Source organism: Actinomadura meyerae (assembly GCF_900188445.1).
Classification (GTDB): Bacteria; Actinomycetota; Actinomycetes; order Streptosporangiales; family Streptosporangiaceae; genus Spirillospora; species Spirillospora meyerae.
Genome location: NZ_FZOR01000001.1, coordinates 168,712 through 395,307, shown reverse-complemented (window position 1 = coordinate 395,307; position 226,596 = coordinate 168,712). Strand labels below are relative to the sequence as shown.

Below are 226,596 nucleotides of genomic sequence, written 5' to 3'. Positions count from 1 at the left end.
CGCCCTCGCGGGCCTCGTAGGCGTCGTCGACGCCCTGCGCGATGTCGGGCGACTGCGCGCCGATGGACACCGACACGCCGCAGGAGTGCCCGTCGAAGCCCTTCTTGGACGAGTCGTAGCCGATCTCCAGGATCTTCTCCCGGATCACCCCGGGGATGTCGACGTAGGTCTCGGTGGTGACCTCGCCGGCCACGTGCACCTGGCCGGTCGTGATCAACGTCTCGACGGCGACCCGGCTCTTCGGGTCGTCCTTGAGCATCGAGTCGAGGATCGCGTCACTGATCTGGTCCGCGATCTTGTCCGGGTGTCCTTCGGTCACGGACTCGGAGGTGAACAGGCGGCGAGACACGTACGTGAACTCCTTGCAGCGGCTGCTGACTGACGTCGCAGGACGGATATGTCATCGAGTTCGGCGGGGACGTCCCCCGCGCGTAGTCCAATGGGCGGTGTCCGGGTGGTCCGAGCTTCAGGCCCGCAGTCTAGCCCGATCGGGGTCGGGCGCCGGTAGTGACTCGGTCGAGCCGGGAGCCTCCGATCAATCGGTGGTGGGCGGGTCCAGGCGGGCGGCGACGAGGTCCCAGACGACCTCGGCGAGGGCGTCCTTCGCGCCGCGCGGCACCTCGGTCTGCGAGCCGTCCGCGCCGAGGATGACGGCCTCGTTGTCGGGGCGCCCGAAGGTCAGGTTCTCGCCGACCTGGTTGACGACGAGGAGGTCGCTGCCCTTGCGGGCGAGCTTGGCGCGGCCGTTGGCGAGGACGTCGTCGGTCTCGGCGGCGAAGCCCACGATCACCTGCCCTGGGCGGCGGTCGCGGCCCAGCTCGGCCAGGATGTCGGGGTTCTTGACGAGCCGGATCGGCTCCGGCTCGGCGCCCTCCGCCTTCTTGATCTTGGAGGCGCGGTAGCCGGACGGCCGGAAGTCGGCGACGGCGGCGGCCATCACGACCGCGTCGGCGCCGGGCGCGGCCGCCAGCACGGCCTTGTGCATCTCCTCCGCCGAGCCGACGGCGACGACCTCGGCGCCGGCGGGGTCGGGCAGGGCGACGTTCGCCGAGACGAGCGTCACCCGGGCGCCGCGCGCCGCGGCGGTGCGGGCGAGCGCGTAGCCCTGCAGCCCGGACGAGCGGTTCCCGATGAACCGGACCGGGTCGATCGGCTCGCGGGTGCCGCCGGCGGACACCACGACATGGCGCCCGGCCAGGTCGCGGCCGCCGGTGCCGCGGGCCAGGACGTGCCGCGCCACCTCGAACAGCTCGGCCGGGTCGGGCAGCCGGCCGGGGCCGGTGTCCTTGCCGGTGAGCCGCCCGGACGCGGGCTCCACCACGACCGCGCCCCGGGACCGCAGCGTCGCCACGTTGGCGCGGGTCGCGGGGTGCTCCCACATCTCGGTGTGCATCGCGGGCGCGAACACGACCGGGCAGCGGGCGGTGAGCAGGGTGTTGGTGAGCAGGTCGTCGGCCAGCCCCTGTGCGGCCCGGGCCAGCAGGTCGGCGGTGGCGGGCGCGACGAACACCAGGTCGGCGTTCTGGCCGAGCCGGACGTGCGGCACCTCGGCGACGCCGTCCCACACCTGCGAGGACACCGGATTGCCGGACAGCGCGGCCCAGGTCGGCTCGCCGACGAACCGCAGCGCGTCGGCGGTCGGGACCACGGTCACGTCGTGGCCGGACTCGGTGAGCCGCCGGAGCAGCTCGCACACCTTGTACGCGGCGATGCCCGCGCTCACGCCGAGGACGACGCGCGGCTTTCGGGAGGTCATGCAGTCACGATCCCATCGCGCGCCCGGAGAGCCTGCGGCGGGGGTGCGGCACCCCCCGCGGAGCCCCGCGGGCGCCTGCGGAGGCGGCCGCGCGCCGACGTGCGGCATCGGCGGCCACGGTCCGCTAGCCCTCGATGGGCTCGGCGTTCAGCAGTCCCTCGCGCGTCTCGCGGAGCGCGATCGACAGCGGCTTCTCCTGCACCTGGGTCTCGACGAGCGGGCCGACGTACTCCAGCAGGCCCTCGCCCAGCTGGGCGTAGTAGGCGTTGATCTGCCGGGCGCGCTTGGCCGCGATGCTCACGAGGCCGTACTTGGTGTCGACGACCTCCAGGAGCTCGTCGATCGACGGGTTGGTGATGCCCTCGTTGCTGGCTGCCACTCGGTGGCCTTCCACTGGTAGGTCGCTTACTGGACAGCCATCAAGGCTAGCAGCTCATCGCACACGTCCTGGACGGACGTGTTGACCAGGGTGACGTCGAACTCCTTCTCGGCGGCCAACTCCACGCGGGCCGCCTCGAGGCGGCGCTCGATGACGTCCGGGGGCTCGGTGCCGCGGCCGGTGAGCCGGCGGACCAGCTCCTCCCAGCTCGGCGGGGCGAGGAACACCAGCCGCGCCTGCGGCATGGACCGGCGGACCTGGCGGGCGCCCTGCAGGTCGATCTCCAGGAGCACCGGCTCGCCGCGGGCGAGGCGCTCCTCGACGGGCCGGCGGGGGGTGCCGTAGCGGTTCCCCGCGAACTCGGCCCATTCGAGGAGCTCCCCTTCGGCGACGAGCCGGTCGAAACCGGCGTCGTCGACGAAGAAGTACTGCACACCATCGGTCTCACCCGGGCGGGGGGCCCGGGTGGTCACCGAGACCGACAGCCACACCTCGGGGTGCGAGCGCCGGATCTCGGCGACGACCGTGCTCTTGCCGACGCCCGACGGCCCGGACAGGACCGTCAGCCGCCGCGCGAGCGGGCCATGCGTGCTGGAGCCCTCCGGCGCAGACATGGGTGCGCCGGAACCGGGCGGGATGGAGCCGGCGCCGGGTCGCCCCGGACCGGCCGCGGCGGCCTGACCGCCGCGCCCGCCCGCGAGTCGCGCGTCAGCGGTTCGCACTTCCGCCGAACTCACGCTCCAGGGAGGCGCGCTGGTTGGCGCCGAGGCCCCGCACACGGCGGGACTCGGCGATGCCCAGGCGCTCCATGATCTGCTTCGCACGGACCTTGCCCACACCGGGCAGCGATTCCAGGAGGGCCGACACCTTCATCTTTCCGATGACGTCGTCGGACTGACCCTCTTTGAGAACCTCGGCGAGCGAGGTTCCCCCGTGCTTGAGCCGGTTCTTAACCTCGGCCCGCTCCTTGCGAGCCTTGGCAGCCTTCTCCAGGGCTGCGGCGCGCTGTTCGGGGGTTAGGGGCGGAAGAGCCACGCCGGGTCACCTCAGGTTTCCACTCGACGGAGTCGGACGGGTTGGGAAACTAGCGAGTTCACCGCCCATAAGGCAACGTGAAGTGCCGTTTAGCCCACCACAAATTCACGAAAATCACTCCCCGGAGTGTCCTGAATACAGAGTGTACCCAATCTGGAGGGGTCGGCGGCCCATCCCCGCGCCTTGCTGGGACTTTCGCATGATCGTGAAAATCCCCCCAATCCGCCCCCAAATGCGGCACTCGGTACCCTTATGTCGCAGCGGGCCGCGGCCGTCCGGCGGCCGTCCGGCCGCGCTCCGCCGGGCCTCCCGCGGCCCCGGCGGCCGCCCTCCGCCACCCCCTGTGAGGTCTCCCACAAGTGATCCCGACCGAGTGACTCTCGTCACGCCGGGACGTTCCGCACGTCGCGGCGGCACCGTTACTGTCATCCTCGACAACACCCGACCCCGCCAAGATCGTCTCCCGCTCGGAGGGCCGCGCACCGCACCCAGCTCCCCGCCCGCCGCCAGGGCACCGACACGGACGCGGAACGACCGGACGACCCGCCCGGGGCTCCCCCGGCCGGGGAATCGCCGCTCCGCGTGAACGAGTTCCTCGTTCGGCACGTACTCGCAATGCGAACACTCCGTCCCCGCCATTCGCATGCGACTAAAACCACAATGTGCGATCCCACCCGGCTGAGAACGCCTCGAAACTTTCGCGGAATGCGATTCCGCCGCGGGCGTCCGCGATCACCGCAATCGGCGCGGCGGCCCCGCCGGGCGGAGTCAGCCGACGTCGGCGGAGGTGCGCCGCAGCGCGGCCGCGACGGCCGCCGCGGCGGCGCCGGGGTCGGGGGCCCCGGTGATCGGACGCCCGATGACCAGCAGGTCCGCGCCGGCCGCCAGGGCCTCCTCGGGGGTCGCCACGCGCGCCTGGTCCTGGGTGGCGGCGCCGGCCGGGCGGACGCCCGGGGTGATCAGCGTGATGCCGGGGCCGACCTCGGCGCGGACCGCGGCGGCCTCCTGCGGGGAGCAGACGAGCGCCTGCGCGCCCGCCTCGACGGCGAGCACGGCGAGCCGCCGGACGGCGTCCGGCGCGGGCCCGGACAGGCCGATCGCGGCGAGGTCGGCGTCGCCCAGCGACGTCAGGACCGTCACCGCGGCGATCGACGTGCTCGGGGCGGCCTCCACCGCCGCGCGGATCATCGCGGGCCCGCCGGCGGCGTGCACGGTCAGGAAGGACGGCTTGAGCCGCGCCACGGCGCGGGCGGCGCCGCGGACCGTCGCGGGGATGTCGTGGAGCTTGAGGTCGAGGAACACCTGCACGCGGCTGGCGCCGCGGACGCTGGCGATGACGTCCGGCCCGTACCGCAGGTAGAGCTCCAGGCCCACCTTGACGGTGGAGACGTGCGGCGTGACCAGGGTGGCCCAGCGCGCGGCCGTCTCCAGGTCGGGCGCGTCCAGCGCGACGGCGATGGGGGCGGTCACAGTTTCTCCTTCTCGGGCTCTTGCGGGCGCACCTGGGGCGGAACGTACCCGGCGGGCTTGTGCGCGAGGCCGACGGCGTCGGCGAGGCGGCCGATGCGGCGGGCGGCGAGCGCCTCCTCCAGCTCGCGCAGGACGCGCGGCGCGGCCAGGGGGTCGTGGAACACGGCGGTGCCGACGGCGACGGCGGAGGCGCCGGCGAGGATGAACTCCAGCGCGTCCAGGCCGGTGGCGATGCCCCCGACCCCGATGATGGGGGTGCTGGGCAGCGCGGCGTGGACCTGGTAGACGCAGCGGACCGCGATGGGCCGCACCGCGGGCCCCGACAGGCCGCCCGACACGCCGGTGAGGGCGGGCCGGAGCGTCTCTGTGTCGACCGCCATGGCGTCCATGGTGTTGATCAGGGTGAGGCCCTCGGCGCCCGCGTCCACGCAGGCGAGCGCGATCGTGACGATGTCGGTGACGTCCGGGGCGAGCTTGGCGAAGACCGGGACGCCGGGCCGTGCGTGGTCGCGCACGGCCCGGACGACGGACGCGGCGGCGGCCGGGTGCCAGCCGAACACGCGCCCGCGGTCCTCGGCGTTGGGGCAGGCGACGTTGACCTCGATCGCGGCGACGCCGGGGACCCCGCGCAGGCGCCGGGCCATGTCGCCGTACTCCTCGACGCTGTTGCCGGCGACGGAGACGATCGTGCGGGCGTCCTGCTCGATGAGCCACGGCAGGTCGCGCTCCAGGAACGTCTCCACGCCGGGGCCGGGGAGGCCCATGGCGGTGAGGAGGCCGCTCGGCGTCTCGGTCACGCGCGGTGTGGGGCGTCCCGCGCGCGCTTGCGGCATGACGGACGTGGTGACGAACGCGCCCAGGCGGGAGATGTCGAAGAACTGGGCGAGCTCCCGCCCGGTCCCGCCGCACCCGGCGGCCGTCATGACGGGATTGGGCAGCTCCAGCGGCCCGAGTGCCGTCCTGACCCGGTCGCTCACTGGGAACCCCCCTCGGTGACGTTCAGGACGCGCGGCGCGCCGAGCGCGTCGAACGGGATGGTGCCGAGGTCGCCCCACCGGACGCGGTCGCCGCGCAGGACGGGCCCGTCGGCGCACGCGCGGACCATGCGGGTCACGCCGTCGTCGCCGTGGACCGGGAGCATGCACGTCATGCACACCCCGATGCCGCACGCCCCCGTCTGCTGCAGGAACTCCTCGACCGACACCTGCGAGGGCAGCCCGAAGTCTCCGGCGACCTGGGTCACCGACCGGAGCAGGCCCGTCGGGCCGCAGCCGTAGACGACGTCCGCGCCGGTCTCCTCGATGACGCGGGGCAGGACGTCGCGGACGGTGCCCTTCTCCCCCATCGAGCCGTCCTCGGTGGCGACGGTGGCGCTGTCGCCGATCCGCTGCGCCATCCGGGAGCCGAACACCTGCCGGGCGGACGGCCCGCCGAGCACGAAGTGCACCTGGCAGCCGCGCCGCAGCAGGGTGTCGGCGAGTGCGAACACGGCCGCGCCGCCCGGCCCGCCGCCGACAAGGAGGCAGTTCACCGGGTCGCGGGGCAGCCGGAACGGGCGGCCGAGCGGGCCGACGAGGTCGATCTGGTCGCGGGAGCGGCGGCCGGCGAGCCAGCCGGTGCCGGGCTCGGTGTCGGCGAACACCAGCTCGACGGTGCCGCCGTAGTCGGACTTGACCTCGTGGACGCCGAAGCAGCGGCGGACCAGGCGGGACGTGTGCTCGCCGCCGACGGCGAGCGCCACGAACTGGCCGGGCCGGAACCGCTCGGCGATGGCCGGGGCCACCAGCGTCATCGCGTGGTAGTCCTGCACCTGGCGGACCGTCAGCACCGTCGCCGACGTCTGCACCGGCGTGTCGGACACCCGTCTCCCTCTCCTCGTCGTGCGCCGGGCGGGCCCAGCGGCGGCACGCTCCGCTGGGCCCGCCCGGCGCGCCGTCACGCGGGCGGCATGCCGCCGTCCGCGGCCGCGCCGTCCATGACCGCGCCGTCCGGGCCCGCGTCGCCGCCGGGGCCGAGCGCCGCGCGGTCGCGGGCACCGCCGATCCGCGCGGCGTGCTCCTGGAGGGAGCGGACGCCGACCTGGCCGCCGGCGACGGCCTCGATGCCCTGCACGGCCGCCGCGAGGCCCTGCACGGTCGTCACGCACGGTACGCCCCTCAGCACGGCCGCGGTGCGGATCTCGTAGCCGTCGAGCCGCGGCCCGGACTGCCCGGGGCTGCCGAAGGGCGTGTTGACGATGAGGTCGACCTCGCCGTCCAGGACGCGCCGCACGATCGTGGGCTCGCCGGCCGGGCCGGGGCCGTCGCTGTGCTTGCGCACGATCTTGGCACGCACGCCGTTGCGGCGCAGGACCTCCGCGGTCCCTTCCGTGGCAAGAATCTCAAAGCCCAGGTCAGCGAGCCGCTTGACCGGGAACACCATGTGCCGTTTGTCGCGGTTCGCCACGGACACGAACGCGCGGCCCTTGGTCGGCAGTGAACCGTAGGCGGCCTGCTGCGACTTGGCGAACGCGGTGCCGAACACCTCGTCGATGCCCATGACCTCGCCGGTCGAGCGCATCTCCGGGCCGAGCACGATGTCGACGCCCTGCCCGCTCTCGTTGCGGAACCGGTCGAACGGGAGGACGGCCTCCTTCACCGCGATCGGCGCGTCCAGCGGCAGGGCCCCGCCGTCGCCGGTCTCCGGCAGCATGCCCTCGGCGCGCAGCTCGGCGATGGTGGCGCCCATCATGACGCGGGCCGCCGCCTTGGCGAGCGGCACGGCCGTCGCCTTGGAGACGAACGGGACGGTGCGGGACGCGCGGGGGTTGGCCTCCAGCACGTACAGGACGCCCGCGGACAGCGCGTACTGGACGTTCATGAGCCCGCGCACGCCGACGCCGCGCGCGAGCGCCTCCGTCGACTCGCGGATGCGGCGGACGTCCTCGTGGCCGAGCGTGATGGGCGGCAGCGCGCACGCCGAGTCGCCGGAGTGGATCCCGGCCTCCTCGATGTGCTCCATCACGCCGCCGAGGTAGAGCTCCTCGCCGTCGAACAGGGCGTCCACGTCGATCTCGATGGCCTCGTCCAGGAAGCGGTCGACCAGGACGGGGTGCTCGGGGCTCGCCTCGGTGGCGCGGGCCATGTACGACTCCAGCGTGGCGTCGTCGTACACGATCTCCATGCCGCGCCCGCCGAGCACGTAGGACGGCCGCACGAGGACCGGGTAGCCGATCTCGCCGGCGATCTCCCGCGCCTCCTCGTAGGAGGCGGCGGTGCCGTGCTTGGGCGCGAGCAGCCCTGCCCTGTGCAGGACCCGCCCGAACGCGCCGCGCTCTTCGGCGAGGTGGATGCTCTCGGGGGAGGTGCCCACGATCGGCACCCCGGCGTCCTTGAGCTTCTGGGCCAGCCCCAGGGGCGTCTGCCCGCCGAGCTGGACGATGACGCCCGCGACCTCGCCGGACTGCTGCTCGGCGTAGACGACCTCCAGGACGTCCTCCAGCGTGAGCGGCTCGAAGTAGAGCCGGTCGGAGGTGTCGTAGTCGGTGGAGACCGTCTCGGGGTTGCAGTTGACCATCACGGTCTCGTAGCCGGCCTCGGCCAGCGTGAAGGACGCGTGGACGCACGAGTAGTCGAACTCGACGCCCTGGCCGATGCGGTTGGGCCCGCTGCCCAGGATGAGGACCTTGGGCTTGGCGCCCGGCGGGACCTCGGTCTCCTCGTCGTAGGCCGAGTACAGGTAGGGCGTCCGCGCCTCGAACTCGGCGGCGCACGTGTCGACCGTCAGGTACACGGGGCGGATGCCGAGCGCGTGCCGCAGCTCGCGGACGACCTCCTCCGACAGCCCGCGCAGCTCGCCGATCTGCGCGTCGGAGAAGCCGTGCCGCTTGGCGCGCAGCAGCTTGTCGCGGGTGAGCGCGTCGTCGGCGGTGCGGATCTCCTCGGCGACCTCGTTGATGGCGGCGATCTGGTCCAGGAACCAGGGGTCGATGCCGGTCGCCTGGTACACGTCGGTGATGCTCGCCCCGGCCCAGAGCGCGCGCTGGACGTCCCGCAGGCGCCCGTCGTGCGGCCGCTTGGCCGATTCGAGCAGCTCGGCGGCGTCGGCCTCGCCGGCCCAGCTGAACGACGAGCCCTTCTGCTCCAGCGACCGCAGCGCCTTCTGCAGCGCCTCGGTGAAGCAGCGGCCGATGGCCATGGCCTCGCCCACGGACTTCATGTGTGTGGTGAGCGTGCCGTCGGCGCCGGGGAACTTCTCGAACGCGAACCGGGGCACCTTCACCACGACGTAGTCGAGCGTGGGCTCGAACGACGCGGGCGTCTCCCGGGTGATGTCGTTCGGGATCTCGTCGAGGGTGTACCCGATCGCCAGCTTCGCCGCGATCTTGGCGATGGGGAAGCCGGTGGCCTTGGACGCCAGCGCCGACGACCGCGACACCCGCGGGTTCATCTCGATGACGATCATCCGGCCGGTGCCGGGGTGCACGGCGAACTGGATGTTGCAGCCGCCGGTGTCGACACCGACCTCGCGGATCACCGCGATCGCGACGTCCCGCATGTTCTGGTACTCGCGGTCGGTGAGGGTGAGCGCGGGCGCGACGGTGATCGAGTCGCCGGTGTGCACGCCCATCGGGTCGAGGTTCTCGATGGAGCACACGATGACCACGTTGTCGGCGCGGTCGCGCATGACCTCGAGCTCGTACTCCTTCCAGCCGAGGATCGACTCCTCCAGGAGCACCTCGCCGGTCGGGGACGCGTCCAGCCCGGCGCCGGCGATGCGGCGCAGGTCGTCCTCGTCGTGGGCGAAGCCGGAGCCCCGGCCGCCCATCGTGAACGAGGGCCGGACGACGACGGGGTAGCCGAGCTCCCCGGCCGCCGCGAGGCAGTCGTCCATCGTGTGGCAGATGACCGACCGGGCGGACTCGGCGTTCAGGCCCTGCTCGCGCGCCACCTTGGCGACGACGTCCTTGAACCGCTCGCGGTTCTCGCCGGCCTGGATGGCGTCCACGTCGGCGCCGATCAGCTCGACCCCGTGCTTCTCCAGGACGCCGCTCTCGTACAGCGCGATCGCGGTGTTCAGGGCCGTCTGGCCGCCGAGGGTGGGCAGCAGCGCGTCCGGCCGCTCCTTCGCGATGATCTTCTCGACGACCTCGGGAGTGATCGGCTCGACGTAGGTCGCGTCGGCGAACTCCGGGTCGGTCATGATCGTGGCGGGGTTGCTGTTGACCAGCGTGACCCGCAGGCCCTCGGCCTTCAGCACCCGGCACGCCTGGGTGCCGGAGTAGTCGAACTCGCACGCCTGGCCGATGACGATCGGCCCGGAGCCGATGACCAGGACGGACTTCAGGTCTTCGCGGCGCGGCATTACTTCGACGCCTCCATCAGCTCGCAGAAACGGTCGAAGAGCCCGGACGCGTCGTGCGGGCCGGCCGCGGCCTCCGGGTGGTACTGGACGCTGAAGGCGGGGCGCTCCAGGAGCCGCAGCCCCTCGACGCACCCGTCGTTCAGGTTGACGTGGCTGACCTCGCCGGGGCCGTAGGGCGTGTCGAACGGCCCGTCGGCGGGCGCGTCGACGGCGAATCCGTGGTTGTGCGCCGACACGTCGACCTTGCCGGTCGCCCGGTCCTGGACGGGCTGGTTGATGCCCCGGTGGCCGAACCGCAGCTTGTAGGTACCGAGGCCGAGCGCGCGGCCGAAGATCTGGTTGCCGAAGCAGATGCCGAAGAACGGCTTGCCGGCGTCCAGGACGCCCTTCAGCGCGTCCACGGCGTAGTCGGCGGCGGCGGGGTCGCCGGGGCCGTTGGAGAAGAACACGCCGTCGGGATCCAGGGCGAGGATGTCCTCGGCGGTGCTGCTCGCGGGCAGGACGTGCACCTCGCAGCCCCGCTCCGACATCCGGTACGGCGTCATCGACTTGATGCCGAGGTCGACGGCCGCGACGGTGTAGCGCTTCTCGCCCTTCGCCGCGACGACGTAGGGCTCGGCGGTGGAGACGTCCCGCGCGAGGTCGGCGCCCTCCATCGCGGGGCTTTCCAGCACGCGCCGGACGAGTGCCTCCTCACCGGCCGCCAGGGCGTCCGGTGAGCTGAAGATGCCGGCGCGCATCGCGCCCTTGTCGCGCAGGTGCCGCGTCAGCGCGCGCGTGCCGGGAATGGCGATCCCCACCACGCCCTGCTCGCGCAGGGCGGAGCCGAGGGAGCCGGTGGCCCGCCAGTTGGACGCCACGCGGGCGGGCTCGCGCACCACGTAGCCGGCCACCTGGATGCGGCGGGACTCCGGGTCCTCGCCGTTGATGCCGGTGTTGCCGATGTGGGGCGAGGTCATGGCCACGATCTGGCGCGCGTAGGACGGGTCGGTGAGCGTCTCCTGGTAGCCGGTCATGCCGGTGTTGAAGACCATCTCGCCGAAGGTCTCCCCTTCGGCCCCGTACGCGACCCCGTGGAACACCCTGCCGTCTTCCAGAACGAGCAGAGCAGGGTTCATTGGAGCTTCCCTTCGAGGACGGTCGGCTCACCGCGCAGGAACGTCGCGACGACCCGGCCGGGCAGCTCCAGCCCCGCGAACGGGGTGTTGCGGCTCTTGGAGGTCATCGCCGACGGGTCCACGGCGCGGCGGGGCGACGGGTCGTACAGCGTGATGTTGGCGGGCGAACCTGCCTCCAGCGGACGACCCTGTCCGGAAAGGCGGCCGATGCGGGCGGGACGGAAGGACATGCGGTCGGCGACCCCGGCCCAGTCGAGCAGGCCGGTCTCGACCATCGCCTCCTGGACGACGGGCAGCGCGGTCTCCAGCCCGATCATCCCCATCGCAGCCACCGCCCACTCGGTCTCCTTGGCCTCGACCGGGTGCGGGGCGTGGTCGGTGGCGACGCAGTCGATCGTCCCGTCGGCGAGGGCGTGCCGCAGCGCGGTGACGTCGTCGGCGGTGCGCAGCGGCGGGTTGACCTTGAAGATCGGGTCGTAGGTCCCGGCCTTCGCGTCGTTCAGCAGCAGGTGGTGCGGGGTGACCTCGGCGGTCACCGGGCAGCCCTTGCTCTTCGCCCAGCGGAGGATCTCCACCGAGCCGGCCGTGGACACGTGGCAGACGTGCAGCCGCGACCCGACGTGCTGGGCGAGCAGCACGTCCCGGGCGATGATCGCCTCCTCGGCGACCGCGGGCCAGCCGCGCAGCCCGAGCGCGGCCGACATCTCGCCCTCGTTCATCTGCGCGCCCTCGGTGAGGCGCGGCTCCTGCGCGTGCTGGGCGACGACGCCGTCGAACGCCTTCACGTACTCCAGCGCGCGGCGCATGATGACCGCGTCCGACACGCAGTGCCCGTCGTCGGAGAAGACCCGCACGCGGGCGGCGGAGTCGGCCATCGCGCCGAGCTCGGCGAGCTGCTCGCCGGCGATGCCGCGGGTGACGGCGCCGACCGGCTGGACGTCGCAGTACCCGGCCTCGCGGCCGAGGCGCCACACCTGCTCGACGACGCCCGCGGTGTCGGCGACGGGGTCGGTGTTCGCCATGGCGTGGACGGCGGTGTACCCGCCCATCGCGGCGGCCTTCGTTCCGGACTCGACGGTCTCGGCGTCCTCGCGGCCGGGCTCGCGCAGGTGGGTGTGCAGGTCGACCAGGCCGGGCAGGGCCACGAGCCCGTCCGCGTCGACGACCTGCGCGCCCGCCTCGTCCAGGCCGCGGCCGACCGCCGCGACGGCGCCCTCGCGGACCAGGATGTCGGCGGCCTCGCCGCCGAGGACCCGGGCGCCCCTGATGATGTACGTCGTCACTTCGCGACCTCCTGGCCGATGGCGGGCTCGGAGCCCCCGAGCAGCAGATAGAGGACGGCCATGCGGGCGCTGACGCCGTTGGCGACCTGCTCGACGATGGTGGACCGGACCGAGTCGGCGACCTCGGCGGCGATCTCGACGCCGCGGTTCATCGGGCCGGGGTGCATGACGATGGCGTGCTCGGGGAGCTGCGCCATGCGGTCGCCGTCCAGCCCGTAGCGGCGGCTGTACTCGCGCACCGTCGGGAAGTAGGCGGCGTTCATGCGCTCCTGCTGGACGCGGAGCATCATGATGACGTCGCTCTTGGGGATGACGGCGTCGAGGTCGTACGACACCGAGCACGGCCAGGTGTCGATGGCGACGGGCAGCAGCGTCGGGGGCGCGACCACGGTGACGTCCGCGCCGAGGGTGTCGAGCAGCAGGACGTTGGAGCGCGCCACACGGCTGTGCAGGACGTCGCCCACGATGGTGACGCGGCGGCCGTCCAGCTCACCGAGGCGCTTGCGCATCGTGAACGCGTCCAGGAGCGCCTGGGTGGGGTGCTCGTGCGTGCCGTCGCCGGCGTTGACGACACTGCCCTGCACCCAGCCCGCCAGGCGGTGGGGGGCGCCCGACGCGCCGTGCCGGATGACGACGCCGTCGGCGCCCATCGCCTCCAGCGTGAGGGCCGTGTCCTTCAGGCTCTCGCCCTTGGACACGCTCGACCCCTTCGCCGAGAAGTTGATCACATCGGCGGACAGCCGCTTGGCCGCCGCCTCGAACGAGATCCGGGTGCGGGTGGAGTCCTCGAAGAACAGGTTGACGACGGTCCGGCCGCGCAGCGTCGGCAGCTTCTTGATGGACCGGCCGGCGATCCGGGCCAGCTCCTCGGCGGTGTCCAGGACGAGCAGCGCGTCGTCGCGGGTCAGGTCGGCCGCGGAGATCAGATGGCGGTTCACTCGGCTCCCCCCGTCGGGGCGGGCCGCGCCGCGGGGCCCAGCAGGACCGCGTCGCGCCCGTCGTTCTCGTCCAGCAGGACCTTCACGGTCTCCCGCATCGAGGTGGGCAGGTTCTTGCCGACGTAGTCGGCGCGGATGGGCAGCTCCCGGTGGCCGCGGTCGACCAGCACGGCCAGCTGGACCGCGCGGGGCCGGCCGAGGTCGTTCAGCGCGTCCAGCGCGGCGCGCACCGTCCGGCCGGAGAACAGCACGTCGTCGACCAGGACCACGACCTGGTCGTCGATGCCGCCGGGCGGGAGCTCGGTGCGGCCGAGGGCGCGGGCGGGCCGCATCCGCAGGTCGTCCCGGTACATGGTCACGTCGAGCGAGCCCCAGGGCACCGGGCGGCCCTCGACCTCGCGCAGCGCTCCGGCCAGCCGCTCGGCCAGCGTCACGCCGCGGGTCTGGATCCCGAGCAGCAGGACGCCATGGCCGCCCTTGGTCCGCTCCAGGATCTCGTGCGCGATGCGGGTCAGCGCGCGGCGGATGTCGGGACCCTCCAGAACGGCCTTGGGCCGGGGGTCACCGTCCGCCACGCGATGCTCCTGCCCGGGGGCAGCACTCACCGCAGGAACCTCCTTCCCCGCCTCACGGGACGGGCCTTAAAGGACGTCGTGTCGGCCCCACGGTAGCAGCCGGGACGGACCGCTCCGCACCCGGACCGTCCCACGTCTTCGCAGGTGAGAGGCGTCACATCGGAGCGGCGGCGGGACGTGCGGGCGGGGTGGGCGCGGCCCGCGCCGGCCGCGGGGGCGCGATCCGGACGGCCCGGATCGAGTCCTGCGGATTCGACCGCTTTTTTCCAATCAGCTTGACCTGGGGCCGTACCCGTTTTACCGTCACTGTCCGTAACCATCCCTGGAGACAGAGTCCTGAGGCCCCCTGGCTTCATGAACCTGTCTCCCCCCGGTGACACACGACCGGGGTACTACCGACGACGAAAGTGAGCCTGGGGGGCCGCAGAATGCCGTCTGAATACGCTAAGGCTCTCGGCGCGCGCCTGCGCGCCATCCGCACCCAGCAGGGCCTGTCCCTGCACGGTGTGGAGGAGAAGTCACGCGGCCGCTGGAAGGCCGTCGTCGTGGGGTCGTACGAGCGGGGCGACCGCGCCGTCACCGTTCAGAAGCTGGCCGAGCTCGCCGATTTCTACGGCGTGCCGGTATCCGAGTTGCTGCCCGGCGGAGCCGCGCCGAGCCCGCTCGGGCCTACACCCAAGCTCGTGATCGATCTAGAGCGGTTGCAGCAGCTTCCGAAAGACAAGGCCGGTCCTCTCGCCCGCTACGCCGCGACGATCCAGAGCCAGCGGGGCGACTACAACGGAAAGGTCCTGTCCATCCGCCAGGAAGACCTGCGTTCACTCGCGGTCATCTACGACAAGTCCCCGACCGAGCTGACCGAAGAGCTGATCGGCTGGGGCGTCCTCGACCCGGAGGCGCGCCGCGCCGTCGAGTCGTTCTGATCCACCGCTTCACCGCACCACCCGCTCCACCGTGACGGGGCCCGGCGCCACGCCGGGCCCCTTTCCGCGCCCGCGGCGCGGCACCAGCAGGGCCGCCGGCAGCACGGCGGCCATGGCGGCGGCGCTCAGCGCGAACCCGGCCGTGTAGCCGCTCTCGCCCGGCACCACCACGATGACGACCGCGCTGATCTGCGTCCCGAGGGACGCGCCGACCGTGCGGATGAGGGTGTTGATGCCGGTCGCGACGCCCGTCTCCCCCGCGGGGACGGCGGCGACGACGAGGTTCGCGACGGCGGCGTAGGCGAAGCCGAGGCCGATGCCGCGGGCCAGGCCGCCGACGTACAGCTGCCACATGGCGGCGTGCTGGAGGGCCACGAACGCGTAGCCGGCGCCGGTCATCAGCGCGCCGCCGAGCAGCACCATGCGCGAGCCGATCCGCCGGTCGAGGACGCCCGCCGCCATCCCGGCGGCGGTCATGCCGACGCTGGCGGGCAACTGCAGGAGGGCCGCCGCGGTGGCGGTCCCGCCGAACCCGTACCCGGTGCCCTCCGGGAGCTGGACGAGCAGCGGGAACAGCAGGCCGCCCGCCATGAGCGCGTAGCCGGACAGCAGCGACGCGGCGTTCGCCGTCCAGACACCGCGCACGCGCATCAGCCGCAGGTCGACCAGGGGGTCGGCGACGCGGCTCTCGACCCGCAGCCAGCCGGCCGCGGTCACCGCCGACAGCCCGAGCAGGCCGAGGACGCCCGGCGACGCCCAGCCCCAGTCCATGGCCTGGGTGAGCGCGGTGAGCGCCGCCACCAGCCACCCGGCGAACAGGACGGCGCCCCACCAGTCGACCCGGGCCGCCTCCCTGGGCTCGGGGCGCGGCACGATCCACCAGGCCAGGGCGATGCCGGGGACCAGGCCGATGACCGGCACCCACAGCAGCCACCGCCAGCCGAGGAAGTCGATGACCGGCCCCGCCAGGCACCAGGAGACGGCGCCGCCGAGCCCGAGCATGGACGACATGAGCCCGACCGCGGACGCCGTCCGCGCCGCCGGGACGACGTCCCGGATGATCGTGTACGCCAGCGGGTACACGCCGCCGCCGATGCCGCCGAGCACCCGCCCGGCCAGCATCACCGGCACCGAGGGCGCGAGCGCCGCGACGACCATGCCGAGGGTGGCGACGGTGAGCACGGCGAGCAGGACGCGCCGGGGCCCGTACAGGTCGCCGAGCCGCCCCACCACCGGGGTGGCGACCGCGGCGGACAGCGTCATCGCGGTGAGCGCCCACGCGGCGCCGGCCGGGCTGGTGTCCAGCCCCTCCTGGATCTGCGGGAGCGCGGGCGTCACGACGGCCATCGACAGCGAGTAGCCCATCACCCCGAGGAACGCCAGCAGCGGGACAAGCCCGCGCCCGCCCCGCACCGCCACCACGCCCTCCTGTGCTTCGCCGCCCTAACAATCTCATAGGCGGACAAACCACCCCACGCGCCACCCCCGGCCGGTTCCGGCGACGCGCCCGGGGTCAGGCGATCGCGCCGGCGTTCCTGAGGGCCGCTATGCGGGCCGGAGGGAGTGACAGGACGTCCCGCAGGACCTCCTCCGTGTGCTCGCCCAGCGTGGGCGCCGGCACCGGGGGCGGCGAGGCGCCGCCGAGCCGCAGCGGGGAGCCCGGCGCGAGGTGGGGGCCGACGCCCGGCTGGTCGAGCGTCGCCATGAGGGGCTCGTCGCGCAGGCCCCGCGCCACCTCGGCGAAGCCCCGGTACCGGGACCACAGGACGGAGGTGCCCTTCAGCGCCTCCGCGACCTGCGCGCAGGTCCGTGCCGCGAACCAGGGGGCGAGGACGCCGCCGAGCGCCTCGCGGTGGGTGAAGCGGTCGCCGGCGCGGCGGAAGTCGGCGCCGAAGGCGCGCTCGAGGGCGGCGCTCACCTCGCCGAGCCCGGTGGCGTCCACCAGGTCGCGCCAGTGGCGGCCGGTGAGGACCGCGACCATGACACGGCCGTCGGCGGTGGCGAAGTCGCGCCCGAAGTCGCCGAACAGGTCGTTGCCCAGACGCCGCCTGGGCTCGCCCAGTTGCGCCTCGGCGAGGTAGCCGAGGTTCCCCGCGGTGGCCAGGGCGACGTCCTGCAGCGCCACCTGGAGGCTCTGGCCCTCGCCCGTGCGCAGCCGGTGCCGCTCGGCCGCCAGGATGCCGACGGCCATGTAGAGGCCGCACGCGATGTCCCAGGCGGGCAGCACGTGGTTGACCGGAGCGTCCTGGCCGGACGGACCGGTGATCTCCGGGAAGCCCAGGGCGGCGTTCACCGTGTAGTCGACGGCGTTGCCGCCGTCCCGGGTGCCCTGGAGCCGGATGTGGATCAGGTCGGGCCGGGCGGCCTTCAGCTCGTCGTAGCCGAGCCCGGGGCGCGCGGGCGCGTTGGTCAGGACGACGCCGCACTCCGCGGCGAGCTGCGCGACGACCTCGCGCCCCTCCGGCGACCGCAGGTCGGCGGTGACGGACCGCTTGCCCTTGTTCAGCCCGGCCCAGTACAGGCTCCGCCCGGACGGCGCGAGCGGCCACCGGTCGATGTCGGGCCCGCCGCCCACCTGGTCGACCCGGACGACGTCCGCGCCGAGCTGGGCGAGGGTCATCCCGCCGAGCGGCGTCGCGACGAAGCTCGACAGCTCCACGACGCGCATCCCGTCCAGGGGCAAGGTTCCGCTCATGCAGCGTTGTCTATCAGGCCCTCGGATCCGCGCAGGGAGCGCCCTCCGCTCGGATAGCGCGCCGGGGATCGCGCCGGCGGGGCCGGCTCGGGGGGTTGCGGCCGCCGCCGGCGCGATCGTCCGGAGGTCGCCGGGGCCGGGGCCGCCCGCCGCGCGGTGAGGTCGGCGCGGCGGGCGCCCCGGGCCCCGGCGCGGCCGGTCCCGGATGGGGAGGGTGGGGACGGGCCGCCGGGATGGCTAGCTGGCCTCGGGGACGGGCAGGGTGGGCTGCCCGTCGATGCCGAGGGTGTCCTCGACGAGGGTGACGAAGACCTCGGCGTCGTGCACGAGCTCCTCGGCCTCGCGCGGGGTGACGGCGCGCGGCAGGCCCGCCTCGGCGGCGGCGCGCTTGTCGGCGCCGGCGGCGAAGAAGGCGGCCCACTCGCGCAGCGCGGGCTCGGCCTCGGGCAGCAGCACCCACACGCTGCGGGGACGCCCGCGGCGGTGGGTCTCCAGGGGCTCCTTGGACGCGAGCACCGCGGCCGCGGCGCGCAGCGCGGCCAGGTGCGCGCAGACGTAGCGCACGGCCGGCGAGGTGGCCTCGGCGGCCTCGGCGAGGCCCATGCGCGCCGCGTGCAGCTGGCCGGTGGCCGTGTGCGCCGGGCGCGGGGCGGGCAGCGGGCGGTGGCGTGGGCTCGGCGGCGGGACCGGCTGGGCGGCGGAGTGGACGCCGCGTGCGGTCATCGTTCCGGACATCGTGTGCCTCCTTCCGGGCTCGGGCCGGCCGGGCGGAGAGCTTCCCCTCACTCCGCCCGGCCGTCCGTCCCGCCGGAACACCGCGACCGGCGGGGACGTCGCCCTGGCGCGGGCCGCGAGTCCCGCACCAGCGTCGAACATAAGTTCGACGCATTCCCCAGTAAACAGCCCTGACGCCGATTCGTCAACGTGTTCGAATGCGTGTCGCGCGCCGCAGGTCGGCGGGGGCGAGGGGTGGCGCGGGCGGGCTAGCGGGGGCGCCTGACGTGCACCGGGACGCCCGTCCCGAGGAGGCCCGGGAAGTACTCGGCGATGTGCATCGGCATCCGGACGCAGCCGTGCGAGGCCGGGTACCTCGGCACGTCCAGCGCGCCGTGGAAGGCGATGCCGCCGTTGAAGTAGATCGGGTTGTAGAGCCGGCCGAGGGGCGAGGTCTCCCAGCCGCGGAAGCGGCGCCCGGTCCGGAAGTCGCCGGTGCCGGTGGTGGCGTAGCGGCAGCGCGGGACGGTGGCGCCGCGGTCCCTGGCGCAGTAGTACTCCCCCGACCCCGATGAGATGTGCGAGATCAGGCGCGGCTTGCCCGCCTTGTAGAGGACCAGGTACTGGCGCTTGAGGTCGACGTCGACGCGGTCCTTCTCGCGCTTCTTGGCCATCGGGCGCGGCTCCTTGGGAGCCTCCAGCGCCGCCCAGAAGGACTTGCCCAGCGTGCTCTTCTGCTTGAGCCGGTTGACCGCCTGGAACGCCCACACGGCCATCTGCGTGGACGGCCCGTACTTGCCGTCGACCTTGCCCGGGTCGTAGTGCAGCTCCTTCAGGCGCCGCTGGAGGTCTTCGACGTCGGCGCCCTTCGCACCCGGCTTCAGGGTGCGGTGCGCCGGAGCCGGCGTCGGGGTCCGGGTGGGCGCCGGCGGCGCCTTCGCGGAAGGTGAGCCCTCCTGGGCCCGCGGCGCCGCCCGCTCCGTCCCGTCGCAGCCCGCCAGGGCCACGGCGGCGATCAGCAGGGCGGAGGTCTTGCGCACGTCGACCGGTATCCCGCGCATGCAGGAAGCTTAAAGTGCTTCCCATGCATCCGAATGCCGAAATCGTCGCGAAGGCCCTGCTGGACCAGGGCGCGACCGGGGAGGTCGTCGAGCTGTCCGAGTCCGCGCGGACGGCGCAGGCCGCCGCCGACCAGCTGGGCTGCGAGGTCGGCGCGATCGCCAACAGCCTGGTGTTCGACGCCGACGGGGCGCCGCTGCTGGTGCTGACCAGCGGCGCCCACCGGGTGGACACCGCGAAGGTGGCGGCCCTCGTGGGCGCGGCCAAGGTGCGGCGCGCGACGCCGGAGTTCGTCCGGGAGGCGACCGGCCAGCCGATCGGCGGCGTGGCGCCGGTCGGCCATCCGGCCCCGCTCCGTACGCTCGTGGACGTCTGGCTGAACAGGTACGACCGGGTCTGGGCGGCCGGCGGTCACCCGCACACCGTCTTCCCCACGTCGTACGAGGAACTGCTGAGGATCACCGGGGGGACCCCCGCGGAGGTGGAGTGATGGAGATCTGGCACAACCCGCGGTGCTCGAAGAGCCGGGCCGCGAAGGCCGCGCTGGACGAGGCGGGCGTGGAGTACACCGAGCGGCGCTACCTGGACGAGCCGCCCACGGCCCAGGAGCTGGACGCGGTGCTGACGCGCATCGGCGCCGAGCCGTGGGAGGTGGCGCGGCTGAACGAGCCGGTCGCCAAGGAGCTCGGCCTCAAGGACATGGAGCGCGACCGGGCCCGCTGGATCGAGGTCATGGCGGCCAACCCGGTGCTCATCCAGCGGCCCATCGTGCTGACCGGCGACGCCGCCGTGGTGGCTCGGGACGAGGAGTCTGTGCGCAAAGCACTCGACAGCCAGTGACACCGGTGTGATTCTGGGGAGTCAGGCCACGTCGAAGGTGACCTCGGAGGTGCGATGACCGCGCAGATGCGCACGGGCCCGGCCGCGCGCGACCCCGAGTTCCGGGGAATCGACCCGCCCGCGCTCAACCAGGTCATCAAGCAGCTGCAGGACGCGCAGAACGCGATCCAGGGCTGGCTCAACGCGCACCGCCCCCCGCCGGGGGTGTCCACGGCCGGGCACCGGCAGGCCGACCAGGTGGCGCAGTGGGCCGCCGACCAGCTCGGGATGCTGTCGCGGCGCTACAACTACGCGGTCACCCATCCCTCCCCCGGCGGCGGGGTCGACGCTCCGCCGCCGCCCGCCCCCGCTCCCTCCCCGGCGCCGGGACGGCCGGGCGGAGGGCCGGCCCGGACGCCCGAGCCGGTGACGCCTCCCGCGCACAAGGCGCCCCCGAAGGCGGCACCGCCCGCGCTCCGGCCGACTCCGAGGGGCGCGGGCGACATCGGCAACTTCCCCGACCGCAAGTCCGCGGCCAGGGCGGCGAAGACGGACGCGCTCGCCGTCGTCGCGGCCGTCCAGGACGGGCGGCCCGTCCCCGACTCGGTGTGGAGGCATCTCAGGGCCAACGCCGACGATCCCGACTACACCGAGAAGCTGTACGAGCGGCTCGGCCCGGCGGCGACGGCCGATCTGCTGAAGGCGGCCGAAGGCGACAAGGCCCGGCTGAAGGCCGTCCAGGAGTCGGTGGGCGTGGCCAGCCACCACATGGTGATGGACGTCAAGTGGCTGCGCGCGTTCCTGGCCGAGGCCGATCGCGCCGGGGTCCGTCCCGTCGCGGTCCAGGTGCTCACCGGTGCGCCCATGAGCGAGCGGGCGCGCGCGGCGATCGCCAAGCTGGACCTGCACGATCCCGAAGCATCCACCGTCGCCTGAGACCTGAGAGGTCGCCATGGCCGCTCCGCCGCCTCCCGGGGGCATGCCCCTGCCGCTCACCGGTGCCGCCGCAGCCAAGCTGTCCCCGACAGAGCAGCCCAACCCGGAGTACCAGCGGCTCTATCAGGCGTACGCGGACGCCTACGGCAGCATCGACCGGCTCCGGCAGGCCCTCGACGCCCCGGTGAAGACCCTGCGGGGGACGGACGCGTGGCTGGGTCCCGAGGCGCGCGTGTGGGGCGGGCAGCTCGACGCCAACCGGAGCATGCTGAAGAAGGCCGCCGACCGCATCCTGTGGGACATCTACGATCGGCTTTCCGCGACCCAGCGCACCATCCCCCGGGTCTAGTCTCTTGCGAGTGAAGGACCCGAAGCTGCGCGAGATCGACCAACGCGCGTTCTTGCGCAGGCTCAACCCCATGCTGGACGTGTACGCGGCCGCGATGGAACCGCCGCACGAGCAGCTTCCGGGCCGGCACGGCATCATGGAGCGGCACGCTACGTATCCGGGCTTCCGCGCGTTCGTGGCGGAGCGGCGCGGGACGCTGCCCGTCCTGCCGGGTCCCGTCCAGGGGTTCGCCTACGGGTTCCATGGGGCGCGCGGTCAGTGGTGGCACGACGTCGTCCACCAGGCGCTGTCCGACCTTGAGGGGCCGGACCACGCCCAGGAGTGGCTGTCGGACGCGTTCGAGGTCGCCGAGCTGCACGTCCACCCGCAGGCCCAGGGCAAGGGCCTCGGCCGGGGCCTGCTGAACGCGCTGTGCGAGGGCAGGCCGGAGCGGACGGTCGTGCTGTCCACGCTCGACCGGCATCCCGACACGCCCGCCCGCCGCCTCTACCGCTCGGTCGGCATGGTGGACCTGCTGCGCGACTTCGAGTTCCCGGGCGGCGGCCCCCGCTACGCGGTCATGGGCGGGCGGCTGCCCCTCGCGCAGTACTCCTCGGCGCCGAGGAGCGAGTAGACCTCGCGCGTCGCCGTCGACTTGTTGAACGTGATGAAGTGGATGCCGGGGGCGTCCTGCTCCAGCAGCTCGCGGCACAGTTCGGCGGCGTGCTCGACGCCGAGCCGGCGGACCGCCTCCGGGTCGTGCGCGACGGCGTCGAAGCGGGCCTTGACCTCCGGCGGGAACGGCGCGCCGGACAGCTGCTCGGACCGCTCGATCGTGCTCAGCTGGGTGACCGGCATGATCCCCGGCAGGATCGGCACATCGCAGCCGGCGGCGGCGACCCGGTCGCGGAGCCGGAAGTAGTCCTCCGCGCGGAAGAACATCTGGGTGATCGCGTAGTCGGCCCCGGCCCGGCACTTCTCCACGAAGTACCGGACGTCGCTGGCGACGTCGGGCGAGCGCGGGTGCTTGTAGGGGAAGGCGGCGACGCCGACGCAGAAGTCGCCGTAGGAGCGGATCATCCGGACCAGGTCGGCGGCGTACTCGACGCCGTCGGGGTGCTTGACCCACTCCCCCATCGGGTCGCCGGGCGGGTCGCCGCGCAGCGCGAGGACGTTGCGGACCCCGGCCGCGGCGAACCGGCCGATGAGGTTGCGCAGCTCGGCCTGCGAGTGGTCGACGGCGGTGAAGTGCGCGACCGGGGTGAGCGTGGTGTCGGTCGCGATCCGCTCGACGATGTCGACGGTGGTGTCGCGGGTGCCGCCGCCCGCGCCGTAGGTCACGGACACGAACGTGGGGTGGAGGGACTCCAGCTCGCGGATCGTACGCCACAGGTTCCGCGCGCCCTTGTCGGTCTTGGGCGGGAAGAACTCGAAGGAGAAGGACCGGCCTCCCGCGGCCAGAAGCTCGCGGACGGTCGGGGGGCGGTCGGGGCGTACGCGTCGCATTCCCCAAGCCTACAGAAGCCCTCTGGAGGCGCCCTCAAGGCGGCTCCGGGGCGGCTCCGGGACGGCTCCGGCACGGCCCGGGGCGGCTCCGGAGCGGCCGCGAAACCGCCGATACGCGTGATCCTCGCCACACCCCGCTTGCGTTATGTCCCTATTTCCGAAGATCCAGTGACATCTCACGTTCTGGCGGCAGGGTTGAATCGCCCCAGGTGGATACGATCTCGGCATGTCGACCAGCCGTATCCGCAAGGAGGTCGACGAAGCCCTCCTCGGCTTCGTCGACCGGCAGCGTCCGGCGCTGCTGACCATCAGCGACGACCTCGGGCCGCTGCTGTCCGCCCTCGACGCCCTGCTGGGCGGCGGGAAGCGGCTGCGCCCCGCGTTCTGCTACTGGGGCTGGCGGGCCGCCGGCGGCGAGGACTCGCCCGGGATCGTGGCCGCCGCCGCGTCCCTGGAGCTGCTCCAGGCGAGCGCGCTGGTCCACGACGACGTGATGGACTCCAGCGACACCCGGCGCGGTCAGCCGTCCGCGCACCGCCGGTTCGAGGCGCTGCACCGCGCGCAGGGCTGGCCGGGGGATGCGGAGGCGTTCGGCGGCGGCGCCGCCATCCTGCTCGGCGACCTGTGCCTGGCCTGGTCGAGCGAGATGTTCGAGACGTGCGGGCTGGACGCCGGCCCGCGGCGGCGCGGCCGGGCCGTGTACGACCTGATGCGCACCGAGGTCATGTGCGGGCAGTACCTCGACATGCTGGAGGGCACCCGCGGCCGGGCCACCGTCGAGACCGCGCTGCGGGTGGTGGAGTACAAGAGCGCCAAGTACACGATCGAGCGCCCCCTGCACCTCGGCGCCGTCCTGGCCGGCGCCCGCCCGGACGTGACCGCCGCGCTCACCGGCTACGGCCTGCCGCTCGGCATCGCCTTCCAGCTGCGCGACGACGTGCTCGGCGTGTTCGGCGACCCCGCCGAGACGGGCAAGCCCGCCGGGGACGACCTGCGCGAGGGCAAGCGCACCGTGCTGATCGCCCTGACGCTGGAACGCGCCACCGCCGCGCAGGCCGCCGCGGTGCGGCGGCGCCTCGGCGACCCGGCGCTGGACCGCCCCGGGGTGGACGAGCTGCGCACGATCATCGAGGAGACCGGCGGGCTCGCCGCCTGCGAGGCGATGATCGAGCGCTACCTGCGGGAGGCCGAGGACAGCCTGCGGGCCGCCCCCGTCACCGCGGAGGCCCGGGAGGCGCTCGGCGAGCTGGCCGTGGCCGCCACCACCCGCAGCACGTAAGTCACTAATGACACAATCCGGCCAAGTTTTCCCGGTGGGCTAGAACTATCCCACTGATCGGTGGCAGAAATGTCGCCATGTGCGCCGACACTTCGGGGAACCGCGTCCCGCGCTTCGACCCGCTTCCCGAGGACGCGTGGGACGACGTCCTCAAGGCCGTGGCAGCGACGACCGGTCCGCTGAACATCTTCACCACGCTCGCCCGCCACCCGGACCTCTTCCACGCGTGGATCGGCCTCGGGTCGATGCTGCTGACGAAGGGGACGCTCCCCGCCCGCGACCGCGAGCTGGCGATCATGCGGACGGCGCACCACCGGTCCTGCGCCTACGAGTGGGACCACCACCGGGGCCTCGCCCGCGGCGCGGGCCTCACCGACGCCGACATCGCGGCGCTCGGGCTGGACCTCGACGCCCACGCCTGGAGCGACGACGACCGGATGGTCCTCACCGCGGCCGACGAGCTGCACGCGTCCGGCACCGTCTCCGACGCGACCTGGACGGAGCTCGCCACCCGGTTCGGGGAGCGCGAGCTGATCGAGCTCGTCATGCTGATCGGCCACTACCACATGGTCGCCTTCACCCTCAACGCGCTGCGCGTCCAGAACGAAGGACCGCTCCAGAACGGGGAGGGGCACTGATGCGTACCGGACGGTGGCTCCCGGCGGCGGGCGCGCTCGTCGCGGCGATGGCCCTGCTCGCGGCGCCCGTGCCGGACGGCGCGCGCGCAGCGGAGGGGCGCTGCGGCGACCCGGCGCAGCGGCCGTGGTGCAACACGGGGCTGACCCCGGAGCAGCGGACGGCCCTGCTGCTGCCGGAGCTGACCGCGGACGAGAAGATCGCGCTGCTGGCCTCGGACGACCCGTTCGGCGGCCCGCTCGGCGGGTTCTTCGAGGACGCGCACGCCGACACCAACCGCGGGATCGAGCGGCTCGGCATCCCGCCCGTCTACATGGCGGACGGGCCGGCGGGCGTCCGGCAGGGCAAGGCGACCGCGCTGCCCGCGCCGATCGCGCTGGCGGCGGGCTTCGACCGCGACGCGGCGGCGCTGTACGGCGGGACGGTCGCCTGGGAGGCCCGGCACCGCGGCAACGACCTGATCTTCGGCCCGACCGTGGACGTGCTGCGCACCCCCCGCAACGGCCGGACGTTCGAGGGCTTCGGCGAGGACCCCTACCTGTCCGCGACGCTCGGCGTGCCGTGGGTCAAGGGCGCGCAGGAGCAGGGCGTGATGACGTCGGTCAAGCACCTTGCGGTCTACACGCAGGAGACCGACCGGCTGGCGCTCGGCATGAAGGTGGACCCGCGCACGCTGCGGGAGATCTACCTGCCGCCGTTCGAGGCCGCCGTGAAGGACGGCGGCGCCGCGACCGTCATGTGCGGTTTCGGGCAGCTGAACGGCCGCTGGGCGTGCCAGGACGACGCCGTCCTCAACAAGATCCTGCGCTCGGAGTGGGGCTTCAAGGGGTTCGTGCCGTCCGACCACACCGCGGCGCAGGACACCGCCGGGGCCGCCAACGGCGGGCTGGACATGGAACTGCCGCTCGGCATGAAGTACAACGCGTTCCTGCTGAAACTGGCCGTCGCGCAGAAGAAGGTCACGCAGGCCGCCATCGACGGGCACGTCGGCAACATCCTGCGGACGATGTTCGCGTTCGGGGTGTTCGACCGGCCCGCCTACCCCAACGACCTGTCCCGCATCGACCGGACGGCGAGCGAGACCGCCGCGCGCCGGATCGAGGAGGGCGGCATCACCCTGCTGAAGAACGACGGCGCCCTGCCGCTCGCGGCGCCGAAGCGGATCGCGCTGATCGGCCGCGCCGCGCGGGAGGCCCCGGGCGGGTTCGGCTCGGCGAAGGTCGTGCCGTTCACGACCGTCAGCGCGCAGGACGGCATCGCGCGGCGCGCCGGGGCCGGGACCGCGATCACCCACCACGACGGCGGCGACCGCGCGGCCGCCGCGAACGCGGCGCGGGCCGCCGACATCGCGATCGTCTTCGCCACCGACAGCCAGGGCGAGTTCTTCGACAAGTCGTGCCTGACGCTGGAGTGCGGCGAGCCGCTCCGCGGCGACCAGGACGGACTGATCACCGAGATCGCCAGGGCCAACCCCAACACGATCGTCGTGCTGAACACGGGCGGCCCCGTGCTGACGCCCTGGGCGGACCAGGTGAAGGGCATAGTCGAGGCGTGGTACCCGGGGCAGGAGGCGGGGAACGCCCTGGCGCGCGTCCTGTACGGGGACGTCGACCCCGGCGGCCGTCTGCCGGTGACGTTCCCCGTGGCGGAGAACGACGCGCCGGCGTCCGGAAACCCCGCGCAGTACCCCGGCGTGAACAAGACCGTCACGTTCTCCGAGGGCGTCATGGTCGGCTACCGGCACTACGACGCGAAGGGCATCAAGCCCCGGTTCCCGTTCGGGTACGGCCTGTCCTACACGACGTTCGCCTACAGCGGGCTCAAGGCGAGCACCAAGGCGGTGCAGGTGACCGTCACCAACACCGGTGACCGCACGGGCGTCGCCGTCCCGCAGCTCTACATCGGCATGCCCGCGGCGGGGGTGGACGTCCCGCAGCCGCCCAAGCAGCTCAAGGGCTACACCAAGGTCACGCTCGCGCCGGGGCAGAGCACCACGGTGACGTTCCCGCTGTCCGCGAGGTCGTTCTCCTACTGGAACGAGGAGGCGAAGGCGTGGAAGGTCGCGGACGGCTGCTACAAGGTCATGGTCGGCGCCTCGTCCCGGCAGATCGCCCAGACGGGGACATTGGGGGCATGCGGGTAGCGGCGAAGATCTCGGTTCACCTGCCGTGCCCAGCCGTGGCGCGGTACAAATAGGGAAATCTTCGTCCGTCCCCGCCGAGTCGGAGTCATCCTGTGCCGCACGACACCTCCCGCGGGAGGACGAACGCCCACCCCGCGCGTCCGACCGCAGCCCGGAGCGGGCGCCCCGGCCGCCCGGCCAAGCCGCGCCCGGCCCCGCCGACCGCCAAGCAGCCCGCCAAGCAGGCGGGCGGCAAGGCGCCCGGCGGCAAGCAGGGCCGCGTGGGCCAGGCCCACGCGGGCCAGGGGCGCCAGAGCGGCGCGTCCAGGCCCGCCCAGGACCGCGGCGGCGAGCGCGACCGCGAGCACGGGACGCCGCTCGGTCCGGACGACCCGCGCCGCCTCGCCGGCTACACGCTGCTCGGCCGGCTGGGCGAGGGCGGCCAGGGCGTCGTCTACCTCGGCCGCGACGGCGAGGGCGGGCTCGTCACCGTCAAGCTGCTGCGCGGCGGCGTGGCGGCCGGGCAGCGGGCGCGCAGCCGCTTCGTCAAGGAGGCGGAGGCGGCGCTGCAGGTGTCCGGGCGGCACACGGCGCGCGTCCTGGACGCCGACATGACCGGCGACCGCCCCTACATCGTCAGCGAGTACGTCGAGGGCCCCTCGCTCCAGCAGGTCGTCGCCGACCGGGGCCCGCTGCCCGCCCCGCAGCTGCGCAAGGTCGCGCTGCGGACGGCTGCGGCGCTCGCCGCGATCCACCGCGCGGGCATCGTGCACCGCGACTTCAAGCCCGGCAACGTGCTGCTCGGCCCGGACGGCGCCAAGGTCATCGACTTCGGCGTCGCCCGCACCACCGACGCCCTCGGGCCCGCGACGCCGCTGACCACCGGCCCGGTCGGCACGCCCGCCTACATGGCGCCCGAGCAGATCGAGGACGAGCCGGTCGGGCCGCCCGCCGACGTGTTCGCCTGGGGCGCCGCGATGGTGTTCGCCGCGACCGGGCGGCCGCCGTTCGGCACCGGGCCGAGCGCCGCCGTCATGCGCCGCGTCACCTCCCGGCCGCCGGACCTCGGCGACCTGCGCGGCCCGCTGCGCGACCTCGCCGCCCGCTGCCTGGACAAGAACCCGGCGGCGCGGCCGACCGCGCCGCAGCTGGTCCGGGCGCTGCGGGAGGGCCGCACGCCCGCGCCGAAGCCGCGCCCGAAGCGCATCCCGCGCTACCGCTGGCGGATGATGGTCGCGCTCGGCGCCGTCGTCGTCACCGGATTCGCGCTCGGCATGCTGTTCTGAGCCCCGGGCCGGCGGCGGCTCACCAGTGCGGCGGGCGCTCCTCCAGCAGGCGGGAGTCGTCGTCGCCGGCGCCGCGCCACTCGCCCCAGCCGACGTCGGTGTCGTCGGACGTCTGGTCGGGCAGGATCTCCAGGTCGTCGTCCAGCTCGACGGGGCGCTCGTCGTCGGGTCCCAGGCTCATGATCCCCATTGTCGGCGATCGTCCCGCCGCCCCGCACCGTGATCCGGGTCAAACCGGGCCGCGGACGGCGTCCCGGCCCCCGGGGCCGCTCAGCCCGCGAGGCGGCGCGCGAACTCCGCCGCGGCGGCGCCGGGATCGTCCGCCTCGGTGATCGCCCGCACCACGACGACGCGGGTGGCGCCCGCGGCGAGCACCCGGTCGAGGGTGCCGAGGTCGATGCCGCCGATCGCGAACCAGGGCCGCGCCGGCCGCTGCGCCGCCACGTACTCCAGCAGCTTCGGGCCGGGCGCGGGGCGGCCGGGCTTGGTCGGGGTGGGCCAGACCGGGCCCGCGCAGAAGTAGTCGACGCCGGGCTCGGCGGCCGCCGCCGACGCCTGCTCGCCGGAGTGCGTGGACCGGCCGATCAGCACGTCGCCGCCGACGATCTCGCGGGCGGCGGGCACCGGCAGGTCGTCCTGGCCGAGGTGCAGGACGTCCGCGCGGACGGCGTGCGCCACGTCGGCGCGGTCGTTGACGGCGAGCAGCGCGCCGTGCCGCTCGCAGGCCGCCCGGAAGACCTCCAGGTACGCCATCTCCTGCCGGGCCTCCAGCCCCTTCTGGCGGAGCTGGACGATGTCGACGCCGCCCGCGAGGACGGCGTCCAGGAACTCCGGCAGGTCGCCCTGCCGCTCCCGCGCGTCGGTGCAGAGGTAGAGGCGGGCCCGGTCGAGGCGGGCGCGCAGCGCGACGGCGCGTTCGGAGGGGAGATGCCTGGACACGGCCGGGGCGGGTCCTTTCACGAGCTCGGATCATGGCGGGGTCGCGCGGCGGTGCGGTCCCGTCGCGCGACCCCGCGATCGTGTCATGTGCGTGCCTCCCCGGCGCCGCCGGGGCCCGCGGGAAGGGTCCGCGGGTGGAGCCGGGAGGCGGGGCCCGGGGCTAGAAGGCGAGGGCCTGGGCGCGGCGGCGGACCTCGGTCCCCCGGTTCTCGGTGAGCGCGTCCACCGGCGTGCCGGGCAGCGTGTCGTCGGCGGTGAACAGCCAGCGGATCGTCTCCACGTCGTCGAACCCGGCGTCCGAGAGCAGCGTCAGCGTGCCGGGCAGGCCCTTGATGATCTGCCCGTCCCTGATGAACGCCGCGGGCACCATCGGCTGCCCCTCCCGGCGCACCGCGAGGATGCGGTGCTCGTGGATGAGCTGCTTGATCCGGTTGGGCCGGATCCCCAGCCGTTCGGCGGTCTCGCGGAGGGTGAGCCATTCGCCGGCGAGGGCGTCGGTCCGGGGGTCGAGTGCGCTGTCAACGGTTGCGTGCATCTGCGTCACGCCCCCTTGCTACCACGCCTTCGGAAGCCTCAAACCCCCTGGACAGCCGTTACCCTCCGGCGCCGATCGCTATCCGCGAACGGCCTGCCGGACGGGCACGTCCGGGTCGGCGATCGCCTCCGGGTCCACCGGCGTCCCGGCGGCGATCACCCGCCGCGCCTGCACCAGGTCGCGGGGGCGGTCGACGGTGAGGATCGCGTCGAGGCGGTCGCCGGTCAGCCACACCGCGGCCCACTTGCGGCCGGCCGGGTCGCCGCGGTGGACGAGCCGCTCGGACGCGGCGTGGCTGCCCGCGTACTGGACCATGCGGCCGAACTGCTCGGACCAGAAGTACGGGGCGGCGTCGTAGCGCGCCTCCTCGCCGAGGAGGGCGGCCGCCGCGACGTCGGGGGCGTTGAGGGCGGTGTCCCAGTGCTCGACGAGGAGCCGCCGGCCGTAGCGCTCCGACCACCAGGCGGCGCAGTCGCCGACCGCGACGATGTCCGGGCGGAGCGCGCCGGGCTCCTCCTCGCCCTGGTAGACGCGGAACGAGCCGTCGGTGACCACGCCGCGCTCCACCAGCAGCCCCGAGCCGTCCAGCCAGGAGACCTCGGGGCGGACGCCGACGCCGACCACGACCTCGTCGGCCTCGATCCGGCCGCCGCCGGCGAGGGCGAGGCCGTCCGGCTCCACCGCGGCGACCTTCACGCCGGTGCGCAGCTCGACGCCCGCCTCGGCGTACCAGGGGACGGTCAGCGCGCCGATCTCAGGCCCGATCGCGTTGGCGAGGGGCGTGTCGGCCGCCTCCACCACGGTGACGCGGCAGCCCTTCTTCGCGGCGGTGGTCGCGACCTCCGCGCCGATCCAGCCGGCGCCGACGATCACGATCCGGGCGCCCTCGGCCAGCCGCGACCGCAGGCCGCGGGAGTCGCCGATGGTCCGCAGCACGTGCTGGCGGCCCTCCCCCGGCAGGGTGACGGGGGTGGCGCCGGTCGCGATGACCAGCCCGTCGAACGGCAGGTCGCCGGCGGTGGTGGCGAGCACGCCGCCGCGCCCGGGGTCCGCGGGCCGCAGCGCGGTCGCGCGCTCGCCGAGCAGCAGGTCGCAGCGCAGCGCGTCCCAGTCGGCGTCGACCGTCGTGTCGTCGGAGTCGCCCGCCAGGACGGCCTTCGACAGCGGCGGACGGTCGTAGGGCCGCTCGCGCTCCGCCGACACGAGCGTCAGCGCGCCCTCGTACCCCTTGCTGCGCAGGGCTTCGACGGCGCGCACGCCGGCCAGCCCGCCACCCACGACGATGACCCTGTCCATGAAGGGCAGCCTAATGTGCCGCGAAATCCGGGTGGACACCTGTCCAGGCGTTGGCGGGCGCGATCGGGGTCGCATCAAGGTCGTATCGAGGTCGTAAGGTAGGGAGCAGGTAAAACGTGACAGAGCGCGGGAGTCCGGTGCGACCGGGCTGAGAGGGCGGCTGACCGGGCCGCCGACCGCCTGACCTGATCCGGATCATGCCGGCGAAGGGAGCGCGCATGCAGATCGTGATCGTCGGGGCCGGGGTCATCGGCCTCGCCACCGCCTGGCGGACCGCCGCGGGGGGCGCCGCGGTCACCCTGGTGGACCCCTCCCCCGCGAGCGGCGCCTCGGCGGTGGCGGCGGGCATGCTGACCCCCGTCAGCGAGCTGACCTACGGCGAGGAGCCGCTGCTGCGGCTCGGCCTCGCCTCCCGCGACCGCTACGGCGCCTTCGTCGCCGAGCTGGAGGAGCTGACCGGCCTCGGCACCGGCTACCGCACCGACGGGCTGCTGCAGGTCGCGTTCGACGCCGACGACCTGAAGTACCTCGACGACCTGCGCCGCTTCCAGGAGAGCCTCGGCATCCCCGCCGAGGCGCTGACCGGCCGGGAGAGCCGCCGGGCCGAGCCGATGCTCGCGCCCGGCGTGCGCGGCGGGCTGCTCGCCCCCGCGGACGGCTCGATCGACCCGCGGCGGCTCACCGCGGCGCTGCTGGCGGCGTGCGAGCGGGCCGGCGTCCGGCTCGTCCGGCGGCGGGCCGCCCGGATCGCCGTCGAGGGCGGCGCGGCGGCCGGGGTCGGGCTGGACGACGGGACGGTGCTGCGCGCCGACCGCGTCCTCCTCGCCGCCGGCCCGTGGTCGGGCGACCTGGAGGGCCTGCCGCCCGGGAGCGTGCCGCCGGTCCGCCCGGTGAAGGGCCAGGTGGTCCGGCTCCGCACCCGGGTGCCGTTCCTGCGCCGCACCGTCCGCGGCCTGGTGAAGGGCTCGTCGGTCTACCTGGTGCCGCGCGCGGACGGCGAGATCGTCCTCGGCGCCACCCAGGAGGAGCTGGGCTTCGACACCCGGGTCACCGCGGGCGGGCTGTGGGAGCTGCTGCGCGACGCCCGGGAGCTGCTGCCCGGCATCACCGAGCTGGAGTTCGCCGAGGTCTCCGCCGGGCTGCGGCCCGGCTCCCCGGACAACGCGCCGCTGATGGGGCCGTCCGCCCTCCCCGGCCTCGTCCTCGGCACCGGGCACTTCCGCAACGGCGTGCTGCTGGCCCCGGTCAGCGCCGACATCCTGGCGGCGACGCTGCTCGACCGCCCCGTCCCCGAGGTCGCGGCGGCGTTCGCCCCGGACCGCTTCTCCGAGGTGCAGGCATGAAGGTGACCGTCAACGGCGAACCGCGCGAGCTGGCCGAGGCCGCGAGCGTCGCCGAGGTGATCGCGACCGTGACCGCCGCGCGGACCGGCGTGGCCGCCGCGCTGAACGACGAGGTCGTCCGCCGCTCCGCGTGGGACACCACGCCGCTGCGCGACGGGGACAGGCTGGAAGTACTGACCGCCGTCCAAGGAGGCTGAGGGTGGAGAAGGACACGCTGGTCATCGCGGGTGAGGAGCTGGACTCGCGGCTGATCATGGGGACGGGCGGGGCGCCCAGCATGCACGTGCTGCGGGAGGCGCTGACCGCGTCCGGGACGGCGCTGACCACGGTCGCGATGCGGCGGGTCGACCCGTCCGCGCGGGGCTCGGTGCTGGACGTCCTGCGGGAGTGCGGCATCCGGGTGCTGCCGAACACGGCGGGCTGCTTCACCGCGGGCGAGGCCGTGCTCACCGCCAAGCTCGCCCGCGAGGCGCTCGGCACGGACTGGGTCAAGCTGGAGGTGATCGCGGACGAGCGCACGCTGCTGCCCGACCCGATCGAGCTGGTCGAGGCCGCCGAGCAGCTCGTCGACGACGGCTTCACCGTCCTGCCGTACACCAATGACGACCCGGTGCTGGCGCACCGGCTGGAGCAGCTCGGCTGCGCCGCGGTGATGCCGCTCGGCTCCCCGATCGGCTCGGGCCTCGGCATCCGCAACCCGCACAACATCGAGCTGATCGTCGAGCGGGCGACCGTGCCGGTGATCCTGGACGCCGGGCTCGGCACCGCGTCCGACGCCGCGCTCGCGATGGAGCTCGGCTGCGACGCCGTGCTGCTCGCGACCGCGGTCACCCGCGCCCAGGACCCCGCGCGGATGGCCGCGGCGATGCGGCACGCGGTCGAGGCGGGACGGCTCGCCCGGCTGGCGGGGCGCATCCCGAAGCGCCGCTACGCGCAGGCGTCCTCGCCCTTCGAGGGGCTCGCGACGTCGTAGCACAGCTAAAGCATCACCTGCAGAAATATTCGCTGGACCTGAAACCCGCACCTGAACAGACTGGGGCCGTTCACCGCGGACATGCCGCAACCCGGCACGTCACTTCGGCGTCCATGGAAACGACCCATACCTAAGGTGCGTGACATGCAACAGGAGAACACGGGTCGCGTCGACAGGCGCGCGGTCGCCGCCGCGACGGTCACGGTGGTGCTGTGGGCGTCCGCCTTCGTCTCGATCCGCAGCGCCGGCGCCGAGTACGGGCCCGGCGCGCTCGCCCTCGGCCGCCTCCTGTCCGGGACGGTCGTGCTCGGCGCGCTCTGGCTCGTCCGCCGCGAGGGCCTCCCGCCCCGGGCCGCGTGGCCGGGCATCGTCACCGCCGGCGTGCTGTGGTTCGGCGCCTACATGGTCGCGCTCAACTGGGGCGAGCAGCTCGTGGACGCAGGCACCGCCTCCCTCGTCGTCAACATCGGGCCCATCCTGATCGCGCTGCTCGGCGGCTGGCTGCTGAAGGAGGGGATCGCGCCCCGGCTGGTGATCGGCATGGCCGTCTCGTTCGCCGGCGCCGCCGTCGTCGGGCTGTCGATGTCCGGGGAGGGCCGCGCGTCCGTCGGCGGGGTGCTGCTGTGCCTCGTCGCCGCGGTGACCTACGCGGCGGGCGTGGTGAGCCAGAAGCCCGCGCTGCGGCACGCCTCGGCCCTGCAGTTCACCACGTTCGCGTGCGCGATCGGCGCGCTCGCCTGCCTGCCGTTCTCCGGGCAGCTGGTCCGGCAGGCCGCCGACGCCCCCGCCGGCGCCACCCTCAACATGGTCTACCTGGGCGTCTTCCCGACCGCGCTCGCGTTCACGACCTGGGGGTACGCGCTGGCCCGGACGTCCGCCGGGAAGATGGGCGCCACCACCTACGCCGTCCCGGCCTTCGTCGTCGCGATGTCCTGGCTATTCCTCGGCGAGGTCCCCGGCCTGGTCACCCTCGGCGGCGGCCTGCTGTGCCTGGCCGGCGTGGCCGTCTCCCGCAGCCGGGGCCGCCGCCGCGCCACACCCGCCCCAGAGGCATCACCCCAGCGGCTCATGGATGCTCATACTCGCGGCTGATGAGTTCCGCTCGGGTTCACCCGTAAACTCGCACCGATGGACATGACGGTCGCAGATCCACTCGTCGGGCGGATGCTCGACGGGCGCTACCGCATTGAGTCCCGCATCGCCCGCGGCGGCATGGCCACGGTGTACCTGGCGCGGGACCTCCGCCTGGACCGCACCGTCGCGATCAAGGTGATGCACGCCGGGCTCGCCGCCGACGAGGACTTCGTCGCCCGCTTCATCGGCGAGGCGAAGGCCGCGGCGGCGCTGTCGCACCCGAACGTCGTCGCGGTCTACGACCAGCGCACCGACGGCGAGCACGTGTTCCTGGTGATGGAGTACGTGCCGGGCCGCACGCTCCGCGAGGAGCTGACCGCGCGCGGCCGGTTCGGCCCGCGCGCCGCGCTGGAGATCATGCAGCCGGTGCTGGCCGCGCTCGGCGCCGCGCACCGGGCCGGGCTCGTGCACCGCGACGTCAAGCCGGAGAACGTGCTGATCACCGGGGACGGCCAGGTCAAGGTCGCCGACTTCGGGCTCGCCCGGGCCGAGACGGCGAGCAAGATGACCAAGACCGGCGTGATCATCGGGACGGTCGGCTACCTGGCGCCCGAGCAGGTGCTGTCCGGCGACGCCGACGTCCGCTCCGACGTGTACGCCGCCGGGACGATGCTGTTCGAGCTGCTGACCGGCCGGCTCCCCCACCAGGGCGACACCCCGCTCGCGGTCGCCTACAAGCACGTGAACGAGACGGTGCCGCCGCCGTCCACCCTCGTCCCCGGGCTGCCGCGGCAGGTCGACGCGCTCGTCACGGACGCGACGAGCCACGACCCCGCCCGCCGCCCGCACGACGCGAACCAGTACCTCGCCGAGGCCGCCGAGGTGTTCGGCGGCCTGCCCCGCGACTTCGACCGCCGGCTGGAGGAGTCGTCCCACCGCGCCACCAGCGTGCTGGAGGCGCCCGCTCCGGGGCACACCGCCGTCCTCGACCCGCGCGTGGAGCCCACCGAGGGCTACGCTCCCGCACCCAGCCGCACCGACCGCGCGCTCGGCGTTCTCACCGGCCGGTACGTGCTGGTCGCCATCGGCGCGGTCGCCGCGCTGATCCTCGGCTGGGCCGTCTGGTACCAGACGTCCGGGCAGTACGAGCACGTCCCGTCGTCGATCATCGGGATGAAGGTCGCCGACGCCCGCGACCAGCTGGAGTCCAAGGGCCTGGAGGTCCGCACGGCGAAGGCGGTCTACGACGACCGCGTCCACAAGGGCGGCGTCGCCAAGTCCGACCCGCCCGCGGGCGCCCGCCTCGCCAAGGGCGAGCCGGTCACGCTGACGCCGTCGAAGGGGATCACGCCGCGCGAGGTCCCGGACGTCGAGGGCAAACCCCTCTCCGACGCCAGGAAGGCCCTGGAGGACAAGGGTTTCACCGTCGGCCGGACGAGCACGAGCCCGTCCCAGACCGTCGGCAAGGACCGGGTCATCAGCACCGACCCGGAGGCCGGGCAGAAGCAGTCCCCCGACGACCCGGTCGCGATCGTCGTCTCCACCGGCATGTCCATGCCCGATCTCGTCGGGCAGAACGCCGAGAGCGCCGCGAACCAGCTGCGCTCGATGGGCCTCGACGTCACCGTCCAGAAGAAGAAGGTGGACGGCAAGCAGCCGAACACCGTGCTCGAGCAGGCGCCCTCCGCGGGCACCGGCGTGTCCCGCGGCGACGAGGTGACCATCGTCGTCAACAAGCGCGACTGCATCGTGGACGCGGGCCCGATCCAGCTCGGCTGCGACGACGGCGGCGGCGGCGAGGAGAAGATCCCGGTGCCCAACGTGACGGGCCGCACCGTGGACGACGCCAGGAAGGCGCTCAAGGAGTCCGGCTTCAAGGTCAACGTGACGGGCATCGGCGGCAACGTGGTGCGCTTCCAGTCGCCGTCCGGCGGCGGTGAGGCTCCGCGCGGCTCCACGGTCACCATCGTCAAGGGCCCGTGACCGGATACGCTGAACCGGCTATGACCTCACCGAACAGCCCCGTCGGGGCCCATGTGCCCGTGGCCGGCGGCCTCGCCACCGGCGGCCTGAAGTACGCCGCGCAGATCGGCGCCGAGGCGGTCCAGGTGTTCGTCGCGAACCCGCGCGGCTGGGCGCTGCCCGAGGGGAAGCCCGCCGAGGACGCCAAGCTCCGCGAGCACGGCGTCCCCGTCTACGTGCACGCCCCCTACCTGGTCAACTTCGGCTCGCCCACCCCGGAGACCCTCGCCAAGTCGATCGCGACGGTCCGCCACTCCCTGGTCCGCGGCCGGGCCATCGGCGCCCGCGGCGTCGTCGTCCACACCGGCTCCGCCGTGAGCCAGACCTACGACGAGGCCATGGCGCAGGTCCACGAGCACGTCCTCCCCCTCCTGGAGGAGATCCCCGAGGACGGCCCCGACCTCCTCCTGGAGCCCATGGCCGGGCAGAACAACATGCTCTGCGCCAAGGTCCAGGACCTCGGCCCCTTCTTCGAGAAGCTGGAGCACCACCCGAAGCTCGGCGTCTGCTTCGACACCTGCCACGCGTTCGCCGCCGGCCACGACCTCGCCGCCCCCGGCGGCGCCAAGCAGACCATCGACGCCCTCGTCGCCACGGTCGGCGAGGGCCGCCTGAAGCTGATCCACGCCAACGACTCCAAGGACCCCTGCGCCTCCGGCCGCGACCGCCACGAGAACATCGGCGCGGGCCACATCGGCGAGCAGCCCTTCGCCGATCTCTTCGCACACCCGGCCGTCCAGGGCCTCCCGTTCCTCATCGAGACCCCGGGCCGCGCCCCCGAGCCCCACGCGAAGGACATCGAAACCCTGAAGCGCCTCCGCGCTCCAAGCGAGTCGTAGAGCCGAAGCGAGCGGATAACCAGCGACCGCGACCACCTACTGCGACAACCCCGGCCACCACCGCGCCCCCGCGACAACCGGGACCGTCGCGATTGCGTCCGAAGGCAGGTGCGAGCGAAGCGAGAATCTGATCGCGAAGCGAGCCGCTAGGCGAGTCGGGAGCGATGCAGCAATCGCACGTTTCGCCCGCCGAAGGGAGGGCCCCCAGGGCCCGACCGCCAAGGGCGAAACAAACAAAAACGACTCGGACGCCGCTGAACAACCCCCCGACTGTTCAGCGGCGCCCGAGCCTCAGGCCACCGGATCCCACCCCCCCGGTACGGGATCCGGCGGCTCCGATCCGGTCGGTGCCGGATCTCCGGGATTTGCTGTTGTGGGAGGTTTTCGCGGCCGGGTGGCCGCCCGCCCCTCCGGTGGCGGTGTGGCGTGTGGTGCCACTGAGAACACTAGACGCGCGGCACGGCCCGGCGGCACCCGCGGAACGCGGCGCTCGGCGAACGGTACGTAGTCATAGATGTGCGTAGCGTAGTCGCGCGATGAGCGGTCGGTCCGGCGGGACGAGCGGTCGGGGGCGGGCGGTCCCGGCGGCGGCGGTGCCGTTCGTGGCGTGATCGCGGGGCTTCATCCGGCGCGGAGGTGCTCGGGGAGGTGCAGGCGGCGCAGGGCGCGGTCGGTGTGGCGGGGGACGCGGCGGCGGGTCAGCAGGGACACCGCGACCATGGTCGCGAAGGCGGCCGGGGCGATCAGCAGGGCGGGCTGGTCGAGGACGGTCGCGGGCCAGCCGCCGGGCGGGTCGTGGAGGAGGCGGGCGAGGCCGGCGGCGACGGCGAGCCCGCCTCCGGTGACGAGGCCGGCGGCGGCGCCGGCGGCGGTCAGGCCGCGCCACCAGATGCCGAGGACGAGCAGCGGGCACAACGAGCAGGCGGACACCGCGAGGGCCATGGTGACCAGGCCCGCCGCGCTCCGTGTCTCGGTGGCGGGCAGCAGGACGAGCGGCGCGGCCAGCGCGAGGAGGACGCCGCGGCGGAACGCGGCCGGGCCGGCGCGGCGGGCGCACTGGGCGAGCGTCCCGCCGACGGCGACGGCGAGGCCGCAGGACGTGGCGATGAACGCGGCGAAGGCCCCGGCGGTGACGAGGCCGGTGAGCAGCGCGCCGGACGGCCCGGGGAGGAGCTGCTTCGGGAGCAGCAGCAGCGTCGCGTCGGTGTCGCCGGTCATGAGGAGTTCGGGCGCGTACAGGCGTCCCAGCGTCCCGTAGAGGGCGGGGAACAGGAAGAACAGGGCGAGGAGGGCGGGCACGATCGCGGCCGTGCGGCGTGCGGCGCCTCCGGACGTGCTGGTGGAGAAGCGCATCAGGACGTGCGGCAGCCCCATGGTGCCGAGCAGGACGCCCAGCATCGCCGAGTAGGTGCGGAACAGCTCGTGCCGCTCGCCGCGTCCGAACGGCGTCGCCCAGGTGGCGCCGTCCAGGACGGGCAGCTGCTCGGCGTGCGGCACCGGCGTCCCGGCGGGGAAGACGACGGTCGTCTCGCGGCCGATGGTGTGCCGCCCCGCGGGCAGGTGGACCGTGCCGCCGTGGCGGTGCGCGCCGTCCACCGTGCCCCGCGCGGTCACGGTGACGTCCCCGGGGACCGTGACGGTCACGTCGGTGCGGACGTCCACCCGCGTCTCCTGCTCGAACCGCGGGACGCCGGCACCGATCGGGCCGGGTTCGCCGTTCAGGTGCCACATCCCGATCAGCGCGGCCGCGGGCAGCGCCAGGGCGGCCACCTTCACCCAGTACTGGGCGGCCTGGACCGCGGTGATGCCGCGCATCCCGCCGGTCAGGACGAGCGCCGGCGTGGCGGCGGCCACGACGGCCCAACCCGCCCAGTCGGGGGCGCCGGTCAGCACCCGCAGGGTCACGCCCGCGCCCTGGAACTGCGGCAGCAGGTAGAACCAGCCGGTCACGCAGACGCAGCCGGTGACGAGGTGGCGGAGGGCACGCGAGCCGAGCCGCCATTCGGCGAAGTCGGCGAGGGTGTAGGCGCCGGAGCGGCGCAGCGGCGCGGTCACGAAGGCCAGCAGCAGGACGTGCCCGGCGGTCGCGGCGATGGGCAGCCACAGCATGTCGGCGCCGTAGGCGAGGACGAGCCCGGCGGTGCCGAGGAAGGCGGCGGCGGAGATGTACTCGCCGCCGACCGCGGAGGCGTTCCGGAAGGGGGTGACGCCGCGCGAGGCGGCCAGGAGGTCGCCGGTCGCGCGGGCGGAGCGGCGCCGGTGCAGGGCGAGCGCGGCCGTGAGCCCGAGCAGCACGGTCGGCGCGGCGAGCGCCACCGCGCCCGGCCCGGTCACCGGCGGTCCAGCGCGCGCTCGGCCCGTTCGGCCCGTCTCATCTGGCGGACCGCGACCGCGATCCAGACCGGCTGCACGCCGGCCGCCAGGACGAGCCACAGCACCGGCAGCCCGTGCGCGCGGGCCCGCGCGACCGGCGGGACGAGCGCCAGCAGCGGCAGCCCCACCAGCACGGACATGACGATCGAGCAGGTGCCGAGGGCGGTCCGCAGCTGGGCGCGGATCAGGGCCCGCGCCTCGGCCGGGGCCGGGGGCGAGGGCGGGAACGAGCCCGGGGCCGCGCCGGACGGGCCGGTCCGGGACGGGCCGGTATGCCGGAAGCCGGTATGGAGCGGGTCGGCGTCGGGCGCCTCGGGGGCGCCGGCCGGGGCACCGGTTCGCGCGGCGCCCTCCCCCGCCGCCGCGCGGGCGGCGGGCTCCGCCGGCAGGACGGCCCGGTCCTCACCGGACATCGCCCGCCTCCCCGCCCGCCGCGCCGCCCTCCGGCGCGCCGCCCCCGGCCGGGCCGCCCTCCGGCGGGTCGCCGTCCGGCTGGTGGAACCGGCGGACGAGGCGGTCCCGCACCTCGCGGGTGTGCCGGCGGCTGACCTGGAGCAGCTCGTCGCCGATCCGGACGGCGGCCCGGCCGCCGTCGAAGCGCACCTCGGTGATGTGGGCGCACGAGACCAGGGTGCTGCGGTGGATCCGGATGAACCCGGCGGTCTCCCACCGCTTGGTCAGCGCCGACAGCGGCATCCGGACCAGGTAGCCGCCGTCGGCGGTGTGCAGGCGGACGTAGTCGCCCTGCGCCTCCACGTGCGTCACGGTGCGGCGCGAGACGAGCCTGGTGCGCCCGCCGAGCTCGACGGGGATCAGCTCGTCGTCGGGCGCGGGCGCCTCCGCGGCGGGCGGGCCCGCGCGCCGCACGGCCTCGGCGACGCGGCGGACCGACTCGGCGAGCCGCTCCGGCCGGACCGGCTTCAGCAGGTAGTCGAGCGCGCCCAGCTCGTAGGCGGTGACGGCGCAGTCGTCGTGCGCGGTCACGAACACCACGTGCGGCGGCGCGGTGAACCCGGTGAGCAGCCGGGTGAAGTCGAGCCCGTCGAGGCCCGGCATCCGGATGTCCAGGAACACGGCGTCGAGGCGCTCCCCCTCCACGAGCATGCGGCTCAGGTCGCGGAGCGCGGACGAGGCGTCGCCCGCGCCGGTGACCTGCCCGATCCGCGGATCCTGGCGGAGCAGGTAGGCCAGTTCCTCCAATGCGGGACGTTCATCGTCGACGGCGAGGACGTGGAGCATGAGGCGACTTTGCCGCGATTACCGTCCGTCCGCAATCGATTCCAGGAAGTGAGTGTCGCGCCGCGGAGCGGGGCGTCACTCCGGAAAGACCCCGGGACGGCACTTCGGCACGCGCAATCTGACCTTGGTCCCGGCGCCGAGCGCGGTCTCGACGGTGAGGCCGTAGTCGTCGCCGTAGACCTTGCGCAGCCGCTCGTCGACGTTGGCGAGGCCGATGCCCGGATCGGCGCGGCCGTCGCCGCGGGGCCGCGCCGGGACGCTGCCCCAGCCGGTCGGGCCGGGCCGGCCGAGCGGCGCGGACAGGATCTCCTGGAGGCGGTCGGGGTCCATGCCGGCCCCGTCGTCCTCCACGCTGATCGCGGCCTCGGCCCCCGAGTCGCGCGCGACGATCGTGATGTGGAACGGTCCGCGCCGCCCCGCCATGCCGTGCCGGACGGCGTTCTCGACGAGCGGCTGCAGGGCCAGGAACGGGACGGCGACGGGCAGCACCTCTGGCGCCACGTCGACGCTGCATCTCAGCCGCTCGCCGAACCTGGCCCGTTCCAGCAGCAGGTAGCGGTCGATGGAGCGCAGCTCGTCGGCGAGGGTGGTGAAGTCGCGGCCGTCGCGGAAGGAGTAGCGGGCGAAGTCGGCGAAGTCCAGCAGCAGGGCGCGGGCGCGGGCGGGGTCGGTGCGGACGAACGAGGCGATCGTGGTCAGCGAGTTGTAGACGAAGTGCGGGGAGATCTGGGCGCGCAGCGCGCGGGTCTCGGCCTCGCCGAGCCGGACGCGGGCGGTGTCCAGCTCGGCCAGCTCCAATTGCCCGGCGACGAACCGGGCGGCCTCGCCGACCGCGCGGATCCGCGCCGCCGTCACCTCCGGCCAGTACGCGGTGAGCGCGCCCTCGACCCGTCCCGCCACGCTGAGGGGCGCGGTCAGCGCGATCTGGACGGGGCACCGCGGGTCGGCGCAGCCGACCGGCTCGGGGGTACCGGCCCGGGGGCGGCCGGACGAGAGCACGGGCAGCGCGAGCCCGACGGCCTCCGCCGCGTGGGCGCCGCCGCCCGCGCCCTCCCAGGCCAGCAGCCGGGGCGCGGCGCCGGGCAGGCCACCGCCCTGGGGGTCGCCGCCCCGGGGGTCGCCGCCCGCCAAGCCGTCCGCAGCGCCGTCCGGGGCGTCCCCGGGGCGCACCGCGACGAGCGCGACCGCCGCGGCGCCGAGCAGCGGCCGCAGCTCCCGCGCCGCCGCGCGCGCCGCCTCGCCGGTCAGCCCGGCGCGCAGCGGCGGCGACGCCCGCGCGATCAGGCCCAGGGCCGCGAACGCCGCCTGCTCGGCCGGGTCGGCGGGCACGCGGCGCGGCAGGGTGAACCGCCGGCGCAGCGCCAACACCCCGGAGGCGGCGCCTGCGGCCGCGGCGTGGACCGCGGCATCTGCGACGGACGGTAGGACCATGACGACTTACGGTAACGGCTACCGTCCCCAATGGTCCGGCCGTTGCCCATTTACGAATGTCTCGGATAGGCCACGCCCGCCCCTTGGGAAGGCGGGGCTCAGAGGGGCGGGGCCTCGCCCTCGTCCTCCTGGTAGGAGTAGCGCTGCTCCCGCCACGGGTCGGCGACGTTGTGGTAGCCGCGCTCCTCCCAGAACCCGCGGCGGTCCTTCACCAGGTACTCGACGCCGCGCACCCACTTCACGCTCTTCCACGCGTACAGGTGCGGGACGACGATGCGCACGGGGAACCCGTGGTCGGCGGTCAGCCGCTCGCCGCCGAGGTGGGTGGCGAACATGGTCCCCTCGGCGAGGAAGTCGCTCATCCGGATGTTGGCGCTGTAGCCGTACTCGGCCCAGACCATCACGTGCGTGACCTCCGGCGCCGGGGGCGCCAGCTCCACGATCGCCGTCCCGGGGACGCCCTCCCACTCGTTGCCGGGGATCGTGAACTTGGTGACGCAGTGGAAGTCGGAGACCGCCGCGGTCCGCGGCAGCGCATCGAACTCGTCCCAGGTCCAGCGGTGCTGCCCGCCCGACGCGGTCGCGCCGAAGACCCGGAAGTCCCAGTCCGCGGGACGGAACTTCGGCACGGGGCCGTAGTGCAGGACGGGCCAGCCGCGGGGGACGTACTGGCCGGGCGGCAGGTCCCGCGGCTGCGGTGCGGAGTGCTCCTCGGGCTCGGTCATGACGCGGCCATCCTGCCATCCGGCGTGAGCTGAGCCATATTCGGGGGCGGTGCGAACCGCCGCGGCGCGCATCGGCTACGCTTGGGCCCGTGCGCAACGTCGTCTATTTCTTTTGGTACGGCCAGCCCGGGCGGCTGGTCTGCCAGGCGTTGCGCTGACAGACCACGGATGAGAAGCCCCGGGCCCAGTGGCCCGGGGCTTTCTCTGTATCAGGGGTCGTCCCGCGGGGCCCACCGGGGTTCCGGGCGAGACAGGAGAGGCAGCACACGCATGGTCGTCGTCATGGCCCCGGAGGCCAACGAAGCGGATATCAAGGCCGTCGTCTCACTGGTCGAGACGGCGGGAGGTGACGCCTTCGTCAGCCGCGGCGTGGAGCGGACCATCGTCGGGCTCGTCGGCGACGTCCAGCAGTTCGGCACCCTCAACCTGCGCGGGATGCGCGGCGTCACCGACGTGATCCGCATCTCGGCGCCCTACAAGCTGGTGAGCCGGGAGAACCACGCCGAGCGCTCGGTGGTGCGGGTCGGCGGCGTGCCGATCGGCCCCGGCACGATGACGCTGATCGCCGGCCCGTGCGCCGTGGAGACCCCGGAGCAGACCCTCGGCGCCGCGCAGATGGCGCAGGCCGCGGGCGCGACGCTGCTGCGCGGCGGCGCGTTCAAGCCGCGCACGTCCCCCTACGCGTTCCAGGGCCTCGGCGAGGCGGGCCTGCGCATCCTCGCGGACGTGCGGGCGGAGACGGGCATGCCGATCGTCACCGAGGTGGTGGACGCCGGCGACGTCGAGCTGGTCGCCTCCTACGCGGACATGCTGCAGATCGGCACCCGCAACGCGCAGAACTTCGCCCTCCTGCAGGCCGCGGGCGAGTCCGGCAAGCCGGTCATGCTCAAGCGCGGCATGAACGGGACGATCGAGGAGTGGCTGATGGCCGCCGAGTACGTCGCGCAGCGCGGCAACCTCGACATCGTGCTGTGCGAGCGCGGCATCCGCACGTTCGAGAAGGCCACCCGCAACACCCTGGACATCTCCGCGGTGCCGGTGGCGCAGCGCCTCTCCCACCTGCCGGTCATCGTCGACCCGTCGCACTCGGGCGGCAGCCGCGACCTCGTCCTGCCGCTGACCCGCGCCGCGATCGCGGTCGGCGCCGACGGCGTGATCATCGACGTGCACCCGCACCCGGAGACCGCCCTCTGCGACGGCCCGCAGGCCCTGGTGGACGGCGACCTCCGCGAGCTGGCCAAGCTCGTCCGCGACCTGCCCCCGCTGGTGGACCGCACCCTGACCCAGGCCGAGGACCCGGACGCGGTCCCGGCCTGAGCGGTCCCGGCCGCCTGGACGGTCCCGGGCGGGGCGACACCGCTCCGCCCGGACCCGGCCGCGCCCGGACCCGCCGGGCGCGGTATCGTCCCGTCCGTGGCGTACTGGGTTTCCGACTGCGGGCCGCCGCGCTCCTGACGGGGCGCGGCGACCGCACTCGCAACGAGTCCTGACCCGGCCCGGCGCGGAACGCGCCCGGCCGGCGTCCTCCTGCGCCCCGAATCCGGATCTTCCTCTTCCGATTCGAGGTCAGGAGCCTCAGTGTCACAGCACACCTCTTTCCGGCATGCCTCCCGCCGGATGGCCCGCGCCCGGTCCGGCGGCGGCGCCGACGTCCTGCTCGCGGCGTCCCTGTGGGGGACGACGGGGACCGTCCGCACCTTCGCCGAGGGCGCGTCGGCGCTCTCGGTCGCCGCGAGCCGCATCGTCATCGGCGGCTTCGTCCTGTTCGTGCTCGCGGCCTGCACCCGCCGCGGCGCCGGGCTGCGGCGGCTGCTCGGCAACCGCCGCAACCTGCCGCTGATCGGCGCCGGCGCGGTCGCGATCGCGGTGTACCAGACCGCGTTCTTCGTCGCGGCGGGCCGCACCGGCGTCGCCGTGGGCACGGTCGTCACGATCGGCAGCGCGCCCGCCTTCACCGGCGTGCTCGGGCTGCTCACCCGCCGGGCCCGCCCGACCGGCCGGTGGGCGGCGGCGACCGCGGGCGCCGTCGCGGGCTGCGCGCTGCTCATCGGCGGCGGCCGGGACGCCGGCGTCGAACCGGCGGGCATCGCCCTGGCGCTGCTGTCCGGGCTGTCGTACGCGGTGTACGCGACGATCGCGTCCGTGCTCATCGGGCGCGGCGAGGAGGACCGGGCCGTCGCCGGGGCCCTCTTCGCCGCGGCGGCCGTCCCGCTGCTGCCGTTGCTGCCGTCCGGCTCGGGCTGGCTGCTCACCGGACAGGGCGCGCTGATCGCCCTCTACCTGGGCGTGGTCACCACGGGCGGCGGCTACCTGCTGTTCGCCCGGGGCCTGCGCACCACCCCGGCCACGACGGCGACGACGCTGACGCTGGCGGAGCCGGCGGTGGCCGCGGTGCTCGGCGTGGCGCTGCTGGACGAGCGGCTCGGCGCCGCCGCGCTGGCGGGTCTGGCGCTGCTGGCGGCGAGCCTGGTCGTGCTGATCGTCCCCGCCCGGTGGGGAACGCGGCGGTAACAAAATGGTCTGGACCATTGGCCGGAACCGGCACGGCGGGGATGATGTCCGGCATGACGATGGGCGATGGTGACGCCGGGGGCCGGTTGTTCCCGGAGGACCTGGACGGCGTCGACCCGGTCGCCGCGGTACGGCTCGCGGACGCGTGCCGCGCCCTGACCGCCTATCCGGAGCTCGTGGCCGTGGGCACGCTGTTCACGGCCGCCGAGCGCGTCCCGGACGGCTGGCAGGTCGTGTGCCCGTGCGATCCGCTGCCGCAGGGCGCCCGCGAGCTGCTCGCCGGCCGGCTGGAGGACATGGCGGCGCTCGCGGGCGGCGCGCCGGAGGACGAGCTGCTCGCCGCCGCGCGCACCGTGCAGCGCGAGGCGGCCGACGAGGTCGCCGCGGGCGGGCGGCGGTTCCGGATCGTGCGGATCGAGCAGCTCGTCCGCACCGGCCCCGACGGCCCGGAGCCGCCCCGCCCCACGGACCCGGACCCGCGCCCCGCCGCGGACCGGGCCGAGGCCGTCCGCCCGTACGAGCTGCTGCCCGACGACGGCCCGGCGGCCGCGTCCGAACCGGCGGCGGCCGAGCTGCTGTGCCAGGTGCTGGACGCGGCCGCCGCGGCGGGTCACGACCCGCCCGGCGCGTTCCTCACCCCGGTCGCGCTCGCGCCCGCGTTCACCGTCGCCGAGCGAAGCGAGCGGCGCTGGCGGCCGGTCGGCCGGCTGCACGACGCCCCGCGGCGGGCCCGCGAAGCGCTGATCACCTACTTCCGGCACGTGGTCCCGGCGGTGGAGAGCCCGGCGGACGCGGACGTCGCCCGCTTCGCCGAGGCGGCGGAGCTGATGGAGGCCGAGCCCCGCCGCAACGGCATCGCGGTGGCGGGCCGCCGCTTCCGCATCGTCCGCGTGGAGCGGATCGCGCTGATGGGCCCCGACGGCCCCGAACCCCCGCGCCCCACGGACTTCGACGCCCGCTGATCCACGATCGGAAGACGCTCGCCGACCCGCGATCAGAACCGGACCGCGGCGGAAAGCCGGCGCTCAGCCGGCCGGTTCCGGCCCGGGGTCAGGTGGCGGGGTCGCCGTAGGCGGGGCGGTGCTCCTGGACGGAGTCGGCCAGGTGGTCGGCGAGCTCGTCGACGTCGAGGCGCTTCTCGATGCGGCGGAGGTCGTCGATCTTGGCCTTGGTCTCGGCCCGGCGGGGCGCGAGCATGGTGCAGCAGTCCTCGTCGGGCAGCTCGGAGATCGACAGGGTGCGGATGCGGCGCGCCTGGTCCATGATCTCGGTCTTGTCCATGCCGACGAGGGGCCGCAGGATCGGCAGCTCGACGGCGTCGTCCAGCGCGGTGATGTTGGTGAGCGTCTGGCTGGACACCTGGCCGAGGGCGTCGCCGGTGATCAGCGCGCCGCCGCGCAGCCGGCGGGCGAGGAGCTCGCCGGTGCGCAGCATCAGCCGGCGCTGCGCGATCACGGCGAGCCGGTCCGCGCCGGACGACTTGATCTGCTGCTGCGCCTTGCCGAACGGGACGACGAACAGCCGGGAGCCGCCCTGGAACTTGTCCAGCTCGCGGACCAGCGCGTACGCCTTGTAGATCGACTCGGGGCCGGTGAACGGCATGCCGGAGAAGTGCAGGTAGTCGACGCGCAGGCCGCGGCGCATCATCCGGTAGGCGGCGACGGGCGAGTCGATGCCGCCGGACATCAGCACGAGGGCGCGGCCGCTCATCCCGACGGGGAGGCCGCCCTGGCCGGGCAGGCCGCCGGAGTAGACGAACACCTCGTCGCGGTCGACCTCGATGGACAGGGTGTGCTCGGGGTCCTTGAGCCGGACGGGCTGCCCGTAGCGCTCGGCGACGAGCCCGCCGATGTGCCGGTCGAGCTCGGTGGAGGTCATCGGGAAGCGCTTGTCGCGGCGCCGGGACCGGACGGCGAAGGTGCCGGTGCGGCCGTCCATGAGCTCGAGGGCGGCGCGCTCGACGCTGGCGAGGTCCTTGCCGACGCGCCAGGCGCGGTGCGCCCACACGATGCCCATGACGTCGGTCACGCGCTGCGCGATCCGGTCCATGGTGGCCAGGTCGGCGTCGTGCTTGCGGATGATGAACACGCCGTGGCGGCGGACGACGTCGACGCGGGCGATGGGGCGGACGGCGAGCCGGACGTTGTCGGCGAGGCGCCGCTCGAACTGCTCGCGGTTCTTGCCCTTGAGGACGACCTCGCCCAGTTTGAGCAGGACGCACGGCTCGCCGTCGGCCGGCGACTGCTCAAGGACGTCCGCCGGCGCGGTGTCGAGCGTGGTCATGCGTGATCCTCCTGGCGGGAACAGGTCGAGGGGCCGGGGTTCCAGTGTGGCCCACAGTGGGCAACACCGCGACCTGGAAAACGTGTTCCCGCCAGGAGGCCCCGATCAGCCGAAGAAGACCTCGGCCTCGGCGTAGCGCTCCAGCGGGACGGTCTTCAGCTCCTTGGTCGCCTCGTCCAGCCCGACCCGGACGATGCTCGTGCCCTGGAGGGCGACCATCTTGCCGAAGTCGCCGTCCTTGACGGCGTCGATGGCCTGGAGGCCGAAGCGGGTGGCGAGGACGCGGTCGAACGCGGTGGGGGTGCCGCCGCGCTGGATGTGCCCGAGCACGGTGGCGCGGGCCTCCTTGCCGGTGCGCTTCTCGATCTCGTCGGCGAGGGCCTGGCCGATGCCGCCGAGCCGCACGTGCCCGAACGCGTCGCGCTCCCCGGTCTGCAGCTGCATCTGCCCGTCGACCGGGTGCGCGCCCTCGGACACGACGATGATCGGCGCGTACCGGGTCTTGAACCGGCTCTCCACGTACTGGCAGACCTTCTCGATGTCGAAGGGCCGCTCGGGGATGAGGATGACGTTGGCGCCGGCGGCCATGCCGACGTGCAGCGCGATCCAGCCCGCGTGCCGGCCCATGACCTCGCAGATCAGCGCGCGGTGGTGGCTCTCGGCGGTGGTGTGCAGCCGGTCGACGGCCTCCATGCCGATGTTGACCGCGGTGTCGAACCCGAACGTGTAGTCGGTCGCGTTGAGGTCGTTGTCGATCGTCTTCGGGACGCCGACGACGTTGACGCCGTTGGCGTACAGCTCGCGCGCGACGCCGAGGGTGTCCTCGCCGCCGATGGCGATGAGCGCGTCCACGCCGAGGCCGGCGAGGTTGTCCTTGATCCGCTCGATGCCGCCCTCGACCTTGATCGGGTTGGTCCGGGACGAGCCGAGGATGGTGCCGCCGCGCGGCAGGATCCCGCGCACGGCCTGGACGTCCAGGGCCACGGTGTCGCCTTCGAGGGGCCCGCGCCAGCCGGCCCGGAAGCCCACGAACTCGTAGCCGAAGACCTGCACGCCCTTGCGGACGACCGCGCGGATCACCGCGTTCAGTCCGGGGCAGTCCCCGCCACCGGTCAGCACTCCGACGCGCATGCCGTCTCCTTCTCCCGCCACCGGGCTCCTCCCTCGATCTCCACAGGCCCGAACTCGCGGCCACCGGGACCGGCGCGCCGCCATTGGTCTAGACCATAGCCGCTGCCACGGGCCACGGCACACCGTTCCCCCGCAACGCGCGGCAGGACGCGGCGGGCTCGCCGCCATACGACCACCGGACTCCGGCGAGCGCCAGTTCCCGCGCCGCTAGTCCTCCTGGTCGAGGCCCTTCTCGATGGCGTAGCGGACGAGTTCGATCCGGTTGTGGAGCTGGAGCTTGCCGAGGGTGTTCTGCACGTGGTTCTGCACCGTGCGGTGGGACAGCACGAGGCGCTGCGCGATCTGCCGGTACGTGAGGCCCTTCGCGACGAGGCGCAGCACCTCGGTCTCGCGGTCGGTGAGGCGCGGGGCGTCGTCGTCGGCGCGCGCGGGCGCGGCGGCGAGGCGGCGGTACTCGCCGAGGACGAGCCCGGCGAGGCCGGGGGTGAACACGGCGTCGCCCTCCCCGGTCCGGCGGACGGCGTCGAGGAACTCCTCGCGGGCGGCGGACTTCAGCAGGTAGCCGGTCGCGCCCGCCTTCACCGCCTCCAGGACGTCCTGCTGCTCCCCGCTCGCCGACAGCACCAGCACCCGGACGGGCGGGTCGGCGGCGGCGAGGCGGCGGGTGACCTCGACGCCGCTCAGGTCGGGCAGCTGGAGGTCGACGACCGCGACCTCGGGCCGCGCGGCGGCGGCGACGCGGACGGCGGCCCGGCCCTCCCCCGCGGTGGCGACCACGTCGTGCCCGGCCTCGGCGAGGTCGCGGGCGACGGCCTCGCGCCACATCGGATGGTCGTCCACGACCATGACTCGCAGGCTCACGCCCACACCCTAAGCCGGACGGGCCGGGCGCCGGGGCACCGCGATCTCGATCTCGGTGCCCTCGCCGGGCGCGCTGGTGATCGCGACCGTGCCGCCGAGGTCGGCGACGCGGCCCCGGATCGACTGGGCGACGCCGAGCCGCCCGTCCGCCTCCGCCTCCTCCAGCCGGCCCGGCGGCATGCCGGGGCCGTCGTCGCGGACGCTCACCGCGACCTCGTCCGGGCCGTCCTCCAGCAGCACCCACGCGCGCGCACCGTCGCCGCAGTGCCGCCGGACGTTGTCCAGCGCCGCCGCCACGGCCGCCGCGACCTCGCGGGCGGCGTGCGCGGGCAGCGGCACCTCGGTCGCGGGCGTGGAGACCGTGACGGACGTGGACGCGAGCGCGGTCAGCAGCGGGCGCAGGTCGGCGTCGGCGGCGTGCGGCGCGGGGGCCGCGGGGGCGCCGCCGATGAGGGCGCGCAGCGCGGCCTCCTGCTCCCCCGCCAGCCGGCCCAGCTCGGCCGCCTCGCCGCCGAGCTCGCCGCCGCGCCGCTGCACCATCGCGAGGACCTGCAGGACGGAGTCGTGGATGCCGCGGGCGAGCCGCTCGCGCTCCCGGTTCGCCGACTCCAGCTCGACCGCCCGCGCCAGCCGCGCCTCGGCCTCCCGGGCCAGCCGGACGACGTGCCCGACGACGAGGCCGGCGAGCAGCAGCAGGACGATCCCGTTGAAGGTCGTGCCGCCGATGCCGCCGCTCGTCCCGGCGATCACGTGGACCAGCAGGTTCGCGGCGGCCAGCACGACCGCGGCGGCGAGGCCGACCCTTCGCCCGCCGGCCACCGCCCAGGCCAGCACCGCCGCCGCCACCCACGACACCGGCAGGGTGGGGCGGCCGGCGGCGATGTTCGCGGCGGTCTCCACCCACGCCGTCGCGAGGATGCTCGCCGCGGCGACGGCGAGGTCGGCGGCCAGCAGCGGCCATCCGCGGCGGCGCGGGTCGCCGTACGCGGCGACCGCGTAGGCCGTCCACGCGGCCATGACGGCAAGGACGGCCCAGCCGGCGGCCGGGTGCGCGTAGCCGTCGAAGTTGTTGGCGATCACGATCGCGGCGTAGACCAGCGCCAGGCCCCGGTAGACGGCGACGGCCCGCCACAGCGCGGTCTCCAGGCCCATCACGGGCCGCTACCCGCGATCGCTGAGCCCGCCGTCGTCCTCCTCCGCGGGCCGCGGCTTCCTCCCGGCGAGCTCGGCCTTGACGTCGGCGGCGTACCGGTCGACGTACTCCTGCCCGGACAGCTCCCGGATCGCCTGCATGATCTCGTCGGTGATCTGCCGCAGCACCGCGTGGTCGTCCTCGCGCCCGTAGTAGCGGGAGAAGTCCATCGGCTCGCCGAACCGGACGCCGGGCCGCACGCCGAGCCGCGGCAGCGGCTTGCCGGGCGGCATCAGCTCGAAGGTGTTGATCATCGCCATCGGGATCACCGGGACGCGGGACTTCAGCGCCAGCCGCGCCACCCCGGTCTTGCCGCGGTACAGCCGGTTGTCGGGGGCCCGGGTGCCCTCGGGGTAGATGCCGAGCAGCTTGCCCTCGCTGAGGATCCGCAGGCCCGTCTGGAGCGCCGCCTCGGCGGCGTCCCCGCCGGTGCGGTCGACCGGCACGACGCCCACCCCGGTGAAGAAGCCCTTACTGATCAGCCCCTTGATCCCCTTGCCGGTGAAGTACTCGCCCTTGCCGATGAAGAAGATCGGGCGCATCAGCGGCAGCGGGCCGAAGAAGTGGTCGGCGAACGACAGGTGGTTGCTCACCATCAGCGCGGGCCCGCGCTTCGGGACGTTGCGCATGCCCTTGTTCCGCGGCCACCACCCGAGGTAAAGGATCGGCGACAGGACGATCCTGAGCAGGATCCAGAACCACAGCATGCGGGCACCTTCCTCGGACCCGTGCCCTCGGGGGGGAGCACGGCCTCCATCTGACCTGGCGGAGACGATGGGACATCTTCCCACTCTCCGTCGCACCGATCTACCGGCCGGTACCCCTCAGCGGGACGCGGTCGCGCGGCGGCGGGACCGCGCGGGAACGTAGGCTCTGAACGGTGAATCTCAATCGGGCGCGCCCGGGGGCTTGTCCCGCGCGGCGCAGCGAATACCGTGGGACACACGTTTCGGGGTGTCCGGGAGTGCCGCGGCGGGCCGCGGGCACGTCCGGGCGCCGCAATGTCGATGGGGGAGCGGAGGCCGCCATGCCGGTGCCGACGGTCACGCCGGAGTCGTCGAAGGAGCCGGCCCCGTGAATCGCCGTGGCAACGGCCTGTCGGCCGACACCTACGCCCCGCTGGTCGACCTCGCCCCGCATCTGGCCGACGCGATGCTGGCCGCGCTCGGCGAGGCCGGGGTGGCCGCCTACGCGACCTCGCCGGGCGGGCCGCCCGAGCTCGCCGGCCCCGCCGAGCCGGTCGCGGGCGACGTCCTCGACCGGCTGTACGTGGACGTCGACATGAAGCCCACCGCCGAGGGCATCCTGCGCGTCCACCTGGCCCGGCTGCGCGAGGCGTCCGCCCGCGGCTCCGACGCCGACCGCGCGGAGGCGGCGGAGCCCGCCGACCGCGCCGACCAGGCGGGCGAGCGCGCCGACAAGGCCGACCGCGCCGAGAAGACGGAGCGCGCGGAGAAGGCCGAGCGCGCCGAGACCGGTCTCGCCGACCCCGCCGGGGCCGCCGGCACGGACGCGGGCGGCACCGCCGAGCGCGACGAGGACGCCATCTGGGCCGAGATCGTCGCCGGCTTCGACACCGCCCCGGAGGGCGACGACGTCCCCTGGCCGGACCAGGAGGACATCCGCGATCCCGCCGGCGACCCGCCGGCGCCCCCGGAGGAGGGCGACGACCGCACCGGGCGGCTGCCCCGCGCCCGCGTGATCAAGTCGCCGGAGCCGCCGGAGTTCCCCGCGGACGACGACGAGGAGGGGCACTACGTCCCGCCGCCCCCTCCCCCGCTGCCGGCCGCCGACCCGCTCACCAAGGGCGCCTGGATCGCGCTGATCGGCGGGCCGCTGTACCTGCTCGTCACCGTCATCCTCGACTGGGAGGTGCCCGGCTGGGCCGCCTTCCTCGCCGTCGCCGCGTTCATCGGCGGCTTCGTCACGCTCGTCCTGCGGATGGGCGACGAACCCCGCGACCCCGACGACGGCGCCATCGTCTGACGGGCCGCCGTCGGGCGGGCGCTCGTCCGGGGATCCCCGCTAGCCGAGGCGGAGGTCGGCCAGGACCGGCCGGTGGTCGGTGGCGGCCGGGTAGTCGCGGGCGAGGGCCTCGTCCTCGGGGACGCCGCACGCCGCCACCCCGATCGCGGGGTCGGCGAAGACCCCGTCGATGCGGCGGGACGGGTTCCGGGACGGGAAGGTGAGCTCCCCGCCGGCGCGGGCCACCGCACCGGCGTCCCGGAACCGGCCGGCGAGCAGGTCCCAGGCGGCGCCGCCCGGTTCCTCGTTGACGTCGCCCGCCAGCACCACGGGCGCGCCGTGGCGGGCGCGCGCCCGGTCGAGGTGGGCGAGGATCTCGTGGACGTGGCGCTCGCGCGGGCCGGGCTCCAGGTCGAGATGGGTGCTCGCCGCGATCAGCCGGGCGCCGCCCGCCTCCAGCACGGCGATCGCCAGCGCGCGCCGGTGCAGGCCCTTGTCCGGGGTGAGCAGGTGGAACTCGCGCGCGACGCGGCGGACGTGCGGGGCGGTGAGGACGGCGAGCCCGCAGGCCCGCCGTCCCGCCGCGATCCGCAGCCCGCAGGCCCGCGCCAGCCGGCGCCGCCGCAGCCGCCACGCCCGGAAGCGCGGGACCTCCTGCAGGCACAGCACGTCCGGCCCGGCGCCGCGCACGACGCGGGCCACGGCCGCCGCGTCGTCGCGCAGCGACCGGATGTTGTAGCTCACCAGCCGGACGGCGACCGGGCCCCCGCTCCCGGCCGCGCCTTCACCGCCGGGCACGGTCTAGACGGCCGCGTCCCGGGCGGGCCGGACGCGGGCGAGGTCGGCGGCGCCGACGATGCCCGCCGCGGAGCCCAGCTCGGCGATCCGGATGTCCGGCAGCGGACGGTGGCCGCGTCCGGTCAGCGCGTCGCCGAACGCGTCGCGGATCGGGTCGAGGAGGAGGTCGCCCGCGTCGGACAGGCCGCCGCCGATGATGAACGCGCCCGGGTCCAGGATGGCGCTGAGGTCGGCGAGGCCCTGGCCGGCCCAGTGCGCGATGGTGCGGAAGCACTCCAGGGCGGCCTTGTCGCCCTCGCGGGCCGCCTGCGACACCTCGGGGCCGCTGATGCCCTCCGGGCGCCCGCCGCCGAGCTCCAGCAGCCGCCCCGCCATCGCGGGCGCCACCCGGGCGAGGTCGCGGGCCTCGTGCACGAGGGCGTTGCCGCTGGCGTACTGCTCCCAGCAGCCGCGGTTGCCGCAGCCGCAGCGGCGCCCGTCCGGGACGACCCGGAAGTGCCCCATCTCGGCGCCGATGCCGAACCGGCCCCGGTACAGCTCGCCGTTGATGATGATGCCGCCGCCGATGCCGGTGCCGAGCGCCACCAGGACGAGGATGTCCTCGCCGCGCCCGGCGCCGAAGCGGGCCTCGCCCCACGCGGTCGCGTTGCCGTCGTTCTCCACGACGACGGGCAGGCCGACCAGCGTCTCGACCTTCTCCTTGATCGGCTCGTCCCGCCAGGCGAGGTTCGGCGCGAACAGCACGGTGGAGCGTGCCTCGTCGACGAAGCCCGCGGTGCCGAGGCCGACGGCCGACACCTCGTCGTACTTGCCCTTCAGCAGGTCGACGACCTCGGCGATGGTCTCGGCGGTCTCCTTCGGGTTCGTCGAGGGAGTCGGCCGGCGGACCTTCTCCAGGATCGTCCCCCGGTCGTCGACGACCCCCGCGGCCACCTTGGTGCCGCCCACATCCACGCCGATGGTCAGGGCCATGTAACGCTTCCTCCTCCTCGCGCGCCCCGGATGGAGCCACTGCCGCACTACCCGATGCCGGCGGGCCGGGCACGGCTCCACCCGGCCGGGCCCTCCCGACCGGTCGGACGTACCCGCCCGCGGGCGGATCGACGCCTGCGGGGACCCGGGCCCGGCGCTTTGGCACGGTCCCATCCCCCGGCGCCGCCTCCATCATCCCCCGCCGCGGGCGCGCACGGAATCGGCGAACCCGGCGGGCGCCGCGCGGCACGCGCCGGCGCGGCGGGCGCGGCGCCCGGCCGGGCGCCCGGGTCAGCGCTCGACGTGGCGCTTGAGGCCCTTGAGGGCGGAGTCGATGATCCGCTTCTCGCCCTTGCGCTTCACCATGCCGATCATCGGGATGCGGACGTCCACGGCGAGCTCGTAGGTCACCTCGGTGGCGCCGTCCTCCTCGGCGAGGGCGTAGGTGCCGTGCAGGCCGGTGACGACCGTGCCCGGCTCGACCAGCTCCCAGCTGACCCGGTCGTCGCCCTCCCAGGTGTAGGCGAGCCCGACGGTGTCGCTGAAGGGGCCGCCGTCGAAGGTCAGCCGCCCGCGCAGCGCGCGGCCGTTCTCGCCGGTCTCCTGCACGGTGAACTCCCGGATCCCGCTCGCCCACCGCGGGTACGCCTCCAGGTCGGCGATCACCCCCATGATCTCGGCCTTGCCGGCCTTGATCGTGATGGCGGAACGCGTGCGGTCGGCCATGTCCGTCTCCCTCCTGGCGTCGCGGGCCCGCGCCCGGACCCGCCGTCGTGACGACGGTATCCGTCACACGGTCAGGACGTACGGAACGCCGCGTGCGCGGAAGTGCCCGACGTTCAGGCATTCGGTGCGGCCGACGCGGATCCGGCTCGCGAGCGGCTGGTGGACGTGCCCGAAGAGCGCGTACCGCGGCTGCGTGCGGCGGATCAGGTCCAGGATCGCCTCGCTGCCCCGCTCTAACCGGCGCGCCACCGTGTCGTAGAGCAGTTCGGGGACGGCGGGCGGGATGTGCGAGCACAGCACGTCGACCTCGCCGACCGCCGCGACCTTGGCGGCGAACGTCTCGTCGTCGAGCTCGTAGGGAGTGCGGTACTCGGTGCGGAGGCCGCCGCCGACGAACCCGAACCGCAGCCCGCCGATCTCGGTGGTCTCCCCGTCGAGGACGTGGTGCCCGTCGCGCAGGTGCGCGGCCCACATGCGGGGGACGTCGACGTTGCCGTAGGTCAGGTACGCGGGGGCGGGCATCGCGGCGAACAGCTCGGCGTACTGCCGGTCGACGGCGCGCTCGATGTGCGGCCACGCGTCGCCCTCCAGCGACGCCCACAGCCCCCGGGAGAAGGCGCGGGCCTCGTCGAAGCGCTTCTCGGTGCGCAGCGCGATGAAGCGGTCGGCGTTCTCCTGGCCGAACAGGTCGGCGAAGATCCCCTGCGCGTGGTCCTGGTAGTCGATGAACAGGATCAGGTCGCCCAGGCAGACGAGGGCGTCGGCGCCGTCCGCCGCGCCCGCCAGGGCGTCCGCGCGGCCGTGGACGTCGCTCACCACGTGGATCCTCATGAACCGACTGTAATAGGACGGACCGTCCAGCAGAACGAGCGGGGTCGGGCCGGTCAGCGGGTCGCGGCGGACACCAGCGACCGCCACTCCCGCACGAGCGCCGGGTCGACGGGCAGGTCCCAGGCGCCGTCCGGGCGGACGGCGGTACCGACGTGGAACGCGGTGATCCCGGCGGCGGCGAGCACCGCGACGTGCTTGCGGCGCAGCCCGCCCCCGGCCATGATCATTCCGGCTGCGTCCGGGGCCTCGGCGGCGCGCCGGACCAGCACGTCCACCCCGGCGTCCACGCCGCGCGCCGCGCCCGCGGTGAGGACGGTGTCGAGGCCGCCGCCGAGGTGGCGGACGGCCCGCCACGCCTGGACGGGGTCGGCGGCGTGGTCGAGCGCGCGGTGGAACGTCCAGGGCAGCGGGGCGGCGACGGCCGCGAGCTTGCCGGTGGCGGCGGCGTCGACGTGGCCGGCGGAGTCGAGGAAGCCGAGCACGAAGCCGTCCGCGCCCGCGGCGGCCAGGTCGGCGGCGGCGCGCCGGAGCCGGTCCAGCTCGGCGCCGGTCGTGCGGAAGCCCGCGTTGGCCCGCAGCATCACCCGCATCGGCAGCGCGGTGGCGTCCCGCATCGCGGCGACGAGGTCCGGGTCGGGGGTCAGCCCGTCGGCGGCCATGTCGGCGACGACCTCGATCCGGTCGGCGCCGCCCTCCTCCGCCGCGCGCGCGTCGTCCACGGTGAGCGCGATCACTTCCAGCAGCGACATGGCCCTCCCCCGGAACCGCCTGCGTAGTGCGACCGGGGACCAGCGTAGGCGACGCCGCCCCGGGCGCCACGGGCGACGGCGCGTTCTTTGCCGTGCCGTTGAACCGGCGAAATTGCTACTCATGGGTATCATTCGGGTGCGAGAAGCCTCCGGAGACTTCCCGCCGACTGGCAGACCGACGACAGGAGTGGGCAGTGCGCGACTTCAGCGTCCCCGCGATGGTGGAGGTTCCCGACTCCGCCAATCTGACCGACGCGCCCTTCACCCGTGCCGCCGAGCAGCCCGGCACGATCGTGGCGCGGCGCAGGAGCGGCACGGATGCGGGGGACGCCTGGAGCGCCGTGACGGCGGCCGAGTTCGCGGCCGAGGCCGCGGCGGCCGCCAAGGGCCTGGTCGCCGCGGGCGTCGAGCCCGGCGACCGGGTGTGCCTGCTGTCGCGGACCCGCTACGAGTGGACCGTCCTCGACTACGCCGTCTGGGCGGCGGGCGCCGTGTCCGTCCCCATCTACGAGACCTCCTCCGCCGAGCAGATCGAGTGGATCGTCGGCGACTCCGGTGCGAAGGCCGTGTTCGCCGAGACGCCCGAGCACGCCGCGCGCGTCGCCGAGGTCCGCGACCGGCTGCCCGGCCTCGCGCACGTGTGGACGATCGACGAGGGCGGCGTCGAGGAGGTCGTCCGGCTCGGCGCCGGCGTGGGCGACGACGTGGTCGAGGAGCGCCGCCGGTCGCGCACCGCCGGCGACGTCGCCACGCTCGTGTACACCTCCGGCACCACCGGGCGCCCCAAGGGCTGCGAGCTCACCCACGGCAACCTCGTCTCGACCGCGCGGAACGCGGTGCAGGGCGCCATCGCCGAGGTGGCCGTCGAGGGCAGCTCCACGCTGCTGTTCCTGCCGCTCGCGCACGTGTTCGCGCGGCTGATCCAGGTCGCGACGATCGAGGGCGGCATCGTCCTCGGGCACAGCGACATCCCGAACCTGCTGCCCGACCTCGCCTCGTTCCGGCCGACGTTCCTGCTCGCCGTCCCGCGCGTGTTCGAGAAGGTCTACAACGGCGCCGAGCAGAAGGCCGCCGCGGAGGGCAAGGGCAAGATCTTCAAGGCCGCGGCCGAGACCGCGATCGCCTACAGCCGGGCGCTGGACGCGGGCGGCCCCGGCCTCGTCCTCAAGGCCCGGCACAAGCTGTTCGACGTGCTGGTGTACGGCAAGCTGCGCGCCGCCGTCGGCGGCCGGGTGCAGTACGCGGTGTCGGGCGGCGCGGCGCTGGGCGAGCGCCTCGGGCACTTCTTCCGCGGCGTCGGCATCACGATCCTGGAGGGCTACGGCCTCACCGAGACGACCGCGCCCGCCAGCGTGAACCGGCCCACCGCCATCAAGATCGGCACGGTGGGCCGGCCGATCCCGGGCGTGGACCTGCGCATCGCCGAGGACGGCGAGGTCCTCGTCCGCGGCGTCAACGTCCTGCGCGGCTACTGGAACAACGAGGCCGCCACCAAGGAGGCGCTGGAGGACGGCTGGTTCCACACCGGCGACCTCGGCTCCCTCGACGAGGACGGCTTCCTGCGGATCACCGGCCGCAAGAAGGAGATCCTCGTCACCGCGGCCGGCAAGAACGTCGCGCCCGCCCCGCTGGAGGACCGGCTCCGCGCGCACCCGCTGATCAGCCAGTGCCTCGTCGTCGGCGACGGCCGCAAGTTCATCAGCGCCCTCGTCACGCTGGACGAGGAGGCGCTCGGGCCGTGGAAGGAGCGGCACGGCAAGCCCGCGTCGATGGGGATCGACGACCTGCGCCGCGACCCCGACGTCATCGCCGAGGTCGAGGCCGCGGTCGCCGAGGCCAACAAGTCGGTCAGCCACGCCGAGGCGATCAAGAAGTACGTCATCCTCGGCGTCGACTTCACCGAGGAGGCCGGGCACATGACGCCCAGCCTGAAGGTGAAGCGCAACGTGGTGATGAAGGACTTCGCCGACGAGATCGACGCGCTCTACGCCTCGTGATCCCGACGCCTCGCAGCGGGGCGGCGCCGCTCTCAGCGCAGTGAGGCGACGGCGTCCCGGACCGGGGTCCCGCCGTTCAGCAGGTCGAGCGTGCGGCGGCGGACGTCGGGCGCGTCGAGCAGCGCCGCGACGACCGCCGCGACGTCGTCGCGGGTGACCGCGCCGTGCCCGATCGGCGGCTCCTCCAGCCGGACGAGCCCGGTGCCGGGGTCGTCGGTGAGCCGGCCGGGGCGCACGATCACCCAGTCGAGGGCGTCGCGGTCGCGCAGGTCGTCCTCGGCCTCGCCCTTGGCCCGGATGTAGGCGTCCCACACCTCGCCGCGCCCCGGGGCGGCCTTCTCGCCCGCGCCCATCGCGGAGATCTGCACGAAGTCGCGCACGCCCGCGCGCTCGGCGGCGTCGGCCATCAGCACCGACGCGTCGCGGTCGACGGTGAACTTGCGGGCCGCGCCGCTGCCGGGCCCCGCCCCGGCGGCGAACACGACGGCGTCCGCGCCGGCGATGAGCCCGGCGACCTCGTCGGCGTCCGCGGCCTCCAGGTCGCACACGACCGGTTCGGCGCCGGTCTCCCGGACGTCGTCCGCGTGCGCGGGATTGCGGATGATGCTGCGTACGGTGTCCCCCCGTGCGGCCAGCAGCCGGGACAGCCGCAGCGCGATCTGCCCGTGCCCGCCCGCGATCACAATGTCCATGCCGCGATCGTAGGCCGCCCGGCCCCCGGGAGCGCGGACGGGCGCGCGGACGCGGCCGGTGAGGCCCCGCCCCCACCGGCCGCGTTCCGGACCGCTCCCCCGCGTTCCGGGCTTCCCGGGCGCGGGGCGCGGCGTCAGCGCCGGCGCTTGCCCGTGGTGCGCGCGCCCTTGTTGATGGCGTTGACCGCCTGCCGCATGAGCCCGTCGTCCATCACGTTGATGAAGTCGCCGTGGTCGGTCACCGGGTCGTGGCCCGACTCGGGGAAGCTGTCCAGGGCGAAGGCGAGGGGCTTGGCGGGCACGTTGTAGGCCAGCGTCATCCGCAGCTGCGGGATGGCCTGGAAGCCCTGCGGGCACGCGCCGGTCCGCTGGTCGGCGAAGGCGACGTGGTCGCGGTGGTTGGCGCTGTCGGTGTTCTGGCCGTCCCAGCAGCCGGGGAAGTTCAGCACGCGCAGGACCTTGCTGCCCCGCGGGCACAGCGGGTACTTGTCGGTGAACGCCCGGTTTTCGAAGCCGCTGCACGTCCAGGACGCGTGGGCGTTCTTGAGCCCGTTGGTCACGGCCTTGGCGTCACCGGTGGCGATGCGGATGAACCGCGGCGCCGCCACGACCTTGCTGCGCGGGTTGCCCATGAACTGCAGCTTCACGCTGGACGGGGTGACGATGCTGCCGACGTTGCCGTCCGCGGTGCTCTGCTCCGCCCGGTCGGAGGTGTCCTGGCCGTCGCGCAGCCGGATCACCGGCCAGAAGTAGGCCGACTTGTCGCCGTTGGTGCACGTCGTGCCGGCGGCGGCGAACGTCTCGTCGGTGGAGAACGCGTTCGTGTCGAGGTTCCCGACGTAGTCGTGGATGTGGTGCGCGCCGTTCACGACGCCGGGCGCCGCCAGGACGTTGTCGGGGTTGCTGTGCGCCTGGCCCTCGTTCACGCCGCAGTTGGACGAGAACACGCCGGTGGACGCCTGCCGCGTGCGGCGCGGCTGCCGGACGCGGGGCGCCTTGCGGATGTCGACGAACTGGTCGGCGCGCAGTTCCGGGTTGGGGGGCGGCTGCTCGCCCTGGTCCCCGCCGTCGCCCTGGTCTCCGTCCTGGCCGCCGCCGCCCATGCCGTCGGTGGGCTCGCCCATCGGCACGTCGGTGGGCGGGTCGGTGGGCTCGCCCGTGGGCTGGTCCGCAGGCGGGTCGGTGGGCTCGCCGGTAGGCGGGTCGGCCGGGTCGGCCGGGTCGCCGGTCGGATCGCCGGTCGGGTCGCCGGTCGGCTCCCCGGTGGGCTGGCCGCCGTTCTGCTGGCCGCCGGTGCCGTACGTGGGCCGGGTTCCGTGGCCGTGGAGGTTGGGGATGCCGTTGCCCTCGGCCGGTGCCCCGGGATAGGCGGCGGGATTGGCCGCCTTGGTCGTGGCCGGGCCGTAGGGCCCGGCCGCGCCCGGGGTCTCCTGGCACGCGGTCGCGATGAGGGCGAGCGCCGGGACCAGCACGGCGAACGCTTTCTTCTTTCGTCCCATGGAAAAGGTCTCCCTCTGCGGGGGTGGGAATTTCAGATCAGTGCAGGGCCCGCCGGGGCACCAGGCCGGTGCTCTCCAGCAGCGACATGTGCGTATTGACGAATTTCATCGCCCGCTCGGCGAACGCGCGGATCACCGAGTTCTCCGACTGCGCGCGCACTTTGGCGATGACCGCGAAGACCTGGCCGTGCGCGGCGCGCAGCCGCAGCACGAAGGTCTTGTCGTAGTCGCCGCCGAACTTGCCGGACATCTCCCGGAGCCAGCTCTTCTGGCTTCCGCTCGGCTCGTTCGGCACCAGCACGCCGAGCTTCTCGGCGGTGGCGCGGGTGTCGGCGTCCAACTGGACGTGCTGCTGCCAGATGATCTCGGCGACCTGCCGCACGCGGGGCGCCCGGGCGCGCTGCTGCGCCTGCTGGCCGGCGGGTATCTCCCACAGGCCGGCCTGCCGGACCTTGACCAGCAGCTGCCGGTCGAGGGTGCTCATCGGCCCCCACTTGGTCTGCACGGTGCCGCCCAGGTTGGCCGCGCCGCTGGCGGGCACGCCGACCGGGTTCAGCACGACCGCGAAGGCCGCGCCGACGGCGGCCACGGCCGCCAGCACCAGCAGCAGGCGCCCCTTGCGCAGGCGCGGGAGCCTGCGCGCCCCAGCCATTCCGTAGGATTTCCTCAAGGTTCCTGTTCCTCCTCTCGGGATCTCTCGACGGACGCGGCGCGGGTCCGCCCGTGAATACGCACCGCACCGGCGCCGGGTTCAACCGTGTCCGGCAGATGTCACTTTTTCCGCACCTCCGCAATTCATCGCCGCGAGGACGCCCCCGGGACGCCGTCGACGACGCGGAGCGCCAATGCCGGGCACATCGCGACGGCCTTCTGCACGTCCTTCTCCAGCCATTCCGGGATGTCGGTGCCGAGCACCACGGGAAAGCCGTACCGGTCGAGCTGGATCAGTTCGGGGACGAGGTAGGCGCACAGCCCGTGCCCGTCGCAGCGGCTCCAGTCGATCGCCACCCGGCCCTCGGAGCCGTCCGGCACCGGCAGCGGCAGCACGCCGTAGGTGGACAGGCCGCAGCCGCCGCCCCAGCGGTGCGCGTCGATGTCGGCGCCGAACGCCTCCAGCGCCGACAGCACGAACTTCGCCGTCCCGTCCGGGTGGGTGCAGGCGCCGCGGCCGCGGCCCACCCCGGCGGCGCGGCGCACGTCCTCCACCGTCCCGGCGCCCTCCGTCAGCGCGTTCAGCGACCGGACGACGTCCGGCAGCCCCAGCCGGCACGGGCCGCACTGCCCGGCGGACTGCGCCGCGAGGTAGGACGCGATGCGGGTGACCTCGCCGAGCGGGCAGGTGCCCTGGGTGAGCGGGAGGATGATGCCCGCGCCGACCGTCCCGCCGACGCGCCGCATCCCGGCCCGCGACAGCACGGCCCGCGCCACCCCGGCGGGGCCGAGCCACATCCCGTGGTACCCGCCGACGAGCACGCCCGGCGACGGCGGCACCTGGCAGTGGTCGAGGACGGTCTGCAACGGCGTGCCGAGCGGCACCTCCACCACCTGGGTGCCGCCGATCGTGAGGAGCGTGGTGCCCGGCTCCTCCTCCGTCCCGGCGGAGGCGTACAGGTCCGAGCCGAGCGAGACCAGCACCGCGAGCTGCGCGAACGTCTCGGTGTTGGACAGCAGCGTCGGGAAGCCGTCCACCCCCGAGTCGGACGCGCGGACCTTGACGCCCGGAGGGATCGGCGTCTCCCCGTTGATCGCGCGGATCACCGCGCCGCTCTCCCCGGAGATGAACCGCTCGGTCAGCCGCACCACGCGGGCCGGCATCCGCCGCTCGCTGATCGCGGCGCGGACCGAGCGGGCCGCCTCGTCGTCCTCGACGGCCACGACGATCCGCTGCGTGCCGAGCGCGGACGCGGCGATCTGGGCGCCGTCCAGGACCAGGTGCGGGGCCCGGCCGAGCAGCACCTTGTCCTTGGCGCTGCCGGGCTCGCCCTCGGCGCCGTTCACGACCACGACGACGTTCTCGCTGGAGCCGCGCTCGTCGGCCCGCTCGCCGGGCAGCAGCGCGGTCTGGTCGGCGGTGGGGTGCTTGATCCGCGCCGCGACCGCCATCAGCTTGCGCGCGAACGGGAACCCGGCGCCGCCGCGCCCCCGCAGGTCGACCTGCTCGGCCATGCGGATCAGCTCGTCCAGCCCGGGGGCGCGCAGCTTGCCGTGCACCGCCAGGTGCCGGTCGATGTCGAGCCGGTCGAACCGGTCGAACCCGAGCGTCAGGCGGGGGCCGCCGATGCCCGAGACGGTGACCGTCGAGGTCATCGCAGGACCTCGGTGTCACGGCCGGGCCCGGTGAGCGGCATGCCGCGCGGGTCCCGGGTGGTGCGGCGCGGGTCGTCGTAGTCGTCCCGCTCGCCGAAGTCGCGCCCGCCGAAGTCGCGCCCGCCGAGGTCGCGGGCGGCCGCCGCGGCGCGCCCCTCCTCGCGCTCGAGGCCCGCCATCGCGCGCCGGTCGCGGGCGCGCCCGGCGCCGTCCGGCACCCCGAACGGGTCGATCTCGGCGCCCGCGCGCGGCAGCTCCCGCGGCTTGATCACCACGATCATGCGGGTGACCAGGGCCAGCACGACCAGCACCACGCTCATGACGTAGCTGAGCACCACCCAGTTCGCCGCGGACCGGCCGGTGATGAGGCCGTGCACGATCGCCATTGGCCAGGCGATGTAGGCGAGCACGTGCGCCGACCGCCACATCCAGGTCTTGCCGCGGACCGCGAACCGGGCCCGCACCATCCCGGTGACGAGGACGAGGATCATCAGCTCGGCCGCGATCGTGCCGAGGCCGACGGCGCCGCCGTCGGGGACGACGACCTGCACCGGCAGCGCCAGCCCGTTCATCACCTTCACCGAGACGTGCGCGACGAGCATCGCGGTCGCCACCACGGCGGCGGCGCGGTGCACCGCCTGCGCGAGCACCCGGTGCCGGATCTTCAGGATCAGCCGCTCGGTGGCGAGGAGCCCGCACATCACGGCGGTGGTGTAGGAGACGAGCGCGAACACCCCGGCGTAGAAGTTGAGGAAGTACTGCACGTTCGCGACCGCGACCGCTCCCGGCGGGGTCGCCGCGCCGACGAGCACCAGCACCGCGCCGGCGAGCACGACGCGCAGCACCCAGGTGGGCACCGCGGGATCATCACTGCTGCGAGTTCGCACCGTTCGGACTCCTGTTCTCGGTTGCGGCCGCCGCCGGGGCGGCGGCCGTTCCTGCGCCGTCCTCCGGCGAGGGGCTGGGGGACGGTGACGGCGGCGCGGGCTCCTCCTCCGCCGCCGGGACGGGGCCGAGGTTGGCCATCAGGCCCCCGGGGAGCACCTGCAGGGCGCCGCGCTCGGCGAACCCGAGCAGCGGCTTGGCCCGCTCGCGGAACGTCCAGCCGCCGACCTGCGCGCCGTCCAGCGGCACGGTCCCGGTGCCGCCGCGCAGCCCGAACCCGACCTCGGCGCGCGGCGCCGCCGCGCCGCCGCAGGGCCGCTCGGTGCCGGTGCTCCCGAGCACGGCGCCCTGCGCGACGACGGCGCCGTCGCGCAGCCGGGTCACGTTCCGCAGCCGGTAGTAGGTCGTCGCGACGCCGCTCGGGTGGACCAGCATCACCATCGCGTTGCCGGACGCGTTGCCGCAGAACCGGTAGAGCCGGCCCTTGGCGGCGGCGACGACGCGGCCGTCGCCGCCGGAGAACGCGAGCGAGGCCAGCGGGCGGGCGGAGCCGTCCGAGGTCGTCATCGACCAGACCTGGCCGATCTTCCACGGCAGCATCAGCCGGTCGCCGGCCCGGGTGCCGTTGACGAGCGCGGCGGCCCCGCCGGCGGTGACCGTCCCGTACTCGCGCAGCATCTCGCCTTCGGCCGCCGGCATCACGGCCCCCGGCATGCCGGCGGTCAGCGTGGCGAACGCGGCGGTGCCGGACAGCCCGACCTGCCACCGCCGCCCGGTCCAGTGCGCCGCGTAGAACGCGACCTCCGGGTTCGCGGCGCTGGACTCGGGGACGGGGATCGCGGTCGTGCCGAACACCCAGGTCCGGTCGGCGCTCGTCCGGGTGGCGCCGACGATCGGCGGCTGCGTCGGAGCCGCGCCGTAGGCCTGCCGGGCGGCGGCGCCGCGCTCGCTCAGGGTCAGCTCGCGGACCTGCGCGGCGAGCACCCGCAGGCTCGGGCCGTCCGCCGCCGGGCCGGTCCCGCCGTCCTCGGCGGGCTGCCCGGCCGGCCGCCGGGGCTGCCCGGGCGCGTCCGCGCCCTGCTTCGGCGGCTGGATCGCGCGCTGCGAGCCGACCGGCCCGGAAGCGCCGCCGAGCGGCCCGCCGTCCAGGAGGGCCCGCTCGGCGATGCCGAGCAGGGACAGCCCGACGGCGGTGGACAGCACGATCGCGCCGATGCCGAGCCGGTCGCTCTGCCGCCGGCCGCGGCGCGGCCGCGCCTTCGGCCCGGACCGCGGCGGCCGCCGCTCGGGCCGTCCCCGCTCCGGGCGCCGCCGCTCGGCGGGCCGCCGCTCCGGGCGCCGGGGCCGCGCGGCCCCCTCGGACCGCGCGTCGAACCGGGCCGTCCGCGCGTCGCGCGCGGGGCGCGCCGTGCGCGCGTCACGTGCGTCGAACCCGGTCGTCCGCGCGTCGCGGGCGTCCCGCGCGTCGAACTGCGCCGTGCGGGCGTCGCGCTCGGCGGGCCGCGGCGCGGGCTGGGGAGCCGGCGGGGCGGGTGGTGCGGCGGGCGGAGCGGTGCGCGCGCCCGGGCGCACCGTCGGGATGTCCTTCCGGGTCGCGCGGGACTCGGACGGGCGGGCGGTGCGCCGGTTGCGGGCCTCGAAGGGATCGGGCCGGCCGGAGCCCTTGTTGCGCACCGCGAACGGGTCGGTGCGCCCGTCGCGCCGCTTCGCGGGCGCCTCGCGCCGCCGCGCGGACGGCTCGCGCCGTTCGGCGGGCGCCTCGCGCCGCTTGGCGGGCGGCTCCGGCCGCTCCTCCGTCTCGCGCCGCGCGCGGGCCCTGGCCTCGCGCCGCTTCGCCTCACGCCGGCCGGATTCGCGGCGGGCCGCCTTGCGCCCGCGCTCGAACCAGTCCGGCTGCTCCGACCACCAGGACCCCTCGGGCCACTGCGGCTCACCGGACCAGCGCGCCTGACCGGACGCCGGTCTCGCTGAGGGGCGCGCGGGCGCTTCCGCCCACGATGAAACATGCGTGTCGCCCCGGGACGCATGCCCGTTATCGCGTCGCGCCATGCCCTCTCCTGTGGAGGAGACGGAGGGCTCGGCGAACGCCGGTGGCTCCGCACCGCCGGGCCTGGGGCCCGGCGGCGGTTCCGCTGAGACATCACGGGTCCGCGGTGCGGGAGCCCGCTCGCTCCCACCGCGTTCCCCGGACGGATTCTCGGCGAACCCGCCCGATCACTCCGGGAGCATACGCCCTAGGAGCCGTCTTGACGGCGATTGGTCCAAGAAACCGTCCCCGGCCCATCCGGCGGCCGCTCCACTCTCCGGACGAGTACGTAGAAAGGGCGCAAAGGGTTCAATTCTTCTGACGGCTACCGCAGGAACGTCGCGGCGAGGGGCGCCGCGACCTTCGGCCCCGACCCGCCGCCCTGGACGAACACCGCGAACGCGACGCCGTCCCGGTATCCGATGAACCAGGCGTGCGTCCCGCCGGCGAACTCCGCGGTGCCCGTCTTGCCGGCGGTCCCGCCGGGCAGGCCGGCCCCGGCCGCGGTGCCCTCGGTGACGACGGCCCGCATCATCGTGCGCAGCGCCGCCGCCCCCGGCACCGGGCGCGACTCCGGGATCTTCCCACCGCCCTCCCGGATCAGCTTCGCCGCCAGCAGCCGGGGCGGGCGCCAGGTGCCGTCCGCCGCGGCGGCCGCGACCGTCGCCATCAGCAGCGGGCTCGCCTCGACGCGGCCCTGCCCGATCGCGGCCTCGGCCAGCTCGGCGCCGCTGCGCGGGTCCGGGAAGCTCCCGTCGGCCGCCTCGACGCCGGTGGCGAGGACGGCGCCGAAGCCGAAGCGGCGCGCGCTCGCCGCCAGCTTCTCCGCGCCGAGCCGCTCCACCGCCAGCCGCGCGAACGTCGTGTTGCAGGACGCGGCGAACGCGCCGCGCAGCGTCGTCCGGCCGAGCGCGTGGTCCTCGTCGTTGCGGATCGTGCGCTGCGCGGTGACCACCGAGGCCGGGCAGTCGGCGCCGGTCCCGGCGCCCGCCCCGTCGGCGACCAGCCCGCCCGCCGTGACCACCTTGAACGTCGAGCCGGGCGGGTAGCGGCCGGCGAACGCGCCGAGGCCGCCGAGACCGTCCGCGACCGCGAGGACCTCCCCCGTGCCCGGCCGGACGGCGACGATCGCGGCCTGGCCGGAAGCGGACGCGACCGCCCGCTCCGCCGCCGCCTGCAGCCGCCGGTCCAGTGTCGTGCGGACCTTGCGGCCCTTCGGCACGCCGAGCAGCTTGACCCGGCGCGGCGGCGCGTCGCCGTCCCGCAGCACGATCGCGTACCCGACCCGCTCGTCGTCCGCGTCGAGGTTCGTCGTGATCGCGTCGAGGTAGGGCGCGAGCAGCCCCTCCCGGGGCAGCGCCTTGCCGGCGCGCGCGACGAGCGTCACCGCGGGGACGCGGACCTCGCCGACCGTCCACGCCCCCTTGCCCTTCAGCCCGGGATACAGCGTCGCGGGCGTCCACAGCACCCGCCACCGGCCGTCCACGCGGCCCAGCCGGAGCACGGCCTGGAACGTCCACGAACCCCGCCCGGCCAGCGCCCGGGTGACGGTGAACGCGGCCTGCGCCGCGTCCTTCCCCGACCGGACGACGGGACGGGGTTCCACGCTGATCGACGTGACCTGGAGCCCGCGCGAGAGCGCCATGTACTGCGCGGCGAAGTCGCCGGGCGGGTCGGAGACCAGCTCGCGCATGCCGTCCAGGTCCCCTTCGCTCCAGGCGTCGAAGAAGCCCGCCGCGACCTCCTCGGGCGAGTCGTCCCGCCCGCGCCGCAGCATCCAGCCCGCCGCCAGCCCCGCCACGAGCACGACCGCCAAGACCGCCGCCAGCACCACGAGACCGCGATACCGCATGACCCCTCCTCCACCCGCCCGCCCTTCGAACGTTTGATCATCCCAGTGTCCGAATGCTCCGCACATGCGAGATAGGGCCGTTTTCGTGGCCGAAACTGGAAGGCGGCTTAGCGACGACTCATCCGCCCCTTAAACACGCTTTAACGGCATTCCCGTATGCCGGAGCGGCCCCTAGCTTCGGAAACGTCAGCGACCGCGGACGGAACGGCGGCAGGAGGTGGCCCCGATGCGACGATCACCGCGACAAGGGATCGGCCCGGGGGGCCGCCCGTCCACCGCGGTCCGCGGCCGGGCACCGCCACGGGAGCGTTCCCCGCGGTGCCGGACGCCGCGGGTCGTGCCCCGCACTCCCGTCCACGCGGACCCGGTCCACCGGGCCGGCCCACAACGGCGCACCCCACCTCCAGGTCCTCCACGAGGGCGCCGGGCCGGCCGCGACCGGATCACACCCACTCCCCTCGGCAGGGGCAGGTCCGCGCGGAACGGCCTCCGGGCGCAGGGCACGACCCCGTTCGGCGGTCCGCTCCGGCGGCTCCTCGCCGGCCGGCGGAGCCGACCGGAGGACCGGGCCCCGCCTGCGGCGCGGGAGCGGGGCCCCTTCTTCCGGTCAGCTCGTCCAGGGCAGGCGCACGGCCTCCAGGGACGGGTCCGCCAGGACGGCCTCCACGAGCGCGGTCGGACCGACGATCTTCGTACCCCACAGGTCCCAGTCGCAGTAGACCACCCAGGAGCGGTCCTCGGCCCACAGGTCGGACGGGCAGCTGCTCACCCCGGGATGGTCGTACAGCGCGGCCGCGTCGCCGAGACGGCCCGCGAGGACGGTGTCCTCGTCCCAGTCGCCGGTGACCAGCGGGCAGTAGTAGGCCAGGCACCGGGTGCCCTCGCCGGACGGGCTGTGCCGCAGCAGGACGCCGATGAGCCGGTACCAGCTCTCCCGGTCCAGGCAGCCCTCCGCGGGCGGCCGGACCGCCGCCGACCAGCTGCCCGCCGGATGCCCCTGGCGCAGGCAGCGGCTGCCCGGCAGCGCCCCGTCCGGGACGACCGGCTCGCCGAAGCCGCGCGCCAGCTCCCGCCAGCGCAGCCGCCGCCACCCCGCGCCGGGGTCGCCGGTGCGGCCGAGGTCGACGCCGGTGACGATCGCCCCCTCCAGCAGGTCGCCCATGTCGGACGGCCCGGTCAGCCCCGCCGCCGCCACCGACTGGTGGACATCGTCGTGGGTCGTGGTGACCAGCCCCTCCTCCCACACGTACATCGCGTGCAGGAGCCAGGCGGCGTCGGGACGGCGCGGCGGCTCGAAGCCGGAATGGCCGTGGCCCGGATCAAGCTCGCGCAGCCACCGGGCGGCGTCCCCCGGAACGCGGGCCCATGCGTCCTCGATGTCCATAACCGCATCCTGCCATCTCAGGGCGCCAGCAGCCCGCCCAGCCGGGCGGCCTGCACCTCCCACCGCCACTCGCGCTCGACCCAGGCGCGGCCCCGCTCCCCCATCGCGCGGGCGCGGGACGGGTCGGCGAGCAGCCCGGTGAGCGCGGCGGCGATCTCCGAGGTCGAGCGCCCGCGGACGACCAGGCCGGTCTCGCCGTCCAGGACGGCGTCCGGCGCGCCGCCGGAGTCGCCGGCGACGACGGGCAGGCCGGTCGCCGACGCCTCCAGGTAGACGATGCCGAGCCCCTCCACGTCCAGGCCGCGGCGGCGGGTCCGGCACGGCATCGCGAAGACGTCGCCCGCGCCGTAGTGGGCGGGCAGCTCCTCCCAGCTCACACCGCCGGTGAAGACCACGCCGCGCTCGACGCCGAGGGACGCCGCGAGGCGCTCCAGGGCGGCCCGGTACGGGCCCCCGCCGACGAGCAGCAGCGCCGCGTCGGGCTGCTCCGCCAGGACGCGCGGCCACGCGCGGATCAGCGCGTCCTGGCCCTTGCGCGGCACCAGCCGCGACACGCAGACCACCACCGGGCGGTCCGCGAGCCCGTGCCGGGCCCGGATCTCCTCACCGCCTGCGTCCGGGTGGAAGGCCTTCTCGTCCACGCCCGGGGCGAGCCGCGCCAGCCGGGCGGCGGCGGGCGGCGCAAGCGCCCGCGCCAGCCGCGTGCGGGTGTACTCGCCGAGGTAGGTCAGCACGTCCAGCTCGTCGCCGATGCGGCGGAGCAGGCGCCGCGCGACCGGGAGCGCCGCCCAGCCCGCCTCGTGGCCGTGCGTGATGCCGACGAGGCGCGCGGCGCCGCGCCGCCGCAGCGCCGGGGCCAGCAGCCCGAGCGGCGCCGCCGCGCCGAACACCACCGAGTCGCACCCCTCCGCGCGCAGCACGTCCGCGGCCCGGCGCAGCACGCCCGGTTCCGGCAGCATCAGCGAACCGGGGTGCCGGACGACCGGGAACGGCTGCCGGGCGTCGAACGCGGCGGCGCCCTTCCACGCCGGGGCGTACACGACGACCGAGCCGGCCGGGCGGCGGGCCGCGAGGCCGTGCACGAACGCCTGGATGCCGCCGGGCCGCGGCGGGAAGTCGTTGGTGACGAACAGGGTCTTGGTCATCGTCCGGCCAGAATACGGAGAGGCCCGCCACCGCGGCTGCGGTGGCGGGCCCCTGCGCGTGCGGTCAGTGGCTGATCTCCTGCGGCGGGCGGCCGCCCTCGATCTCCTCGTGCTCGCCGTGCGCGTGCTCCTCGACGGGGATGTCGTCGAAGGTCCACGCCCGGTTGAGCCGCGACCGCAGGTGGCCGATCGGGCCCTTGGCCCCCGGCGCCGGGATGCCGGCGGCGTCCCGCTCCGGCGGCTCCGGCCGCGCGTTCTCCTTCGACAGCAGGACGTGCTTCTCCTCGTCGCGCGGCGGCTCGTGGCGCTCGGAGAACTTGCCGTCCGGCGACATCAGGATGACGCCGCTCTCCACGCCGTGCCCGACGATGTCCGCGTCCTTGCGCTGCAGGCCGAGGCAGATCCGCTTCGTCACGATGAACGCGATGACCGGCCCGACGAAGAACGTCACCCGGAAGAACCACGTCGTGGCGAACAGCGACAGGTGGAACTTGTCCGCGAGGACGTCGTTCGCGCCGGCCAGCCACAGCAGCCCGTAGAAGGTGACCGCGGCGATGCCCGTCGCGGTGCGGACCGGGGCGTTGCGCGGCCGGGTGTTGACGTGGTGCTGCCGCTTGTCGCCGGTCACCCACGCCTCGATCCACGGCCAGGCCGCCGCGCCGCCGAACACGATGCCGAGCGGCAGGGCCGCCGGGATCAGCACGCTCAGGCTGAGCGTGTGGCCCCAGGCGTTGATCTCCCAGCCCGGCATGATGCGCAGCGAGCCCTCCAGGACGCCCATGTACCAGTCGGGCTGGGAGCCCGAGGAGATGGCGCCGGGGTCGTACGGGCCGAACAGCCAGATCGGGTTGATCTGCGCGAACGCCCCCAGCAGCGCCAGGACGCCGAAGGTGAACAGGAAGTAGGCGCCCGTCTTGGCCATGAACACCGGGTAGAACGGGTAGCCGTAGACCTGCTTCTCGGACTGGTTCTTGACCGGCATCGCGGTGTGCTTCTGCACCCACATGATCATCATGTGCGCGGTGACCATGCCGAGCAGCAGCGCCGGGATCAGCAGGATGTGCACCATGTACAGGCGCGGCACGATGTCCTGGCCGGGGAACTCACCGCCGAACAGGAACATGTACAGGTAGGTGCCGACGATCGGGATGCCCTCGGCCACGCCCTGCGTGATGCGCAGGCCGGTGCCGGAGAGCAGGTCGTCCGGCAGCGAGTAGCCCGCGAGGCCCTCCAGCATGCCCAGCGTGAACATGCCGATGCCGATCAGCCAGTTCAGCTCGCGCGGCTTGCGGTAGGCGCCGGTGAAGAAGACCCGGAGCATGTGCGCCAGGATCGACGCCATGAACAGCAGCGCCGCCCAGTGGTGGATCTGCCGCATGAGCAGGCCGCCGCGGACGTCGAAGCTGATGTTCAGCGTCGAGGCGTACGCCTCGGACATCTTCACGCCGTTGAGGGGCTTGTAGGAGCCCTCGTACACGACCTCCACCATGCTCGGCTTGAACCAGAGCGTCAGGAACGTCCCGGTCAGCAGCAGGATGATGAAGGAGTACAGGGCGATCTCGCCCAGCATGAAGGACCAGTGGTCCGGAAAGACCTTCTTCATGTTGCGCTTGAAGAAGGTGGTGGACCCGAGGCGGTCGTCGAGGAACGTCAGCGGGGCCTCGACCGCCTTGGGTGCTGTGGCCTCGCTCATCCGCGCTCCCAGAAGCTCGGGCCGACGGGTTCGTGGTAGTCGCTCGTGGCGACGATGTAACCGTCCTCGACCGCCAGCGGCAGCTGCGGGAGCGGCCGGGCCGCCGGGCCGAACACGACCTTGGCGGCGTCGGTGGCGTCGAAGGTGGACTGGTGGCACGGGCACAGGATGTGGTGCGTCGTCTGCTCGTACAGGGCCGCCGGGCAGCCGACGTGCGTGCAGACCTTGGAGTACGCGACGATCCCGTTGACGTGCCAGTTCTCCCGGCCCTTGGCGGGCTTGAACTGCTCCGCCGGGACGTTGATCAGGATCGTGACGGCCTTGGCGACCTGGGTGAGCACCTCGTCCTCGGGCAGGTGCTCCTCCATGCCCTCCGGCAGCACGGTGATCATCGAGCCGGGCGCGGCGAAGTCGCTGACCTTCAGCGGCTTGTTGGTGCCGTCCACCACCAGGCGGACGCCCTTCTTGCCCTGCTCCTTCGCCTGCTTGACGGCCTCGCCCCAGAAGGTGTGCCGCAGCTTCTTCTCCGGCAGCGGGCCGAGGTCGCGCAGCAGCACCAGCGGGGCCAGCCCGAGCGGCGCGGCGGCGAGCAGCAGCGTGCGGCGCAGCAGCGGCCGCTTGGTGATGCCGCTGTCCTCCGCGCCCTCCATGAAGTCCCGGCTGAACGCGGCCCGGGTCTCCTCGTCGGCGGCCAGCTCGTGCCGCTCCTGGACGATCGGCTTGCTGGTCATCAGCCGGCGCACCCAGATGGTGACGCCGGCGGCCAGGGACAGGAAGGCCAGCGCCATCGTCCCGCCGAGCCAGAAGTTGTTCTCCCGGGCGTCCAGCAGGCCGTGCATGCCGCCGTCCCGGCCGCTCCAGCCGATGAAGTAGGCGATGAACGCCACGCTCGACGCGAACGCCAGCAGGAAGAACGCCGCGACGATGCGCTCGGCGCGCTTGGCCGACCGCTCGTCGAGCTGCTCCCCCACACCCGCGGGCGCCGAGATGTTGTCCTCGGCGAGGAGCGCCTTCTCCCTCGCCGGGGACGGCGTGCCGATCACGCGCTCGCGCCGGCCGCCGTCCTCGCGCGGGCCCGTCGAGCCCGCGGTCTCCTTGTTGTCGTCGCTCATGACTTCTTCAGCTTCTTCGGCTTCTTAGCGGTGATCCACATGGCCGCCAGCACCATCAGGCTGAGCCCCACCAGCCAGGCGACCAGGCCCTCGCTCACCGGGCCGATGCGGCCGAGGCCGTTGCCGCCCGGGTTGGGCTCCTCGCGCGTCTGCACGAGGTAGGAGATGATCGCCTGCTTGTCCTCGGGCCGCAGCGTGGTGTCGTTGAACACCGGCATGGCCTGCGGGCCGGTCAGCATCGCCTCGTAGATCTGGGTGGGCGTGACGTCGCTCTTGGACAGCTCCGGCGCGTACTTGCCGCCGGTCAGCGCGCCGCCCTGGCCGGTGAAGTTGTGGCACTGCGCGCAGTTGGTGCGGAACAGCTTCCCGCCGAGCGCCACGTCGCCGTTCTCCGGGTCCACCGCCGACGCGGGCGGCACCTCGGGGCCGCCGCCCAGGGAGGCGATGTAGGCCCGCAGGTCGGCCAGGTTCTTCTCGGCCTGGGCCTTCTGCTTCTCGGCCGCCTCACGCTTCTCCGGCTCCTCGAAGTCGGTCTTGATCGAGGTGTTGAAGGCGGGGATCGGCGGCTTGCGCGGCACCTGGGCGCCGGGGTTCGACGCGGGCATGCGGCCCGTGCTGACCTGGAAGTCGACGGACGCGGCGCCCACCCCGATGAGGCTGGGCGCGATCGAGTTGCCCTCGGCGTCCTTCGTGCCCTCGGCGTTCAGCCCGTGGCAGCTCGCGCAGTTCTTGTTGAACAGCTCCTGCCCGTGCTTCAAGTCCTCCGCGGCCTGCGCGGTGCCCTGCGCCTCGGCGCGGTCGGTCCGCGGCGAGAAGCCGGCGTAGATCACGCCGATCGCCGCCAGGGCCGCCAGCACGACGGCGTAGCCCGCCCACGGGCGCCGTCGCCATGCGGTGATCCTTTTCACGGAAATCCCCGTTCGGGTCATGTCGTCGGGATGGGGTCAGAGGTCGAGCAGGTAAACGACCGAGAACAGGCCGATCCACACCACGTCGACGAAGTGCCAGTAGTAGGACACGACGATCGCGCTCGTCGCCTGCTCGTGGGTCCAGCGCTTGGCGGCGTAGGTCCGCCCGAGCAGGAACAGGAACGCGACCAGGCCGCCGATCACGTGCAGGCCGTGGAAGCCGGTGGCCAGGTAGAACACCGAGCCGTAGGCCGAGGACGAGAAGGTCAGCCCGTCGTGCACGACGAGGTTGTAGTACTCGAAGCCCTGGCCCGCGACGAAGTAGGCGCCCATGAGGAACGAGAGGACGTACCACTCGCGCAGACCCCACCGGGCCGGGTTCAGCAGGCTGCCGTCACGCCCGACCTTGCCCGCCTCGGCCTTGAACACGCCCATCTGGCACGTCACCGAGGACAGCACCAGGATGGTCGTGTTCACCGCCGACAGCGGCAGGTCCAGCGGGGCGCCCGGCCACGCGTCTTCACCGGACTGGCCGATCGTCACGGAGCGGATCGTGAAGAACATCGCGAACAGCGCCGCGAAGAACATCAGCTCGGACGACAGCCAAACGATCGTCCCCACGCTGACCAGATTGGGACGGTTCGCCCGTGCGTGAGGTGTTGTCTCTATCGCGGATGCTGTCACGGGCAGCATTATTGCGCCCCCATCCCGTGAGTGACGCATGACCCCCCTCCTAGGGTTCCCCGAGCGTGTTGCCGGGGCCCCCGACCCGGTACCCTCACGTGCATGAGCACCGCCCCGGAGAGCCCGATGAAGGTCCTCGTCTACAGCGACGACGCCAACACCCGCGCCCAGGTCCGGATGGCCATCGGGCGCCGCCCGGCCGCCGACCTCCCGAAGGTCGAGTTCGTCGAGGTCGCGACCCAGCCCGCCGCGGTGGCGCGGCTCGACGAGGGCGACATCGACGTCGCGATCGTCGACGGGGAGGCGCAGCCCGCGGGCGGGCTCGGCGTCTGCCGCCAGGCCAAGGACGAGGTGTACGACTGCCCGCCGTTCCTGGCGCTCATCGGCCGCCGCGACGACGGCTGGCTCGCCACCTGGTCGCGCGCCGACGCCGTCGCGAGCCTGCCGATCGACCCGATGGCCCTGGCCGGGGCCCTCGCCGGGCTGATGCGGCAGCGCCTGGAGAACCGCCTGCCCGCCCTGTAGCCCCGCGCCCGTCCGCCGAGGGCGGCCGCACGACACGACGACCCGGTAGGGGACATGGACGCCCGGACGAACTGGCCCGCACTGCTCAACGCCCTCCTGACGGGCGAGTCGCTGTCCAGCGAGGAGACCTCCTGGGCCATGAACAGCATCATGGCCGGCGAGGCCACCGACGTGCAGATCGCGGGCTTCGCCGTCGCGCTGCGCGCCAAGGGCGAGACCGTCGAGGAGGTCACCGGCCTCGCCGAGGGCATGATGGACAACGCCACCCCCATCGAGGTGCCCGGCCACATCGCCGACCTCGTCGGAACGGGCGGCGACCGGGCCCACACGGTCAACATCTCCACGATGGCCGCGGTCGTGGCGGCCGCGTCCGGCGTCCGCGTCGTCAAGCACGGCAACCGCGCGGCGTCGTCGTCCTGCGGCGCCGCCGACCTGCTGGAGCACCTCGGCGTCGCCATCGACCTGGCGCCCGAGGCCACCGTGCGGGTCGCCGAGGAGACCGGCATCACCTTCTGCTTCGCGCCGCTCTACCACCCGGCGCTGCGGCACGCGTCCCGCACCCGCAGCGAGCTCGGCACCCCGACGGTGTTCAACTTCCTCGGCCCGCTGACCAACCCGGCCCGCCCCGCCGCCCAGGCCGTCGGCGTGTTCCACCCCCGCATGGCGGGCGTCATCGCCGGCGTCTTCGCCGCCCGCGGCTGCTCCTCCCTGGTCTTCCGCGGCGACGACGGCCTCGACGAGCTCACCACGACCGGCACCTCCACCGTGTGGGTCGTCCGCGACGGCACCGCCACCGAGACCACCTTCGACCCCGCCGACCTCGGCATCCCCCCGGCCCGTCCCGAAGACCTGCGAGGCGCGGACGCCGAGTTCAACGCCCGCGTCGCCCGCGAGACGTTCGCCGGAGCCGAGGGCCCGGTCCGCGACATGGTCCTGCTGAACGCCGCCGCGCTCATCACCGCCTACGAGGGCACGCCACCGCCCGGCGAACTGACCGAGGCCCTACGCACCGGCTACGCCCGCGCAGCCGAAGCAATCGACGCAGGCAAGGCGAACAAGCTCCTAGACCGCTGGGTAGAAACGTCCAACTCCCTACGCTGACCCAACCAAGAGCCGCCCCTCAACCCCCGCTTGCCGGGGGGACAGGGGGCGGAGCCCCCACCGGGGGGGTGTAGGGGGCGGAGCCCCCACGGGGGTCGTAGGGGGCGGAGCCCCCTGCCGGGGGCGTGGGGGCGGGCCCCCACCGGGGACGGCGAAGCGCCTGAAGCGGAGCGCCAGCGAAGTCGAAAGGCGCAACCGCCGCCCCCGCAACGGGGGGCGTGGGGGGTCGCCCCCCCACACTCAATCAGCATCCGGAAGACCGAGGGCGAACGCCTGCTCCAGGTCGTGCTGGCTGTAGGTGCGGAACGCTATGTGGGTCTCGGTGCCGACGATGCCGGGGACCTTGTTGATGCGGCCGGGGATCACGTCGTTCAGTTCGTCGTGGCGGCGGACCCGGACCATCGCCATGAGGTCGTGGTCGCCGGTGATGGAGTAGACCTCGCTGACGCCGTCGAGCGCGGCGATCGTCTCGGCCACCTCGTGGATGCGCGCGACGTCGGCCTTGACGAACACGATCGCAGTGACCACTTCACCCTCCCCCTCAGACACGGACACTCCGACCCTACCGGGCGGGTCAGCCGCGGCTGAGCGCGGCCGGGCGGCGGGCGGGGCCGGCCCGGCGGGCGAGGAGGGCGAACACCACGCCGGCCACGAAGCCGTAGATGTGCGCGGTGTAGGCCACGTTGCTCTTCTCGTCGCCCAGCGACAGCCATTGCAGGACGAACCAGTACCCCAGCACCACCCAGACGGGGAGGCGGACGACGATGATGGGCGGGACCCAGCTGACGATGCGGCCGCGCGGGTTGAGGATGACGTAGGCGCCCATCACGCCGGCGATGGCGCCGGACGCGCCGATGAGGGGGACGGTCGAGTCGGGGGACGTCCACGCGAAGCCGTAGACGGCGACCAGGCCGAACACCAGGTAGCTCAGCAGGTAGCGCCAGCGGCCGAGGCGGTCTTCGACGCCCATGCCGACGACGAACAGCGCGACGAGGTTGCCCAGCAGGTGCAGCGCCCCGGAGTGCAGGAACATCGAGGTGAACGCGGAGGTCCAGGGTGCCTTGCCGAACGACGCGGGGCCGCACTCGTGCACGATGTCGGTCGGCAGGGGCTGCTGGTCGCCGGTGGTCAGCTCCTTGGGCACCGCGCCGTACTCGAAGGTGAAGTGGGCCGCCCGGCATTCGCGGACGCGGTCCTCGCCGTACCAGGTCGCGAAGTTCGACATGGGCGTGAGCAGGAAGACCACGACGTTCGCCGCGACGAGCAGGTACGTCACCCAGGGGACGCGTCGCGCCGGCTGGCTGTCGTAGAGGGGCAGTGCCACAGGGTCACCTTAGTGGGCGGCCGGGGCGCGAGCGGGACGGCTCGGACCGCTCGTAGGGCCGCTCGTAGGCCTTGTCGATCCATTCGCGCAGGCCCTCGGCGCCGTGCAGGGGGCACGTCCACGGGCCGTCGACCTCGACGAGCCGGACGCCGGGCAGGTCGAGCCAGCGCAGCACGCACTCCATCTCCTCGGCGGTGGCGCCGGCCGAGGGCGGTTCGCCGAGGGGGACGCCGCCGGGGGCCTCCCCGGAGGGCGGGAACACCGTCTCGGCGGTGGCGATGAGCGCGTCCACGTACGGGCGGGGGTGGGCGTGCGGCGGGACGGTCCCGGCGGCGGCGAGCCGGCCGTAGCGCACCACCGACAGCTCCCAGCCGCCGTCGAAGGCGGGCCTGGCCGCGACCAGCTGCGGCAGCCGGGCCAGCGCGGCGAGCCGCTGGCCGCGGGCGGCGGCGCGGACGAACGCGGCGAGCCGGTCGCGCTGCGCGGCGGCCTCCTCGTAGCGCAGTTCGGCGGCGAGCCGGTCGATGCGCACCTGGGCGGCGGCCACGACGGGGCGCACGTCGCCCTCCATGACGGCGCGGGCCGTCCCGGCGTGGACGGCGTAGGCGTCGGGCGACTCGCGGCCGTCGCAGGGCGCGCCGCAGCGCCCGATCTCGGCGAGCGCGCAGGCGCGGGCCTTGCCGCGCTCGATCAGCCGGAGCGTGAGCCGCTGGGTGCACTGGCGCAGCGGGACCGCCTCGTGCAGCGCGGCGCGCGCCTCCTCGGCCTGCCGCCGCGACGAGATCGGCCCGAGGTAGCGGGCGCCGTCGGCGCGGCACTCCCGGACGATCGACAGCCGCGGGAACGGCTCCACGGTCAGCTTCAGCCAGATCGCCCGCTCGGGGAACTTCGAGCGGCGGTTGTAGCGCGGCTTGTGCTCGGCGATCAGCCGCAGCTCGCGGACCTCGGCCTCCAGGCCGGTGGCGCACACGATCGTCCGGACGTTCTCGGCGAGGCCGACCATCTCGCGGACGCGCCAGCGCGTCTCCGAGCCGGTGAAGTAGCTGCGCACCCGGGAGCGCAGGTCGCCGCTCTTGCCGACGTAGAGCACCTCGCCGTCGCGGTCCTCGAACAGGTAGACGCCGGGGGTGCTCGGCACGTCGTCGGCGAGGTGCCGCTTGCGGCGCTGCTCGGGGGTGGGCGCCTTGGCGAAGCCCCGCATCTCCTCCAGGGAGGTGACGCCGAACGAGCCGAGCCGCTCGATGAGGCCGTGCAGGACCTCGGTGGTGGCGCGGGCGTCGGCGAGGGCGCGGTGGGTGGGCTCGTTGGCCGTCCGGAAGAAGCGGGCCAGCGTGCCGAGCTTGCAGTTGGGCACCTCGTCCCTGGACAGGACGCGGCGCGCCAGGTCGACGGTGTCGACGACGGGGAAGGCGGGCCAGGCGTACCCGTTCGCGGCGCAGGCGCTCTTCAGGAAGCCGATGTCGAACGGGGCGTTGTGCGCGACGAGGACGCAGCCGCGGGCGAACTCCAGGAACGCCGGCAGCACCGACTCGATGCGCGGCGCGGCCGTCACCATCGCGGTGGTGATGCCGGTCAGCGCGGTGATGAACGGCGGGACGGGGCCGCCCGGGTCCACCAGGGTGCCGAAGTCGCCGAGCTCCTCGCCGCCGCGCACCTTCACCGCGCCGATCTCGGTGATGGCCGAGTCGGCGGCCGAGCCGCCCGTGGTCTCCAGGTCGACCACCACGAAGGTGACCTCGGCGAGCGGCGTGCCGAGGTCGTCCAGTGTCCCCTGTACTCCGCCGCCCTGGACACCGTGCGCAGCAGTCATGTGCGCGACGGTAGAGGACCCCACCGACAGAAGCCGGGGCCGCTAGGGTTGGGGGGCGCCGGCACGTCCCGCCGGGCGGGGGCCGCGGGGGACGGCTCCCGGGAGCCCGGCGCGCCCCGTCCGGCCGGCCGTCCGCCCTGGCCGGCCGCCGGTTAGGACGCGGGGCGGCAGGGAAGACAGTGCCCACCGGCGGCGTAGCCCGGAAGGAGCGGGATCATCGACAGCGGCCCCGAAGCGACCCCCGGCTGCGCGGAGTCCGACGAGCATCTGGCCGGGCCCCTGCCCGAGCCGGTCCGGCAGTCGGTGGTCGAGGCCGCCGCCGAGCTGATCGGGGCGCTGCCCGCCGACGAGGTCCCGGTACCGCTGCGCCGGTTCGCGCGGTTCGAGCGCCGCAAGCGCGCCAAGCTCGCGGGGCAGCACATCGCGGCGGTGCTGGAGAAGGACGCCGCGTTCCGCGGCCGGGTCGCCGAGCCGCTGCGCGAGGCGCAGGCCGAGCTGGTCGAGCAGGTCGAGGCGGGGCGGGTGCCGCCCGCCGCCGATCCGGTCCGGGTCGCGGTGCTGGCGTACCTGCTGCGGCCCGCCGGCTGGACGGCGCTCGTCGACGCGGCCCGCGCGGAGCTGGAGCGGTCCGCGACCGCCTCCGAGGAGGAGGCGGCCGAGCGCCGCGTCGCCGCGCTGAAGGAGGAGCTGGCCGCCGCGCGTTCCGCGCGCTCGGCCGAGAACGACAAGCTCCGCGCCGAGCTGCGCGAGGCCAAGGCCGAGGTGGCCGAGCTGCGCCGCAAGCTGCACGACGCCCGCACCCGGTACCGGTCGGCGGAGGAGCGCGCGGACGCGGCGGCGGCGGACGCCGAGCGGCAGCTCGCGGCGGCCCGCGAGTCGACCGCCGCGGCGGAGAAGGAGCTGCGCAGGCTGCGCGCCCGCGCCGAGCGGGCCGAGGCCGCCGCCGAGGCCGCCAAGCGGGCCGCGCGGGAGGGGCGCAACGTCGACGACGTCCGGCTGCGGATGCTGCTCGACACGCTCGTGGACGCGGCGCAGGGCGTCCGGCGGGAGCTGGCGCTGCCCGCGACCATCGTCCGGCCGGCCGACGTGGTCGGCGGGCTGGAGCCGGACCGGCAGCCGCACCGCGCGCTGCCCGGCCGGGCCCTGTCCGACAGCGACCCGCAGCTGCTCGACCGGCTGCTGGCCCTGCCGCAGGTGCACCTGATCGTGGACGGCTACAACGTCACCAAGACCGGGTACGGGGAGCTGCCCCTGTCGGACCAGCGCAGCCGGCTCGTGTCCGGGCTCGGCGGGCTGGCGGCGCAGACCCGCGCCGAGGTGACCTGCGTGTTCGACGGCGCGGAGCTGGACGCGCCGGTGGCGATCGCCGCGCCGCGCGGCGTCCGGGTGCGGTTCAGCTCCCCCGGGCAGACCGCAGACGAGCTGATCGGCGAGCTGGTGCGGGCGGAGCCGCCGGGCCGTCCGGTGGTGGTGGTGTCCTCGGACCGGGAGGTCGCCGACGCGGCGCGCCGCGCCGACGCCCGGCCGTGCCCGTCCACGCTGCTGCTGCGCCGCCTCGGCCGGTCCTGACCGGGCGGGCGGTTCGGGCGGGCGGTTCGGGCGGGCGGTTCGGCTCGGCGGTTAAGGACGGTTTAAGGCCGCGATAAGGGACGTGTCGCAATCCGTGACATTGCCGCCACGGAAAGTGGACGATGCCCGTCGATGTCCATCAAAGAGTGACGAATCGGTTGTGACGGTTGTTGCCCATCGCTAATGTCGTCCGCTGACGTCGTGGACGAGAGGGGCGAAACCGACCGTGGCCAAAGATCTCATCGGGGCACCGGCACGCGAGCGTGACCGGAGGGGCGGCCCCGCGAGCAGAGGCACCTCCCGCCGCCTGGCGGCCGCCGCCTGCCTCACCGTGACCGCCGCCCTGGTCTCCCCCCCGGTGGTGGCGCACGCCGACCCCAGGCCGACCAAGGCTCAGGCCCAGAAGAAGCTCGACAAGCTGAGCGAGCAGTTCGACCAGGAAGTCGAGAAGTACAACCAGAACCGCGAGAAGCTCAAGGTCGCGAAGAAGAAGTACGACGCGGCGACCAAGGCGAGCAAGGAGGAGCAGGCCACCTTCGAGCAGCAGCGCTCCAAGATCGCCCAGATGGCGGCCGCCGCGTACAAGAACGGCGACTCCGCGGACGTGACGGGCTTCGTGGGCAGCAAGGACCCGCAGTCGATCCTCGACCAGGCGGCCGTCTTCTCCCACCTGTCGCACGAGCGCAGCTCCCAACTCACCCAGTTCCTCGCAACGGCGCAGCGGCTGCGCCGCGAGCAGGCGCAGGCCAAGGCGGCCTACGACGAGGTGAAGCAGAAGCAGGACGAGCTGAAGAAGAAGAAGGTCGAGCTCGACAAGGCGGTCGAGAAGCAGAAGGCGCTGGTCCGGCGGCTCGGCGGCGGCTCGTCCTCCTCCTCGGGCGGCGGGGCCACCGGCGGCACCTACACCGGCCCGGCGAGCGGCGCGCCGCGCACGGCGCTCGACTTCGCCTACGCCCAGCTCGGCAAGCCGTACCAGTACGGCGCGGAGGGTCCGAACTCCTACGACTGCTCCGGCCTGACGATGAAGGCGTGGGCGGCCGCGGGCGTCAACATCACCCGCACCACCAACTCCCAGTACGCGGCGACGAAGCGGGTGGCCAAGAGCAACCTGCAGCCGGGCGACCTGGTGTTCTTCAGCGGCCTCGGCCACGTCGGCCTGTACGTGGGCGGCGGCAAGATGATCCACGCTCCGCGCACCGGCAAGAACGTCGAGATCGTCAGCATCACCTCGGGCTACTACCTGAGCAACTACTACGGCGCCGGGCGCCCCTGACGCGCCCCGCCGGGCCCCCATGACGGGGCCCGGCACGGCTCCCCCGACAACGGACCAGGCTTGACCTGGTCCGTTGTTAATTTTGGGGGGGTTTGCCTTCTCTTGGGGCTTTGGTACCTTTGCCTCACTCACGGCGCCCTCCAGACGCCGTGGCCACGCGACGCCCACCAGGCGCCGCGGCCCCGCGCGGCACGGCAGTCCGCCGCGCGACGGCGGCGCGAGCCACGCGCCGCTCCCCCTCGGGACGGCACGCCCCACGCGCCGTCCCCGCGGCACCGACCGGTGCCGCGGCGGTCCGCACGCGCGGACCGCGGCCGGCCCGCCCACCGTGCGCACGCCCGCAGCGGCATGGCGCTGAGAGCGCGGCCACGGCGGTCCTTCCGGGCCAGCCTCCGGACGTCCCCCCGCGACGGGACGGGCGTCCGCACACAACATCAGGCGCCGCTCGTTCGCACGCGGGAGACAGGTCCCGCGCCGGGCCCCATCTCGCCCCCAGGAGCGCAGCGGCAGCGCCGAATCCGCCGCAGCGCGGAACCGGGGAACCACATCGCCGGAGTCCGGGAGCCCTCCCGGACGGGCATTCCGGCACCCGGGGTGAATCGGTGCGTCTCTCCCGGCCCCGTTCCGGTGGGAGCCCGCCGTAGGGCCAACTTCCTCGCCCGAACCCGTCAGCTAACCCGGTAGGCGTCTGGAAGAGCGAAGGAGTGATACCGCAGCGTTGCCTGGGCGTGGCCGCCCATCGTGCGGCCACGCCCCACCCCCGCGCGCTCCGCGGGCCCCCGCCCGCCGAGCGCTCCCCATCCGAACCGGCGCGCCCGCCACCGGGCACGCCACCGCCGAGTCCGCGGCCGCGCGAAGCGCCGCACGCGGAGCCGGGGACCCATCCAGTCCTTCACATCGGGGTGAATCGGCCTGCCCGAGGGCGGCCGTAGGGCGGCTTCCACGCCCGAACCCGTCAGCTAACCCGGTAGGCGGCATGGAAGTCGAGGAGACCCCCGTGCCAGGCGCACATCGCAAGAAGATCCCGGGCAGGCACCGCAAGCCGGCCCCCCTGTCCCTCCCCTGGCGGACGACCGGCGGCGTCCTCGTCGGCGCCGTGGTCATCGGCACCGCCGCGGTGACCGCGCAGGCGTCCGTACTGCCGTTCGGCTCGCCCCCGGCGGCCGGTACGGCGGCCGATGCCGCCGTCGCCAGGAAGACGGCGGGCAAGGGCTCGTCCGGGAACTCGTCCAAGGACGCCTCCGCAGCCGGGCGGAACGGCAAGGCCGCCAAGACGCCGAAGCCGCCGGCGCCGTCCCCCCGCAAGAGCGCCGAGGGCGAGCCGGAGCCGGCCGCCGCCGGAAAGGAGCCCGCGGCGTCGCGGCCCACCGCCGCGCAGGCCATCGCGCTGGCCCGGTCCCAGGTCGGCGTGAAGGAGGACGGCGGCGGCGAGACCAAGTTCCAGAAGTGGTACATGAGCACCGCCCGCGCGAAGGAGACCCTCGCGCGCGACGGCGGCTCCCTCGGCGGCTACAGCGACGCGAACTGGTGCGACATGTTCGTCTCCTGGGTCGGCGAGCAGATCGGCTTCAGCGACCAGATCGGCAGCGACGCCTGGACCGTCGCCCACGCCCGCTGGTTCCAGGAGCACGGCCGCTGGGGCACCGAGCCCCGGCCGGGCGCGGTCGTCTTCTTCGCCTGGTCCGGCGGCAAGGACGTCACCGACATCCGGCACGTCGGCATGGTGATCAAGAAGCTCGGCGACGGCACCGTCCAGACCGTCGAGGGCAACACCGGCAACGCCGTCAGGGTCAAGGTGCGCTCGGCCGCCGACATCGTCGGCTACGGATACCCCGAGTACCGGTCGTGACGTCCTCCCCGGCCGCGCGGGCTGCATAGGATCGCGCGCATGGAGGACGCTCGGGACCAGGACGATCCGGAGCGGGACGGCCCCGAGCGGGACGGCTCGCGGCGCGGCGGTCCCGTCACGCGGCGCAGGGCCCTGGCCCTCGGCGCGGGCGGGGCCGCCGCGCTGCTGGCGGGCGGTGCCGGGCTCCTCGGCGCGCGCGCCGGCGCCGGCGCGGCACCGCAGGCCCGCGCCGCCCGGGACGGCGCGTCGCGCGCGGCCGGGCCCTTCAGCCTCGACGACGCCGCGGCCGTCCTCGCGAACCGCGCGCGGGCCGTGCGGAGCGGCGACCGGTTCGCCTTCCTCGCCACCGTCGGGAACGCGCCGCGGACGTTCCAGGACGCCCAGGCCCGCATGTACGACAACCTCCGCAAGCTGCCCCTCGAAAGCTGGGAGGAACGCGCCGTCGGCACCCAGGCCGAGACCGACGACGGCGCCGTCCTCCGCGTGGAGGTGCGCTACAGGCTGCGGGGCTTCGACAAGGGCCACGTCGCCCGCACCCGCTACCTGGCGATGGCCCCCGGCTCCGGCACCTGGACGATCGCCGGGGACGGGACGTCCAGCGGCCTCACCGACGACGCCGAGATCTGGGACGGCGGGCCGCTGACCGTGGTCAGGGGCCGCAGCAGCCTCGTCATCGGCGACGCCGGCGGGCTCGACGGCATCGCCGCGCGCCTGGACGCCGCCGTCCCGGTCGTCACCGGCGTCGTCGGCCGCGGCTGGGCGCAGCGGGTCGTCGCGCTCGTCCCCGCGGACGCGGGCCTGGCGTCCGCGCTCGCGGGCCCCGGCCAGAGCCTCGGCGAGATCGCCGCGCTCGCGACGGTCGCCCCGGCGGGCGGCGGCGGGCGCGGCGAGGACCGCGTCATCGTCTCCCCCGGCACCTTCGGCCGCCTCAACGGCCTCGGGCGCGACGTGGTCCTCACCCACGAGCTGACCCATGTCGCCACCGGCGGCGCCCGCGACCGGCGGACCCCGCTGTGGCTCATCGAGGGCTTCGCCGACTACGTCGGCTACCGCCGCGTCAAGATCGGCGTCCGGTCGGCGGCCGGCGAGCTGCACCGCGAGGTCGCCGCGGGGCGCCTCCCCGCCGCACTGCCCGCGGCGACCGCCTTCGCGGGCGGCTCCCCGCGCCTGTCCCAGGCGTACCAGGAGTCCTGGCTCGCCTGCCGGATGGTCGCCGACCGGTACGGTGAGGCGACGCTCGTGCGGCTCTACCGGACCGCCGGGCGCGTCCCGGAGGCCGCCGCGCTGCGCGACGTGCTCGGCCTGACCCGGGAACGCTTCACCGCCCTGTGGCGCGAATACGTGAAGAAGGAGCTCGCATGAGTGAGCGAAGCGATGCGGGGGGTGTGGGGGGTCGTCCCCCCACAGGTGACACCAGTGAGCGGAGCGATGCGGGGGGTGTGGGGGGTCGTCCCCCCACAGGTGACACCAGTGAGCGGAGCGATGCGGGGGGTGTGGGGGGTCGACCCCCCACAGGCAACACCAGTGAGCGAAGCGATGCGGGAGGCGTGAAGGGTCGACCCCCCACAGGTGACACGAGCGAGCGCAACGATGCGGGTCCCGTGGGCGCGGCGGAGGCGGATGGGGGGCCTTCCGGTGATGGCGGGGTGCGGCGGGCTCGGGTCGCCGCCGGGGTCGCGGCGGGGGTCCTGTTCGCGGCCGTGGCGGCCGTGCTCGCGCTGACCACCCCGTGGAACCCGCTGCCGGGGCACGTGCCCGGCGGCCATGTGCGGGCCGATCCGGCGCTCGACTTCTCGCCCGCCGAGATCGCCCGGTCCAGGGCGTTCGACTCGGCGGTGAACCCGCCCGCCTACGCGGGGCTGCTGGTGGGGCTCGCGGTGGTCCTCGTGCTCGGCCTCACCCCGCTCGGTGCCCGGCTCATCGGCCGGGTCACCGCGCGCACCCGCCGCCGCCCCCTCAAGGTCGCGCTCGCCGCGGTCGTGCTCGTCACCGTGCTGCGGGTGGCCGGGCTGCCGTTCGACATCTGGCGCGAGACGGTGCTGCGCCGGTACGGGCTGTCGACGCAGAGCTGGCCCGCGTGGTCCGTCGACCAGCTGAAGTCCCTCGGCGTCGCCTGCGTCATCTACACGGTCGCGCTGCTGCTGCTGTACGCGGTGGTGCGCCGGTTCCCGCGCTACTGGTGGACGGGCGCCGCCGCCGGCGGGTTCGCCCTCGTGGTGTTCGTGTCGTTCGTCTACCCGATCGCCGTCGAGCCGGTGTTCAACAAGTTCCACTCGCTGCCCCAGGGGCAGCTGCGCGAGGACCTGCTCGCCATGGCGCGGCGGGACGGCGTGCCGGTGAAGGACGTCCTGGTCGCCGACGCCTCCCGCCGGACGACGTCGCTGAACGCCTACGTGTCCGGGTTCGGCTCCACGCGGCGCATCGTCCTCTACGACACGCTGCTGAAGTCGCCGCGCCCGCGGATCGAGTCGATCGTCGGGCACGAGCTCGGCCACGCCAAGAGCCGCGACGTCCTGTGGGGCACGCTGGTCGGTGCGCTGGGCGTGGCCGGTGCCCTGTGCCTGCTGTACCTCCTGACGACCTCTCCGCGGCTCCTGCGGCGCGCCGGGGTGGATCCGGACGGCGCGCCGGGCGGCGGGTCCCGCGGGCGGGGGGCGGCGGACCCGCGCACCGTCGCGCTGGTGCTCGCGCTCGTGGCCGCCGGGACGCAGGTGTCCGCCCCCGTCCAGAACCTCGTCAGCCGGCGCATCGAGGCCCGCGCCGACGCGCACGCCCTGAACCTCACCCGCGACCCGGCGACGTTCGTGTCGATGCAGCACGAGCTGTCGGTGCGGAACATCTCCGACCTGAGCCCCGACGCGCTGGAGCGCATCCTGTGGATGACGCATCCCGCGGGGCCCGACCGGATCGCGATGGCCCGCGACTGGGCCCGGATGAACCGCACGCCGGTCCCGCCGCCGCTCCGCTGAGCGCGCGCGTCAGTTCCCCTCCGCGCCCTGCTTGTGCGGAGCCTTCGGCTGCCCGCCCTGCCCCTGCTGCGCGGACAGGGTGGCCGCGTCAGGGCGCGGCGCGGTCGTCACCGCCCGCTTCAGCGCGCCGCCCTTCACCCAGTCGTCCCACTTCAGCTGCCAGAAGCCCCAGCCGTTGTCGGGCTCCAGCTCGCGGCTGGTGCCGGTCACCTCGACCGGGTCGCCGCGGTAGCTGAGGTTGTAGAACCACTTGGCGTTGGACGGGCTGATGTTGATGCAGCCGTGGCTGACGTTCGAGCTCCCCTGGGAGCCGACCGACCACGGCGCGCTGTGCACGTACTCGCCGCTGTTGGAGATGCGCACGGCCTTGTAGACGGTCAGGCTGTAGCCGCCGGGGCTCCCGGGGCTGACGCCCATCCACTCCGACGTCATGACGGTGGGGTCCTCCTTGGCCATCGTCAGGTGGACGCCGTTGGTGGTGGTGTACTTGCGGGACCCGCCGCGGCCCATGCTGGTCGGGATGGTCTTGACCTTCTTGCCGTTGACCTTGACGACCATCTTGTGCGAGTCCTCGCCCGCGGTGGACACGTGCGAGTCGCCGATCTTGAAGTCGACGGCGTAGTTCTTCCCGCCGTAGACGTCCCCGCCGGTGCGCACGCCGGCCAGGTGCGCGCGGAACCGCACGTTCGTGTGCGCCGGCCAGTACTCCCTGGTGCGGAACACAACCTGCTGGTCACTGAACCAGTGCCAGGCGCCCTCCACGGTCCGGTCCGCGGTGACCTCCAGCCCCCGCTCGACCGCCGCGCGGTCCTTCACCGGCTTCTCGAAGTTCACGATGATCGGGATGCCGACCCCGACCGTCTCCTTGTTGTAGGGCGCCTCGACCGTCGCGCCGTTGGTCTTGGCGGCCTTCGCCGTGGTGAAGCTGCTGGACACCGTCCGCGTCCGGCCGTCCTCGCCGAGCGCCGTCGCGGCGACCGTGTAGGACCTGCCGGGCTCCAGCGTCCAGCGCGACCGCCACTGCGTCCGGTCGGCGCTGAGGTCCCCCTCGACCGAGCCCCGCCCGGTCGACACCGTCACGTTCTGGATCGTGCCGCCGTGCGCCCGCACGTCGATCTGGCTGTCCGGCCTGAGCTTCCCGCCGCCGCTCACCGGCGACACCGCGAGCCGTACCGCCTTCCCCGCCTCCGGTGCACCGCCCGAGCACGCGGCGGCACCCGCCACGACGCTCGCGCCGACGAAGACGGCGGCGGCGCGCCGGCCCCGCTCCCCCGGTCCTGAGCCACCCACCCGCATGTGGACCCCCCGGTCGTCCTTCTGGGCGATCGGTCCGCCTTGCCCAGCCCGGTGGCTGGAACGGCGCCCAGTATGTGAAAGGGCCGGTACCCGCTAAAAAGCGGACACCGGCCCCCGATGGGGTTCTTTTACCGACTAGTGGGCGAAATGACCCCGGTAGTACTCGAAGACGAGACCGATCGTGGTGAGGATGGCGGCGCACGCACCGAGGATCACCAGCCACCAGCCGAACACGATGCCGAGCGACACCGCCGCGGCCGACAGCGCCACCCACAGCGGCCACCAGCTGTGCGGGCTGAAGAAGCCCAGCTCACCGGCGGCGTCCGCGATCTCGCCCTGCGGGTCGTCCTCGAACAGCGGGCCCGCGTTCGCCCGCTCCAGGCGGCGGATCGTGAAGTGGATGTAGAAGCCGATGAGCCCGGCGAGGCCGACGGCGAGGCCGAGCGCCGTCGCGCCCGTCCAGTCCTTGGACCAGAGCCAGTACACGACGTCGGTCGCCAGGAAGAAGACGGCGCAGCCGTAGAACATGAACGCCTGGACGCGCATCCGCTACTCCCCCTTCGCCCCGGCGAGCTCGCCCTTGGCACCCACGTGCGGGTGGTGCAGGTCGAACGCCGGCCGCTCGGAACGGATCTTCGGGATCGAGTTGAAGTTGTGCCGCGGCGGCGGGCAGGACGTGGCCCACTCCAGCGAGTTGGAGTAGCCCCACGGGTCGTCGACCTCGACCTTCTTGCCCTTCTTCCACGTGATGTAGACGTTGTAGAAGAACGGCAGCATCGAGGCGCCCAGGATGAACGAGAAGATCGTCGAGATCTCGTTCAGCCCGTGGAACTCGGCCGGGTAGTCGGCGTACCGGCGCGGCATGCCCTCCGCGCCCAGCCAGTGCTGCACGAGGAACGTGCCGTGGAAGCCGATGAACAGCAGCCAGAAGTGCACGTGGCCGAGCTTGTCGTTGAGCATCTTGCCGGTCCACTTCGGCCACCAGAAGTAGAAGCCCGCGAACATCGCGAACACCACGGTGCCGAAGACGACGTAGTGGAAGTGCGCCACGACGAAGTAGGAGTCGGAGAGCTGGAAGTCCATCGGCGGGGACGCCAGGATGACGCCGGTGAGACCGCCGAACAGGAACGTCACGAGGAAGCCCAGCGACCACAGCATCGGCGATTCGAACGTCAGTTGCCCTCGCCAGATGGTTCCCACCCAGTTGAAGAACTTCACCCCCGTGGGCACGGCGATGAGGAACGACATGAAGGAGAAGAACGGCAGCAGCACCTGGCCGGTCACGAACATGTGGTGCGCCCACACGGTGATGGACAGGCCGGTGATGGTGATGGTCGCGAAGACCAGGCCGATGTAGCCGAAGACCGGCTTGCGGCTGAACACCGGGAGGATCTCGGTCACGATGCCGAAGAAGGGCAACGCGATGATGTAGACCTCCGGATGCCCGAAGAACCAGAACAGGTGCTGCCAGAGCAGCGCCCCGCCGTGCGCGGCGTCGAAGATGTGCGCGCCGAGCTTGCGGTCGGCCTCCAGGGCCAGCAGCGCGGCGGCGAGGACCGGGAAGGCCAGCAGGACCAGGATGGAGGTCAGCAGGACGTTCCAGGTGAAGATCGGCATCCGGAACATCGTCATGCCGGGCGCGCGCATGCACAGGATCGTGGTGATGAAGTTGACCGCGCCCATGATGGTGCCGAAGCCGGACATCGCCAGGCCCATCACCCACATGTCGCCGCCGACGCCCGGCGAGCGGACCGCGTCCGACAGCGGGGTGTAGGCGAACCACCCGAAGCTGGCCGCGCCGCCCGGGGTCAGGAAGCCCGCGATGACGATCAGGCTGCCGAACAGGAACAGCCAGTAGGCCAGCATGTTCAGCCGCGGGAACGCCACGTCCGGGGCGCCGATCTGCAGCGGCATGATCACGTTGGTGAAGCCCGCGAACAGCGGCGTCGCGAACATCAGCAGCATGATCGTGCCGTGCATGGTGAACAGCTGGTTGTACTGCTCGTTGCTGACGACCTGCAGCCCCGGCTCGAACAGCTCGGCGCGGATGAGCAGCGCGAGCACACCGCCGAACAGGAACATGAAGAACGAGGTGATCAGGTAGAGGTAGCCGATCACCTTGTGGTCGGTGGACGACATCCAGGAGGCGATGAGGCGCCCCTTGCTCGTCCGCGGCGCGGCGATCGGCGCGCTCGGGGCGTGACTCGTCGCGGTCACTTCCCACCTCCCGCGGCCAGTGCTTGCTTCGAATCTGCGATGAACTTCTGGTACGTCTCGGGCTTCACGACGCGGAGCTGGAACAGCATCTTGCTGTGGTCGACGCCGCAGAGTTCGGCGCAGCGGCCCTCATAGGTGCCGGTCTTGGTCGCCGTGAACTCGAACTCGTTGGTGTACCCCGGCATGACGTCCTTCTTGTAGATCAGCGCGGGGACCCAGAACGAGTGGATGACGTCGTTGGCGTGCAGCCGCACCCGGACCTTCTCGCCGACGGGGACGACCATGACCGGCTTGCCCGGAGCGGGCCCGTTGGGGGCCACCGGAACGCCGGTGACGGTGGCGACGGTCTTGTCGCCCTCCTTGTAGTCGAACTGCCAGCTCCACTGGTAACCGGTCACGTCGACGACCACCGCGGGATTGTCGGTGGTCTTCTCGACGAAGTTCTCGTCGCGTGCGGTGAAGTAGAACAGGACCGCGATGATGACGAACGGGACCGCCGTATAGAGGATCTCGATCGGCATGTTGTAGCGGACCTGCGGCGGCAGGTCGTCGGAGCGCTTGCGGTGGAAGAGCACCGCCCAGATGATCAGGCCCCAGACGACGCCCCCGACCGCGAACGCCGCGATCCAGGAGCCCTGCCACAGGTGCAGTATGCGCTCACCCTGAACGCTGATCGGCTCGGGCAGGCCCAGCCGGGAACCACTGCAGCCGGTGGCGGCGAGCGCCAGCAGCCCTAGCGCACCGGCGCTTTTCAATGCGCGGCGACTGCGCACAGGCGTACGCCGCTCCCTAGAGCGGGTCGGACTCACGGAATGCCTTCCCCACGGATGAAGCCCGGTCGGCCGGGCGGTGAGATCACTGTTTACACGTGTGGTGGACACCCTAGCGCGAGGGTCGGCCGACCCCCCGATCGGGTGCCCGGTTAGTGTTTCACCGTGGCCGATACGAGCACGGCGGGCGCTCCGTCCGGGGTCGCCTACTTCGACGCCGCGTCCACCGAGGCGCCGCACCCGGCCGCGCGCGCCGCGCTGCTGGAGGCGCTGGACGCGGGCTGGGCCGACCCCGCGCGGCTGTACGGGCCGGCGCGCGCCGTCCGGCTGCTCCTCGACCGCGCCCGCGCGCGTGTCGCGGGCGTCCTCGGCGCGCGTCCCGACGAGGTGTCGTTCACGTCCTCGGGCACCCAGGCGGTGCACCTGGCGGTCCTCGGGGGGCTCCAGGCGCGCCGGCGGGTCGGGCGCCACCTCGTGGTGAGCGCCGTGGAGCACTCCAGCGTGCTGCACGCCGCAGAGCTGCACGAGCGCGGCGGCGGCGAGGTGACCGTCGTCGGCGTCGACCGCACCGGGCGCGTCGACCCGGAGGACTTCGCCGCGGCGCTGCGCCCCGACACCGCGCTCGCGTGCCTGCAGTCGGCCAACCACGAGGTCGGCACCGTGCAGCCGGTCGCCGAGGCGGCGGAGGCGTGCCGCGCCGCCCGGGTGCCGCTGTTCGTGGACGCCGCGCAGTCCCTCGGCCGGGCGGACGTCCCGGCCGGCTGGTCGTTCCTCGCGGGCAGCGCGCACAAGTGGGGCGGCCCCGCGGGCGTCGGCGTGCTCGCCGTCCGCAAGGGCACCCGGTGGCGCAGCCCGCTGCCGGACGACGAGCGGGAGGGCCGCCGCGTCCCCGGGTTCGAGAACGTTCCGGCCATCGTGGCGGCGGCCGCCGCGCTGGAGGCGTACCGTGCGGAGATGGCGGCGGACGCGCCGCGCGTCTCGGCGCTGGTGGACCGCATCCGCGCGGAGGTGGCGCGGACCGTCCCCGACGTGGAGGTGGTCGGCGACCCGGTCCGGCGGCTGCCCCACCTGGTGACGTTCTCGTGCCTGTACGTCGAGGGCGAGGCGCTGCTGACCGAACTGGACCGGCTGGGTTTCGCGGTTTCCTCCGGGAGCTCGTGCACGGCGGATACGCTGCGTCCCAGTCACGTGCTGGAGGCGATGGGGGTGCTCACCCATGGGAACGTCCGGGTATCGCTGCCGCGCGGCGTCGCCGCGGCGGACGTCGACCGCTTCCTCGGCGTCCTGCCCGGCGCGGTCGCCCGGCTCCGCGAGACGCTGAGGGCCGCGACATGACGAGCCGCATCGCGGGCCGCGCCTCCGCCGGCCGGGCCATGAGCGGGCGCCGGACGGCCGGCGCCGCCGAGACGGGGAGGCGGTCGCGCCCATGAGGTTCCGAGGCCGCGGCAGGAACGGGACGCCGCCCGCGCAGGCGGCGCCGCCGCCCGAGCCGGCCCCCGCCGGCCCGCCGCCCGTGCTCGTCATCGACGCGCTCGGCCGCAAGTGCCCCATCCCGATCATCATGCTCGCCGAGCGGATCCGCGAGGTCCCGGTCGGGCAGGTCGTGGCCGTCCTCGCCGACGACGCCGCCGCCCGCACCGACGTGCCCGCCTGGTGCCGGATGAAGTCGCAGGACTTCGTCCGCGAGGAGACCCTCCAGCAGGGCGGCTGGGGCTTCCACATCCGCCGCACGTACTGACGCCGCCGCACGTACCGGCACCGCCGCACGTACTGACGCCGCCGCACGTACCGGCGCCGCCGCACGTACCGGCGCGCCGGAGGGCCACGCCGGGCGGCGCGGCCCTCCGGGCTCGCTGCGGGCGCGGGCCGCTCGCTACGGGTTCGGGCAGCTGATGTGCGCGGCGACGTCCGCGGCCGCGTCGGCGCCGTAGGTCGCGCCGAACCGGTCGAGGAACGCCTGGCGGGCGAGGGTGTACTCCTGCGGGCCGGCGGCCTCCAGGGCGTACGCGGCGATGGCGCAGCCGACCTGCGCGGCGCGCTCCAGCGGCAGGTTCCAGGCGGTCGCCGTCAGGAAGCCGGCGCGGAACGCGTCGCCGACCCCGGTCGGGTCGGCGACGTTCTCGACCGGGACGCAGGGCACGTGCACGCCCTCCTCGCCCTCGCGGTCGATGACGACGCCCTTGGCGCCGAGGGTGGTGATGCGGACGGCGACGCGGGACAGGATCTCCGCGCCGCTCCAGCCGGTCTTCTCCTCGGCGAGCGCCTTCTCGTAGTCGTTGCTGAACAGGTAGGCGGCGCCGTCGATGAGGCGGCGCACGTCGGCGCCGTCCATCCGGGCGAGCTGCTGCGAGGGGTCGGCGGCGAACGGGATGCCGCGGGTGCGGCACTCGTCGGTGTGCCGCAGCATCGCGTCCGGGTCGTTCGGGCTGACGACGACGAGGTCGAGCCCGCCGACGCGGTCGGCGACCGGCTTGATCTCGATGGAGCGGGCCTCGCTCATCGCGCCGGCGTAGAACGTGGCGATCTGGTTCTGGTCCTGGTCGGTGGTGCACAGGAACCGGGCGGTGTGGTGGACGTCCGAGACGTGCACCGAGGCGGTGTCGACGGAGTGGCGCTCCAGCCAGGAGCGGTAGTCGGCGAAGTCGTCGCCGACGGAGCCGACGAGGATCGACTCCTTGCCGAGGCTGCCCATCCCGAAGCAGATGTTGGCGGCGATGCCGCCCCGGCGGATCTCCAGCTCGTCCACCAGGAACGACAGCGACACCCGGTCCAGCTGGTCGGGCAGGAGCTGGTCGGTGAACCTGCCGGGGAAGGTCATCAGATGGTCGGTCGCAATGGAGCCAGTCACGGCGATGCGCACGGCGTCGCTCTCCTCGTCGTGGTCGTCCGGCTGATTCACCGGCTGTTTCGAACCCCGAAAGACTACTTCCCCATGGGACTACAGATCGTCCCCATGCCCGGGCCCGCGGAGCGGAAACGGCCCGTCCCGGACACGCGGAAGGGCGGCCCGGGCATGGCCCGGACCGCCCTTCCGGGACGTTCCGCTCGTCCGGCGCGCCCGCCCGGCGGGCCCGCGGTGCGCGCGGGGTACCGGCCGGCGCGGCGCCTCAGTTGAAGGAGTCGCCGCAGGCGCAGGAGCCCGACGCGTTCGGGTTGTCGATCGTGAAGCCCTGCTTCTCGATCGAGTCGACGAAGTCGATGGTGGCGCCGGTGAGGTAGGGCGCGCTCATGCGGTCGACGCGCACGTTGAGGCCGCCGAAGTCCTGCACGAGGTCCCCGTCCATCTCCCGCTCGTCGAAGAAGAGCTGGTAGATGAGGCCGGAGCAGCCGCCCGGCTGCACGGCGACACGCAGCGCAAGGTCGTCGCGGCCCTCCTGCTCGAGCAGGCCCTTGGCCTTCTCGGCGGCGGCGTCGGTGAGGACGACGCCCTGCTGCGTGGTCTCCTGCGTGGTCTCGCCTGAAACCGTCATGTGTTCAGCTCCCGGGTCTGGCTGCGCCGCGGTGCGGCGGGCTGTCGCTTGTCCGAGGACGTCATGCGCCTCTTCCCGTAGGACAACGTACCTCGCTACAAGGCCATTCCGCTTATCGGCCGGGTTTAACTCCCCGGCCCGGTGCGTTCTACGTCACACCGCCGCCGGCCGCGGGATGTGCCATCATTAGTCGTCAAAGCGACGATAAGCCCCGTCGCCGAAGGGAGAATCCCGATGACCACCCCGGTACGCGACCTTCCGCTGCTGCTGCTCGGCACCGGTGCCGATCCCGCCAGCGAGCGCGGCGTGGACTGCCCCGGCGAGCTGCCGCCGGCGTCCGATCCCGCGCTGGTCGAGCGCGCCCGCGCCGCCAAGGCGTCCCTCGGCGACCGGGTGTTCGTCCTCGGCCACCACTACCAGCGGGACGAGGTCATCCAGTTCGCCGACGTCACCGGCGACTCGTTCAAGCTGGCCCGGCAGGCGGCGGCCCGCCCGGAGGCGCCCTACGTCGTGTTCTGCGGCGTGCACTTCATGGCGGAGTCAGCCGACATCCTCACCGCCGCCCACCAGCGGGTGATCCTGCCCGACCTCGCCGCCGGCTGCTCGATGGCCGACATGGCGACCTTCGACCAGGTCGAGGACTGCTGGGACGTCCTGGAGGACGCCGGCGTCGCCGACGACGTCGTGCCCGTCACGTACATGAACTCCTCCGCCGACATCAAGGCGTTCGTCGGCCGGCACGGCGGCGTGGTGTGCACCTCGTCCAACGCCAAGCGCGCCCTCGACTGGGCCTACGGCAAGGGCAAGAAGGTCCTGTTCCTGCCCGACCAGCACCTCGGCCGCAACACCGCCGTCCTGGAGATGGGCTTCTCGCTGGACGACTGCGTCGTCTACAGCCCGCACCGGCGCGAGGGAGGGCTCACCCGGCAGCAGCTGCGGGACGCCAAGATGATCCTCTGGCGCGGCCACTGCTCGGTGCACGGCCGGTTCACCAAGGAGTCGGTGGACGAGGTCAGGGAGCGCGTCCCCGGGGTGAACGTCCTCGTGCACCCCGAGTGCCGCCACGAGGTCGTCACGGCCGCCGACCAGATCGGCTCCACCGAGTACATCATCAGGACGATCGAGGCCGCCGAGCCCGGCTCGTCCTGGGCGGTCGGCACCGAGCTGAACCTCGTCCGGCGGCTCGCGAACGCCCACCCGGACAAGAACGTCATGTTCCTCGACAAGACGGTCTGCTACTGCTCGACGATGAACCGCATCGACCTGCCGCACCTGGTGCTGTCGCTGGAGTCGCTGGCGGCCGGGGACGTCCAGAACGTCATCGAGGTGGACGAGGAGACCGCGCACTACGCCCGCGCGGCCCTCGACCAGATGCTCGCCCTGCCCTAGCGGGACCCGCGGGGACGCGCCCGGCCGGTTACAGGCCGGGGGCGTCCCACACCGGGAACCAGCGGTGCCGGTCGGGCTCGATCGGCAGGGTCTCGGCGAGCGCCTCCCGGGTGCGGGTCTCGACCAGGTTGCTGCGGCCGCGGGCGGGGGCACCGGCGGCGCCCTCCTGACCGTCCGCCTCCTCCGGGTCGGACGGGGCCTCCGGCAGACGGGGCGCCCACGGGTAGAACGCGTCCCTGACCGGCGTGTGCACCAGGTAGAGGAGCTGGCGTTCGGTTCCCCTGCGGAAGCCCGTGACCGAGCAGAGCAGGTAGCGCCCGTATCCGGCGTCCGCGAACACCGTCTCGATGAGGTGCAGGTCGGCGACCAGGGCCTCGAAGTCGTCCGGCGCGCGCGTGAGGTGCGTCCAGCCCCAGCCGTGCGGGTCGGTGCTGACGCCCGTCCGCCGGGCCGGGTCGCCGGACAGCAGCCGCTCGATCTCGCGTTGCGCGCGCCCGAACGCACCGAACGGCCCGCCCTCCACCAGCCGGTGGCAGACGCCGCCCGTCCCGGTCGGGACGAAGCCCGTCCGCGCCTCCAGCACGGCCGCGGCGGCGGGCAGGGCCAGTAGCCGTCCGGCGCCGGGTGCGCCGGACGGGGGCGCGGGCCGGCCGAGCAGCCCGTCCAGGACGCCCACGCTCACCCCCCTCTCGCGAGCCGCCAGGAGAGGCCCTCCAGCCGCTCCTTGCGCCTTGCCGTCGGCGGATGGGTGGACAGCAGCCCGGCCGCGCCGCCCCCGCGCGCCGCGACCACGCTGCGCGCGGCGACGGGCCGCAGCGCCCGCAGGTCGTCGCGGGACGCGCCGCGCAGCTCGTCGTCGATCTTGTCGAGTGCCGCCGCCAGGTCGGCGGGCCGCCCGGTCAGCAGCGCCCCGGTGGCGTCCGCGCACAGCTCGCGCTGGCGCGACAGCGCGAGCAGCACCAGCGTGCCCGCGGCGTACAGGACGGCGGCCGCCGCGGCGAGGGGCAGCAAAACGGCCCCGAAGGGCAGCGCGGCGACGCGTCCCGCGAGGCTCCTGCCGCGGCCGGTGAACAGGCCCGCCCACCAGACGAGGAAGAGCTCGCTGACGAGGCTCGGGAACGAGGCGACCGCCCCGACGAGGACGTCCCGGTTCGCGACGTGCGCGGTCTCGTGCGCGAGGACGGCGGCGAGCTCGGCCGGGCCGAGCCGGGCGCGCAGCCCCTCGGTGACGCACACGAGCGCCGAGCCGGGGCCCGAGCCGGCGGCGAAGGCGTTGGGCGCGGCCACCGCGGAGACGGCGAGGCGCGGCCTCGGCAGCCCGGACGACATGCACAGCCGGTCGAGGACGGCGTGCAGCTCCGGCTCCTCGGCGGCGCTCACCGGGCGGGCGCCCATCGCGCGCAGGACCAGCCCGTCCGCCGCGCGCGCCGAGCAGACGGCGACGGCCGCGGCGGCGGCCACCGCGGCCGCGCCCCAGACCGGTCCGGCGAGGAACGCGGGCAGCGCGGCGGCCGCGTAGACGAGCACGACGAGGCCCATCGTGGCGAGCATTCGCCGCGTCAGGCTCGGCTCGTCCGCGGCGCGGGAGGGCGTCATGGCCTGACATTAGACGCGCGCCGGGACGAGTACCGCGTCGTGGGACGCAGAAACGGGTGACGGCGCGGCTACAGGCCGGGGGCGCCCCAGACGGGGAACCAGCGGCCGAGGTCCTCCTCGAAGGGGAGGTCGGCGCCGATCGCGCCGCGCACCTGGAGTTCGAGCGCGTTGTCGCGCTTGTCCCCGGGCAGCGGCGCGAACGGGTAGAACGTGCCGCGCTTGTACAGGTAGACGAGGGCGAGCCGCCGCCCGTCCGGGCCGCGGAAGCCCGCCAGCGAGCACAGCAGGTGCGGCCCGAACCCGCCGGACTCCAGCGTGGAGTTCACCGCGTGCAGGTCGGTGACGAGGTCGGGCAGCTCCTCCGGCGGGTGGGTGGCCAGCAGCCAGGTGTACCCGTAGGAGTCGTTGCTGATCTCCACCTTGGGGCCCTGGTCGGCGTCGAGCAGCTCCTGGATCTCGGCCTGCAGCCGCGCGAACGCGCCGCCCTCGGCGGCGCGGAAGCACACCGAGCCGCGCCCCGTCGGGGTGAAGCCCGTCGCCGCCTCCAGCGTGATCGCGGCCGACGACAGCCCGAAGATCTGGTCGAGGTCGGGCTTGACCGGCTTGGACCGGCCGAGGAGGGTGTCCAGGAAACCCACGGGATCAGACTCCCCTGTTGAGCTGGGCGGAGATCGCCGAGAGCTGGGCGAGCCGCTTGTCCAGCGGCGGGTGCGTGGAGAACAGCGCCGCGACGCTGGCGCCGCGGCCGAACGCCGGGGTGAAGAAGAACGCGTTGAACGCCTGCGCGGACCGCAGGTCGTTCGTCGGGATCCGGGCGATCTCGCCGGTGACCTTCGTCAGCGCGCTGGCGAGCGCGGAGGGGCGGCCGGTCAGCAGCGCGGCGGCGCGGTCGGCGGACAGCTCGCGGTACCGCGACAGGGCGCGGGTCAGCAGGAAGCTGATCGCGTAGGCGAGCGCGCTGGCCGCGACGACGGCGAGCAGGATCAGCCCGGTGTTCTGGTCGTTGCTGCGGCGGGAGAACCCGCCCCACAGGCCCCACTGGAGGCCGAACCGGGTGATCAGGCCGGCGCAGATGCCGAGGAACGAGGCGATCGTCATGACCGCGACGTCGCGGTGCGCGACGTGCGCCATCTCGTGCGCGAGCACGCCCTCCAGCTCGACGGGTTCGAGCCGGCGCAGCAGGCCGGTGGTGACGCAGACGACCGCCTTCTTCTGGTTGCGGCCGGTGGCGAACGCGTTCGGAACGTCGGTGTCGGCGATCGCGACCTTCGGCTTCGGGGCGTCCGACATCGCGCAGATCCGGTCGATGACGCCGTGCAGTTCCGGCGCCTCCTCCGGGGAGACGACGCGGCCGTGCATGGCGAACAGCGTCATCCGGTCGGAGAAGAAGTACTGGGCGAACAGGAACGCCACCGCGACGCCGAGGGCGACGAACGCCCACTGCGGCACGAAGACGAAGAAGGCCCCGACGAAGACGACGTAGACCAGCCCCAGCAGGAACATCGTCATGAGCATCCGCGATGTCAGCCCCCGGTCGGAGGCGTAGCGCGTCCTGGCCATGCGGCCACCCCCAAGTCTTGCTCTATTCACTTGTACCAACGCACGAGACCCGGGTTTTGTGCCTGAGTGTCCAGAACCGCCCGTATGTCCATAACGGGCTGCGCGTCCGGAACGGCCGGCACGCCCGGGGCCCCGCGGCGTCGTGTCACGGGACTCCCCTACCCCCCGTGCGGGGGATCAGTCGGGGATGAGCCCCTCGTCCCCGAGCATGGAGCGCACCTCGTCGATGTGCGCGTCCGCCGGCGGCAGGATCAGCTCCGACGGCTCCAGGCTGTCGGCCGGCAGCGGCCTGCCCACCTTGCGGACGTTCTCCAGCAGGGCGTGCAGCGCGGCGCGGAACGCCGTCTCGTCACCCGACTCGATCGCCGACTCCAGCTCGGAGTCGAGCTCGTTGAGAGAGGGCAGGTCCTCGTCGGCCACGTCCAGCTGCCCCTCGCCCATGAGGCGGACGATCACTGGGCACCCCCGGGGTTGTTCGGCCACGGGGCCTGCTGGGGGGTGTCCTGCTGCTGCTGTTGCGGCTGCGCGTTCGGCGTGCCCTGGTTCAGCTGCTTGGGCGCGGGGGCCTGGCCCAGCTCGGCCTTGAGCTGCTCCAGCTCCAGGTCGACGCCGGGGCCGGAGCCCATCCGGTCGAGCTCGGCCTGGATGTCGTCCTTGGGACCGGAGAAGTCCTCCAGGGCGCCGGAGGCCAGCAGCTCGTCGATCGCGCCGGCGCGGGCCTTCATCGTGTCGGTCTTCTCCTCGGCGCGCTGGATCGCCAGGCCGACGTCGCCCATCTCCTCGGAGATGCCGGAGAACGCCTCGTTGATCTTCGTCTGCGCCTCGGCGGCCGTGTAGGTCGCCTTGATGGTCTCCTTGCGGGTGCGGAAGGAGTCGACCTTGGCCTGCAGCCGCTGCGAGGCGAGCGTGAGCTTCTCCTCCTCGCCCTGGAGCTGCTGGTACTGGCCGCGCAGGTCGTTCAGCTGGCTCTCCAGCCCCGCCCGCCGGGTCAGCGCCTCGCGGGCGAGGTCCTCGCGGCCCACCTGCAGCGCCTTCTTGCCCTGGTCGGTCAGCTTGCTCTGCTGCTGCTCCAGCTGGTTGATCTGCAGTTCGAGACGCTTGCGCGAGGTGGCGACGTCGGCGACCCCGCGACGAACCTTCTGCAGCATCTCCAGCTGACGCTGGTAGGAGTAATCGAGGGTCTCCCGAGGATCTTCCATGCGGTCCAGGGCTTTGTTCGCCTTGGACTTGAAGATCATCGACATTCGCTTCATCACGCTCATCGCGCGGCGCCGGTCCCTTCGTGCTGTCGCCTCAGTCGTGAACTGGGCTCATTGACCACTGCTGGGGTTCTTATCACCCTACGCGTTAACGCGCGAGGCAGCCACGATGTTCGCAGCCGGTAGTCTGATCCCGTGTTCAAGCGTCGTACCCCGGAGCCCCCGGCGAATCCTCCTCAGGTAGTAAAGCCGGGAGGCAAGGGCCGTCCCACCCCGAAGCGCAGGGACGCCGAGAAGCGCCGCCGCCAGCCGATCACCGCGCCGGCCACCGGCAAGGACGCCTACAAGCGCCGCCGCGCCCAGATCGCGGAGGAGCGCGCGAAGGCGCGCCAAGGCATGGCCCAAGGCGACGAGAAGCACCTGCTCAAGCGGGACAAGGGCCCCGTCCGGCGGCTGGCCCGCGACTACGTCGACTCCCGCCGCACCGTCGGGTCGTACCTCATGTACGCCATGTTCGCCATGGTGCTGCTGAGCCTGCTGCCGATCCCCGCCGCCCGGCTGCTGGTGCTGTTCGCGCCTCCGCTGCTGCTGATCGTCGTGTTCGGCGAGGGCTTCTGGCTGAGCCGCGGCATCAAGCGGCTGGCCGCCGAGCGCTTCCCCGACGAGGACGCCAAGGGCGTCGGGATGTACGCCGCCATGCGCGCCATGCAGATCCGGCGGCTGCGGGTCCCGAACCCGCAGGTGCGGATCGGCGAGAAGGAGAAGGTCTGACCGGGGCCGGTTCCGGCCCCTCCCGCCCGGCCCGGCCGGACCGGGCGCGGACGGGCCCGCTCCGCGGCCTGTGAGCGGCGATCATCCTCCGGTTAGGGTCGGGGACATGGAGTTCCGAAACCTGGGCCGGAGCGGTCTGAAGATCAGCGAGATCGCGTACGGCAACTGGCTCACCCACGGCTCCCAGGTCGAGGAGGACGCCGCGCGCGCGTGCGTGCGGACCGCCCTCGACGAGGGGATCACCACCTTCGACACCGCCGACGTCTACGCCGGCACGCGCGCCGAGGAGGTCCTCGGCCGCGCGCTCCAGGGGCAGCGCCGCGAAGGGCTGGAGATCTTCACCAAGGTCTACTGGCCCACCGGGCCCGGCGTGAACGACCGGGGCCTGTCCCGCAAGCACATCTTCGAGTCGATCCACGGCTCCCTGCGCCGCCTCGGCACCGACTACGTGGACCTGTACCAGGCCCACCGGTTCGACTACGAGACGCCGCTGGAGGAGACCCTGCGCGCGTTCGACGACCTCGTCCGGCAGGGCAAGGTGCTGTACGTCGGCGTGTCGGAGTGGCGGGCCGAGGAGATCGAGCGCGCCCTCAAGATCGCCGACGAGATGGGCTTCGACCGGATCGTCTCGAGCCAGCCGCAGTACTCGATGCTGTGGCGGGTCATCGAGGAGGAGGTCGTCCCGCTGTGCGAGCGCGAGGGCGTCGGCCAGATCGTCTGGTCGCCGATCGCGCAGGGCGTGCTGACCGGCAAGTACAAGCCGGGGCAGCCGCTGCCGGAGGGGTCGCGGGCCACCGACGACAAGGGCGGCGCCGACATGATCAAGCGCTACCTGAACGACGACCTGCTGACCCGCGTGCAGAACCTCAAGCCGATCGCCGACGAGCTCGGGCTGTCGATGGCGCAGCTGGCGATCGCCTGGACGCTGCAGAACCCGAACGTGTCGGCGGCGATCGTCGGCGCGTCGCGTCCCGAGCAGGTCACCGACAACGTGAAGGCCGCCGGGGTGAAGCTGGACGCCGACGTGCTGAAGCGGATCGACGACGTGCTCGGCGAGGTCGTCATCCGCGACCCCGCCAAGACCGCCAGCCCGCCCAAGCGCCCCTGACCCGGGCCCGCGGCCCGGCGCCGGGCCGGCGCCGGGCCGGGGGCCGCGGAGCCGGCGGCTCCGCGGCCCCCGCGTCACTCCGGGTCCAGCAGGCTCATCTCGTAGACGAGCGTCTCGCCGTCCAGCAGGACGACCTTGTCGACCTCGTCGGCGCGCAGGCCGCGCCAGTTCTCCCCCAGCCAGCTCTCCGCGTCCGCCTGGGTGGAGAAGGTCTCCTCCGACATGCCGAGCGCGCTCCCGTCGCCCCGCTCCAAACGCCAGCTCCACGCCATCGCGTCGACCTCCCTCGTCGCCGGTGAGACTAGCCGGTCACGAGGCGGCTTCGATGGCGCGGCGCAGCGCCTCGGGGCTCTCGACGTCCGCCGTGTCGAGCTTGCGCCCGTTCACCCGGACCGTCGGCGTGCCCTGGATCCCGGACGATATGTAGCCCTGGCTGACGGTCTTCACGCTGGAGGCGTAGCGCCGGCTCTTCACGCAGGAGGTGAAGTCGTCTCCGGTCAGCCCCAGGGGTTCGGCCAGGGAGAGCAGCTGGTCCGTGGTGTAGCCCGTGGAGCTCTCGCTCTTGGGCTGATTGGCGTAGAGGGCGTCCTGGTAGGACAGCCAGTGCGCGCCGTCGCCGACGCAGCGGAGGGCGGACGCGGCGCGCAGCGAGTTGTCGTGCGCGGGCTGGGTGCTCTCACCGAAGACCACCATCGGGTGGAACACGACCTTGGCGCGTCCCTCGACGACGAGCTGCTTCAGCATCGGGTCGTGCTTGCTGTCGAACGCGCCGCAGGGCGGGCACGCGAAGTCCTCGTAGATGTCGACGACCGGGGCGGTGACGCCCGGCCTGGACATGGCGAGGCTGCCGTCGGCCAGCGGCAGCGCCTCCGCTCCCCCGGCGATCTCGCCGGCCCGCAACTGGACGTCGCCGCCGCCGTCCCCGCCGTCGCCGCCGCTGTCGCGCTGGAGGGCGAACACGACCACCGCCACGATGGCCAGCACGACGACGAGGCCGCCGCCGACCAGCGCGAACACCAGCCCGCCGCCCTTCCGTCCGGGCGGAGGCGGTCCGGGGAACGGACCCTGGGACGGTCCGGGGAACGGGCCCTGGGGCGGTCCGGGAGGCGGGCCGGGAGGCGGGCCGTAGGGCGGCCGGCCGCCGGGGCCGGGCTGCCCCGGCTGGTGCGGCCAGGGGTTGTTCGGGGGGTTGCCCACCGGGGCTCCTCCTGTCGGGGGCGAGGCCATCCTTGGTGATCCTTCCAGGGAGCGTAACCGTAGAGTTCCGACCGGTATGAACATCGAGCTTCGCGGTACCGCCGCCGCCCAGGGCTGGCCCGCGGCGGGCTGCCGGTGCGCGTCCTGCAACCGGCTGCGCGCGTCCGGCGTCCGGCACGAGCCGTTCGCGGCCCTCATCGACGGCGTGCCGATGGACGGCCTGCCGCGCACGGAGGTGCCCGGCGGACACGAGGTCCGCTCGCCCGGCGGCGGGCGCGTCCTGGTGGCGGCGGGCCCGGGGGCGCGGCCGGAGCCGGTGCCGGGGGCCCGGTACGGCGCCGTCCTGCTCGACCTCGCGGGCTCTCCCGAGCACCTCGGCCTGCTGCGCCGCGCCGGCGCGGTGACGTCCGCCACGGAGGTGGCCGCCGTCCATGTGGACCACCGGCTGCCGTCCCCCGCCGAGCTGGAGCGCCGCATGGCGTTCTGGAACCGGCCCGGCGGCGGCCCGTTCCGCACCCTGCTGCTCGGCGGGAGCCGGTCGGGGAAGTCGGCCGAGGCGGAGCTGCGGCTGGCCGCGTGCCCGGACGTCCTCTACGTCGCGACCGGTCCCGTGCGCGACGACGACCCGGAGTGGGCCGAGCGGGTCGCGGCGCACCGGCGGCGCCGCCCCTCCTGGTGGCGCACCGCCGAGACGGCGGCCCTGGCGGACGTCCTGTCGTCGGCGACGGGCGCGGTGCTGGTGGACGGCATCGGGACCTGGCTGGCCGCCGCGATGGACGAGTCCGCCGCTTGGGACGACCCGTCGCGGGTGCTGCCCCGGATCGACGAGCTGGTCGAGGCGTGGCGCGGTACGGCGGCGCGTGTGGTCGCGGTCAGCGACGAGGTCGGGCTATCGCTGGTGCCCGCCACCGCGTCCGGGCGGGCCTTCCGGGACCTGCTCGGGCTGGCCAACCAGCGGCTCGCGGCCGAGTCAGAGGAGGCCGCCCTGGTGGTGGCGGGACGCGTCATGGAGCTGCCGTGATCGAGGGGCTGCGGCTGGCGGTGACGCTGCTGACCGTCGTCCCGCTGGGCCGGGCGCGGGTCGACCGGGGCACCACGCGCGCCGCGATGCTGCTCGCCCCGGCCGCCGGCCTGGTCCCGGGCGGCGCGGCCGCGCTGGTCCTGCTCGCGTGCGGGCCGCTCGGGCTGCCCGGCCTCCCGGCGGCGGTGCTCGCGGTGGCCGCGACGGCGGCGATCACGCGGGCGCTGCACCTGGACGGGCTCGCCGACCTCGCGGACGGGCTCGGCAGCGGCCGGCCCGCCGCCGAGGCCCTGGCCGTCATGAAGCGCTCCGACATCGGCCCGTTCGGCGTGGTGACGCTGCTGCTGACCGTCCTCGCGCAGGTCGCGGCGCTGGCCGCGGCGCCGCATCCGGCCGCCGCCGTCCTCGTCGCGTCCGCCGCCGGGCGGCTGGCGCTCCCGTGGGCCTGCCGGAGCGGGGTCCCGTCCGCACGTCCCGGCGGCCTGGGCGCGCTGGTGGCGGGGACGGTCGGCACGCGCGCCGCGGCCGCGGTCACGGCGGCCGTCCTGGCCGCCGCCGCCGGAGCGGGCGCGGCCACCGGCGGGCCGGTCGGCGCGGCGCAGGCCGCGGTGGCGGTGCTCGCCGCCCTGGCCGCCGCGCTGCTGCTGCTCCGCCGCGCCGTCCGGCGGCTGGGCGGCGTGACCGGCGACGTCCTCGGCGCCCTCGTCGAGACCGCCGCGACGGCCGCGCTGATCGTCCTCGCCGCGCGGCCGTGACGCGCGCCCGGCGGCCGCGAGGCGCGCCGGGACCGGCTCCCGACCGGGCAACGCTTGATCCAAAAGGACGAAAGCGGTCACCGGGAGGACTACCATCGTGCTACGTGACGAGCATCAGCCTTGACAGCGCAGCCCTGGCCAGCCTTGACACCGACGCCCTCGTGATCGGCGTCACCCCAGCCGGGGCGGGAGCGGCGCCGGCCGCCGGGGCGGAAGACCTCGACCGCGCCATGGACGGCCGCCTCGCGGACGCGCTCGGCGCCCTCGGCGCCACCGGCAAGGCCGGTGAGATCACCAAGCTGCCGACCCTCGGGGCCGTCACCGCCAAGATCATCGTCGCCGCCGGGCTCGGCGAGGACCCCTCCGCCGAGGACCTGCGCCGCGCCGCCGGCGCCGCCGTCCGCTCCCTCGCGGGCACCGCCCGGGTCGCCGTGGCGCTGCCGGCCGCGTCGGCGGAGGCCGTCGGGGCGGTCGCGCTCGGCGCGCTGCTCGGCGCCTACTCCTTCGACTCCTTCCGCACCGGCGGCGACCGCAAGGACCCCGTCGCGGAGATCCGGCTCGCGGCGGCCGCCGAGCACGAGGCCGCCGTCGACCGCGCCCGCACCCTCGCGGCGTCGGTGAAGCTCGTCCGCGACCTGGTCAACACCCCGCCCTCGCACCTGACGCCCGAGGACCTCGCCGCCGAGGCGGGCCGCGTCGCCGCCGAGACCGGCCTCGCCATCGAGGTGCTGGACGAGAAGGCCCTCGTGGAGGGCGGCTACGGCGGCATCGCCGGCGTCGGGCAGGGCTCGGTGAACCCGCCGCGGCTCGTCCGGCTCGCCTACACCCACGCCGAGGCGTCCCGGACGCTCGCGCTGGTCGGCAAGGGCATCACGTTCGACTCCGGCGGCCTGTCCCTCAAGCCCACCGAGGCGATGGACTGGATGAAGTCCGACATGGGCGGCGCCGCGGCGGTGCTCGGCGCGCTCGACGCCATCGCCAAGCTCGGCCCCAAGGTCAACGTCGTCGGCTACCTCGCCATCGCCGAGAACATGCCGTCCGGCACCGCGCAGCGCCCCTCCGACGTGCTGCGCATCTACGGCGGCAAGACCGTCGAGGTCCTGAACACCGACGCCGAGGGCCGCCTGGTCATGGCCGACGCCCTCGTCCGCGCCGGGGAGGACTCCCCCGACCTGATCGTGGACGTCGCCACGCTGACCGGCGCGCAGCTCGTCGCGCTCGGCACCCGCACCACCGGCGTCATGGCCAACGACGACGACGTCCGCGAGAAGGTCGTCGCGGCGGCCGAGCGCGCGGGCGAGCCGTCCTGGGGCATGCCGCTGCCGGCGGAGCTGCGCAAGGGCCTCGACTCGGCGGTCGCCGACATCGCCAACATCAGCGGCGAGCGCTGGGGCGGCATGCTCGTCGCCGGGACGTTCCTCAAGGAGTTCGTGCCGGACGGCGTCAAGTGGGCGCACCTCGACATCGCGGGCCCGTCCTTCAACAAGGGCGAGGCCTACGGCTACACCCCGAAGGGCGGCACCGGCGCGGCGGCCCGCACGCTGGTCCAGATCGCCGAGGACCTCGCCGCGGGAATTCTCTAGCGAACCCCACCGCTGTGACCTGGCGGAGAACAGAATAGGTTTCTCGTGGCGGCGGGGGCCCGCCCGATGGTGGCTCCCCGCCCCGCCCTACCACTACGGGCGCCCCGGTCCACGCGGGCGCCGCGACAGGGGAATGGAGCGTCCAGTGGCCAACAACGGCACCTTCGACATCGTCGTCCTAGGCGCCGGCAGCGGCGGTTACGCGTGCGCGCTGCGCGCCGCCGAGCTCGGCAGGTCGGTCGCGCTCATCGAGCGGGACGAGTCCCTCGGCGGGACGTGCCTCAACCGGGGGTGCATCCCCACCAAGGCGCTGCTGCACGCGGCCGAGGTGGCGGACCACGCGCGGGACGCGGCGAAGTTCGGCGTCAAGACCACCTTCGAGGGCATCGACGTCGCCGGCGTGAACGCCTACAAGGACAAGGTCGTCACCACGACCGTGAAGGGCCTCACCGGGCTGATCAAGTCCCGGGGCATCGAGGTCGTGCACGGCACCGGGCGGCTGACCGGGCCGACCACCGTCGAGGTCACCGCGCCGGACGGCGGCACCACCGTCATCGAGGGCGGGCACATCGTCCTCGGCACCGGCTCGCAGCCCAAGAGCCTGCCCGGCCTGGAGATCGACGGCGAGCGCGTCATCTCCAGCGACCACGCGCTGCGGCTGGAGCGCGTCCCCGCGTCCGTCGTCATCCTCGGCGGCGGCGTGATCGGCGTCGAGTTCGCCAGCGTGTGGCGCTCGTTCGGCGCCGAGGTCACGATCGTGGAGGCGCTGCCGCACCTGCTGCCGCTGGAGGAGGAGTCCAGCTCCAAGCGCCTGGAGCGCGCGTTCCGCAAGCGCGGCATCAAGTTCGAGACCGGCACCCGGTTCGAGGGCGTCAAGCCGACGCAGGGCGGCGTCTCGGTCACCCTGGAGGGCGGCAAGGTGATCGACGCCGAGCTGCTGCTCGTCGCGGTCGGGCGCGGCCCGGTCTCCGACGGCATCGGGCTGGCCGAGGCCGGCGTCGAGACCGAGCGCGGCTTCGTCAAGGTCGACGAGTACTGCCGGACGAGCGTCCCCACGATCTCCGCGGTCGGCGACCTCATCCAGACCCCGCAGCTCGCCCATGTCGGGTTCGCCGAGGGCATCCTCGTCGCCGAGCGGCTGAGCGGGCTCACCCCGCCGCCGATCGACTACGACGGCGTGCCCCGCATCACCTACTCCGACCCCGAGGTGGCCTCGGTCGGCATCACCTCCGCGGTGGCCCGCGAGCGCGGGCACCAGATCAAGGAGGTCGTCTACGACCTGGCCGGCAACCCCAAGAGCAAGATCCTCGGGACGCAGGGCGAGGTCAAGGTGATCGCGGCCGTGGACGGCCCCGTCCTCGGCATCCACATGGTCGGCGCGCGCGTCGGCGAACTCATCGCGGAGGGCCAGCTCATCTACAACTGGGAGGCCCTCCCGAGCGAGGTCGCCCAGCTGATCCACCCCCACCCGACCCAGTCCGAGGCGGTCGGCGAGGCACATCTCGCCCTCGCCGGCAAACCACTGCACGTGCACGGCTGAACGCCGCACAAGTAATTCGAAGGAGTCGCTGAGACATGCCGGTCTCCGTCACCATGCCCCAGCTCGGCGAGAGCGTCACCGAGGGCACCGTCACCCGCTGGCTCAAGAAGGAGGGCGAGCGCGTCGAGACCGACGAGCCGCTCCTCGAGGTGTCCACCGACAAGGTGGACACCGAGATCCCCTCGCCCGCCTCGGGCATCCTGACCAGCATCACCGTCGCCGAGGACGAGACCGTCGAGGTCGGCGCCGAGCTGGCCGTCATCGGCGACGAGGGCGACGCGCCGTCCGGCGGCGGCGCCCCGGCCGCCGCGGAGCAGCAGGCCCCGGCCGCGCCGGAGCCGCCGCAGGAGGCCCCGCAGCCGCCGGCGCCGCAGGGCCCGCCGCCCGCCGCGTGGCCGCCGCCCGCGCAGCAGCAGGCCCCGGCGCCGCCCGCGCCGCCGTCGGCCCCGCCCGCGCCCGCCCCGCAGCAGGCGCCGCAGCAGCCCGCCCCGCAGGCGCCCGAGCCGGCCCCGGCCGCCCCGGCGCAGCCCGCGGCCCCGTCCGGCGAGGGCCCGTACGTGACGCCGCTGGTGCGCAAGCTCGCCGCCGAGCACGGCGTCGACCTCGGCGCGGTGAAGGGCACCGGCGTCGGCGGCCGCATCCGCAAGCAGGACGTCCTGGAGGCCGCCCGCGCCGCGCAGGAGGCCGCCGCCCGGCGGCAGGCCGCGCCCGCCGCCCCGGCCGCCCCCGCCGCGGCCCCGGCCGGCCGGCACGCCGCGCCCGCCCCCGCGGGCGCCCCGGCCGAGCAGCTCGCGCTGCGCGGCCGCACCGAGAAGATGTCCCGGATGCGGCAGACGATCGCCCGCCGCATGGTCGAGTCGCTGCAGGTGTCCGCGCAGCTCACCACCGTGGTCGAGGTGGACGTCACCCGCATCGCGCGGCTGCGCGAGCAGGCCAAGGCCGACTTCGAGGCCCGCGAGGGCGTCAAGCTGTCGTTCCTGCCGTTCTTCGCGCAGGCGGCGGTCGAGGCGCTCAAGGCGCACCCGAAGCTGAACGCGGTCATCAACAGCGAGACCAACGAGGTCACCTACCACGACGTCGAGAACCTCGGCATCGCGGTGGACGTGCAGGAGCGCGGCCTGATGGTCCCGGTCGTGCACAACGCCGGGCAGCTGAACCTCGGCGGCCTCGCGCAGCGGATCGCCGACCTCGCCGAGCGCACCCGCGCCGGCAACGTCAGCCCGGACGAGCTGGCCGGCGGCACGTTCACGCTGACCAACACCGGCAGCCGCGGCGCGCTGTTCGACACCCCGATCCTCAACCAGCCGCAGGTCGGCATGCTCGGCACCGGCGCCGTGGTGAAGCGCCCCGCCGTCATCGACGACCCGCAGCTCGGCGAGGTCATCGCGGTCCGGTCGATGGTCTACCTGGCGCTGACCTACGACCACCGGCTGATCGACGGCGCGGACGCCGCCCGCTTCCTCGCCACGATCAAGCACCGCCTGGAGGAGGGCAACTTCGACGCGGACCTCGGTTTGTAGGACGTTGGGGGGTCGTCCCCCTCGATGAACCGCGCCTCTGACGTCGGGTGCGTCCGCGGAGCCCCGCCTGCCGTACGGCCGGCGGGGCTTCGTGCGTCCGGGGAAACGCGGGACCGCGGTGAGAATCTCACCGTCCGGTGGCACCGTCCGCCTAGTGTGGGTGCATGAGGGTCACCGTCACGGGCTCGTCGGGCCTCATCGGCTCGGCGCTGGTGCAGTCACTGCGGGAGGACGGCCACGACGTCGTCCGGCTGGTCCGGCGGGAGCCGGCGCGCGACGACGAGGCGCGCTGGTCACCGGCGGACGGCTGTGTGGAGAAGGACTCCCTGGAAGGGGTGGACGCGGTCGTCCACCTGGCGGGCGCCGGGATCGGCGACCGGCCGTGGACGAAGGCGTACAAGCGCAAGATCAGGGAGAGCCGGCTGGACGGCACCCGCACGCTGGCGGAGGGGATCGCCGCGGCGAACCCGCGTCCCCGGGTGCTGGTGTGCGGGTCGGCGATCGGCTTCTACGGCGACACCGGCGACCGGGAGGTGGACGAGGACTCCCCCGCCGGGCAGGGCTTCCTCGCCGACCTGGTGCGCGACTGGGAGGCGGCGGCCGAACCGGCCCGGGAGGCGGGCGTGCGGGTCGTCCTGCCGCGCACCGGCGTCGTACTGGCCCGCGAGGGCGGCATGCTCGGGCGGACGCTGCCGCTGTTCCGGCTGGGGCTCGGCGGCACGCTCGGCGACGGCCGGCAGTGGACGAGCTGGATCTCCCTCGCCGACCAGGTCGCGGCGCTGCGGTTCCTGATCGACCACGAGATCGCCGGGCCCGTCAACCTGACCGCCCCGAACCCGGTGACGAACGCCGAGTACACGCGGGCGCTCGGCCGCGTCCTGCACCGGCCGGCGCGGCTGGCGGTGCCGCGGTTCGCGCTGCGGGCGGCGCTGGGCGGGTTCGCCGACGAGGGGCCGCTGGTCAGCCAGCGGGTGCTGCCGCGGCGGCTCACCGCCGCCGGGTTCCGGTTCGCGCACGAGCGCGTGGACGAGGCCCTCGCCGACGTCCTGTGAGTCCCAAGATTGGTCAAAGTCCCGGCCGACCCCATTCGGTGGCCATACGGTGACATTGGGACAGCCCGGCTCAAGAGGAGAGTGAATGAGCACCGACGGACAGCCGCACATCCTCGCGATCGGCGGGGGCAGCTTCGTGCCGGACGGCCGGGACGGGCTCGCGCCCAGCCCGCTGCTGCGCTACGCGTTCGACCTGACCGGGCAGGACCGGCCCCGCGTCTGCGTCGTCACGACCGCGATGGGCGACGCGCCCGAGTACATCGCCCGCTCGTACGCCGCGTTCTCCGCGCTGGACGCCGAGGTCAGCCATCTGGCGCTGTTCCCGATGCCGAGCGTCGCCGACATGCGGGCGCACCTGCTCACCCAGGACCTCATCTACGTGGGCGGCGGCAGCGTCGCGAACCTGCTGGCGCTGTGGCGGCTGCACGGGCTCGACGAGATCATGCGGGAGGCGTGGCAGCAGGGCGTGGTGCTGTCCGGGCAGAGCGCGGGCGCGCTGTGCTGGCACGTCGGCGGCAACACCGACTCGTTCGGGCCGCAGCTCAAGCCGATGACCGACGGGCTCGGCCTGCTGCCGTTCTCGTGCGGGGTGCACTACGACAGCGAGCCGCAGCGCCGCCCGCTGCTGCAGCAGCTCGTCGGCGAGGGGACGCTGCCGGGCGGGTACGCGGCCGACGAGTCGGTGGCCCTGCACTACGTCGGCACCGAGTTCGTCCAGGCCGTGTCCTACCGGCAGGACGCGGGCGCCTACCGCGTCGAACCCGACGGCCCCGGCAAGGCGAAGGAGACGCGGCTGGAGCCGCGGCTGCTCGCCGCCCTCTGAGGAGCGATCGCCCCGTCCGCGGCATAAGCTGGCCGGGTGAGCGATGTGGACGTACGCGAGCTGGTGGTGGTGCACGCGGGGTTCGGCGAGGCTGCCGTCCCCTACGAGGCGGGCTGGGAGCTGCAGAAACGCACCCACGCGCTCCGGGTGGACGACGCGATCCCCGACACCGTCCTGCTGCTGGAGCACCGGCCGGTGTACACGGCGGGCAAGCGGACCGAGGCGCTCGACCGGCCGTTCGGCGACCCCGGCGCCCCGGTGGTCGACGTCGACCGCGGCGGCAAGATCACTTGGCACGGTCCGGGGCAGCTCACCGGCTACCCGATCGTCCGGCTGCCCGACCCGGTGGACGTCGTCGGCTACGTGCGGCTGCTGGAGCGGATGATGATGGACGTCTGCGCCGAGCTCGGGCTGGCGACGGTCACCGTGGAGGGCCGCAGCGGCCTGTGGGTGCCGGGCACGCCCGACCGCAAGATCGGCTCCATCGGCATCCGGGTGGCGCGCGGCGTCGCGATGCACGGCTTCATGCTGAACTGCGACAACGACATGGGCTGGTTCGACAAGATCGTCCCCTGCGGGATCCGGGACGTCGGCTCGACCAACCTCAGCCGGGAGCTCGGCCGCCGGGTCGCGGTCGCGGAGGTCGTCCCGCTGGTCGAGCGGCATCTCGCCGCGGCGCTCGGCGCGGCGGAGACGTTCCACCGCACCACGGCGCAACTGGGCGTGGCCGGGCAGGCCGTACCGGCGGATCGGCCCGTACCGGCGGAAGAGGCCCGGTCGGCGGACGGGGCCCGGTCGGCGGATGAGGCCCGGTCGGCCGTCTAGGCCATGACCTTGTAGACGGCCTGGCCCTCGGCGGCGGCCGCCGCGAAGAACCGCGTCAGCCCCTCGTAGGCGGGCTTGAGGACCTTGTCGCGGGCGGCGCCGTCGAGCCGGCCCGCGTCCTGGACCCCGGCCCGGTTCATCGCCGCCGGGTCGTACCGTCCGGCGACCTTCGCGAACGGCGTCGCGGCCAGATGGTCGGCGGTCGGCTTGACCCGGTCCGGCGCGAGGAAGATCACATCCATGCCGAGCTCGTCGGCGCCGTCCTCGGTGAGCAGCCGGCCGCCGCACACGACGTCCGCCTCGGGCTGCCGCCCGTCCCACGGGTCGCCGGTGACGAGGTAGTGCACCGCCTGCCACGCCCAGCCCAGCTCGAACAGTCCCGGCGCGCCGCGGCGGCGCCAGTCGGGGGCACCGAAGATGTGGCGGGCGACGCGGCCGGGATCCGGCTCCCCCTCCAGCACCGGCGGCACCCTGAGGTACGACATTGCCAGGCCCACGGCGGTCCTCCTGCTAACGCTGTTGCGTGACGACAGGGAGTCACCCTAGAGAGATCCACTGTCGACCATGGCCGAAACACGCGAATCGGCTACGTGACCGGGGTACTGTCATACGTTCGAGATCGCTCCGATACGCCATCGAGGCCGCGTCGGCCGAGGTGCCGCCACCGGAGATCGGGACGTACGCTGGGACCCGTGACGACGGTGACACCCGAGGGACGCAAGCTCCTGCGCGTCGAGGCGCGCAACAGCCAGACCCCGATCGAGCGCAAGCCAGAGTGGATCAAGACCCGGCTGAAGATGGGCCCGCAGTACCGCGAGCTCTCCGGCCTGGTGAAGTCCGAGGGCCTGCACACGGTGTGCCAGGAGGCCGGCTGTCCCAACATCTACGAATGCTGGGAGGACCGCGAGGCCACCTTCCTCATCGGCGGCGACCAGTGCACCCGGCGCTGCGACTTCTGCCAGATCGACACCGGCAGGCCGAAGGCCCTCGACCGCGACGAGCCGCGCCGCGTCGCCGAGTCCGTCGCGACGATGGGCCTGCGGTACGCGACGGTGACCGGCGTCGCCCGCGACGACCTGGAGGACGGCGGCGCCTGGCTGTACGCGGAGACCGTCAGGCAGATCCACGCGGCCGTCCCCGGCTGCGGCGTGGAACTGCTCATCCCCGACTTCAACGCCGTTCCCGAGCAGCTCGCCGAGGTGTTCTCGTCCCGGCCCGAGGTGCTCGCGCACAACGTGGAGACCGTCCCGCGGATCTTCAAGCGGATCCGGCCCGGGTTCCGCTACGAGCGGTCCCTGGAGGTCATCACCAAGGCCCGCGCGGACGGCCTGGTCACCAAGTCCAACCTGATCCTCGGCATGGGCGAGACCCGCGAGGAGATCTCGCAGGCGCTGCGCGACCTGCACGAGGCGGGCTGCGAGCTCATCACGATCACCCAGTACCTGCGGCCCAGCCCGCTGCACCACCCGGTGGAGCGGTGGGTGAAGCCGGAGGAGTTCGTGGAGCTGTCGGCCGAGGCCGAGGAGATCGGCTTCGCGGGCGTCATGTCCGGGCCGCTCGTCCGGTCCAGCTACCGCGCCGGGCGCCTCTACAAGCAGGCGATCGAGGCGCGCGCGTAGGCGGGGGTTGTCGGGTCGGGCGCCCGACCCGACTATCCTTGGATTCATGTCGAAAAAGCCCACGGACGGGGCCCAGGAGCGTCCGGGCCGCCTCAAGCAGATCCGCATGGTCGCCCAGGTGCTCCGGCAGGCCGACCCGAAGGCGCTGCCGATCGTGTTCGCCTCGGCGATCGGAACCCTGGTCGTCGTCATCCTCGTGGGGCTGTTCGTCGGCCAGCTGTGGTTCTTCATCCCGCTCGGCCTGCTCGCGGCGCTCGCCGTCGGCATGATCGTCTTCGGTCAGCTCGCGCAGCGCGCCCAGTACAAGGTGATCGCGGGGCAGCCGGGCGCGGCGGCCGCGATCCTCAAGAACATGCGCGGCAACTGGACGGTCACCGAGGCGGTGAGCGGCAACCGCAACCTCGACATGGTGCACCGCGCGGTCGGCCGCCCGGGGGTGATCCTCGTGTCGGAGGGGCCGCGCCAGCGCGTCGGCCCGCTGCTCGGCGCCGAGAAGAAGCGGATCTCCCGTGCCGCCCAGCAGGTGCCGATCTACGACGTGCAGGTCGGGGACGGCGAGGGCCAGATCCCGGTCGACAAGCTGCAGCGGCACCTGATGAAGCTGCCCCGCAACCTCACCAAGGGGCAGGTCGCGGAGCTGAACGACCGGCTCCAGGCGCTCCCCCGGTCGATGCAGATGCCGAAGGGCCCGATTCCCAAGGGCGTGAAGATGCCGAAGGGCCCCAAGCCGAAGACGCGCTGAGAACGACCGGGAACGCCCGGAACCCAGAACATATGCGAGAGCGCCCCCGCGGGGGCGCTCTTTCGTTTCGCGGCTAGATGTTGACGACGACCGTGTTGCTCGCGCGGTCGTGCAGGCCGCGGTAGTCGCGGTCCCAGAACAGCGCGGGCAGCACCAGCAGCAGCAGCGCCGCCCGGGCCAGGCCGAAGCCGAGCCCGACGGGCCGCCCGTCCAGCCGCACGACGCGGATGCCGGCGATCCGCTTGCCGATCGTGATGCCGAGGAACGCGGTGAGCACCCACGCCTGCAGCCCGAAGATCGCCAGCGTCCACAGGCTGCGCTCGGCCGGCTCCCAGCCGAGCCCGCGCGCCAGCAGGCTCGCGACCAGCATCGACAGGCCCCAGTCGAGGAACAGCGCGAGGAGCCGCCGGCCGTAGGAGGCGACGGCGCCACCGCCCTGCTCCGGGAGCCCGAGCCGCTCGCCGGGCCGGCCGAGGTCGGCGCCCGCCGCGCCCGCGCCGCTCAGCCACGTCTGCGTCCACCGGGGCCCGGCCGCCCGCCCCTTACCACCGCTCATGGCGTCTACGCTATCCCGTCCGCCGAGGCGATCCGCCGGGGGCGGAGTGACGCGTAACACAGCGGAAACATACGAGACACGGCCGGGAAACCGCGCCGCCCTAGCGTTTCAAAAAGCCGAGATGCGCCTTGAGGAGGCCGGATGTTCACCAGCGCCGAAGAGGTCCTGAGCTATATCAGGAACGAAGGTGTGCGATTCGTCGACTGCCGGTTCGTGGACCTGCCGGGCAAGATGCAGCACTTCACGTTCCCCGTGGAGAGCTTCGGCGAGAGCGTCTTCACCGAGGGGCTGATGTTCGACGGCTCGTCCGTCCGCGGCTTCCAGGAGATCCACGAGTCGGACATGCTCCTGCTCCCGGACCCGACGACCGCCGTGGTCGACCCGTTCCGGCAGCACAAGACCCTGAACCTGAACTTCTTCGTGCACGACCCGCTGACCGGCGAGCCGTACAGCCGCGACCCGCGCAACGTCGCGAAGAAGGCGCAGGACTACCTGCGCGGCACCGGCATCGCCGACACCTGCTACTTCGGCCCCGAGGCCGAGTTCTACATCTTCGACGACGTCCGCTTCGAGACGAAGCAGAACGCGGGCTACTACTACCTCGACTCGGTCGAGGGCGCGTGGAACACCGGCCGCGAGGAGGCGGGCGGCAACCTCGGCGCCAAGCCCCCGTACAAGGGCGGCTACTTCCCCGTCCCGCCGATGGACCACTACACCGACCTGCGCTCGGAGATGGTGGCGCAGCTGCTGGACGTCGGCATCCACGTCGAGATGCAGCACCACGAGGTCGGCACCGCCGGCCAGGCCGAGATCGACTTCCGCTTCGACACGCTGCTGAAGACGGCCGACCAGCTCATGCTGTACAAGTACATCGTCAAGAACGTCGCGCGCGACGCCGGCAAGACCGTCACGTTCATGCCGAAGCCGATCTTCGGCGACAACGGCTCCGGCATGCACTGCCACCAGTCCCTGTGGAAGGACGGCGCGCCGCTCTTCTACGACGAGGTCGGCTACGCGGGCCTGTCCGACAACGCCCGCTACTACATCGGCGGCCTGCTGAAGCACGCCCCGTCGCTGCTGGCGTTCACGAACCCGACGGTGAACAGCTACCACCGCCTCGTCCCCGGCTACGAGGCGCCGGTCAACCTGGTCTACTCGCAGCGCAACCGCTCGGCGTGCATCCGCGTCCCGATCACGGGCTCGAACCCGAAGGCCAAGCGCATCGAGTTCCGCGTCCCGGACCCGTCCTGCAACCCGTACCTGGCCTTCTCCGCGATGCTCATGGCGGGCCTGGACGGCATCCGCAACAAGATCGAGCCGGCCGAGCCGGTCGACAAGGACCTCTACGAGCTGCCGCCGGAGGAGGCCCGCGCGATCCCGCAGGTCCCCGGCTCGCTCCCCGAGGTCCTCGCGGCCCTGGCGGACGACCACGACTACCTCCTCGAGGGCGGCGTCTTCACCCCGGACCTCATCGAGACCTGGATCACGATGAAGAACGAGTTCGAGATCGACCCGATCCGGCTCCGCCCGCACCCGCACGAGTTCGAGCTGTACTACGACATCTGATCGCCGGAGCAGTGCGCCGGCCCCGCTCTCCGCGGGGCCGGCGTTCTGCTGTCGGCCGTGGCCCGTCAGCCCGTGGGCGCGGGGGTCTCGAACAGGCCGCTCGCCATGTCCTCGGCGGCCTGCTCGCGCGCCTTGTAGTGGATCTTCTTGCCGGTGGCGGTGAGCGGGAGCGCGTCCACGAACCGGTACGCGCGGGGGCGCTTGTACGGGGCGAGCATGGGGTGCTCGCGGCAGTGCCGTTCGCAGTCGGCGGCGGTCAGCGCCGCCCCCTCCGGCGTGTCGGCCCGCACCACGTAGGCGACGACCCGCCGGCCCCACTTCTCGTCCGGGACGCCCACCACGAGGCTGTCGGCGACGCCGGGGTGCCCGTTGAGGGCCTCCTCGACCTGGACGGGGTGGACGTTCTCCCCGCCGGAGATGATCATGTCGTCCTTGCGGCCGACGATCGTGACGTACTCGTCGGCGTCCCAGGTGGCGAGGTCGCCGATGTACAGCCAGCCGCGGTGGAAGCGGCGGGCCTGGTGCTCCGGGGCGTTGGCGTAGGACTGCCCGCACTTGGGCGACCGGACGATCACCTCGCCGACCTCGGTGCCGTCGCGGGCGACGTGGTCGTCCGGTTCGGCGAGCCGGTCGTCGTAGACCCGGACCACCGCGACGTCGTCGTCGGTGCAGGCGCGGCCGGCGGTGCCGGCGTGCTCGGGCAGGTCGGCGGGGCGCAGGAAGGTGTTCCAGAACGCCTCGGTGGTGCCGTACCCGTTGAAGATCCGCGGGGTCAGGGTCTTCTGGTAGTGCAGGCACGCCTCGCGTTCGAGCGGTGCGCCCATGGTGACGATGCCGCGCAGGGAGGACAGGTCGCGAGGACGCGCGGTCTGCGCGCGCGCCAGCATCGCCAGGTTGGTCGGGGCGCCGATCAGGTAGGTCAGCCCGAGCGTCTCGACGAGGTCGAGGCAGCGGTCCGGGTCGAAGGCGCGCATCGGCACCACCTGCGCGCCCGCGTAGAAGGCCGGGTTGGGGCCGCCGGAGTACAGGCCGCCGCGGTGGAACCACGGCGTCATGTTGAGCGTGCGGTCCTCGGGGCTGAGCGGGAAGTGCATGATCACGTCGTGCGCGGTGAACACCTCGGCGACGCTGTTCACCGGGACGCCCTTGGGCATGCCGGTCGTGCCGGAGGTGTAGAGCCGGGTGGTCTCCGCCCAGGTCGACTCCGTGCCCGGGAGGGGGCGCGGTTCGGCGGCGTAGAGGTCGGCGAAGGGCACCGCGCCGGGCAGCGGGTCCCCGTCCCCGACGGCCGCGACCAGGGCGGGGCGGTGCTCGGCCCGCTCCAGCGCGGCGGCCGCCTGGTCGGTGAACGCCGTGTCGTACACGAACACCGAGGGCCTGCCGTCGTCCAGCACGAAGGCCGTCTCCCCGGGCGCGAGCCGGAAGTTCACCGGGGAGCCGACCGCGCCGCACGCCTGGGTCGCGAGGTAGAGCTGGGCGAACTCCGGGCCGTTGCAGAGCTGGTAGACGACGGTGCCGCCCGGCCCGGCGCCCGCGTCCGCCAGGCCGGCGGCCAGCCGGTCCACCAGGCCGCCCAGCTCGGCGTAGGTGAGGTCTGTGCCGGTCGCCGGGTCGTGGAGGGCGGTGCTGCGCGCGTAGCGGTGGACGTTGCGGCGGAAGCCCGCGAGATAGGTGAACTCGTGCTCGAAGTAGCGGCGGTACGCGGTCGGATCGTAGCCCGTCATCGCTGCCCTCCTCGGGGCGTCAGGTGGTCATGGGCGGGGCTGACGGGAAGCGGGGAGCGCGCTTCTCCCGGAGCGCGGCGGCGCCCTCGACGACGTCGGGGCCGAGGAAGCCGAGCATCTCGTAGGCGGCGGACTGCTCGAAGATGGGGCCGGCCATGCGCAGCCAGCCGTTGAGGGCGCGCTTGGTCCAGCGGATCGCCTGCTGCGAGCCGGTGGCGAGGGAGTCGGCGACGCGCAGCGCCTCCGGCAGCACGTCCTCGCGCGCGACGGCCTTGCTGACGAGCCCGATCCGCTCGGCCTCGGCGCCGTCGATCATCTCGCCGGTGAGCAGGTGGTAGCGGGCCTTGGCCATGCCGACCAGCAGCGGCCAGATGATCGCCGCGTGGTCGCCGGCGGCGACGCCGAGCTTGACGTGCCCGTCGCCGATCTTGGCGTCGCGGGCGCAGATGGAGATGTCGGCCATCAGCCCGACGACCGTCCCGGCGCCGACGGCGACCCCGTTGATCGCGGACACCACCGGCTTCTCGCAGTCGACGATGTTGTAGACGAGGTCGCGCATCTCGCCCAGCATGTGCGAGACGCGCTCGTGGTCGCCGGTCATGCGCTCGACCATGCCGAGGTCGCCGCCCGCCGAGAACGCCTTGCCCGCGCCGGTCACGACCGCGACCCTGGTCTCCGGGTCGGCGGACACGTCGGTCCACACGCGCGCCAGCTCGGTGTGCATGCCCTCGTCGGCGGCGTTGTACTTCTCGGGCCGGTCCATGGTGATCAGCAGGACCCCGTTGGGGCGCCGCTCGAACCGGAGCTGCTCGTACTCCGCGTACTTCTTCATCGGTCTCGTCCCTCTCGGTCAGCTCATGGTGAGGCCGCCGCTGACGCTGACGGTCTGCCCGGTCACGTAGCCGGCCTCGTCCGACGCGAGGAACGCCACCACGGCGGCGATGTCGGCGGGCTCGGCCAGCCGGCGGAACGGTATCGCCCGGACGAGCGCCTCGCGCAGCCCGGGGTCGTCGCCGCCCATGGAGGCGAACAGCGCGGTGTCGGTGGGGCCGGGGGACACGCAGTTGACCCGCACCCCGTGCCGGGCGTGCTCGCGGGCGAGCGTCTTGGTGAAGGCGATCACCCCGCCCTTGGCGGCGGAGTAGACCGCCTCCCCGGACGAGCCGACCCGTCCGGCGTCCGACCCGATGTTCACCACCGCGCCGGACTTCTGCGCCGCCATGATCGGCAGCACCGCGTGGCAGGCGTGCAGGACGCCGTAGAGGTTGACCGCCATGATCCGGTCCCAGTCGGCGGGGTCGGAGTCGACGAACCGGCCCGCCACGTCCCATCCCGCGTTGTTGACGAGCACGTCGATCCGGCCGAGCCGCGAGGCGGCCTCGTCGACCGCCGCGGTGACCGACTCCCGGGACGTGACGTCCACGCGGAGCCCGATCGCGTCTCCGCCGAGGTCGGCGGCGGTTTGCTTCGCGGCGTCCCCGTCGATGTCGGTGGCCGCGACCGCGGCGCCCTCGGCGGCGAGCTTCTCCGCGATCGCCCGCCCGATGCCGCGGCCGGCGCCGGTCACGATCGCGGTCCTGCCCTGCAGTCTTCCCATCGCTGGTCCTCACGGTCGGGGAGTGCGCCGCACTCCGGGTGTCACGGGGCGTAGGCGCGGCCGAGCAGGTGCCGCGCGATCACGAGCTTGGACGCCTGCGCGGTGCCGTCGCCGATCTCCAGCCCGATCACGTCCCGCAGCCGCTGCCCGATCGGGTTCTCGGTGGAGTACGCGGTGTGCCCGAACGTCAGCAGGCACTGGTGGATGACGTCGGCGGCGAGCTTCGGCGCCCAGAACTTCGCCATGGCGGCCTCGGCACCGTGGCCGAGCCCGGTGTCCTTGCGCCACAGCGCCTCGTAGCAGACGTGCCGCGCCCCGCGCAGGTACGCGGCGTGCTCGGCGAGCGGGAAGGAGACGCCCTGGAAGCGCCCGATCGGCTGCCCGAACGCCTCCCGCTCTTGCGCCCACGCCACCGCCTCCTCCAGTGACGCGGCGGCGGCGCCGAGGCAGGCGAGCCCGATGATGGCGCGCGAGTAGTCGAACCCCTGCATGACCGACACGAAGCCGTCGCCGGGGGCTCCGACCATCCGCCCGGCCGCGACCGGCAGCCCGTCGAAGTGCAGCGACGCCCGCCCGATCGACCGTCCGCCCAGGTCGTCGAACCGCGCCCGCGTGACGTACCGGTCGTCCAGCTCGACGTAGAAGGCGCTCACGCCGCGCGGCCCGGGACCGCCGGTGCGCGCCAGGACGACCGCCGTGTGCGCGTCCGCGCCGAGGGTGATCGAGGTCTTCTCCCCCTCCAGCCGCCACCCGTCGCCGTCCGGCCGGGCGGTCATCCGCAGGTTCGCCGCGTCCGTCCCGTGCTCCGGCTCCGTCACGCACAGGGCGGGCAGGACCCGCCCGCCGGTGATCGGCGGCAGCCACTCGGCGCACTGCGCCTCGGTCGCGTTCCGCACCAGGATGTCGCCGATCAGCGCGGTCAGGACGATCACGTAGGTGGCGTTCACGTCGGCGCGCCCGACCTCCTCGGCGGCCATGCCCGCGACGACGGCCCCGGCGTCCTGCCCGCCGTACCGCTCCGGGACGCGCAGCCCGGTCAGCCCTATCTCCGCCATGTCGGCGACCAGGCCGTCCCGCAGCCGCCCGGTCCGGTCGCCGGCCTGGTAGTGCGGCGCCAGCGCGCGGGCGGCGAACCGCCGCACCTCCTGCCGGTACGCCTCCTGGTCGGTGGTGAACGCGAAGTCCATGAGCCCTCCGCCGACCAAGGTGGCAAACTTTGACTCTGGGGTCAATAGTTGGCCCCAGAGTCAAATTGCTACTCTTGAGTCAATTCACGGGAGAGGGGCGGCGTTGACCAGCGGCAGGCAGGCGCTCGCGGACACCCCGGGCTCGGGCCGGGTTCAGCGGCGGCGCGGCCGCCGCACCAAGGAGATCCTCACGACCGCCGCCGAGCTGTTCGGCGAGCGCGGCTTCGACGCGGTCAGCCTGGAGGACGTCGCCGAACGGCTGGACGTCACGAAGGGCTCCCTCTACTACTACTTCCGCAGCAAGGACGAGCTCGGGACCGCCGCGATCGAGTCGCTCGGCAACGACTGGACCGACCGCCTGGAGCGGCTCCCCGCCGCCCGGACCGGGACCCCCGCCGAGCGACTGCGCGCCCTGCTGCACGAGCACATCAGCATCGCCGTCCGCGAGTACCCGGCCGGGCTGCGGCTCTTCCTCGTCCCCCGCGACTGGCCCGCCGACACGGCCGCCCGCATCAAGGCCCTGCGCCGCCGCCACAACGAGATCTTCCGGTCGGTCATCGAGGAGGGCGTCCGCTCCGGCGAGTTCACCGTGACCGGCATCGGCACCACGCTCCAGTGCATGCACGCCGCCATGAGCCAGGCCCCCACCTGGTGCACCCACCTCCCCGAACCCGCCCGCGCCGCCGCCATCGACGAGCTGACCGAGACCCTCCTGATGCTCGTCGGCCACACGCCGAACCCCGATACGACGCTTTGACGCTGTGATTGCGTCACAGTATCATCGTGGCATGCTCTACCCGACCCCTGACCTCACGGGCGCGGACGACAAAGTGCTCGGTGAGATCGAGGAGATGCGCCGTGCACTGCGCCATCAGGTGCGCAACGCCCCCTCGAAGTGGACGCGGGGGTTGCGGAAGTTCCTCACCGCCGACGCCGTGGCGGCGTCCAACTCCATCGAGGGCTTCAAGGTCGCCACGGTCGACGTCGAAGACTTGATGGAAGGCGAGCGTGACGTCGAGGTCTCAGAGGAGGACCGGGAGGAGACCCTCGCCTATCAACGCATGATGACCTACATCCAGAGCCTCCACGACGTGGAAGATTTCGCCTATAGCAAGGGCCTCCTCAACGCCCTGCACTGGATGCTCCAGGGACACCGCCACACCTCTCGCAAGCCCTCCGGCCAGTGGCGCCAGGGGCCGGTCTACGTCACCGATGCCCGCGACTCCAGCATCGCCGCGTACACCGCCCCGGACGCGGGCGACGTTCCCGCGCTCATGGACGAACTGATCGACTGGCTCAATGCGGACCATGACGCGCATCCGCTGATCCGCGCCGCGATGGCGCACCTGCATCTGGTGTCGATCCATCCCTGGGCGGACGGCAACGGCCGCATGTCCCGCTCGCTGCAAACGCTGATGATCGCGCGGGAGGGCGTCCTCGCTCCGGAGTTCTCCTCGATCGAGGCATGGCTGGGGCGACCCGGCAACACCTGGGAGTACTACCGCGAGCTGGCCGCCCGCGGTGCGCGGTACATCCCCGACCAGGACGTCTCGAGCTGGGTCCGCTTCAACCTCACCGCGTACCACCAGCAGGCGCAGAGCGTTCAGGGCCGCCTCGCCCGAGCCGGACGGGTGTGGGAGGTCCTCGCCGCGTTCGTCCGGGAGACCGGCCGGGACGAGCGGATCACCAGCGCCCTGCACGACGTCGCCATGACCGGCCGGGTCCGCCGCCTCCGCTACGAGCATGCCGAGGGTCTCAGCCTTCAACAGGCCCAGCGCGACCTACGCGACCTCGTGGCCGCCGAGATCCTCACGTCCGTCGGCCGCACCCGGGCCCGCTATTACACCGCGGGTCCGCGCTTCCCCGAGGACGCCCTGCAGATCGCACGCACCCCCATGAGCCTCACCGACCCGTACGCCGCCTGAGAGTCGTCCGAACCGCCCACAAGGCCGGCGGGAGCCACGGCTGTGAAAGGTGCCAGGCGCGCCGAGACCTCAATGCGCGCCCCGAGCAGGTCGTGGCATGGCGACAGCGGGTCGCCGGTGGAGGCGATGAACCACGGCACGCCGCCCACGCCCGGCTTCACCCAGACGCTCTCCCCCACTTCGGGGAGCGCGGGTGAGAACACCCGCAGGAGCGGCAGCGGCCGGTCATAGCGCCGTACCGTGCTCCAGCCCGCGAGTCGGAGGTCCTCGCCGAGGCGGTCGAGGTGGGTCTCGGGGGTCACTCGGCGCGCCAGATGATGGTGCCGGTGGCGTCGCGCCAGGCTTCGCCGACCGTGCGGAGATCGACGTAGGAGGTGGTGCCGTCGGGGGCCAGGGCGACATGCCGCACCTTGCCGGCGGCGCGGCTCTCCAGCTCGCGCAACGCCTCGTGGACGTGCCGGATCGCCCTGTTGCGGTCGTCGGTCACCCCGGCCCGCCCCACGTCCCGCCCCCACACGTCCCACGCGTAGATCCTGAGTGGTTCGGTGGTCTTCGGCGTGCGCAACTTGCCCTCCCTGATCGTGGTCACTGCGTCACGGAGAGCATGCGGCCGGTGACGCGGTGCGGGAGGTGCGGTGCGCGCCTGCTCCCAGAGGGGCGCGGTTCGCGCCCCTCTGGGAGGGCGCGCGTTGCCCTCAGGCGGGCAGCCCCAGGAGGCGGGCGAACGTCCGGGCGCGGCGGTCGATCATCGGGCCCCCGTGGTCGACGGCGTCGGCGGCCATTTGCCGGGCCTGGGGTGAGTAGTGCACCGAGTCGTTGCAGACGGGGTAGGCGCGCTCCAACCAGTCGAGGGCGGCGGAGTAGTCGCGGCGCCGGTGGTAGGTGCGGGCCGTCTCCACCATGAGGCGGGCGCGGCGTTCCCTGCTCGGGACGGTGTCGGGGTCGATCTGCCGCGCGTGGTCGCGGGCGGCCGCCGACTTCGACAGGTCGGCTCGCACGGACACGGCGTGGACGGCCACGTTCGAGGAGCCGAACTGCGTCCACGGGTGGTGGTAGCCGGGCGGGAGCCGCTCCGCCACCGCCTGCGCCTCGTCAAGGTGGCGGAGGGCCTCGCCTTCGCGCCCATCACGGGCGTTCGAGGTGGCGGCGTGCAGCAGGAGCGCGCCGTACATCGCCTGCAACTCCACCGGGCCGCCCTCCAGGCGGGGTTCGAGGAGGGCCGCCGCTTCATTGACGAGGGTCAGCGCGCCCTCCACGTCGCCCGCGGAGCGCTGGACGATCGCCTGCGTCCAGGCGGCTCCGGCAAGGGCGACCGGCCGGTCCGCGGTGTGGGCGGCGGCCACGCCGCGGTCGGCCACCACCCAGATCAGTTCGGGTTCGGCCGCCCAGACCAGTTCGTGCTGGACGAGCGCGTAGAGGTCGGCCAGGACGGCGTTGGCCGCTCGGCGGTCGTCGCCTTCGGCCGTCCGGGCGGTGGCACGCGCGTCCCGCACGAGGGCGGGGAGGACGCGCCCCACATCGGTCCGGTGGGTGGGCGAGCCGTGCCACAGTCGCCATGCCTGGGAGACGCGCGCCGCGAGCCCGGGGACGTCCACCCGGGTCTCGGGGACGGCGAGCAGGGGGTCGCGGACGGCCTCGCGGATCGGGGGTATCGCCGCGAGCGGGATGCGGGAGAACGACGCGACCGGGATCGCCGCCGCGTCGCCGAGGTCCATGTCGGTGCCCGCGAGCAGCGCCACGTCGCCGGTGCCGAGCGCCTCGGCGAGCCTGACGAGGGTCGGCAGCCGGGGCGGGAGCCGGCGGCCGGTTTCGATCCCCTTGAGCCAGGACGCGGACCTGCCGACGAGCCCGGCGAGGGTCGGCCGCGTGAGCCCCTTGCGCTCGCGGAGGATGCGGATGCGCTCCCCTGTGCGCCTTCCCGCGAGGTCGTCCAGCATCGGCCGCGTTCCTCTCGTGTCGCCCCTTCCAGGCTAGGCGTGGAGGGCGGCGCTTCCCAGGGGGTTCTGTGGGTGGGCGCCGGCATTATGAGCGCAGAGGGCGGGATGAGGGATCAGACAGTCTCGGGGGTCACTCGGCGCGCCAGATGATGGTGCCGGTGGCGTCGCGCCAGGCTTCGCCGACCGTGCGGAGGTCGACGTAGGCGGTGGTGCCGTCGGGGGCCAGGGCGACATGCCGCACCTTGCCGGCGGCGCGGCTCTCCAGCTCGCGCAACGCCTCGTGGACGTGCCGGATCGCCCTGTTGCGGTCGTCGGTCACCCCGGCCCGCCCCACGTCCCGCCCCCACACGTCCCACGCGTAGATCCTGAGTGGTTCACGGTTCGGGCGCACCCGTTGGATGTAGTACGTCATGGAGGCAAGACTCTCCGTGACGTTACGCCCGGACGGACAGAGTTTCTGTCCCTGCGTCAGACGAGAAGACCGATCCGACCTGCCAGATCTCGGGCATCCCGCCGCATTGCGGTCGGGCCATCCTTGGCCAGTTCGACGGTCATGCGGCGCGCGTACCCGTTGTAGCGGACGGTCTCCGGCGCGGCGATGTAGGCGTGGTCGAGCATGCCGAGCGTCGCGGCGTCGTCGCCCGAGAGCCGCCAGGCCCGCGCCGCCTCGATCAGGTGGCGACCGCGCCGGGGCTGGGACGGGATCGCGGACGCCTCGGCCTTGCGGGCCTGCTTGCGCGCCTCCCCCGCCTGCCTCAGCTCGACGGCGATCGTCACCGCATGGGCGCCCATGATGACGCGCGAGAACGAGGTCATCGGGTCGTAGTGGGACGGCGGGAGCGTCTGCGCGATCCGGTCGGCCCGGTCCCACCAGCGCCACGCGGTCCCCGCCTGCCCTGCCCGCGCGGCGGTGTAGGCGACCTCGTGGTGGAGGGCGCCCCACATCGCCCGCAGCTCGGCGTCCGCGTCCTCCACATGGGGCCTGAGGAGGTCGAGCCCCTCGCGGTTGACGGCTTCCGCCGCGTCGAAGTCGCCCGCGTCCCGGTGCGCCTGCGCGGCCAGCCACACGGCGCCGCCGAACGCCTTGGGATCCTCGGACTCCTCGGCGGCCATGATGCTGCGCTCGACGATGCGCCACAGCAGGTCGGCGGACGGCTGGTACGCCACGTAGAACTGCGCGAGATTGTAGATCCGCGCCAGCAGCGACAGGGCGCGCCGCCGCTCCGCGCCCTCGTACCCGCGCACGGCCTGTTTGGCGTCGCGGATGAGTTCGGGGAGGAGCCCGCCGAGCACGGTGCGGTGGTCTGGGGAGGCGTGCCGGGCCCGCCATGCCGCGTCGAGGCGCGCCTGCAGGTGGTCCAGCGGGCTCGGCGGGCCGGTCATCGCCACCGCCACGGCGTTGATCGCGTCCCGGACGTCGTTGAGCGCCGGGTGGCCCGGGCCGCGGAACATGCTCACCGGGAGCGGCTCGCCGCCGGTCAGCTTGCCGACGTCCCGCAGTTTGAGGGCCTCGGCGAGGTTGAGCAGCGTCGGCAGCTTGGGCTGGCCGATCTCGCCCCGCTCGACCGCCTTGACCCACCGCGCGTTCCGGCCGATCAGGCCGCCCAGGACCTCGCGTGACATCCCGCGCCGCTCCCGGTAGTACCGGATGCGCCGGCCCACGGTGAGATCGGGGTCCGCCGGGTCGACGTTCCGCTCGCTCAAGGCCCTGCCCTTCCTCCGAGTCGCGACGCTTCCAGGCTAGGCGTGGAGGGCGGTGCTTCCCAGGGGGTTCTGTGGGTGGGCGCTGGCATTATGGGCGCGGAGGGCGGGATGAGGGTCAATGCCAGGAATATCCGGCGGGACGCGAGAGCGCTGCTGGGGACCGTGCGCAGACTGGTGTGCGAGCATCCGGTCAAGCGGGCCGAGGTGATGGTGGCCGTCGCGGTGCTGCGGCGGGAGGCGGCGCGGGAGCGGTTGCGGTCCGTGCCGGTCACGGAACTGAAGCAGGTCGCGGACGGGCCCTTCCGGTCGGCGCCGGTGCACGGGGCGGAGTTCGTCACGGTGGCCGACGTCCTGGCGTCGACGCCCGAGGGGCTCCGGCTGCTGCGGGGCATCGGACCCGCGACGGCGGCGCGGCTGCACGGCGCGGCGAAGCGGCTCGCGGAGGCGGCGGGGCGGGCGGCCGACCGCGATATCGACCTCACCCGGCCCGAGCTCGAACCGCTGCTGATCACACTGCACTGGCTGGTGCACGTCGACCTCGCGCATGTCGAAGCCGCCGTGGAGCGCGTTCCGTGGCTGCTGCGCGATGCCCGGTGGTGGCCCGTGCTGCCGCCGTACGGCAGGAGGCGGAGGGCGGTCGCCGAGCTGGCCGACCTCGTGCGGCGCGCCGACGTCGAGCCGCCCGAGGTCACCGGCGAGGAGGCGCGGCGCGACTACGAGGGGCGCCCGGACGACTATCTCGCCGTGCTGGCGGACGTGGCCGGGGTCGCGTACGGGGGCGAGGCGGCGCAGGGCTTCCTGCCGGGTGAGGCGGCGGCGCGGGTCGCGGCCCAGGTGCTCCATGAGACGCACCTGACCGTTCCGCTGGCCGGCTACCAGGCGTTCGGCGCCCGATTCGCGATCGCGCGGCACCGGGCGATCCTGGGCGACGGAATGGGGCTCGGGAGGACGCTCCAGGCGATCGCCGCGATGGCGCATCGGCGACTGGACGGCGTGACGCACTTCCTGGTCGCGTGCCCCACGAGCGTCCTGCCCTCGTGGGTCCGCGACGTGGAGGCGTGCAGCAGCCTGTCGCCGCATCCGCTGCACGGTCCCGGCGTGGTCGCCGCCGTGAAGACGTGGGCCGCCACCGAGGGCGTCGGTATCGTCCCGCTGGAGTCGCTGCCCGGTCTGCGCGTCCCCCCGGACCTCTACGTGGGGACGTTCGTGCTGGACGAGGCCGACCGAGTGAAGAACCCCGGCACAGCTCGCGCGCGGGCGGTCGGCGAGTGGGTCGGCCGCGCGGGCAAGACCCTGTTCCTCACCGGGCTGCCGATGCGTGAACGACCCGAGTGCTTCCGTACGCTGGCGGGGCTGCTCGGTGCGGCGGCCCGTCCGGAGGCCGCGGTCCTGGGGTCGCGGGCGTTCCGGGCGGCGGCCGCGCCGGTGTACCTGCGGCGGGAGCAGCGTGACGTTCTCAAGGAGCTGCCCGATATCGTGCGCGTGGATGAGCTCGTGGCGTTCAGCCGCGCGGACCGGGCCGCCTACCGGAGGGCGGTCGGGGCCGGCGACTTTGACGGCATGCGCCGGGCCGCGTACGCCGTCCCGAAGACGTCCGCCAAGCTCAGGAGGCTGCGGCGGCTGGTCGTGGAGGCCGCGGCGGAGGGTCTGGAGACCGTCGTGCTGTCCGGCTTCCCGGAGGTGCTCGGCACCGTCCGGGACGCGGTCGCCGTCCCGACGGCGGCGATCGCGGAGCCGCCCGCGCCGGGCCCGGCCGTGGCGATCATCTGCGAGCCGCAGCCGGACCGCGAGCTGGAGGCCCGCGCGATCGGCCGGCTCCAGGGACGGGACGGGCCGCTCCTGGTGCACCGGCTGGTGGCGCCGGGCGTCGACGAGCGGGCGGGCGGCGACCCCGGACGGATCATCGAGGACGAGCAGGCGCGGTGGGGAGTGGGATGAGCGGCGAGGCCAGGGACGTCCTGCGGGACGGGTGGTCGCTGCTGGCCGCCGCGCGCGATCTGATCGCCGACCACCGGCGGGCCGTGGCGGACGTCCACGCGGCGCTGGCGCCGCTGCGGGCCGAGGCGGCGAAGGAGCAGCTGCGGGAGATCCCGCCGGCGCGGCTGAAGGACGTCACGGACGGGCGGCTGCGGCTCGGCCCCCTGGAGGAGGCGGGGTTCGGCAGCGTCGCGGACGTCCTGGAGGCGACCCCGTACCGCTTGCAGCTCCTGCCGGGCATCGGGCCGCAGACCGCGCGGCAGCTGCACGCGGCGGCGGGGAGCCTGGCGGAGGCGGCGGAGCGGTCGGTGAGCGTCCGGATCGACGTCGACCGGCGGGACGAGGCCATGGCGCCCGTGGTCGTCGCGCTGCACCGGCTGGTGAACGCGGGGCCCGACCTGCCGAAGGCGCGCGCCGCGGCCGAACAGGTCGACGAGCGGTTCGCGCCGCTGGTGCGCGACGCGCGGCCCGCCGCGTCCTGGTGGCGGCGGCTCATCGCGGGACCGGCGCGGCGGGAGCGGGCGCGGCAGGCCGTCGGCGAGCTGGCGGAGGCCCTGCGCTCGGAGGCGCCGCGCGAGACCAGGCTGCTGATCTCGCAGGCGTCGGTCGACCTGCTGCGCCCCGCCGCGTCCCCCGACGAGGCGTGGATCGACTTCGAGCTGCGCGCCTCCGACTACCAGACCCTGCTGGCCGAGATGGCGGCGCTGGATCCCGAGCACGGCGCCGCCGAGGGCTTCCTCCCCCGCGACCTGGCGGCGCGGGTCAAGGCGCAGCCCCTCGACGACGCCTACCGGCGGGTGTCGCTGCGCGGGTACCAGGCGTTCGGGGCCCGGTTCGCGCTCGTCCAGCGGCGGGTGATCCTCGGCGACGAGATGGGACTGGGCAAGACGATCCAGGCGATCGCCGCGATCGCGCACCTGCGGGCGCGGGGGGCGACGCACTTCCTGGTGGCGTGCCCGGCGAGCGTGCTGATCAACTGGGTGCGGGAGATCGAGACGCGCAGCTCGCTGGCCGCGCACCCGCTGCACGGGCCGGGACGCGCCGCGGCGCTGAAGAAGTGGGCCGGGGACGGCGGCATCGCCGTCACGACGCTGTCCACCCTGCACTCCCTCGACGTCCCGGCGGACCTCCCGATCGGGATGTTCGTCGTCGACGAGGCCCACTACGCCAAGAACCACGAGACCCGGCGCGCGAAGGCCGTCGCGCGGTGGTGCCTGCGGACGGAGCACGTCCTGTTCCTGACCGGGACGCCGATGGAGAACCGCGTCGAGGAGTTCCGCAGCCTCGTCGCGCACCTGCGGCCCGAGGTGGCGGAGCGGGTGCGGCCGAGCGACGCGGCGCTCGGGCCGCGGGCGTTCCGGTCGGCGGTCGCGCCGGTGTACCTGCGCCGCAACCAGCGGGACGTCCTCGTGGAGCTGCCCGAGGTCGTGCACGTGGACGAGCTGGAGGAGTTCAGCCGCGCCGACGCGGCGGCCTACCGGCGGGCGGTCGCGGACGGCAACTTCATGGCGATGCGCAGGGCCGCGTACGCCGTCCCGAAGAAGTCGGCGAAGCTGGGCCGGCTGACCGAGCTGGTGGCCGAGGCCGCCGAGAACGACCTGAAGGTCGTGGTGTTCTCCTACTTCCGGGACGTCCTCGCGACCGTCGGGGAGGCCCTCGGCCCCGAGGCGCGGGGGCCGATCGCGGGCGACACCCCGGTGGCGCGGCGGCAGGAGATCGTGGACGCGTTCACCGCCGAACCCGGGCACGCCGTCCTGCTGGCCCAGATCCAGGCGGGCGGGGTCGGCCTCAACCTCCAGGCGGCCTCCGTGGTCATCCTCTGCGAGCCGCAGGTGAAGCCGACCATGGAGACGCAGGCGGTCGCCCGCGCCCACCGGATGGGCCAGGTGCGCACCGTGCAGGTGCACCGGCTGCTGACGCCGGGCAGCGTGGACGAGCGGATGCTGGAGATCCTGCGCGCCAAGTCCCTGCTGTTCGACGAGTACGCGCGGCGCAGCGATCTCGCCGAGCAGACGCCGGACGCGGTGGACGTCTCCGAGCAGGCACTCGCGCGGCAGATCGTCGCCGAGGAGCAGGAACGGCTCGGGACCGGCTAGCCCCCTCGCCGGGCCGCGAGCCGCGCCCCGCGCCGTGCCCCCGCGCCGTGCCCCGAGCCGTGAGCGGTCAGCCGCGCAGGAACTCCAGGAGGTCCCGGTTGAGGCGCTCCTTGTAGCCCGGGACCATCGCCATGCCGTGCGAGCCGCCCTCGTACACCTTCAGGGTGGCGTCGGGGATGATCTCGACGGACTTGCGGGCGGTGGCGTCGATCGGGACGATCTGGTCGTCGTCGCCGTGCACGATCAGCGTCGGGACGTCGAACCGGCGCAGGTCCTCGGTGAAGTCGGTCTCGGCGAACGCCGTGACGCAGTCGACGCCCGCCTTGACGCTCTCCTGCATCGCCATGAACCAGAACGCGTCCCGGTTGCCCTGGGTCGCCTTGCTCCCCTGCCGGCCGGCGCTGAAGAAGCTCTCGGACGTGTCCTTCCAGAATTGCGACCGCTCATTCAGGATGCCCTTCTTGATGTCCTCGAAGGCTTGGGCGGGCACGCCCTCGGGGTTCGCGTCCGTCCGCATCATCAAGGGCGGGATCGCCGACAGCAGCACGGCCTTGGACACGCGGCTCGTGCCGTGCCGGCCGATGTAGCGGGCCAGCTCGCCGCCGCCCATCGAGTGCGCCACGAGGGTCACGTCCCAGATGCCGAGCGCGTCGATCAGGTCGTTGAGGTCGTCGGCGAAGGTGTCGAAGTCGTAGCCCTCCCAGGGCTGGGACGAGCGGCCGTGGCCGCGGCGGTCGTGGGCGATGGCGCGGAAGCCGGCGTCGGCGACCGCCTTCATCTGGTCGTCCCACGCGTCGGCGTTCAGCGGCCAGCCGTGGCTGAAGACGACGGGGCGCCCGCTGCCCCAGTCCTTGTAGTAGATCTCCGTGCCGTCACGCGTCTTGATGTGTCCCATCGGTCCCCCGATCGATGATGACGTGGCTGCGGCGGCCCGGTCCCGGCCGCCTTCCCTCCGGATACCCCCTGGTCTTCCGGGAAACGTCCGACGGGAAGAACGCGCCGGGAGCCCGTGTTCACCCGGGCGGGTATCGGACGATCAAAGGGGATCCCATGGCCGAGGTCAGGGTGGAGCGCACCGAGGACGGCTTCCGGGCGGTGAACGCGCGGGGCGCGCAGGTCGCGATCGGCGACGGCGACACCGAGGGCGTGTTCACGCCGGTCGAGCTGCTGCTGGCGGCGCTGGGCGGGTGCGAGCTGGTCACGGTCGAGCCGCTGACCGCGCAGCGCGGGCACCGGATGGCGCGGCTCGCCGCGACCGTCCAGGCGGACAAGGTCGCGACGAGCACGCTGGGCACGATCACGGTCACCTACGACGTGGAGCTGCCCCAGGGCGACGACGAGGCCGAGGAGGTCCTGAAGGCCGTGGCGGCGCGCGTCCACGCGCGGTACTGCACGGTCGGCGAGGCGCTCCGCGAGCCGAAGAAGGTCGAGCAGATCGTCTAGCGGCGGGCGCGGGCGGGATCAGCCGCAGGTCGTGCCCGGGGCCGGTGTCCGCCCGTGCAGGAGGTAGGCGTGGACGGCGGCGCGGAGGCAGGCGTCCCCGGTGTCGTAGGCGCCGTGCCCCTCCCCCTTGAGGGTGAGGAGCACGGCCCGGCCGCCGAGGGCGCGCGCGAGCGCGGGCGCCCACGCGTACGGGGTGGCGGGGTCGCCGGTGTTGCCGACGACGAGGATCGGCGCGGCGGACGGGGCCGACACGTCCCGGGCCGCGCCGTCGCCGCGGACCGGCCAGCCCGCGCACTGGAGCAGGCCCCACGCCATCGAAGGGCCGAAGACCGGTGAGGCGGCGCGGAACCGCGGCAGCAGCCGCCGGACGTCGGCGGGCGTGTGGCGTTCGGCGGTGTCGGCGCAGGTGATCGCGGTGTTGGCGGCGGCCATGTTGCTGTAGGCGCCGTTCGGCGCCCGGCCGTTCTGGACGTCGGCGAGCATCAGCAGCAGCGAGCCGTCGCGGCGCTTCACCGCGTCGGCGAGGCCCTGGGCGAGGTAGGGCCAGGCGTCCCGGGAGTACAGCGCGGCGGCCACGCCGGACGTGCCGAGGCTCTGGGTGAGCTTGCGGCCGGACGACGTCCTGAGCGGCTTGCGGTCGAGCCCGTCGAGGATCCGGCCGACGGACTCCGCGACCTCCGGGCCGTCGTCGCCGAGCGGGCACGACGCGCTGCCGAGGCGGGCGCAGGCGGCGGCGAAGGCGCCGAGGGCCCGCTGGAACCCGGCGGCCTGCTGGAGGGCCAGGTCGGCGGTACCGAGCCCGGTGTCGACGGCGCCGTCCAGGACGGCCCGCCCGACGCCCCCGGGGAACCGGTGGGCGTACGCGGCGCCGAGCCAGGTTCCGTAGGAGATGCCGAAGTAGTGCAGCTTCGCCTCGCCGAGCGCGGCGCGGATCGCCTCCATGTCGCGGGCGGCGTCGGCGGTGCCGACGTGCGGCAGCAGGGCGCCGGAGCGGGCCGCGCACTCTCGGGCGAAGGCGGCGCGGGCGTCGGCGTAGGCGGTCTCCTCGGCGGCGGTGTCGGGGGTGTCGTCCATGGCGGCGAGCTCGTCCAGGCGCCGGTCGTCCGCGCACCGGACGGGTGCGCTGCGCCCGACGCCGCGGGGGTCGAAGCCGACGAGGTCGTACCGGGTGCGGAGGGCGGCGTACTGGCCGGCGACCTGGACGAGGGTGTCGACGCCGGAGCCGCCGGGCCCGCCGAAGTTGAACAGCAGCGAGCCGATGCGGTGCCGCGGGTCGGTCGCGGGCACCTTGACCAGGGCGAGGCCGATCGTCGTGCCGGACGCGCCGGTGCGGTCGAGCGGCACCCGGAGCGTCGCGCAGCGGATGCCGGCGGGCAGGGGGTCGCCGCCGGGCGGCGGAGTCGGCAGTCCGGTGCAGCGCGCCCACTTCAGGCGCGGCGCGGAGGACGGGGAGGCGGGCGTCATGGAGGCGGGCGTCGTGGAGGCGGGCGGCGCGGAGGCGGGCGCGCCGGCCGGCGGGATGGGGGCGGTGCCGAGCGCGGCGCGGGGCGCGGCGGGCAGCGGGCGCCCGTGCCCGGCCGTTTCCGGAAAGCAGATCAGTCCGGAAGCGGCCACTCCCGCGGCCGACACCAGTGCAATGCCGGGAATGCCCCGGAACCTGGCCATTCATCCCCCCGTTCGCGACGTGGGGGGCGGTCATGACCTACCCAGGGCCTCCTATGCTGACTCCTGATCAACTCCATAGGCTCCACGCGCATGGGGGGAGCACGCGGGGCGTTCGCCCGGCGTCCCCGAGGGCCCTCCCCCGAAAGTCCGGATACCGCATCCGGGTCGTACTACTCAAGGCTGAGATGAAGACCATTCAATGCGGTGATCTCTTTGAGGGGGCCCTGAGGCAAAGATAGGTAACATGGCTCAATCCGCCCCCCCAGCAGCCCGCAGAGGCCAGGCCGCCGCAAGGATGCGGCACCGGGTGCTCACCGCGCCTCCGGTGTGGCGTGAGCTTCTGCTGGTCGTCCTCTTCTATACCGGCTATACGCTGACGCGCATCGTCCTGGTTCAGGACGGCACGGGCCCGGCGTTCGCCCACGCGGAGGAGATCCTGCGCCTGGAACGCCGGCTGGGGCTGGACGTCGAGCTGCACCTCAACCACACGCTGCTGGCGGTGCCGTGGCTGGCGCGGACGGCCAACATCTTCTACGCCACGATGCACTTCATCGTGACGCTCGGCGTCGTCGTCTGGCTGTACCGCTACCGGCCGCAGCACTACCGGTGGCTCCGCACCTCCATCATGGTCGCCACCGGGGTGGCGCTGATCGGGTTCTGGCTCTACCCGCTCGCCCCGCCGAGGTTCCTGCACAGCGAGGGCTTCGTCGACCCGGTGACCGCGCTGCACTCGCTCGGCCTGTACGCCAGCGACGCGTCGGGAAGCCTGACCAACCAGTACGCGGCGATGCCGTCGATGCACGCCGGCTGGGCGCTGTGGTGCGGGTTCATCCTGGTCAGGCTGGCGTCCCGGCCGTGGGCGAAGATCCTCGGCGCGCTGTACCCCGCGACGACGGTGTTCGTGATCCTGTCCACCGCCAACCACTACGTCCTGGACGCGGTGGCGGGGATGGCGCTGATCGGCGGCGCGCTCTGGGTGTCATGGCTGCTCTATACGCGCTGCCCCGTCCCGCTCCTCGTGGCGCGGGCCCGGATCACGCACAAGCTCGCGCAGCGGACCGGCCGGGGCGCCTCGCGCGGCTCCGGGGCGGGCCGAGCCGCCCCCTGCCGGGCGAGCCGCCCCTGAGAGGCCCTACTACCGGAGTAGTAGGGCCTTCCCCCGTAGTACGCCTCCGCTTTCAGTCCGCTCCGTAGAACACACGGTCGACGACGGCGCGAGCGCGGCGGGTGCAGCGCCGGTAGTCCTCCAGCAGGTCTCCCGTGCCCGGGTAGCCGAGGACGCGGGTGACGGCGCTGCGCTCCTTGTGGTGGTCGGTCGGCAGCAGGTCGGACGCGCGGCCCCGCACCAGCATGAGCGCCCCCCGGATGCGGGTCGCCAGGCACCACGACTCCGCCAGGACCTCCGCGTCGCCCGCGTCCAGGAGCCGGGCCTCGACGGCGGCGTCCAGCGCGTCCAGCGTCCGGGTGGTGCGCAGCCCCGGGACCTCGTGGGCGTGCTGGAGCTGGAGGAGCTGCGCGACCCACTCCACGTCGGCGAGGCCGCCCGGCCCGAGCTTGGTGTGCAGCCGCCGCTCGACGCCGCGCGGCAGCCGCTCGGACTCCATCCGCGCCTTCAGCCGGCGGATCTGCCGGACGGCGTCGTCGCTGATGCCGCCCTCCGGCCAGCGGACCGGGTCGATCAGCGCGCGGAACCGCTCGCGCAGCTCCGGATCGCCGATCATCGGGTCGGCGCGCAGCAGCGCCTGCGCCTCCCACGGCTCCGACCAGCGGGCGTAGTAGGCGGCATAGGACGCGAGCGTGCGCACCAGCGGCCCCTGCCGGCCCTCCGGCCGCAGGTTCGGGTCGATCACCAGCGGCGGGTCGGGAGCGGGCAGCGCGAGCAGCCGGCGCAGCTCCTCGGCGACGGCGTGCGCGGCGCGCCCGGCGGCGGCCTCGTCCGCGCCGGGCAGCGGCTCGTGCACGAACATCACGTCGGCGTCGCTGCCGTAGCCGAGCTCGTGCCCGCCGAACCGGCCCATCGCGACGATGGCGAGGCGGGTCGGCAGCGGCCCCCGCGACTCCAGCTCGATCTTGTGCACGGCGGTGTGCAGCGCCGCCTCGATCGTGGCGGTGGCGATGCCGGTGAGGGCGTCCCCGACCGTCCGCACGTCGACCAGGCCGAGCAGGTCGGCGACCGCGACCCGGAACAGCTCCCGGCGGCGCAGCCCGCGCACCACGCCCACCGCCTCCTCGGCCGGCCGGCCGCCCTCGGCGTGCCGCCGCGCGGCGGCGAGGGCCTCGGCGGACAGTGCCGGGCCGGGGCGCGGGCGCAGGTCGTCCTCGTCGCCGCCGAGCAGCGCGACCGCCTCGGGGGCGCGCAGCAGCAGGTCGGTGGCGTAGCGGCTGGAGCCGAGCACCCACGCCATCCGCTCGGCGACGGTCACCTCGTCGCGCAGCAGCCGCAGGTACCAGGGCGTCGTGCCGAGCGCGTCGCTGACCTGCCGGAACCCGAGCAGGCCCGCGTCCGGATCGGGCGCGTCGGCGAACCAGCCGAGCATCACCGGCAGCAGCGTCCGCTGGATCGCGGCGCGCCGCGACACGCCCGCGGTCAGCGCCTCGATGTGCCGCAGCGCGCCCGCCGGGTCGGCGTAGCCGAGCGCCTCCAGCCGGGTCCGGGCGGCCTCGGGCGTGAGCCGGGCCTCCTCCCCGGGCAGCCGCGCCACCGCGCGCAGCAGCGGCCGGTAGAACAGCTTCTCGTGGATGCGGCGGACCTCGCGGGCGTGCCGCCGCCACAGCGCGGTGAACTCCCCCACCGGGTCGGTGCGCAGGCCGAGGGCGCGGCCGAGGCGGCGCAGCCCGTCGGCGTCGTCGGGGACGAGGTGGGTCCGGCGCAGCCGGTGCAGCTGGACGAGGTGCTCCACCCGCCGCAGGAACCGGTACGCCGAGGCCAGCGCCGCCGCGTCGTCGCGCCCGACGTAGCCGCCCTGCGACAGCGCGGCGAGCGCGTCGAGGGTCGCGCGGGCGCGCAGCGCCTCGTCGGCGCGGCCGTGCACGAGCTGGAGCAGCTGCACCGAGAACTCGACGTCGCGCAGGCCGCCCGGCCCGAGCTTGAGCTGCCGCTCGGCCTCGGCGGTGCGCCGGTTCAGCTCGGTCTCGACGCGGTGCCGCATGGCCTGCACGTCCTCGACGAAGCTCTCGCCCTCCGCGGCCCGCCACACCACGGGGGTGATCATGTCGAGGTAGCGGGCGCCGAGCTCGGCGTCGCCCGCGACGGGCCGGGCCTTCAGCAGCGCCTGGAACTCCCAGGTCTTGGCCCACCGCTCGTAGTAGGCGCGGTGGCTGGCGAGGGTGCGGACCAGCGGGCCCGCCTTGCCCTCGGGCCGCAGCGCCGCGTCCACCTCCCAGAGCGCGCCCTCCTCGGTGCTGGCCGAGCAGGCCCGCATCATCGCCGACGCGAGCCGCGTCGCGGTGCGCAGCGCGGCGTCCTCGTCGTGCTCGTCGCGCGCCTCGGCGACGAACACGACGTCGACGTCGCTGACGTAGTTCAGCTCCCGGGCCCCGCACTTGCCCATGCCGATCACGGCGAGCCGGCACGTCCCGTACTCGGGGACGGAGGCGCGCGCGACCGCGAGGCCCGCCTCCAGCGCGGCGGCGGCGAGGTCGGCCAGCTCGGCGGCGACCGCGGCGACGTCGGCCGCGCCGATGAGGTCGCGGCCGGCGAGCGCGAGCAGCCGCCGGCGGTAGGCCACGCGCAGCGCGACGAGCGCGTCGTCGGCCCGCGCCACGGGCTCCGCGTCGGCCGGATCGGCGCCGACCGCGGCCAGCAGCTCGTCCCGGGGACCGGCGGCGGGCGGTGCCCAGCTCTCCCGCAGCACCCGCCAGTGGCCGGGGTGCCGGGCCAGGTGGTCGCCGAGGGCGGCGCTCACGCCGAGCACGGCGGTGAGCCGGTCGCGCGTCCCCGGCTCGGCGGCCAGGGCCGCGCGCAGCTCGGTGCCCTCGCCCTGCTCGTCGGCGGCCGCGTACAGGCGCAGCAGCCCGTCCAGGGCGAGGTCGGGGTCGGCGGTGCCGCCGAGGGCGTCCAGCAGATCCGTGCCGGGCGGCGGCCCGGCGCCGCGCTCGGCGTCCCGCAGCAGCCACTCGGCCCGCGCCGCGTCGGTGAAGCCGAGCCGTGCGAGGCGTCCGGCGAGGGTGGAGGAGCGGCGTTCGGGAGTGCGGGACTCGGTCACAGGGACAACCGTAATCCGGTCGGGCGTCGCACGGGACTCGCTCATGTCCGTTGAATGGCGGTATATGGCGGTATCTAAGGACCGGAGGCGGTCAGAGCACCGCCAGCAGCCGCTTGCGCTCGAACTCGGTCACCTGGCGGCGGTAGTCCTCCCACTCCTGCCGCTTGTTGCGCAGGAAGAAGTCGAACACGTGCTCGCCGAGCACGTCGGCGAGCAGCTCGCTGCGCTCCATCGCGTGGATCGCCTCGTCGAGGTTCTGCGGCAGCGGCTCGATGCCGAGGGCGCGCCGCTCGGCGACCGTCAGCGCCCAGACGTCGTCCTCGGCGCCCGGCGGCAGCTCGTAGCCCTCCTCGATGCCCTTCAGCCCGGCGCCGAGGATCGCCGCGAACGCCAGGTAGGGGTTCGCGGCCGTGTCCAGCGACCGGAACTCGATCCGCGTCGAGTGGCCCTTGTGCGGCTTGTACATCGGCACGCGGACGAGCGCCGACCGGTTGTTGTGCCCCCAGCAGATGTAGGACGGGGCCTCTCCCCCGGCGCCGGCGGCCGAGCCGACGTTGCCCCACAGCCGCTTGTAGGAGTTGACCCACTGGTTGCACACCGCGGTGATCTCCGCGGAGTGGCGCAGCAGCCCGGCGATGAACGCCCGCCCGACCTTGGACAGCTTGAACTCCGCGCCCGGCTCGTAGAAGGCGTTGCGGTCGCCCTCGAACAGCGACATGTGGGTGTGCATCCCGGAGCCGGGGTGCTCGGTGAACGGCTTCGGCATGAAGGACGCGTGGACGCCCTGCTCCAGCGCGACCTCCTTCATCACCAGCCGGAACGTCATGATGTTGTCGGCGGTGGTGAGCGCGTCGGCGTACCGGAGGTCGATCTCCTGCTGGCCGGGGGCGCCCTCGTGGTGGCTGTACTCCACCGAGATGCCCATGGCCTCCAGCATCATGATCGCGTTGCGCCGGAAGTCGTGCGCGGCGCTGTGCGGGGTGTGGTCGAAGTAGCCGCCGGAGTCGGCGGGCTCGGGCTCCCTGCCGTCCTCGGGCTTGTCGTTGAGCAGGAAGAACTCGATCTCGGGATGGGTGTAGAAGGTGAACCCGAGGTCGGCGGCCCGCGACAGCGCCCGCTTCAGCACGTAGCGGGGGTCGGCGAAGCTCGGCGTCCCGTCCGGCATGAGGATGTCGCAGAACATCCGCCCGACGCCGGGCGACTCCGAGCGCCAGGGCAGCACCTGGAACGTGGACGGGTCCGGCTTGGCGATCATGTCGGCCTCGTACACCCGCGCGAAGCCCTCGATCGCCGACCCGTCGAAGCCGATGCCCTCGCCGAAGGCGCCCTCCAGTTCGGCGGGGGCGACGGCCACCGACTTGAGGAACCCGAGCACGTCGGTGAACCACAGCCGGATGAAGCGGATGTCGCGCTCCTCCAGCGTGCGGAGCACGAACTCCTGCTGACGGTCCAAAGCCTTCTCCCTCGGTACTGCCCCGCCGCCGACATGGGGCCGGGCAACGCATGCCGGCCGTGAGAGACGGTCCGGCTACCTCGCAGTATGCCCGCCGGCTGTTACCGCGACGTTACACCGGACCATTCCCACTGACCGGAACATATCCGACTAATCTCCCTCCCCGATCCGCGCGGCCGCCGGATCGAGGACGCGGGACAGGAACGCCCTGGTGCGCTCGTGCGACGGGTCGGCGATGACCCGCTGCGGCGGGCCCTCCTCGACGACCACGCCGCCGTCCATGAACACCACCCGGTCGGCGACCTCCCGGGCGAAGGACATCTCGTGGGTGACGACGAGCATCGTCATCCCCGCCTCCGCCAGGCCCCGCATGACGCCGAGGACGTCGCCGACGAGCTCCGGGTCCAGCGCGGACGTCGGCTCGTCGAACAGCATCACCTCCGGGCCCATCGCCAGCGCGCGGGCGATCGCCACGCGCTGCTGCTGCCCGCCCGACAACTGCGCCGGGTACGCGTCGACCTTGTCGGACAGCCCGACCCGCTCCAGGTTCTCCCGGGCGATCCGCTCGGCCTCCGCCTTGCCCCGCCGCAGCACCTTCCGCTGCGCGATCACCACGTTGCCCAGGGCCGTCAGGTGCGGGAACAGGTTGAAGGACTGGAACACCATGCCGATGCGGCGGCGGACGGCGTCGATGTCCACCTCCGGGCCGGTGACGTCGGCGCCGGCGACCCGGATCGTCCCTGCGGACGGCTCCTCCAGCAGGTTGACGCAGCGCAGCAGCGTCGACTTGCCCGACCCGGACGGGCCGATCACGCACACGACCTCGCCCGGCTCGACGTGGAAGTCGATGCCGCGCAGCACCTCGTTCGCCCCGAACGCCTTGCGCAGCCCGGTGATCTCGATGGCCCCGCCGCCGGTGCCCTTTCCGAGGCCCTTGCCGGTGCCCTTCCCCAGGCCCGTCATCGCTGCCCCCTGCGCTGCCGCGCCTCCAGCCGCCGGGCCAGCAGGCTCAGCGGGATCGTGATGATCAGATAGCAGATCCCGGCCACGATGATCGGGGTCGTGTTGCCCTGCTCGCCCGCGAGGTCGCGGCCGAACTTGGTGAGCTCCCGCTGCTCCAGCGTGATGCCGAGGAACAGCACCAGCGAGGAGTCCTTGCAGAGCAGCACCAGCTCGTTCGTCAGCGGCGGGATGATGATCCGGAACGCCTGCGGGATGATGACCGACCGCATCGCGCGGGCGTGCGACATGCCGAGCGAGCGCGCCGCCTCCATCTGCCCCTTCGGCACGGCCTCGATCCCCGCCCGGATCGTCTCGGCCATGTAGGCGGTGGCGGCGAGCCCGAGTGCGAGCCCCGCCTGCCCGGCGGCGCCGCCCGGGATGTTCGTGCCGGGGAAGGCCAGCGGCACGCCGACGCCCACGAAGATGAAGATCAGCAGCAGCGGCAGGCCGCGGAAGACCTCGATGTAGGCGGTGGCGAACCAGCGGTAGGGCGCGACCGACGACAGCCGCATCAGCGCCACGACCAGCCCGCCGCCGAGGCCGATGCCGAAACCGACCGCCGTGTAGACGGCGGTGTTGCGCAGCCCGACCGTGATGATGTCGGGGAACAGGCTCTTCGCGACGTCCCAGTTGGCGAAGTTCAGCCGCAGCGTGCCCCAGTCGGCCAGCAGCAGGACCGCGACCACGACGGCGGCGAAGAGCCCGTACTGCCCGCCGAGGGAGAGCTGCCGGCGGCGCCGGCGGGACAGCCCGCCGGGCACCGCCGCCTCGACCGGCTCCGCGGTCACGATCCGCCGCCGGCGCCCGCGGGCATCGGGCCGATCCACTTCTCGTAGATCCGCTTGTAGGTGCCGTCCGCCTTGGCCTGCGCGATCACCTCATTGGTGATCTTCACCAGCTCGGGGTTCTTCCCCTTGCGCATCCAGAAGCCGTACTGCTCGCCGGTGTTCAGGTTCGCGACGATCTCGTAGCCGGAGTTCGCCGGGTCCTTCAGCCAGCCCTTGACGACCGGGTCGTCCTGCACGATCACGTCGACCTGGCCGGTGCGCAGCCCGTTCAGCTCGGCGTTGGAGTTGTCGAACGAGCGCGGGTCGAAGCCCTTGCCCTTGACGAAGTCCTCGCCGGTGGTGCCGGCCTGGGAGCCCAGCTTCAGCTTCTTGGCCTTGACGTCGTCGAGCGAGGCGACGCCGCTGCCCTTCTTCGCCATCAGCGACTGCGTCGCGTCGAAGTACGGGGCGGAGACGTCCATGAACTTCACCCGCTCGGGCTTGATGGTCATGCCGCCCATCTGGATGTCGCACTTGCCGGCGTTCAGCGCCGCGCCCGTCCGCATCGTCTCGAACGGAGTGTCGACGACCTTCTGCGTGACGCCGAGCTTCTTGGCGACGAGGTCGATCAGGTCGACGTCGAAGCCGACCACCTTGCCGGTCGCCTTGTCCTCCGACTGGAACGGCGGGTACGGCAGGTGGGTGCACGAGGTCAGCGCGCCCTTCTCGATGAGCGCCACGCCCTGCACGGTGGCGCCCTCGTCGCCCCCGCACGCCGACGTCGCCAGCATCAGCGCCGCCACGCCCGCCCCCAGTGCCCATCGCACGGTCCCTCTGGACACTTTTCCTCCTGTATGAGCATGTTGCCGATCACCGAACTATCGCACGCCGGGGCGGCGGGCCGCAGGCGGGCCGGATGGCGCCCCCGTGACCGTCCGCGCGGAACCGTTTCCAGGAACTTGACGCGGCGATCATGGTCGCTCGACACAGTGATCATTAGCGTGGTGAGGGTCGTGGACATCTCTCTTCTGCTCTCGATGACGGACCGGGTGCCCGCACTGGCGACACCGTCGACCATGCACCCGGAGTCGTGGCGGCTGTGCGCCCAGGTGGAGGCCTGGGCCCGCGGCCGGGGCCTCGTGCTCGGCGACCCGGACACCTCGCCGCTCGGCCGGGCCCGCTGCGAGCGGCTCGCCGCCCGCGTGCTGCCGTCCGCCGAGCTCGCCGGGGTCGACCTGTTCGCCCGCTGGCTGACCTGGGCGCTCGCGCTGGACGACACGATGGACCACCCGCCGCTCGCCGACAGCGGCAGCGCCGTCCACGCGCTGTACGACGACCTGCTGCGCGCGATGCGGCGCGGCCACGCCCGGCCGGGGGCGCGCCCCCTGGAGGCGGCGCTGGTCGAGCTGTGGCAGGCGACGGCCAAGGACATGAGCCGCGAATGGCGCCGCCGGTTCATCCTGCAACTGGAGACGCACCGGGACGGCTGCGCGGAGGAGGCGGTCAACCGCCGCATCCGGCACGTCCCGACGGAGGCGGAGTACGCGCCGCTGCGCCGCCGGGCGTGCGGGCCGTTCCTGTACGACCTGGTCGAGCCCGTCCTCGGCGTCGAGCTGCCGGCCCGGCTGCTGCGCACGCCCCGCTGGAAGACCCTCGCCGACGGCGTCGCCGACGTCGTGGCCTGGTCCAACGACCTCGCCTCCTACGACCTGGAGGCGGCCCGCGGCGACGTGCACGCGCTGCCCGCCGTCCTCGCCCGCACGCGCGGGCTGACCGGCGAGGACGCCGCCGCCGCGGTCGCCGAGCGGATCGTGGACCGGCTGGAGCAGGCGTGGTCGGCGGCGCGCAGGCTGCCGGAGATGCTCGACCGGCTGGACCTCACCGTCGCGCAGCGCGCCGCCGCCGCGCAGGTCGTCAAGGTACTGCTGGACACGCCGCGCGCCCACCTGGACTGGCTCGCCGAGTCGGGCCGCTACGCGCCCGAGTCGGCGCCCGGCACGCTGCGCCTGGACGCGCTCGCCTCGCTGCGCTGACCGAGCGCGAGCGCGTCGCCCGCCGGGGTCCGGACGTACAGCACGCGGCGGCCCATGCGGTGCCCGGTGACGAGGCCGCAGGCGCGCAGCACGCCGAGGTGCTGGCTGACCGCGCCGGCGGTGACGCCGAGCCGCCGCGCGAGGTCGGTGGTCGCGGCGGGCCGCGCCAGCGCGGCGAGCAGGTCGGCGCGCCGCCGGCCGATGAGCGCGGCCAGCGCGTCCGCCCGCGGCTCGTCCGGCCGCCCCGTCTCCCACAGCGTCGCGACGCCGCGCGGCGGGTAGCTGAGCATCGGCTGGTAGGGCGGCACCATCACCGACACCTGCGGCCACACGAACGCGCTCGGGACGAGCAGGATGCCGCGCCCGGCGAGTTCGCCGCGGAAGCTCCAGCGCCGGTCGACGTTCAGCGTCCCGGCGCGCCACACCACCGCCTCGTGCAGGTCGCCGAACACCCCGGCGGCGCCCTCGGCGGCGAGCGCGCCCGCGCGGCGCAGGACGTCCCCTTCGAGCAGGTCGCGGACGCGGGGCCAGAACGGCTCCACCGCGACCGCCCAGTACCGTTCGAGCAGGCCGGCGAGGTGCGCCAGGGTGCGCTCGGGCTCGGCGGCCAGCGCCACCCGCGCCGGGGACGGCCGCGAGCCGGGTCCCGCCCAGCGCAGCTCGGCGGCGACGACCTCCGGCGGCGTGGCCCGGACGGTCTCCAGTTCCGCGCCGAGGTCGGGCAGCGGGGTCTCCGGCGGCGGGGTGAGGAAGTCGGGGATGTAGCCGGCCGCGCCGACGACCTCGCGCAGCGGTTCCAGTCCGAGCCCGCGCAGCCGCGGCCGGACGGTGCGCACCCACGGCAGGTGCAGCGCGTGCCCGGAGGGGTCGGCGAGCACCCGCAGGCTGCGCACCATCTCCCACAGCGGCGAGAACGCGAACCGCACGCGGGCCACGTCGTCCGGCGCGAACACGAACTCGATCATTTAGCCCACGCTAAATGATTATCGACCGGGGCCGGGAACGCTCACCATCGTGCGGGTGACCACTCTGGAAGACACTCCGGTCGTCCCCGCTCCCGGCAGGGTCGCGGCGTTCCTGCGTCCCCGGGTCGGCGGCTTCCCCAGGCCGTTCTGGATGCTGTGGGCGGGGATGCTGCTCAACCGCCTCGGCACGATGGTCGAGCCGTTCCTCGGCCTCTACCTGACGACGATGCGCGGGCTGTCGCTGGCGCAGGCGGGCGTGGTGATGGCGGTGCTCGGCGCGGGCTCGCTCGGCGGCCAGCTCCTCGGCGGGGCGCTCGCGGACCGGCTCGGCCGCCGCGCGACGCTGACGATCGCGACCGTCGGCACCGGCGCCGCGATGCTCGCGCTCGGCTACGCCCAGGGCATCGCCGCGCTGGTGGCCGCGGCGCTGGTGCTCGGCCTCCTGCTGGACATGTACCGGCCCGCCGCGCAGGCGATGGTGGCCGACATCATCTCCCCCGCCGACCGGCCGCGCGCCTTCGGGCTGCTGTTCTGGGCGATCAACCTCGGCTGGGCGATCGCGATGGTGCTCGGCGGGACGCTCGCGCAGCGCGGCTTCCTGTGGCTGTTCTGGATCGACGCGGCCACCTGCGCCGGGTTCGGGCTGCTGGTGTGGCGCGCCGTCCCGGAGACGCGGGCGCGGGAGGCCCGCGCCGCGAGCACCGGCGGGTTCCTGCGCGTCCTGCGCGACCGCGTCATGGTCGGCTACGTGCTGGTCACCCTGGTGTACACGTTCGTGCTGATGCAGGGCATGACGACGATGCCGCTGGCGATGAAGGAGGACGGGCTCGGCCCCCAGTCCTACGGCCTCGCGATCGCCGCGAACGGCGTGCTGATCATCATCGTGCAGCCGCTGGTGAACGCGTGGCTGGCCCGCCGCGACCACAGCCTGGTGATGGTCGCGGGGTTCCTGCTGGTCGGGCTGGGCTACGGGTTGACCGCGCTGGCCTCGACGGTGGCCGCCTACACCGCGACGATCCTGGTGTGGACGCTCGGGGAGATCACCGCGGCGTCCGTCCTGCAGGCCGTCGTCGCCGACCTCGCGCCCGCCGACCTGCGCGGCCGGTACGGGGGCCTGTACGGGATGGCGTGGTCGGGCGGCTTCCTGCTGGCGCCGCTCGGCGGCACCCAGCTGCTCGGCGCCGGCGGCGCGCCCGCGCTGTGGCTGAGCTGCGCGGGCCTCGCCCTGACGGCGGCGGCGGCGCAGCTCGCGCTCGCCCCCGCGATCCGCCGCCGCCGCGCCGCCGCCTTCTCGTCAAAGTGACGAAACGCCCTCCGGCGTTCTACTCTGGTGGGGTGGCACAGCTCAGGATCGCGCTCGCGCAGGTGAACCCGACCGTCGGCGACCTCGACGGCAACGCCGACCTGATCGTGGAATGGAGCCGGCGCGCCGCCGACGCGGGCGCGCACCTGGTCGCCTTCCCCGAGATGATGCTGGCCGGCTACCCGGTGGAGGACCTCGCGCTCCGCGCGTCCTTCGTCGAGGCGTGCCGGCGGGCCCTGGACCGGCTCGCCCGCCGGCTCGCCGACGAGGGCCTCGGCGACCTGCCCGTCGTCACCGGCTACCTGGACCGCCGCTCGGTCGGCCCGATCCGCTCGGGGCAGCCCGCGGGCGCGCCGCTGGACGCCGCCGCGTGGCTGCACGGCGGCGAGGTCCTGGTCCGCTCGGCCAAGCACCACCTGCCGAACTACGGCGTCTTCGACGAGTACCGGATCTTCGTGCCGGGCGACCGGCTGCCCGTCGTCCGCGTCAACGGCGTCGACGTCGCCACCGTCATCTGCGAGGACCTGTGGCAGGACGGCGGCCCGGTCAGCGTCACGTCCGCGTCCGGCGCGGGGCTGCTGCTCTCCGTCAACGCCTCCCCCTACGAGCGCAACAAGGACGACGTCCGCCTCGAACTGTGCGCCGAACGCGCCCGCGAGGCGGGCTGCGCCCTCGCCTACGTCAACATGGTCGGCGGCCAGGACGAGCTCGTCTTCGACGGCGACTCCGTCATCGTCGGCCCGGACGGCACGCCCCTGGCCCGCGCCCCCCAGTTCGTCGAGCACCTCCTCGTCGCCGACCTGGCCCTGCCCGCCGCCGACCCGTCGGCGGAGCCGGGCCGCACGCCGGTCGACGCCCACGACGGCACCACGATCACCATCGAGCGGCACGTCCTCACCCCGGACCCGCTGCCCGCCCACCCGGTGCTGCCCCAGCCCGTCGCCGAGCCCATGGACGACCTCGCCGAGATCTACGCGGCGCTCGTCCTCGGCACCCGCGACTACGTCCGCAAGAACGGCTTCCGCTCCGTCGTCCTCGGCCTGTCCGGCGGCATCGACTCCGCGCTCGTCGCCACCATCGCCTCCGACGCGATCGGCCCGGAGAACGTGCACGCCGTCCTGCTCCCGAGCCGCTACTCCTCCGAGGGCTCCGTCGTGGACGCCGAGGACCTCGTCAAGCGCCAGGGCGTCAACTCCCGCATCGTCCCGATCGCCGGCATGGTCGAGGCGTTCGAGAAGCAGCTCGACCTGCACGGCCTCGCCGCCGAGAACCTCCAGGCCCGCATCCGCGCCAACGTGTGGATGGCGCTGTCCAACGAGCACGGCCACCTCGTCCTGACCGGCGGCAACAAGAGCGAACTCGCCACCGGCTACTCCACCCTCTACGGCGACTCCGCGGGCGGCTTCGCCCCCATCAAGGACGTCTTCAAGCTCACCGTGTGGGACCTGGCCCGTTGGCGCAACACCCAGGCCGGCGTCGACCTGCCCTTCCTGCACCCGTTCGCGCAGGAGCCCATCCCCGAGGCCATCATCGTGAAGGAGCCGTCCGCCGAGCTGCGCCCCGACCAGCGCGACCGCGACACGCTCCCCGAGTACACCGTCCTGGACCCGCTGCTCGCCGACTACGTGGAACGCGACATGGGCCGCGAGTCCCTCATCAGGGCGGGCCACGACCCCGCCCTGGTCGACCGCGTCATCCGCCTGGTCGACATCGCCGAGTACAAGCGCCGCCAGTACCCGCCCGGCCCGAAGATCACCCCCAAGAACTTCGGCCGCGACCGCCGCCTCCCCATAACCAACGCCTGGCGCGAACAAGAGAAGTAAAGCTCCCCGGCGGCAGGGCCTTCAGGGGTCAACCCCAGGACCAACAACCCCAGCCACCACCACGGGTCGGGCGGCCGGAGGGCGCCCTAGCGCCCGGAGGCCGCACGACCCGTCGAGCCGGCCGACCGCAGCGACACGCCGCAAACCCGCACGGTCACAGAAACCCGCACCGTGGCGTGAGGATCGACCGGCTCGTGACGGGGGGTTCCAGGGGGGTCGCTCCCCCTGGGCTAGTCACGGTGATGACTCTCGCCCGGCCAGGCCTCGTCGGGCCAGGCGGGGACCTGTTCGGAGGCGTCGGGGTCGGTGCCGGGGACGATCTGCTCGCACCAGACGACCTTGCCGGCGGCGGTGCGGCGGCTGCCCCAGCGGTGCGCGAGCTGGCTGACGACGAGGAGGCCGCGGCCGTTCTCGTCGTCGTCTTCGGCGCGGCGCAGGCGGGGCAGGGCGGCGGACCGGTCCAGGACTTCGCAGACGAGCGTGCGTTCCATGAGGAGCCTGAGCTCGATGGGCCCGGGTGCGTAGCGGAGCGCGTTGGTGATGAGTTCGGAGGCGAGCAGCTCGGTGGTGTAGCTGAGGTCTTCCAGGCCCCATTCCTCGAGGCGCGAGCTGACGAGGCCGCGGGCGCGGCGGACGGCGGCGGGGTCGGCGGGGAGGATCCAGGAGGCGTAGCGGTCTTCGGGGAGGCGGCGCAGCCGGGCGATGAGGACGGCGATGTCGTCGCGGTGCTGGTCGGCGTAGACGCCGGCGAGGGTGGCCTTGGCGAGGTCCTCCATGGGGCGGTCGACGGAGTCGGGACCGAAGATGCGCTGGAGGCGGGCGAGGCCGTCGTCGATGTCGCGGCCGCGGTTCTCCACGAGGCCGTCGGTGTAGATGACGAAGAGGCTGCCGTCCTCGACGGTGAACTCGCGGCTCTCGATGGCGGCGCCGCCGGCGACGCCGAGCGGCGGGGCGGGCGGGACCTGGAGGTACTCGTTGTCGCCGGTGGGGCTCGCGAGGAGCGGCGGCAGGTGCCCGGCGGAGGCGATCTCGATGGTGCCGGTGGTGGCGTCGTAGACGGCGTACACGCAGGTGGCGAAGTGCGGTTCCTGCTCGCCGAGCTCGATCATCAGCTCGTGCATGACGTGCAGGGCGTCGGCGGGCGGCAGTTCGAGGTTGGCGAGCGTGTGCAGGGCGGTGCGCAGCCGGCCCATCGTGACGGCGGCGCGGACGCCGTGCCCGGCGACGTCGCCGACGATCAGCGCGACGCGGGCGCCGGGCAGCGCGATCGACTCGTACCAGTCGCCGCCGACCTCGACGAGCTTGCTGCCGGGCAGGTAGCGGTGCCGGACCTCGACGGAGGACGGCGCGGACAGCCGCAGCGGCAGCAGGCTGCGCTGCAGCGCGAGCGCGGTGGCGCGCTCGCGGCTGAACCGCCGGGCGTTGTCGATGACGATCGCGGCGCGGGCGGCGAACTCCATGCCGATCTCGACGTCGTAGGCGTCGAACTTGCGGAAGCCGGGGACGCGGGTGCAGGCGATGAAGCCGAGCAGGGTGTCGCGGGCGATCAGCGGCAGCAGCACCATCGACACGCCGGACAGCAGCTCGCCGGCGGGGCCGCGCCGCCACAGCTTGCCGATCTCGGTCGCCTCGTCCAGCGGGATGTGCGGCAGGTGGACGGGCCGGGCGGTCTCCATGACCTGGCGGTACGGGGTGCCCTCGGGGAAGACGAGCACCTCGCCGACGGGGAACGTGGACGTCCAGGCGGGGTTGCCGTCGTCGGAGGTGACGGCGATGCGGCGCAGCACGGCCGAGCCGGACTCGCTGTGCACCTCGTCGGAGGCGACCAGGCTCTCCAGCACGAGGACGGACGCGGCGTTGCAGTAGTGCGGGACGACGACGTCGACGAGGCCGCGCGCGGACTGGTCGAGGTCGAGGGAGGCGCCGAACCGGGTGAGCTGGTCGTCCATCAGCGCGCGGCGCATGAGGGCCGGGTCCTGGTAGCGCTCGCTGGGCGGCAGCTCCACCCGGACGAACAGCAGCGCGGCGGGCCCGGCGTCCTGGGCGCCGCCGACGAGCGGCTGGACGGTGATGAGGGCGGAGGTCCCCTGGTCGCCGCGCTGCACGGTCATCACGCCGTTGCGCTCCTGGTCGCCGACCTCCAGGAGGGTCTCCAGCTCGGCCTTGGCCTCCTCGCCCACCAGGTCGGTGGCGGGGCGGCCGATCAGCTCCTCGGGGGCCCGGCCGAGGACGGCCCTGGCGTTCGGCCCGCACTGGACGATCCGCCTGGCTCCGTCGATGCCCAGGACGAGGGTCCTGGACGCGGAATCGGTGGCGGGCGCATCGCCTCGCGGCGCCATGACGGATCTCACCTGACGCGCTCCAGACAGCCGGTCGTCTTAGCACTACCCAGCGACAGTATGGGGCATGACGCCGCCGCAAGGGAGAAGATCACGCCTACCGTGCCGAAATCGCTTCGCATCCGCCCCCGCCGCGTCATCGCGGGACCGCCCCGATGCCCCGCATGAGGGTGTCGACGACGGCCTCGGCGCGGCCCTCGGGGAAGGTCTCCCCGGGCCGCCGCCCGGCGAGGGTGCCGAGCAGCATGGACATGGCCGCCTCGACGTCGAGGTCGGCGCGCAGCTCGCCGGTCTCGACGCCGCGCCGCAGCACCCGGCGGACGACGTCGCGGCGCGGCTCGATGATGTCGCGGCGGTAGCGGGCGTACAGCTCGGGGTACTTCTCGGCGCCGCCCATGACGTTCCAGAAGACCCGCAGGTAGCGGCGGCCGCGCTCGGCGGCCATCGCCCGCGCGATCTCGGTGAGGTCGGCGCGGGCGGAGGCGCCGGACGGCTCGGGCAGCGGCGCCTTGGCCGCCCCGAGGGCGTCCAGGATGAGCGCGTCCTTGCCGGGCCAGCGCCGGTAGATGGTCGTCTTGCCGACGCCGGCCCGCGCGGCGACCGCCTCCACCGAGACGCCGTCGACGCCGGACTCCTCGGCGAGGAGGTCGAGGACCGCCTCGATGATGGCCTTCTCGGCACGCTCGCTGCGGGGTCGCCCGCCGTGCCGCCGCTCTGTCCCGGTCATGGCGCGTTCACGCTCTCACATCCGCGCCCTCACGCGGCGGCCTTCTCCGGTTCGCGCGGCGCGCCGGCCGGCTCGGCGGAGGCGGCGGGGCGCCCCGGCATCCACTTGGCGACGACGAGCGCGCCGAGCAGCGCGATGACGGCGGCGACCACGGAGGCGGTGTGCATGGCGTTGACGAAGGCCGCGTCGGCGTGCCCGGCGAGCTGCCGCCCGGCGTCGCCCATGCGGGCGGCGACGGCGTGCGCGCCCTCGATGGACTCGCCGGCCGCCTCCCGCGCGCCCGGGGGCAGCGCGGCGAGGTCGCCGTCCAGGTCGCGGCGGTAGACGGACGCGACGACGGAGCCGAGCACGGCGACGCCCATCGCGACGGCGACCTGCCGGGCGGTGTTGTTGATGGCCGATCCGGCGCCGGCCTTCTCGCGCGGCAGCGCGGACATGACCGACTCGGTGGCGGGCGGCATGACGTTGGCCATCCCGGCGCCCTGCACGAAGAAGATCGCGCCGAGGATCCACATCGGGGTCCCGGTGCCGATGAACTGGTAGCTCGCCAGGGCGGCGGCGACGAGCAGCAGGCCGGTGGTGCAGACGGCCTTGGCGCCGAAGCGGTGGACCATCGCGGCGCTGCGCGGCGCGAACGCGAGCTGGGCGATCGCGAACGGCAGCACCATCAGGCCGGACTCCAGCGGGGTCAGGCCGCGCACCGACTGCATGTAGAAGTTGGCGAAGAAGAACACGCCGGTCGCGGCGAAGAAGCACAGCGCGATGGACGCGACGGCCGCCGACATGCGCGGGTCGCGGAACAGCCGGACGTCGAACGCCGGGGACGCGGTGCGGGCCTCGTGCGCGACGAACAGCGCGATGACGGCGGCGCCGGCGAGGATCGGGCCGAGCACCGGGAGCGCGAGCCAGTCGCCCTTCTCGCCGCCCTCGATGATGCCGTACGACAGGACGACGAGGCCGATGACCGACAGCAGGACGCCGAGCGGGTCGAGCCGTCCGGGCTCGGGGTTGCGGGACTCCGGCACGAGGAAGGCCATCAGCGCGACGCCGGCCGCGATGACCGGGACGTTGATGAGGAAGACCGAGCCCCACCAGAAGTGGGCGAGCAGCAGCCCGCCGGTGAGCGGGCCGATCGCGACGCCGAGGCCGACGGCGCCGGCCCAGATGCCGATCGCGCGGGCGCGCTCGTGCGGCTCGAAGACGTTGGTGATGATCGACAGCGTCTGCGGCATCACGGCGGCGCCGCCGAGCCCCATCAGCGCGCGGGCGTAGATGAGCTGGTCGGGCGACTGCGCGTAGGCCGACAGCAGGGAGGCGAGGGCGAACACCGCCATGCCGCCGATGAGCACGCGCTTGCGCCCGATCCGGTCGCCGACCACCCCGAAGGTGAACAGCAGGCCGGCGAAGACGAGCGTGTAGGAGTTGATCGACCACTCGAGCTGGCTCTGCGTGGCGCCGAGCCCCTTCTCCGGGTCGGCGATGGTCTTGAGCGCGACGTTGAGGATCGTGTTGTCGAGCACGACCACCAGCAGGCTCATGGTGAGGACGCCGAGGATGTACCACCGGCGCCGCTGAATCGTCTGGAGGTCCATGCCGATACGCAACGGTAGCGTTTCGTAACCTATTCCCGGTCTGTCCGGATTGGGGGAATCCAAGGGGTACCCGAATCGTTTTCCAAGTGGCACGATCGGTTCCGTCTGGGTACGCCACCGTGGCGCCTCAAGACCGGAGGTTCACGCATGTCTTCTTCTGTCGCACCCCCCGCGCAGCCCCCCGCCCTCTACGGCGGCACCAGCACCCGGCGGGTGACCGTACGCGACATCGCCGCCGCCAAGGAGCGGCACGAGAAGTGGCCGATGCTCACCGCGTACGACGCGCAGACCGCGCGGGTCTTCGACGAGGCCGGCATCCCCGTGCTGCTCGTCGGCGACTCCGCCGCGATGGTCGTGTACGGCTACGACTCCACCATCCCCGTCACCGTGGACGAGCTGATCCCGCTGACCGCGGCCGTCGTGCGCGGCTCCAAGCGCGCCATGGTCGTCGCCGACCTGCCGTTCGGCTCGTACCAGACGGGCGTCGGCGAGGCGCTGACCACCGCCACCCGCTTCATGAAGGAGGCGGGCGCGCACGCGATCAAGCTGGAGGGCGGCCGCCGGGTCATCCCGCAGGTCGAGGCGCTCGTCTCCGCCGGCATCCCGGTCATGGGCCACCTCGGCCTCACCCCGCAGTCGGTCAACGTCTTCGGCGGCTACCGGGTGCAGGGCCGCGGCCAGGACGGCGACGAGCTGATGGCGGACGCGAAGGCCCTGGAGGCCGCGGGCGCGTTCGCGCTCGTCCTCGAATGCGTCCCCGCCGAGCTCGCCTCCCGCGTCACCTCGTCGCTGTCCATCCCGACGATCGGCATCGGCGGCGGCAGCGGCACCGACGCGCAGGTGCTCGTCTGGCAGGACATGGCGGGCCTCACCCCGCACACCGCCAAGTTCGTCAAGAAGTTCGCCGACCTGAACACGCTGCTCGGCGAGGCCGCCCGCGGCTACGCCGAGGAGGTCGTCGGCGGCGTCTTCCCGGCCGCCGAGCACACCTACCGGTAACCGTCCCGCGAAGGCCCGGTCGCGCCCTACTCGTCGGGGTCCGACCGGGCCGCGCGGACCCGCGCCGCACCGCCTCCGGGCAGGCGGGCCTCGCCTTCCCGGGGCGCCGGGACGGGCGGCGCCTGCGCGCCGTCGGCCGTGATCTCGTCGCGGAGCGTCTCCACGGCCGAGCGCAGGACGTCGGGCCCGGCCACGTTCATCAGCAGCAGCCCCAGGTTGAGGGCCATCTGCCCGTCGGTCATCTCGCTGCCCGCGAGGGCGTCCACGGCGGTGCGCAGGTCGGCCTGGTCCTCGGCGGAGACGTTCTGCAGCAGCCCCAGGCAGTAGGTCGGCAGCGCCAGCCGCGACTTCGCGAACGAGACGCCGCGCATGATCTCGCCCGCCTCGTGCGCGCGGGTCTTGGCCTGCATGCGGTCGACGCCCCGGTCGGCGGCGGCGAGCAGGGAGGTCAGCAGCGTGCTCGGGCCGACCGCGACGTCCTCGTCCCCGACCCGGACGGTGAACACCGCGCTGCGGAACACCATCATCGAGCCGAGGCTCGCGACCAGCACCTGCGTCGCGTCGGCGATCTGCGGCGACTGCACGCCGAACCGCCAGCCGAAGGTGTGCAGGAGCAGCAGCGACCCGGCGCCCGCTCCCCCGTTGATCAGCACGTACGCCCAGGTGGACGGCACCCGGACGAGCGTGGTGGGCCGGTCCCGGTAGCGGCTGACCAGCTCGGCGATGCCGACCAGGCAGCTCAGCGAGACGGCGACGGCGTACCCGAGCACCGGCTCAGTCCCCGGTCAGCCGGACGACCTCGTCGATCTCGCGCTCGACGGCGACCAGGCCGCGCTCGCGCAGCGCGTCGACGGCGTCCGCGACCTCCAGCAGGCCGAGCCGGGTCGCGTGGTGGAGCTGCTCCAGCGACTGCGGCGCCCCGGTCGCCCTCAGGTGGGCCAGCACGCGCCGGCACGCGTCCTCGGGCACGGGCCCGGACCCGGCGCCGGCGCCGGCGGGCGGACCGGGCTCGGCGGCGGGCGCCGCACCGGGCTCCCCGCGCGCCCCCGTGCCGCGCCTGGGAGGGGCCAGAAAGGCGCTCCACGGATCTGCCGACCGGATCTCTCGCATGTCCACCTGCCTGTCGCCACCCCGATGATATGTCAGTGTTCGGACGCAGCGGAGGCGCCGTCCGCTCCCTCCCCGGGGGCGGGACGGGCGCGCGGGCGCCCCGACGAGCGCACGAAGATCAGCCGGTCGCCGGCCTCCAGCGGCGTGCACTCCGGGTGGTCGTACGGCAGCGTCCGGCCCTCCCGGACGACCGCGAGCACCGGCTCGCGCACCGCCGCGAGCGACTCGCCCGCCTCGTCCGGCCGCACCTCCCGGGACACCAGGTCGAGGCCGCTGCCCTGGTCGAGGAGGTCCTCGATGACCGCGCTGACCGCGGGCTGGCTGGTGGACATCCCGAGCAGCCGCCCCGCCGCCTCCGACGACGTCACCACCCGGTCGGCGCCCGACTGCCGCAGCAGCGGGACGTTCTCCGACTCGCGCACCGACGCCTGGATCCCGGCGTGCGGGTTGAGCTGCCGCGCGGTCAGGGTGATCAGCACCGCGGTGTCGTCGCGGGCGCTCGCCACCACGATCTCCCGGGCCCGCTGCACCCCCGCCTGCTTCAGCACCGAGTTGCGGGTCGCGTCCCCGACGATGCTCACGAACCCGGCCTCGGCCGCCTCCGCGACCACGCGCGGGTCGGGGTCGACGACGACGATCGACTTGCGTTCGACGCCCGTGCTCAGCAGGGTCTTGATGGCGCTGCGGCCCTTCGTGCCGTAGCCGGCCACCACGATGTGGTCGCGCACGCGTGCCCTCCAGCGTGACTTGCGCCAGTCCTCGCGGGTGCGTTCCGCGAGGACCTCCAGGGTGGTGCCCACGAGGACGATGAGGAAGAGCACCCGCACGGGCGTGATGAAGAGGATGTTGACCAGCCGGGCCGCGTCACCCACCGGGGTGATGTCGCCGTAGCCGGTGGTCGAGACGGTCACCGTGGCGTAGTAGAACGCGTCCAGCAGGGACAGCTCCCCGTCCCCGGTGTCGCGGTAGCCGCCGCGGTCGGCGTACACGGCGACGACCACGGCGAACAGCAGCAGCAACGCGATCCCGACCCGCGTGGCCACCGCGCGCAGCGGCCCCACCGTGGCCGAGGGCAGCAGGACCAGTGGTCGCCGCGCCGCCTCCGGATCGTTCAAACTCGGCACCGCACCGAGCTTAACGATCGTTCAGCCCCGGCGGGGACGCTTGATCGGACGCCCGCGGTTCGGCGGCGCGCTAGACGTCGGTGATCCGCAGCCCCGCGTGGGCCTTGTAGCGGCGGTTCATGGAGATGAGGTTGGCGGTGAACGCCTCGACCTGGTGGGCGTTGTGCAGCCGGCCGCCGTAGACGCCGCGCATGCCGGGGATCCGGCCCGCGAGGGCCTGGACGGTGTCGGTGGCCTCGCGGTCGTTGCCGAGGACGAGGACGTCCAGCTCCATCTCGTCCACGCCGGGGTCGAGCAGCAGCTTGGCGGAGACGTGGTGGAAGGCGGCGACCACGCGGCTGTCCGGCAGCACGGCGGCGGCCTGCTCGGCGGCGCTGCCCTCCTCGACCGGCAGCGCGAACGCGCCCTTGCCCTTCTCGAAGCCGAGCGGGTTCACGCAGTCGACGACGACCTTCCCGGCCAGCTCCTCGCGCAGCGACTCCAGCGTGGCCTTGTGGCCGTCCCACGGGACGGCGACGACCACGATGTCCGACCGCCCGGCCGCGACCGGGTTCTCCGCGCCGGAGATCCGCAGGGCGGCGTCCTCGGCGGCCAGCTCGTCGGCGGCGGCCTGGGCGCGCTCGGCCCGGCGGGACCCGATCGTCACCTCGTGCCCGGCGAGCGCGAACCGGCGGGCGAGGCCCTTGCCCTGGTCGCCGGTGCCGCCGAGGATGCCGATCGACAGGCCGCCGACGTCGGGAAGGTCGTAAGGCGTCTTCTGCTGCTGCTCAGTCATGCGGCCGAGTCTGCCAAACCGCCTCCGGCACGCCGCGGCCAGGGCTCCCGGCTCGCGGAAAACCTCCTGATCAGGGCGCCGGGTGCGGCACCATGGTGCCCGTGGACGCCGAGCAGATCACCATGTTGCGCGAGGTCCTGTCGACCACGGGCTGGCTGGAGCGGACCGAGGAGTTCGGCCGGGCGCTGCGGGTCACCTCCCGCACGCCGGGCGGGCTGCTGCTGGTCGGCACGCCCGCCGGCGACCCGTGGCACCTGGCCGCGCACCTGGACGACGAGAGCCGGCTCGGCGGGGTCCCCGGCCTGGCGCCGACGCTGGTCCGCTGGACGCCGCCCGCGGACGCGCCGCCGCACCTGCGGGTCGGCCTGGAGCGGCTGGAGGCGGCCCGGCGCGGCGAGACGCTGTTCGTCGTCGCCGAGGACGAGGCGCCCGTCCCGCTGCTGGAGCGGGTCGACGACGCCCGCCGCACCGGCGCGACCGTGCTGGCGCTGGAGAGCGGCGACCGAGAGCTGCGGGGCCTCGCGCACGAGGCGCTGACCGTCCCGCCGGACGAGGCGCTGATGTCGTTCGACGGGGCGCAGCACCTCGTCAGCGCCGCCGCCGGGCGGGAGCCGGCGCGGACGCCCCGGGGGCTCCGCGGCCGGCTCGCCAGGCTCCTCGACGCGGTCTCCGGGCCCGTGGTGGAGTGACCGTGGTGGAGTGACCGTCGTCGAGTGACCGTCGTGGAGTGACGCGCGAGGGGCGGTCAGTCGTCGGACTCCCGGCGGCGCCAGGACTCGTTGCGCTCCCGGGCCAGCTCCAGGGCGTTCGCGGCCTCGCCCTCGGACGCGTACGGGCCCATCCGGTCCTTGCCGGGGCATCCGGGCCCGTGCTCGGGCCTCATGTGCTTCAGGCAAAACCACCAGTCACCGTCGTCGTCGGCCATCGGCGCTCCTCTCGCTCCGCGGGATTCGTTGCCCCGATCCCGCTGACTACACTCCATCACTATGACGACCCAGCTGCTCCGGCCCGGAAACGTTTCACCGATGCGGAAGGTCCCGTCGAGCATTCCGCGCCCGGAGTACGTGGGGAAGAAGCGGCCCCGGACCGGCGAGCCCGACGTCAAGACCCCCGAGGTCATCGAGCGGATGCGGGTGGCCGGGCGGATCGCGGCGCAGGCGCTGGCGGAGGTCGGCACGCACATCCGGCCGGGCGTCACCACCGACGAGCTCGACCGCATCGGGCACGAGTTCCTGCTCGACCACGGCGCCTACCCGTCGACGCTGGGCTACCGCGGGTTCCCGAAGTCGCTGTGCACCTCCATCAACGAGGTGATCTGCCACGGCATCCCGGACGACACGGTCCTGCGCGACGGCGACATCATCAACATCGACATCACCGCCTACATCGGCGGCGTGCACGGCGACACCGACGCGACGTTCCTGTGCGGCGACGTCGACGAGGAGTCGCGGCTGCTGGTGGAGCGCACCCGCGAGGCGACGATGCGCGGCATCCGCGCCGTCAAGCCGGGCCGGGCGCTGAACGTGATCGGGCGGGTCATCGAGTCGTACGCCAAGCGGTTCGGGTACGGGGTCGTCCGCGACTTCACCGGGCACGGGATCGGCACCACCTTCCACTCGGGCCTGGTCGTCCCGCACTACGACGACCCCGCCGCCACGACGGTCATCGAGCCCGGGATGACGTTCACCGTCGAGCCGATGCTGACGCTCGGCACCCACGACTACGACATCTGGCCGGACGGCTGGACGGTCGTGACCAAGGACCGCAAGCGCACGGCGCAGTTCGAGCACACGCTGCTGGTGACCGAGGACGGCCACGAAATCCTCACCCTTCCGTGATGGCCGCCCTGATCTAGAGTCCGATTCAGCGCCCCCAGCCGGCCGGGAGAATCTCTGGTGAACGCCCCAGCGCCGTACGAGCCGAGGGTCCCGTCCGACAGCATGCCTCCGGGGCGGGCGGCGCTGAGCGTGACGTGGGCGGCGCTGCCGTTCCTGACCCTCGGCTACGCCACGCCGTTCACGTTCGCGGCGGCGGCCCTGTGGCGGCGCAGCGCGCATCTGATGGTGTCCACGGCCGCCTACCTCGGGGTGTTCGCGCTCGCGATGTTCCTGCTCCCCGACATCGGCAAGGAAGAGGGCGCCGAGCGCCTGGTCGGCGTGCTGCTGTTCGTGCTCGCGGTGGTGGGCTGCGGCCACGCGTTCCTGATCCGGCGCCGGGTGTTCGACCCGCACGGGCTGTCGGCCGTCGACAACGACGCCGTCGTGGAGCAGGTGAAGCGCCGCCGGCTGCTGCGGGAGAAGGCGCGGGAGCTGGCCGCCGCCGACCCGGGCCTCGCCAAGGAGCTGCGGATCGGGCGGCCCGACCTGCCCCGGCGGTACAACGACGGCGGGCTCGTCGACGTCAACCACGCCCCGGCCGAGGCGCTGACGCTGCTGCCCGGCATCACGCCGGAGCTGGCGGCGCGGATCACGCGGGTGCGGGCGGAGGCCGGCGGGTTCATGTCCGCCGAGGAGCTGGCCGCCGTCGCGGGCCTGCCGGCCGACCTGACGGGCGATGTCGCCGACTACGCCGTCTTCATCCGCTGATCTCGGGTATGTCCCCGGCGTGACCCCGAAGAAAGACGAGGGCGGCGACCGGCTCGCGGAGTACCGGGGCAGGCGCGACCCGGGACGCACTCCGGAGCCCGTGCCGGAGGACGCGGCCGTGCCGCGCGGGAACGACGACACGTTCGTCGTCCAGGAGCACCACGCGACCAGCCTGCACTGGGACCTGCGGCTCGAACGCGACGGGGTGCTGGTGTCGTGGGCCGTCCCGAAGGGCCTGCCGTGGAGCCCGGAGACGAACCACCTCGCCGTGCACACCGAGGACCATCCGCTGGAGTACGCGTCGTTCGAGGGCGAGATCCCGCGCGGCGAGTACGGCGCCGGGACGATGACCGTCTGGGACCGCGGGACGTACGAGACCGAGAAGTGGTCCGAGCGCGAGGTGAAGATCGTCATCCACGGCTCGCGGGTGTCCGGCCGGTACGTGCTGTTCCGGACGCGCGGGAAGAACTGGATGATCCACCGGATGGACCCGCCGGCCGACCCGGAGGCCGAGCCGCTGCCGGAGTCGCTGCGCCCGATGCGCCCGGTGGAGCGGGCGCGGCTCCCCCGCGACCAGGACGCGTGGGGCTTCGAGTTCGGCTGGGGCGGCCGGCGGCTGGCCGCCTACGTCGAGGGCGGGCGGACCCGGTTCACCGACGGGCGGGGCCGCCCCGTGGACGGCCCCGGCGGGCTCGGCTCCCGGCTCGGCGCCGAGCTCGGCACCCGGCGCGCGGTGCTGGACGGGGAGCTGGCCGTCCTCGAAGGCCGCGAGATGTACATGCTCTACGACGTGCTTCATCTGGACGGGCGCCCGCTCCTGGACGTCCCGTACCGGGACCGGCGCGAGCGGCTCGACGGGCTCGGGCTGTCGGGGCCGAGGTGGCAGACGGCCCCCTGGTTCCCCGGCGACGGCGACGCCGTCGCGGCGGCGGCGCGCGAACAGGGCCTGCCGGGCGTGCTGGCGAAGCGCCTGGACTCCCCGTACGAGCCGGGCGAGGAGTCCGGCGCCTGGCGCTTCATCCCGGTCTGACCCCGCGCCCACCACGCCCCGAGGCGCGCCGGGCGGGCGTGGGATGAGCCGTGGGATGAGCCGTGGGATGAGCAGGGAACCGGAGACCCGTTCCCCGCATCAAAGGGACGTAACGCCCGCTTCGGCGCGTCGCCACTGAAAACGATCAGGTGCCGGTTAGAGTCCCGCCCTGAGTACGGGCGGTGGGGACGCTCTGGAAGGCGGGGAACGGCACATGATGGGCAAGACGCACGCCCTGAGCGGCGCGCTGGCGTGGCTGGCCGCCGTCCCGGTGCTCGGCTACGAGCGGCTGCTCGGCGACCACGCGGTGTCGCTGTCGCCCGAGCAGGTCGCCGCGGGCGCCGTGGTGTGCGCGGGCGCGGCCATCCTGCCCGACATCGACCACCACAACGGCCGCATCGCCAACACCTTCGGCCCGATCACCCACCACATGTGCAAGTGGATCGGGAAGCTCTCCGGCGGGCACCGGCAGGCCACCCACTCGATCCTGTTCGCGGTCGGCATGGGCTGGGCGATGGACACCCTCGCCACCCACTACCTCTACGCCTGGTGGGCCTGCCTCTTCATGATCGTCGGCCTGGGGCTGCGCGGCATCGGGCTGGACTTCGAGGGCAAGGAGCCGCAGTCGGCGCTGGCCGACTGCGCGCTCGCGCTCATCGCGGTCTGGCTCATGCACAAGATCGATATGAGCTTCGTCGGGTTCGCGGTCGCGCTCGGCTGCTTCGCGCACGTGGTCGGCGACTGCCTGACTCCGCGCGGCTGCCCGGTGTTCTGGCCGCTGCCGTGGCGGATCGACGTCCCGCTCGTGCCGCGGACGGACGGCAAGGTGGAGCGCTGGGTCGTGATGCCCGTGCTCACCCTCGGCATCGCGGTCCTCGCCGTCCGCTCGGTCCTCGGCGACGTCACGACCCAGTGGCTGACCCGGAACTGATCATTCGAGCAGGTCGGCGAAATCGTCGCAGGCCAGGCTCGTCCAGACGGTTCCGTCCAGCTTCGGCGTCGACGACAGGTTGACGCGGTCGATGCCCGGGACGGCCTGCGCGGTGCAGGCGATCTGGGCGAGCGCCGTCCGCGACCACCGCCGCGGGGTGTCCGGCCGCCCGGCGGGCCGGACGACCAGGATCGCGCGGCGGGTCACCGGGCCGTGCTCGTCGACGACCGAGTACGCCACGAGCCGCTCGCGGATCTCCGTGCGCAGCCCCATGTCGCGCTCGCGGGTCGTCGGCGGCACGCTCAGCTGGCCGATGCCGAGGTGGGGCTCCCCCGGCAGGCCGGGCCGCGTCACGGCCCGCAGCCTGCCGCCGTGGACGAGGTACACGGTGACCGTCGCGGGGTAGGCGGCGGCGCTCGGCGGCCCTCCCGCCCGGATGGTCCCGGTCGGCCTGATGCCGCAGCCGGCCAGGGCGGCGCAGGCCGCCAGCACCGCGAGCACGCGCGGCGGTCTCATGCGTCCTCCTCCTCCGCGCCGCCGGGCAGCCACAGCGTGAACACGGCGCCGCCGTCCGGCCCGTTCGCGGCGTCCAGCGTCCCGCCGTGCAGCACGGCGTTCTCCCTGGCGATCGAGAGGCCGAGGCCGCTGCCCTCGCTGCGCGAGCGCGCCGCCTCGGCCTTGGTGAACCGGTCGAAGACCACGGGGAGCAGGTCGTCGGGGAGGCCGGGGCCGCGGTCGGCCACCACGACCCGCACGCCGGCGCCGTCCTCCCCGCCCTCCTCCCCGCCGGTGCGCGCGAAGCGCAGCGTGACGGGCGGGCGCCCGTGCTTCAGGGCGTTCCCGGCGAGGTTGGCGACGATCACGTCGAAGCGCCGCGGATCCAGCCGGACGAACAGGTCCGCGGGCCCCTCGACCGCGACCTCGTCCCGCCAGCCGCGCGCCTCCAGGGTGGCGCCGACCGCGGTGGCCACGTGCACGTCGTCGAGGACGAGCGCGGCGGCCCCAGCGTCGAACCGGCTGATCTCGATCAGGTTCTCCACCAGCGCGCCGAGCCGCCGCGTCTCCGCCGCGACGAGCCGCGCCGCCTCGCCGCCGTCCGGCGCGTCCGCCGCCTCCTCGGCCAGCACACCGGTCATCGCGACCATGGAGGTGAGCGGGGTGCGCAGCTCGTGCGAGACGTCCGCGACGAACCGGCGCGAGGCGGCCTCCATGGCGCGCAGCTCGGTGACCGTCCGCTCCAGGGCGTCGGCGGTGCCGTTGAACGTGCGGGCGAGGCCGGCCAGCTCGTCGTGGCCGCGCACCTGGACCCGGGTACCCAGCTCGCCCGCGCCGAGCGCGCGGGCGGCGGCGCCGAGGCGGCGCACGGGGCCCAGCACGCCCCGCGTCGCCAGCAGCGCGAGCCCGAGCGCCGCCGCCAGCGCGGCGGCGTCCGCGATCAGCAGGACGCGGGTGAACAGCCGCAGGTCGGCGGCCTCCCGTTCCAGGCCGGCCGAGACGAACACCATCGGCGGTGTCGTCCGCGACGGCTCGTCCACGGTGGTCGTGTAACCGGTCGCGCGGGCGCCGACGAGCAGGTAGGGGCGTCCTCCGGTCGCCCGGTCCTTGACGACGACGCGCCGGAAGACCACGCCGTCCAGCGCCTGCCGGGCGAACTCCCGGGTCACCGGGACGTCCAGCGCGCCGGGCGGCGGGACGCCCACCTCCCCGGCGATCAGCGGCACCGGCACCGCGACCGCCTTGCGGCCCGGGGCGGCGCCGAGCGCATCCTCCAGGGCCGCGCCGACCAGCGGAGCCGCGTCGGGCGGCAGGCTGACCGGAACCTGCCGGGCGAGGGTGTCGCGGACGTCGGAGAGCACCGCGTCCTGCGCGCGCTGGAGCATCATCCGCCGCATCAGCACGTAGGAGATGCCGGACGCCAGCACCGACGCCAGCAGCGCGACCGCGGTGAACGCGGCGGCGAGCCGCCACCGCAGCCCGGTGAACCGGTGGCGGCGCGTCACGGCGCCGCGAACCGGTAGCCGAACCCCCGGACGGTCTCGATCAGCCGCGGCTCGGCGGGCTCGTCCTCGATCTTGGCGCGGACGCGCTGCACGCAGGCGTCCACGAGCCGGGAGTCGCCCGGGTAGGTGTGCTCCCACACCTCGGCGAGGAGGTGCTGGCGGGTGAGGGCCTGTCCGGGGCGGCGGGCGAGCTCCAGCAGGAGCCGCAGCTCCGTCGGGGTGAGGCGCAGGTCGGTGCCGCCCTTGGTCACCTTCAGCGACATCCGGTCGATGACCAGGTCGCCGTGGACGGACCGGTCGGTGCGGGTCTGGTCGGCGCGGCGCAGCACCGCGCGGATGCGCGCGTCCAGCACGCGCGGCTCGACCGGCTTCACCACGTAGTCGTCGGCGCCGGCCTCCAGGCCGAGGACGATGTCGAGGTCGTCGCCGCGCGCGGTCAGCAGGATCACCGGCAGCGAGTCCGCGCGGCGGATGCGGCGGCACACCTCGATCCCGTCGATGCCGGGGAGCATCACGTCCAGGATCGCGATCTCGGGGCGCCGCGACCGCAGCGCGGCCAGGCCGTCCTCGCCGGTGGCCCGGGAGGTGACGCCGTGCCCCTGGCGGGTCAGCGCCAGCTCCAGGGCCGTCCGTGCGGACGGATCGTCCTCGATGAACAGGATGCTCGCCACCGGCCCAGTATCGGGCACCGATGATCATTCGGTCGCCTGTGTCACAAGATCCGGACATCCCCGGCACCGGACCATGACGGACCGCCGCGACGGTGGGGCCCATGATCGTCACGACCGCCCGGCCAAGGCCGCCCGCCGCGGCCGCACCGCCCCCGCCCGCCCGCCGCCGTCCCCGGGCGCTGCCCTGGCTGCTCGCGGCGGGCGTGCTCGCCCAGGCGGCGGTCCGGATGTGGTTCGCCCGCGCCCGGACCGGGCCGGCCGCGAACCCCGACGAGACCGGCTATCTCGTCGCGGCCCGGTGGCTGGCCGGCGGGCCCGGCGCCGACCTGTCCGGCAACACGTTCTACCAGGGCGGATACGCGCTGCTGCTGGCGCCCGCCCACTGGCTGTCGCACGACCCGGCGACGGTCTACACGGCCGTCATGGCGATCAACGCGGTGGTCGGCGCGGCGCTCTTCCCGCTCGGGTACGCGGCCGCGCGGCGGTTCGGGCTCGGCCGCCGCGCCGCACTGCCGCTCGCGTTCGCGGCGGCGCTGCTGCCCGCCGGGACCTTCTTCGGCGCCTTCGCGCTCGCGGACGCCGTCCTGCCGGTGCTCGTTCTGGCCTGGCTGCTCGCGCTCGACCGCTTCGCCCGCGACGGCGGCGCGGGCGGTGCGGTGCTCGCGAGCCTGGCGGCGTCGGCCATGGCGGCCGTCCACTCGCGCGGGACGATCGTCCTGCTCGTCCACGTCCTGGCGCTGGCCGCCATCGCGGTGAGCGGGCGGCGGCGGCGCGGCGGCCTGGCCGGGGCCGCCGCTGCCGCCGCCGGGTACGCCCTCGGGGCGGCGCTGAACGCCCGGCTGGAGGCGGTGCTGTACCCCGGCGGAGTCCGCGATCTGGCGGGGACCCTGGAGACGCGGCTGACCACGGCCGCCGGGCAGGCATGGGCGCTGTCGGGGGCGGCCGGGCAGCTCTGGTACCTGGTCGTCTCCACCTGGGGGCTGGCCGGGGTGGGCCTCGCCGCCGTCGCGGCGGCGCTCGTGCGGCGGCGCGCCCCGGCGGCCGACCGGATCATGGCGGGCGTGCTGCTCGCCGCCACGTGCGGGATCGCCTACGCGTCGTCGGCCGCGCTGCCGGACGAGCACCGGGTCGGCAACTTCGCCTACGGCCGGTACCTGTCGTGCGTGGCCGTCGTCTACGCGCTGGCCGGGGCGGCGGCGCTGCTGCGCTCGGGCGCCCGCAGGGCCCTCCTGCTGGTGGCCGCGTCCGGCCTCCTCACCGCGGGGGCCGGGCTCTGCGTCACCGCCTACGCGGGAGAGCGGCTGAACACCCACGCGTTCATCGCGTTCGACTTCCCCGAGACCACGTTCCTCACCGGCGACCGGACCGCGCTGCATCCGGCGGAGGCGTCGCTCACCGCGCTCGGGCTGCTCTGCGGGCTCGCCGTCCTGTCCCGGCTGGGGCGGACGCCGCTGGCGGCCGCCGCCCTGGCCGGGACGAGCCTGGCCGCGCTGGCGTTCGCCATGGGGCCGTCCCCCGAGCGCGTCCGCCCCGCCCCGCCGCTCCCCGGCCCGCAGGCAGGCGGGGTCGCCGCGGACGCGTCGGTCCACTGGGCGGTCAGGACCAAGCTCATGTACCCGGTGTGGTGGACGCGCATCGGCCGGATCGACGTCCGCGACGGCCGGCCGCCCGCACCCGGCGTGTGCACGGTCGTGGTCTCCCCGCCGGACGGGACGCCCCCGGAGGCGTCATGGCCCCGGCATCCGGCGGGCTGGCGGCACCACGCCCGCGAGGACTGGTCGATCGGCTGGGTGATCTGGCACGACCCGTCGTGCCAGGCTCAGTAGCGGGTCACCAGGGCGATGCGCCCGTGGTCGACGAGGAAGCCGTCCGAGACGAACGTCACCTCGCCGCCGTACTCCAGCACCGTCTCGATGACGTCGTCCACGGCGTCGTCGACGACGTCGGCCCCCTTGAGAACGCCCGGCATGCCGTCCACCGGGACGAGCTCGCCGCGGGCCTTCACCGCGGGCGCGTAGTAGCCGCGCTCGACGACGAGGTGCTCGCCGCGGCCCTCCTCGGCGAGCGGGGTGACCTCGCACAGCCCGCCCGCGTAGCGCTGGATGCTGCGCGCGGCCTCCAGCTCCGCCAGCACGCCGACCTCGCGGAGGTCCTCGTAGGCGGCGAGCGCCGGGCGGGCCGCCTCGGCGAGCGCGCTCGGCGAGGCGCCCTCGAAGCTGCCGTCCACGCGGCCCGCCACCGTGATGTGCGGCCCGGCCACCTCGTCGAAGAACGCCTGGTGGCGGGTGACGCCGGCGACGATCAGCGGGCGGCGGTCGCGGGCGAGGACGCGGTCCAGGGCGGCCACCACGTCCCGCATGGCGCGGCGCTGCCGCTCGCCGTCCCCGCCCTGCGCGGCGCGCCGGGCCAGCCGCCCGGAGCCGGCCTCGTCGATCGGCTCCGGCTCGACCGGGAAGCCGCCGCCGGTACGCTCGGTCAGCTCCTCGCCCCGGCCGTCCCACAGCCGGGTCCGGTGGTCCGACAGCGACAGCAGCCAGTAGCTCGGGGTGCGGGTGCAGGCCGCGACGAGGTCGCGGGTGGCGAACCCGGTGTCGACGACGACCCGCTCGTCCACATGCTGGCCGATCGCGTAGGAGTGGTGCTCCCCGCCGGGCGCGGCGAACAGCACGAGCCCGTCGGAGGCGTGCCGCAGGTCGATCTCGTCCGCGGCGCGCTCCAGCCCCCGGAGGACGTGGTCGGCGGTCTCGGGCGTGACCCGGGCGTCGTCGTGCAGCCGCCGCCGGACCTCGGCCAGCAGGTTGCGCAGCCGGATCGGGTCCTGGCGGTTGTCCGGGACGGAGCGGTGCGTCGGCATCAGCACCGACACCGCCGGGTAGGCCCGCGGCTTGCGCAGCTCGGACAGGGTAACGGCGTCCATGATCCCCCGATCAGTCGGCCTTGTTCGCTTATGTCGCTTTTCTAGCTCCTGTCTCTTTTCTAGCTACCAGCAGGTAAACCAGGTGTAAGGGGCGGCCGATGCGACCGCCTAGACCCGCTCGATCACCGGGCCGAAGGCGTCCAGGAACGGCGCGTGCACCGTGGTGTAGGAGAAGCCGAACCGCTCGCGCCGCTCCCTGATCTGCTCCGCGAGCTGCTCGTGCGTCCCGAGCAGGAGGAACGGCGTGTCCAGGATCTCCTCGGCGGTCATGTACGGCATGCGCTCGGCGCGGATCCGCTCGGCCTCCGCGCGCCGGTCGGAGGTCACCTCCACGTGCTGGACGAGCACGTTCCACTCGATGGCGTCCGCCCGGTCGCCCGCGTGCTCGCGGACGAACCGGATCCGCTCCTCCGCCTCCGCCGCCGTGCCCAGCCGGAACGTCCCCGGCGGCTCCCCCGGCACCTGGTAGGCGCCCGCGATCCCGACGATGTCGGCGTACCGCGCCGCCGCCCGCAGCACCGTGTCGCCCGTGCCGCCGACGAGCAGCGGCGGCCCCGACCCGCCGAACCCGGCGCGCTGCACCGGCGCCAGCTCGGCCAGCCCGAAGTACTCGGCGACCGGCCGGTGCCGCTCGTAGCCGTCCCCGCCGAACAGCGCGCCCAGTTCCTCGATCGTGCGCACCATCCGCTCCGTGCGGGCGCCGAACCCCTCCCAGGGGATGCCCGCCGCGTCGAACTCCCACTTCATGTGCCCGGCGCCGAGGCCGAGCTCCACCCGCCCGCCGGTGAGCCGGTCGGCGGTGGCGACCTCGCGGGCGAGCAGGTGCGGGTTCCAGAACCCGGCGTTCAGCACGAGCGTGCCGACCCGCAGCCGCTCCGTCGCCGCCGCGGCGGCGACCATCGTGGGGAAGGGCGCCGGCGACCCGAGGTGGTCGGGCACCAGCGCGGTGTCGTAGCCGTACCGCTCGCCGCGCCGGCACCGCTCGGCGAACTCGTCGCGGGAGGGGATGTCGAAGAAGTTGAACCCGAACCGGAAGTCCCTCATGCGATCACTCTGCCAGCCGCCGCCCCGCCGGATCAGCCGGATCAGCCGGGCGTGATGAAGGACGTCTCGTAGGCGAGGATCACCGCCTGGGTGCGGTCGCGGGCCTGCAGCTTGGCGAGGACGTTGCCGACGTGCGTCTTCACCGTCTGCGGGCTGACGAACAGCTCCGCGGCGATCTCGGCGTTCGAGCGGCCCTTGGCCATCAGCCGCAGCACGTCCCCCTCCCGCTCGGTGAGCCGGTCGTGCCAGTCGGCCCCGCCCCCGCCGCCGGACGGGCCGTGGTGCGCCGCCAGCTCCCGGATCGCCGCCGGGAACAGCAGGCTGTCGCCGTGCGCGACCATCCGGACCGCCTGCAGGATCTCCTCCGGCCGGGTCCGCTTGAGCAGGAAGCCGTGCGCGCCCGCCTTCAGCGCGTCGTAGACGTACTCGTCGTTCTCGAACGTGGTGACCACGATGATCCGCGGCGGCTCCGGCACCGTCTCCAGCAGGTGGCGGGTCGCCTGGATGCCGTCGAGGCGCGGCATCCGCACGTCCATCAGCACCACGTCGGGACGCAGCCGCCGCACCGCGTCCGGCACCTCGGCGCCGTCGGCCGCCTCGCCGACCACGGCGAGGTCGTCCTCGGCGCCGATGATGGCGGCGAGGCCCGCCCGGATCAGCCGCTCGTCGTCGACCAGCAGCACCTTGACCGTCATGTCGCGGACCTTAGCGGCAGCGAGACCCGGAAGCGCCACGCGTCCCCGTCCGCCCCCGCGGCCATGTCGCCGCGCAGCACGGTGACGCGCTCGCGCACCCCGGCGAGGCCCCGGCCGCCGCCGGGGCGGGCGCCGTCGCTCCCGGCCGCCCCGAGCGGATTGCTCATCTCCACGTCCAGCCGCTCCCCGGCGATGCCGAGCCGCAGCCGCACCGGGACCTTCCCCGCGTGCCGCAGCGCGTTCGTCAGCCCCTCCTGGACGATCCGGTACGCCTCCCGCGACACCGCCGCCGGGACGTGCTCGACCGCCGGGTCCACCGCGGCGTCGAGCTCCACCCCCGCGATCCGGGTCTGCTCCAGCAGCCGGCCGAGGTCCTTCAGCGTGGCCTGCGGCGCGGCCGGGCGGGACGGGTCCTCGCGGAGCAGCCCGAGCACGTGGTCGAGGTCCTCCAGCGCGGCGCGGGCCGACTCCTCGATCGCGCCGAGCGCCTCCCTCGCGAACGCGGGGTCGCTGTCGAGGACCCGCCCGGCCGCGGCCGCCTGCAGGGTCACCACGCTCAGCGCGTGCCCGACCGAGTCGTGCAGCTCCCGGGCCAGCCGGTTGCGCTCGGCCAGCTTGACCGCCCTGGCCTCCATGCCGGCGAGCCGCTCGGCGGCGGACGGGCCGAGGAACCGCGGTGCCAGCCGGGACAGCAGCGCCCCGGACGCGACGATCAGCGCGAGCAGCGCGGCCAGCACGGCCGCGCCGAGCGGCGGCGCGGACCACTGGTTCCACGTACCGGCCCACCCCCACGCCTCCATGAGCCGGGTGTCCCAGGACACCATCGGCGCGAGCACCAGCACGATCGCGAACGGCGGCACCGCGAGGCTGAGCCCGCTGACCACCACGCCCGCGAACAGGTGCAGGGTGAACCAGGCCGCGGCCCGCACCCGGCTCTCCCACGAGGCCGCCGGCCCGGGGACGAGCGCGGCGGCCGGGCCCTTGAGCAACTCCCGGGCGAGCGAGCCCTCCAGCAGCCGCACCGTCGGCACGAGCCCGGTGACGAACGTCGCCGCCGCCGGCATCACCGCCAGCATGAGCACGAGCATCACGGCGGTGTCGCCGACCGGCAGCAGCGGCGTGAGGCTCATCGCCAGGAACCAGTACGGCATCAGCAGCGCGCCGCCCACCACCAGGTGGGACCAGCGCTGCCAGGTCGTCCGCTCGATCAGCGGCCGGAGCACGCGGAGCATGCCTCGATCCTGGCAGACGGGACGCCGCGGGCCCTCCCCCGCGGGAGGGAGAGGCGCGGGCCCGCGCTCGTGCTCAGGTCGTGCCCCGCCCCCCGGCGGCCCGGTCGCGCTCGGCCAGCTTGGCGAGCCGCGCGTTGTAGGCGGCGAGCTCGTCGTCCTCGGCGCGGCCGCCCGGCGCCGCGGCCCGGTCGGCCTTGCGGTCCATGCGGCGGGCCTGCCGCTGGTCGTCGGCGTACCACTGGAACGCCATCACGATCAGGACGATGAACGTCGGGATCTCCCCGAACGCCCACGCGATCGCGCCGCCGGTGTGCTGGTCGTGCAGGACCGTGGTGCCCCACGGCGGGGCGACCGCCCCGTACCAGCCGCGCGCCAGCGCCTGGCTCATGTTCATCAGCGCGATGCCGAAGAACGCGTGGAACGGCATCGTGACGAACAGCAGGATCAGCCGCGCCGGGTAGGGCAGCTTCTTCGGCGCCGGGTCGACGCCGAGCAGCACCCAGAAGAACAGCGACCCGGCCGCCAGGAAGTGCACCGTCATCGCGATGTGGCCGAGGTGGTTGCGCATCGCCGCCTCGAACAGCGGCGTGAAGTACAGCGCGAACGTGCTCACCACGAAGATCAGCGTCGCCACCGCGGGATGCGCGATCACCGCGAGGTAGCGGCTGTGCAGCAGCGCGGTCAGCCACTCGCGGGGGCCGCGGTCGCCGCGGATCTTGGCGGGCTTGAGGGCGCGTAGCGCCAGCGTCACCGGCGCGCCGACGACCAGGAAGATCGGCACCAGCATGTTCAGCACCATGTGCTGCGCCATGTGCACGCTGAACAGGATCGGCGCGTACTTGGCGACGCCGCTCTGGGTGACGGCGATGATGGTGACCAGGCCGAGGAACCAGGCGGCGGTGCGCCCCATCGGCCAGGAGTCGCCGCGCCGCCGCAGCCGGACGACGGCGGCCAGGTACAGCCCGCCGAGGACGGCCGCGAGGACGGCGAAGAACAGGTCGAGCTGCCACAGCGTCAGCAGCCGCACGGGGGTGACCTCCGGCGGCATGTCGTAGCCGAGCAGCGACTTGACCGCCGACTCCGGCTCCGCCGGCGCGGGCGGCGCGGTGCGCGCCAGCGCGACCGCGAGGCCCATCGTGGCGGCCATGACCGCCGCCTCCACGGAGCCGAACCGGGCGAACGCCCCCGGCCTGCCCGCGGCGAGCGCGGGCAGCGTCCGCTCCCGGTGCCACCAGCCGAACCAGCCGAGCACCCCGAACGCGACGATCTTCCCGAGGGCGAGCCGGCCGTAGTTCGTCGTCACCAGCTCGGCCGGGTCGGGCAGCCGGGCGATCACGTTGACCAGGCCGCTGGCCCCGACCGTGACGTAGCACCACAGCGCCATCCGGCTGAACCGCTCGGCCATGACCGGCAGCCGGTCGCGGCGCAGCAGCGCGTGCGCGCCGACGATCGCGAGGCCGCCGACCCACGGTGCGACCGCGGCGACGTGCAGCGCGACGCCGGTCGTCGCGACGGAGTGGTTGGCGGCCGAGGCCGAGTGCCCGGTCAGCGGCGCGGGCAGCAGCGCGATCCCGGCCATGGCGAGCAGCCCGAAGGCGGCCGCGGGCGTGGTGGTGGTGCGCGCCAGCAGCGCCACCACCACCGCCAGCAGCACCACGATCATCAGCGCGGTGCCCTGCGGCAGCGAGCCGACGTAGCTGCTCAGCTCGCTGCCGGTGAGGACCTCCCCGACCGGCTGGCCGAGCACGTCGGAGACGGTGAACACCAGGGTGGCCGCCGCGGCGGCGGCCCAGCCCGCGGCGATCCAGGACGCGGCGCGCAGGTAGCCGGCCGCGTCCGCGGACAGCCGGAGGGCGCCGCGCCCGCCCTCGGCCGGCAGGAACGCGGCGGCGGCCAGCACCGCGCCGACCGTCAGCGCGGACAGCAGGTCCATCGCGGCCCGCGACACCGGCAGCCCCCACCGGGTGAGGGCGCCGGCGTCGCCCAGGCCGGGAATGACCTTCTCGGTCACCGAGCCGCCGAGGACGAGGCCCGCGACCAGGGCCGCGGCGGCGGCCGCCGCCGCGGCCGCGCCGACCCGCGCGACGGCCAGGCTGCCCCTATTCACCGCCGGTCACTTCCCTGTCGCCGCCTCGTGCTTGCGCTTGGCGCGGTACACGATGCCCATCCCGGCGCCGATGCCGATCATGAGGCCGGCGACGATCAGCACCCACAGGACCGTCCCGGAGCCGGAGTCCTCCTCGGCGGCCTGGTCCTGGTCGAGCTTGAGCGGCTGCTCGTCGGTGGTGGCCGCGTCGCCCGTCTGCTGCTCGGCGCCGACCCCGCCGGCGGACGGCGCGGGCGCCGCGGCCTCGCCGCCCCCGGCGGTGAACGCCACGTCGTCGCCCTCGATCGGGTGCCCGTCCTCGCCGACGACCCGGTAGGCCACCGTGTAGGACCCGGCGGGCAGCGGCCCCGCCAGCTTCTGCGTCACCGTCGTCCCGGAGCGCTCGGCCGGACCCGACTGGTAGGTCTTGTCCGCGCCGTCCTTGACGATCACCTGCGCCGTGCGGATCTCGTCGCTGAAGACGAGCTTGACCTCGGTGACCGACTGCGCGGACTGGCCCTTGGCGGGCGTGCTGCTCACCAGGCGGGTGTGCGCCAGCGCGGGGGCCGCGGTCGCGGCGCCGAGGGCGAGGACGAGGGCGGCGACGGCGCCGAGGCGCCGCGCGGCCCGGTGGGGCGTGCGGATGTTCATGGAGGGCCGGGTTCTCTAGTGAGTCGAAGGGCTTCATCTACCCTACTGAGCCCGCCAGGATGGCACGTTCCGGGTCGCGCGGTGGCTCGGACGGCGAAGAAGGATCAGCCGCAGTCGCAGCAGCAGCAGTCGCAATCGCAGTCGCAGTCGCAGTCGCAGCAGTCGCAGCCGCAATCGCAGCACTGGCAGCAGTCGCCGCAGCCGTCGTCGCAGTGCCGGGTGCACCAGCAGCGGTCCCCGCAGGACTCGCCGTGGTGGTCGCTCCACTCAGGCTGGAAGACGCCGCAGGTCACGCACACGGCCGCCCCGGTGAAGCAGGGGATCGGCCAGCCGGGGCGCGGCGGCCGGGGGCCGTGCTTCGCCTGGTCCTCCGGGGCGGCGAAGGCCCGGTCGACCGAGCGGGCGACCTCGCGGTCCAGCAGCGCCCGGACGAGCCGGGGCCGCTCCAGCTCCAGGTCGGCGAGGGCGAGGCGGAGCCCGTGCAGCGCGCCGTCGGCCTGCGCGCGGGCCTCGTCCAGGGAGGTGCCGGTGGCGAGGAGCGGGTTGTAGGCGCCCGCGGCCCGGTCGTCCGCGAGGTCCTCGACGGCGTCCAGCAGGTGCGCGAGGCGGCCGAAGAAGCGGCCGGCCTCGGCGAGGGCCTCGGCGTTGCCCTCCCTGCCCGCGAGGACGGCGGTGTGCGCGAACACGGCCGCGACGGCGGTCTCCGTCGGCTCGGTCAGGTCGAGCAGCCCGAGCCCGGGGGCCGCCTCCAGGGCGGGCTGGCGGGCGACGGCGTCGCGCAGCACCGCCGGGTCGAAGCCGACCGCGGCGCCCGTCCGGCCGCCGGCCGCGTCCCAGCGGCCCGCCACCCGGCCCGCCGCGGCGGCGACCGCGCGGCGCGCGTACGGCCCGTCGCCGTCCGCGACGTGGTCGCGGGCCTTGCCGGCCGCGAGCAGCAGCGACGCCGCGGCCGCCAGCCGGGCGCCCCGCGCCCGCGCGGTGACGACCTCCGCGGTCCGCATCCCGCGCAGCGCGCACGGCCCGGCCTTGCGGCGCGGCGACAGCTCCGGCGCCTGCGCCTCGACCAGCACCGACACCAGCAGCCCGTCGTAGTTGGTGGCGAGCCGCGCGGCCTGGCCGTGCTCGGCGCGCAGCGTCAGGCACAGCCCGCACAGGTGGGCCATCCAGTCCTTGAACAGCGATCCGCACAGGACATGCCTGCACGGCCGGACGACACCGAACACCGGCGACTCCCCCCAGCTCCGACAACCCGCAGCATTATGGACGCAGCGGTGCCCGTGCCGGTTCGCCCGTCCGGCCCTCCGGCCGGGTCAGACGCCGACGCAGGTGAGCGCGCGCCGGTAGGCGGCCATCCGGGTCTCCTCGGCGGTGCCCGCCTCGGCCAGCACCTCGGCGAGGTCGAACCACGCCTGCGCGGCCTCCCGGGAGGACTCCATCTCCTCCAGGCAGGTCGCGGCCCGGGTCAGCACCTCGACGGCGCGGTCCCGGCGGCCGAGCCGCACCGACGCCTCGCCGAGCACGGTCAGCGCCCCGGCGGTGGCCCGGCGCGGGGCGTCCCCGAGCAGGTCGAGGGCCTCCTCGGCGAGCGCCACCGCCTCGGCGGGGCGGCCGAGCGCGGTCTCGGCGCGGGCCAGCTCGGTCAGGCACCAGGCGACGTCGATCTCCCCGGACGAGCTGGCGCTGATCTCGCCGCGCACCCGGGCCAGCAGCTCGCGGGCGCGGGCGGCCTGCTCGGGCCGCGCGCGCAGCAGCAGCCCGGCGTAGATCACCCGGAGCCGGTTCAGGTCGCGGGGGTCCTCGCCGTCGCCGGCGAGCAGCAGCGCCCGCTCGGCCAGCGTGACGCCCTCCTCGTACTCGCCGCGGATCTCCGCGACGTAGGCGGCCTCCCAGTAGGCGACCATCCGCGCCCGGGGGCTGCCGATCCGCTCGGCCCGCTCGACGAGCTGGACGGCGAGGTGGCGGGCCCGGACGAGGTCGCCGCGCTCGATGAACGCGGCCAGCAGCGCGGCCCCGAGGTGCACGGCGGCGTCGGTGGAGTCGGCGCCGGTCGCGATGAGGTGGCGCAGCGCGGTCTCGGCTGCCTCGACGCCCGCGCTGACGTCGCCGCGCTCGCGCAGGCAGCGGCTCAGCGCGACGTGCACCTTCGCCCAGTGGTCGAGGTCGGCCTCGGCGGAGGCCTCCTCGGTCAGCGCCGTCAGCTCGGCGATGGCCTCCTCCAGCTCGCCCGCCGCCTCCAGCGCGAGGGCGTGGCCCCAGCGGGCCTGGTGCAGCATGTCCGGGAGGGCGACCGCGTCGGCGCTGGCGAGGACCTCGGCGAACCGGGCGCGCGCCTCGGCCGCCGCGCCGTTGCTCAGCGCGATCTCGGCGTAGTCCAGGGTCACGCGCAGCTCGTCCACGACGTCCTCGCTGACGCCGCTGACGAGGTAGGTCGCCGAGCAGTTCAGCTTCGCCGCGAGCAGCTCGACCACGCTCGGGGCCGGCACCCGCTTGTCGCTCTCGATCAGCGAGATGTAGCTGTCGGACAGCTCGGGGAAGGCGAGCTGCGCCTGGCTCACGCCCTGCCGGATCCGCAGGGCGCGGATCCGCTGCCCCAGTGTCTCCCGGTCCATCTGTGCCACCGCCTACAAGGAGCTCGCCGGCCGCGCCGCGCGCAGGGCGAGAGAAGAAGTCGACTCGATCCTCAAGTGTGCCGAGGTCCCGGCCGGTGTGATCCTCGATTCGCCGGATTCGGTACCGAAGCGTGTTCAGCCGGACGCGCGGCCGGGTCGCGCCGCACCGCCCCGGCGGAGTCTCGCATTCGCACCAGGGCAGGCTATAGCGGGCACCTCACCCTCGTCACGCTCCGGAATCCGCAGCGGCTACTCTGTGCACGCCCAGTCCGGCACCCCCACCGCCGGAATCCATGCTGCGGAAAGCGGAGCGGCCGCCATGCCCGAAGTCAGTACAGCGAAGACCGACGATTCGCCGCCGTCGGGCGGGGGCGGACCGCTGGAGCGGCTGTTCGATCTCACCGGGCGGCGCACCACCGTCGCGCGCGAGCTGCGCGGCGGCGTCACCACGTTCTTCGCGATGGCCTACATCATCCTGCTGAACCCGATCATCCTCGGCGGGGCGAAGGACGTCACCGGCGCCTCGCTGTCGATCCCGCAGCTGACCACGATGACCGCGCTGTCCGCCGCGGTCACCACGGTGATCATGGGTCTGGTGGGCAACGCGCCGCTGGCGCTCGCCGCGGGCCTCGGCATCAACGCGGTCGTGGCGTTCCAGGCGGCGCCGGTCATGACCTGGCCGCAGGCGATGGGCCTGGTGGTGATCGAGGGCGTGATCATCGTGCTGCTGGCGCTCACCGGCATCCGCGAGCGGATCATGAACTCGATCCCGCTGGCGCTCAAGCACGCGATCGCGGTCGGCATCGGCGCGTTCATCGCGCTGGTGGGCCTCATCGACTCGGGGTTCGTCACCTCCAGCGCGGAGAGCCCGCCGCTGGCCCTCGGCAACGGCGGCCACCTGCAGACGTGGCCCTCGCTGGTGTTCGCGCTGACCCTGCTGCTGATGATCGTGCTCTACGTGCGGCGGGTGCCGGGCGCCATCCTGATCAGCATCGTCGCCGGGACGGTCGGCGCCGTGGCCATCCAGGAGAACGCCACGATCAAGGAGGGCGGCTGGGGCATCGTCACGCCGAACATGCCCGACAAGCTGTTCGCCGCCCCCGACTTCGGGCTCTTCGGGGAGATCGACCTGTTCGGCGGCTTCGGCCGGGCCGGGGTCATCACCGCGCTGGTCGTGCTGTTCACCCTGGTGCTGTCGGGCTTCTTCGACGCGATGGGCACGATCCTCGGCATCAGCGACGAGGCGGGCCTGGTGAGCGAGAAGGGCGAGGTGCCGCGGCTCGGCCGCATCCTGTCGGTGGACGGCCTGTCCGCCGCGTTCGGCGGCATCACCAGCTCGTCCGCCAACACGGTGTTCGTGGAGTCGGCGGCCGGCGTCGGCGAGGGCGCCCGCACCGGCCTGGCCAACATCGCCACCGGCGCGCTGTTCGCGGTGACGCTGTTCCTCACCCCGCTCGCGGCGACCGTCCCGGCGCAGGCCGCCGCGCCCGCGCTCGTCGTCGTCGGCGCGCTGATGATGGCGCAGGTCGCCAAGGTGGACTGGGACGACCTGGAGATGACGATCCCGGCGTTCCTCACCATCGTGCTGATGCCGTTCACGTTCTCGATCACCATCGGCATCGGCGGCGGCATGGTCGCCTACGCGCTGATCAAGCTCGCCCGGGGCAAGGTCCGCGAGGTGTCGGTCTGGCTGTGGCCCGTGGTGGTGCTGTTCCTCGTCTTCTTCGCGATCTACCCGATCGAGCAGTGGCTGGACGTGCGGTAGCGGCCGTCCGGCCTCCGGGAGAACACGGCTCTGCGACCATTTGAGACCTTCGGGCGCGCTCGCGGGTGTCAAATAGTGCCGTCATGGCGTAAGCAGAAGGTAGGGCCTTACCCCCCGGCGTGAAAGGCGTGGCTGTGGTGTCCGCGGACTCTTCCTCCCGTCCGTCTCCGCCAGGTCACGTCCTGCTGGCGCCTGACAGGTTCCCGGGAGCGCTGACCGCGGCGCAGGCGGCGCGGTCCCTCGCGGCCGGGCTGCGCCGCGCCCGGCCGGACGTGCCGCTGGTGGAGCTGCCCGTCGCCGACGGCGGCGAGGGCACCGTGGCGGCCGCCGTGGCGGCCGGCTGGCGGGCGGTCGAGGTGGAGGTGTGCGGGCCGACGGGCCGCCCGGTCACCGCGCGGCTGGCGCTGCGCGGCCGCACCGCGGTGGTGGAGCTGGCCGAGGCGTCCGGCCTGCGCAGGCTCCCCGGCGGCAAGCCGCGCCCGCTCACCGCGTCCAGCCTCGGCACCGGCCAGCTGCTCGCGCACGCGCTGCGGCTCGGCGCCCGCCGGATCGTGCTCGGGCTCGGCGGCGGCGCCTGCACCGACGGCGGCGCGGGCCTCGTCCAGGGGCTCGGCGGCCGGCTGCTGGACGCCCTCGGCAAGGACCTGCCGCCCGGCGGCGCGGCGCTGCGCTCGCTGCACGCCCTCGACCTGCGCGGCCTGCCCGACCTGTCGGGCGTCGAGGTGGTGGTGGCCGGCGACTCCGCCGGGCCGCTGCTCGGCCGCACCGGCGCCGCCGCCGTGGACGGCCCGCGCCGCGGCGCTGGCCGCGAGGAGGTGCGGCTGCTGGACGCGGGGCTGCGCCGCTGGGCCGACCTCGCCGAGGCGGCGGCCCGCCGGACGGCCCGCGACCTGCCCGGCGCCGGCACCTCCGGCGGCGTCGGGTTCGCCGCGCTCACCTTCCTCGGCGCGACGATCGAGCCGGGCCCCGCCCTGCTGCTGGACGTGCTGGGCTTCGCCGACCGGGCGCGCGGCGCCCGGCTCGTCGTCACCGGCGAGGGCGTCCTCGACACCCGGTCGCTGCGCGGCTCCGCGCCCATCGGGGTGGCGCGCGCCGCCGCCCGGGCCGGCGCGCCCGTCATCGCGGTCGCCGGGCGGCGCGGGCTCACCGGCGAGCAGCTCCGCAAGGCGCGCATCCAGGCCGCGTACGCGCTGGCCGACATCGAGCCCGACGAGGAGCGCCGCGTCCGCCGGGCGGGGCCGCTGCTGGAGCAGCTGACGGTCGCGATCGCCGACGAGTGGCTCCCCCGCCGCGCCTGACCGCATCGTTCCGGTGAACATTCTCCGGTTTCCCGGCGGTCCGGGTGATCGGTCGCCTACGCTCCGGCCTGCGGCGGATCTTGGAGAACTCGACAGCGGCGTGAGGCGGGCACGGCATGGCCGAAGAGCAGTACGACTGGGCGTCCCTCGGGATCGACACCACCAAGCCGAGCATCGCCCGGACCTACGACGTGGTGCTGCGGGGCAAGGACAACTTCGAGGTCGACCGGGCCTTCGTGGCCGAGATCGTGAAGATCATCCCGGAGATCTACGACGTCGCCGCCTACAACCGGGAGATGCTCGGCCGCGGCGTGCGGTACCTGGCCAGCGAGGCCGGTCTCCGGCAGTTCCTCGACCTCGGCTCCGGGCTGCCGACCGTGCAGAACACCCACCAGGTCGCGCAGGCGGTCGCGCCGGGCGCGCGGGTGGTGTACGTCGACAACGACCCGATCGTCCTCGCGCACGGGCGGGCGCTGCTGGCCGAGAACGCCGACACCACGGTGATCACCGCCGACGTGCGCGACCCGGCCGCGGTCCTCGCGCACGAGGACGTCCGGCGGCTGATCGACTTCGGCCGGCCGGTGGGCGTCATGCTCGTCGGCATCCTGCACCACCTGCACGACGACGAGGACCCGGAGGGCGTCGTCCGGACGCTGATGGACGCGGTGCCGTCCGGCAGCCACCTGTTCGTCACGAGCTTCTGCGCGTCCAGCCAGGAGGCCGTCGACGCCGAGGTGCAGTACCAGGGGCTGCTCGGAACCGGGCGGTTCCGCACGCCCGAGGAGATCACCCGCTACTTCGACGGCCTGGCGCTGCTGGAGCCCGGCCTCGTCCCGCTGCCGCTGTGGCGGCCGGACGGGGACGTCCCGGAGGAGCTGACCGTCGGCCAGCGCCTCATGTACGGGGGCATCGCCCGCAAGCCGTGACGCGGGCCGCGCCGGTGGCGGCCCGGCCGCCACCGGCGCCGGTTTACAGAGTGTCGCCGCGCGCGGCGAGGCCCTGACACGCTGCCCATGGCCGGTGGCTCCCCCCGGACGCACGCTGGAGGCAGGTCCTGGTCAGCGTCGACGGAGGAGCCTCCGGTGAAGATCGGTGTGCCGCGGGAGATCAAGAACCACGAGTACCGGGTCGCGGGCACGCCGGCGGGCGTGCACGAGCTGACCCGGCACGGCCACGAGGTGTTCGTCGAGCGCGGCGCCGGCCGCGGGTCGGCGATCCCGGACGAGGAGTACGCCGCCGCGGGCGCCAAGATCGTGGACGGCCCGGACGAGGTCTGGGCCGAGGGGGACCTGATCCTCAAGGTCAAGGAGCCGGTGGCGGCCGAGTACCCGCGGCTGCGCGCCGGCCAGGTGCTGTTCACCTACCTGCACCTGGCCGCGTCCCGCGAGTGCACCGCCGCGCTGCTGGCGGCCGGCGTCACCGCGATCGCCTACGAGACCGTCCAGCTCCCCGACCGCTCGCTGCCGCTGCTCGCCCCCATGTCGGAGGTCGCCGGCCGGCTCGCGCCGCAGGTCGGCGCCTACAACCTGATGGCGTCCAACGGCGGGCGCGGCGTGCTCCCCGGCGGCGTGCCCGGCGTCGCCCCGGCGAAGGCCGTCGTCATCGGCGGCGGGGTGTCGGGCCTCAACGCCGCGCAGATCGCCGTCGGGATGGGCGCGGACGTGACGGTCCTGGACGTCAACGTCGACCGCCTCCGCCACATCGACGCCATCTACCAGGGCCGGCTGCGGACGCTGGTGTCGAACGCCTACACGCTGGAGCGGGAGGCGCGCGCCGCCGACCTCGTGATCGGTGCCGTGCTGATCCCCGGCGCGCGGGCGCCGAAGCTGGTCTCCAACGAACTCGTCGCGGGCATGAAGGCCGGGTCCGTGCTGGTGGACATCGCCATCGACCAGGGCGGCTGCTTCGAGGACTCCCGCCCCACCACGCACGCCGACCCGACCTACCGGGTGCACGACTCGATCTTCTACTGCGTCGCGAACATGCCGGGCTCGGTCCCGAACACCTCCACCTACGCGCTCACCGGCGTCACGCTGCCCTACGCCGTCCAGATCGCCGACAAGGGCTGGCACCGCGCCCTGCGGGAGAACGGCGCCCTGGCCCGCGGCCTCAACGCGCACGCCGGCGAGCTGGTCTACGACCACGTCGCCGAGGCGCACGGGCTGCCCTGGACGCCGCTGTCCTCGCTGCTCGACTGACCGGCTCCCCCGCCCCGTCCCCCGGCCGGGGGTTCCGGGCGCCCGCTCCGCCGGGTAGACCCTTCCCCATGGGTGAACTGGTGCTGGTGCGGCACGGGGAGACGGAGTGGAGCCGGGCGCGGCGGCACACGGGGCTGACGGACGTGCCGCTGACCGCGCGGGGCGAGGAGCAGGCGCGGTCGCTGCGCGGCGCGCTGAAGGAGCGCCGGATCGCGCGGACGCTCGTCAGCCCGGCGCGGCGCGCGCGGCGGACGGCCGAGCTGGCCGGGCTCACCGCGACCGAGACCGATCCCGACCTGTGGGAGTGGGACTACGGCGGCTACGAGGGGATCACCTCGGCGGAGATCCGCGAGCAGCGGCCCGGCTGGTTCCTGTGGGACGACGGGGTGGTCCCAGGCGACGCCGACCATCCGGGCGAGACCGTCGAGCAGGTCGGCGCGCGCGCGGACGCGGTGCTGGCGAAGGCGGTTCCGGCGCTCGCCGACGGCGACGTGGTCCTCGTCGCGCACGGCCACTTCCTGCGGGTGCTGACGGCGCGGCGCCTCGGCCTGGAGCCCGCCCTCGGCCGCCTGTTCGCGCTCGGCACCGGGACGCTGTCGGCGCTCGGCACCGAGCACGGCCGGCCGGTCGTCAGCGCCTGGAACGTCCCGGCGCCGTAGTCCCCGCCAGCGCATAAGGTACCTGTTGGGGGATGTCCCCCAGGGGTACCCGGGCGTGCGCCCCCGGAAGGATTGCGGAGGACGGTAATGGCGACCAGCGAGACCCCCACCCGCGGGTACACCGCCACCAAGGACCAGCTGCAGACGCGGCTGGCCCGGATCGAGGGCCAGGTGCGCGGCATCGACCGGATGGTCGCGGAGGACCGCTACTGCATCGACATCCTGACCCAGATCAGCGCCGTCCAGGCCGCGCTCGACAAGGTGGCGCTCGGCCTGCTGGACGGGCACGTCCGGCACTGCGTGGCCGAGGGCGCCGAGGAGGGCAAGGGCGACGCGATGTCGACCGAGCTGATGGCGGCCGTCGGGCGGCTCATGCGCCGCGGCTGACCGCGCGGGCGCCGGGGGCTCATGGGCCGGCGCCGGGGCCGACCGCGGCCCGCGTTTCACATCCCGCGCTCGGGGGACTCGGGGGTACCTGACCTTCCGGCAAGGGGGGACGACCATGGCCGAAAGCCCGTCCGCCGCGACGGCCCCGCCGGGCGGCCCCGGCGGGGAGCGGCTCGACCGGCCCACCATCGTGCTGGGCCTCGTGATCGTGGCCGGCACCGTGATGGCGATCCTGGACACCACGATCGTCAACGTGGCGCTGGAGACGCTCGGCCGCGACTTCGGCACCGGCCTGTCCACCATCCAGTGGGTGATCACCGGCTACCTGCTGGCCATGGGCAGCGTCATCCCGCTCACCGGCTGGGCCGTCGACCGGTTCGGCGGGCGGCGGGTGTGGCTCACCTCGATCGTGCTGTTCGTGGCCGGGTCGGTGCTGTCCGGCGCGGCGTGGAACATCGGGTCGCTGATCGTCTTCCGGGTGGTGCAGGGGCTCGGCGGCGGCATGCTGATGCCGACCGGCATGGCGATCCTGACGATGGCGGCCGGGCCGCGCCGGCTCGGTCGCGTCATGAGCATCGTCGGCGTCCCGATGCTGCTCGGCCCCGTCCTCGGCCCGGTGCTCGGCGGCTGGCTGGTCGAGGACGTCGACTGGCGCTGGATCTTCTTCGTGAACGTGCCGGTCGGCCTGCTGGCCTTCACGCTGGCCTGGTGGAAGGTGCCGCACGGCCACGGCGGGCGCGGCGGGTCGGCGCTCGACCTGCGCGGGCTCGCGCTGCTGCCGCCCGGGTTCGCGCTGCTGATCTACGGGCTGTCCACCGCGAGCAGCGAGGGCGGGTTCGGCAACGCCAGGACGCTCGGCTGGCTCGCCGCGGGCGCCGTCCTGGTGGCGCTGTTCGTGCCGCACAGCCTGCGCCGCCGCGAGCGCTCGCTGATCGACGTGCGGCTGTTCACCGACCGGACGTTCGCCACCGCGTCCGGCGCGGTGTTCCTCGTGGGCATCGCGCTGATGGGCTCGATGCTGCTGATCCCGCTCTTCTACCAGACCGTCCACGGCGAGGGCGCGTTCGCCGCCGGCCTGCTGCTGGCCCCGCAGGGCGTCGGCGCGGCGGTCGCGATGCCGCTGGCCGGGGTGGTCACCGACCGGTTCGGGGCCGGGCGCATCGTCCCGGCCGGGATCGTGCTGCTGGTGCTCGGCACCGTCCCGTTCGCCCTGGTGGACGCGGGCACGTCCTACTGGCTGCTCGGCGGCGCGCTCGTCGTGCGGGGCCTCGGCCTCGGCTGCACGATGATGCCGACGATGTCGGCCGCGCTCACGACGCTCCGCCGCGAGGCGGTGTCGCGGGCCAGCAGCTCGCTGAACATCATCATGCAGCTCGGCGGGTCGGTCGGGACCGCGCTGCTCGCCGTCATCCTGTCCCGCGAGATCGGCGACCGGATCCCCCAGGCGGGCGGAGGCGGCGGGGGCGGCGTCGGCGAGATCCCCGAGCAGGTCCGCGAGCGGCTCGCGCCCCGGCTCGCCGACGCGTTCGGCAGCACGTTCTCGGTCGCGCTGATCCTCACCGTGCTGCTGATCGTCCCGGCACTGCTGCTGCCGCGCCACGGCGCCCGCGAGACGGACGGCGCGCAGGACGGCGCGCCGCCGCCCATGGGCTGACCGGGCGGGCGGTCAGGACGCGATCGACCAGGTGGCCAGGTCCGCCTCGTGCTCGCGCGTGAGGCGTTTGGCCCGCCGGGCGTCCGGCGAGTACCGGTACCGCTCGGGGACGACGTGCGAGGTGCGGTAGAGGCCCTTCAGCGTCAGCGTCGCCGCCAGGTCCGACGTCGGCAGCCCCGGAAGTCCGTACATGCGGCGGGCCCAGCGCGGCAGCGTCGCGACGGTCAGCGCGCCGATCGCGGGCGCGGCGAGCTTCAGCGGCAGCAGGTGCCGCGGGACGGCCGGGCTGAACATCCGGCGCAGCCCCTCGCGGGCCTCCCGGCACGCCCAGATCCGCCGCCGCATCTGCTCGTAGTAGTCGTGCATCTCGGCGACCGTCGCGGGCACGTCCGCCGGGTCGAGCCCGACGACGGCGGCGGCGCGGCGCTGCTCGTCCACGAAGGTGTCGGCCTCCTCGGCGGTCAGCGGGACGCCGGCCCGGCGCGCCACGTCGAGGTAGGAGTCGACCTCGCCCAGGTGGACCCAGAGCAGGTTCTCCGGATCGTCGATCGGGAACGTCTCGCCGGTGCGCATGTCGAGCCCGGTCAGCTTGGAGTGCAGCCGGCGGACGCGGCGGCCCACCCGCTCGACCTCCTCCTCCGTGCCGTAGGTGCGGACGCGGACGAACTCGACCGTCCGGGTGAGCCGCGCCCACGCGGCCGCGGGGTCCATCAGCTCGGAGTTCTGCGCGGTCCCCCACATGGAGCGCGGATGCAGGGCCTGCAGCAGCAGCGCCCGGATCCCGCCGACGAGCAGCACGGGCTCGCCCATGACCCGCCAGGTCACCGAGCCCGGCCCGAACAGCCCGTGGTCCGCCTCCACCTCGCTCACTTCGCGCACGCCGACCGCCTTTCCGTCCCGCCGCGGCCGGGAGGCACGCCCCCGGCCAGGGTAAACAAGAACTTACCCTGCCATGGCGCAGGTCACACGGTCCAGCGGGTCAGTCCTCGGCCGCGTCGTCGACGGCGTCGTCGCGGGCGCCGGGCTCGGTCTGCTCGGTGATCCAGGCGAGGTAGTCCATGCTGCCCGCCACCACCGGCGTCGCGATGATCTCCGGGGTGTCGTAGGAGTGTCCCTCGGTGATCAGGGAGGCCAGCTCGTCGAAGCGGTCGGCGGAGGTCTTGAACAGCACCATCCACTCCTCCGCCGACTCGATCTCGCCCTCCCACCAGTAGGTGCTCGCGATCGGGCCGACCAGCTGGGCGCAGGCGGCGAGCCGCTCGGCGACCGCCGACCGCGCCAGCTCGGCGGCCTCCGCGCGGGAGTCGGTCGTGGTCGTCACCTGCACGTAAGAGTGCGCCATGGCACCTCTCCTTCCCGCTCGGCGCGCGCGCACGCCCGGCGCCCCGGCGCCGCCCGGTTCGCCGCCGGGGCCGAACCGTCCGCCGGGGCCGCCCTCTCCGGCCGCGCGCCGGTCACCTCGCCGGCCGGACGACCAGCGCGCTCCCGCCGCCGCGCCGCACCGGCTCCGCCACGGCCTGCACGAGGCCGGGCCGCAGGAACTCCAGCCCCGTCACGGCGCCGATCACGCCCGCGGGCGGACCGGGGAAGACCTCCAGCCGGTGCCCGCGCGCGGCGAGGTCGCGGCCGTACCGCTCGATGAACGCGGGCTCGGCGTAGACGAGGGGCGTGTTGCGCTGCGTCGCGCGGGGCGCGGCCAGGGCCGTGGGCAGGTCCATGCCGAGGTCGATGCGGTTCACCAGGGTCTGCAGCACGGTGGTGATGATCGTCGACCCGCCGGGCGTGCCCAGCGCGAGCTTCGGCCGGCCGTCCTCGAGCACGAGCGTCGGGGCCATGCTGCTGCGCGGCCGCTTGCGCGGGCCGGGCAGGTTCGGGTCGGGCGCCTGGCCGGGCGCGGGCGGCTGGAAGGAGAAGTCGGTCAGCTCGTTGTTGAGCAGGAACCCCCGGCCGGGGACGGTGATGCCGCTGCCGCCGAACTGCTCGATCGACAGGGTGTAGGACGCGACGTTCCCCCACTTGTCGGCGGTGACGAGATGGGTGGTCTGCGGGCCCTCGAACGCCAGCGCGCGGGTCTGCGTGCCGGGCGGGACGCACGGCGCGTAGCTCCCGTCCGGGGAGCCGGGGGCGACGGGCGCGGGCGCGGCACGGCCGGGGTCGATCAGGCAGGCCCGCTCGCGGGCGAACCCGGTGGACAGCAGCTCGCCGAGCGGCACGTCCACCTTGTCGGCGTCGCCGACGTAGCGGCCGCGGTCGGCGTAGGCGAGCTTGGACGCCTCCAGGTAGTAGTGCAGGGCGGTGACGGGGTCGCGGGCGTCGAGGCGGAAGTTGGCCAGGATGTTCAGGGCCTCCCCTACCGTGGAGCCGCCGGACGAGGACGGCGGCATGCCGTACACGTCCGTGCCCCGGTAGGAGACGCGGGTGGGCCGGCGCGGCACCGCGCGGTAGGCGGCCAGGTCGCCGGGCTCCATCAGCCCGGGACGCACGGTCCGGGACGACGCGGGGTCGACCGGCGGCCGCGCGACCGTCCGGGCGATCTCCTTGCCGAGCCCGCCCCCGTAGAACCAGCCGGTCCCGCGCTCGGCCAGCCGCCGGTAGGTGTCGGCGAGGTCGGGGTTGCGGAACACCGAGCCGACCTCGGGCACCTTCCCGCCCGGCAGGAACAGCTTCCGGGTGGGGACGATGTCGCGGAAGCGCGCCTCGTTCACGGCCGTCTGGTCGTGGAACTCCTGGTCGACCACGAAGCCGCGGTCGGCGAGCTTGATCGCCGGGCGCAGCAGGGTGCCGAGGTCGCGGCTGCCGAACCGGCGGAGCGCGAGGTCCCACTGGGCGAGGGTGCCGGGCACGCCGACGCCGAGCCCGCTCGTGACGGCCTGGTCGAACGGGAGCGGCTCGCCCGTCGCCGGGTCGACGAAGGAGTCCTCCCGCATGCGCTTCGGCGCGAACTCGCGGCCGTCGATGGCGTGGACGCTGCGAGTGCGCGCGTCGTAGTAGGTCATGTAGCCGCCGCCGCCGATCGCGGACACGTACGGCTCGGTGACGCCGAGCGCGGCACCGGCGGCGACGGCCGCGTCCATCGCGTTGCCGCCGTGCTTGAGGACGTCGAGGGCCGCCTTGCTGGCGTCGAGGTCGACGGTCGATACGGCGCCGCCATAGCCGGTCGCGACCGGCTGCTTGACCGGCGGCCGAGGCGGCCCGGCGTGCGGGCCGGGCGCGGGCACGGGCGCCGCGGCGGCGGAGGCCGGCACGGTCAGCGCCGCGGCGGCCGTCAGCACCGCGGTGAGCGCGGCGGTGATCGGCGCGCGGCGCCGGACGCGCCCGCGGCGCCCCGGGCGCACGGGATCGGGCTTGGGGCCCGGAGCGGGATCGGCGGGCAGAGCGGGATCGGCGGGCGGGGCGGGATCGGACGGCTTCGAGGACGATGGGGAGCGGAACACCGGACCTCCAGTCGAACGCGGCGTCCCCACGGTGCCACCGATCTTCGCCGGGCGCCACCTTCCGCACCGGCCGGGCCCGGACGCGTCGCGAGAAAGATCGAAAGCGCTTACCGCCCGGAAAATCAAGGGGATTGGGCGGGGAACGGTCCATTGGAAAGGGATTCGGTAATCGAGCGCCGAGCGTGCGTGCGCGGCCACGGCACGTCGCGGACCTGCGGTTTGGCAGGTTACGACAACAACGAGACGGCAACCGACCCGCCGAAAACGTTGCGATTATCCTCTTACGTGGTGAATTCTTAGGGACTTCGGCAAGCCATCACCTCGCGAACAGCGGCGCGGGTTCAGCACCCCGCCCGGCCCCCGGCCGGCGGGACAACCTAGGACCTGGGACATGCCCATGCGCAACAACATGTTCCGCCGGCTGCCGGTGGAGCAGGCCACCGGAAGGCTCTACGGCGGGCGGCACCGGCTCCGCGTCGTCTACCGGACCCGCGACCTCGTCGTGCTCGGCCTCGGCGTGATGATCGGATCCGGCATCTTCAAGATCGCCGGCGAGCAGGCCAGCTCGACCGCCGGGCCCGGCGTGCTCGTCTCCTTCCTCATCGCGGGCGGCGTCTGCGTGCTGGCAGCGCTGGCGTTCGCCGAGCTGTCCTCGATCATCCCGGTGGCGGGCAGCGCCTACTCCTTCAGCTACGTCGCGTTCGGCGAGATCTGGGCGTGGGTGGTCGGCTGGTCGCTGATCATGGAGCTGCTGCTGGCCGCGTCGGTCCTCGCGCGGGTGTGGTCGCTCTACGCCACGCAGGCGCTGCACGACTTCGGCGTGCCGGTGCCGGACGCGCTCGGCGACCTGATCGGCCAGGTGAAGGGGCCGGACCTGCTGGCCCTGTTCATCCTGCTGCTGGTCGTGCTGATGCTCGCCACCGGCAGCCGGCTGAGCCTGAAGACGCTCTGGTACATGGTTCTGGCCAAGGTCATCGTCATCGGGCTCGTCATCGCCACCGGCCTGAAGTTCTTCGACGCCGGCAACCTCACCCCGTTCGTCCCGCCCGCCCGGCCCGCGCCGGAGGGCGACCAGACGGTGCTGGACGCCGTGCTCGGCGCGTTCGGCGGCGGCACCCCGCACGTGTTCGGCGTCTGGGGCCTGTTCGCGGCGGCGCCCGCCATCGCGTTCGCCTACATCGGGTTCGACCTCATCGCGACCGCCTCGGAGGAGACCGACGACGCGCCCCGCAAGGTGCCGCGCGGCATCCTCACCGCCCTGCTCACCGCGATCGTGCTGTACGCGGCCGTCGCGATCGCCCTGGTCGGCATGGTCGGGATGGACGGCTTCGCCAAGCTCGACCCGGACAAGCTGCTGATCGCCGCCGCGTTCGACGGGGTCGGCGCGGGCGCCATGGGCAAGATCGTCGACGTCGGCGCGGTGCTCGCGCTGACCACCGTCATCCTGGTGGTGACGATCAGCCTGACCCGGGTGGTGTTCTCGATGGCCCGGGACGGGCTGCTGCCGCGCCCGCTCGCCTCGATGAGCCGCTACAAGGTGCCCTCCCGCGCCACGCTGCTCGCCGGCGGCGCGGCGGTGGTCATGTCCCAGACCATCGACGTGCTGACGCTGGAGCAGCTCGTCGTGATCGGGACGCTGTTCGCCTTCCTGTTCGTCGCCGCCGCGGTGCTCGCGATGCGCCACTCCCAGCCCGACCTGCACCGGCCGTTCCGGATGCCGGCGGCGCCTCTGGTGGTGATCGCGACGATCCTCGCGGTCGGCTGGCTGATGCTGAACCTCAAGGTCGAGACCTGGGCGTACTTCGCGGTCTGGATGGCGGTCGGCCTCGTGCTGTACCTGCTGTACGGGCGCCGCAAGAGCCAGATGAAGCTGCTGCTGGACGCACCGCCGCCGGACCGCCCGGTCGCCGCCGCGCTGGGCGCCGCGCCGCCGCCCGGGGCGCTGCCGCCGGGCGTGGTCCCCGCGGGCCTGGCCGAGCCCGTCCCGTACGAGAGCGGCCCCTACGGGGCGCCTCCCTACGAGCCCGGCGCCCGGCGGCCGGGGATGCCGGAGACCCCCTACCCGACCGGCCGGTACCCGGCGGCGCGGCAGCCGGGCGGGCAGTTCTCCCGGGACCCGTCCTCCCGCGACCCGCGCGCGACCGGGGGGCGCCCGCCCGAGCGCTACGGCAGGGACGATCCCGCACGGCCGCCCGGCCCGCCTCCCGCGGGGCCTTACGGCTCCGGGCAGCAGGACGATCCGTTCGCGGTCGAGCCCGGCCCGTACGGGTCCGGCCCCTACCGGCCCGGCCCGTACCGTCCCGGCGAGTACGGCGAGCGGGACGAGGAGCCGCCCGGCGGCCGGTACCGCCGCTGACCTCTTTGTGAAGTTCCGCCGAACGCAGCGGGCGCCGCCCCCCACAGGGGCCGGCGCCCGTTTCGCGTCGTGCCCGCACTGGACACCGGGACGGGTCCGGGTTATGTTCTTCTCATTACGAGATGAACTCACTCTGAGATTTACTCACTCGGAGACCGACGAGAGGCCCGCGGATGACCCAGGAGCCGGCGCGCGACGAGGCCGCCTTCCTCGCGAACTACGACCCGCGCGACTACGACCCGGTCGCCGTCACGGTGGACGTGGTCGCGCTGACCATCCGGGACGGCGCCCTGCACGTCCTGCTGGTCCGGCGCGGGCACGCCCCCTACGCGGGCATGTGGGCGCTGCCGGGCGGGTTCGTCCAGGCGGGCGGGCCCTTGCAGGGCGCCGACGCCGAGGACCTGCCCGACGCCGCCGTGCGGGAGCTGGCCGAGGAGACCGGGCTGAGCGCCAAGGGCGGCGCGCTCGGCCGCGTCCACCTGGAGCAGCTCGGCACCTACGGCTCCCCCGGCCGCGACCCGCGGATGCGCGTCATCTCGGTCGCCTACCTGGCGTTCGCGCCGGAGCTGCCCGACCCCGAGGCGGGCGGCGACGCGGCCGACGCCGCCTGGGTCCCGGTGGACGCGCTGGGCCTGGCCGAGTCCGGGGACCAGCGCCCCGGCACCACCCGCAAGCTGGCGTTCGACCACGCGCGGATCCTCGCCGACGGCCTGGAGCGGGCGCGCGGGAAGCTGGAGTACACCCCGCTCGCGACGGCGTTCTGCGGCGGCGAGTTCACGATCCCGGAGCTGCGCTCGGTCTACGAGGCGGTGTGGGGCGAGGAACTGCACGCGGGCAACTTCCACCGGAAGGTCCTGTCGGTGCCCGGCTTCGTGGAGAGCACCGGCGCCACGTCCGACCGGGGCGGTCGGCGCGGCGGGCCGCGGCCCCGGCTCTACCGGGCCGGCGACGCCCGCCTCCTGCACCCCGCCCTGCTGCGGCCCGGCAGGGAGGAGGAGATCCGATGACGCCGGACCTGGACGACGCGCTGGCGCGGCTGGACCGGGCGCGGGTGCCGGGCGACCTGTTCGGCGCGGACGAGGCGGAGGCGGCGCGGCGCTACCGGGCGCTGGCGCGGCTCGTCCATCCGGACGCGACCGGCGGCGGCACCCGCGAGGCCTTCATCCGGCTGAACGATCTCTGGCGCGCCCACCGCGACGCCGGCCGCCCGCTGATCAGCACGCGCCGCCACGCGTACCGGCTGCACGGCGACCCGATCGGCGGCGACCTCGCGGAGCTCTACCCGGCCCGCACCGGGACGGGCCGGGAGGTGCTGCTGAAGATGCCGCGCGACCCTCGCGACGGCGACCTGATCGAGCGCGAGGCGGTGGCGCTCCGCCAGCTCCCCAAGGACGGCGACGGGAGGTTCCTGCCGTACGTCCCGCACCTGGTCGAGTCGTTCCGGCACCGGGACGCGGCCACCGGCGTCCAGCGGCGGGTCAACGCGATCGCCGCGCTGGAGGGGTTCCACAGCCTGGCCGAGGTCCGGGCGGCCTTCCCCGGGGGCCTCGACCCGCGCGACGCCGCCTGGATGTGGCGGCGGCTGCTCGTCGGTCTCGGGTTCGCGCACCGCGCGGGCGTGCTGCACGGCGCGGTGCTCCCCGAGCACGTGCTGATCCACCCGGAGGAGCACGGCCTGGTGCTGGTCGGCTGGTGCCACTCGGTGCCCGGCTGCCACGCGCACGTCGACGGGTCGGGCCGCGTCCCCGCGATGGTCGGCCGGTACGCCGGCTGGTACCCGCCGGAGGTGCCGGAGCGCCGCCCGGCGAGCCCCGCCACCGACATCTTCATGGCCACCCGGTGCATGACCCACCTGATGGGCGACAAGGCGCCCCCGGCGATGCGCTCCTTCGCGCGCGGCTGCACGCTGCCCGCGCAGCACCGGCGCCCGTCCGACGCCTGGCGGCTGCTGGCCGAGCTGGACGAGCTGCTGGAGCGGCTCTACGGCCCGCGGCGCTTCCGCCCCTTCCACCTGCCCACTCCCCGCTGAAGGAGAAGACCGCCATGGGAAGCGGACACTGGTCCACCGACGTCTACGCCGCCCGCGCGAGCTACCGCGCGTCCACCGGCGCGAGCGCGTTCGCCTACTCCGACGGCGGCGCCACCGCCGTCCACCCCGACCTCGACCCGCGCGGCGTGACCGTCCGGGAGAGCCGGGACTCCGACGACCACCCCGAGTCGCTCGCGATCGGCGTCCTGTTCGACGTGACCGGCTCGATGGGGACGGTCCCGCGGACGCTGCAGACCAAGCTCCCCGACCTGCTCGGGCTGCTGCTGCGCAAGGGCTACGTCGAGCACCCGCACATCCTGTTCGGCGCGGTCGGCGACGCCACCTGCGACCGGGCGCCGCTGCAGGTCGGCCAGTTCGAGGCCGACAACCGGATGGACGACGACCTCGGCAAGATCCTGCTCGAGGGCGGGGGCGGCGGCCAGATGCGCGAGTCCTACGAGCTGGCGATGTACTTCATGGCCCGGCACACCGCGATCGACTGCTTCGACAAGCGGGGAAAGCGCGGCTACCTGTTCATGATCGGCGACGAGCTCGCCTACCCGAAGGCGAAGCGGCGCGAGATCGCCGAGGTCATCGGCGGCGAGCCGGACGAGGACGTCCCGGTCGCGGAGATCGTCCGGGAGCTTCGGCGCCGGTACGACGTGTACTTCATCATCCCCGAGGGGGCCTACCACTCGGGCAGCCGGGAGCTGGCGGACTTCTGGCGGGGGCTGCTCGGCCAGAACGTCCTCTACCTGGACGACCTCGACGCGGTGTGCGAGACGATCGCGCTGACCATCGGGCTCGCCGAGGACGCCATCGACCTCGGCGAGGGCCTGGAGCACCTCGCCGAGGCCGGGTCGGACGCGGGCGCGTCGGTGTCGCGGGCCCTGGCGCCGCTGGAGGCGTCCCGCGCGGCGGTCGCGGTGTCGGCCGCGCCGCCGGGGCTGGACGCCTCGGGGCCGTCCGCGACGACCCGGCTCTGACCCGTGGACCACGTGATCGTCGTCGACCTCGGCTTCGGGGACGCGGGCAAGGGCACGGTCGTCGACCACCTCTGCGCGACCCGCCCCGTGGACGTGGTCGTCCGGTTCAACGGCGGCGCGCAGGCGGCGCACAACGTCGTCGCGGCCGACGGGCGGCACCACACGTTCGCCCAGTTCGGCTCCGGGACGCTCACGCCGGGGGTGCGCACGCACCTGTCGCGGTTCATGCTGGTCGATCCGCTCGCCCTCGCCGCCGAGGCCGGCCACCTGCGGTCGCTCGGCGCCGGCGACGCGCTCGACCGGCTCACCGTCGACCGGGACGCGCCGCTGACGACGCCGTACCACCGGGCCGCGAACCGGGCGCGGGAGACCGCGCGCGGCGCGGCCCGGCACGGGTCGTGCGGCATGGGCATCGGCGAGACGGCGTCCTACGTGCTCGCGCACGCCGACGCCCCCCGCGCGGGCGACTGCCTGGCGCCGGCGCGGCTGCGGCGGCGGCTGGCCGCCGTCCGCGACTGGTACCGCGACGCGTTCCCCGGCGGCCCGGACGTGCCGCCCGTGGACGCCTGCGCCGACGCCTTCGCCGCGTTCGGGGAGCGGGTCGCGATCGTCGGCGGCGATCACCTGCACGGCCTGCTGCGCCGCGGCACGGCGGTGTTCGAGGGGGCGCAGGGCGTGCTGCTGGACGAGTGGCACGGCTTCCACCCGTACACGACCTGGTCGACGACGACGTTCGCGAACGCCGAGACGCTGCTGGCCGAGGCCGGCGCGTCCGCCGCGCGGCTCGGGGTGCTGCGCGCCTACGCGACCCGGCACGGGCCGGGGCCGTTCGTCACCGAGGACCCGGCGCTGACCGCGGACCTCCCCGACCGGCACAACGGCACGGGCCCGTGGCAGGGCGCGTTCCGGGTCGGCCATCTGGACGCCGTCGCGCTCCGGTACGCGCTGGACGCGGCGGGCGGCGCGGACGGCCTGGCGGTCACGCATCTGGACGTCGCGGGGGCGCGTCCCGATCTGCGTGTCGCGCGCGCCTACGAGATCGACGGCGCGCGGGTCGAGCGGCTCGGGACCGGGCCGCCCGACCTGGACCGCCAGGCCGCCCTCACCCGCCGCCTCCTGCGGGCCCGCCCGGTCTACGCCCCGCTGGGCGACCCGGTCGGGACGATCGAGGAGGCGCTCGGGACGCCGGTCGTGCTGCGCTCCCACGGGCCGGCCGCGGCCGACAAGCGGGGTGGCCGTTTGCGGACGCCCCTTGACCTCGGGCTCCGCTGAGACCAAGATCACGCTACACGCCGCGATCATCATCGGAGGTGGACGTGCGTCTCCCCCAGCGCACCCTGGCGGCCCTCGCGGCGATCACCGCGTCCCTCGCCCTGCTCGCCGTCCCGCCGGCGCCGCCCGCGGCGGCCGGGACCGGCGACGGCTGCGACCCGATCGACCCCGCCGCCTGCCTGCTGCCGTTCCCGAGCGACTGGTACACGGTGCCGGACGGCGGCACCGCGACCGGCCGCCGCCTCCACCTGCAGACGACGATCAAGAACGCGCTGGGGCTGCCCGTGGCGCCCGCCGAGTGGAACCGGGCGGACGGCTTCTCCCCCGGCTCCCCGCTGCTCGCCCGGGTGCCGGGCCTCGACCTGGCCCGCACCGGGGCCGCGCCGATCACCGACATCGGCGCGTCGCTGCGCGCGGACGCCCCGATCGTCATCGTGGACACCGCGACCGGCGAGCGCTGGCCCTACTGGGCGGAGCTGGACGCGAACGCGCCGGACGACCGGAAGGCGCTGATCATCCGCCCGGCGAGGAACTTCCGGGAGGGCCACCACTACGCGGTCGCGCTGCGCAACCTGCGCGACGCGTCCGGGAACCCGATCGGGCCGAACGCGGCGTTCGCCAAGATCCTCGGGCCCGGCCTGCCGTCCGGCGACCCGCTCGCCGCGCGGCAGCGGGCCGCGAAGGAGACCCTCGCCGCGCTCCAGGCGAACGGCGTCGGCGGCGACGGCCTCCACCTCGCCTGGGACTTCACCGTCGCGAGCCGGCAGAGCCTCGCCGGGCCGATGCTGCACATGCGCGACGAGGCGCTCCGCAAGCTCGGCGACCGGTCCCCGTCGTTCCTCGTGACGCAGGTGACCGACGGCGTGGACGACAAGATCGCCCGCGAGGTGAAGGGGATCGTCTGGGCGCCGAGCTACCTCGACCAGTACGGCGGCCTGCCCGGATCGTCCCTGCACCGGGGCCCGGACGGGCAGCCGGCCCAGCTGCCCGGCAACTCCCAGGCCGTCCCGTTCCAGTGCGAGATCCCGAAGTCGGCGCTCACCGAACCGGCCCGGCCCGCCCTCTACGGGCACGGGCTGCTCGGCCGCGAGGGCGAGGTCGGCGCGGGCAACGTCAAGTCGATGGCGGCCGAGCACGGGTTCGTGTTCTGCGCGACCAAGTGGATCGGCATGGCGGACGAGGACGTCCCCAACGTCATCAGCGCGCTCGCCGACCTCGGCCGCTTCCGGACGGTCGCCGACCGCCTCCAGCAGAGCATGCTGAACTTCACCTTCCTCGGCCGCGCCATGACCCGCGGGTTCGCCGGGCACAAGGCGTTCCAGAACGGGGCGGGGAAGCCGGTGATCGACACCAAGGCCGAGCTGACCTACGACGGCAACAGCCAGGGCGGCATCATGGGCGGCGCCCTCACCGCCGTGTCCCCCGACATCCGCCGCGCCGTCCTCGGCGTCCCCGCGATGAACTACAGCACGCTGCTGAACCGCAGCGCCGACTTCCCGCAGTACGCGCAGGTCCTCGACCTGTTCTACCCGGACAAGCTCGACCAGCAGATCGGCATCGCGCTGATCCAGATGCTGTGGGACCGCGGCGAGGCCAACGGCTACGCCTGGCACATGACCGACGACCCGCTGCCGAACACGCCGCGGCACCGCGTGCTGATGCACGTGGCGTTCGGCGACCACCAGGTGGCGCCCGTGGCCGCCGAGGTCGAGGCCCGCACGATCGGCGCGCGCATCCACGCGCCGACCGTCCGGCCCGGTCGCAGCCCCGACAAGGTGCCGTACTGGGGCATCCCGACCTTCGGCGCGTCCCACGACGGTTCCGCGATGGTCGTGTGGGACAGCGGCTCACCCGTGCCGCCGCTCACCAACACCCCGCCCACCGAAGGCCGCGACCCGCACTCCGACCCGCGCAGCAACGCCGACGCGCGCCGGCAGAAGGCCGAGTTCCTGAAGACGGGCACGGTCGTGGACGTGTGCGGAGGGGGACCCTGCGTCATCACTCCGTGACCCGGACTGAGAAGATCGGAGCATGCTCCAGGTCTGCCCGAACGGACCCCGCACCGAAGGCGTGCCGGTCTCCGCGGCGGAGGTCGCCGCGGCGGTCCGCGCCGCCGTCGACGTGGGCGCCGAGGACGTGCACGTGCACCCGAAGGACGGCGCGGGAGCCGACACCCTGGACCCGCTCCACGTCGCCGAGACCGTCACGGCCGTCCGCGCGTCCACGCCGTCCGTCAAGGTCGGCGTCACCACCGGCGAGTGGACGGCCCCCGACCCGGCCGAACGCGCCGCGCTGATCCGCTCGTGGACCGTCCTGCCCGACCACGCGTCGGTCAACTTCCACGAGGAGGGGGCCGGCCTGGTCGCCGAGGCGCTGTTCGAGCGGGGCGTCGCCATCGAGGCGGGCATCTTCTCCGGCACCGACGGCGCCGACCGGTTCCTGCGCTGGCCGCACGCCCACCACGTGCTGCGCATCCTCGCCGAGGTCACCGACACCGACCCGGCGACCGCCACCGGTACGGCCAAGGCGCTCCTGCACGACCTCGGGACCCGGCACTCCCGGCCGATCCTGCTGCACGGCGAGGACGGCGGCGCCTGGCCCGTGCTGCGCCTCGCCGCCCGGCACAACCTCGACGTCCGGATCGGCCTGGAGGACACGCTCAACCTGCCGGACGGCTCCCCCGCCGGGGACAACGCCGTCCTGGTGCAGACCGCCCGCGCACTCCTCGCACCCTGACGACCCGCCCCGGGCGGGGTCAGGAGCGGGGGTTGTGGCCCGCCGAGTCGAGCCGCGCCCAGTCGGCCTCCCACATCGCGTCGCGGTGCCGGTCGCAGCGGCGCCGGACGAGGACGTACGCGCACAGCACCGGGAGCGCGCAGCCGAGGACGGCGGCGGCGCCCGCGTACACGGCGTCGGTCACGGTGCGGCTGTGCGGCCGCGGCCGCACCGTCGGCTCGGCGCGGTGATCGACCCAGATCGTCCGCTGCGCGCCCACCTTGGCGTTCTTCCACGCCGGCAGCGTCCCGACATGGGGCCTGCCGTCCGGGCCCGGCCAGCTCGCCTGGACGGTCTCGTGGATGTAGCGGTCGCCGGACGAGCCGACACCGCCCGTCGAGGTGACGGTCGCGACCACCTGGTGCCGGTTCGCGCGCTCGGCGTTCTCGGCGTCCATGCCCGCGCCGTAGGACCAGGACGCGGCGAGGGCCGCCGCCGGCGGCGCGGTCCCGAGCAGCAGCAGGAGCAGCCCCAGCGCGACCAGCCGCTGCACGCGGTCCACCCGGCGGCGCAGCGCGTTGCGCTCCAGTCCGAGCCGGCGGCGCAGCCTGACCGCCGGCCCGCCCGCGCGGCGGATGCCTGACCCGCGCATCTGCGTTCACCTCCCCGGGGACGTCCTCCCGGCAAGAGGCCCTCAGCCTTGGCCTTCTTTACCGAGGATATTCCCGAGTCCGTTGATCGGCACATCGCCGGTGGCCGAATCCTTTCCCGGATCGCGCCCGATATGCCGCTTTGATGACCGATTTAGGCCATCGTCCGGACCGGACGCGTCCCCCGGCGGGCCCCCGCGCCGCCCCCCGCGCCGCACCGTCAGCGCCAGCAGCGCCCCGAGCGCGCACATCCCCGCGGTGATCCAGAAGATCTCCTGGTACTCGGTGCGCAGCGCGTCCCGCAGCGCCGCGTTGTAGACCTCCATCTGCCGGGCGAACTCGTCCTTCGACAGCAGGAACGGCAGCGGCGGCTGCAGATCCGCCGTCAGCGCGTGGAACCGGTAGAACCCCCAGCCCGACAGCGCCGAGACCCCGAGCAGCATCCCCATCATCCGCGCCACCACCACCGCCGCCGAGGCCACACCGTGCTGCGCCGCCGGGACGAACGCCAGCACCGCCGACGACACCGGCGCGATCACCAGCCCGAGGCCGAGCCCCGTCACCACCAGATCGACGTCCATCCGCGGCAGCGGCCCGTACGACGCGCCCGCGAGATCCGCCGGCCAGTCCGCGATCAGCAGGTAGCCCACCGCCGACACCGCCATCCCCGCCGCCATCGGCCACCGCACCCCCACCCGCCGGGCGAGCAGCCCCCCGGCCACCGCCGCGACCGGCAGCGCCACCAGGAACCGCGTCAGCAGCAGCGCGCCCTCGGTGGTGTCCTTGTGCAGGACGGTCTGCGCCACCAGCACCACGTCCACCAGCGTCACCATCAGCGCCGCGCCCGACAGCAGGCTCACGCCCAGCGTCGCCAGCAGCGGCCCCCGCCGCACGCCCGACAGATCCAGCAGCCGCGTCCGCGACCTGACCTCCCACAGGACGAACACCGCCAGCACCGCCGCACCCCCGCCCAGCGCCGCGGGCCCCCACGACGGCAGCGCCGCCTCCTGCGGCTCCGGGTTGTAGACCGCCGCGACCAGCAGCCCCAGCCCCAGCGCCAGCAGCAGGCCGCCGACCGCGTCCACCCGCGGGCGCGGCCCCTCCCCGCGCCCGCCCGGCACCGCCACCTGCACCGCGACCATCGCCGCCACCACCAGCGGGACGTTGATCCAGAAGATCGCCCGCCAGTCCAGCACCGCCGCGATCCCCGCCCCGTACAGCGGGCCCAGCACGCTCCCGAGCTCCTGCGCGGCCCCCACCGCGCCGAGCACCACCGGCCGCTGCCGCTCCTCCCACAGATCCCCGGCCAGCGCCATCGTCACCGGCAGCAGCGCACCCCCCGCGACACCCTGCACCACCCGGCCCGCCGTCAGCACCGGCACGCCCTGCGCCAGCGCCGTCACCACCGAACCCGCCGCGAAGAACACCAGGCACGCCTGCAGCAGCGGCCGCCGCCCGAACCGGTCCGACAACTGCCCGAGCAGCGGCATCGCCGCCACATACCCCAGCAGGAACCCCGTCAGGACCGGCGTCACCCGCTCCAGCCGGTTGATCGGGACACCGACGTCCTTGACCATCGGGACCAGGACCGTCGTGACCACGTACGCGTCCAGCGCGGCCAGCAGCACCACCGCGCCGCCCGCCCCGATCGCGACCCGGCGCCGCACCCTCACCCCCGCCGCCCTACTTCGGCGCGCTGATCTCGTACGGGGCGTCGAACTCCGTGAACGCGATCACCACCGCGCCGCCGTCCGGGAACTCGCCCCGCACCTTCACCAGCCGATGGTCCGCCCTGCTCACCCACACCTGGCCGTCCATGTCCGCGTTGATCCCCGGGATCAGCCCCGCGATCTGCGCCTTCGGCAGCTTCGCCCCCACCCGGAACGCCTCCCGGCCGTCCACCTTCTCCACCACCTGCGCCTCCGGCGACGCCGCCGACGTCAGCAGCATCGGAATCCCCCGCTGCGGATCCAGCACCGCCGACGGGTCGTACACGCTCGCCGCCAGCGCCTTCGGCAGCTTCCGCCAGCCGCCCGTCCCCGCGTCCAGGAAGATGCTGTCGCCCACCGCGACGACCTTCATCTCCACGTTCTGGCCCGACTGCTCCACCGTCAGCGTGCCCTGCGCGTCCCCGCTCCGCAGCAGCTTCATGTCGCCGCCCTTCACGATGACCGGCGTCTTCCCGTCCGACTCCAGCGTGAAGCCGACGCTCTTCAGCGCCCCCATCGCCCGCGCCGCCTCCCGCAGCGTCCCCGCCGCGTCGAACTGCGCCTTCCCCGCCGGCTCATCACCCCCGCCATCGCACGCGCCGCAGAACACCAGCGCCAGCAGGACCGGGACAAGAGCGAGCATCCGTCTCGACATACGCGGGACCCTACCGACCGGTCACCACAGCCGTCACTCGCCTCCAGGTATGACATCGACCCGCCGAAAGGAGGACATCCGCACGCCCGCCGCCACCCGCCGCCGCTAAGATTGACCCGGCCCGACCTCCACCCACACCGGAGAACGGCCTGGGGCGGTAGCTCAGCTGGTCAGAGCAGGAGACTCATAATCTCCCGGTCGCGGGTTCGAGTCCCGCCCGCCCTACAGAGGTGGGGGACGTGTGCCCGCGGAGAGCGCGGGCCTTGGCCTCTTTCGCGATGCCTTTCCGGGGGGCGACCCCCGGACCCCCGATGTGGGGGCTCCGCCCCCACGCCCCCTTGTGGCCGGGGTCGGCGTTTCGGTTCCTGGGGTTAGGCGGGCCAGGTGGGGTGGCGTTTCTCCAGGAAGGCCGCCATGCCCTCCTGGGCCTCCGGGGTCTGGCTGGAGGCGGCCATCACCTCGATCGCGTAGGCGTACGCGTCCTGCTCCGGGCGGTCCAGTTGGGCGTACATCGCCTGCTTGCCCAGGGCCTTGCTCCGGGGGCTGCCCTGCGTCGCCCGGGACAGGAGCTCCCTCGTCGCCTTCTCCAGGTCCTCGTCCGGGACGGCATAGTTGATCAAGCCCCAGTCCGCCGCCGTCCGCGCGTCGACGATCTCGCCGGTCAGGGCCATCTCGGCCGCCCGCTTGCGGCCGATGTTGTGCGAGATCGCCACCAGGGGCGTGTGGCAGAACCAGCCGCCCTTGCCCCCGGGGGCCGCGAAACCCGCGCTCTCGGCGGCCACCGCCAGGTCGCAGCTCGCCACCAGCTGGCAGCCCGCGGCCGTGGCGAGGCCGTGCACCCGGGCCACGACCACCTGCGGGACGGACTGGATCGTCCGCATCAGGTCCGTGCAGACCTGGAGCAGGTCGCGGACGTCGGCGAGGGGCGCCCCCGCCATGTCGGCGAAATCGTGGCCGGCGGAGAAGACCGGGCCGTTCGCGGCCAGGATCACCCCGCGCGCGTCGGTGCCGCCCACCTCGCGGAACGCCTCCGTCAGCGACAGGAGGAACGCCTTGGAGAGGGCGTTGCGGCGGCGCGGGCGGTTCATGGTGATCGTGGTGACCGGGCCGTCGCGCTGAACCAGGACGTCTTTGTCATCGCTCATGCCATCGACGTTATGTCAGACCCGCGTCGTACGGTGGGCGGGTCCGAGGACCGAGGGGGTATGGCCTTGAAGCTGCTCACCGCCACCAACGCCGGCCAGGGATTGCGCGACAACGACTTCGACTGGTGCGTCGAAGGGGAACTCGTGCACATCGGGCTCGTGTGCGCCCGCGACCAGGGCGACCCCGACGGCGGCTGCGGCTGCGGCCGCTCGTTCGCCGGGCTCAACTCGCACCGGGCCACCACCACCGCCATGGTCCGCGAGATCCCCGGGTTCAGCGAGGCCGACTACGTGATGGCCATCCGGTCCAGCCTCGAGCAGCAAGGCTGCGACCCCTCCCACGCCGAGCACGACGCCGCGCTGCTGCGGTGCCTCGTGCGCGACTGGCCGGTGGGGGCGATCGTCGAGCGGCGGCTGGATGAGATCGTGGTGAGGCAGGTCGTCCAGCCCTAGGTGGAGGTGCACGATGCTCGTCGCGTTCTCGGTGACGCCGCTCGGTACGGGTGAGGAGGTCGGCGAACTCGTCGCGGAGGCCGTCCGGGTGGTGCGCGAGAGCGGCCTCCCCAACCGGACCGATGCCATGTTCACCACCATCGAGGGCGAGTGGGACGAGGTCATGGACGTGGTGAAGCGCGCGACGGACGCCGTGGCGGCGCGCGCGCCCCGGGTCGGGCTCGTCGTCAAGGCCGACATCCGGCCGGGCGTCACCGGCGCCCTCGACGCCAAGGTCGAGTCCGTGGAGCGCCACCTCAGCCGCTGATCTCCCCGCGCGCGAGGGCGGCGCGCGCCCGCGTCAGGTGAAGCAGGCGCTCACGCCGTTCTCGCCGCCGCGGGAGAAGCCGCGCAGGCGCTGCACGGCCGTGCCGTGGTCGCCGGGCTCCGTCCACGGCGCCTCGTCCCCGATGACCTGGAACGCGTCCACGAGCTCCTGCTCGTCGCCGTCCTCGAACCGCAGCGTCCCGTCGTCCGACGAGCCGTACAGCACCGCGCCCGCCAGGCAGTCGGCCTGGAGCTCGGCCGCGGGCGACACCAGGCCGCGGCGCAGCCTCGCCTGGATCGCATGGCCCCACTCGTGCGCGATCACCAGGTACACCCACGCGTCGCCGCGCGCGTAGCCCGAGCGCATGAGGTGCACGTCCCACGCCACGTAGTCGCCCTCCGGGCAGTACGCGGCGTTGTCCGGCGTCAGCCGCTCGGCGCCGCAGCGGGGGGCGGACGACTCGTCGCGGCCGTCGTAGAGCCCCACGACGCGCGGTGAGCCGTAGGAGCCGGTGAACAGCTCCGCCCAGTGCCGGCGCCAGAACTCGTCGGTCGTCTGCTCGGCGGTGCGCACGTCCTCCCGGAAGCCCGCCTCGTCGAACGTGGCCGCCGGGCGCGGCGATTGGGCCGGTGCAACGGCGGCCGGGCCCGGCGGGCGCACCTGGAACCGGCACGCGGACGTCAGCGCGAGCACCGCCGCGGCAGCGGCCGCGGCGCGCCTCAACTCCCTCATGCCGGGACATACGCATGGGCGGGCGCGGCGGGTCGAATTGTGCTCGCCGCACAACCCGAACGACCTTCGGTTGGACTCCCGCCCCGTCTTGCCGCGGGCCCGTAGACGCAGGTCGGCGGCCCGTGCTGGGCTGCCCGCCACACGAACTTCGGGAGGGGCGAATGGCGAACGGGACCCTCGTGGTCCGCGATCTGTCGGTGAGCTACGGGCGGGCCGTGCAGGCCCTGCGCGGCGTGTCGCTGGACGTCCCGGCGGGCTCGGTCACGGCCGTGCTCGGCGCGAATGGGGCCGGCAAGACCACGCTGCTGCGGGCGATCTCCGGCACGCTCCCGTTCCACCGCGGGGCGGTGGACACCGGCGCGGTCCGGCTCGGCGACCGGTCCCTCATCGGGCTGCACCCGGCCACCGTCGTGGCGGCCGGGGTGGTGCAGGTCCCGGAGGGGCGGCGGGTGTTCGGCCGGCTCAGCGTGGAGGACAACCTGCGGGCCGGCGCCCTCGGGGCGCCCGGCCGCGCCGCCGCCGCCAAGGCGCACGGGCGGGTGCTGGAGCTGTTCCCGGTGCTCGCCGAGCGGGCCCGGCAGCGGGCCGGGCTGCTGTCCGGCGGGGAGCAGCAGATGCTCGCGATCGGGCGGGCGCTGATGGCGTGCCCGTCGGTGCTGCTGCTGGACGAGCCCACGCTCGGCCTCGCGCCCCTGATGGCCGAGCGGATCGCCGAGACCGTCCGGGAGATCAACCTGCAGGGCACGGCGATCCTGCTGATCGAGCAGAACGCGGCGCTGGCGCTGGAGCTCTCGTCGTCCGCGCACGTGCTGGAGGTCGGCGCGGTCGCGCTGCACGGGCCGTCGGCGGAGCTGGCCGCGAGCGACGAGGTCCGGCGGCGCTACCTCGGCGTCGGCGGTGAGGACGAGGACGGCGGCGACGGCGGGGACGGGTCCGCGCCGCCGTCGCTGGAGCGGTGGGCCGGATGAGCGGCATCGCGGAGCCGGACGACCTCGTGGTGGAGGGCCTCACGGTGCGGTTCGCCGGGCTGACCGCGCTGGACGGGGTCGGGTTCACCGTCGCGGCGGGCAGCGTCCACGCGGTCATCGGGCCGAACGGCGCGGGCAAGTCGACGTGCTTCAACGTGCTGTCCGGGGTGTACCGGGCGAGCGGGGGCAGCGTCCGGTTCGGCGGCGCGGAGCTGACCGCGCTGCCGCCGCACCGGATCGCGGGCCTCGGCGTGGCCCGGACGTTCCAGAACATCGCGCTGTCGCGGCACCTGACCGTCGAGGACAACCTCATGCTCGGCCGGCACCGGCTCACCCGGGCCGGGTTCGTGTCGGCGGGCCTGCGGCTGCCGCGGGCGCGCCGCGAGGACGCCCGGCACCGGGCGCGGGTCCGCGACATCGCCCGGTTCGTGGGGGTCTCCGAGCATCTGGCGGCACCGGTCGGGCTGCTGTCCTACGGCGTCCAGAAGCGGGTCGAACTGGCGCGCGCGCTGGCAATGGAACCCCGGCTGCTGCTCCTGGACGAGCCGGTCGCCGGGATGAACGGCGCCGAGCGGCGGCGGATGGCCGGCGTCATCGCGCGGGTCCGCGCCGACCTCGGCGTCTCCGTCCTGCTGGTCGAGCACGACATGGGGATGGTCATGCGGCTGGCCGACGAGGTCACCGTCCTGGACTTCGGGAAGCGCATCGCGGGCGGCGCGCCCGAGCTGGTGCAGCGGGACCCGGCCGTGGTCCGCGCCTACCTCGGCGCCGCGCACGTCCCCGCGGAATCGGAGGGAAACCCTTGAGCACGTTCATCGAGCTGGTGGTCAACGGGGTCTCGGCGGGGTCGGTGTACGCGCTGATCGCCCTCGGCTTCGTGATCATCTTCAAGGCCACCGAGGTGGTCAACTTCGCGCACGCGTCGCTGCTGCTCGCGGGCGGCTACGTGACCGCGGTCCTGCACGACGACATCGGCTTCCTGCCGGCGCTCGGCGCGGGCATCGCCGCCGCGGCCGCCGCCGGCGTGCTGGTGGAGCTGGTGGTGCTGCGCCGGGCCCGGGTCGAGAACCACGCGGTGCTCGCGATCGTCACGATCGGCGTCGACATCGTGCTCACGACCGCGCTGACGCGGGAGATCGGCACGCAGGTCCTGTCGATGGGCGACCCCTGGCAGAACAAGATCGTGGACATCGGCGGGGTCGGCATCGCGCAGACCCGCATCGCCGCGTTCGCCGTCGCGTCCGTGCTGATCGCGGCGTTCCTGCTGGCGTTCCGCTACACCTCGTGGGGCGTGGCGATGCGGGCGGCGGCCGAGGACGGGGAGACCGCGGCGCTGATGGGCGTCCGGCTGTCGCGGGTCTCGCTGTCCGCGTGGGCGGTCGCGGGCGCGCTCGCGGCGGTCGCCGCGCTGTTCCTGACCGTGTTCCCGACGCCGGGGCTGGACCGCAGCACCTCGTTCGCCGCGATGAAGGCGTTCCCGGCCGCGATCCTCGGCGGGCTCGACTCGACGACGGGCGCGCTCGCCGGCGGCCTCATCGTCGGGCTCACCGAGTCGCTGGTGACCGGCTACCAGGGCGACCTCGCGTTCATGGGCCGGGGCATCGGCGAGGTAGCGCCGTTCCTGGTGATGCTCGCCGTGCTGCTGATCCGGCCGGCGGGGCTGTTCGGGACGAGGGAGCTGTCGCGTGTCTGAGCGTCCGCTGCGACCGGCGGCGCTGGCCGGGGCCCTCCTCGTGCTGCTCGCCATGCCGTTCTACCTCGACGCGTTCTGGCTCCAGACGGGCCTGTTCGCGATGTCCGCCGCGATCGGCGCCATCGGCCTCAACCTGCTGACCGGGGCGACCGGGCAGCTGTCGATGGGGCACGCGTTCTTCCTCGCGGTCGGCGCCTACGGGTACGTGTACCTCGCGTCCGACTCGGGGCCGCACGGCGCCGGGCTCGGGCTGCCGACGCCGCTGGCGTTCCTCGGCGCGATCGTCCTCGCCGGGGTCGCGGGCGGGCTGTTCAGCCCGATCGCCGGGCGGCTGCGCGGCGTCTACCTCGGCATCGCCTCGCTGGCGCTGATCTTCATCGGGCAGCACGTGCTGTTCAACGCCGAGACCGTCACCGGCGGGTTCAACGGGCGGGACGTCCCGCCGCTGTCGGTCGCCGGGTTCCGCTTCGACGACTCCCCCGAGCTGGTGCTGTTCAACGTGCCGCTGGGCGCGCTGGAGCGGCTGTGGTTCCTCGCCGTCCTGCTGCTCGTCCCCGCGGTGTGGATCGCGCGCGGCATCCTGCGCGGCCGGCCGGGGCGGGCGATGAACACCATCCGCGACCACGAGACGGCGGCGGCGGTGATGGGCGTGCCCGTGGCGCGCTACCGGGCCGGGGTGTTCGTGCTGTCGTCGATGTACGCGGGTGCGGCCGGGGCGCTGCTCGCGCTGGCGTTCCGGCGGACCGTCCCGGACTACTTCGGCATGTTCCTGTCGCTGGACTACCTCGCCATGATCGTCATCGGCGGGCTCGGCACCGCCGCCGGGGCCGTCGCCGGGGCGGTGTTCGTGTCCGTCCTGCCGCAGCTCCTCACCCGCTTCGGCGACGACCTGCCGCTCGTCGCCGCGCCGGGCTCCGCCGGGGTCTCCCCCGCCGAGGCCGCCCGGATCCTGTACGGCGCCGCCGTCGTCGCCGTCGTGCTCTTCCTGCCCGGCGGCCTGGCCGGGGCGTGGTCGCGGCTGCGCACCGCCGCGTCCCGGCGCCGGACCGCCCCACCCCTCACCCGACTCGAAAAAGAGGAGCAACTCACATGAACCGAACGGCTCGTCTCACGGCCGTCGCCGCACTGGCGGTCGCGCTGCCGCTGAGCCTGGCGTCCGGCTGCAGCGGCAAGGCCACCGGCGGCTCCGGCGGCACCGGCGCCGACGGCGTCAAGACCGGCCCCGGCGTCACCGACGACACCATCCGCGTCGGCGCGGCGACCGACCTGACCGGCGTGTACGCGCCGCTCGGCAAGAGCCTCACGCAGGCGCAGCAGATGTACTTCGAGCAGGTCAACGCGCAGGGCGGGATCTGCGGCCGCAAGATCGAGCTGGTGGTGCGCGACCACGGCTACGACGTGCAGAAGGCCGTCGCCGGGTACAGCGAGATGCAGTCGAGCGTCATCGGCCTCGCCCAGTTCGTCGGGTCGCCGATGGTGACGGCGCTCAAGCAGCGGATCACCTCCGACAAGATGTTCGTGATCCCGAACGCGTGGGCGACGACGCTGCTCGGCAACAAGTACATCCAGGTCACCGGCACCACCTACGACGTCGACATGATCAACGCCCTGGACTTCCTCACCAAGGAGAAGGGGATCAAGAAGGGCGACAAGATCGGGCACGTGTACTTCGAGGGCGACTACGGCGAGAGCGCGCTCGCCGGGTCCAAGTACGCGGCCGGCGAGCTCGGCCTCACGATCGTCGAGCAGAAGATCAAGGCGACCGACAACGACATGACCGCGCAGGTCTCCGCGCTGAAGGAGGCCGGCGTCGCGGCGATCCTGATGAGCGCCGGGCCGAAGCAGTCCGCCTCGCTCGCGGGCGTCGCGCGGGCCAAGGGCATCATGGCGCCGATCGTGGCGAGCAACTCCGGGTTCTCCCCGCAGCTGCTGCAGACCCCCGCCGCGCCCGCGCTGCTGAAGGGCTTCTACATGGCCAGCGCCGGCGCGCCGATCTCCTCCGACCTGCCCGCCATCAAGAAGCTGGCGGACGACTACGGCAAGAAGTACCCGGGGCAGCCCCGCGACAGCGCGGTGGTCAACGGCTACACCGGCGCCGTGATCTTCGCGGACGCGCTGAAGAAGGCGTGCCAGGCCAAGGACCTCACCCGGGACGGCCTGATCGCGGCGCACCGGTCGACGACCGCGCACGACGGCGGCTACGGCACCCCGATGGACTTCAGCAAGGTGGACGAGCCCGGCACCCGCAAGACCTACATCCTGCGGACGGACGCCAAGGCCCTCGGCGGCATGGTCGTCGAGCGGGACGCGGCGGAGTCGGAGGCGGCCGAGACCTACAAGGTCCCGGCCGGCGCCTAGCCCGCCGGCGGCCGGGTCATCCCCCGGCGACCAGGCGGGCCGCGATCCGGTCGAGGGCCGCGAGGTCCTCGGCCGGGAGGCCGCACAGCTCGGGCGGCGGGGTGCCGAGGATCCGCTCGGCCTCCGCCGCCGCGGCGCGCCCGGCCTCGGTCGCGGTGACGAGCTTGGAGCGGCGGTCGGCGGGGTTGGCGCGGCGCTCCACCAGCCCGCGGCCGACCAGGTCGTCCACCACGAGGGTGACGTAGGGGCGGTCGGTGAGCAGCAGCTCGGCGAGGTCGCGCAGCGGCAGCGGGGCGGGCGCGGCCGCGATGCGGCGCAGCGCCTTCACCCGGAAGAAGCTCATCCCGAGCGCCTCGGTGACCTCGCGGCGCCGGTCGCCGCGCTCGTTCAGCAGGATCCCGAGGTTGCGCCACACCCGCGCCGCCGTCTCGGCCGTCTCGGCCCTCTCGGCCGTCTCGGCCGTCGCGGCGGGGGCGGCGCGCTCGGCGGCGGGGTCGGCGGCGGGGTGGGTGCTCATCGGGGGCTCGCTCCCGTCACTGGTGATCCGTCTGGGGCCGGGTCGCCGGCGTCGAACAGCCCGGCGACGCGCGCGACGCTGCGGGCGGCCCGGCGGCCGGTGGTGGCCGTGCCGAGCACGAGGACGGCGGCGGCGCATCCGGTCAGGATCCAGTATGCCGGGCGGGCCGCGGCGGTGAAGGCGGCCGCGCCCGGCGCGCCGGACGTCCCGGCGGCGAGCACCGCGCCGATCACCGCGACGCCGAGCGCCTGCCCGATCTGCCGGCTGGTGGAGGCGACCGCCGCGGCGACGCCGGCCTGGGCGCGCGGCATCCCGGACACCGCCGTGTTGGTGATCGGCGAGTTCAGCATCCCGAACCCGACGCCGAAGACGACATAGGCGGTGAACAGGGTGAGGTCGCGGGTCTCGGCGTCGAACGCGGCGAACATCAGCGCGCTCACCAGCATCGCCGCGCCGGCGAGCTGCAACGGCGGCCGGGGGCCGCGGCTCCCGACGAGGCGTCCCGACAGCGGGCCGCAGACGGCGGTCATGGCGGCCATCGGCAGCAGGTACAGCCCGGCGTGCAGCGCCGACAGGCCCCGGACGTTCTGCAGGTACAGCGTGTTGACGAACAGAAACCCGCCGAGCGCCGCGAACCCGCTGACGGCGACGAGCGTCGCGCCGGAGAACGGGACGCTGCGGAAGAAGCGCAGGTCGATCAGCGGCTCGGGGGCGCGCAGCGCGTGCACGGCGAACCCGGCGAGGGCCGCGGCGGCCAGCAGCGCGGCGCCCCAGACGGCCGGGTCGGACGTGCCGCGGCCCGGCGCCTCGATGATGGCGAAGGTGAGCGTCCCGAGCAGCACGATCAGGTAGCCCTGGCCGAGCGGGTCGGCGCGGCGCGGCCTGGGCGCGCGCGACTCGGGGACGATCAGCGCGGTGAGCGCGAGCGCGGCGAGCCCGATCGGCACGTTCAGCCAGAAGATCGACCGCCAGCCGACGGAGTCGACGAGCAGCCCGCCGACGAGCGGGCCCATCGCCATGCTGAGCCCGACGACGCCGCCCCAGACGCCGATGGCGCGGGCCCGCTCGCGCGGCTCGGTGAACACGTTCGTGATGATCGACATGGCGACGGGGTTGAGCATCGACCCGCCGACCGCCTGCACGACGCGGGCGCCGACGAGCCAGCCGAGGGACGGCGCGAGGCTGCACAGCACCGACCCCGCGACGAACAGCGCGAGCCCGGTCTGGAAGACGCGGCGCCGCCCGATCCTGTCGGCGGTCGACCCGGACAGGATCAGCAGCGAGGCCAGGACGATCAGGTAGGCGTCGATCGTCCACTGCAGGCCGGACAGCGAGCTGCCGAAGTCGTGCTGGAGGGTGGGCAGCGCGACGTTGAGGATCGTGTTGTCGAGGCTGACGATGAGCAGGCTCATGCAGCAGACGGCCAGCACGAGGAACCTGCGGCGGTGGCTCGGCTCGGGCACGGGGGCTCCGATCGTTGTAGGCTTATAACCGTTATAAGGCTACAACGATTTTCCGGCGGTGGTCGGGCCTGGGTCCGGTCCGGTGCGCTCGGTCCGGTGCGCTCGGTGCGGGCGTCAGTGCAGGGCGGGCACCCGGGTGCGCGCGGCCGGGACGACGAGCGGGGTCCCGGTCTCCGGGCAGTCGATCACCCGGCACGGCAGCCGGAACACCCGCTCGACCAGCTCGGACGTGACGACCTCGGCGGGCGGGCCCTCGGCGACGATCCGGCCGTCCCGCATGGCGATCATGTGAGTGGCGTAGCGGGCGGCGTGGTTCAGGTCGTGCAGCACCGCGACGACCGTGCGCCCCTCCTCGTGCAGCCGCGCGCACAGGTCGAGGACCTCGATCTGGTGGGCGATGTCGAGGTAGGTCGTCGGCTCGTCCAGCAGCAGCAGCGGGGTCTGCTGGGCGAGCGCCATCGCGATCCAGACGCGCTGCCGCTGCCCGCCCGACAGCTCGTCGACGGGGCGCGCGGCGAGGTCCTGGACGCCGGTCGCCGCCATCGACTCGGCGACGACCCGCTCGTCCTCCCGGGACCACTGCCGCAGCAGGCTCTGGTGCGGGTACCGGCCGCGCGACACCAGGTCGGCGACCGTGATGCCCTCCGGCGCGATGGACGACTGCGGCAGCAGCCCGAGCGTCCGGGCGAGCTTCTTGGCCGGCCAGCCGGCGATGGGCCGGCCGTCGAGCACGACCGTCCCGGCGGCCGGCTTCAGGATCCGGGCGAGCGCCCGCAGCAGCGTCGACTTGCCGCACGCGTTCGGGCCGACGATGACGGTGAACGACCCGTCCGGTACGGCCACGTCGAGGTTCTCGGTGATGGTGCGCTTGTCGTAGGCGAGGGTGAGTCCCGTGCCGGTGAGCCGCGCGTTCGCGTCCTTCATTCAGATCCGTCCCGTCTTGCGTTCGGTCACCAGGAGCCAGACCAGGTACCCGCCGCCGAGCAGCCCGGTCACCACGCCGACCGGGAGCTGGTGCCCCGGGAAGGCGCGCTGCGCGACCCAGTCGGCGGCGACCAGCAGCGCCGCCCCCATGCACGTCGCGGGCAGCAGGTTGGGGCCGGTCGTGCGGGTGAGGCGCCGGGCGAGCTGCGGCGCGGTCAGCGCGACGAACGCGACCGGCCCGGCCGCCGCCGCGGCGAGGGAGACGAGCAGCACGGCCGCCGCGAGCATGATCAGCCGGACCCGCTCGATGGGGACGCCGAGGCCGTGCGCGGCGTCGTCGCCCATCTCCAGCATGCGCAGCGCCCGCCCGCACGCGACCATGACGAGCGGCCCGAGGACGGCGAGCCCGGCGAGCACGGGCGCGGCGTCCGCCCAGTCGCGGCCGTCGAGGCTGCCGGTCAGCCACAGCACGGCGCGGGCGGCCTCGGTGATGTCCGCCTCGGTGAGCAGGTAGCCGTTCACGCCGGTGAGGATCGCCGCGACGCCGATGCCGACGAGGATGAGCCGCTGGCCGTGCGCGCCGTGCCGGCCCGCCACCGTCCACACGACCACGCCGGTGAGCAGCCCGCCGCCGGCCGCGCCCGCCGCGACCGCGAGGGTGCCGCCGCCGGTCAGCACGATCACCGCGAGGACGCCGCTCGCCGCGCCCTGGGAGAAGCCGAGGATGTCGGGGCTGCCGAGCGGGTTGCGGGTCAGCGACTGGAAGATCGCGCCGCCCAGGCCGAGCGCGGCGCCGACGGCGAGCGCCGCCGCCACCCGCGGCAGCCGGATCTGGTTGACGATCAGCGAGTCGGCGGGCGTCCCGCGGCCGAGCAGGGTGGCCACGACGTCGGGCGGGCTCATCGGGAAGTCGCCGCTGCCGATCAGCAGCACCCCGGCGCCGAGCGCCACGGCGAGGCAGAGCGCCGCGACGGCGAAGGCGCGCGGGTGGAACCGGAACGACGGCCCGCCGCCCGGCGTCCGGACGACGGCGGCCCGCGGCACGCCCCTCACGAGCGTGTTTCCTGTGGGGGGACGACCCCCCGCACCCCCCGAGTTCGCTGCGCTCATGAGAGTGCCTTCCCGAACGGGCGCCGCACGAAGTACAGGAACACCGGCCCGCCCGCCACGACCATCACGATGCCGACCTGCAGCTCGGACGGCCGGACGACGACGCGGCCGAGCACGTCCGCCGCGAGCATCAGCGCGGGCGACAGCACCGCGCAGAACGGCAGCAGCCGCCGCAGGTCGGGGCCGGTCAGCGCGCGGACGAGGTGCGGCACCATCAGCCCGACGAAGATGATCGGCCCGCACGCGGCGGTCGCCGCGCCGCACAGCAGCGTGACGGCGGCGATCGCGCCGATGCGGGCGCGGCCGGGGTTCGCGCCGAGCGCGCGGGCCGCGTCCTCGCCCATCGCCATCGCGTTGAGCGGGCGGGCGAGCAGCAGCGCGAGCACCAGCCCGGCGGCGACGAACGGGGCGACGCGGACGACCGTGTACTGCTGCGCGGCGGCGAGGGAGCCGACCGTCCAGAAGCGCATCCGGTCGAGCGACGCGGTGTCCAGCAGCTGGACGGCGTTCACGTAGGAGAACAGCGCGGCGTTCAGCGCGGACCCGGCGAGCGCGAGCCGGGCGGGCGTGGCGCCGCGCCCGCCGCCGACCGCGTAGAGCAGCAGGGCGACCGCGCCGGCGCCCGCGAACGCGAACCACACGAAGCCGGTGAACGAGGTGATGCCGAGGAAGGAGATAGCGGTCACGACGGCGGCGGAGGCGCCCGCGTTGATGCCGAGGATGCCGGGGTCGGCGAGCGGGTTGCGGGTGAGCGCCTGCATCACCGCGCCGGCCAGCCCGAGCGCCGTCCCGGCGAGCAGGCCGAGCAGGGTGCGCGGGAGGCGCATGTCGTGGACGACCGTGTACGCGGCCGAGCCGGGGTCGGTCAGGCCGTCCCAGGCCGCCGCCGGCGACAGCGGCTTGGCGCCGACCGCGAGGCTCAGCACGGCGGTCGTGAGCAGGAGCAGCACCGCGGCGACGAGCCCGGCCGCCTGCCACGGGCGGCCCGGCGGATCGGCCGGCCGCTCGGTGAGCGTCGGCGGCGGTGTGGTCGACAGCACCTGCGGCCCCCTCTGGACAAGATCTTAGGTTAGGTTAACCTAAGCCTCGCCGGGCCCACTATCCGGTCACTGTAGTTGATTCTTGGAGTCGTCCGAAATGTCGAATACCGGTGCTCGCCACCTCTCCCGCCGCGGCTTCCTCGGAGCCGGCGGCGCCGTCGCCCTCGGGGCCCTGATCAGCGCGTGCGGCGGTGACGACGGGTCGGGCGGCACGGCGTCCCCCGGCGGCGGCGCCTGGACCTTCACCGACGACCGCGGCACCAAGGTGGACCTCAAGAGCCGCCCGAAGCGCGTCGTCGGCTACGTCGCGACCGCCGCCGCCCTCTACGACTTCGGCATCGACGAGCAACTCGTCGGCGTGTTCGGGCCGACCAAGCTCAAGGACGGCAAGCCCGACCCGCAGGCCGGCAACCTGCCCGTGGACCGGCTGGAGATCATCGGCAACGCCTACGGCGAGTTCAACATCGAGAAGTACGCCGCGCTCCGCCCCGAACTGCTCGTCGACAACATGTTCATCCCGGGCGACCTCTTCTACGTCCCCGCCGAGAGCAAGGACAAGATCTTCGCGCTGGCGCCGAGCGCCGCCATCTCGGCCGGGTCCGTCCCGCTGCCGAAGCCGATCGAGCGGACCGCCGCGCTCGCCGCCGCGCTCGGCGCCGACCTGAAGTCCGCGAAGGTCACCGCCGCCAAGGCCCGGTTCGAGAAGGCCGCCGAGGAGGTCCGCGCGGCGGCCAAGGCCAAGCCCGGCCTGAAGGTGCTCGCCGCGTCCGCGAGCCCCGACCTGTTCTACGCCTCCAGCCCGAACAAGAACACCGACCTCATCTACTACAAGGAGCTCGGCGTCGACCTGATCCTCCCGGACAAGCTCGGCGAGGACGACTACTTCGAGAACCTGAGCTGGGAGAACGCCGACAAGTACAAGGCCGACCTCATCCTGCTCGACTCCCGGACGCAGGCGCTGCAGCCCAAGGACCTCGGCTCCAAGCCGTCCTGGCAGGACCTGCCCGCGGTGAAGGCCGGCCAGGTCATCCCGTGGCAGCCCGAGCCCCGGTTCTCCTACGAGGGCTGCGCCCCGCTGCTCGAAGCCGTCGCCGCGGCCCTGCGGTCGGCGAAGAAGACCGGCTGAAAGGCACCGCGATGACGACCCCCACCGACCCATTCGCCTTCTTCGACGTGCACGTGCTCCGGACGCGGCGGCTCGGGCCGTCCATGGCGCGGATCACCTTCGGCGGCGAGTCGCTCGCAGGCTTCGCGACCGGGGGCCGCGACCAGCGGTTCAAGGTGTTCCTGCCGCACCCGCACCAGGACGCCCCGGTCCTGCCGGAGAAGCGGGACGGGGCCACCTGGTTCGCCGACTGGCGGGCGATGGACCCGGCCGAGCGCGGCATCATGCGCTCCTACACCGTCCGCGACTTCCGGCCGGGCGAGCTGGACGTCGACTTCGCGCTGCACATGGACGGGGCGTCGGGCCCTGCGGGCCGGTGGGCCGCGAAGGCCGCGCCGGGCGACCGGCTCACGATCCTCGGCCCGACGGGCCCCGACAACGGCGGCTGCGACTTCCGGCCGCCGCCCGGCGCGCCGGTCGTCATCGCGGGCGACCTGACCGCGCTGCCCGCCGTCGCGGGCAGCCTCGCCTGGCTGCCCGCCGGAACGCCCGCGCAGGTCTGGGTGGACGTCCCGCACCCCGAGGACCGGCAGGACATGCCCACCGCCGCCGACGCGGAGGTCACCTGGGTCTCCCCCGGCGGCCTGCTGGACGCCGTCCGCGGCGCGAAGATCCCGGACGGCGCGTACGCGTGGATCGCGGGCGAGTCCTCCGTGGTGAAGGCGCTGCGCCGGCACCTGGTGAACGAGCGCGGCATGGACCGCCGCTCCGTCACGTTCACCGGCTACTGGCGCCGCGGCGCCTCCGAGGAGGACCTCCTCGCCGAGGTCGAGGCCGGCCGCAGCCCCGCCACCGAGGAGTAGCGGACGGCCCGGGGGGGCGCCGGTCAGGGCGCGGGCAGGACGCCGCGCTGCATCGCCGCCATCACGGCGGCGGTGCGGTCGGAGACGCCGAGCTTGGTGAAGATGCGCAGCAGGTGGGTCTTCACCGTGGCCTGGCCGATGTAGAGGCGCTCGCCGATCTCGGCGTTGGTGAGGCCCTCGGCGACGAGGGCGAGCACCTCCGCCTCGCGTGCCGAGAGGGCGGGGGGCGCGGGCGCCTCGCCCACGGCCGCCAGCCGCGCCGACACCTCGGGCGACAGCACGCGCCGGCCCGCCGCGACGTCCCGGACGGCGGCGGCGAGGTCGGCGCGCGAGGCGTCCTTCAGCAGGTAGCCCGCCGCGCCCGCCTCGATCGCCCGGACGATGTCGGCGTCGTCCCGGAACGTCGTCAGCACCAGGATCCGGTGCCCCGGCAGCCGCCGGATCGCGCTCACCCCGTCGCCGGACGGCATCCGCAGGTCCATCAGGACGACGTCCGGGCGGACGCGGGGCACCAGCGCGACGGCCTCGTCCCCGGACGCCGCCTCCCCCGCGACCTCGATGTCCGGCTCGGCGGCGAGCATCCCGCGCAGCCCCTCCCGGACGATCGGGTGGTCATCGACGATCATCACGCGGAGCACGGCACCGCCACCTCGATCCGGGTCCCGCCCTCGGCCGTCACGGCGAACGTCCCGCCGGCGCGCTCGACGCGGGTTCGCATGCCGCGCAGCCCGAACCCGCGCTCGACCTCTTCCGGCGCGAACCCGCGCCCGTCGTCGGCGACGGCCAGCCGCACCGGGTCGCCGTAGTCCAGCTCCACCCGCACCGATTCGGCGCCGGCGTGCTTGCGGACGTTGGCGAGCGCCTCCTGCGTCACCCGCAGCAGGACGACCTCCACGGCGTCCAGGGGCCGGGGCTCGCCCGTCACGGCCAGGTCGACGGGCAGGTCGAAGTCGCGGGCCAGCCGGCGCAGCGCCTCGACCAGCGAGCCGCCGTCCAGCGCGGGCGGCGCCAGCGCGGCGACCAGGCCGCGCGTCTCGGCGAGGTTCTCGCGCGCCGTCCGCAGCGCCAGCTCCACGTGCCGGTTCGGCCCGAGTTCGGCCTGCGCCGCCTGGAGCAGCATGGTGATCGAGGTGAAGCCCTGCGCGATCGTGTCGTGGATGTCGCGGGAGAGCCGCTCGCGCTCGGCGAGCATCCCCGCCTCGCGGGACACCTCCGCGAGCTCGCCGCGCGTGCGGTCGAGCTCCTCGATGAGCCGCAGCCGCTCCCGGTTCTGGTGGCCGAGCCGCCCGATGAACACCGCGAGCAGCAGGCTGCACGTGACGGCCGCCGCCAGGATGACCGCCGTCATCGCCGTGCCCGCCCCGGACTCGGCCAGCGCGAGCCCGGCCGGCCCGGAGAACAGCACCAGCATCAGCGCGAACCCGCGCCCCGCGCCGTAGATCATGTAGACCTGCGGGATCAGCGCCGCGAGGCCCGTCGCCGTCACCGGCGCCAGCAGCGTCGCGGGCACGAACATGCAGCCCAGCGCGACGGCGTAGACCTTGCAGCCGGGCCGGGGCACCTCCTGCGACCGCAGCGCCCCGCGCCCGATCGCCGCGTACGCCACGCTCAGCAGGACGAGCAGCGCGATCGCCGCGGACCGCCGGCCGGGCGGCAGCTCGTCGGCGGCGGTCGCGGCGACCGTCCCGACCAGCACCATCGCGAAGTAGGCGTCCCAGAGCGGATAAGAGCGGCGCCAGACGTTCTCCGCCCGCGCCACGGGCTCCCCGGCCTTGTCCACCCGCACCCCTTTTGTCCACCGACCGGTGGATACTACAGCTCCGCAGGTCACGGGAGGATCGTGACCATGAACAAGAACACCGTCCGGCGGGCCCTCTTCGCCTTCACCGTCCTCTACGGCCTCCTGATCGCGCTGCTGTCCGCGCTGGACGTCGAGGCGCTCGGCGTGGTCGCCGCCGTCGGCGCCGTCCTCATCGGCCTCGGCTGGGGCTGCTCCGGCATGCTCGCCCGCCGCGGCCCGCAGAGCTGACCCGGCGCGGAGACGATCCCGCGCGGGGCCGACCCGGCGCGGGGATGCCCAACGGGGGCCCGGCCGCACGAGTTCAGGTCGCGCGGCCGGTCTCGTCCAGGGTGAGGGTCGCCGGGTCGATGACGCCGGCGCGGTAGGCGCCGCCCGCGATCGTCTGCGCGGTGATCGGCGCGGTCATCAGCTGGAAGACGGCGACGAGCAGCAGCGGCACGGCGGCCGCGACCGACTCGGCCCGCAGCGCGGCCCCGGCGAGGACGAGCAGCAGCCCGATCGTCTGCGGCTTCGTCGCGGCGTGCAGCCGGGTGAGCAGGTCGGGGAACCGGAGCATGCCGAGCGCGCCCGCCGCGCAGAACGCGGCGCCGGCGAGCAGCAGCACGGCGGAGGCGGCGGTCACGGCCGCGCCTCCCGCTCCCGGTGCTCCGCCCGCGCCGCCGCCAGCCGGGCGGCGCTGACCGACCCCACGAACCCCATCAGCGCGATCACCACGAGGATCGTGGCGTTCGCCGGCTCGTCGTGCACCGCGGTGTGCACCGCGATGCCGCTCACCAGCAGGACCGCCAGGACGTCCAGCGCCATGATCCGGTCGAACGTGGACGGGCCGCGGACCAGCCGCGCGGCCGTCAGCACGAACGCGGCGCCCAGCAGCGCCAGGGCGGCGTTGTAGACGATGCTCATCGGTCCTCCCTGGTGGAGACGTCTTCTCGGGCGGCGTCCTCCGCGGTCCGGAGGGCGCGCATGAGCCGGTACTCGGTGCGGAGCACGCCGTCCCGCGCGGCGTCCGCCTCCTTGCGGGAGCGGGCCGGCACCGCGTGGATGCGCAGCAGGCGCCGCTCCCAGTCGAGGTCGACCAGCAGCGTGCCGGGCCGCAGCGAGATGCTCGTCGTCACGGCGAGCAGGATGAGCTCCGAGCGCGTCCTGGCGTTCACCTCGACGATGGCGCCCCGCACGGCGCGCGGCCGGTAGAGGGCGTGGCGGGCGATGACCAGGCTCGAGACGAGCAGGTCCCAGGCGAACTCCACGATCGCCAAGGCGAGCCACAGCGGCCGGACCCGCTTGAGCGTGGGGACGGTCGGCAGACGGCTCACGAAGTAGGCGGCGAGCACGACGACGACGCCGCCGACCGCGATGAGCGCGTCGACCCGCCCCCACAGCAGCAGCCAGAACGCGAACAGCCACCCGGCCATGCCCAGCCGGGAGACGAGGTGGCGGGCGCGCGTGTTCACGGCGAGCCCCCGTCCAGGACGGCGTGCCGGTAGCCGGCGGTGTCGACGAGGTCGCGAGCGGCGTGCCGGCTCCAGGCGGCGAGCGGGCCCGCGAACACCGCGACGAGGAGCCCGGCGACGACCATGACGGCGGTCACGGACTTCATCAGCCGCGCGCCGCCCCGCGTGTAGGACGCGTCGGGCGGCGGCGGTTCCCCGGCCTCGGGCGGGCGGGGCCGCCAGAACCCGAGCGTCCAGATCCGGACCATCGCCAGGAGGGTGAGGACGCTGCCCAGCAGGGCGACGCCCGTGACGGCGTACCCGAGAACGCTGCCGGAGCCGGCGCCCGCCTGGAACAGCGCGAGCTTCGCGACGAACCCGGAGGTCGGCGGGACGCCGCTGACGCTCATCGCCGGGATGAAGAACAGCACCGCGATGAACGCGGACAGGCCCGCCAGCCCGCCGAGCCGGTGCAGCGACGTCTCTCCCGTGTGGCCCTGGATGAGGTCGCTCACCAGGAAGAGCGTCGCCTGCACGACGATGTGGTGGACAAGGTAGAGGATCGCGCCGGTGAGCCCCGCGACGTCGAACAGGGCGAGCCCGAACAGCATGTAGCCGATGTGTCCGACCAGGACGAACGAGAACACCCGGTGGATGTCGTCGTGCGTCAGCGCGCCGAGGGTGCCGACGATGATCGTTCCGGCGGCGAGGACGAGCATCGGCCAGGACGGGGCCTCGCGGGGGAACACCAGCGTCTCCACGCGGATGAGCGCGTACACGGCGGCCTTCGTCAGCAGCGCCGCGAACACCGCGGTGACCTTGGTGAGCGCCACGGGGTAGCTGTCGGGCAGCCACAGGTGCATCGGCACGATCGCGCCCTTGATGCCGAACACCACCAGGAACAGCAGCCCGAGCGCGGTGCGGGTGGCGCCGGGCAGGTCGGGCGTCCGCTCCGCCAGGTCGGCGAGGTTCACCGTGCCGGTCGCCGCGTAGGTGAGGCCGAGCGCGGTGAGGAAGAGGATCGAGGACGTGAGGCTGACGACGGTGTAGGTCATCCCGGCCCGCACCCGCTCCCCGGTCGGGGTCAGCGTCATGAGGACGTAGCTCGACGCGAGCATGACCTCGAACCCGACGAAGAGGTTGAACAGGTCCCCGGCGAGGAAGACGAGGCTGACCCCGGCCGTCAGCGTCAGGTAGGCGGGGTAGAACACGCCGGGATCGTCGCCGCCGAGGCCGCCGGCGCCCTCCCCCACGGCGTGCAGCATGATCCCCAGCAGCACGGTGGCCGACACCGTCAGCAGCAGCGCCGACAGCCGGTCGGCGACGAGCGTGATGCCGAACGGCGCGGCCCACCCGCCCATCTGGACGGCGAGCACCCCGTCCCGCGCCACGGCCGCGACCAGCCCGGCGCAGGCGGCCACGCCCCCGGCGGCGATGAGCGGGGCGAGGATCCGCAGCCGGGTGCCGCGGCGCCGCGCCAGCACCGCGAGCGCCGCGCCGAGGAGCGGCAGCGCGAACGGCAGCGGGACGAGGAGGTTCACGGGGCGTCCTCCGGTCCCGGGTTCTCCTTCTCCAGCGGCGTGCCGCCCGGGGCCTCGCCGCGCCGGCGCCGCTCCGTGCAGACCCGGCGGTCCTCGACGTCGTCGGGGACCTCGTCGCCGCCGCGCAGCTGCCGGCTCCGGTAGGCCATCGCCAGCAGGAAGGCGGTGACGCCGAAGGTGATGACGATCGCGGTCAGCGCCATCGCCTGCGGCAGGGGGTCGGCGGGACGCCCCGGGCCCTTCGCGCCGAGCAGCGGCGGCGTCCCGGCGGGCCCGCCCGCGAGCAGCAGCAGGAGGTTGGCGCCGTGGCCGAGCAGGCTGAACCCGACCACGACCTTGATGAGGGACCGCTGCATCAGCAGGTCGAACCCGGTCGCGAACAGCACGGCGACGACCACGACGAGCAGCAGTCCGGGGCCGGTCATGGCGGTTCCTCCTCCGGTCGGGGGTCCCGCTCCTCGTCCGGGTCCTCCAGGCTCGCGCCGAGCGTGCTGAGGATGGTCAGCACCAGCCCGAGCACCAGCAGGTAGACGCCCGCGTCGAAGAGCAGGCTGGTCTGCAGCTCGACGTGCCCGAGCACCGGCACCGTCCCGCCGAGGTCGACCGACCGCAGGAACTGCCCGCCGGACGCCCAGCCGCCCGCGCCCGCCGCGACCGCGGTCCCCAGCCCGGCGCCGACCAGCAGGGCGGGGCGGACGGGCAGCGCGGCGGCGAGCTCGCGCCGCCCGCCCGGCAGGTACCGCAGCACGAACGCCATGCCCGCCACCAGGCCGCCGACGAACCCGCCGCCGGGACGGCCGTGACCGGCGAAGAACAGGTACACCGAGAACACCAGGATCGTCGGGCCCAGCACCCGCGCCGCCGCCTCCAGGATCGCCGGGGACCCGCCGAGCGGGGGACGGCCGGGCGTGGCGAGCCAGCGGCTGGGCTCCTCCGCGGCCGGGCCCGGCGGCCGCGCCCCCGGACCGGTCAGCACCAGGCTCACCACGCCCATCGCGGTCGCGGCCAGCACCGCGATCTCGCCCAGGGTGTCGAGCGCCCGCAGGTCGACCAGGATCAGGTTCACCACGTTCTTCGCGTGCTCCTCCTCCGCGAACCGCGTGTAGCCGGGCCCGACCGGCGGCGCGCCGCGGCTCACCGACGCCACCACCAGGAACAGCCCGACGAAGCCCCCCATGCACACGCTGATCGCTCCCGTCGCGGCGCGCGCGGACCGCTTGCGGAGGTAGGGCGGGAACCGCTCCGGGAGCCGCCGCAGCACCAGCACGAGCATCAGCAGCGTCAGCGTCTCCACGACCACGAGGGTGAGCGCGAGGTCGGGAGCGCCGTGCAGGACGAACAGGCCGGCGATCCCGTAGCCCACGCCGGACAGCGGCACCACCGCCGACAGCCGGCCGCGCGCCCACCGCGCCGAGACCGCGCACGCGATCACGACCATCGACAGCACGAGCTGCGCCGGATCGACCCAGGCCCGCGGCCAGCCCGGCGGCGGATCCGGGCCGGTGCCGCGGACGAGTCCCGCCACCAGCGCCGAGCCGGGCACGGCCAGCACCGTCACCGCGATCACGCCGAGGTACACCGGCAGCGACCCGGTCTGCAGCCGCCGCGTGACCGCGTGCGCGCCGCTCATGGTCGCCTCGACGACGCCGTCGTAGGCGCGCTGCGCGTCGGGGTGCCACCGCCGCGTGGACCGGCCCGGGAACGTCCGTCCGAACGCCGCGTAGAGGCCGGCGCCCGCCGCGAGCGCGACCGCCGACATCGCGATCGGCACGCCCAGCCCGTGCCACAGCGCCAGCTCGTAGCCGGGCCCCCGCAGCGTGCCGGCGTACGGGCCGATGAGGGCCTGCATCGTCCCCGGGACGAGCCCGGCGGCGAATCCCGCCGCGGACAGCAGCACGACCGGCACGACCAGGCCCCAGGGATCGGACGGCTCCTCCCGCGTCCCGCCGGAGAAGGCGCCGTGCAGGAACCGCGCCCCGTACGCCACGGTCAGCGCCGACCCCGCCACCACCCCGGCGAGGACGGCGAGGTCCAGCCCGCCGTGGGCGAACGCCTCGAACGCGGCCTCCTTCGCCACGAAGCCGAGGAACGGCGGGATCCCGATCATGGACGCGACCGCGGCCGTCGCCGCGGCGGTCAGCACCGGCAGCCGCCGCCCGGCCCCCGACAGCCGGTCGGCGCGGCGCGTCCCGGTGCGGTGCTCGACGGCGCCGACCGCCAGGAACAGCGGGGCCTTGAACAGCCCGTGGGCGAGCAGCAGCGCCGCGCCGGCGAGGGCCGCCGTCCGCGACCCGTCGCCGAGCAGCACCATGAGGAAGCCGAGCTGGCTGATCGTCCCGTAGGCGAGGAGGCGCTTGAGGTCGTCCTGCCGGAGGGCGACGATGCCGCCGGCGAGCAGGCTCAGCAGCCCCACCGCCAGCACCAGCGGCCGCCACGGGCCGACCTCGGCGAGTCCGGGCGCGAGCCGCGCCACCAGGTACACGCCCGCCTTCACCATCGCCGCCGCGTGCAGGTAGGCGCTCACCGGCGTCGGCGCCACCATCGCCGCGGGCAGCCAGCCGTGCAGCGGCACCTGCGCGGACTTGGCGAACGCGCCGAGCAGCACGAGCACCGCGCCGACCGCCGCCGGAGTCCCGCCGGGCGGGTCCGCCACGAGGGCCGAGATCCGGTAGGTGCCCGCGGCCTGCCCCAGGACCACGAAGCCGACGAGCATGACCAGCCCGAACGCGGTGGTCGTCAGCAGCGCCTGGGTGGCCGCCCGCCGGTCTGCGGTCCGGTCCGGCCGCGGGTGCCCGATCAGGATGAACGAGCTGACGGTGGTGAGCTCCCAGAACACGTACAGGACGAGGAGGTTGTCGGCGAGCACCAGGCCCGTCATGGCCCCCGCGAACGCGACCAGCGTCCCGGTCATCAGCCGCTCGGACCGCTCGAAGTACCACCCGGAGTAGCACAGGACGACGGCCCCGACCCCGCCGACGAGCAGCAGCATCACGATGGCCAGGGCGTCGACCCGGAAGTCGAACTCCAGCCCGAGGTCAGCCGACCAGGTGACGCGGGTCGCCAGCTCCCCGCGCCCGGCGCGGGTCGCCGCCCAGGCGGCCGTGGCGGCGGGCACCACCGCGGCGGCGCACGCCATCGCCCGCCGGTGGCGCCCCAGTGCCCAGGGGACGGCGACGGCCGCGACGGCATAGATCCCGACCAGCGCCAGCATGCCGCCCGCAGCCCCCTCCCCCAAGGCACGTCTGCAGGCGATCTACCCGGCCAGCGTCCCCGAAACGGAGGAGCCGCCGGGTCAGGGGACCTCCCAGAGGCGCACCTTGTGGTCGAAGCGGTGCGCGCTGGCCACCGTCCGGCTGTCGGGGCTGAACGCGACGGACATCACCGCCGCGACGCGGGCCTTGTGGGCGGTGGCCTTGTTGGTGGCCAGATCCCACACCCACGTCGTGCCGTCGGCGTCGCCGGCCGCGAGGTACTTCCCGTCCGGGCTGTAGGCGAGCGAGTGGATCCAGTTGCCGGGTCCCTGGAAGGTGCCGGTCACGCGCTTGGTGGCCACGCTCCGCAGGACCACCTTGCCGTCGCGCCCGCCGATGGCCACGGTCTTGCCGTCCCGGCTGAACGCGACCGCCATGGCGGTGGAGGCGAAGTCGATGATGCGCCGCCGGGTCTGGACGTTCCACATCATCGTCGAGGCGGAGTCGCCCGTCGCGATGAGGATCTTGCCGTCGGGGCTGAACGCCACCGAGTCGCCGTGGTACGCGGCGTTCCCGTACTCGCCGAGCAGGCGCCGGCCGGGCATGCTCCACAGCCTCACGGTGGCGCTGCCGTCGCCCGCGACGGCGAGGGCCTTGCCGTCCGGGCTGAACGCGAGGTCCCCGACCTGGACGCCCCCGTTGTCGAAGGCGGCGACGGCGCGCCTGCTGCTCATGTCCCAGAGCTGCACCTTGCCGCCGGCCCCGCCGGCCGCGAGCATCCTCCCGTCGGGGCTGAACGCCACCGCGTCGACCTTGTCGGGGTAGTCGTCGAAGACCGCGACGGGCCGTTCCCCGGCCACGTCCCACAGCCGGACCGTGTGGTCCTCGGCGCCCGACGCCAGCGTCTTGCCGTCCGGACTGAACGCCACCGCCAGCACGTCCTCGGTGTGGCCGCTCAGGGCGTTGCCGGGCGCGGTGTCATCGAGGTACTGCTTCACCACGACCGCGCCGCCCGCGGCGGTGGCGCCGCCGACCACGAGGAGCCCGATCAGGAACCCCCGCCGGCCCGGCCCGCGCCGCACCGGCGGCGCCGGAGGCGGCATCCCGCCCGGCGGCACTCCGCCCATCGGCGGAGGCAGCGGCCCGGGCGGCTGCGGGGGCGGGTGCCCCATCGCCATGGCGGGCGCGGGAGGGCCGCCCACGGGCCACGGCTGCGGCGTGTACGGACCGGGAGCGGACGGAGCGGGAACGGGCTGCGCATGCGGCGAGGGGACGGGCGGCGGGAACTGCGGCTCCCCGGCGGCCATCGCCCGGAGCCGCCGCGCCACGTCCTCCGCGGACGCCGGCCGGTCGGCGGGGTCCTTGGCGAGGAGAGCGAGCACCAGCGCGTCCAGCTCCGGCGGGATCCCGGGCCTGCGCTGCGACGGCGGCGGCGGCGGGAGGGTCAGGTGCTGCCGCATCAGGACGGGCATCGTCGTCCCGTCGAACGGGGCGTCGCCGGTCAGCATCGCGTAAAGGGTGCAGCCGAAGGCGTACAGGTCCGTCCGGGCGTCGACGGGCCGCGCCTCGTACTGCTCGGGCGCCATGTAGGCGGGCGTCCCCAGCATCCCGCCGGTGCCGGTGAGGTCGCCGACCGCGTCGGCGGAGCGGGAGATCCCGAAGTCGCAGATCTTCACGCCGCCCTCGGCCGGCTCCATCAGGTTGGCGGGCTTGATGTCGCGGTGCACCACCCCGCGCCGGTGCGCGTACGCCAGCGCGTCGGCGACGGCGGCGCCCGCCTCCAGCACCCGCCCGACCGGCAGCCCGCCCGGGTTGCGCGCGAGGATGGTCGCGTAGTCGGTCCCGTCGAGCAGCTCCATCACGAAGAACGGGTGGCCGTCGTGCTCCCCGAGGTCGTGGACGACGGTGATCCCCGGATGCTGCAGCCGCCCGGCGTTCTCGGCCTCGCGCCGCAGCCGGTCGATCAGCACGGGCGAGGACCCGACGTCCGCCACCAGGATCTTCACGGCGACCCGCCGCCGGAGCTGGGTGTCGTCGGCGGCCCAGACCTCCCCCATGCCGCCCCGGCCGAGCCGCGTGGTGAGCCGGTACCGCCCTCCGAGCACCGCTCCGGTATCCATCGCCACCCTTCCTCCGACAGGCCGGATGAATCACACCACCGGAGATCACGCCCCCGCAAACCCACCACCCTCGCCCGCCGCACCTGGCCGCAACCGGTCATCCGACTCCTCGTGACCGCACGGGCAACCCAAGGGCGACCGGACCGCCGATAAGGGTTCGATAACGGGCTTCCCTACCGGCCGAAGCCGCCGCCGAGGGGCTGGCCGACGTCTTCGCGGAGCCGCCGGAGACGGTCCAGGTACTCGGCCGCGCCGGGCTCCGTCCCGTACCGATCCCGGACGGCGGCGCCGAGTTCCCGGGACACCATCAGCAGGCTGGGCAGTGACCGGCGTTCGCCCTGGAGCGCCCGTTCCCCGAAGTGGACCGCCCTGCTCGGGTCGCCGTCCCGGGCGGCGACCAACCCGAGGGTGAGACGCGCCTCCGCGTTCCGCATCGGCGAGCGCTCGGCTCCGCCCGCGTCGGTTCCCAGGCGGAGGACGTCCTCGGCATAGACCACCGCGAGCTTGTTCTCGGGTGCGTTCGCGGGCCTGCCGTCACCGAGCCACCGGTAGCAGTCCATGGAGTAGAAGTCCCACTTGGACGGATCCACCGCGAAGTGGTTGTGCGGGTTGTCCGGGTACGGCATCCGTTCCAGCAGCCTGCGGCCCTGATCCAGGGCGAGTTCGACCTGCCGTCGGTCACCCATCCGAGCCCACGCCTTGGCCTTCTGGGCGTGGAGCTGCACGGCCGCCCGCGACCCGGGCGCCACGGCGCAACCGGCGTCCGCGGCGGCGACGACGCCCCGGAAGTCCCCCCGGGTGAGCGCGAACCAGGCGCGCATCTCGTAGGCCCACGCCATGACCTCGGTGTCGCCCGCCTGCTCACCGAGCCCGAGCGCCGCCAGCCGGGTCGCCTCGGCCGCCGCCCGGTCGGCGGTGTCGTACTCGACGCACCCGACCAGCGCCGCGAGCCACCCCGCCAGGGACAGGACCTCCCGGTGGCGCGCCGGCGGCAGCGGCCCGTCCAGCAGGGCCGTGACGCGGCGGAGCCAGGCCCGCCCCTCGATGAGCAGCTGATCCGCGGGCACGTGCGCGTACTCGCTGCACAGCCGGTCGACGGTGACGCGGAGCCCCTCCAGCACGTCCGGGTCGAGCGAGGAGGAGGTGCGCAGACGGGCGACGATCTCTTCCTCGTCCATGCCGGAAGCGGCGACCAGTTCGGCATGGCCGTCCCGGCGCCCGGCCTCCGGCCAGATCGCGGCGGTGACCGTGCCGAAGGTCCGAGCTATCAAGCGCCGATGACCGTCCTCTGGAAGGACCTCTCCGCTCTCCCACTCCCGGACGCGACGCACCATCGCCGCCGCACCCGGCAGCCGCCCACCGGCACGGGCGCGCAGCTCCTCAACGAACCGGGAGGTATCCCACCCGCGAGCCTCCCGCTCCGCGGCGATCCGCTTCGCCCACTCCGGCCGCCCCTCCACCACGAGACACTCCTCCCGGTCGGGTGCTGCCTCCAGTCTGCGCAAGCCATCGCCATCCCCGCCCCACCCAACCGTCCAGGACGAGGTCAAAGGCGGGAGCCACCACGTTGAACGAGCGGACGGCGAGATCACCGCACGGGAAGGACCACCGGAAGAGACCAGGGCAGATGCGCTACAGACACCCACAACACCAAGCAACAACCCCTGAAGGGGGCGGGTGGGAGGGGGAGGAAGGCGGAAGCCGGGGGCTCGGGGGTCGCCCCCCGAAATGACAACGCGGGCCCCGGCGAAGGCGAGCCAAAGGCTCGCCGAGCAACAGGACCCGCCTCGCTCCCGCGATTGGACTCGAACCATTCCGAGCAAGATCGCGTCCAGCCCCACTCCCCTAGCGCCAACAGGGACGACAGTCCAGGACCGTCCAGAGCCGTCCAGACGATCACACCCCGGTTGTCACTCAGTTGGTCACCCGCTTCTACGACGCCGCCTCTTCCCTCACGACAGAACGGAGGTCGCGCACGCCCCAACCTGGGTGCCCGCGCCAGTGGGAGGTGTGACGGTAAGGCTCACCGCCGTAGCCATGCCCGGTTCCTTGACCCGACCCGCACCGGCCATGGATTCCATGCGGCGGTAGCTCATGGCGGCGCCGCACCTGCGCACCCGCCGCCAGCTGGCCACCGACGGTGCTGTGCATCATCCAGGGACTTGAGCCCTAACCCGTGGACGTCACTGGACACCTGCGCCCGTGCTGGACCGCGACCAGAACCGCAACCGCCCGGATGCTGTCGCCAGTTAACGCTTCTTAGCTGCATTTGGGTAGTCGCGACAGCTCCAGAGACCAAATCCGCTGACGTCAGTCCAGCGCGGGGCGACCGAGAGTAGGCTACGACGTCAACGCGCC

Annotated in this window: 211 protein-coding genes, 1 tRNA gene, 1 pseudogene and 3 riboswitches (1 of these 216 only partly in view); of the genes and pseudogenes, 85 read left to right on the top strand and 128 right to left on the bottom strand. The window is 74.1% G+C overall.

The window, feature by feature from the left end:
• The 13 genes from metK to pyrR form a co-directional block, all read right to left on the bottom strand.
• Positions 1-349 carry the beginning of a methionine adenosyltransferase gene (gene metK / locus CHF16_RS01825; RefSeq protein WP_089324088.1) on the bottom strand. Its footprint begins 845 nt before the window's first position, so only the first 349 of its 1,194 coding nucleotides appear in the window; it begins with the start codon at positions 347-349; its stop codon lies beyond the left edge, outside the window.
• A gap of 186 nt (positions 350-535) precedes the next feature.
• Positions 536-1,756 (bottom strand): bifunctional phosphopantothenoylcysteine decarboxylase/phosphopantothenate--cysteine ligase CoaBC, encoded by a 1,221-nt coding sequence (coaBC, locus tag CHF16_RS01820; RefSeq protein ID WP_089324087.1) that lies wholly within the window; start codon positions 1,754-1,756, stop codon positions 536-538.
• A 124-nt stretch (positions 1,757-1,880) separates the two neighbouring features.
• Positions 1,881-2,135 (bottom strand): DNA-directed RNA polymerase subunit omega, encoded by a 255-nt coding sequence (gene rpoZ / locus CHF16_RS01815; protein ID WP_021597645.1) that lies wholly within the window; start codon positions 2,133-2,135, stop codon positions 1,881-1,883.
• 26 nt (positions 2,136-2,161) lie between these two features.
• Complete coding sequence (gene gmk, locus CHF16_RS01810; RefSeq protein WP_089324086.1) at positions 2,162-2,749, bottom strand: guanylate kinase; 588 nt, start codon at positions 2,747-2,749, stop codon at positions 2,162-2,164.
• A 94-nt stretch (positions 2,750-2,843) separates the two neighbouring features.
• Positions 2,844-3,170, bottom strand: coding sequence for an integration host factor, actinobacterial type (gene mihF, locus CHF16_RS01805; protein WP_026405770.1), 327 nt, complete (start codon positions 3,168-3,170; stop codon positions 2,844-2,846).
• A gap of 768 nt (positions 3,171-3,938) precedes the next feature.
• On the bottom strand, positions 3,939-4,640 hold the full coding sequence (gene pyrF / locus CHF16_RS01800) for an orotidine-5'-phosphate decarboxylase (protein ID WP_089324085.1): 702 nt from the start codon (positions 4,638-4,640) through the stop codon (positions 3,939-3,941).
• Positions 4,637-5,617 carry a dihydroorotate dehydrogenase gene (locus CHF16_RS01795; protein WP_089324084.1) on the bottom strand — a complete coding sequence of 327 codons (981 nt, stop codon included), beginning with the start codon at positions 5,615-5,617 and terminating at the stop codon, positions 4,637-4,639. Before CHF16_RS01795 ends, pyrF begins: the two co-directional genes overlap by 4 nt.
• Positions 5,614-6,501 (bottom strand): iron-sulfur cluster-binding protein, encoded by an 888-nt coding sequence (locus tag CHF16_RS01790; RefSeq protein WP_089324083.1) that lies wholly within the window; start codon positions 6,499-6,501, stop codon positions 5,614-5,616. Before CHF16_RS01790 ends, CHF16_RS01795 begins: the two co-directional genes overlap by 4 nt.
• A 74-nt stretch (positions 6,502-6,575) precedes the next feature.
• The gene (gene carB / locus CHF16_RS01785) at positions 6,576-9,983 is read right to left on the bottom strand and encodes a carbamoyl-phosphate synthase large subunit (protein WP_245868142.1); all 3,408 of its coding nucleotides are present in this window, start codon (positions 9,981-9,983) and stop codon (positions 6,576-6,578) included.
• Positions 9,983-11,101 carry a glutamine-hydrolyzing carbamoyl-phosphate synthase small subunit gene (gene carA / locus CHF16_RS01780; RefSeq protein WP_089324082.1) on the bottom strand — a complete coding sequence of 373 codons (1,119 nt, stop codon included), beginning with the start codon at positions 11,099-11,101 and terminating at the stop codon, positions 9,983-9,985. Before carA ends, carB begins: the two co-directional genes overlap by 1 nt.
• On the bottom strand, positions 11,098-12,384 hold the full coding sequence (locus CHF16_RS01775) for a dihydroorotase (RefSeq protein ID WP_089324081.1): 1,287 nt from the start codon (positions 12,382-12,384) through the stop codon (positions 11,098-11,100). The genes carA and CHF16_RS01775 overlap by 4 nt, the downstream gene beginning before the upstream one ends.
• The gene (locus CHF16_RS01770) at positions 12,381-13,322 is read right to left on the bottom strand and encodes an aspartate carbamoyltransferase catalytic subunit (RefSeq protein ID WP_089324080.1); all 942 of its coding nucleotides are present in this window, start codon (positions 13,320-13,322) and stop codon (positions 12,381-12,383) included. Before CHF16_RS01770 ends, CHF16_RS01775 begins: the two co-directional genes overlap by 4 nt.
• The gene (pyrR, locus tag CHF16_RS01765; RefSeq protein ID WP_089324079.1) at positions 13,319-13,897 is read right to left on the bottom strand and encodes a bifunctional pyr operon transcriptional regulator/uracil phosphoribosyltransferase PyrR; all 579 of its coding nucleotides are present in this window, start codon (positions 13,895-13,897) and stop codon (positions 13,319-13,321) included. Before pyrR ends, CHF16_RS01770 begins: the two co-directional genes overlap by 4 nt.
• Before the next feature lie 428 nt (positions 13,898-14,325).
• On the opposite strand from pyrR, the gene bldD reads away from it, so the two are divergent.
• The gene (gene bldD, locus CHF16_RS01760) at positions 14,326-14,820 is read left to right on the top strand and encodes a transcriptional regulator BldD (protein ID WP_021597992.1); all 495 of its coding nucleotides are present in this window, start codon (positions 14,326-14,328) and stop codon (positions 14,818-14,820) included.
• Positions 14,821-14,829: 9 nt separating this feature from the next.
• Here the strand turns inward: bldD and CHF16_RS01755 are convergent, their stop codons facing one another.
• The 4 genes from CHF16_RS01755 to CHF16_RS01740 form a co-directional block, all read right to left on the bottom strand.
• Complete coding sequence (locus CHF16_RS01755) at positions 14,830-16,239, bottom strand: MFS transporter (RefSeq protein ID WP_089324078.1); 1,410 nt, start codon at positions 16,237-16,239, stop codon at positions 14,830-14,832.
• Positions 16,240-16,333: 94 nt separating this feature from the next.
• Complete coding sequence (locus CHF16_RS01750) at positions 16,334-17,515, bottom strand: CoA transferase (protein ID WP_089324077.1); 1,182 nt, start codon at positions 17,513-17,515, stop codon at positions 16,334-16,336.
• Between the two features lie 237 nt (positions 17,516-17,752).
• A complete protein-coding gene (locus CHF16_RS01745) occupies positions 17,753-18,250 on the bottom strand; it encodes an SAV_6107 family HEPN domain-containing protein (RefSeq protein WP_089324076.1) in 498 nt (165 codons plus the stop codon).
• A 248-nt stretch (positions 18,251-18,498) separates the two neighbouring features.
• Positions 18,499-19,290 carry a L,D-transpeptidase family protein gene (locus CHF16_RS01740; RefSeq protein ID WP_089324075.1) on the bottom strand — a complete coding sequence of 264 codons (792 nt, stop codon included), beginning with the start codon at positions 19,288-19,290 and terminating at the stop codon, positions 18,499-18,501.
• 23 nt (positions 19,291-19,313) lie between these two features.
• Between CHF16_RS01740 and CHF16_RS01735 the strand changes: the two genes are divergently transcribed.
• The 5 genes from CHF16_RS01735 to CHF16_RS01715 are packed head-to-tail and all read left to right on the top strand — an operon-like array spanning position 19,314 to position 22,005.
• Complete coding sequence (locus tag CHF16_RS01735; protein ID WP_089324074.1) at positions 19,314-19,778, top strand: YbaK/EbsC family protein; 465 nt, start codon at positions 19,314-19,316, stop codon at positions 19,776-19,778.
• A complete protein-coding gene (locus CHF16_RS01730; protein ID WP_089324073.1) occupies positions 19,778-20,128 on the top strand; it encodes an arsenate reductase family protein in 351 nt (116 codons plus the stop codon). Before CHF16_RS01735 ends, CHF16_RS01730 begins: the two co-directional genes overlap by 1 nt.
• Before the next feature lie 54 nt (positions 20,129-20,182).
• Positions 20,183-21,043 carry a hypothetical protein gene (locus CHF16_RS01725; RefSeq protein ID WP_089324072.1) on the top strand — a complete coding sequence of 287 codons (861 nt, stop codon included), beginning with the start codon at positions 20,183-20,185 and terminating at the stop codon, positions 21,041-21,043.
• Positions 21,044-21,086: 43 nt separating this feature from the next.
• On the top strand, positions 21,087-21,392 hold the full coding sequence (locus CHF16_RS01720; RefSeq protein ID WP_245868140.1) for a hypothetical protein: 306 nt from the start codon (positions 21,087-21,089) through the stop codon (positions 21,390-21,392).
• 10 nt (positions 21,393-21,402) lie between these two features.
• A complete protein-coding gene (locus tag CHF16_RS01715) occupies positions 21,403-22,005 on the top strand; it encodes a GNAT family N-acetyltransferase (RefSeq protein ID WP_089324070.1) in 603 nt (200 codons plus the stop codon).
• Here CHF16_RS01715 and metF read toward each other — a convergent pair.
• Complete coding sequence (gene metF, locus CHF16_RS01710) at positions 21,942-22,877, bottom strand: methylenetetrahydrofolate reductase [NAD(P)H] (RefSeq protein WP_089324069.1); 936 nt, start codon at positions 22,875-22,877, stop codon at positions 21,942-21,944. The genes CHF16_RS01715 and metF overlap by 64 nt on opposite strands.
• A 226-nt stretch (positions 22,878-23,103) precedes the next feature.
• Here metF and CHF16_RS01705 point away from each other — a divergent pair, with 226 nt between their 5' ends.
• The 4 genes from CHF16_RS01705 (at position 23,104) to CHF16_RS01690 (ending at position 28,200) form a co-directional block, all read left to right on the top strand.
• Positions 23,104-24,156 carry a polyprenyl synthetase family protein gene (locus CHF16_RS01705; protein WP_089324068.1) on the top strand — a complete coding sequence of 351 codons (1,053 nt, stop codon included), beginning with the start codon at positions 23,104-23,106 and terminating at the stop codon, positions 24,154-24,156.
• Between the two features lie 77 nt (positions 24,157-24,233).
• The gene (locus tag CHF16_RS01700; RefSeq protein ID WP_089324067.1) at positions 24,234-24,794 is read left to right on the top strand and encodes a carboxymuconolactone decarboxylase family protein; all 561 of its coding nucleotides are present in this window, start codon (positions 24,234-24,236) and stop codon (positions 24,792-24,794) included.
• A complete protein-coding gene (locus CHF16_RS01695) occupies positions 24,794-26,935 on the top strand; it encodes a glycoside hydrolase family 3 C-terminal domain-containing protein (RefSeq protein WP_089324066.1) in 2,142 nt (713 codons plus the stop codon). Before CHF16_RS01700 ends, CHF16_RS01695 begins: the two co-directional genes overlap by 1 nt.
• Positions 26,936-27,027: 92 nt before the next feature.
• Complete coding sequence (locus CHF16_RS01690) at positions 27,028-28,200, top strand: serine/threonine-protein kinase (RefSeq protein ID WP_245868139.1); 1,173 nt, start codon at positions 27,028-27,030, stop codon at positions 28,198-28,200.
• Positions 28,201-28,219: 19 nt separating this feature from the next.
• Here the strand turns inward: CHF16_RS01690 and CHF16_RS40040 are convergent, their stop codons facing one another.
• The 4 genes from CHF16_RS40040 to CHF16_RS01675 form a co-directional block, all read right to left on the bottom strand.
• On the bottom strand, positions 28,220-28,381 hold the full coding sequence (locus tag CHF16_RS40040; RefSeq protein ID WP_179271342.1) for a hypothetical protein: 162 nt from the start codon (positions 28,379-28,381) through the stop codon (positions 28,220-28,222).
• Between the two features lie 89 nt (positions 28,382-28,470).
• Positions 28,471-29,139, bottom strand: coding sequence for a thiamine phosphate synthase (thiE, locus tag CHF16_RS01685; protein ID WP_089324065.1), 669 nt, complete (start codon positions 29,137-29,139; stop codon positions 28,471-28,473).
• A gap of 160 nt (positions 29,140-29,299) precedes the next feature.
• Positions 29,300-29,674 carry an Rv2175c family DNA-binding protein gene (locus tag CHF16_RS01680; RefSeq protein ID WP_089324282.1) on the bottom strand — a complete coding sequence of 125 codons (375 nt, stop codon included), beginning with the start codon at positions 29,672-29,674 and terminating at the stop codon, positions 29,300-29,302.
• 78 nt (positions 29,675-29,752) lie between these two features.
• The gene (locus CHF16_RS01675) at positions 29,753-30,970 is read right to left on the bottom strand and encodes an NAD(P)/FAD-dependent oxidoreductase (protein ID WP_089324064.1); all 1,218 of its coding nucleotides are present in this window, start codon (positions 30,968-30,970) and stop codon (positions 29,753-29,755) included.
• A 116-nt stretch (positions 30,971-31,086) separates the two neighbouring features.
• A riboswitch (TPP riboswitch) is annotated at positions 31,087-31,199 on the top strand.
• Here CHF16_RS01675 and thiO point away from each other — a divergent pair.
• From thiO to CHF16_RS01645, 6 genes are all read left to right on the top strand, one after another.
• On the top strand, positions 31,189-32,313 hold the full coding sequence (gene thiO / locus CHF16_RS01670) for a glycine oxidase ThiO (RefSeq protein ID WP_089324063.1): 1,125 nt from the start codon (positions 31,189-31,191) through the stop codon (positions 32,311-32,313). Its footprint overlaps the riboswitch before it by 11 nt.
• On the top strand, positions 32,310-32,510 hold the full coding sequence (gene thiS, locus CHF16_RS01665; RefSeq protein ID WP_089324062.1) for a sulfur carrier protein ThiS: 201 nt from the start codon (positions 32,310-32,312) through the stop codon (positions 32,508-32,510). Before thiO ends, thiS begins: the two co-directional genes overlap by 4 nt.
• 2 nt (positions 32,511-32,512) lie before the next feature.
• Positions 32,513-33,286 carry a thiazole synthase gene (locus CHF16_RS01660; protein ID WP_089324061.1) on the top strand — a complete coding sequence of 258 codons (774 nt, stop codon included), beginning with the start codon at positions 32,513-32,515 and terminating at the stop codon, positions 33,284-33,286.
• Positions 33,287-33,430: 144 nt separating this feature from the next.
• Positions 33,431-34,378 carry a DMT family transporter gene (locus CHF16_RS01655; RefSeq protein WP_089324060.1) on the top strand — a complete coding sequence of 316 codons (948 nt, stop codon included), beginning with the start codon at positions 33,431-33,433 and terminating at the stop codon, positions 34,376-34,378.
• Between the two features lie 36 nt (positions 34,379-34,414).
• Positions 34,415-36,343, top strand: a complete 1,929-nt coding sequence (gene pknB, locus CHF16_RS01650; protein ID WP_089324059.1) for a Stk1 family PASTA domain-containing Ser/Thr kinase — start codon at positions 34,415-34,417, stop codon at positions 36,341-36,343.
• Positions 36,344-36,363: 20 nt separating this feature from the next.
• Positions 36,364-37,221, top strand: a complete 858-nt coding sequence (locus CHF16_RS01645) for a deoxyribonuclease IV (RefSeq protein ID WP_089324058.1) — start codon at positions 36,364-36,366, stop codon at positions 37,219-37,221.
• Between the two features lie 621 nt (positions 37,222-37,842).
• Here the strand turns inward: CHF16_RS01645 and CHF16_RS01640 are convergent.
• The 5 genes from CHF16_RS01640 to CHF16_RS01620 all read right to left on the bottom strand — a co-directional run bounded on the left by CHF16_RS01640 (position 37,843) and on the right by CHF16_RS01620 (position 42,989).
• The gene (locus CHF16_RS01640; protein ID WP_218826494.1) at positions 37,843-39,555 is read right to left on the bottom strand and encodes a sodium:solute symporter family transporter; all 1,713 of its coding nucleotides are present in this window, start codon (positions 39,553-39,555) and stop codon (positions 37,843-37,845) included.
• On the bottom strand, positions 39,552-40,007 hold the full coding sequence (locus CHF16_RS01635) for a hypothetical protein (RefSeq protein WP_089324057.1): 456 nt from the start codon (positions 40,005-40,007) through the stop codon (positions 39,552-39,554). The genes CHF16_RS01640 and CHF16_RS01635 overlap by 4 nt, the downstream gene beginning before the upstream one ends.
• Complete coding sequence (locus CHF16_RS01630) at positions 39,997-40,833, bottom strand: LytR/AlgR family response regulator transcription factor (RefSeq protein WP_089324056.1); 837 nt, start codon at positions 40,831-40,833, stop codon at positions 39,997-39,999. The genes CHF16_RS01635 and CHF16_RS01630 overlap by 11 nt, the downstream gene beginning before the upstream one ends.
• Before the next feature lie 75 nt (positions 40,834-40,908).
• On the bottom strand, positions 40,909-42,264 hold the full coding sequence (locus CHF16_RS01625) for a histidine kinase (protein WP_089324055.1): 1,356 nt from the start codon (positions 42,262-42,264) through the stop codon (positions 40,909-40,911).
• A 98-nt stretch (positions 42,265-42,362) separates the two neighbouring features.
• The gene (locus CHF16_RS01620) at positions 42,363-42,989 is read right to left on the bottom strand and encodes a sulfite oxidase-like oxidoreductase (RefSeq protein WP_089324054.1); all 627 of its coding nucleotides are present in this window, start codon (positions 42,987-42,989) and stop codon (positions 42,363-42,365) included.
• A gap of 270 nt (positions 42,990-43,259) precedes the next feature.
• Here CHF16_RS01620 and aroF point away from each other — a divergent pair, with 270 nt between their 5' ends.
• The 3 genes from aroF (at position 43,260) to CHF16_RS01605 (ending at position 46,462) form a co-directional block, all read left to right on the top strand.
• Positions 43,260-44,306, top strand: a complete 1,047-nt coding sequence (gene aroF, locus CHF16_RS01615; protein WP_089324053.1) for a 3-deoxy-7-phosphoheptulonate synthase — start codon at positions 43,260-43,262, stop codon at positions 44,304-44,306.
• 261 nt (positions 44,307-44,567) lie between these two features.
• On the top strand, positions 44,568-45,500 hold the full coding sequence (locus tag CHF16_RS01610) for a DMT family transporter (RefSeq protein ID WP_245868137.1): 933 nt from the start codon (positions 44,568-44,570) through the stop codon (positions 45,498-45,500).
• A 53-nt stretch (positions 45,501-45,553) separates the two neighbouring features.
• Positions 45,554-46,462, top strand: coding sequence for a DUF5954 family protein (locus CHF16_RS01605; protein WP_143227845.1), 909 nt, complete (start codon positions 45,554-45,556; stop codon positions 46,460-46,462).
• Between the two features lie 88 nt (positions 46,463-46,550).
• Here the strand turns inward: CHF16_RS01605 and thiI are convergent, their stop codons facing one another.
• The 5 genes from thiI to CHF16_RS01580 form a co-directional block, all read right to left on the bottom strand.
• Positions 46,551-47,783, bottom strand: a complete 1,233-nt coding sequence (gene thiI, locus CHF16_RS01600; RefSeq protein ID WP_089324050.1) for a tRNA uracil 4-sulfurtransferase ThiI — start codon at positions 47,781-47,783, stop codon at positions 46,551-46,553.
• 105 nt (positions 47,784-47,888) lie between these two features.
• Positions 47,889-48,914 (bottom strand): 6-phosphofructokinase, encoded by a 1,026-nt coding sequence (locus CHF16_RS01595; protein ID WP_089324049.1) that lies wholly within the window; start codon positions 48,912-48,914, stop codon positions 47,889-47,891.
• A 207-nt stretch (positions 48,915-49,121) separates the two neighbouring features.
• A complete protein-coding gene (locus tag CHF16_RS01590; RefSeq protein ID WP_179271355.1) occupies positions 49,122-49,760 on the bottom strand; it encodes a response regulator transcription factor in 639 nt (212 codons plus the stop codon).
• Positions 49,761-49,784: 24 nt separating this feature from the next.
• Entirely contained in the window at positions 49,785-50,927 is a 1,143-nt protein-coding gene (gene macS / locus CHF16_RS01585; RefSeq protein ID WP_089324048.1) for a MacS family sensor histidine kinase, read from the bottom strand.
• A 9-nt stretch (positions 50,928-50,936) separates the two neighbouring features.
• On the bottom strand, positions 50,937-51,674 hold the full coding sequence (locus tag CHF16_RS01580; protein WP_179271341.1) for a lysophospholipid acyltransferase family protein: 738 nt from the start codon (positions 51,672-51,674) through the stop codon (positions 50,937-50,939).
• 367 nt (positions 51,675-52,041) lie between these two features.
• On the opposite strand from CHF16_RS01580, the gene CHF16_RS01575 reads away from it, so the two are divergent.
• Positions 52,042-52,953, top strand: coding sequence for a hypothetical protein (locus CHF16_RS01575; RefSeq protein ID WP_089324047.1), 912 nt, complete (start codon positions 52,042-52,044; stop codon positions 52,951-52,953).
• Positions 52,954-52,992: 39 nt separating this feature from the next.
• Here CHF16_RS01575 and CHF16_RS01570 read toward each other — a convergent pair whose 3' ends face one another.
• From CHF16_RS01570 to CHF16_RS01550, 5 genes are all read right to left on the bottom strand, one after another.
• Entirely contained in the window at positions 52,993-53,730 is a 738-nt protein-coding gene (locus CHF16_RS01570) for an endonuclease/exonuclease/phosphatase family protein (protein ID WP_089324046.1), read from the bottom strand.
• Positions 53,731-53,733: 3 nt separating this feature from the next.
• On the bottom strand, positions 53,734-54,702 hold the full coding sequence (locus tag CHF16_RS01565; protein ID WP_089324045.1) for an ROK family glucokinase: 969 nt from the start codon (positions 54,700-54,702) through the stop codon (positions 53,734-53,736).
• A 291-nt stretch (positions 54,703-54,993) separates the two neighbouring features.
• Entirely contained in the window at positions 54,994-55,428 is a 435-nt protein-coding gene (locus tag CHF16_RS01560; RefSeq protein ID WP_089324044.1) for an SRPBCC family protein, read from the bottom strand.
• A 63-nt stretch (positions 55,429-55,491) separates the two neighbouring features.
• Positions 55,492-56,259: a metallophosphoesterase family protein gene (locus CHF16_RS01555; protein ID WP_089324278.1), complete on the bottom strand. Its 768-nt coding sequence runs from the start codon at positions 56,257-56,259 to the stop codon at positions 55,492-55,494.
• A 53-nt stretch (positions 56,260-56,312) separates the two neighbouring features.
• Positions 56,313-57,008 carry a copper homeostasis protein CutC gene (locus CHF16_RS01550; protein ID WP_089324043.1) on the bottom strand — a complete coding sequence of 232 codons (696 nt, stop codon included), beginning with the start codon at positions 57,006-57,008 and terminating at the stop codon, positions 56,313-56,315.
• Positions 57,009-57,202: 194 nt separating this feature from the next.
• Here CHF16_RS01550 and CHF16_RS01545 point away from each other — a divergent pair, with 194 nt between their 5' ends.
• Entirely contained in the window at positions 57,203-59,005 is a 1,803-nt protein-coding gene (locus CHF16_RS01545; RefSeq protein ID WP_089324042.1) for an AMP-dependent synthetase/ligase, read from the top strand.
• A 32-nt stretch (positions 59,006-59,037) separates the two neighbouring features.
• Here CHF16_RS01545 and CHF16_RS01540 read toward each other — a convergent pair whose 3' ends face one another.
• The 13 genes from CHF16_RS01540 to ctaE all read right to left on the bottom strand — a co-directional run bounded on the left by CHF16_RS01540 (position 59,038) and on the right by ctaE (position 75,201).
• Entirely contained in the window at positions 59,038-59,697 is a 660-nt protein-coding gene (locus CHF16_RS01540; RefSeq protein ID WP_089324041.1) for an NAD(P)H-binding protein, read from the bottom strand.
• A gap of 134 nt (positions 59,698-59,831) precedes the next feature.
• On the bottom strand, positions 59,832-61,196 hold the full coding sequence (locus CHF16_RS01535) for a DUF1996 domain-containing protein (protein ID WP_089324040.1): 1,365 nt from the start codon (positions 61,194-61,196) through the stop codon (positions 59,832-59,834).
• A gap of 37 nt (positions 61,197-61,233) precedes the next feature.
• Complete coding sequence (locus CHF16_RS01530) at positions 61,234-61,848, bottom strand: DUF4142 domain-containing protein (protein ID WP_089324039.1); 615 nt, start codon at positions 61,846-61,848, stop codon at positions 61,234-61,236.
• A gap of 143 nt (positions 61,849-61,991) precedes the next feature.
• A complete protein-coding gene (locus CHF16_RS01525; protein WP_089324038.1) occupies positions 61,992-63,503 on the bottom strand; it encodes an NADH-quinone oxidoreductase subunit NuoF family protein in 1,512 nt (503 codons plus the stop codon).
• Complete coding sequence (locus CHF16_RS01520) at positions 63,500-64,360, bottom strand: hypothetical protein (RefSeq protein ID WP_089324037.1); 861 nt, start codon at positions 64,358-64,360, stop codon at positions 63,500-63,502. The genes CHF16_RS01525 and CHF16_RS01520 overlap by 4 nt, the downstream gene beginning before the upstream one ends.
• 10 nt (positions 64,361-64,370) lie before the next feature.
• Positions 64,371-66,437 (bottom strand): peptidoglycan DD-metalloendopeptidase family protein, encoded by a 2,067-nt coding sequence (locus tag CHF16_RS01515; RefSeq protein WP_089324036.1) that lies wholly within the window; start codon positions 66,435-66,437, stop codon positions 64,371-64,373.
• Between the two features lie 302 nt (positions 66,438-66,739).
• Complete coding sequence (locus tag CHF16_RS01510; RefSeq protein ID WP_179271340.1) at positions 66,740-68,266, bottom strand: penicillin-binding transpeptidase domain-containing protein; 1,527 nt, start codon at positions 68,264-68,266, stop codon at positions 66,740-66,742.
• Positions 68,267-68,873: 607 nt separating this feature from the next.
• Positions 68,874-69,650 (bottom strand): hypothetical protein, encoded by a 777-nt coding sequence (locus CHF16_RS01505; RefSeq protein WP_089324034.1) that lies wholly within the window; start codon positions 69,648-69,650, stop codon positions 68,874-68,876.
• Positions 69,651-69,667: 17 nt separating this feature from the next.
• Positions 69,668-70,795, bottom strand: coding sequence for a glycosyltransferase family 4 protein (locus CHF16_RS01500; protein ID WP_089324033.1), 1,128 nt, complete (start codon positions 70,793-70,795; stop codon positions 69,668-69,670).
• Between the two features lie 64 nt (positions 70,796-70,859).
• Entirely contained in the window at positions 70,860-72,488 is a 1,629-nt protein-coding gene (gene qcrB, locus CHF16_RS01495; RefSeq protein ID WP_089324032.1) for a cytochrome bc1 complex cytochrome b subunit, read from the bottom strand.
• The gene (gene qcrA / locus CHF16_RS01490; RefSeq protein WP_089324031.1) at positions 72,485-73,600 is read right to left on the bottom strand and encodes a cytochrome bc1 complex Rieske iron-sulfur subunit; all 1,116 of its coding nucleotides are present in this window, start codon (positions 73,598-73,600) and stop codon (positions 72,485-72,487) included. Before qcrA ends, qcrB begins: the two co-directional genes overlap by 4 nt.
• Positions 73,597-74,508 carry a cytochrome bc1 complex diheme cytochrome c subunit gene (qcrC, locus tag CHF16_RS01485; RefSeq protein ID WP_089324030.1) on the bottom strand — a complete coding sequence of 304 codons (912 nt, stop codon included), beginning with the start codon at positions 74,506-74,508 and terminating at the stop codon, positions 73,597-73,599. The genes qcrA and qcrC overlap by 4 nt, the downstream gene beginning before the upstream one ends.
• 36 nt (positions 74,509-74,544) lie before the next feature.
• Positions 74,545-75,201, bottom strand: coding sequence for an aa3-type cytochrome oxidase subunit III (ctaE, locus tag CHF16_RS01480; RefSeq protein ID WP_089324029.1), 657 nt, complete (start codon positions 75,199-75,201; stop codon positions 74,545-74,547).
• Between the two features lie 93 nt (positions 75,202-75,294).
• Between ctaE and CHF16_RS01475 the strand changes: the two genes are divergently transcribed.
• Both CHF16_RS01475 and trpD read left to right on the top strand, forming a co-directional pair.
• Positions 75,295-75,717, top strand: coding sequence for a response regulator transcription factor (locus CHF16_RS01475; protein WP_089324028.1), 423 nt, complete (start codon positions 75,295-75,297; stop codon positions 75,715-75,717).
• Positions 75,718-75,771: 54 nt separating this feature from the next.
• Positions 75,772-76,818, top strand: a complete 1,047-nt coding sequence (gene trpD, locus CHF16_RS01470) for an anthranilate phosphoribosyltransferase (RefSeq protein ID WP_089324027.1) — start codon at positions 75,772-75,774, stop codon at positions 76,816-76,818.
• A gap of 240 nt (positions 76,819-77,058) precedes the next feature.
• Here trpD and CHF16_RS01465 read toward each other — a convergent pair whose 3' ends face one another.
• Genes CHF16_RS01465 through CHF16_RS01455 form a run of 3 tightly spaced genes read right to left on the bottom strand, consistent with a single transcriptional unit; the run spans position 77,059 to position 79,952 of the window.
• Positions 77,059-77,346 carry an Lrp/AsnC family transcriptional regulator gene (locus CHF16_RS01465; RefSeq protein WP_089324026.1) on the bottom strand — a complete coding sequence of 96 codons (288 nt, stop codon included), beginning with the start codon at positions 77,344-77,346 and terminating at the stop codon, positions 77,059-77,061.
• Between the two features lie 46 nt (positions 77,347-77,392).
• The gene (locus CHF16_RS01460) at positions 77,393-78,142 is read right to left on the bottom strand and encodes a rhomboid family intramembrane serine protease (protein ID WP_089324025.1); all 750 of its coding nucleotides are present in this window, start codon (positions 78,140-78,142) and stop codon (positions 77,393-77,395) included.
• 4 nt (positions 78,143-78,146) lie between these two features.
• Complete coding sequence (locus tag CHF16_RS01455) at positions 78,147-79,952, bottom strand: DEDD exonuclease domain-containing protein (RefSeq protein WP_089324024.1); 1,806 nt, start codon at positions 79,950-79,952, stop codon at positions 78,147-78,149.
• 303 nt (positions 79,953-80,255) lie between these two features.
• Between CHF16_RS01455 and CHF16_RS01450 the strand changes: the two genes are divergently transcribed.
• The 5 genes from CHF16_RS01450 (at position 80,256) to CHF16_RS01430 (ending at position 87,612) form a co-directional block, all read left to right on the top strand.
• Positions 80,256-81,521 carry an NYN domain-containing protein gene (locus tag CHF16_RS01450; RefSeq protein ID WP_245868136.1) on the top strand — a complete coding sequence of 422 codons (1,266 nt, stop codon included), beginning with the start codon at positions 80,256-80,258 and terminating at the stop codon, positions 81,519-81,521.
• 226 nt (positions 81,522-81,747) lie between these two features.
• Positions 81,748-82,794, top strand: coding sequence for a C40 family peptidase (locus CHF16_RS01445; RefSeq protein ID WP_089324023.1), 1,047 nt, complete (start codon positions 81,748-81,750; stop codon positions 82,792-82,794).
• Positions 82,795-83,294: 500 nt separating this feature from the next.
• Positions 83,295-83,496, top strand: a riboswitch (cyclic di-AMP (ydaO/yuaA leader).
• Between the two features lie 146 nt (positions 83,497-83,642).
• Positions 83,643-83,784: riboswitch (cyclic di-AMP (ydaO/yuaA leader) on the top strand.
• Positions 83,785-83,791: 7 nt separating this feature from the next.
• Entirely contained in the window at positions 83,792-84,643 is an 852-nt protein-coding gene (locus CHF16_RS01440) for a CHAP domain-containing protein (protein WP_245868135.1), read from the top strand.
• A 39-nt stretch (positions 84,644-84,682) separates the two neighbouring features.
• The gene (locus CHF16_RS01435) at positions 84,683-86,005 is read left to right on the top strand and encodes a hypothetical protein (RefSeq protein ID WP_089324021.1); all 1,323 of its coding nucleotides are present in this window, start codon (positions 84,683-84,685) and stop codon (positions 86,003-86,005) included.
• Positions 86,006-86,289: 284 nt separating this feature from the next.
• Positions 86,290-87,612: a M48 family metallopeptidase gene (locus CHF16_RS01430; protein WP_245868133.1), complete on the top strand. Its 1,323-nt coding sequence runs from the start codon at positions 86,290-86,292 to the stop codon at positions 87,610-87,612.
• Between the two features lie 9 nt (positions 87,613-87,621).
• Here the strand turns inward: CHF16_RS01430 and CHF16_RS01425 are convergent, their stop codons facing one another.
• The 4 genes from CHF16_RS01425 to ctaC form a co-directional block, all read right to left on the bottom strand.
• Positions 87,622-88,908 carry a L,D-transpeptidase gene (locus CHF16_RS01425; RefSeq protein WP_089324019.1) on the bottom strand — a complete coding sequence of 429 codons (1,287 nt, stop codon included), beginning with the start codon at positions 88,906-88,908 and terminating at the stop codon, positions 87,622-87,624.
• Positions 88,909-89,043: 135 nt separating this feature from the next.
• Positions 89,044-89,454 (bottom strand): cytochrome c oxidase subunit 4, encoded by a 411-nt coding sequence (locus tag CHF16_RS01420; RefSeq protein ID WP_089324018.1) that lies wholly within the window; start codon positions 89,452-89,454, stop codon positions 89,044-89,046.
• 3 nt (positions 89,455-89,457) lie between these two features.
• Positions 89,458-91,125 (bottom strand): aa3-type cytochrome oxidase subunit I, encoded by a 1,668-nt coding sequence (gene ctaD / locus CHF16_RS01415; protein ID WP_089324017.1) that lies wholly within the window; start codon positions 91,123-91,125, stop codon positions 89,458-89,460.
• Entirely contained in the window at positions 91,122-91,880 is a 759-nt protein-coding gene (ctaC, locus tag CHF16_RS01410) for an aa3-type cytochrome oxidase subunit II (protein ID WP_245868131.1), read from the bottom strand. Before ctaC ends, ctaD begins: the two co-directional genes overlap by 4 nt.
• 180 nt (positions 91,881-92,060) lie before the next feature.
• On the opposite strand from ctaC, the gene CHF16_RS01405 reads away from it, so the two are divergent.
• Both CHF16_RS01405 and CHF16_RS01400 read left to right on the top strand, forming a co-directional pair.
• The gene (locus tag CHF16_RS01405; RefSeq protein WP_089324015.1) at positions 92,061-93,230 is read left to right on the top strand and encodes a cysteine desulfurase family protein; all 1,170 of its coding nucleotides are present in this window, start codon (positions 92,061-92,063) and stop codon (positions 93,228-93,230) included.
• Positions 93,231-93,321: 91 nt separating this feature from the next.
• Complete coding sequence (locus CHF16_RS01400; RefSeq protein WP_089324014.1) at positions 93,322-93,633, top strand: sulfurtransferase TusA family protein; 312 nt, start codon at positions 93,322-93,324, stop codon at positions 93,631-93,633.
• Between the two features lie 135 nt (positions 93,634-93,768).
• Here CHF16_RS01400 and CHF16_RS01395 read toward each other — a convergent pair whose 3' ends face one another.
• Together CHF16_RS01395 and CHF16_RS01390 are read right to left on the bottom strand one after the other, a co-directional pair.
• Positions 93,769-94,755, bottom strand: coding sequence for a carbohydrate kinase family protein (locus CHF16_RS01395; protein WP_089324276.1), 987 nt, complete (start codon positions 94,753-94,755; stop codon positions 93,769-93,771).
• A gap of 247 nt (positions 94,756-95,002) precedes the next feature.
• Positions 95,003-95,365, bottom strand: a complete 363-nt coding sequence (locus tag CHF16_RS01390; RefSeq protein WP_089324013.1) for a HesB/IscA family protein — start codon at positions 95,363-95,365, stop codon at positions 95,003-95,005.
• A 234-nt stretch (positions 95,366-95,599) separates the two neighbouring features.
• On the opposite strand from CHF16_RS01390, the gene nadA reads away from it, so the two are divergent.
• Positions 95,600-96,754 (top strand): quinolinate synthase NadA, encoded by a 1,155-nt coding sequence (gene nadA / locus CHF16_RS01385; protein WP_089324012.1) that lies wholly within the window; start codon positions 95,600-95,602, stop codon positions 96,752-96,754.
• A 28-nt stretch (positions 96,755-96,782) separates the two neighbouring features.
• Here nadA and pspAB (CHF16_RS01380) read toward each other — a convergent pair whose 3' ends face one another.
• The 6 genes from pspAB (CHF16_RS01380) to CHF16_RS01355 form a co-directional block, all read right to left on the bottom strand.
• Positions 96,783-97,430, bottom strand: a complete 648-nt coding sequence (pspAB, locus tag CHF16_RS01380) for a PspA-associated protein PspAB (protein ID WP_089324011.1) — start codon at positions 97,428-97,430, stop codon at positions 96,783-96,785.
• 2 nt (positions 97,431-97,432) lie between these two features.
• Positions 97,433-98,350 carry a M48 family metalloprotease gene (locus tag CHF16_RS01375; RefSeq protein WP_089324010.1) on the bottom strand — a complete coding sequence of 306 codons (918 nt, stop codon included), beginning with the start codon at positions 98,348-98,350 and terminating at the stop codon, positions 97,433-97,435.
• Between the two features lie 68 nt (positions 98,351-98,418).
• Positions 98,419-98,988, bottom strand: coding sequence for a PspA-associated protein PspAB (pspAB, locus tag CHF16_RS01370; protein WP_089324009.1), 570 nt, complete (start codon positions 98,986-98,988; stop codon positions 98,419-98,421).
• A 4-nt stretch (positions 98,989-98,992) separates the two neighbouring features.
• Complete coding sequence (htpX, locus tag CHF16_RS01365; protein WP_089324008.1) at positions 98,993-99,910, bottom strand: zinc metalloprotease HtpX; 918 nt, start codon at positions 99,908-99,910, stop codon at positions 98,993-98,995.
• Between the two features lie 177 nt (positions 99,911-100,087).
• Entirely contained in the window at positions 100,088-100,366 is a 279-nt protein-coding gene (gene pspAA / locus CHF16_RS01360) for a PspA-associated protein PspAA (protein ID WP_089324007.1), read from the bottom strand.
• Complete coding sequence (locus CHF16_RS01355) at positions 100,363-101,172, bottom strand: PspA/IM30 family protein (protein WP_089324006.1); 810 nt, start codon at positions 101,170-101,172, stop codon at positions 100,363-100,365. Before CHF16_RS01355 ends, pspAA begins: the two co-directional genes overlap by 4 nt.
• Positions 101,173-101,304: 132 nt before the next feature.
• Here CHF16_RS01355 and CHF16_RS01350 point away from each other — a divergent pair, with 132 nt between their 5' ends.
• Positions 101,305-101,880, top strand: a complete 576-nt coding sequence (locus CHF16_RS01350) for a DUF3043 domain-containing protein (RefSeq protein WP_089324005.1) — start codon at positions 101,305-101,307, stop codon at positions 101,878-101,880.
• 106 nt (positions 101,881-101,986) lie between these two features.
• Positions 101,987-102,988: an aldo/keto reductase family protein gene (locus CHF16_RS01345; RefSeq protein ID WP_089324004.1), complete on the top strand. Its 1,002-nt coding sequence runs from the start codon at positions 101,987-101,989 to the stop codon at positions 102,986-102,988.
• A 74-nt stretch (positions 102,989-103,062) separates the two neighbouring features.
• On the opposite strand, the gene CHF16_RS01340 is transcribed toward CHF16_RS01345, so the two are convergent.
• The gene (locus CHF16_RS01340) at positions 103,063-103,260 is read right to left on the bottom strand and encodes a hypothetical protein (protein ID WP_089324003.1); all 198 of its coding nucleotides are present in this window, start codon (positions 103,258-103,260) and stop codon (positions 103,063-103,065) included.
• A 37-nt stretch (positions 103,261-103,297) separates the two neighbouring features.
• On the bottom strand, positions 103,298-104,185 hold the full coding sequence (locus tag CHF16_RS01335; RefSeq protein WP_143227844.1) for a DsbA family protein: 888 nt from the start codon (positions 104,183-104,185) through the stop codon (positions 103,298-103,300).
• A gap of 76 nt (positions 104,186-104,261) precedes the next feature.
• Between CHF16_RS01335 and CHF16_RS01330 the strand changes: the two genes are divergently transcribed.
• The 8 genes from CHF16_RS01330 (at position 104,262) to lipB (ending at position 113,304) form a co-directional block, all read left to right on the top strand.
• Positions 104,262-105,206, top strand: coding sequence for a bifunctional adenosylcobinamide kinase/adenosylcobinamide-phosphate guanylyltransferase (locus CHF16_RS01330; protein WP_089324001.1), 945 nt, complete (start codon positions 104,262-104,264; stop codon positions 105,204-105,206).
• The gene (locus CHF16_RS01325; protein WP_089324000.1) at positions 105,203-105,961 is read left to right on the top strand and encodes an adenosylcobinamide-GDP ribazoletransferase; all 759 of its coding nucleotides are present in this window, start codon (positions 105,203-105,205) and stop codon (positions 105,959-105,961) included. Before CHF16_RS01330 ends, CHF16_RS01325 begins: the two co-directional genes overlap by 4 nt.
• A 104-nt stretch (positions 105,962-106,065) precedes the next feature.
• Positions 106,066-107,544 carry a leucyl aminopeptidase gene (locus CHF16_RS01320; RefSeq protein ID WP_089323999.1) on the top strand — a complete coding sequence of 493 codons (1,479 nt, stop codon included), beginning with the start codon at positions 106,066-106,068 and terminating at the stop codon, positions 107,542-107,544.
• Positions 107,545-107,689: 145 nt separating this feature from the next.
• Positions 107,690-109,084 carry a dihydrolipoyl dehydrogenase gene (lpdA, locus tag CHF16_RS01315; protein ID WP_245868130.1) on the top strand — a complete coding sequence of 465 codons (1,395 nt, stop codon included), beginning with the start codon at positions 107,690-107,692 and terminating at the stop codon, positions 109,082-109,084.
• Positions 109,085-109,119: 35 nt separating this feature from the next.
• Complete coding sequence (gene sucB / locus CHF16_RS01310) at positions 109,120-110,604, top strand: 2-oxoglutarate dehydrogenase, E2 component, dihydrolipoamide succinyltransferase (RefSeq protein ID WP_089323997.1); 1,485 nt, start codon at positions 109,120-109,122, stop codon at positions 110,602-110,604.
• Positions 110,605-110,768: 164 nt separating this feature from the next.
• Positions 110,769-111,656 carry a TIGR01777 family oxidoreductase gene (locus tag CHF16_RS01305; protein WP_089323996.1) on the top strand — a complete coding sequence of 296 codons (888 nt, stop codon included), beginning with the start codon at positions 110,769-110,771 and terminating at the stop codon, positions 111,654-111,656.
• Between the two features lie 85 nt (positions 111,657-111,741).
• Positions 111,742-112,479 (top strand): Type 1 glutamine amidotransferase-like domain-containing protein, encoded by a 738-nt coding sequence (locus CHF16_RS01300; protein WP_089323995.1) that lies wholly within the window; start codon positions 111,742-111,744, stop codon positions 112,477-112,479.
• Between the two features lie 36 nt (positions 112,480-112,515).
• Positions 112,516-113,304 carry a lipoyl(octanoyl) transferase LipB gene (gene lipB, locus CHF16_RS01295; RefSeq protein ID WP_245868128.1) on the top strand — a complete coding sequence of 263 codons (789 nt, stop codon included), beginning with the start codon at positions 112,516-112,518 and terminating at the stop codon, positions 113,302-113,304.
• Here lipB and CHF16_RS01290 read toward each other — a convergent pair.
• Positions 113,301-113,801 (bottom strand): DUF1877 family protein, encoded by a 501-nt coding sequence (locus tag CHF16_RS01290; protein ID WP_089323994.1) that lies wholly within the window; start codon positions 113,799-113,801, stop codon positions 113,301-113,303. The genes lipB and CHF16_RS01290 overlap by 4 nt on opposite strands.
• A gap of 195 nt (positions 113,802-113,996) precedes the next feature.
• On the opposite strand from CHF16_RS01290, the gene lipA reads away from it, so the two are divergent.
• Both lipA and CHF16_RS01280 read left to right on the top strand, forming a co-directional pair.
• Entirely contained in the window at positions 113,997-114,923 is a 927-nt protein-coding gene (lipA, locus tag CHF16_RS01285) for a lipoyl synthase (protein ID WP_089323993.1), read from the top strand.
• A 46-nt stretch (positions 114,924-114,969) separates the two neighbouring features.
• Positions 114,970-115,665, top strand: a complete 696-nt coding sequence (locus tag CHF16_RS01280; RefSeq protein WP_089323992.1) for a DUF4191 domain-containing protein — start codon at positions 114,970-114,972, stop codon at positions 115,663-115,665.
• Positions 115,666-115,738: 73 nt separating this feature from the next.
• Here the strand turns inward: CHF16_RS01280 and CHF16_RS01275 are convergent, their stop codons facing one another.
• Positions 115,739-116,221 (bottom strand): RDD family protein, encoded by a 483-nt coding sequence (locus CHF16_RS01275; protein ID WP_089323991.1) that lies wholly within the window; start codon positions 116,219-116,221, stop codon positions 115,739-115,741.
• A 141-nt stretch (positions 116,222-116,362) separates the two neighbouring features.
• On the opposite strand from CHF16_RS01275, the gene glnA reads away from it, so the two are divergent.
• Positions 116,363-117,787: a type I glutamate--ammonia ligase gene (gene glnA / locus CHF16_RS01270; protein ID WP_089323990.1), complete on the top strand. Its 1,425-nt coding sequence runs from the start codon at positions 116,363-116,365 to the stop codon at positions 117,785-117,787.
• 65 nt (positions 117,788-117,852) lie between these two features.
• Here glnA and CHF16_RS01265 read toward each other — a convergent pair whose 3' ends face one another.
• Genes CHF16_RS01265 through CHF16_RS01250 form a run of 4 tightly spaced genes read right to left on the bottom strand, consistent with a single transcriptional unit; the run spans position 117,853 to position 122,295 of the window.
• Positions 117,853-119,511: a class I adenylate-forming enzyme family protein gene (locus tag CHF16_RS01265; RefSeq protein WP_089323989.1), complete on the bottom strand. Its 1,659-nt coding sequence runs from the start codon at positions 119,509-119,511 to the stop codon at positions 117,853-117,855.
• Positions 119,512-119,530: 19 nt separating this feature from the next.
• Complete coding sequence (locus CHF16_RS01260) at positions 119,531-120,343, bottom strand: enoyl-CoA hydratase/isomerase family protein (RefSeq protein WP_089323988.1); 813 nt, start codon at positions 120,341-120,343, stop codon at positions 119,531-119,533.
• An 18-nt stretch (positions 120,344-120,361) separates the two neighbouring features.
• The gene (locus CHF16_RS01255) at positions 120,362-121,108 is read right to left on the bottom strand and encodes an SDR family NAD(P)-dependent oxidoreductase (RefSeq protein WP_089323987.1); all 747 of its coding nucleotides are present in this window, start codon (positions 121,106-121,108) and stop codon (positions 120,362-120,364) included.
• 41 nt (positions 121,109-121,149) lie between these two features.
• Positions 121,150-122,295, bottom strand: a complete 1,146-nt coding sequence (locus tag CHF16_RS01250) for an acyl-CoA dehydrogenase family protein (RefSeq protein ID WP_089323986.1) — start codon at positions 122,293-122,295, stop codon at positions 121,150-121,152.
• Positions 122,296-122,398: 103 nt separating this feature from the next.
• Between CHF16_RS01250 and CHF16_RS01245 the strand changes: the two genes are divergently transcribed.
• Together CHF16_RS01245 and CHF16_RS01240 are read left to right on the top strand one after the other, a co-directional pair.
• Positions 122,399-123,052 carry a TetR/AcrR family transcriptional regulator gene (locus CHF16_RS01245; RefSeq protein ID WP_218826492.1) on the top strand — a complete coding sequence of 218 codons (654 nt, stop codon included), beginning with the start codon at positions 122,399-122,401 and terminating at the stop codon, positions 123,050-123,052.
• Positions 123,053-123,083: 31 nt separating this feature from the next.
• Complete coding sequence (locus CHF16_RS01240; protein ID WP_089323984.1) at positions 123,084-124,220, top strand: Fic family protein; 1,137 nt, start codon at positions 123,084-123,086, stop codon at positions 124,218-124,220.
• Between the two features lie 298 nt (positions 124,221-124,518).
• On the opposite strand, the gene CHF16_RS01230 is transcribed toward CHF16_RS01240, so the two are convergent.
• The 4 genes from CHF16_RS01230 to CHF16_RS01215 form a co-directional block, all read right to left on the bottom strand.
• Positions 124,519-124,809: a hypothetical protein gene (locus tag CHF16_RS01230; protein ID WP_089323982.1), complete on the bottom strand. Its 291-nt coding sequence runs from the start codon at positions 124,807-124,809 to the stop codon at positions 124,519-124,521.
• Between the two features lie 106 nt (positions 124,810-124,915).
• Positions 124,916-126,157, bottom strand: a complete 1,242-nt coding sequence (locus CHF16_RS01225) for a helix-turn-helix domain-containing protein (RefSeq protein ID WP_089323981.1) — start codon at positions 126,155-126,157, stop codon at positions 124,916-124,918.
• Between the two features lie 130 nt (positions 126,158-126,287).
• The gene (locus CHF16_RS01220; protein ID WP_089323980.1) at positions 126,288-126,569 is read right to left on the bottom strand and encodes a hypothetical protein; all 282 of its coding nucleotides are present in this window, start codon (positions 126,567-126,569) and stop codon (positions 126,288-126,290) included.
• 56 nt (positions 126,570-126,625) lie between these two features.
• Positions 126,626-127,861, bottom strand: coding sequence for a helix-turn-helix domain-containing protein (locus CHF16_RS01215; RefSeq protein WP_089323979.1), 1,236 nt, complete (start codon positions 127,859-127,861; stop codon positions 126,626-126,628).
• Positions 127,862-128,023: 162 nt separating this feature from the next.
• Here CHF16_RS01215 and CHF16_RS01210 point away from each other — a divergent pair, with 162 nt between their 5' ends.
• Both CHF16_RS01210 and CHF16_RS01205 read left to right on the top strand, forming a co-directional pair.
• Positions 128,024-129,799 carry an SNF2-related protein gene (locus CHF16_RS01210; protein WP_143227843.1) on the top strand — a complete coding sequence of 592 codons (1,776 nt, stop codon included), beginning with the start codon at positions 128,024-128,026 and terminating at the stop codon, positions 129,797-129,799.
• On the top strand, positions 129,796-131,934 hold the full coding sequence (locus tag CHF16_RS01205) for a DEAD/DEAH box helicase (RefSeq protein WP_089323977.1): 2,139 nt from the start codon (positions 129,796-129,798) through the stop codon (positions 131,932-131,934). Before CHF16_RS01210 ends, CHF16_RS01205 begins: the two co-directional genes overlap by 4 nt.
• 67 nt (positions 131,935-132,001) lie before the next feature.
• Here CHF16_RS01205 and CHF16_RS01200 read toward each other — a convergent pair whose 3' ends face one another.
• Complete coding sequence (locus CHF16_RS01200; RefSeq protein WP_089323976.1) at positions 132,002-132,829, bottom strand: alpha/beta fold hydrolase; 828 nt, start codon at positions 132,827-132,829, stop codon at positions 132,002-132,004.
• Between the two features lie 155 nt (positions 132,830-132,984).
• Here CHF16_RS01200 and CHF16_RS01195 point away from each other — a divergent pair, with 155 nt between their 5' ends.
• Positions 132,985-133,377 carry an OsmC family protein gene (locus CHF16_RS01195; protein WP_089323975.1) on the top strand — a complete coding sequence of 131 codons (393 nt, stop codon included), beginning with the start codon at positions 132,985-132,987 and terminating at the stop codon, positions 133,375-133,377.
• Between the two features lie 18 nt (positions 133,378-133,395).
• Here CHF16_RS01195 and CHF16_RS01190 read toward each other — a convergent pair whose 3' ends face one another.
• Positions 133,396-134,991 (bottom strand): alpha/beta hydrolase, encoded by a 1,596-nt coding sequence (locus tag CHF16_RS01190; protein ID WP_143227842.1) that lies wholly within the window; start codon positions 134,989-134,991, stop codon positions 133,396-133,398.
• A 295-nt stretch (positions 134,992-135,286) separates the two neighbouring features.
• On the opposite strand from CHF16_RS01190, the gene CHF16_RS01180 reads away from it, so the two are divergent.
• Positions 135,287-136,168, top strand: coding sequence for a phosphatase PAP2 family protein (locus CHF16_RS01180; protein ID WP_245868126.1), 882 nt, complete (start codon positions 135,287-135,289; stop codon positions 136,166-136,168).
• Between the two features lie 52 nt (positions 136,169-136,220).
• Here the strand turns inward: CHF16_RS01180 and CHF16_RS01175 are convergent, their stop codons facing one another.
• The 5 genes from CHF16_RS01175 to CHF16_RS01155 form a co-directional block, all read right to left on the bottom strand.
• Entirely contained in the window at positions 136,221-139,292 is a 3,072-nt protein-coding gene (locus tag CHF16_RS01175; protein WP_089323972.1) for a bifunctional [glutamine synthetase] adenylyltransferase/[glutamine synthetase]-adenylyl-L-tyrosine phosphorylase, read from the bottom strand.
• A 46-nt stretch (positions 139,293-139,338) separates the two neighbouring features.
• The gene (locus tag CHF16_RS01170) at positions 139,339-140,700 is read right to left on the bottom strand and encodes a glutamine synthetase family protein (RefSeq protein ID WP_089323971.1); all 1,362 of its coding nucleotides are present in this window, start codon (positions 140,698-140,700) and stop codon (positions 139,339-139,341) included.
• Positions 140,701-140,850: 150 nt separating this feature from the next.
• On the bottom strand, positions 140,851-141,663 hold the full coding sequence (locus tag CHF16_RS01165; RefSeq protein WP_089323970.1) for an amino acid ABC transporter ATP-binding protein: 813 nt from the start codon (positions 141,661-141,663) through the stop codon (positions 140,851-140,853).
• Positions 141,660-142,490: an amino acid ABC transporter permease gene (locus CHF16_RS01160; protein WP_245868124.1), complete on the bottom strand. Its 831-nt coding sequence runs from the start codon at positions 142,488-142,490 to the stop codon at positions 141,660-141,662. The genes CHF16_RS01165 and CHF16_RS01160 overlap by 4 nt, the downstream gene beginning before the upstream one ends.
• Positions 142,487-143,311 carry a transporter substrate-binding domain-containing protein gene (locus CHF16_RS01155; RefSeq protein ID WP_245868122.1) on the bottom strand — a complete coding sequence of 275 codons (825 nt, stop codon included), beginning with the start codon at positions 143,309-143,311 and terminating at the stop codon, positions 142,487-142,489. Before CHF16_RS01155 ends, CHF16_RS01160 begins: the two co-directional genes overlap by 4 nt.
• Positions 143,312-143,482: 171 nt before the next feature.
• Here CHF16_RS01155 and CHF16_RS01150 point away from each other — a divergent pair, with 171 nt between their 5' ends.
• Positions 143,483-144,502 carry a terpene synthase family protein gene (locus CHF16_RS01150; RefSeq protein WP_089324272.1) on the top strand — a complete coding sequence of 340 codons (1,020 nt, stop codon included), beginning with the start codon at positions 143,483-143,485 and terminating at the stop codon, positions 144,500-144,502.
• Here CHF16_RS01150 and CHF16_RS01145 read toward each other — a convergent pair.
• Positions 144,442-145,467: a DUF5937 family protein gene (locus CHF16_RS01145; protein ID WP_089323968.1), complete on the bottom strand. Its 1,026-nt coding sequence runs from the start codon at positions 145,465-145,467 to the stop codon at positions 144,442-144,444. The genes CHF16_RS01150 and CHF16_RS01145 overlap by 61 nt on opposite strands.
• A gap of 55 nt (positions 145,468-145,522) precedes the next feature.
• On the opposite strand from CHF16_RS01145, the gene CHF16_RS01140 reads away from it, so the two are divergent.
• Together CHF16_RS01140 and CHF16_RS01135 are read left to right on the top strand one after the other, a co-directional pair.
• Entirely contained in the window at positions 145,523-146,770 is a 1,248-nt protein-coding gene (locus CHF16_RS01140; RefSeq protein WP_342750061.1) for an MDR family MFS transporter, read from the top strand.
• A gap of 32 nt (positions 146,771-146,802) precedes the next feature.
• A complete protein-coding gene (locus CHF16_RS01135; RefSeq protein ID WP_089323967.1) occupies positions 146,803-148,593 on the top strand; it encodes an NAD+ synthase in 1,791 nt (596 codons plus the stop codon).
• A 230-nt stretch (positions 148,594-148,823) separates the two neighbouring features.
• On the opposite strand, the gene CHF16_RS01130 is transcribed toward CHF16_RS01135, so the two are convergent.
• From CHF16_RS01130 to CHF16_RS01120, 3 genes are all read right to left on the bottom strand, one after another.
• Complete coding sequence (locus CHF16_RS01130) at positions 148,824-150,932, bottom strand: SpoIIE family protein phosphatase (protein WP_089323966.1); 2,109 nt, start codon at positions 150,930-150,932, stop codon at positions 148,824-148,826.
• A 136-nt stretch (positions 150,933-151,068) separates the two neighbouring features.
• Positions 151,069-151,659, bottom strand: coding sequence for a TetR/AcrR family transcriptional regulator (locus CHF16_RS01125; RefSeq protein ID WP_089323965.1), 591 nt, complete (start codon positions 151,657-151,659; stop codon positions 151,069-151,071).
• A 29-nt stretch (positions 151,660-151,688) separates the two neighbouring features.
• Positions 151,689-153,251, bottom strand: coding sequence for an MFS transporter (locus tag CHF16_RS01120; RefSeq protein WP_089323964.1), 1,563 nt, complete (start codon positions 153,249-153,251; stop codon positions 151,689-151,691).
• 147 nt (positions 153,252-153,398) lie between these two features.
• Between CHF16_RS01120 and panB the strand changes: the two genes are divergently transcribed.
• Positions 153,399-154,250, top strand: a complete 852-nt coding sequence (gene panB / locus CHF16_RS01115; protein ID WP_089323963.1) for a 3-methyl-2-oxobutanoate hydroxymethyltransferase — start codon at positions 153,399-153,401, stop codon at positions 154,248-154,250.
• A 26-nt stretch (positions 154,251-154,276) separates the two neighbouring features.
• Here panB and CHF16_RS01110 read toward each other — a convergent pair whose 3' ends face one another.
• From CHF16_RS01110 to npdG, 4 genes are all read right to left on the bottom strand, one after another.
• Positions 154,277-155,020 (bottom strand): hypothetical protein, encoded by a 744-nt coding sequence (locus CHF16_RS01110; RefSeq protein WP_245868120.1) that lies wholly within the window; start codon positions 155,018-155,020, stop codon positions 154,277-154,279.
• Positions 155,021-155,024: 4 nt separating this feature from the next.
• Positions 155,025-155,360, bottom strand: coding sequence for a hypothetical protein (locus tag CHF16_RS01105; RefSeq protein ID WP_089323962.1), 336 nt, complete (start codon positions 155,358-155,360; stop codon positions 155,025-155,027).
• A gap of 32 nt (positions 155,361-155,392) precedes the next feature.
• Positions 155,393-156,484, bottom strand: coding sequence for a potassium channel family protein (locus CHF16_RS01100; RefSeq protein WP_245868119.1), 1,092 nt, complete (start codon positions 156,482-156,484; stop codon positions 155,393-155,395).
• A gap of 70 nt (positions 156,485-156,554) precedes the next feature.
• The gene (npdG, locus tag CHF16_RS01095; protein ID WP_089323960.1) at positions 156,555-157,259 is read right to left on the bottom strand and encodes an NADPH-dependent F420 reductase; all 705 of its coding nucleotides are present in this window, start codon (positions 157,257-157,259) and stop codon (positions 156,555-156,557) included.
• Positions 157,260-157,351: 92 nt separating this feature from the next.
• On the opposite strand from npdG, the gene CHF16_RS01090 reads away from it, so the two are divergent.
• Positions 157,352-157,948 carry a hypothetical protein gene (locus CHF16_RS01090; protein WP_089323959.1) on the top strand — a complete coding sequence of 199 codons (597 nt, stop codon included), beginning with the start codon at positions 157,352-157,354 and terminating at the stop codon, positions 157,946-157,948.
• A gap of 56 nt (positions 157,949-158,004) precedes the next feature.
• On the opposite strand, the gene CHF16_RS01085 is transcribed toward CHF16_RS01090, so the two are convergent.
• Entirely contained in the window at positions 158,005-158,142 is a 138-nt protein-coding gene (locus CHF16_RS01085; protein WP_342750060.1) for a hypothetical protein, read from the bottom strand.
• Positions 158,143-158,245: 103 nt separating this feature from the next.
• On the opposite strand from CHF16_RS01085, the gene map reads away from it, so the two are divergent.
• From map to CHF16_RS01065, 4 genes are all read left to right on the top strand, one after another.
• Positions 158,246-159,097: a type I methionyl aminopeptidase gene (gene map, locus CHF16_RS01080; protein WP_089323957.1), complete on the top strand. Its 852-nt coding sequence runs from the start codon at positions 158,246-158,248 to the stop codon at positions 159,095-159,097.
• A gap of 57 nt (positions 159,098-159,154) precedes the next feature.
• A complete protein-coding gene (locus CHF16_RS01075) occupies positions 159,155-159,844 on the top strand; it encodes a ComEA family DNA-binding protein (protein WP_089323956.1) in 690 nt (229 codons plus the stop codon).
• A 19-nt stretch (positions 159,845-159,863) separates the two neighbouring features.
• Positions 159,864-160,874, top strand: a complete 1,011-nt coding sequence (locus CHF16_RS01070; RefSeq protein WP_245868118.1) for a DNA polymerase ligase N-terminal domain-containing protein — start codon at positions 159,864-159,866, stop codon at positions 160,872-160,874.
• 214 nt (positions 160,875-161,088) lie between these two features.
• A complete protein-coding gene (locus tag CHF16_RS01065) occupies positions 161,089-161,805 on the top strand; it encodes a metal-dependent hydrolase (RefSeq protein WP_179271339.1) in 717 nt (238 codons plus the stop codon).
• Here the strand turns inward: CHF16_RS01065 and CHF16_RS01060 are convergent, their stop codons facing one another.
• Genes CHF16_RS01060 through CHF16_RS01050 form a run of 3 tightly spaced genes read right to left on the bottom strand, consistent with a single transcriptional unit; the run spans position 161,806 to position 164,476 of the window.
• Positions 161,806-162,321 carry a hypothetical protein gene (locus CHF16_RS01060; protein ID WP_143227841.1) on the bottom strand — a complete coding sequence of 172 codons (516 nt, stop codon included), beginning with the start codon at positions 162,319-162,321 and terminating at the stop codon, positions 161,806-161,808.
• Positions 162,318-163,805: a sensor histidine kinase gene (locus tag CHF16_RS01055; protein WP_089323953.1), complete on the bottom strand. Its 1,488-nt coding sequence runs from the start codon at positions 163,803-163,805 to the stop codon at positions 162,318-162,320. The genes CHF16_RS01060 and CHF16_RS01055 overlap by 4 nt, the downstream gene beginning before the upstream one ends.
• Complete coding sequence (locus CHF16_RS01050) at positions 163,802-164,476, bottom strand: response regulator transcription factor (RefSeq protein WP_179271338.1); 675 nt, start codon at positions 164,474-164,476, stop codon at positions 163,802-163,804. Before CHF16_RS01050 ends, CHF16_RS01055 begins: the two co-directional genes overlap by 4 nt.
• 101 nt (positions 164,477-164,577) lie before the next feature.
• On the opposite strand from CHF16_RS01050, the gene CHF16_RS01045 reads away from it, so the two are divergent.
• Positions 164,578-166,302 carry a hypothetical protein gene (locus CHF16_RS01045; RefSeq protein ID WP_089323951.1) on the top strand — a complete coding sequence of 575 codons (1,725 nt, stop codon included), beginning with the start codon at positions 164,578-164,580 and terminating at the stop codon, positions 166,300-166,302.
• Here the strand turns inward: CHF16_RS01045 and CHF16_RS01040 are convergent.
• The 9 genes and pseudogenes from CHF16_RS01040 to CHF16_RS42285 all read right to left on the bottom strand — a co-directional run.
• Positions 166,296-167,393: a baeRF3 domain-containing protein gene (locus CHF16_RS01040; RefSeq protein WP_089323950.1), complete on the bottom strand. Its 1,098-nt coding sequence runs from the start codon at positions 167,391-167,393 to the stop codon at positions 166,296-166,298. The two genes, CHF16_RS01045 and CHF16_RS01040, sit on opposite strands and share 7 nt — an antisense overlap.
• A 108-nt stretch (positions 167,394-167,501) precedes the next feature.
• The gene (locus CHF16_RS01035; protein WP_089323949.1) at positions 167,502-168,437 is read right to left on the bottom strand and encodes an LLM class F420-dependent oxidoreductase; all 936 of its coding nucleotides are present in this window, start codon (positions 168,435-168,437) and stop codon (positions 167,502-167,504) included.
• 41 nt (positions 168,438-168,478) lie between these two features.
• Positions 168,479-169,132, bottom strand: coding sequence for a response regulator transcription factor (locus tag CHF16_RS01030; protein WP_089323948.1), 654 nt, complete (start codon positions 169,130-169,132; stop codon positions 168,479-168,481).
• Positions 169,129-170,364, bottom strand: coding sequence for a sensor histidine kinase (locus tag CHF16_RS01025; protein WP_089323947.1), 1,236 nt, complete (start codon positions 170,362-170,364; stop codon positions 169,129-169,131). The genes CHF16_RS01030 and CHF16_RS01025 overlap by 4 nt, the downstream gene beginning before the upstream one ends.
• Positions 170,365-170,437: 73 nt before the next feature.
• A complete protein-coding gene (locus tag CHF16_RS01020; RefSeq protein ID WP_089323946.1) occupies positions 170,438-172,471 on the bottom strand; it encodes a bifunctional copper resistance protein CopD/cytochrome c oxidase assembly protein in 2,034 nt (677 codons plus the stop codon).
• 6 nt (positions 172,472-172,477) lie between these two features.
• Positions 172,478-173,101, bottom strand: a complete 624-nt coding sequence (locus tag CHF16_RS01015) for a copper resistance CopC family protein (RefSeq protein ID WP_089323945.1) — start codon at positions 173,099-173,101, stop codon at positions 172,478-172,480.
• A gap of 104 nt (positions 173,102-173,205) precedes the next feature.
• Positions 173,206-174,324, bottom strand: a complete 1,119-nt coding sequence (locus CHF16_RS01010; protein ID WP_089323944.1) for a DUF5685 family protein — start codon at positions 174,322-174,324, stop codon at positions 173,206-173,208.
• Between the two features lie 87 nt (positions 174,325-174,411).
• On the bottom strand, positions 174,412-175,710 hold the full coding sequence (locus tag CHF16_RS01005; protein WP_089323943.1) for a helix-turn-helix domain-containing protein: 1,299 nt from the start codon (positions 175,708-175,710) through the stop codon (positions 174,412-174,414).
• Between the two features lie 67 nt (positions 175,711-175,777).
• Positions 175,778-175,849, bottom strand: a pseudogene (locus CHF16_RS42285) (helix-turn-helix domain-containing protein); the annotation flags it as partial.
• 180 nt (positions 175,850-176,029) lie between these two features.
• Here CHF16_RS42285 and CHF16_RS01000 point away from each other — a divergent pair.
• The 7 genes from CHF16_RS01000 (at position 176,030) to CHF16_RS00970 (ending at position 183,671) form a co-directional block, all read left to right on the top strand.
• Positions 176,030-177,475: an NCS2 family permease gene (locus CHF16_RS01000; RefSeq protein WP_089323942.1), complete on the top strand. Its 1,446-nt coding sequence runs from the start codon at positions 176,030-176,032 to the stop codon at positions 177,473-177,475.
• Between the two features lie 137 nt (positions 177,476-177,612).
• Positions 177,613-178,773, top strand: a complete 1,161-nt coding sequence (locus CHF16_RS00995) for a glycerate kinase (RefSeq protein WP_245868116.1) — start codon at positions 177,613-177,615, stop codon at positions 178,771-178,773.
• Between the two features lie 116 nt (positions 178,774-178,889).
• A complete protein-coding gene (locus tag CHF16_RS00990; RefSeq protein WP_089323941.1) occupies positions 178,890-179,699 on the top strand; it encodes an SAM-dependent methyltransferase in 810 nt (269 codons plus the stop codon).
• Between the two features lie 156 nt (positions 179,700-179,855).
• Positions 179,856-180,971, top strand: a complete 1,116-nt coding sequence (gene ald / locus CHF16_RS00985; protein ID WP_089323940.1) for an alanine dehydrogenase — start codon at positions 179,856-179,858, stop codon at positions 180,969-180,971.
• Positions 180,972-181,039: 68 nt separating this feature from the next.
• Complete coding sequence (locus CHF16_RS00980; protein ID WP_089323939.1) at positions 181,040-181,630, top strand: histidine phosphatase family protein; 591 nt, start codon at positions 181,040-181,042, stop codon at positions 181,628-181,630.
• Positions 181,631-181,717: 87 nt separating this feature from the next.
• Complete coding sequence (locus tag CHF16_RS00975; protein ID WP_089323938.1) at positions 181,718-182,017, top strand: metal-sensitive transcriptional regulator; 300 nt, start codon at positions 181,718-181,720, stop codon at positions 182,015-182,017.
• Positions 182,018-182,132: 115 nt separating this feature from the next.
• Positions 182,133-183,671: a DHA2 family efflux MFS transporter permease subunit gene (locus CHF16_RS00970; protein WP_089323937.1), complete on the top strand. Its 1,539-nt coding sequence runs from the start codon at positions 182,133-182,135 to the stop codon at positions 183,669-183,671.
• Positions 183,672-183,683: 12 nt separating this feature from the next.
• Here CHF16_RS00970 and CHF16_RS00965 read toward each other — a convergent pair whose 3' ends face one another.
• From CHF16_RS00965 to ggt, 3 genes are all read right to left on the bottom strand, one after another.
• Positions 183,684-184,550 (bottom strand): oxygenase MpaB family protein, encoded by an 867-nt coding sequence (locus CHF16_RS00965; RefSeq protein WP_245868114.1) that lies wholly within the window; start codon positions 184,548-184,550, stop codon positions 183,684-183,686.
• 100 nt (positions 184,551-184,650) lie between these two features.
• On the bottom strand, positions 184,651-185,013 hold the full coding sequence (cutA, locus tag CHF16_RS00960) for a divalent-cation tolerance protein CutA (RefSeq protein ID WP_089323936.1): 363 nt from the start codon (positions 185,011-185,013) through the stop codon (positions 184,651-184,653).
• A gap of 112 nt (positions 185,014-185,125) precedes the next feature.
• Positions 185,126-187,105: a gamma-glutamyltransferase gene (gene ggt, locus CHF16_RS00955; RefSeq protein ID WP_425427461.1), complete on the bottom strand. Its 1,980-nt coding sequence runs from the start codon at positions 187,103-187,105 to the stop codon at positions 185,126-185,128.
• Positions 187,106-187,496: 391 nt separating this feature from the next.
• On the opposite strand from ggt, the gene CHF16_RS00950 reads away from it, so the two are divergent.
• From CHF16_RS00950 to CHF16_RS00920, 7 genes are all read left to right on the top strand, one after another.
• Positions 187,497-189,461: an APC family permease gene (locus CHF16_RS00950; protein ID WP_245868112.1), complete on the top strand. Its 1,965-nt coding sequence runs from the start codon at positions 187,497-187,499 to the stop codon at positions 189,459-189,461.
• A gap of 173 nt (positions 189,462-189,634) precedes the next feature.
• Positions 189,635-190,468: an NUDIX hydrolase gene (locus CHF16_RS00945; protein WP_089323934.1), complete on the top strand. Its 834-nt coding sequence runs from the start codon at positions 189,635-189,637 to the stop codon at positions 190,466-190,468.
• Positions 190,465-191,490: a serine/threonine-protein kinase gene (locus CHF16_RS00940; protein ID WP_089323933.1), complete on the top strand. Its 1,026-nt coding sequence runs from the start codon at positions 190,465-190,467 to the stop codon at positions 191,488-191,490. Before CHF16_RS00945 ends, CHF16_RS00940 begins: the two co-directional genes overlap by 4 nt.
• A 14-nt stretch (positions 191,491-191,504) precedes the next feature.
• A complete protein-coding gene (locus tag CHF16_RS00935; RefSeq protein ID WP_089323932.1) occupies positions 191,505-192,476 on the top strand; it encodes a hypothetical protein in 972 nt (323 codons plus the stop codon).
• Between the two features lie 3 nt (positions 192,477-192,479).
• The gene (locus CHF16_RS00930) at positions 192,480-193,748 is read left to right on the top strand and encodes an adenylosuccinate synthetase (RefSeq protein WP_089323931.1); all 1,269 of its coding nucleotides are present in this window, start codon (positions 192,480-192,482) and stop codon (positions 193,746-193,748) included.
• Positions 193,749-193,786: 38 nt separating this feature from the next.
• Positions 193,787-195,757, top strand: a complete 1,971-nt coding sequence (locus CHF16_RS00925; protein WP_245868111.1) for a hypothetical protein — start codon at positions 193,787-193,789, stop codon at positions 195,755-195,757.
• Between the two features lie 22 nt (positions 195,758-195,779).
• On the top strand, positions 195,780-196,484 hold the full coding sequence (locus tag CHF16_RS00920) for a 3-keto-5-aminohexanoate cleavage protein (protein ID WP_089323930.1): 705 nt from the start codon (positions 195,780-195,782) through the stop codon (positions 196,482-196,484).
• A 19-nt stretch (positions 196,485-196,503) separates the two neighbouring features.
• Here the strand turns inward: CHF16_RS00920 and CHF16_RS00915 are convergent, their stop codons facing one another.
• Genes CHF16_RS00915 through CHF16_RS00905 form a run of 3 tightly spaced genes read right to left on the bottom strand, consistent with a single transcriptional unit; the run spans position 196,504 to position 199,477 of the window.
• Entirely contained in the window at positions 196,504-197,115 is a 612-nt protein-coding gene (locus tag CHF16_RS00915; protein WP_089323929.1) for an Rv1733c family protein, read from the bottom strand.
• 42 nt (positions 197,116-197,157) lie between these two features.
• Positions 197,158-198,786 (bottom strand): MFS transporter, encoded by a 1,629-nt coding sequence (locus CHF16_RS00910; RefSeq protein ID WP_089323928.1) that lies wholly within the window; start codon positions 198,784-198,786, stop codon positions 197,158-197,160.
• A 10-nt stretch (positions 198,787-198,796) separates the two neighbouring features.
• Entirely contained in the window at positions 198,797-199,477 is a 681-nt protein-coding gene (locus tag CHF16_RS00905) for an LppX_LprAFG lipoprotein (protein WP_089323927.1), read from the bottom strand.
• A gap of 151 nt (positions 199,478-199,628) precedes the next feature.
• Here CHF16_RS00905 and CHF16_RS00900 point away from each other — a divergent pair.
• Positions 199,629-199,702: transfer RNA gene (locus CHF16_RS00900), tRNA-Ile, on the top strand.
• A 146-nt stretch (positions 199,703-199,848) separates the two neighbouring features.
• Here CHF16_RS00900 and CHF16_RS00895 read toward each other — a convergent pair.
• Entirely contained in the window at positions 199,849-200,622 is a 774-nt protein-coding gene (locus CHF16_RS00895) for an enoyl-CoA hydratase-related protein (protein WP_089323926.1), read from the bottom strand.
• A gap of 60 nt (positions 200,623-200,682) precedes the next feature.
• Between CHF16_RS00895 and CHF16_RS00890 the strand changes: the two genes are divergently transcribed.
• Together CHF16_RS00890 and CHF16_RS00885 are read left to right on the top strand one after the other, a co-directional pair.
• A complete protein-coding gene (locus tag CHF16_RS00890; RefSeq protein ID WP_089323925.1) occupies positions 200,683-201,075 on the top strand; it encodes a DUF7715 family protein in 393 nt (130 codons plus the stop codon).
• Positions 201,076-201,088: 13 nt separating this feature from the next.
• On the top strand, positions 201,089-201,382 hold the full coding sequence (locus CHF16_RS00885) for an MTH1187 family thiamine-binding protein (RefSeq protein ID WP_089323924.1): 294 nt from the start codon (positions 201,089-201,091) through the stop codon (positions 201,380-201,382).
• Positions 201,383-201,415: 33 nt separating this feature from the next.
• On the opposite strand, the gene CHF16_RS00880 is transcribed toward CHF16_RS00885, so the two are convergent.
• On the bottom strand, positions 201,416-202,114 hold the full coding sequence (locus CHF16_RS00880; RefSeq protein ID WP_143227840.1) for a neutral zinc metallopeptidase: 699 nt from the start codon (positions 202,112-202,114) through the stop codon (positions 201,416-201,418).
• A 161-nt stretch (positions 202,115-202,275) separates the two neighbouring features.
• Between CHF16_RS00880 and CHF16_RS00875 the strand changes: the two genes are divergently transcribed.
• The 5 genes from CHF16_RS00875 to CHF16_RS00855 are packed head-to-tail and all read left to right on the top strand — an operon-like array spanning position 202,276 to position 207,133.
• Positions 202,276-203,082 carry an ABC transporter ATP-binding protein gene (locus CHF16_RS00875; protein ID WP_089323922.1) on the top strand — a complete coding sequence of 269 codons (807 nt, stop codon included), beginning with the start codon at positions 202,276-202,278 and terminating at the stop codon, positions 203,080-203,082.
• A complete protein-coding gene (locus CHF16_RS00870) occupies positions 203,079-203,888 on the top strand; it encodes an ABC transporter ATP-binding protein (protein WP_089324265.1) in 810 nt (269 codons plus the stop codon). The genes CHF16_RS00875 and CHF16_RS00870 overlap by 4 nt, the downstream gene beginning before the upstream one ends.
• Positions 203,885-204,775, top strand: coding sequence for a branched-chain amino acid ABC transporter permease (locus tag CHF16_RS00865; RefSeq protein WP_089323921.1), 891 nt, complete (start codon positions 203,885-203,887; stop codon positions 204,773-204,775). Before CHF16_RS00870 ends, CHF16_RS00865 begins: the two co-directional genes overlap by 4 nt.
• A complete protein-coding gene (locus CHF16_RS00860) occupies positions 204,768-205,868 on the top strand; it encodes a branched-chain amino acid ABC transporter permease (protein ID WP_342750058.1) in 1,101 nt (366 codons plus the stop codon). Before CHF16_RS00865 ends, CHF16_RS00860 begins: the two co-directional genes overlap by 8 nt.
• Positions 205,865-207,133, top strand: coding sequence for an ABC transporter substrate-binding protein (locus tag CHF16_RS00855; RefSeq protein WP_089323920.1), 1,269 nt, complete (start codon positions 205,865-205,867; stop codon positions 207,131-207,133). The genes CHF16_RS00860 and CHF16_RS00855 overlap by 4 nt, the downstream gene beginning before the upstream one ends.
• A 16-nt stretch (positions 207,134-207,149) precedes the next feature.
• Here the strand turns inward: CHF16_RS00855 and CHF16_RS00850 are convergent, their stop codons facing one another.
• The 5 genes from CHF16_RS00850 to CHF16_RS00830 form a co-directional block, all read right to left on the bottom strand.
• Positions 207,150-207,650, bottom strand: coding sequence for a MarR family winged helix-turn-helix transcriptional regulator (locus CHF16_RS00850; protein WP_089323919.1), 501 nt, complete (start codon positions 207,648-207,650; stop codon positions 207,150-207,152).
• The gene (locus CHF16_RS00845; RefSeq protein WP_089323918.1) at positions 207,647-209,113 is read right to left on the bottom strand and encodes an MFS transporter; all 1,467 of its coding nucleotides are present in this window, start codon (positions 209,111-209,113) and stop codon (positions 207,647-207,649) included. The genes CHF16_RS00850 and CHF16_RS00845 overlap by 4 nt, the downstream gene beginning before the upstream one ends.
• A 114-nt stretch (positions 209,114-209,227) precedes the next feature.
• Positions 209,228-210,037, bottom strand: a complete 810-nt coding sequence (locus CHF16_RS00840) for an ABC transporter ATP-binding protein (protein WP_089323917.1) — start codon at positions 210,035-210,037, stop codon at positions 209,228-209,230.
• Positions 210,038-211,090 carry a FecCD family ABC transporter permease gene (locus CHF16_RS00835; RefSeq protein ID WP_245868109.1) on the bottom strand — a complete coding sequence of 351 codons (1,053 nt, stop codon included), beginning with the start codon at positions 211,088-211,090 and terminating at the stop codon, positions 210,038-210,040. It abuts the gene before it with no gap.
• Positions 211,091-211,143: 53 nt separating this feature from the next.
• The gene (locus CHF16_RS00830) at positions 211,144-212,187 is read right to left on the bottom strand and encodes a FecCD family ABC transporter permease (protein ID WP_089323915.1); all 1,044 of its coding nucleotides are present in this window, start codon (positions 212,185-212,187) and stop codon (positions 211,144-211,146) included.
• A 97-nt stretch (positions 212,188-212,284) separates the two neighbouring features.
• Between CHF16_RS00830 and CHF16_RS00825 the strand changes: the two genes are divergently transcribed.
• Both CHF16_RS00825 and CHF16_RS00820 read left to right on the top strand, forming a co-directional pair.
• A complete protein-coding gene (locus CHF16_RS00825; protein WP_089323914.1) occupies positions 212,285-213,313 on the top strand; it encodes an ABC transporter substrate-binding protein in 1,029 nt (342 codons plus the stop codon).
• 11 nt (positions 213,314-213,324) lie between these two features.
• Positions 213,325-214,155, top strand: a complete 831-nt coding sequence (locus CHF16_RS00820) for a siderophore-interacting protein (RefSeq protein ID WP_089323913.1) — start codon at positions 213,325-213,327, stop codon at positions 214,153-214,155.
• A 23-nt stretch (positions 214,156-214,178) separates the two neighbouring features.
• Here the strand turns inward: CHF16_RS00820 and CHF16_RS00815 are convergent, their stop codons facing one another.
• Together CHF16_RS00815 and CHF16_RS00810 are read right to left on the bottom strand one after the other, a co-directional pair.
• Positions 214,179-214,793, bottom strand: coding sequence for a response regulator (locus CHF16_RS00815; protein ID WP_089323912.1), 615 nt, complete (start codon positions 214,791-214,793; stop codon positions 214,179-214,181).
• Positions 214,781-215,935 carry a sensor histidine kinase gene (locus tag CHF16_RS00810; RefSeq protein ID WP_143227839.1) on the bottom strand — a complete coding sequence of 385 codons (1,155 nt, stop codon included), beginning with the start codon at positions 215,933-215,935 and terminating at the stop codon, positions 214,781-214,783. The genes CHF16_RS00815 and CHF16_RS00810 overlap by 13 nt, the downstream gene beginning before the upstream one ends.
• A gap of 66 nt (positions 215,936-216,001) precedes the next feature.
• On the opposite strand from CHF16_RS00810, the gene CHF16_RS00805 reads away from it, so the two are divergent.
• A complete protein-coding gene (locus CHF16_RS00805; RefSeq protein ID WP_089323910.1) occupies positions 216,002-216,184 on the top strand; it encodes a hypothetical protein in 183 nt (60 codons plus the stop codon).
• A 73-nt stretch (positions 216,185-216,257) separates the two neighbouring features.
• On the opposite strand, the gene mnhG is transcribed toward CHF16_RS00805, so the two are convergent.
• From mnhG to CHF16_RS00765, 8 genes are all read right to left on the bottom strand, one after another.
• Positions 216,258-216,578 carry a monovalent cation/H(+) antiporter subunit G gene (mnhG, locus tag CHF16_RS00800; protein WP_089323909.1) on the bottom strand — a complete coding sequence of 107 codons (321 nt, stop codon included), beginning with the start codon at positions 216,576-216,578 and terminating at the stop codon, positions 216,258-216,260.
• Positions 216,575-216,859, bottom strand: a complete 285-nt coding sequence (locus CHF16_RS00795; protein WP_089323908.1) for an MrpF/PhaF family protein — start codon at positions 216,857-216,859, stop codon at positions 216,575-216,577. Before CHF16_RS00795 ends, mnhG begins: the two co-directional genes overlap by 4 nt.
• Positions 216,856-217,407, bottom strand: a complete 552-nt coding sequence (locus CHF16_RS00790) for a Na+/H+ antiporter subunit E (protein ID WP_089323907.1) — start codon at positions 217,405-217,407, stop codon at positions 216,856-216,858. The genes CHF16_RS00795 and CHF16_RS00790 overlap by 4 nt, the downstream gene beginning before the upstream one ends.
• On the bottom strand, positions 217,404-218,927 hold the full coding sequence (locus CHF16_RS00785; RefSeq protein ID WP_089323906.1) for a proton-conducting transporter transmembrane domain-containing protein: 1,524 nt from the start codon (positions 218,925-218,927) through the stop codon (positions 217,404-217,406). The genes CHF16_RS00790 and CHF16_RS00785 overlap by 4 nt, the downstream gene beginning before the upstream one ends.
• Positions 218,924-219,352, bottom strand: coding sequence for a Na(+)/H(+) antiporter subunit C (locus CHF16_RS00780; RefSeq protein WP_089323905.1), 429 nt, complete (start codon positions 219,350-219,352; stop codon positions 218,924-218,926). The genes CHF16_RS00785 and CHF16_RS00780 overlap by 4 nt, the downstream gene beginning before the upstream one ends.
• Positions 219,349-222,162: a hydrogen gas-evolving membrane-bound hydrogenase subunit E gene (gene mbhE / locus CHF16_RS00775; protein ID WP_218826491.1), complete on the bottom strand. Its 2,814-nt coding sequence runs from the start codon at positions 222,160-222,162 to the stop codon at positions 219,349-219,351. The genes CHF16_RS00780 and mbhE overlap by 4 nt, the downstream gene beginning before the upstream one ends.
• Positions 222,163-222,219: 57 nt before the next feature.
• Positions 222,220-224,238, bottom strand: a complete 2,019-nt coding sequence (locus tag CHF16_RS00770; protein ID WP_089323903.1) for a WD40 repeat domain-containing serine/threonine protein kinase — start codon at positions 224,236-224,238, stop codon at positions 222,220-222,222.
• A gap of 173 nt (positions 224,239-224,411) precedes the next feature.
• On the bottom strand, positions 224,412-225,701 hold the full coding sequence (locus tag CHF16_RS00765) for an NsdA family TPR-like regulatory protein (RefSeq protein WP_179271337.1): 1,290 nt from the start codon (positions 225,699-225,701) through the stop codon (positions 224,412-224,414).
• Positions 225,702-226,596: the final 895 nt, after the last annotated feature.

Excerpts from the sequence above, each read along its gene's own strand:
- CHF16_RS01740 (WP_089324075.1), bottom strand. The coding sequence starts at position 19,290 with ATGCGCGGGATACCGGTCGACGTGCGCAAGACCTCCGCCCTGCTGATC.
- CHF16_RS01240 (WP_089323984.1), top strand. The coding sequence starts at position 123,084 with ATGCTCTACCCGACCCCTGACCTCACGGGCGCGGACGACAAAGTGCTC.
- CHF16_RS01085 (WP_342750060.1), bottom strand. The coding sequence starts at position 158,142 with ATGAGGCCCGAGCACGGGCCCGGATGCCCCGGCAAGGACCGGATGGGC.
- aroF (WP_089324053.1), top strand. The coding sequence starts at position 43,260 with ATGGTCGTCGTCATGGCCCCGGAGGCCAACGAAGCGGATATCAAGGCC.
- CHF16_RS01525 (WP_089324038.1), bottom strand. The coding sequence starts at position 63,503 with ATGACCTCGACGGTCACCGTCTCGGGCATCGGCGGCCCCCGCCTGACG.
- map (WP_089323957.1), top strand. The coding sequence starts at position 158,246 with ATGACGACCCAGCTGCTCCGGCCCGGAAACGTTTCACCGATGCGGAAG.
- CHF16_RS01750 (WP_089324077.1), bottom strand. The coding sequence starts at position 17,515 with ATGAGCGGAACCTTGCCCCTGGACGGGATGCGCGTCGTGGAGCTGTCG.
- CHF16_RS01400 (WP_089324014.1), top strand. The coding sequence starts at position 93,322 with ATGAGGTTCCGAGGCCGCGGCAGGAACGGGACGCCGCCCGCGCAGGCG.
- cutA (WP_089323936.1), bottom strand. The coding sequence starts at position 185,013 with ATGGCGCACTCTTACGTGCAGGTGACGACCACGACCGACTCCCGCGCG.
- CHF16_RS01680 (WP_089324282.1), bottom strand. The coding sequence starts at position 29,674 with ATGCACGCAACCGTTGACAGCGCACTCGACCCCCGGACCGACGCCCTC.
- CHF16_RS01625 (WP_089324055.1), bottom strand. The coding sequence starts at position 42,264 with ATGGTCCTACCGTCCGTCGCAGATGCCGCGGTCCACGCCGCGGCCGCA.
- CHF16_RS01000 (WP_089323942.1), top strand. The coding sequence starts at position 176,030 with ATGCCCGAAGTCAGTACAGCGAAGACCGACGATTCGCCGCCGTCGGGC.
- thiS (WP_089324062.1), top strand. The coding sequence starts at position 32,310 with ATGAAGGTGACCGTCAACGGCGAACCGCGCGAGCTGGCCGAGGCCGCG.
- CHF16_RS01090 (WP_089323959.1), top strand. The coding sequence starts at position 157,352 with ATGGTGCCCGTGGACGCCGAGCAGATCACCATGTTGCGCGAGGTCCTG.
- CHF16_RS01120 (WP_089323964.1), bottom strand. The coding sequence starts at position 153,251 with ATGGACCTCCAGACGATTCAGCGGCGCCGGTGGTACATCCTCGGCGTC.
- CHF16_RS01645 (WP_089324058.1), top strand. The coding sequence starts at position 36,364 with ATGACCTCACCGAACAGCCCCGTCGGGGCCCATGTGCCCGTGGCCGGC.
- thiO (WP_089324063.1), top strand. The coding sequence starts at position 31,189 with ATGCAGATCGTGATCGTCGGGGCCGGGGTCATCGGCCTCGCCACCGCC.
- htpX (WP_089324008.1), bottom strand. The coding sequence starts at position 99,910 with ATGGCCAGGACGCGCTACGCCTCCGACCGGGGGCTGACATCGCGGATG.
- CHF16_RS01695 (WP_089324066.1), top strand. The coding sequence starts at position 24,794 with ATGCGTACCGGACGGTGGCTCCCGGCGGCGGGCGCGCTCGTCGCGGCG.
- CHF16_RS01250 (WP_089323986.1), bottom strand. The coding sequence starts at position 122,295 with ATGGACTTCGCGTTCACCACCGACCAGGAGGCGTACCGGCAGGAGGTG.
- CHF16_RS01500 (WP_089324033.1), bottom strand. The coding sequence starts at position 70,795 with ATGACCAAGACCCTGTTCGTCACCAACGACTTCCCGCCGCGGCCCGGC.
- CHF16_RS01705 (WP_089324068.1), top strand. The coding sequence starts at position 23,104 with ATGTCGACCAGCCGTATCCGCAAGGAGGTCGACGAAGCCCTCCTCGGC.
- macS (WP_089324048.1), bottom strand. The coding sequence starts at position 50,927 with ATGGGCCTGGAGACCGCGCTGTGGCGGGCCGTCGCCGTCTACCGGGGC.
- CHF16_RS01515 (WP_089324036.1), bottom strand. The coding sequence starts at position 66,437 with ATGGCGCGACGCGATAACGGGCATGCGTCCCGGGGCGACACGCATGTT.
- CHF16_RS01390 (WP_089324013.1), bottom strand. The coding sequence starts at position 95,365 with ATGACGGTTTCAGGCGAGACCACGCAGGAGACCACGCAGCAGGGCGTC.
- CHF16_RS01330 (WP_089324001.1), top strand. The coding sequence starts at position 104,262 with ATGAACATCGAGCTTCGCGGTACCGCCGCCGCCCAGGGCTGGCCCGCG.
- CHF16_RS00940 (WP_089323933.1), top strand. The coding sequence starts at position 190,465 with ATGACGCCGGACCTGGACGACGCGCTGGCGCGGCTGGACCGGGCGCGG.
- CHF16_RS01655 (WP_089324060.1), top strand. The coding sequence starts at position 33,431 with ATGCAACAGGAGAACACGGGTCGCGTCGACAGGCGCGCGGTCGCCGCC.
- thiI (WP_089324050.1), bottom strand. The coding sequence starts at position 47,783 with ATGACCACGCTCGACACCGCGCCGGCGGACGTCCTTGAGCAGTCGCCG.
- CHF16_RS01535 (WP_089324040.1), bottom strand. The coding sequence starts at position 61,196 with ATGGGACGAAAGAAGAAAGCGTTCGCCGTGCTGGTCCCGGCGCTCGCC.
- CHF16_RS01675 (WP_089324064.1), bottom strand. The coding sequence starts at position 30,970 with ATGGACAGGGTCATCGTCGTGGGTGGCGGGCTGGCCGGCGTGCGCGCC.
- trpD (WP_089324027.1), top strand. The coding sequence starts at position 75,772 with ATGGACGCCCGGACGAACTGGCCCGCACTGCTCAACGCCCTCCTGACG.
- CHF16_RS01420 (WP_089324018.1), bottom strand. The coding sequence starts at position 89,454 with ATGCGCGTCCAGGCGTTCATGTTCTACGGCTGCGCCGTCTTCTTCCTG.
- coaBC (WP_089324087.1), bottom strand. The coding sequence starts at position 1,756 with ATGACCTCCCGAAAGCCGCGCGTCGTCCTCGGCGTGAGCGCGGGCATC.
- ctaE (WP_089324029.1), bottom strand. The coding sequence starts at position 75,201 with ATGCTGCCCGTGACAGCATCCGCGATAGAGACAACACCTCACGCACGG.
- CHF16_RS01005 (WP_089323943.1), bottom strand. The coding sequence starts at position 175,710 with ATGGACCGGGAGACACTGGGGCAGCGGATCCGCGCCCTGCGGATCCGG.
- CHF16_RS01040 (WP_089323950.1), bottom strand. The coding sequence starts at position 167,393 with ATGGACGCCGTTACCCTGTCCGAGCTGCGCAAGCCGCGGGCCTACCCG.
- CHF16_RS00850 (WP_089323919.1), bottom strand. The coding sequence starts at position 207,650 with ATGAGCACCCACCCCGCCGCCGACCCCGCCGCCGAGCGCGCCGCCCCC.
- CHF16_RS01180 (WP_245868126.1), top strand. The coding sequence starts at position 135,287 with ATGGCTCAATCCGCCCCCCCAGCAGCCCGCAGAGGCCAGGCCGCCGCA.
- CHF16_RS01630 (WP_089324056.1), bottom strand. The coding sequence starts at position 40,833 with ATGCTCCACGTCCTCGCCGTCGACGATGAACGTCCCGCATTGGAGGAA.
- CHF16_RS00895 (WP_089323926.1), bottom strand. The coding sequence starts at position 200,622 with ATGAGCGATGACAAAGACGTCCTGGTTCAGCGCGACGGCCCGGTCACC.
- CHF16_RS01145 (WP_089323968.1), bottom strand. The coding sequence starts at position 145,467 with ATGATCGAGTTCGTGTTCGCGCCGGACGACGTGGCCCGCGTGCGGTTC.
- CHF16_RS00855 (WP_089323920.1), top strand. The coding sequence starts at position 205,865 with ATGAACCGAACGGCTCGTCTCACGGCCGTCGCCGCACTGGCGGTCGCG.
- CHF16_RS01305 (WP_089323996.1), top strand. The coding sequence starts at position 110,769 with ATGAGGGTCACCGTCACGGGCTCGTCGGGCCTCATCGGCTCGGCGCTG.
- CHF16_RS00795 (WP_089323908.1), bottom strand. The coding sequence starts at position 216,859 with ATGAGCATCGTCTACAACGCCGCCCTGGCGCTGCTGGGCGCCGCGTTC.
- CHF16_RS00990 (WP_089323941.1), top strand. The coding sequence starts at position 178,890 with ATGGCCGAAGAGCAGTACGACTGGGCGTCCCTCGGGATCGACACCACC.
- CHF16_RS01530 (WP_089324039.1), bottom strand. The coding sequence starts at position 61,848 with ATGGCTGGGGCGCGCAGGCTCCCGCGCCTGCGCAAGGGGCGCCTGCTG.
- carA (WP_089324082.1), bottom strand. The coding sequence starts at position 11,101 with ATGAACCCTGCTCTGCTCGTTCTGGAAGACGGCAGGGTGTTCCACGGG.
- CHF16_RS00780 (WP_089323905.1), bottom strand. The coding sequence starts at position 219,352 with ATGACCGGCCCCGGACTGCTGCTCGTCGTGGTCGTCGCCGTGCTGTTC.
- CHF16_RS00975 (WP_089323938.1), top strand. The coding sequence starts at position 181,718 with ATGGCGACCAGCGAGACCCCCACCCGCGGGTACACCGCCACCAAGGAC.
- CHF16_RS01590 (WP_179271355.1), bottom strand. The coding sequence starts at position 49,760 with ATGGTCGTGGACGACCATCCGATGTGGCGCGAGGCCGTCGCCCGCGAC.
- CHF16_RS01605 (WP_143227845.1), top strand. The coding sequence starts at position 45,554 with ATGACGATGGGCGATGGTGACGCCGGGGGCCGGTTGTTCCCGGAGGAC.
- qcrA (WP_089324031.1), bottom strand. The coding sequence starts at position 73,600 with ATGAGCGACGACAACAAGGAGACCGCGGGCTCGACGGGCCCGCGCGAG.
- CHF16_RS00875 (WP_089323922.1), top strand. The coding sequence starts at position 202,276 with ATGGCGAACGGGACCCTCGTGGTCCGCGATCTGTCGGTGAGCTACGGG.
- CHF16_RS01725 (WP_089324072.1), top strand. The coding sequence starts at position 20,183 with ATGACCGCGCAGATGCGCACGGGCCCGGCCGCGCGCGACCCCGAGTTC.
- CHF16_RS01565 (WP_089324045.1), bottom strand. The coding sequence starts at position 54,702 with ATGGCCCTGACCATCGGCGTGGATGTGGGCGGCACCAAGGTGGCCGCG.
- CHF16_RS01560 (WP_089324044.1), bottom strand. The coding sequence starts at position 55,428 with ATGGCCGACCGCACGCGTTCCGCCATCACGATCAAGGCCGGCAAGGCC.
- CHF16_RS01060 (WP_143227841.1), bottom strand. The coding sequence starts at position 162,321 with ATGAGACCGCCGCGCGTGCTCGCGGTGCTGGCGGCCTGCGCCGCCCTG.
- CHF16_RS01125 (WP_089323965.1), bottom strand. The coding sequence starts at position 151,659 with ATGACCGGGACAGAGCGGCGGCACGGCGGGCGACCCCGCAGCGAGCGT.
- CHF16_RS00880 (WP_143227840.1), bottom strand. The coding sequence starts at position 202,114 with ATGAGGGAGTTGAGGCGCGCCGCGGCCGCTGCCGCGGCGGTGCTCGCG.
- CHF16_RS01105 (WP_089323962.1), bottom strand. The coding sequence starts at position 155,360 with ATGCGAGAGATCCGGTCGGCAGATCCGTGGAGCGCCTTTCTGGCCCCT.
- carB (WP_245868142.1), bottom strand. The coding sequence starts at position 9,983 with ATGCCGCGCCGCGAAGACCTGAAGTCCGTCCTGGTCATCGGCTCCGGG.
- glnA (WP_089323990.1), top strand. The coding sequence starts at position 116,363 with ATGTTCACCAGCGCCGAAGAGGTCCTGAGCTATATCAGGAACGAAGGT.
- CHF16_RS00840 (WP_089323917.1), bottom strand. The coding sequence starts at position 210,037 with ATGAAGGACGCGAACGCGCGGCTCACCGGCACGGGACTCACCCTCGCC.
- CHF16_RS01540 (WP_089324041.1), bottom strand. The coding sequence starts at position 59,697 with ATGGACATTGTGATCGCGGGCGGGCACGGGCAGATCGCGCTGCGGCTG.
- CHF16_RS01355 (WP_089324006.1), bottom strand. The coding sequence starts at position 101,172 with ATGAGCGTGATGAAGCGAATGTCGATGATCTTCAAGTCCAAGGCGAAC.
- CHF16_RS00915 (WP_089323929.1), bottom strand. The coding sequence starts at position 197,115 with ATGCGCGGGTCAGGCATCCGCCGCGCGGGCGGGCCGGCGGTCAGGCTG.
- CHF16_RS01375 (WP_089324010.1), bottom strand. The coding sequence starts at position 98,350 with ATGACGCCCTCCCGCGCCGCGGACGAGCCGAGCCTGACGCGGCGAATG.
- CHF16_RS01635 (WP_089324057.1), bottom strand. The coding sequence starts at position 40,007 with ATGTCCGGTGAGGACCGGGCCGTCCTGCCGGCGGAGCCCGCCGCCCGC.
- CHF16_RS00890 (WP_089323925.1), top strand. The coding sequence starts at position 200,683 with ATGGCCTTGAAGCTGCTCACCGCCACCAACGCCGGCCAGGGATTGCGC.
- CHF16_RS01220 (WP_089323980.1), bottom strand. The coding sequence starts at position 126,569 with ATGACGTACTACATCCAACGGGTGCGCCCGAACCGTGAACCACTCAGG.
- metF (WP_089324069.1), bottom strand. The coding sequence starts at position 22,877 with ATGCGACGCGTACGCCCCGACCGCCCCCCGACCGTCCGCGAGCTTCTG.
- CHF16_RS00870 (WP_089324265.1), top strand. The coding sequence starts at position 203,079 with ATGAGCGGCATCGCGGAGCCGGACGACCTCGTGGTGGAGGGCCTCACG.
- CHF16_RS01130 (WP_089323966.1), bottom strand. The coding sequence starts at position 150,932 with ATGGCGCCGCGAGGCGATGCGCCCGCCACCGATTCCGCGTCCAGGACC.
- CHF16_RS01505 (WP_089324034.1), bottom strand. The coding sequence starts at position 69,650 with ATGGACATCGAGGACGCATGGGCCCGCGTTCCGGGGGACGCCGCCCGG.
- CHF16_RS00920 (WP_089323930.1), top strand. The coding sequence starts at position 195,780 with ATGCTCCAGGTCTGCCCGAACGGACCCCGCACCGAAGGCGTGCCGGTC.
- CHF16_RS01225 (WP_089323981.1), bottom strand. The coding sequence starts at position 126,157 with ATGCTGGACGACCTCGCGGGAAGGCGCACAGGGGAGCGCATCCGCATC.
- CHF16_RS00945 (WP_089323934.1), top strand. The coding sequence starts at position 189,635 with ATGACCCAGGAGCCGGCGCGCGACGAGGCCGCCTTCCTCGCGAACTAC.
- CHF16_RS01175 (WP_089323972.1), bottom strand. The coding sequence starts at position 139,292 with ATGAGCGAGTCCCGTGCGACGCCCGACCGGATTACGGTTGTCCCTGTG.
- CHF16_RS00825 (WP_089323914.1), top strand. The coding sequence starts at position 212,285 with ATGTCGAATACCGGTGCTCGCCACCTCTCCCGCCGCGGCTTCCTCGGA.
- pknB (WP_089324059.1), top strand. The coding sequence starts at position 34,415 with ATGGACATGACGGTCGCAGATCCACTCGTCGGGCGGATGCTCGACGGG.
- CHF16_RS01345 (WP_089324004.1), top strand. The coding sequence starts at position 101,987 with ATGGAGTTCCGAAACCTGGGCCGGAGCGGTCTGAAGATCAGCGAGATC.
- CHF16_RS01745 (WP_089324076.1), bottom strand. The coding sequence starts at position 18,250 with ATGTCCGGAACGATGACCGCACGCGGCGTCCACTCCGCCGCCCAGCCG.
- bldD (WP_021597992.1), top strand. The coding sequence starts at position 14,326 with ATGCCGTCTGAATACGCTAAGGCTCTCGGCGCGCGCCTGCGCGCCATC.
- CHF16_RS01260 (WP_089323988.1), bottom strand. The coding sequence starts at position 120,343 with ATGAAGAAGTACGCGGAGTACGAGCAGCTCCGGTTCGAGCGGCGCCCC.
- CHF16_RS01735 (WP_089324074.1), top strand. The coding sequence starts at position 19,314 with ATGCATCCGAATGCCGAAATCGTCGCGAAGGCCCTGCTGGACCAGGGC.
- CHF16_RS01455 (WP_089324024.1), bottom strand. The coding sequence starts at position 79,952 with ATGACTGCTGCGCACGGTGTCCAGGGCGGCGGAGTACAGGGGACACTG.
- CHF16_RS00950 (WP_245868112.1), top strand. The coding sequence starts at position 187,497 with ATGCCCATGCGCAACAACATGTTCCGCCGGCTGCCGGTGGAGCAGGCC.
- CHF16_RS00805 (WP_089323910.1), top strand. The coding sequence starts at position 216,002 with ATGAACAAGAACACCGTCCGGCGGGCCCTCTTCGCCTTCACCGTCCTC.
- CHF16_RS01475 (WP_089324028.1), top strand. The coding sequence starts at position 75,295 with ATGAGCACCGCCCCGGAGAGCCCGATGAAGGTCCTCGTCTACAGCGAC.
- CHF16_RS01030 (WP_089323948.1), bottom strand. The coding sequence starts at position 169,132 with ATGACGGTCAAGGTGCTGCTGGTCGACGACGAGCGGCTGATCCGGGCG.
- CHF16_RS01265 (WP_089323989.1), bottom strand. The coding sequence starts at position 119,511 with ATGACGGGCTACGATCCGACCGCGTACCGCCGCTACTTCGAGCACGAG.
- CHF16_RS00770 (WP_089323903.1), bottom strand. The coding sequence starts at position 224,238 with ATGGATACCGGAGCGGTGCTCGGAGGGCGGTACCGGCTCACCACGCGG.
- CHF16_RS01340 (WP_089324003.1), bottom strand. The coding sequence starts at position 103,260 with ATGGCGTGGAGCTGGCGTTTGGAGCGGGGCGACGGGAGCGCGCTCGGC.
- nadA (WP_089324012.1), top strand. The coding sequence starts at position 95,600 with ATGACCACCCCGGTACGCGACCTTCCGCTGCTGCTGCTCGGCACCGGT.
- CHF16_RS00935 (WP_089323932.1), top strand. The coding sequence starts at position 191,505 with ATGGGAAGCGGACACTGGTCCACCGACGTCTACGCCGCCCGCGCGAGC.
- CHF16_RS01255 (WP_089323987.1), bottom strand. The coding sequence starts at position 121,108 with ATGGGAAGACTGCAGGGCAGGACCGCGATCGTGACCGGCGCCGGCCGC.
- CHF16_RS00885 (WP_089323924.1), top strand. The coding sequence starts at position 201,089 with ATGCTCGTCGCGTTCTCGGTGACGCCGCTCGGTACGGGTGAGGAGGTC.
- CHF16_RS40040 (WP_179271342.1), bottom strand. The coding sequence starts at position 28,381 with ATGAGCCTGGGACCCGACGACGAGCGCCCCGTCGAGCTGGACGACGAC.
- CHF16_RS01720 (WP_245868140.1), top strand. The coding sequence starts at position 21,087 with ATGCCCCTGCCGCTCACCGGTGCCGCCGCAGCCAAGCTGTCCCCGACA.
- gmk (WP_089324086.1), bottom strand. The coding sequence starts at position 2,749 with ATGTCTGCGCCGGAGGGCTCCAGCACGCATGGCCCGCTCGCGCGGCGG.
- CHF16_RS01555 (WP_089324278.1), bottom strand. The coding sequence starts at position 56,259 with ATGAGGATCCACGTGGTGAGCGACGTCCACGGCCGCGCGGACGCCCTG.
- CHF16_RS01275 (WP_089323991.1), bottom strand. The coding sequence starts at position 116,221 with ATGAGCGGTGGTAAGGGGCGGGCGGCCGGGCCCCGGTGGACGCAGACG.
- CHF16_RS01165 (WP_089323970.1), bottom strand. The coding sequence starts at position 141,663 with ATGACGGGCCTGGGGAAGGGCACCGGCAAGGGCCTCGGAAAGGGCACC.
- CHF16_RS01195 (WP_089323975.1), top strand. The coding sequence starts at position 132,985 with ATGGCCGAGGTCAGGGTGGAGCGCACCGAGGACGGCTTCCGGGCGGTG.
- CHF16_RS01595 (WP_089324049.1), bottom strand. The coding sequence starts at position 48,914 with ATGCGCGTCGGAGTGCTGACCGGTGGCGGGGACTGCCCCGGACTGAAC.
- CHF16_RS01550 (WP_089324043.1), bottom strand. The coding sequence starts at position 57,008 with ATGTCGCTGCTGGAAGTGATCGCGCTCACCGTGGACGACGCGCGCGCG.
- CHF16_RS01045 (WP_089323951.1), top strand. The coding sequence starts at position 164,578 with ATGATCGTCACGACCGCCCGGCCAAGGCCGCCCGCCGCGGCCGCACCG.
- panB (WP_089323963.1), top strand. The coding sequence starts at position 153,399 with ATGTCTTCTTCTGTCGCACCCCCCGCGCAGCCCCCCGCCCTCTACGGC.
- CHF16_RS01425 (WP_089324019.1), bottom strand. The coding sequence starts at position 88,908 with ATGCGGGTGGGTGGCTCAGGACCGGGGGAGCGGGGCCGGCGCGCCGCC.
- CHF16_RS01015 (WP_089323945.1), bottom strand. The coding sequence starts at position 173,101 with ATGAACATCCGCACGCCCCACCGGGCCGCGCGGCGCCTCGGCGCCGTC.
- npdG (WP_089323960.1), bottom strand. The coding sequence starts at position 157,259 with ATGACTGAGCAGCAGCAGAAGACGCCTTACGACCTTCCCGACGTCGGC.
- CHF16_RS01035 (WP_089323949.1), bottom strand. The coding sequence starts at position 168,437 with ATGAGGGACTTCCGGTTCGGGTTCAACTTCTTCGACATCCCCTCCCGC.
- sucB (WP_089323997.1), top strand. The coding sequence starts at position 109,120 with ATGCCGGTCTCCGTCACCATGCCCCAGCTCGGCGAGAGCGTCACCGAG.
- CHF16_RS01205 (WP_089323977.1), top strand. The coding sequence starts at position 129,796 with ATGAGCGGCGAGGCCAGGGACGTCCTGCGGGACGGGTGGTCGCTGCTG.
- CHF16_RS00970 (WP_089323937.1), top strand. The coding sequence starts at position 182,133 with ATGGCCGAAAGCCCGTCCGCCGCGACGGCCCCGCCGGGCGGCCCCGGC.
- CHF16_RS01065 (WP_179271339.1), top strand. The coding sequence starts at position 161,089 with ATGATGGGCAAGACGCACGCCCTGAGCGGCGCGCTGGCGTGGCTGGCC.
- CHF16_RS00980 (WP_089323939.1), top strand. The coding sequence starts at position 181,040 with ATGGGTGAACTGGTGCTGGTGCGGCACGGGGAGACGGAGTGGAGCCGG.
- CHF16_RS01700 (WP_089324067.1), top strand. The coding sequence starts at position 24,234 with ATGTGCGCCGACACTTCGGGGAACCGCGTCCCGCGCTTCGACCCGCTT.
- CHF16_RS01730 (WP_089324073.1), top strand. The coding sequence starts at position 19,778 with ATGGAGATCTGGCACAACCCGCGGTGCTCGAAGAGCCGGGCCGCGAAG.
- CHF16_RS01280 (WP_089323992.1), top strand. The coding sequence starts at position 114,970 with ATGTCGAAAAAGCCCACGGACGGGGCCCAGGAGCGTCCGGGCCGCCTC.
- CHF16_RS00820 (WP_089323913.1), top strand. The coding sequence starts at position 213,325 with ATGACGACCCCCACCGACCCATTCGCCTTCTTCGACGTGCACGTGCTC.
- CHF16_RS01580 (WP_179271341.1), bottom strand. The coding sequence starts at position 51,674 with ATGCTGTGGTTCTGGATCCTGCTCAGGATCGTCCTGTCGCCGATCCTT.
- CHF16_RS01620 (WP_089324054.1), bottom strand. The coding sequence starts at position 42,989 with ATGACCGAGCCCGAGGAGCACTCCGCACCGCAGCCGCGGGACCTGCCG.
- CHF16_RS01300 (WP_089323995.1), top strand. The coding sequence starts at position 111,742 with ATGAGCACCGACGGACAGCCGCACATCCTCGCGATCGGCGGGGGCAGC.
- qcrB (WP_089324032.1), bottom strand. The coding sequence starts at position 72,488 with ATGAGCGAGGCCACAGCACCCAAGGCGGTCGAGGCCCCGCTGACGTTC.
- CHF16_RS00905 (WP_089323927.1), bottom strand. The coding sequence starts at position 199,477 with ATGTCGAGACGGATGCTCGCTCTTGTCCCGGTCCTGCTGGCGCTGGTG.
- CHF16_RS01435 (WP_089324021.1), top strand. The coding sequence starts at position 84,683 with ATGGAGGACGCTCGGGACCAGGACGATCCGGAGCGGGACGGCCCCGAG.
- CHF16_RS01025 (WP_089323947.1), bottom strand. The coding sequence starts at position 170,364 with ATGCTCCGCGTGCTCCGGCCGCTGATCGAGCGGACGACCTGGCAGCGC.
- CHF16_RS01510 (WP_179271340.1), bottom strand. The coding sequence starts at position 68,266 with ATGCGGTATCGCGGTCTCGTGGTGCTGGCGGCGGTCTTGGCGGTCGTG.
- CHF16_RS01200 (WP_089323976.1), bottom strand. The coding sequence starts at position 132,829 with ATGGGACACATCAAGACGCGTGACGGCACGGAGATCTACTACAAGGAC.